This window comes from Stenotrophomonas sp. YJH_SMC_43, from assembly GCF_059372535.1.
In genome coordinates, this window is record NZ_JCAFVQ010000003.1 from 283,040 (window position 1) to 512,536 (window position 229,497).

The window sequence follows — 229,497 nt, forward strand, 5'->3', positions numbered from 1 at the left end:
CGAAGCAACCCACGGCCAGGATCAGGAAGATGGTGGTCGGCATCACCGGCAGCAACGCGCCGATTACCCCGAGGCCGACCATCAACCAGCCCAGCGCGAACCAGAGCCAGCGCATCAGCGTTGCGCCTGCGGGCGCGCGCCGTGCATCAGGCGAATTCCACTTCGACGTGGCCGTGCACGCTGCGGAACGCGGCATCGGCTGCGTCGATCACCTGCTGCTCCTGCTCGGCACTCAGCGGCACCGCGTCCAGCGCGGCGGTGAACTCACGCCAGTGGCGTGCCGCACCATCCGGGTGCGCGGCCAGGTGGCGGGCGCCGAAGTCACGGTCCAGCCCGAGCTTGGCGGCCATCTTGTAGAGAATGGTGCCGCCGAGGTTGGAGCCTTCGGCTACGTACAGCCAGCCAAGGGCGGCCGGCAGCGCCAGGTCCGAGGGCAGCGCGTCGATGTCCGCGCCTGGCAGGGTCTGCTCCAGGTCCTGCAGGTCGCGCGCGACCTGGGTCAGGCGGCGGCGCTCACCGAGATCGGGCAGCAGTGCGTCCAGCGCAGGGTTGGCATACAGCGCATCGATGCTGCGGTGGAACCGATACTGCACGCGCAGGAAACGGGCGAAATTACTGCGGTCGGCGAAGATGTCGCCGGCCATGATGCGCTTGTCCAGGGCACCGTGGCTGTCGCGGGTGGCGGCCTTGAGCCGCAGGCTGCGGCTGTCTTCGGGAGCGATGTGTGCGTTCATGGGGGATGCCAAGGGGGTCGTCGTGCTGTAGACGTTCGCCGCGGGGCTTTCCCCAAGGCCGTGTGCGCCGATAATGGACCATCCCTTCTTCCAGCAGGAACCGATGATGATCACCACCGAACCGCGCATGACCAACCTGTTCCTGCAGCTGGGCCTGGACGCCAGCGCCGAGGCCATCGCCCGTTTCATCCGCGAGCACCAGCTGGCCACCGACGTTGAAGTGGTCGAGGCCCCCTACTGGAACGATGCCCAGCGCCAGTTCCTGTCCGAATCGCTGCAGGCCGATGCGGCATGGAGCACGGTGGTGGATGAGCTGAACGAGTCGCTGCACGAAGATGCGGTGAAGGCTTCGACCGGGCTGTAAACAGACGCCGGGCATGGCCCGGCGCTGGCGATCACACGGCGGAAGCGGTGCGAACCAAGGTCCGCACCCACCGAGGGCGGTCGGAGCCCGATGGGGTCAGAGCCCTTTCCTCAGGAAAGGGATCCAACCCCACCGCCCATCCACGATCGGTCAGTACTTCCAGGTCAACGCCAGCCGCGCGGTGCGGCCCGGTGCCGGCATCACGCCCAGCGCCAGCGGGTCCAGGTAATAGCGGTCGGTCAGGTTGTCCACGCCTGCTTCCACCGACAGCTGGTCGTTGAAGCTCCAGCTGGCAAACAGGTCCACCAGCGTGGTTGGCCGGTACAGCTGCTGGATCGCCGACAGGCCCACGTTCCAGTCCTTGTCCAGCTTGCTGATCGGGCCGGCGTTGTGGACCACGCGGGTGCCGAAGGTCAGGCGCTCGTCGAACAGGCGCGAGCCCAGGGTCAGGTTGACCATGTAGCGCGGCGGATTCTGTGTATTGGTGTACGAACCCTCGAAGCCGCCGTCCACGCAGTTGGGCGTGTTGGCCAGTTCATCGTTCTTGCGCTGTGCACCATAGGCGCGGCGCTCTGCGGCGATGTCCGGCGCGCAGGTCTTGGCGTTGAAGTAGTAGTGCGCGGAAAGATCGGCAAACACCTTGCCGCTGTCATAGCTGGACTGGAACTCCATGCCCGAGACCTTGAACTGGTCGACGTTGCGGATCAGGCCCGCCGACAGCGTGCGGTAGTCACGGGTGATCAGGTCGTCGATGCGGGTATCGAAGTACGCCAGCTTCAGCGCCAGGCGGTCGCCGGCGGTGAACAGGTCGTAGCGGAGGGTGCTGGCACCGATTTCCCAGCTGCGCGCACGCTCCGGCTTCAGCTCGCCCACCGGCTTGGCGGCGGTGAACAGGCCCAGCGTGGTCTCGAACAGGCTCGGCAGCTTGGTGCCTTCGGCGTACTTCACGTAGACCATGGTGTCTTCGCTGAAGCGATAGGCCACGCTGGCCGTCGGCGAGAACGCGGTGTCACGACGGCGGATCGGCTGCGACCACGTCCAGCTGACCGGCACTTCCAGGTCCTGCGGCTTGCCGGCGTCGTAGAAGTTCCAGCCACCGATGTCGCCCACCGTGCCCTTCTTGTACGGTGAGGCCAGCAGTGATTCCTGGGTGAAGTTGCCGTTGGCGTCCGGGTACCAGTTCAGCAGCGCGATGCGCTTGGCCCGCCACGACGGCAGCGCCGGGTTGCCATTGAGCAGTTCGGTGTAACGGTACTGGCCCTGTACCTCATAGGCGTCGGGCGTGGCCAGGCGGTTGCGGTCATGCACATCCACGCGGTTCCAGCGTCCGCCGGCCAGCAGTTCCCAATGCTCATCGGGCTGCCACTTCAGCGAGGCCACGGCACTGTATTCCTTGCGCTCGGCGTTGCGCAGGAAGCGGTTGTTGACCAGATCGTCGTGCATGACCGGCCCCGAACTGCCCGGCGCGATGTCTTCATCGCTGTAGGACAGGCCGTAGTCCAGTGTGAACGCGCCGGCACGTGTGTCGAACTTCGAGGTGTTGCTGGCATCCAGGCCGAAGCGCTTCTGTCGCAGCGGATTGCGGTAGGCATCCTTGTAGCCGGGGTCGCCGCTGAAGCTGGGCGCGTCATACCACTCGGTGCGGCGGTCGAAGTACCACGGGGTGATGCCGGTCAGGCTGTTGTACATCACGCTGTCGGTATCGGTGTATGTGGCGTTGACACGCAGGTCGACCAGATCGCTGTCCGGATTGAAGCGGTAGCGCAGGGTGTAGCTGTCCATGTCGACATGGCCCGGGTCCCACTGCGGAATGCGATCGCGGTCGATGCGGATGATCTGCGAGGCCATGATCTCGCCGGCGGTGCCTTCGTAGCGGCGGTAGCCCGCTTCCAGCGTCTGCGCATCGTCGATGCGCCAGGTGCCCTTGAGCAGCGCCGACTTCGAACGCGACGAGGTGTTGAACACTTCGGTACGCGGCGGATTCAGCGGTGCCAGCGTGCGACGGGTCTGCGGGAAGTCGTCGTAACCGTGCTTGCCGGAGAAATAGTTGCCGTTGTCGCGGTAAGCATAGGCGGCGACCAGATCGAAGCGGTCCCAGTGACCGGCTGCGGCCACGTTGAAGAACTGGCTGCCGGTGGCGCTGCGATCGGAACGCGGCGCGGCGCTGTAGGACGGCAGGTTGTTGGCACTGGCGTTGGCCAGGCCGCCACGCACGCGCACGCCGAAGTCGCGGCCTTCGCGCAGCACGTCACCGATCTTCAGCGTCTCCATCTCGACCACGCCACCGATGCCACCGGAGGCGTTGGCCTGCAGGCTCGGGCCCTTGGTGATGGTCAGGCTGGAGATCAGGTCCGGGTCGAGGTAGGTGCGCTGTGACTGGCCGGCATAGCCGCGGTAGGTATCCATGCTGGACTGGCCGCCATCGATGATCACCGGCACGCGGCCCTGGCCCTGGATGCCGCGGATGTTGACGTCGAAGCCGTTGCCCACGCGCGGATCGCCGGCGGTGACGCCGGCCACGCCCTTGACGATGTCGCCATTGGAGGTGCCGCGGAAGCGTTCCAGGTGCGTGCGGTTGAGCGTGGTGGTGGAACCGACGCTGCGATAGCTGTCGAGCAGGCGCGCCTCATCGCTGGTCGCGCCACTGTCGACGCGGTCGCCGGCCACGCTGAGCGTGTCGGTGACGATCACACCGCTGTCGGCCTGCACCGGCGTCGCCGCTTCCAGAGTGACTGCATCTGCGCTGACCCGGCGCACCGCCAGGCCACTGCCCTGCAACAGCTGCTGCAGCGCCTCGTTGGCCGGCAGGCTGCCCTTGACCGCACGCGAGGTTACGCCCTGGGCCAGGGTGGCCGGATACACGACCTGCACGCCGGACTGGCGCATATAGCTGCGCAGCGCTTCATCCAGCGGCTGCGCTGGAATGTCGAAGCGCTGCACGGCAGCGTGGTTGCCGGTGGCGCTCTGTGCCAGCACGGACGGTGCGGCGCTGGCCAGGCCGGCGGCCAGCAGGGCGATGCACAGGCGGGACGGGCGCAGCGCGCGGCCCGGGCGGTGGGAGTCGAACATGGGGAACCTGTCAGGTAATCGGTGCCGCAGGCGCGGCGTCATCCGCAACACGGGCGGACACGGCGACGTACGTGGCGGCGGCGGGTACGTTCGCGGGGTAAGACGGTTGGGCGCCCTGCAACCCCAAGAGCGATTTGCGGTCGCGGCAGGTGCCGACCGACCGGTGGTCGTGGCGGGTGCCGACCGTTGGTCGGCACCCTGGGACCTTCATCCACGCAGGGCGTGGATCTACTGGTGAATGATGGCGACGCCAAGCGGCAGGCGGGTGACCTGCAGACCTGCTGTTGCCGCCAGTGCATCCAGCGCCTGCTCCGGGCGATCGATGCGCAATGCGGCACTCACCGCGGGTAGTCGCGACAGATCGCCGCGCACGAAGGTCGGGCCGGCGCGGTAACGCCCCACCCATTGCACGGCGTCGGCGACGCTGGCCTGCTCAAGCAGCAGCTCGCCCTGTCGCCACGCGCCGACGCTGTCGGCAGCCACATCCCGCAGACGCGTCACGCCGCTGTGCTCGCCATAGACCGCACGCTGGCCCACCTGCAGATAGGTCCAGCCACCGTCGGCCGGGCGGGCCACGCGCACCCTGCCCTGCCCGACCTGGGTTTCAACCTGGTCATCGCCGCGCGCGACGGTGAACGCGGTCGAGATGTCCTCGATCACGCCGTTGCCCGCACGCACGCTGAAACGTCGCTGCGCATCCGGGCTGACCTCGAACCAGGCACGCCCGCGCAGCAGCTCGATCTCGCGTGCATGTGCATTGAAGCGCACGGCAATCGCACTGTCCGCATCCAGCACTGCGCGGCTGCCATCGGGCAATTGCACGTTCTGCACGACGTGCGTGCTGCGATGGTCGGCCTGCAGCCGCAACCAGGCCTCCGGCCATGCCACCAGCATCGCCAGCGCGGCTGCACCGGCCATTGCCCAGCGCATTCGATGCGGCCGCGGGCGTTCGGCGGGCCGGACCTGCGGGCGTGGCCCGACACTGCGCCACAGCGCGCGCTCGTGTTCGAAGGCGCGTCGGTGCCCCGGTTGTGCCAGCCAGCGCTCGAACTCGTGCATGCGCCCTTCGCCGATGTCACCCGAGGCCAGCCACGCGATCCAGCCCCGGGCCTGTTCGGCCAGGGCATCGTCATTGGCGGCGGGCAGCGTGTTCGGCGGGCTCATCGGCTGGCGGACAGGCGCATTCAAGCGCGGGCGGAGGAACTAGACCGCATCCACGGTCCAGTGATCAAGACGTTTCAGCGAGGGCCAGCCCCAAGCCGGGGCCATCATCGGCCGCTGCGTGCCCAGGCCAGGCGCTGCAGGGCGGTGCGCACATGGTTCTCGACGGTCGTCACCGACACCACGAGGCGGCGGGCGATCTCGGCCTGGGTCAGGCCCTGCAGGCGGTTGAGCCGGAAGATGGTGCGGGTCGGCTCCGGCAGGTGCCCCGCTGCATCGAGCACCCGCTGCAGTTCGTCCTGTGCCATGGCCTGTTCCTCGGTCGAGATGACCTCGTCCGGCCCCCACAGGTAGTGGTCGGCCAGCAGGCGGTTGCGCCGGGTCGATTCGCGGCCGTGGTCGGTGGCCAGGTTGGCGGCCAGCCGGTACAGATAGGCCCGCGGGTTGTCGATGGCCTGGCTGTCGTCGACCCCTCGGGCCTTGAACCACACCGCCTGGATCACATCCTCGGCACCATTGTCTCCGCCGAGGATGCGCTGCACCCGGCGCAGCAGTGCCGGCCGCTCACGGATCAGCAGTTCGGTAAGGGAGGCGGCATTGGAGGACATGCGCGGAACCGGGACGACAGACGGAAGGCGCCGCGCATGCTACTCCGTTAATGAGAATCAGTCACGTTCGCATCAGTGGATGCAGCCGGTCAGCCCGTCATAGACGCTCTCCGACGTGCCGGGCAACGGATCATGCAGCGGATTACGGGCCGCCAGCGCCGCATGGAAGTCCTCAACCGGGGTGCCAGGCACCAGCGGCAGCCGGCATAGCCAGGTCGGTTGCCGGGCCACGATCGCACCGTCGTTCCGCGACACGGCCAGGTCACTGGCGGCAAATGCCCAGAGGCACTCACGCACCGTGCCGTGCACCGCATCCACTGAACACCGCAGGCGCAGCGCCTGGATGTCGCTGTACTCGCCCTCGCAGAAGGTGTCGCCGCAGATCCTGTCGAAGCCATGCTGCAACCGGCCTTCCAGGGCAAAGAAGCGGTCCCAGTTGGCTTCCTGGTGCGGGTAGTCGATCAGGTCCACGTAGGGAAAGGCCTGGGCGGCGGGCGCGATCAGCAGCGCGCAGAACAGGCCGAGTGACAGGGCGGATGGTTTCATGCGGGAACTCCTCGGGTAGGTGCATCCAGCCTGCACGCCCACGCCGCCCGGCCCCATCGGTCAACCCCGGCCCGCCGGGTCGGCGCCTTCCACGCCCTGCCGTCGGCCCCCTCCCCTGCACAGCGCCCGGCAAAGGCATAAAATGGGGGGCTATCCGTCTATATCCCCCACCTGGAGCACACCATGGGTCTGGAACTCGTCTCGCCCGGCAAGAACCCGCCGGAAGAAATCAACGTCATCATCGAGATCCCGAAGGACTCGGAGCCGGTGAAGTACGAAGTGGACAAGGAAACCGGCGCGATCTTCGTCGACCGCATCCTGTCCACCCCGATGCGCTACCCCTGCAACTACGGCTACGTGCCGAGCACCCTGTGCGGCGACGGCGATCCGGCCGACGTGCTGGTGGTGCTGCCGCTGCCGCTGGTGCCGGGCTCGGTCGTGCGCTGCCGTCCGGTCGGCGTGCTGAAGATGAGCGATGAGGCGGGCAGCGACGAGAAGATCCTGGCCGTGCCGGTGTCGAAGATCTTCAGTGGCTACGCCCACGTCGAAGACATCGCCCAGGTGTCCAGCCACTGGCTGGAGCGCATCGGCCACTTCTTCGAGCACTACAAGGACCTGGAGAAGGGCAAGTGGGTCAAGCTCGACGGTTGGGGCGGCGCCGCTGAGGCCAAGCAGATCCTGATCGAGGCGCACCAGCGCCATCTCGACAGCAAGGCCTGAGCCTGAACCGGATCGCTCCGGCGGCACCCCGCCGGAGCGATGCGGGTCACGTTTCATGACGACGGCACATCACTCTTGCCGCCGTATTAGGTAAATTGCGTCACTTCACACGTCGTCGACATCCATCGTCGAGACAGCCAGGGGAATGTGTCGTGCGTATTCTGCTTGTTGGGGATGCAGCCAGCCTGCCGGCTGAGCTGACCGAATTCATTGCCGATCTTGGGGAAGACTGGCAGCCGCTGACCGCCACCGATGGCCAGACCGCGATGACCGCGGTGGCCACGCAGGGCGTGGATGCGGTGATCGTCTGCCCGCAACTGCCGGATCTCAATGCCACCACGCTGCTTGGCCAGATCCGGACCTTGCGCCCGGAAACCATCCGCATTGCGCTGGTGGACGCCCAGCACGGCAACCGGCCGCCGCCGGCACGCCTGATCGGCGTGGCCCACCGCTTCCTGCCGTTGCCGCTGGCACCGGAAGTGTTGCTGGAAGCGCTGACCAGCCTGGAAGAGCTGCGTGAAGTGCTGGACAGCCCACGCCTGCGCGACGCCATCGGCCGTATCGAGAAGCTGCCCTCGCCGCCGCACCTGTACCTGAGCCTGACCCAGGCACTGGAACATGACGACGACGCCGACAGCGCCGACGTCGCCAAGCTGGTGGCGGCCGATCCGGCCATCGCCGCCAAGGTGCTGCAACTGTCGAATTCGGCGTTCTTCAGCCAGGGTCGCACCATTGCCGACCTGCGCACCGCCGTGACCCGCCTCGGCCTGTCGACGCTGCGCGATCTGGTACTGGCCAGCGAGGTGTTCTCGGCACCGACACTGTCCACGGCCGAGCGCAATTCACTGCAGCAGCGCGCCCTGCTCGCCTCGCGGCTGGCGGCACGCCTGCTGCCCGAATCCAGCGCCGAACTGGGCGCGACCGCCGCGCTGCTGGCCGACATCGGCCTGCTGCTGCCCGGCGTGCGCAACGAGCGCAGCGAACCGTCGCTGGCCGGTGACACCCGCCCGGGCCACGCCGAAGCCGGTGCCTATCTGCTCGGCCTGTGGGGCCTGCCGATGCCGATCATCGAAGCGGTCGCGTTCCATCTGCAGCCGCAGCGTGCCAATACGCGCAGCTTCTGGGTGACCGGCGCGGTGCACGTGGCACTGGCACTGGTCAATGGTGATCCGGTGGACGAGGACTACCTGCAGCGCGCAGGTGTTCTCAACAGGCTGCCGCAGTGGCGGGAGCATGCCAACAGCCTGATGGGACTGGTACCCAGCGAGACCTGAGCTGTCAACGCAGGAAGAACCTCGAAGGCGCGCCCAAAGGCGCGCCTTTTTTGCATCAGCGCGCGCCGCAGGCATCCTGCACGCAGTGGCGATACTGCAGATCGCACAGGACCTTCGACTTGCCTGCAGCCAGGCATTCCTGACGCAGCTCCTCGCAGTACAGCCCGCCCCCACAGACGCCACCGGTCTGGGCAAACACCGCACCCACCAATGTTGCATAGATCAGTGCAGCAGCAGACAGTTTGTGCAACAGCGTGCTCTTCATCGCTCTCTCCATGTGCAAGGGTCCGCAAGTGGACCCAGCAACTGTGTTGATTGCGACACGACAGGAACGTGACCTCCCTCACCTTCCAAGATATTTCGGAATTCCCCTACAAAGAAAGAGGGCGGACCTTGCGGTCCGCCCTCCTGGTACTGCTGTCGCACTTCGAACTATCAGAAGCGCTGGGTGTACTTCATGTACAGGAAGCGACCGACGTCGAAGCCACCGTAGTAGGCGAAGCTCGAGTTCGGCGCCGAGTACTGCAGCGCACCGCGGTGATCGAACACGTTGTTCGCACCCAGGGCGATGGTGGCATCCCACGGAGCCTTCCAGCTGACCTGCACATCGTGGAAGGTGTTGGAGCCGGTGTGGCGCAGCGGATCCGGCTCACCATTGGCGTAGTGGTTCGGAGCGTCGCACCATGCGTCGTCGATGCAGCTTTCCTTCATGCCCGAGTAGTAGCGGGCAGTCCAGTTGACGCCGAAGTCACCCAGCTCCCAGTTGACACCCAGGTTCGAACGGACGCGGAACAGGCCCGGCTCACCAACGCGACCGATGGTGATGTTCTCACCCTTCTTGTTCTGGCCGGCTTCGTCGTACTTGGCCAGGTAGCTGGTCTGCCAGTCGATGCTGAACTTGCCGATCGACAGTTCCGGCAGGCGGTACTTGACACCCAGATCGTAGCCTTCGGTCTCCATCGAGCCGAGGTTGGCCAGGCCGTAGGTCAGTGCCTCGATATGGCCATCAGCGGCACGGGTGACGCCTTCGCAGCGAGCTGCGTTGCCCAGCACGTAGCAGTCACGCAGGATGCGATCAACGCTGTCAGCGATGATCATGTTCTTCAGCTCGTAGCGGTACCAGTCGAGCGAGATGTCCAGGCCCTGCACCCAACGCGGGCTCCAGACCAGGCCAACCGTCTTGCTCTTGGAGGTTTCCGGCTTCAGAGCCGAATTCGAACCGCTGACGAACTGGTCCGGGGTCGCGCACGGGAAGGTGCTGCAAGGCGCGAAGCCCTGGCCGACCTGCACGTAGTTGGCCGGCACGCCAGCCGCGGCGCAGGCAGCATTGCCAGCGACGTTGCCCGGCGAGGTCGAACCGCACGGATCGGTATAACGCTCGAAGCTCGAGTTGGTGCCGCCGTACAGATCGTCAACGGTCGGTGCGCGGAAGCCTTCTGCGTAGGTACCGCGGACCAGCAGTTCGTCGATCGGGCGCCACACCAGGCCGAACTTCGAGTTGATCGTGTCACCGAAGTTGCTGTAGTCAGAGTAGCGGCTTGCGACGTTGAAGGTCAGTTCCTTGGCAAACGGCAGGTCCGACAGGATCGGCACGTTCAGTTCCAGGTAGAACTCATCCAGCGAGTAGTTGCCCGAGGTGGTGGTCGACGCCAGGCCGGTCGACTGGCCCGACTGACGGAAGGCGTCCGGCACGAAGCGGCCTTCTTCCTTGCGGTGCTCGTAGCCCATGGCCACACCCAGGTCACCGGCCGGCAGCTCGAACAGCGAACCGGACAGGTTGGCGGTGTAGCTGGTGGTCTTGGTCACACCAGTGTCGGTGTAGGTCGGGAACAGGAAGTTCTGCAGATCACGGTCGGCAAGCGAGCCCTGGCCGTTGACGCCGTAAGGCAGCAGCGGGTTCCACGGGCGACACTGGCTCAGCGGGATCGGATTGGCGGCGGTCCCGCACTGAGCAACGCCCTGGCCGTTGATGAACGACTTGCCAAGTGCCTGCTCGGAAGCGATCAGGCTCATGTCGCCGTAGCCGGTCTTGGTCAGCTCGTTGCGGTTCCACAGCGCGCCAACGTCCCAGTCCCAGGTCTTGCCGGCAAACTCGAAGAAGCCACTCAGGCTCGGCGCGAAGCGCAGGGTCTTGAGGTCGCTCTTGGTGGTACGCGGCACTTCCCACAGGCGGCGACGGAACTCAACGTCCTGGCCGATCGGGTTGAACGCGCTGTCCTTCGACAGCGGGGTACCGAACGACAGCGACTGGTACGGGTAACCCGCGATCTGCTGGTCGGTGGTGCGCTGGTTGTACAGCACGTCAGCATTGAAGGTGATCGAATCAGCCAGATCGTAGCTGCCGTTGACATACACGGACTTACGCTCGATGCCGGTCTGCACCATCATCTGCTGGTTGGCGTTGGAGTACTCGGCCGGAGTCAGCAGGTGGTAGTCGGCCGCATTCTTCGGGTCACCGCCCGGATTCAGGGTCTTCCACTCCGGCTGCGGCTGGCCTGCAGCGCGCGGCTTGCAGTCGCCCCACACGCGCGGGTCGCACCAGGTGCTGTTCTGGCTCAGCGGGCTCCAGTCGGCAGAGGTCGAATTCGGGCCCAGGCCGCCGTCGCGGCTGAACCAACGATCCTTCGCCCACACCGGATCCTGCTTGGAGTACTCGGCCGACAGGGTCACGCCGCCACGCTCGCCTTCAGAGCCGAGGGTGAACGAGTAGGTGTTGGTGTCGCCGTCGCCGCGGCCGTACTGGCCAACGTAGACGCTGGCTTCAGCACCATCGAAGCGCTTGCGGGTGATCACATTGACCACGCCAGCAATGGCGTCCGAACCGTAGATGGCGGAGGCGCCATCCTTCAGCACTTCGATGCGCTCGACGGCGGCCATCGGAATCTGGCTCAGATCCTGGTAGCCGGCAGTGGTCGCGCCCAGGCGCTTGCCGTTCATCAGCACCAGGGTGCGCTGCGCGCCAAGGTTGCGCAGGTCGACGTAGTAGCCGCCAACGTTTTCGCCGGAGGACAGCGAGTCCGCGCGGGAAATGGCCGGCGAACCTGCCGAGGTCAGGTTCTGCAGGACATCGGCGACGGTGGTGTAGCCCTGCTTTTCCAGGTTCTCACGGCTCAGCGTGAGGACCGGCTGCTGGGTCTCCATCGAGGCGCCGCGGATGCGCGAGCCCGTGATTTCGATGCGATCCAGGGTGGTCGCATCCTTTGCTTCCTGCGCAGAAGCAAAGGCGGGCGTCAGCGCCAACGCAATGCCAGCCGGCAGAAGGCCCAGCCGCACTGCGGGATTACGAACGTTCATCTATCTCTCCAAGGTACGTGTTAGCAGCGTGTTAAAACACCCCAGCACGTTACGATTGCGTTGCAGCGCTGTATTTGCGCGAGCCAACCGGAGACTTTGCAGATTGTGGCGGCAGCAAGCCGCCGTTTTCCCTGAAGCGCGATGCGGACTGGCCGTAGCGGGCGCGGAACGCACGCGCGAAGCTGCAGCAGTTGTCGAAGCCACTGGCCGCAGCGACCTCGCCAACCATCATGTCGGTGTCCCGCAGCAGGTCGGCCGCCCTTTCCAGGCGCAAACGTGCTGAAAGCGACTGCGGACTTTCCTCGTACAGGCTCTGGAAGGTCTTGGAGAGATACCAGCTGGAGAAGTTGGTCAGCTCGGCCAGTTCACCGATGCGCACCACGCGGTGGCTGTTGCCTTCCAGGTACAGGCGGGCGCGCTGCATGCGGCCGAATACCTGGCGCTTGCGGCTGCGCGAGCGACCCGGGCAACGCTGCACGTTGTCGGCCAGCCCACGCTGCAGGCCCGCCAGATGCAGCAGCAGCGGGCGCAGTGCCTGTGCCGGCTGGCCACTGGCCAACGCATCGCGCCACAGGCGCAGCGCAACGCGGGCATCGCCACGGCTCATGCGGCCACGCCCGGCGTACAGGCCGCAGTCGGCCATCTCGGCCAGCACGCGCAGTGCTTCGACAGTCAGGTTCAGGCCAACGCACAAGCCGTTGCGGCCTGCCTGCACCAGCGGCCGCGACTCTTTCTCGAAGGCGATCCACTCGCCCTGGCGCAAGCGGAAGCGTCCTTCCTTGGCTTCCACCCAGGAGCTGCCGCGCACCTGCATCCACACAGTGAAGCTGCTGCCTGCGGTCTGCAGGCTGCCGAGCCGGGCCACGCCCAGGCAGGTCGGCGCAGCATCGTCGAGCGACCGGTCCAGAGAGACGGTTTGGCCGCGATCGGCCAGCGAGAGTTGACGCATGGGGGCACCACGGTTTGCCTAGTACAGGCCTCCGTTTTGCCAAATCAGGCGGCACCACGTCAGGAAAGTCAGACGAGATCGCCACGAATTCGCGGCGAGGTCGCCACGAAGAAATTACGAAGGCCCATTTCCGTTGAACAACAACAACTTGGAGAACGCCGGAAGCAGCGTCGGCGAGCGCTCGGGCAAGCGCATCACGCCGATGTCGGCACCGTCGCTGACCGCCATTGCCACGAACAGCGTGTGCCCATCGGCGCCGGCACTCAGCCCGTTGCCGGCACTGAGGCGTTCCGCATCCAGGCAGCGTTCCGGCTCCTCGCGCCCGGCCTGGATCAGCACCAGTGTCGTGCCACAACGGGTGGACGTACCGAGGTAGCCGATCGCGTTGCTGCCGGCCACGGTCCAGGCACGGTACCGCCACCGGCTGGGCCGGTCATCGCTGATCTGCTGCACGCTTGCCGGTGCCAACGCCGCATCCACCGACCACAGGCCTCCTGCGGCCAGGCGGGTGAACAGCACACGCCCGCTGCTGCGATCGAACCGCGCCTGCGAAACACCGTCGATGCTGGCCAGGCGGCGCCAGGGCTGCACGCTTCGATCAAACAGGCTCAGCCGGGTCTGTTGCTGGTCATCGCGCTCGACCACCAGCAGCTGGTCCGGGCGTGCCCCGTACAGTGCCTGCAGCGGCTGCTCCGACGGGACAGGCAACGGCTGGACGCGTTCGTCACGTGGGGCGATCTCATAGACCACTGTGCGTCCGTGCTCGTCGCGCCCCACCACCAGCAACCGGCGGCTGTCGGCCGACCAGTCCGGTGCCTGACGTGCCTCGGGCCGCAAGCCTTCGATCGGCCGCAGCGAATCGGGGCGCTCCATGTCCGCCCACCACAGCGCGAAGCTGCCTGAACGATCGGACGTGAACACCAGTTGGCGTCCATCCGGCGCCGCCATCGGCTGCCCATCCCGGCCACTGGACGCAAACAAGCGCTGCGGCGGCGAGCCGCCCTCCATCGGCACCTTGAAGATGCCGAACTGCGCGCGCCGATGGACGAAGGCCAGCATGCCCGCGCGGCGCGCAGTGGCCGGCCACTGTGCGTCGTCGAGCCCGGCATCGCGCAGCGTGCGGCTCTCGACGTCCAGGTAGTACAGGCGCACTTCACTGTCGACACGGCGTCCAAACACGATCGTCCGGCCATCACGCAACCAGGCCCAGCCACGCAGTTCAGCGGCCTCGCTGGTCAGCTGCTCGGGCGTGCCCCCCGCTGCCGGCATGCGCCACAGGTCGCCCAGCTGCGGATTGCGCACGAACACCAGCCACTTGCCATCAGGCGAGTAGCGCGGCGCATAGTCGAAGTCATCCTCGGCAACACCGTAGTCCAGCGCCTCCCATTGGCCACTGGCCAGATCGAGCTTGCGGATGCCCCGATGGGCATAGCGCCCCACCATGCTGCCGAACACCAGGCCACGGCCGTCCGGCGTCCAGTCGAAACTGAGCAGCTCGGTGCCATCGCACCGCGTGGCCTGGCGCAGGGCACCACCGGTCGCGCTGGCGATCAGCACCTGGCAGCCGCCGTTGTTGCTGAACCGCGCGAAGGCGATCTCGCGTCCATCCGGCGACCAGCTTGGGAAGCGGTCAACCGAGCCGGCCGGCGGAGCCAGCAGCTGCCGCGCTGGCGCGTTGCCGGAGGTCTGTACCTTGATCGCCCCACCCCCTTGCCCGTCTTCGTTGGCGCCTTCATAGGCCACCAACGAACCATCGGGTGAAAGCGTGGGATAGGTTTCAAAACCGCTGGTTGCGGTGATCAACCGATAGGGACGCTGCGGGCTGCCGATCACGCGCGTGCCGTTCTCCACGGCCGCATCCACCGCTGAACTGCTGGCCGGTGCCCGCCGCAGCAGCAGCGCGGCCAGCACCACCACCGTGGCCAGCATCAGCACGCCCAGCACCAGCAGCACGCGCCGGCGGACATGGCGCCAGCGGCGGCGCGATGCCTGCACGTGTGCCGGCATCTCCTCGGCGATGCCCATCACCGGTTGCACGTCCGCGATTCCGTCATCGGCTTCTGAGGACGGTGCCGCCTCGACATCGTCCAGTACCTGCACCGGCACCAGCAGGCGATAGCCGGTCTTGGCGATGGTCTCGATATAGGCCTGGCCGTTGTCGTCGTCGTTGCTGAACGCCTTGCGCAGCTGGGTGACGGCCTGGGTAAGCACATCATTGGTCGGCAGCGTGTCCGGCCAGACTTCCGCGAACAGTTCATCGCGGGTGACAACACGCCCGGGCTGGCGCAGCAGTACACGCAGCACGCCCAGCGCCTTCGGCGTCAGCCGACGCGGGCGACGCGCACCGACGACCTCGACTTCTCGCGAGGACAGAGTGACAGTGCACTCTCCGATCCGGATCCGATCGAATCCGGGGGGCTGGTTTTCACTGCTGTTCATTTTCCGCTACACAGTAGAGACAGGTCCGGGGCAGCGTTTGCCTTCGATACCCTCCCGTCCTGGGAACAGCAAAAAGCCAGACTCCGCACAAAGCATCGGCGCATACCGCAAAAACAATGAAGCGGGCGAATACTAGCCTATGCGGGTTACCTCGCCTATCGCGTGGTCGACATCCAGGCTCTCTCTCGCCGACGCATTCACATAATTTGCTGCACCATTCGCGCCCTGCGGGGCGCGAAATTTTTATCTGGCGTTCATTTTCACATGCGCCGCAGCATGGTCAATCCGACCAGTCGTGAAACCACCAAAGCCACGTACATCACGCCTGAAAACTGCTCCAGCATGACCAATGCACGCGCCTGCGGATGCAGTGGCACGACGTCGCTCAAGCCGACACCCGAGAGCAAACTGAAGCTCAGATAAAGCAGTTCCATCCAGGTGCGCTGCGCACCACCACCGGTGCCCTGGAAACTGCCCGGATACCACTGCTGGCACACGGCGAAAGCAAACGCGAAGGCCCAGGCCAGCAACGTGAATGTCGCGCCTGCCGCGAACAGTTCATCGCGGGTGACTCTATGGTCCTGGAGCATGTAGGCGATGAGTGCACCGGCCGTATAGAAGTACAGCAGGCTTTCCAGCAGCTGCGCGGTGGTCAGCAGCGCACTGCGATCCAGCAATGCACCGGCCAGCGAGAACACCACCGAAGGAACGGCCAGCAGCAGCGCCAGCCAGGTGCCCAGCGGGCTGCGCTGGACCACCCACAGCGCCAGGCCCAGTACCGCCATGCCGAACATGCCCAGCGCCGCGCGGCCCGCAGCGGTGTCATCCAGCGCGGGGTACAGCAGCACGGCGATCAACTGGGCTCCCAGCAGCCAGGCCGAAGGATGACGGCGGGCAATGGCCAGCCAGCGGGTGGTGATGGCAACGGGCATGGCGTCCTTTCCCCAGGGTGGTGGGCCGAGGATAGCCGGGAGCGGTGTGATGAGCGGTAGCGCCGGCCGCTGGCCGGCACCCCCGCTTCCGCATCACCCCTGGCGGTAGACCTCGGCACCGGCCGCGCGGAACTCCGCCGACTTCTCCTTCATGCCGGCCTCGGCGTAGTCGCGCACGTCCTGGGTGATCTTCATCGAACAGAAGTGCGGACCGCACATCGAGCAGAAGTGCGCCAGCTTGTGCGCATCCTTCGGCAGCGTCTCGTCATGGAATTCCCTGGCCTTCTCCGGATCCAGGCCAAGATGGAACTGGTCTTCCCAGCGGAACTCGAAGCGCGCCTTGCTCAGCGCGTTGTCGCGCACCTGCGCGCCCGGATGGCCCTTGGCCAGGTCGGCCGCATGCGCGGCGATGCGATAGGCCATGATGCCGTCACGCACGTCCTGGCGATTGGGCAGGCCGAGGTGTTCCTTCGGCGTCACGTAGCAGAGCATGGCGGTACCAAACCAGCCGATCATCGCCGCACCGATCGCGCTGGTGATGTGGTCGTAGCCCGGCGCGATGTCGGTGGTCAGCGGGCCCAGCGTATAGAACGGTGCCTCGCCGCACTCGCGCAGCTGCTTGTCCATGTTCTCCTTGATCAGCTGCATCGGCACATGGCCGGGGCCCTCGATCATGGTCTGCACATCGTGCTTCCAGGCAATCTTCGTCAGCTCGCCCAGCGTTTCCAGCTCGCCGAACTGCGCGGCGTCGTTGGCATCGGCGATGCAGCCCGGGCGCAGGCCGTCACCCAGCGAGAAGGTCACGTCATAGGCCTTCATGATCTCGCAGATGTCTTCGAAATGCGTGTAGAGGAAATTCTCCTTGTGGTGCGCCAGGCACCACTTGGCCATGATCGAGCCACCACGGCTGACGATGCCGGTCACGCGCTTGGCGGTGAGTGGCACGTAGCGCAGCAGCACGCCGGCGTGGATGGTGAAGTAGTCCACACCCTGCTCGGCCTGCTCGATCAGCGTGTCGCGGAAGATTTCCCAGGTAAGTGCTTCGGCGCGGCCGTCGACCTTCTCCAGCGCCTGGTAGATCGGCACGGTACCGATCGCCACCGGCGAGTTGCGGATGATCCACTCACGGGTTTCGTGGATGTGCTTGCCGGTGGACAGGTCCATCACCGTGTCGCCGCCCCAGCGGATCGCCCACACCAGCTTCTCCACTTCCTCGGCAATGCCCGAGGACACCGCGCTGTTGCCGATGTTGGCGTTGATCTTGGTCAGGAAGTTGCGGCCGATGATCATCGGCTCGCTTTCCGGGTGGTTGATGTTGTTGGGTAGCACCGCGCGGCCGCGTGCGATCTCATCGCGCACGAACTCCGGTGTGATGATCTTCTGGATCGAGGCACCAAATGCCTCGCCCGGGTGCTGCTGCAGCAGGCCGGCATCGCGGATCGCGTCCAGGCGCTGGTTTTCGCGGATGGCGACGAACTCCATCTCCGGCGTGATGATGCCACGGCGCGCGTAGTGCATCTGGGTGACGTTGGCACCTGCACGCGCACGGCGTGGCAGGCTGCGCGCGGGAAAGCGCACCGCATCGAGCTTCGGGTCCTGCTCGCGATCGCGGCCGAACGAAGAACTCAGTCCTTCGAGCTGCTCGGTATCACCGCGCTCTTCCACCCAGCCGCGGCGCAGTTCCGGCAAACCGGCCGACAGATCGATGCGCACCTCCGGATCGGTGTACGGGCCCGATGTGTCGTAGACCGTGACCGGTGCGTTCTCTTCGCCGCCGAACAGCGTCGGCGTGCGGGTCAACGCGATCTCGCGCATCGGTACCTGCAGATCCGGACGTGAGCCGGGCACGTGGATCTTGCGCGAGCCGGGGATGGGCCGGGTCACGGATTCGGAGAGTTGCTTGGCCTGTTGCTGCAGGGCAGAGAGCTGTGCGTTCATCGGGCATCGTCCAGGAAGGTCAGGGACGAAGCGGCGGCGCACTGCTGCCGCTCCCGGACGGTCCTTGGGCGGAGTCCGGGCATGGCTGCACTGCAAAGCTTCCCTACGCCGGTATGAGCCGGATCAGGTTCCAAGGGACTGTCTCAACCGTGGCCACATGGCCGCGGTACCCCCGCTTCTTGGTGCGCATTAGACCATAGAACGCACCGCAGCTCCTGGCTGTTCCATCCACGCACGGCGTGGATCCGCTGTTTCTGTATTAACAGAACCGTGACATCGCATTCAGTAACGTGCACGCGCATCGTGCCGCTGCGGCCGGTGTTTCCTCGTCGCCTTCGCGGCCCCTGCCCGGTCTGTGCTGCATGTCGCCGGCCCCTCGCAGCAAGCTCTGCTCGCTCCCCTCAATCCCTTGATCGGAGAAGCCCCTTCATGGTGTTTCGCGTTTCCATTGCACTGGTTCTGCTGCTGGTGCTGCTCGCCGGTGTTGCACCCGGCCCCTTCAATACCGTGGTGCAGAGCATCCTCGGCGAACTCATCCGCGGCATCGGCTGGCTCTACCTGCTGGTCGTGTTCCTCGCCCTGGTATTCCTGATGTACCTGGCCTTCGGCCGCTTCGGCAACCTGCGCATCGGTGGCGAAGACGCCGAACCGGAATTTTCGCGGGCCAGCTGGATGTCGATGCTGTTCGCCGCCGGCATGGGCATCGGCCTGGTGTTCTGGGGCGCCGCCGAGCCCATTTCGCATTTCAGCAAACCACCGGAAGGGCTGGCACCTGAAAGCATGGACGCTGCGCGTGCTGCCATGCGCTACGTATTCTTCCATTGGGGCCTGCACCCGTGGGCCATCTATGCGCTGATCGGCCTGGCAATGGCCTGGTTCCAGTTCAACCGCAACGGCCGTGGCCAGGTCAGTGACATGCTGCAACCGATCATCGGCCGTCACCATCGTGGCTGGATCGGGCGTGTGGTCAACATCTCCGCGGTCGTTGCCACTGCGATTGGCGTGGCTACAGCACTGGGCTTCGGCACGGTGCAGATCGCAGCCGGCGTGGAACGCGTATTCGGCGTGCAGGCGGGCGTTCCGCTGCAGTTGACGATCATTGCGATGGCCTTCGTTCTGTACATGGCGTCCACGCTCAGTGGCGTCGGCCGCGGCATGAAATGGCTGTCCAACTTCAACCTTGCACTGGCGGCGCTGCTGTTGGCACTGGTGCTGGTGCTCGGCCCGACTGGCGCGATCTTCAATACCTTCACCACCACGCTGGGCTCCTATCTCAATCAGCTGGTGACGATGAGCCTGCGCATGTCGCCATTCTCGTCCAGCACCTGGGTGGCCGACTGGACGATCTTCTACTGGGCCTGGTGGATTTCCTGGGCACCGTTCGTGGGCTCGTTCATCGCGCGCATCTCGCGAGGCCGCAGTGTTCGGGAGTTCGTGATCGGCGTGGTGTTGGCGCCGACGCTGCTGGGTTTCTTCTGGTTCTCGGTGTTCGGCGGCACCGCCATCTGGATGCAGATCTTCGGCCAGGCCGACCTGCTGCAGGCGCTGGGCAACGGCTACGAGACAGTGCTGTTCACCATGTTCGACAGCCTTCCGTTGCCTCTTCTTCTGTCGAGCATCGCGTTGGTGCTGCTGATGATCTTCTTCGTGACCTCGGCTGATTCTGCGGTACTGGTACTGGCCAGCATGTCCACGGACGACGCTGGCGAGCCATTGCGCAAGCACAAAGTGGCGTGGGGTGTCGGCATTGCGCTCGTGGCGGGTTCCTTGCTGTTGGCAGGCGGACTGGAGGCGCTGCAGGGCATGATCACCATCGCAGCGCTGCCGTTCGCGCTGCTGATGCTTCTTGTGATGGTGTCGCTGTACCGGGTGCTGGACCAGGAGTACACGCGGGAGCGGCGGCAGGCGCAGCGCCAGCGGCACATGATCGATGCGTGGATCGCACGCGAGATGGCGGCGCAGGAGGAGACCCAGGCGGAGGCAGCGCGCGCGCACGATCAGGATTGAGGGGGTTTTGCAGCCTGCGGCTGCACCGCTTTTCTCAAGCAACGGCAACAGCAACTTCAAAAGCGGCTCTGGATTTCTGCTGGTTTGGCGGGGAGGGGGCCGATGGCGGGACACGCCGCAAGTACGTCCTTGTAGGCTCGGCCACGGCATCCATGCCGTGGACGGTCCCGCCATCGGCCCCCTCCCCGCCTCCGACAATTTCCCGGTGACGGCAGTAGATCCACGCCACGCGTGGATCAGGTGTATCGGAAAACAAGAAGGGGTCGGATCCGTTTTCCTTCGGAAAACGGATCCGACCCCAACCCACAGCGCGCGGCTGTTGCTGTTGTCTTTGCTTTTGATCTTCTTCTTTCTCTTCCTGCGGTGGCGGCCGCAGGAAACTGTCCGTGGCCGGGCGGGTGGGTTGGCTGGGGGCGTGAGCCGCATGGGCCCGAGGCATGCCTCGGGCGGGTTGGGCAGGACGCCCAACCCCGGGCTTGCCGTGTGCGCAGGACAGCGCACACGAGCAAGCGGCTGCCAAGCCTCCAGGGACGGATTCACGGCGTCCCCCGAACAGCCCACCCGCCCGGCCCAATCACATGATCCCGCTTCCACGAACCACCACCGCAGAGGGGGCTCAGCCCGGTGGCCGGGAAACCTCAATACCCCGCCGCCTGCCCATCCTTGCGGCTCTCCGACGCGCCGTAATACACCCCGGTCTCGGGATCACGCATGATCGCCTGGTAACCGCCATACGGGCCGTCGGCGAACACGATGCGATGTCCCTTGCGCATCAGCGCGCGCACCGTTTCATACGGGAAGCCGGTTTCCAGATTCACTTCACCGCCGTCGGTCATCGCCGTCGCCTGACCGGTCGGCTCAGTGGAACCGTCGTGCTGGATGCGCGGTGCGTCACCGGCTTCCTGCAGGTTCATCCCGAAGTCCACCAGGTTCATCACGATCTGCGCGTGGCCCTGCGGCTGCATCGCGCCGCCCATCACGCCGAAGCTGGCGTACGGCTTGCCACCCTTGGTGATGAAGGCCGGGATGATGGTCTGGAACGGACGCTTGCCCGGCGCATAACCATTTGGATGGTTCTTCTGCAGCACGAACATCTCGCCACGGTCCTGCAGGATGAAGCCCAGCCCCGGCGGCGCCATGCCACTGCCCATGCCGCGGTAGTTGGACTGGATCAGCGACACCATCATGCCGTCGGCGTCGGCCACGGTCATGTAGATCGTGTCGCCCTCTTCCAGCTGCTTCGGTGTACCCGGCTGCACTTCCTTCAGCGCCTTGTCCATCGAGATCAGCGCGCGACGCTGCGCCGCGTATTCCTTGGAAATCAGCTTCTGCACCGGTGCCGGCTGGAAGGCCATGTCGGCGTAGAAGCGTGCACGGTCGGCGAACGCGAGCTTCTTTGCTTCCACGAACAGGTGCACGTGCTCGGGTGAGCCGAACGGAATCTTCGAGAAATCGTAGCCTTCCAGCACGTTGAGGATCTGCAGCGCGGCGATGCCCTGGCTGTTCGGCGGCAGCTCCCACACGTCGTAGCCACGGTAGTTGCTGCTGACCGGTTCAACCCACTCGCCGTGATGGTCGGCCAGGTCCTGGTAGCTCAGGTAACCGCCATTGGCCTTGAAGTAATCACCGATCGTGCGGGCGATGTCACCTTTGTAGAAGGCGTCGCGGCCGCCGTCCGCGATCTTCTGCAGCGTGCTGGCCAGATTCGGGTTCTTCCACATTTCCCCCTTGCGCGGTGCGTGCCCGTTGATCGTGAACTGCTCCTTGAAGCCCGGGTACTGCGACAGCTTGGGCACAGAGCGGTCCCAGTAGTAGGCGATCACTTCAGCCACCGGGTGACCCTCGCGCGCGTAGCGGATGGCCGGCGCCAGGTTGTCGGCCATCGGTTTGCGGCCGAAACGGCCATGCAGGGCGAACCAGCCATCGACCGCGCCAGGTACCGACACCGGTAGCGGGCCGGTAGCCGGGATGTCCTTCAGGCCACGGCGCTGGAACTCGGCCAGGGTGAGCGATTTCGGCGAGCGGCCCGAGCCGTTGTAGCCATAGAGCTTCTGCGTCTTCGGGTCCCAGACGATGGCGAACAGGTCGCCGCCGATGCCGTTGCCGGTGGGCTCCATCAGGCCGAGCGCGGCGTTGGCGGCAATCGCAGCGTCCACTGCCGAACCGCCGCCCTTCATCACGTCCAGCGCGATCTGGGTGGCCAGCGGCTGCGACGTGGCGGCCATCGCGTGCGGGGCGATCACCTCCGAACGGGTGGCGAAGGTCTGGCCGGTAATGCGGTCGGCGGCGAAGGACAGTGCAGGCATGGCGGCGAGCACGGCGGTGGCGAACAGGGAACGGGCAAGGCGTCGGGACACGGTCGGGTTCCGATGGAAGGGTGGTGCTCCGATCTTCGCCGCTGCGGCCTTCACGCGGTATCGGGCAGAGGTCATGGGCGATGGTCTTTCGGTGGGTGCGGACCCAGGTCCGCACCCACCAAGGCGAAAACAGCCCGGATTCCGCGCAGAAACCGCTCTGAAAGGAGTGAATTCGGGTTCATCGAAACACTTTCAGCGGCAACCATCCTTGTGCCGCAAGTGATTGCGCTGGATGCGCCAGAAACCGATAGAAAATCCGTCGCGAGGGTTGACAGCGCCGAAATGGCTGTGTTTCTCTCGATCACATGTTGCATCACAACACGCCACCGCGACCCCACATCGAAGCCGCCGACACCGGCGCCGCCTCGCTGCGTTCGATTCTTGTGCTCGTACTTATTACCCAACCAACAGGTGCGGGACGAGCCAGCGTGTAAGCAACAAACACACCGGAACTCATCAAAACCCGCACCCGCCCCGGTGCGGGTTTTTTCATTTCAGGACCTGGTTTCAGACGCAACCACCATGAACAACGCCACCGTCAAAACCTGGACCAGCACCACCACGACGCCTCGTGGTGGCTGTGCCTGTGCGACGCATGGCGCCTCCCCCACCGCTTTCCCCTGACCGGCCGGCACGTCACCTCGACGACCGGCCGTTCTTTTTTCTTCCCACTGCAAGGAACCTCCCCCATGAGCACCAACGACCTGCCCCAGACCAAGATCGCCGTCATCGGCTACGGCAGCCAGGGCCGCGCCCACGCACTGAACCTGCGCGAATCCGGCTTCGACGTGGTGGTAGGCCTGCGCCCGGGCGGCCCGACCGAGGTCAAGGCACAGGCCGATGGCTTCACCGTCAAGGCCCCGGCCGATGCAGTGAAGGATGCCGACCTGGTTGCCGTGCTGACCCCGGACATGGTGCAGAAGAAGCTGTACGACGACGTGCTGGCGCCGAACATGAAGCAGGGTGCGGTGCTGTTGTTCGCGCACGGCCTGAACGTTCATTTCGACATGATCAAGCCGCGTGACGATCTCGACGTGGTACTGGTCGCACCGAAGGGCCCGGGCGCGCTGGTCCGCCGCGAGTATGAAATCGGCCGCGGCGTGCCGTGCATCTGGGCGGTCTACCAGGACAAGAGCGGCAAGGCGGCTGAGTACGCCCTGGCCTATGCAGCCGGCCTCGGCGGCGCCCGCGCCAACCTGATCCAGACCACCTTCAAGGAAGAAACCGAGACCGATCTGTTCGGTGAGCAGGCCGTGCTGTGCGGCGGTGCCTCGGCGCTGGTGCAGGCCGGTTTCGAGACCTTGGTGGAAGCCGGCTACCAGCCGGAGATCGCCTATTACGAAGTACTGCACGAACTGAAGCTGATCGTGGACCTGTTCTACGAAGGTGGCATCTCGCGCATGTTGGAATTCATCTCCGAGACCGCGCAGTACGGCGACTACGTCAGCGGCCCGCGCGTGATCGATGCCGGCACCAAGGCACGCATGAAGGAAGTGCTGAAGGACATCCAGGACGGCACCTTCACCAAGAACTGGGTGGCCGAGTACGAAGCGGGCCTGCCGAACTACAACAAGTTCAAGCAGGCCGACCTGGAGCATCCGATCGAGAAGGTAGGCAAGGAACTGCGCGCCAAGATGGTCTGGTTGCAAGGTCAAGCCGCGTAACAACGCGGCACCCCCACCCGCTCTGCAAGGTCCCCCATGAACTCTCACACACACCGCAGCGCGCCGCCCAACGGCGCGCGCTGGCTGACCCAGGCGCTGGAGGCCGAGGGTGTCCGTACGCTGTTCGGCTATCCCGGCGGCACCATCATGCCGTTCTACGACGCGCTGGTGGATTCGTCGCTGAAGCACATCCTGGTACGCCATGAGCAGGGCGCGGCGCTGGCCGCCAACGGTTTCGCCCGCGCCAGCAACCAGGTGGGCGTCTGCGTGGCCACCTCCGGCCCCGGCGCCTCGAACCTGGTCACCGGCATTGCCGACGCGATGCTGGATTCGGTGCCGATGGTCTGCATCACCGGTCAGGTCGGCACCCCGCTGCTGGGCACCGATGCCTTCCAGGAACTGGATGTGTTCGGGCTGACGATGCCGATCGTCAAGCACAGCTGGCTGGTGCGCAGCGTCGATGACCTGCCGCGCGTGGTGGCCGATGCGTTCCGGATCGCCCGCGAGGGCCGTCCCGGTCCGGTGTTGATCGACCTGCCCAAGGATGTGCAGCTGGCCGATGCCAGCCATCTGCCGGCCCATGTGCCCAGCAGCGTCGAACCGCCGCCGCCGCCAGCCGAGGCCGCCATCGCCGAGGCGATCGCCGCACTGGCGGCGGCCGAGAAGCCGGTGGTCTACGCCGGTGGTGGCATCGCCCTGGGTGATGCGGTGCAGGACCTGCGTGACTTCGTCGAGGCCAGCGCCATCCCCACGGTGATGACCCTGCGTGGCCTGGGTGCGCTGCCGGCCAGCCATCCGCAGTCGCTGGGCATGCTGGGCATGCATGGCACCCGCGCGGCCAACATGGCCGTGCAGGAAAGCGACCTGCTGCTGGTGCTGGGTGCGCGCTTCGATGACCGCGCCACCGGCAAGCTGGCCGAGTTCGCACCGTTCGCCCGTGTCGTCCACATCGATGCAGACGCCTACGAGATCTCCAAGCTGCGCAGTGCCGACGTGGCCGTGCCTGGCAATGTCGGTCACGCCATCCGCGCCCTGCGTGCGGCCTTCCCCTCCCCCAGGGCCCACCAGGACGCATGGCGCAAGCGTTGCGCGCAGCACCGCGATCGCTTCGCCGCCCGCTACGATGCACCGGGCCAGCACATCTACGCACCGGCGTTGCTGAAGCGCCTGAGCGAGCTGGCCCCGGCCGATGCGGTGATCGCCTGCGATGTCGGCCAGCACCAGATGTGGGTGGCCCAGCACTGCCGCTTCAACCACCCGCGCAACCACCTGACCAGTGGCGCGCTGGGCACCATGGGCTTCGGCCTGCCGGCGGCGATGGGCGCGCAGTTCGCCTGCCCCGACCGCACCGTGGTGCTGGTGTCCGGCGATGGCAGCTTCATGATGAACGTGCAGGAGCTGGCGACCATCGCCCGCTGCCGCCTGCCGGTGAAGATCGTGCTGCTGGACAACAGTTCGCTGGGCATGGTGCGGCAGTGGCAGGAGCTGTTCTTCGCCGAGCGTTACAGCGAGATCGACCTGTCCGACAACCCGGACTTCGTGGCATTGGCGCAGGTGTTCGGCATCGCCGCCACCCGCATCGACAACCGCGACGACGTGGAAGGCGGCCTGGCCGCGCTGCTGGCCGAACCGGGCCCGGCACTGCTGCACGTGGCCATTGATGCACGCGCCAACGTGTGGCCGCTGGTGCCGCCGAACACCGCCAACAGCACGATGCTGGAAAGCAACCCCGCCCATGCCCGCCAGGAGACCCCCAATGCAATACCGGCTTGACCTGGTGCTGCACCCGGCCGAAGGCGCGCTGCTGCGCGTGATCGGCATGGCCGAGCGTCGCGGCTTCGCGCCGCGCGCGATCAGCGGCGCGCCGGTGGCCGCCGACGATGGCCGCTGGCACCTGCAGATGGTGGTGGATGGCCAGCGCCCGGCCGAAACGCTGTGCCGGCAGATCGAGAAGATCTACGACTGCGTGTCCGTGCAGGTCACGGCCGTGGAAGGAGTAGCACCATGAACACCCGTACCGTAGCGACCACGGTGCCGGTACGGAGGCGTCTTCTTCGTCGCCCGTGCCCGCATGCGGCGGTCGACCGCACCGCGCTGGTGGCCCATGCCGGCCGCTGATGCCAGCCAGGAAAGCGATGTCGGCGACGTAAGCGTCGCCGACGTCCTGGCCGCGCAGGCCCGCCTGCGCCGCTTCCTGCCACCCACCCCGCTGCACCATGCCGAGCGCTTCGGCACTTGGCTGAAGCTGGAGAACCTGCAGCGCACCGGTTCCTACAAGGTACGCGGCGCATTGAATGCGCTGCTGGCCGGTCGCGAGCGCGGTGACACCCGGCCAGTGATCTGCGCCTCGGCCGGCAACCATGCCCAGGGCGTGGCGTGGGCGGCCTATCGCCTGGATGTGCCGGCCATCACCGTGATGCCGCACGGCGCACCGGCCACCAAGATCGCCGGTGTTGCCCACTGGGGCGCCACCGTGCGTCAGCATGGCAACAGTTACGACGAGGCCTACGCCTTCGCGGTCGAACTGGCACAGCGCCATGGCTACCGCTTCCTGTCCGCGTTCGACGATGCCGATGTGATTGCCGGCCAGGGTACGGTCGGCATCGAGCTGGCCGCGCACGCGCCGGACGTGGTGATCGTGCCGATCGGCGGCGGTGGCCTGGCCTCCGGCGTTGCACTGGCACTGAAATCACAGGGCGTGCGCGTGGTTGGTGCACAGGTGGAAGGCGTTGACTCGATGGCGCGCGCGATCCGTGGCGATGTCCGTGAGATCGCCCCCGTCGCCTCGCTGGCCGATGGCGTGCGGGTGAAGATCCCCGGCTTCCTGACCCGCCGCCTGTGCACCTCGCTGCTGGACGACGTGGTGATCGTGCGCGAGGCCGAGCTGCGCGAGACCCTGGTGCGGCTGGCGCTGGAAGAACACATCATCGCTGAGGGCGCCGGTGCGCTGGCGCTGGCCGCCGGCCGCCGCGTTGCCGGCCGCCGCAAGTGCGCGGTGGTGTCCGGCGGGAACATCGATGCCGGTGTCCTGGCCGGCCTGCTCACCGACATCCGTCCGCGCCCGCCACGCAAACCGCGGCGACGGCGCAGCGAAACACCGCGCTCGCCCGGCAAGGCCAGCGCCACCGCTTCCCCCACCTCTTCCCCTTCCCCCCTGCAAGCCGTCGCACCCGCTGTCGAGGAGATTTCCCTGTGACCACCATCGAACGAATTACCACCCCGCGCATCCGCATCTTCGACACCACCCTGCGTGACGGCGAGCAGTCCCCCGGCTGCAGCATGAGCCCGCCGCAGAAGCTGGTGATGGCGCGTGCGCTGGACGAACTGGGTGTGGACATCATCGAAACCGGCTTCCCGGCCAGCTCGCAGTCCGACCGCGAGGCGATGGCACTGATCGGCCGCGAACTGCGCCGACCGAGCCTGAGCCTGGCGGTGCTGTCGCGCTGCCTGCAGGCCGATATCGAGACCTCGGCACGTGCACTGGAAGCCGCGGCCAACCCGCGCCTGCACGTGTTCCTGTCGACCAGCCCGCTGCACCGCGAACACAAGCTGCGCATGACCCGCGAGCAGGTACTGGAGTCGGTACGCAAGCACGTTGCGCTGGCGCGTTCCTACATCGACGATGTCGAATTCTCGGCCGAGGATGCCACCCGCACCGAGCTGGATTACCTGATCGACGTCTCGCGCGTGGCCATTGCCGCCGGCGCCACCACCATCAACCTGCCGGACACCGTCGGCTTCACCACGCCGGAAGAAATCCGCGCGATGTTCCAGCAGGTCATCGCCGGCGTCGCCGATGTACCGAACGCGGCCAACGTGATCTTCAGCGCGCACTGCCACAACGATCTGGGCCTGGCCGTGGCCAACTCGCTGGCCGCCATCGAAGGCGGCGCGCGCCAGGTCGAGTGCACCGTCAACGGCATCGGCGAGCGCGCCGGCAACTGTTCGCTGGAAGAGATCGCGATGGTGCTGAAGGTACGCCAGGCCTTCTACGAGCAGGACAGTGCGATCAACACCCCCCGCATCGTCGGCACCTCGCAGCTGCTGCAGCGCCTGGTCGGCATGCCGGTACAGCGCAACAAGGCCATCGTCGGCGCCAACGCGTTCGCCCACGAATCGGGCATCCACCAGCACGGCATGCTGCGCCATCGCGGCACCTACGAAATCATGCGCCCGGAAGACGTGGGCTGGGAAGACTCGCAGATGGTGCTGGGCCGCCACAGTGGCCGCGCCGCTGTTGAAGCACGCCTGCGTGCGCTGGGCTTCTGGCTGGACGAAGATGAACTGAAGCTGGTGTTTGAGCAGTTCAAGGGCCTGTGCGAACAGCAGCGCGTGGTCACCGATGCCGACCTGCAGACGCTGATGCAGGGCGGTTCCAACGCACAGGGCTACCGCCTGGCCTCGATGACCATCAGCGATGTCGGCAGCCGTGCCAACGCGCTGGTTGAACTGTCCGACCCGGATGGCAACCGTGTCGCCGAAACCGCACAGGGCGACGGCCCGGTCGATGCGCTGTTCGGCGCACTGTCGGCCGCCACCGGCGTGCAGCTGATGCTGGACAGCTACCACGTACACAGCGTCGGCATCGGCGCCGATGCGCGCGGCGAAGCCAACCTGAGCGTGCGCCACGAAGGCGTGGAGTACGACGGCACCGGCACCAGCAAGGACATCATCGAAGCCTCCGCGCTGGCCTGGCTGGATGTTGCCAACCGTTTGCTGCGCCAGCGCCAGGCCGCCGCCCACAGCAGCACCGACGTTCCCACCCCCGCCACCGCCTGAGGAACCCGCCATGAGCGCCTTCGACACCCCCACCCCGGCCAGCGCCGCTGGCCAGCAGTGGAACGCCCAGGACTATGCGATCGATGCCGGCTTCGTGCCGCTGCTCGGCGGCGCGGTCTCGCGCCTGCTCGATCCGCGCGCCGGTGAGCGCATCCTCGACCTGGGCTGTGGCGATGGCGTGCTCAGCACCGAACTGGCCCTGAGCGGCGCACGCATCCACGGCGTGGATGCCTCGCCGGAACTGGTGATCGCCGCCCGCGCGCGCGGTGTCGATGCCCAGGTGATGGACGGCCACGCACTGTCGTTCGACAGCGAGTTCGATGCAGTGTTCAGCAACGCGGCACTGCATTGGATGGGCACCCCGGACCGCGTGCTGGAAGGCGTACGCCGCGCGCTGCGCCCCGGTGGCCGCTTCGTCGCCGAGTTCGGCGGCCATGGCAACGTGGCCACGATCATCGCGGCCGTGCAGGCCGCACGCGTGGCGCACGGCCATGGCGCCAGCGCCTTCCAGTGGTACTTCCCGACGGCCGATGCCTACGCCGACCGCCTGCGCCAGCATGGCTTCCAGGTGCAACTGATCGAGTGCACGCCGCGCCCAACGGCATTGCCGACCGGCGTGGCCGGCTGGCTGCGCGTCTTCGCCGCGCCGCTGCTGGACGACCTGCCAGCCGAGGCACGCGCTACGGTGCGCGAGGCCGCCACCGCGCTGCTGGCCGAGCTGCCGCGCAATGCCGCCGGCCAGCCGCTGGCGGACTACGTGCGGCTGCGCGTGCTCGCCCGCCGTCGCTGACTTGACCGTTCCGCTTTCTTTACTGATGTTCGCTATTTCGTACTTCTGCCAGGCATACGCATGACTTCCGCACCCCGCACCCTGTACGACAAACTGTGGGACGCCCACGTGGTGGTTCCCGAATCCGACAGCGCGCCCGCCGTGCTGTACATCGACCTGCACCTGATCCACGAGGTGACCTCGCCGCAGGCGTTCACCGAGCTGCGCGAGCGCGGCTTGTCGCCGCGCCGCCCGGACCGCACCAAGGCGACGATGGATCACTCCACACCGACGCTGCCGGCCGCCGCTGACGGCACGCTGCCCTATGCCAGCGCCGCCTCCGAGGCACAGGTCGCCACGCTGGCGCGCAACTGCGCCGAGCATGGCATCGAGCTGTTCGACATGGCCTCGGACAACCGCGGCATCGTCCACGTGATCGCGCCGGAACAGGGCTTCACGCAGCCGGGCATGACCATCGTCTGCGGCGATAGCCACACCTCCACCCATGGTGCCTTCGGTTCGCTGGCCTTCGGCATCGGCACCAGCGAAGTCGGCCACGTGCTGGCCACGCAGTGCCTGCTGCAGCGCAAGGCGAAGACCTTTGCCATCACCGTTGATGGCCCATTGGCGCCAGGCGTCGGCGCCAAGGACGTGGTGCTGCACATCATCGGCGTGATCGGCGTCAACGGTGGCACCGGCCACGTCATCGAGTTCCGTGGCAGCACCATCGAAGCGATGGACATGGAACAGCGCATGACCCTGTGCAACATGTCGATCGAAGCCGGCGCGCGTGCCGGCATGGTGGCGCCGGACCAGGTCACCTTCGACTTCGTCGCCCGCACGCCGCGTGGTCCCAAGGGTCCCGAGTTCGACGCCGCCGTCGCACGCTGGAAGCAGCTGCGCAGCGATGACGGCGCACGCTTCGACAGCGAAGTACGCATCGACGCCGCCGACATCCGCCCGACCCTGACCTGGGGCACCCATCCGGGCACGGCCATCGCAGTGGACGCGCCGATTCCGGCGGCCAACGACGCCGCCGCACAGAAGGGCCTGGACTACATGCACTTCCAGGCGGGCAAGGCGCTGGCCGGTACGCCGGTGGACGTGGTGTTCGTCGGTTCGTGCACCAATGGCCGCCTGAGCGACATGCGCGAAGTCGCGCAGGTCCTGCGCGGCCGCCGCGTCGCTGACCGCGTGCGCATGCTGGTGGTGCCGGGCTCGGAGATCGTCAAGCGCGAGGCCGAGGCCGAAGGCATCCACGAAATCGTGCGCGCGGCCGGTGCCGAGTGGCGCGAGCCGGGCTGCTCGATGTGCATCGCCATGAACGGCGATCTGGTCGCACCCGGCCAGCTGGCCGTGAGCACCAGCAACCGCAATTTCGAAGGCCGCCAGGGCCCCGGTTCGCGCACGCTGCTGGCGTCGCCGATGAGCGCGGCGTGGGCCGCTGTGAACGGGCACGTTGCCGATACCCGCGAACTGTTCGCACAGGAGGTGGCGTGATGGCCGGTTTCCGTACCCTGACCTCGGCCAGTGTGGTGCTGCGCCAGACCAACATCGACACCGACCAGATCATCCCGGCGCGGTTCCTGTCCACCACCGAACGTGCCGGCCTGGGCCGCAACGCCTTCAACGACTGGCGCTGGCAGGCCGACGGTTCGCCGGTGGCTGACTTCGCCTTCAACCAGCCGCACAACGCCGGCCGCAGCATCCTGCTGGCGGGCCGCAACTTCGGCTGCGGTTCCTCGCGCGAGCATGCGCCGTGGGCACTGACCGACCTGGGCCTGCGTGCCATCGTCAGCAGCGAGATCGCAGATATTTTCCGCGGCAACTCGCTGAAGAACGGCCTGCTGCCGATCGTGCTGGACGAGGCCGACGTGCAGGCGCTGATGCAGCGCCCGGACGATGAGCTGACCATCGACGTGGCTGCGCGCGAACTGCACACGCCCGATGGCCGCGTCTATTCCTTCCCGCTGGATGGCTTCTCGCAGACCTGCCTGCTGGAAGGCGTCGACCAGTTGGGGTATCTGTTGGGCCGTGTCCCTGAAATCGAACGTTACGAGAGTGAGCATGCACGCTGAGATTGTTGTCCTGCCCGGTGATGGCATCGGCCCGGAAGTGGCCGCCGCGGCAGTGGCCGTCCTGAAGGCCGTCGCCGAACGCTTCAACCACACCTTCACCTTCAGCGAGCACGACATCGGTGGCATCGCCATCGACCGTCATGGCGAACCGCTGCCCGCCTCCACGTTGACTGCCTGCCAGGCCGCCAACGCCGTGCTGCTGGGCGCGGTTGGCGGCCCGAAGTGGTCCGACCCGAACGCCAAGGTGCGCCCCGAACAGGGCCTGCTGGCGATCCGCAAGGCGCTGGGCCTGTACGCCAACCTGCGCCCGGTGCGCACCCACGAAGCCGCGCTGCATGCCTCGCCGATCAAGGCCGAGCTGCTGCAGGGCGTGGACTTCGTGGTGGTGCGCGAGCTGACCGGTGGCATCTACTTCGGCGACAAGACCCGCGACGCCGACAGCGCCAGCGACCTGTGCCGCTACACCGTGGCCGAGATCGAACGCGTGCTGCGCAGTGCCTTCCGCCTGGCGCAGCAGCGTCGCGGCAAGGTCACCTCGGTGGACAAGGCCAACGTGCTGGAAACCTCGCGCCTGTGGCGTGACGTGGCCGCGCGCATCGGCCGCGAGGAGTTCCCGGACGTTGCCCTGGAGCACCAGCTGGTCGATTCGATGGCCATGCACCTGCTGGCCAAGCCGCGCGAGTACGACGTGATCGTGACCGAGAACATGTTCGGCGACATCCTCACCGATGAAGCCTCGATGCTGGCCGGCTCGCTGGGCCTGCTGCCGTCGGCCTCGCTGGGTGAGCCGGGCGCGGTGGGCATCTACGAGCCCATCCACGGTTCGGCCCCGGACATCGCCGGCAAGGGCATCGCCAATCCGTACGCAACGATCTTCAGCGCGGCGATGCTGCTGCGCCATTCGCTGGGCCTGGAAGCCGAAGCCGCCGCGGTGGAAGCCGCCGTGCATGCGGTGCTGGATGATGGGGTGTTCACTGCCGACCTGGCCGCCAAGGGCCAGGCCGTGAGTACCGCTGCAGCCACCGACGCGGTGCTGGCCAAGCTGCGCTGACCCATCGGGCAACGCCTGTAGAGCCGAGCCATGCCCGGCTCGTTCAACAGCCGTCGAGCATGGCTCGACGCTACAGGTAGCGGGCAGCCACGCCATGCGTGGCTGCCTTACTTGGTGGTGTACCCACCATTGACCAGAATCGTCTGCCCGGTCATCCACCAGCCATCGGTCACCAGGAAGCGGATCCACGGCACGATATCGGCGATATCGGTCAGGCCGGTGCGGGTGAATGCGGACAGCGCCGCCGCGGTCTTGTGGTACGCCTGCGCGTCGGCACTCTCTGCCGGGTAGAAGAACGGCGTGTCCATCGGACCGGGGCCGATCGCGGTCACCGAAATGCCGCGCTCACCGAACTCCTTCGACGCCGCGCGGGTGAAGTGCTCGACTGGCGCCTTGGTACCGGCGTAGCTGGAATAGAACGGCGTGTAGGCACCCAGCAATGAGGTGACCAGGGTGCAGATGCGCCCACCGTCATTGACGTGGCGGCCGGCTTCCTTGAGGAAGAAGAACGCCGCCTTGGCGTTGACCGCGCTCATCTCGTCGTACTCCGCTTCGCTGATGTCCAGCAGCGGTTTCTTCAATACCTTGCCGACCGTATTGATGGCGATGTCGGGACGGCCGACTGCGGCCACGGCATCGGCGAACAAGCGCTCCATCGCTGCCGCCGAGGTCAGGTCCCCCTGCAGGGCCACCGCCTTGCTGCCGGCGGCCTGCACGGCGGCGACGGTCGCCTCTGCATCGGCCTGGGTGGCGGCGCTGTTGTAGTGGATGACGATGGCTTTGGCGCCCTGTGCAGCGAAGTCGCGGGCGATCAGGCCGCCCAGGTTCTTGGCGCCACCAGCGATCAGCACGGTCTTGCCCTTGAGGGAATGGTCGGTCATGGCTTCGGTCTCGGGGAGGAGGCTGCCCGGGGTGGCAACCCTGCCCTGACGACGATATCGTGCAGAAAATGCGGATAAAGCCCGCCACATTGACTTAACTTTCCAGAGCCAGCGAACAATGGACCGGATCGATCGCTTCCGCATCTTCACCCGGGTGGTGGAGTGCGCCAGCTTCACCCGCGCCGCCGACCAGCTCGGCCTACCCCGCTCCACCGTCTCGGCAGCCATTGCGGAGTTGGAGCAGCGGCTCGGCACCCGCCTGCTTCAGCGCTCCACCCGTCGCGTCTCCACCACCCACGATGGCGACGTGTTCCATGCGCGCTGCCTGCGCCTGATCGCCGAGGTTGAAGACGCCGAATCGCTGTTCCGCCAGGACGACGCGCAACCGGTCGGTTTGCTGAAGATCGACGTGCCCAGTCGCATCGGCCGTCGCATCATCGCTCCGGCGCTGCCAGGGTTCTTCGCGCAGTATCCGCAGGTGGAAGTCGACCTGGGCATGACCGACCGCGCGGTGAACCTGATCGAAGACGGCTGCGATGCGGTGCTGCGGGTCGGCCAGCTGGGTGACTCCAGCCTGGTGGCGCGCACGCTGGGGCAGCTGGATTTCGTCAACGTTGCGGCGCCGGCCTACCTGCGCGAACACGGTGTACCGCAGCATCCTGCCGACCTGCAGCAGCACCGCGCAGTGAACTATGCGTCGCCGACCACGGCACGGGTGGAACCGTGGGAGTGGCAGGACGGCGGCCAGCTGCGCACGCTGCCGATGCCCGGCTGGGTGCGGGTGAACAGCGCCGAGGCGTCGATCGCGTGCTGCGTAGCCGGACTGGGCTTGCTGCAGATTCCGCGCTACGACGTGCAGGCGGAACTGCAATCCGGCGAACTGGTGGAAGTGATGCCGCAGTATGTGGCGCAGCCGTTGCCGGTGACTCTGTTGCAACCGCATCGGCACCACCGTGCGCTGCGCGTGCAGGTGTTCATCGAATGGCTGCTGCCGGTGCTGCGGAGCGGCCTGCAGCTGCAGTAGCTCCACGCCATGCGTGGATGCATGCATCCGTGCCAACCAAGGTTGGCACCTACCAGAGGCGGTGGCCGTAGAACCCGGGGCGTTATGCCCCGGATTCGTCCGGCTTCACCCGGAACCACGCCGCGTACAGCGCCGGCAGGAATACCAGGGTCAGCACCGTGCCCACGATCAGGCCACCCATGATCGAAATCGCCATCGAGCCATAGAACGCACTGCGCGACAGCGGAATCATCGCCAGCACCGCCGCCAGCGCGGTCAGCACGATCGGGCGGAAACGGCGCACCGTGGCATCGATGATCGAATGCCAGCGATCATGCCCGGCATCGATATCCTGCTGGATCTGGTCGATCAGGATCACCGAGTTGCGCATGATCATCCCCGCCAGTGCAATCGTGCCCAGCAGCGCCACGAAGCCGAACGGCGCGCGGAACAGCAGCAGGAACAACGTCGCACCGATGATGCCCAGCGGCGCGGTTACCAGCACCATCGCCGCACGCGAGAAGCTGCGCAGCTGCAGCATCAGCAGCGTGGCCACCACCACCAGGAACAGCGGCATGCCGGCCTTGATCGAGTTCTGGCCACGGGCCGAATCCTCCACCGTACCGCCGGTCTCCAGCAGGTAGCCACTGGGCAGTTCAGCGCGGATCCCGTCCAGCGTCGGCAGGATCTGGTGCACTACGTCCAGCGGCTGCATGCCGTCGCTGATGTCGGCACGCACGGTCACCGTCGGCAACCGGTTGCGGTGCCAGATGATGCCGTCCTCAAAGCCATACTCCATCGTCGCCACCTGCGACAGCGTGATGCTGCCGCCGTTGGCGGTCGGCATCGACAGGCTGGACAGCAGCTCCAGCTGGTTGCGCTCATCGGCCGGGCCACGCAGCAGCATCTCGATCTGGCGGTTGCCTTCGCGGTACACGCTCACCGACTGCCCAGCCAGCGAACTGGACAGGAACTGGCTGACCTGGGCACTGCTCACGCCCAGCGCGCGGGCGCGCTCCTGGTCGATCACCAGCCGCACGACCTTGCTCGGCTCGCTCCAGTCCAGGTTCACGTTCATCACGTGTGGGTTCTCACGCACCTTGGCTTCGACCTGGCGCGCGATCGCCTGCACCTTCTCGATGTGCTCGCCGGAAATACGCATCTGCACCGGATAGCCGACCGGCGGGCCGTTCTCCAGGCGGGTCACGCGCATCTGCACGTCCGGGAACTTCGGAATCACTTCGTGCAGCAGCCAGTCACGGGTGCTTTCGCGCGATTTGATGTCCTTGGCCAGCACCACGAACTGGGCGAAGTTGGTGGCCGGCAGCTGCTGGTCCAGCGGCAGGTAGAAGCGCGGCGAACCGGTGCCCACGTAGGAGACGTAGTTGGCAATGCCCTCGCGGCTGGACAGCAGCTTCTCCAGCTTCTCGGCCTGGGCCTGGGTCGAGCGCAGCGACGCGCCCTCGGCCAGCTCGATGTCCACCATCAATTCCGGCCGGGTCGAATCCGGGAAGAACTGCTGCGGCACGAAGCGGAACAGCATCAGCGAGAACACGAACAGCGCGATGGTCGCGGCGATCACCCACCAGCGGTGACGCAGGCAGCCATCGAGGAAGCGACGGAAACTGCGGTAGAACGGGCGCTGGTACGGATCATGGTCATGCCCGTGCTGCGGCGGCGCGATCAGGTTGGCCAGCGCCGGGTAGCGGTCGGCCCACTGCTGGCGCCTGGCATGCCAGCGCGCGGACAGGCTGCCCGGCTTCGGCGGCTGCGGATTGAACAGGTCCGGCAGCATCTTGTCGCCCAGGTACGGGATGAACAGCACCGCCGCGATCCACGACACCACCAGCGCGATGGTCACCACCTGGAACAGAGAACGGGTGTACTCACCGGTGCTCGATGCCGCGGTAGCGATCGGCAGGAAGCCAGCCGCAGTGATCAGCGTACCGGTCAGCATCGGGAACGCAGTTGATTCCCAGGCAAAACTGGCCGCGCGCAGGCGGTCGTAACCCTGTTCCATCTTGGTGGCCATCATCTCCACCGCGATGATCGCATCGTCCACCAGCAGGCCCAGCGCCAGCACCAGTGCGCCCAGCGAGATCTTGTGCAGGCCGATGTCGAAGTAGTGCATGACGAAGAACGTCATCGCCAGCACCAGCGGGATGGTCACGCCCACCACCAGACCGGTGCGCAGGCCCAGCGAGAAGAAGCTGACCAGCAGCACGATCACCACCGCCTCGGTCAGTACCTGCACGAACTCGCCGACCGACTCTTCCACCGACTGCGGCTGGTCGGACACCTTGCGCAGCTGCATACCGGCCGGCAGGGTCTTCTGCAGGCGTTCGAACTCGGCATCGAGGTTGGCGCCGAGCTTGAGGATGTCACCGCCATCCTTCATCGCCACCGCCAGCCCAATCGCCTCTTCACCCATGAAGCGCATCTTCGGCGACGCGGGATCGGCGAAGCCACGCTTGACCTCGGCGATGTCGCCCAGGTGCACGGTGCGGTCACCGGCGCGGATCGGGAACTGGCGGATCGCTTCGATGTCGTTGAACTGGCCGGTCACGCGCAGCTGCACGCGATCGGTGGCGGTCTCGAAGAAGCTGGTGCCGGTCACCGCATTCTGGTCGGCCAGTGCCTGCTGCACCTGCTGCATCGACACGCCCAGCGTGGCCAGCCGGGTGTTGGACAGCTCGATCCACACCTTCTCGTCCTGCAGGCCGACCAGGTCGATCTTGCCGACGTCGGGCACGCGCTGCAGTTCCAGCTGGATGCGGTCGGCGTAGTCACGCATCACCGCGTAGTCGAAGCCCTTGCCGGTCAACGCATAGATGTTGCCGTAGGTATCGCCGAACTCATCGTTGAAGAACGGGCCGACGATCTCGCGCGGCAGCGTCGGGCGGATGTCACCCACGCGCTTGCGCACCTGGTACCAGAGGTCCGGAATCTGCCTGGAACGCAGGCTGTCGCGGGCCATGAAGATGACCTGCGATTCGCCCGGGCGCGAGTACGAGCGGATGAACTCGTACTCGCCGGTGTTCATCAACGCCTTCTCGATCGGCTCGGTCACCTGCCGCGAGACCTGCTCGGCGGTGGCGCCCGGCCATAGCGTGCGCACCACCATCGCCTTGAAGGTGAACGGCGGGTCTTCGGACTGGCCCAGATGCTTGTACGACCATGCGCCGATGAGGGCGAAGGCGAGCATCGCGAACAGCACCAGCGGGCGGTTGGACAGCGCCCACTCGGAAAGATTGAAGCGGCGCACCGGCTTACTCCTTGGCCTTGGCGGCAGCCGCCGGCGTAGCCGGCTTCAGCACCGGGCGGTTCTGACGATCCACCGCGATCACCGGCTGGCCCGCCCGCAACAGGTGGCCGCCGGCAGCAACCACCCAGTCACCCGCGTTCACGCCGGACAGTACCGGCACCGTCTCGCTGCCAAACGCCCCAGTGGTGACCGCTGCGGCCTTCAGCGTACTGTTGGCCGGATCGACCACCCACACGCTGGCGGCACCGTTGGCACCGCGCTGCAGTGCGCCCAGCGGCAGCTGCAGGGTGCCGTGGCGGCCGGCGCTGCTGTAGACGCGCGCGCTCTGGCCCAGCTCGACATCGGCCAGCGCATCGGCGGCCAGGCTGACCCGCGTCGCGTAGGTGCGTGCCTGCGGATCGGCGGCGGCGGCAATCTCGCGGATCGTGCCTGGCAGGCGCTGCCCCGGGCGGTTCCACAACTCCACCTCGACCGGCTGGCCGACCGCGTAGTCGCGGATGGTGGCTTCGGGCAGGTCGATCAGCACTTCGCGGCCACCGTCGGCGGCCAGGTTGAAGATGGTCTGTCCGGCGGACACCACCTGCCCGGCCTCGGCCTCGCGGCTGGCGATCACGCCGTCAGCCGGTGCGCGCAGCTGCGCGTAGTCGGCCTGGTTGCGCAGCACATCGAGGTTGGCGCGGGCGGCGTTGGCCTGGCCCTGCGCCGCTTTGAAGGCGGCGGACTGCTGGTCCAGCTGCGAACGGCTGACCAGTTGCTGGTCGGCCAGTACCTGGTAGCGCTTGAGATCATCGCGGGCACGCACCAGGTCGGCTTCAGCTGCGGCCAGCTGCGCCTGCGAAGCGCGGGCCTGCAATGCGAAGTCGGCTGCATCCAGCTCGGCCAGCACGTCGCCCTTCTTCACCCGTTGCCCGGCATCGACGTGGCGCTTGACCAGGTTGCCACCGACGCGGAACGACAGCGGGCTTTCCTGCCGGGCACGCACCGTGCCCGGGAACGCCGCCGGCGCCTGCCCGGCCTGTTCGCCGGGGTGAACCACCAGTACCGGCACGGCCGCCTGCGGCGCCTGTTCCTGTCCCGAACAGGCTGCCAGCGCAGCCACCCACACCATACCGCCCATCCAGCGCACGATCTTCATCGGTCAACGTCCTGAAAACGCAGGGTTGCAACAAGGGGGAGCCGCGACTGCCGGCCCAATTTAATAAACCGGCCGGTATAGTATAAATATCGAACCGCTTGGTCTAGTATTGTTGCGATGAGTTCTTCCACTTCCCGCAAGCCGTCGGCCAAGCCTGCTGCCAAGGCCGCCGGACCCGGGCGCCCCAAGGATCTGGGCAAGCGCGCGGCGATCCTTGAAGCAGCCAAGGTACTGTTCATCGAACAGGGCTATACCGGCGTGAGCATGGACGCCATTGCCGCCCAGGCCGGCGTCTCGAAGCTGACCGTGTACAGCCACTTCGGCGACAAGGAAACCCTGTTTTCCGAGGCCGTGCAGTCCAAGTGCATTGAAATGCTGCCCGATGCCCTGTTCGTGGCCGACGCGGACGGCCCGCTGCGCGACCAGTTGATCGGCATCGGCCTGGCCTTCTTCGAGCTGATCACCTCCGATGCGGCGATCTCGATCCAGCGCATGATGATGGCGCCGGAGACCGACGAACGCCTGCGCGAGCTGTTCTGGAAGGCAGGCCCGGAGCGCACCTGCGAGGCCCTGGCTGACTTCCTGCGGGCACGCGCCGAGCGCGGCGAACTGGACATCACCGACTATTCGCTGGCTGGCGAGCAGTTCCTGACCCTGGTCAAGGGCGAAGTGCACATGCATATGATGTGCGGCATGCCACTGTCACCGGTGGAGTGCGACCCTCTTGCCCATGTGACCGCCAGCATCGACTTCTTCCTGCGCGCTTATGCGCCGCGAGGGGCCGGGACGGCTGAATAACCAAAACTGAACGAACCGGAGGTCGCGATGACTTCCGGCACTGCGACCCCGGCCGCCCGAAAGCTGATGCTCTGGGCGCGCCGCCGGCCTCCGGCACCGGTAAAATGGCCGGCCCACTGCGCTGGATTTGAACCTCATGACGATTGATTACGCCCACGCCCGCGAACTGATGGTGGAACAGCAGATCCGTCCCTGGGACGTGCTGGACATCAAGGTGCTCGACGTCCTGGCCCGCCTGCCGCGCGAGGCCTTTGTCGCCGATGCACACCGGGCGCTGGCCTACGCCGATGTCGAACTGCCGATCGGCCATGGCCAGAAGATGATGAAGCCGGTCATCGAGGGCCGTACCCTGCAGGCACTGGATCTGCAGCCGGGTGACGAAGTGCTGGAAATCGGCACCGGCAGCGGCTTCCTGGCAGCCTGCATCGGCGCGCTGGCGCGCGACGTGCTGAGCCTGGAGATCGACCCGGAACTGGCCGCCGCCGCGCGTGCCCGCCTGGATGCTTCCGGCCTGGGCACCAACGTCCGCGTGGACGTGGCTGACGCCCTGTCCTGGCAGACCGAACGCCGCTTTGACGTGATCTGTGTCACTGGTGCGGTCGACGTGGTGCCGTCACAGTTCGCCTCGTGGCTGCGTCCGGGTGGTCGCCTGTTCGTGATCCACGGCCGCTCGCCGGCGATGGAGGCCCTGCTGGTCAAGGCCGACGGCAGCACCGAGTCCCTGTTCGAGACCGATATCGATTACCTGCGCGGTGCCGCCCCGGCACCCCAGTTCCACCTCTGAGTCCAAGGAAGCCGCAATGATCCGCCGATCCCTCGCTGTTGCGCTGGCCACTGCCCTGCTGCCGTTGTCCGCCCATGCCGCCGACCTGCTGCAGGTCTACGAAATGGCGCGCAACGGCGATCCGCAGCTGTCCGCCGCCGAATCGACCCGGCTGGTCGACAAGGAAGGCGCCGTGCAGGCGCGCGCCGCCCTGCTGCCGCAGATCAACGGCCAGGCCACGCTGAACCGCACGCGCAGCGAGCCGAACGCCGACATCAACTCCGGCTCGTTCACCAACAAGCGCCGCAATTACACGATCGATGGCAGCCAGACGCTGTTCAACTGGACCCAGATCAACAACCTGCGTTCGCAGCGTGAGCTGAGCAAGGCGGCGGACTTCACCCTCGATTCGGCCAACGACAGCCTGATCGTGCGCACCTCGGCGGCCTACTTCAACGTGCTGGTGGCGATCGAATCGCTGAACGCCGCACAGACCAACGAAGCGGCCGCGAAGAAGCAGTTCGACTTCGCCGACAAGCGCCTGGAAGTGGGCCTGGCGCCGATCACCGACGTGCACGAAGCCCGCGCCCAGTACGACCAGGCGCGCGCCAACACCATCGTTGCGCAGAACACCCTGGCCGATAACTACCAGGCCCTGACCGAACTGACCGGCCAGCCGGTGGTCAACCTGCGTGGCCTGCCGGCGGACTTCCGCCCGGAAGTGCCGGCCAACCGCGGCAACATCGACGAGCTGGTGCACCAGGCCACCACCCAGAATCCGGCGCTGAAGGCGCAGGAACTGAAGGTCAGCGCCGCCGAAGCCGGCGTGCAGGCCGCCCGTGGTGGCCACTACCCGACCCTGTCGCTGGGCGGCAGCTGGGGCAAGACCGCGACCTGGGGTGACAGCACCGGCGCCGGCTCGCTGTCGCCGGACGCGCGCACCAACAGCATCGGCCTGACCCTGAGCGTGCCGATCTTCGCTGGCGGAGCCACCCAGTCCAACGTGCGCCAGGCGCTGGCCCAGCGTGACATCGCCCAGGACGGCTACGAGCAGCAGAAGCGTGCCCTGGACCGCAACACCCGCAATGCCTACCAGACCCTGGTGCAGGGCATCAGCGAAGTGGAGGCCCGCCGCCTTGCGGTAGTCTCGGCGCAGAGTGCATACGACGCGTCGCAGGTTGGCCTGGAAGTCGGTACCCGTACCGTGCTGGACGTGATCCAGAACCAGCGCATCCTTTTCTCGGCGCAGCTGGACTACGCCCAGGCCCGCTACACCTTCCTGCAGAACCGTCTGCTGCTGAGCCAGTCGCTGGGTGCGCTGGACGTGGCCGAGCTGCAGGACGTGAACCGCCTGCTGACCCAGGACGCCGGCAACCCGGCAACGACCACGCACTGAGTCGTCGCCCTGCCGGCAGCGAAGAAGCCACCCGCGAGGGTGGCTTTTTTGTGGGCGGCGCGTACGGCCCGACCCACGCATGGCGCAGATCTGCCGGCCGTCAGCCCGGCCACGCGCCTGCCCGTTCCACTGCGGCCAGCACGCACAGCGCCGTGGCCAGGGGCGCAAGCACCATTGCAGCACCCGGCATCGGCGCACGGACACGCAGTGCCGCCGGGCACAAGGCTGCCATCACCAGCAGGGTTGCTGGACCCGGCAGCACCGGCAATGCGCCGGCCGGCGCTCCCAAGGCCAGCAGCGCCGCCGTCAGCACCACGGTGATCGGTATCAGCCGCGTCCGCAACCCGGGCGCTTCATCACCGGCCACAGGCCGGAGCTGCGCTGCCAGGTGTGCGGCCAGCGACAACAGCACCAGCAGCAGTGCTGCCAGCCCGGCCATGCCCGCCAGCGGCAGCAACGGCAGCAGCCACTGCAACTGCGGATGGCCCTGCAATGCCACCGACAACGGCCGCGTACTGTCCAATACCGGGAACTCGACCAGGCCGGCCTGCAACGCGGCCAGCATGATCAGCAGCAGCATCGCCAGCAGCAGCGCGGCCGCCAGCAGCCAGGGTGATCGCGTGCGCGCCTGCCGGCCACGTCCGGGAAATCCCAGTGCCAGCCCCACACTGGCAAACACCCCCAGCAAGGGCACGCTTGCCGCCAGCACCCCGCCGGGGCCGAATCGATAGGGCGCGGTGGCGTCCGGCAGCCACGGAATCCAGTTGGCGTAGTGCACGTGGCGAACCGCCAGCGCCAACAGCAACAGCCCGACACCGATCTTCACCGTCAACAACACGCAGACCGTCAGCGCGATGCGACGCGGGGGCAGCAGCACGAACGCACCCAGCACCAGCAGACTGGTGACGGCCATCACCGGATCCGGCAGCGCGCTGCCGGTTTCAATACCGCGACTGGCAAACACGGCACGCGCGTGGCTGGCCGTGGACTGCGCCACGCCGGCGCTGGTCATCACCAGTTCCAGCAGCAGTGCAGTACCCAGCAGGCGCGCGGCTGCCGTGCCCCAAGCGGCCCGCAGCAGGCCGTGCAGGCCATCGGCTGCGGGCTGCTGCTGGTTCAGCACGTGCAGGCAATACAGCATCGGCGCCGTGCCCAGTACGGCCAGCAGCAGACTCAGTACGATGGCCGGACCCGCTTGGGCGGCGGTGTACTGGCCAACCAGGGCGATCACGCTGCCACCCAGCAGCAGGGTCAACGCCACCATCGCGAAGTGATCCATTCCCAGCAGCGCGTGCCGGCCACGGCGGTTATCGCTGTCCATCGCAAGCCCTCTTGAATCCGCACAAGCGCGGTCGACAGGAGGCTGGCAGCGTGCGCCAAGTGGCGGTATCAGAATCCGTACTGTGCGCACCGCGATGTGACCACAAACACGTTCGCAGCCACGCATCCGGTCCTGCTGCGACAGGAATCCGGCTGCTAAGCAGAATTGATGCAGTCGATCACGTCAGTCGGTCCGCGTAGCATCCGCCCTGGCGGTGTTGCTGCCCGGCTCAGCTGCGCGGGGGCGGCAGGTGTGGCGCGACCAGCGCCAGCGTGCGCTGCAGGGCACCGCGGCCGTTGCTGACCAGCGTGCAACCGGCACGGGCCATGTCCTCGCGCGCCTGGGCGTCGCCCAGCAGGTGCTGCAGCAGGTCACCTACCGCCTGCACGTCCTCGCCGATCAGCAAGGCACCGGCCTCACGCATGCGCCGTGAGATCTCGGCGAAGTTGTGCAGGTGCGGACCGGTCACAGCGGCAGTGCCCATCGCCGCCGGTTCCAGCAGATTGTGGCCACCGATCGGCTGCAGGCTGCCGCCGACGAAGGCGACCTGTGCACAGGCATAGAACGGCATCAGCTCACCCAGGGTGTCGATGACGAAAACATCCGTGCCGGCCTCCGGCCATTGCTTCGCGCGACGGGTCGCCACGTTCCAGCCCTGCTCGCGCGCCAGCGCCTCCACCTTCGGGAAGCGCTCGGGGTGCCGCGGTGCCCACAGCAACAACAGGTCGGGGTGCTGCTGGCGCAGGCGCCGATGCAGGTCGATCACCGCCTGCTCCTCACCATCGTGGGTACTGGCCGCGATCCACACCGGGCGCCCGGCGGGCACGCAGGCATGGAACTGCTCGACGAAGCCCTGCACATCCGGCGTGGCGATATCGAACTTGAGGTTGCCCAGCGCCTGCACCTGTTCCCGCGCAGCCCCCAGCTGCACGAAGCGCTCGGCGTCGTCCTGCGACTGCGCGGCCACGCAGGTAACCGTACGCAGCGCACGGCGGATCAGCGCCGCCAGCACCCGGTAACCGCGCAGCGAACGCGCTGACAGGCGGGCGTTGAGGATGTAGACCGGAATGCGGCGGTCGCGGCAGCCGAACAGCATGTTCGGCCACAGCTCGGTTTCCAGGATCAGCGCCAGGCTGGGCTGGAAGTGGCCGAGGAAGCGGTTGACGCTGCCCGGTACGTCGTACGGCAGGTAGACGTGGTCCAGCGCATCGCCCCACAGCGCGCGCACGCGCTCCGAACCGGTCGGGGTGATGGTGGTGATGACCCAGCGGATGTCCGGACGCTGCTGGCGCAGGGCATTGACCAGCGGCGCGGCGGCATTGACCTCGCCCACCGAGACCGCGTGCAGCCAGACCCGCGGCTGGCCTGTCGGCTGCGGATACGAGGCATAGCGCTCATCCCAGCGCCGGAAGTATTCACGGACCCGGAAACCGCGCCAGACCAGGTGGTACACGGTGATCGGCAGCAGGATGTAGAGCACGGCCGAATACAGGCCGCGCAGGATCCATTCGACAGGGTCTTTACGCATGCGGCAAGGATACGGGAGCCCCCCGGGAAAGACACGCAGCCGGGTTGGTAGAATGGCGCCATGTCCGATGCCACCACCGCCATCCGCCCGTCGCTGCGCGATCCCCGCAACTGGCCGATGTTCACCGCCATGCTCGGCGCCTTCGCCATCGCCCGCCTGCCGTGGATGCTGCAGCGTGCGCTCGGCCGTGGCGTCGGCTGGATCAGCTGGCGCCTGCTCGGCAGCCGCCGTCGCGCCGCCGAGGTCAACCTGAAGTTGTGCTTCCCGGAGAAGGACGAAGCCTGGCGCCAGCGCCTGGTGCGCGACAGCTTCGACGCGCTGGGCGTGGGCGTGCTCGAGTGCATCCGCGCCTGGTGGGGCAGCATCGACCGCATCCGCCCACAGGTGAAGATCGAAGGCCTCGAGCATCTGCGGCAGATGCAGGCCGAAGGCCGCGGCGTGCTGCTGGTGTCCGGCCACTTCATGACCCTGGAGATGTGCGGCCGCCTGCTGTGCGACTACGTCGATCTTTCAGGCATGTACCGCAAGCACAAGAACCCGGTGTACGAGTGGGCGGTGAAGTTCGGCCGCCTGCGCTATGCCAAGGCGATGTTCGCCAATGAAGACATCCGCGCGACCGTGCGCCACCTGAAGAAGGGCGGCTTCCTCTGGTACGCGCCGGACCAGGACATGCGCGGCAAGGACACCGTGTTCGTGCCCTTCTTCGGCCATACCGCATCCACCATTACCGCCACCCACCAGCTGGCGCGGATGACCGGTTGTGCGGTGATTCCTTACTTCCACCGCCGCGAGGGCGGGAAGTACTTCCTGAAGATCGGCGCGCCGCTGGAGAACTTTCCCAGCGAGGATGTGGAAGCCGATACCACGCGGGTCAACCAGGCCATCGAGGAGATGGTGCGCGAGGCCCCCGACCAGTACCTGTGGATCCACCGCCGTTTCAAGCGCCAGCCGGGCGGGCGGAGCGATTTCTACAAATAACGGGATGCGGTGGAAGGGCCGGCGTGCTCATGGTAGTCGCCAACCTTGGCTGGCGCCGATGAACCGAGGCCGGTCCCGAGGCGCCAACCAAGGTTGGCAACTACTGCATCGGCGGAGATTCATCCGATTCGTGGGCCAACAGGCTGCCGGCGAACAACGCCGCCAGCAGCACGGTCAGGCCACCCCAGAACGCGGAATAGAACGCCAGATGCGTGTTGAGCGGGAACACGGTGACCGCCAGCGCCAGCATCGCCGGGCGGGCCCGCTCACGCGCGGCCATCGGTGCATAGCGCCAGGCCCGCCAGGCCTGGGCCACGGCTGCCAACCACAGCAGCAGGCCGAGCACGCCGGTTTCCGCCAGGATTTCCAGCACGATCTGATGGGCATGCAACGCCGGGGCATCGCCCCACACCGCCGGTTCGTCGCCAGACACGCAGGCTGGATAGGCATCGCGGAAGCCGCGTGCACCGACGCCATTGAGCGGATGTTGCTCGATCATGCAGGCCGCGGCGTCCCAGATCCGCGCACGCCCTGACAGTGCCTCGTCGACAGCGCGCTCGCTTCCATCCCAGGCCAACGCCGTTCGCGCGAAGCGTTCGCGCAGCTGCGGCACGCTGGCGGTCAGCGCGCCCGCACCGAGGACAGCGACCAGCGCCAGCAGCACCAACCGTTTCCAGCCGAACTGGCGCACGCCGCTGTAGGCAAGCACCAGCGCGAAGGTGATCCACGATGCGCGCGAGCCGGCCAGCAGCAGCACGCAGCCCAGCGCCGCTGCGGCCAGTACCCAACCCGGATTGCCAAAGCGACGCGCCAGCGGCAACAACAGGAACGGTGAGAGACTGGCCAGGACCTGGCCGAACTTCAGGTTGCACGGCCCGAGTGCCCCACTGAGGCGATCGACCACGGCCGCCTCAGTGGCCGGGCACAACGGGTGACCACTCACCGCAAGCTTCAGCTGCTCAAGCGACCAGAACCACGGGCTGGTTCCGGCCAGCGCCTGCACCAGCGCATCCAGGGTCCATGCGCCGGTGATCAGCGCCAGGCCACCGAAGGTCAGCCGCCGCCGTTCGGGCGTGGCCACCGCGATCGCCACCAGCCACATGAAGGGCAGGTATCGCAGGCCGGCGGCCGCCTTCGTCCACGACGCTGCTGGATCGATCGCATCAAACGCCGAGAACGCCTGCGGCAGCCAATAGCCGAGGAACAGGATCGAGGTCAGCGCCCACGCTGCCGTGCTCAACAGGTGCGGACGACGCTGCAGGCGGCGCATGACCATGCGCGCGGCGGCGTAGACCGCGCCAAGACCGAGAATGGTTTCGGCGATGCCCGGCAACGGCCACATCGCCACGTACGCCAGCACCCACCAGGGCGCCCAGCGCCCGGCGCGGTCGTCGCGCACGGTGACGGCGGGGTCAGCCGGCGAGGTCGGCATAGAGGCGGAGGGTATCGCGCTGCATGGCCTGCAGGGTAAACGGGATGCGGGTCGGCAAGGACGGCGGCTGCGCCAGCAGGGCCAGCGCACGTTCACCCAGCGCGCGTGCATCGCCCAGCGGCACCGCGCCAGCGGGCTGCAGCTGCCGCAGCAGTTCGCCGACGCCACCATGATCCCAGCCCAGCACCGGGCGGCCCACCGACAGCGCCTCGACCACAGTACGGCCGAATGCTTCGGGCTTGTCCGACAGCTGCAGCACCAGATCGCTGGCCGCATAGGCCTGGGCGATGCGCGCGGTCGGTGTGCTGATCTGCACGGCGTCGGTCACGCCCAAAGCAGCGGCCTGCCGGCGCAGGTCGGCCACGTAGGCTTCACGGCCCGGTTCATCGGTGCCCAGCATCCACAGCTGTGCCGGCACACCGGCGGCGCGTACATCCGCCAGCAACTGCAGCGCATGAGCATGTCCCTTCAGCCGGGTGCCCCGCCCCGGCAGCAGCAGCAGCGGGCCCTCAACCTGTGCCAGCCACGGGTAGTCGGCTGCCAGCGCCAGTCGTGGCCGGCGGTCGGCGCGGGCCACGCGCGGAAACTGTGCGACATCGACGCCGCGCGGAATCACCTGCAGCCGCGCTTCGGGAACTGTCGGATAGTGCCGCTGCACGTAGTCGCGCACGCTGTTGGACACGCAGATCACGCGTTCACCGCTGGTCATCACCGCGCTGTAGCGACTGGGCGAATTCAATCCATGCACGGTGGTCACCCAGTGCGGGCGCTGCGTGGCGGGCATGGCGCGGATCGCGTACAACCCCAGCCAGGCCGGCAGCCGCGAGCGGGCATGCACGACGTCCGCGCCAACCTCGGCGAACAGTCGGCGCAGGGTCGGCAGATGGCGCAGGGTCAGCAGCGACTTGCGGCCGATGTCCAGAGTGAGGTGCTCGGCACCGCTATCGAGCAGCGGCTGCACCAGGCGGCCGCCAGCCGACACTACCAACGCGCGATGGCCGGCGGCGACCAGGGCCGCAGCGATTTCCAGGGTCGAGCGCTCGACGCCGCCGGAGTGCAGCGCCGGCAGCAACTGCACCACGGTCAATCGGCGCATCGAAGGGGCGGCCGCTTAGTCGGCCAGCACGAACACGGAACCGCAGTACGGGCACTGCGCTTCGCCGTTGGGCTCGTCTTCGATCGGCAGGTACACGCGCGGATGCGAGTTCCACAGCGCCATTTCCGGGGTCGGGCAGCTCAGCGGCAGATCGCTGCGGTGCACGGTGTAGCGCTTCTCGGCGTTGGCGGGCGCAGTGGCGGTATGGCTCATGGCGGATGTCGATGAACGGGTTGCGAGGCCTGTGATTCTAGCATCCGGGCCGCCCCGACATTGCGCCGCAACGGGTCTTTGCGCGTACCGGGCCGATTCCCTGCGACCTTGCATGCCACCTCGGGATGGGGTGCCGGTGGAAATTCCCGACCAATCCTGCAGGTTCACGCCGGGAAACCACCGACAACGATATTTCCCGCATTTGGATCGAACTAAATGGCACTTGTCAGGTTGCCACGGCTGTTGCAGGATCGGGCCAGGTCGTGAACCGGCCTGCCCCAATCCGACCCGATCGCATGGCCCGCCCCCACCGGACCGGCATCGCTTCTTCCACTGCCATCCCGGCGGGCGGAGCGATGCTGTCCGTGGTGTCCGCCGATGCGGGTTCTGCCCGCCGCCTGCCCTTCCGGGAGACCCTTGCATGACCCTGTCCGATCCACGCCGCGCCCTGCTTCCGCTCGCCCTGGCCCTGGCCTGTGCGACTACCGCGATGCCGGTGCTGGCACAGGGACTGCAGACCTCGTTCGAGCCCGGCGAACCTGCCCCGTCGCAGGCCGCGGGTGCACTGCAGGTCACGATCGGCAACGGCCCTGCGGCGCCTTACGCCGCCAAGCGCAATGTGGGCTACAGCGGCCTGCATGCACTGCGCTACAGCAGCGAAGGCGGCAGCGCGCGGCGCGAGCTGTTCAAGACTGATCTGCCGATCGAGGCCGATACCACCCTGTCGTGGCTGGTGCTGCCGGAGATCGTCGGCAAGGACACCGTGGCCTCGACCTATGTGTCACTGGACCTGCTGCTGGACGATGGCAGCCGCGTTTCGGCCGGCGCGGCACGCGACCAGCACGGTATAGCCCTTGGCGCACACGCGCAGGGCGTGTCGAAGACGCTGTATCCGCAGCAATGGGCACGCAAGGCGGTGCGACTGGGCGACGTGCCCGCGCTGAACGGTCGCCGCGTGGTGGCGATCGAACTGGAGGTGGCGAGTGCCGACGGTGCACCGGTCGCCGGCTGGATCGACGACGTGCGCCTGGATGCTCAGCCGCGACAACAGCCGCAACGCGTCTCCGACTGGGTGCTGACTACCCGTGGCACCCAGGCCAACGGCACCTTCTCGCGCGGCAACAATTTCCCGGCCACGGCGGTACCCCACGGCTTCAACTTCTGGACTCCGGTGACCGATGCCGGCGCACTGAACTGGCTGTACCGCTGGAACGAACAGAACGACGCACAAAACCGCCCGCAACTGCAGGCGCTTGCGCTGAGCCATCAGCCCAGCCCGTGGATGGGCGACCGCCAGACCTTCCAGGTGATGCCCTCGGCCAGCCGTGGCGTGCCGGAGGCCGACCGCCGCAAGCGCGCGCTGTCGTTCGATCGCAGCCACGAGAGCGCCCGCCCTTACCGCTACGACGTGCGCTTCGACAACGGCATCGCCGCCGCCATCGCGCCGACCGATCATGCGGCGCTGTTCCGCTTCGATTTCCCCGAGGGCGGCGACGCCAACCTGCTGTTCGACAATGTCGATGCACGCGGTGGCCTGACTCTGGACGCCGCCACGCAGACGCTGTCCGGCTATACCGACACGCGCAGTGGCCTGTCCAACGGCGCCAGCCGCATGTACGTGGTGGCCCGCTTCGACAAGCCCTGGCGCAGCAGTGGGCGCCTCGACACCGGTCGCCCGACCGGTTACATCAAGTTCGATGCGGGCAGCGACCGGCGGGTGACCATGCGCATCGCCACCTCGTTGATCTCGGTGGAGCAGGCGCGGCACAACCTGGCACTGGAAATCGCCGCGGCCGACACGCTGGAAAGCGTGTCCGGCCGTGCGCAGGATGCATGGGACGCACGCCTGGCCCGCTTCGACATCGGCGATGCCAGCGACGACCAGAAGACCACGCTGTATTCCAGCCTGTACCGGCTGTTCCTGTACCCGAATTCCGGCCATGAGAACGTGGGCAGCGCCGCCGCACCGGAGTGGCGCTACGCCAACCAGGCCAGCGCCAGCGATGACAACACCGAGGGCAGCGCGACCCGCAGCTACGCCGCCGTGCGCGACGGCAAGGTATTCGTCAACAACGGCTTCTGGGACACCTTCCGCACCACCTGGCCGGCCTATGCGCTGTTCACGCCCGACGATGCCGGCCAGCTGGTGCAGGGCTTCATCGAGCAGTACCGCGCCGGCGGCTGGATCGCGCGCTGGTCGTCGCCGGGTTACGCCGACCTGATGGTCGGTACCAGCTCGGACGTGGCCTTTGCAGATGCGTGGCTGAAAGGCGTCGGCGGCTTCGATCCGGCAGAGGCCTACGCGGCCGCGCTGAAGAACGCGACCGTGGTCCCGCCTGACCGCCACGTCGGCCGCAAGGGCATGGACCGCTCGACCTTCCGTGGCTATGCCAGCGCCAACGTGCACGAAGGCATGTCGTGGACGATGGAAGGTGCACTCAATGACTTCGGCATCGCCAACATGGCCGACGCCCTGGCCAAGCGCGCGGCCACGCCGGCGGCACGCGAGCGCTACAGCACCGAAGCCGACTACTTCCGCCACCGCGCCGCCAGCTACGCGACGATGTTCGACCCGGACGCAGGCTTCTTCCAGGGCCGCAAGGCCGATGGGCGCTGGCGCGTGGACGCCAAGGCCTACGACCCGCGCGTGTGGGGTCACGACTACACCGAATCCAATGGCTGGACGTTCGCGTTCACCGCCGCGCACGACGGCGAGGGCCTGGCGGCGCTGTACGGAGGCCGCGAAAAGCTGGCGGCGAAGCTGGATACCTTCTTCGCCACACCGGAAACCGCGGACCCGGCACTGGCCGGTTCCTACGGCGGCACCATCCACGAGATGACCGAAGCGCGCGACGTGCGCATGGGCATGTATGCGCACAGCAACCAGCCGGCACACCACATCCCGTGGATGTACCTGTACGCCGGGCAGCCGTGGAAGACCCAGCAGCATGTGCGCGAGATCCTGTCGCGGCTGTACGTCGGCAGCGAGATCGGCCAGGGCTACCCGGGCGATGAGGACAATGGCGAGACCTCGGCGTGGTACGTGCTGGCCTCGCTGGGCCTGTACCCGCTGCGCATGGGCGCCCCGGAGTACGTGATCGGTTCGCCGGCATTCCGTCACGCGCGGGTGGAACTGCAGGGTGGCGCGGTGCTGACCGTGAACGCGGCCAACAACTCGCGTGAGAACGTCTACGTGCAGTCGCTGAAGATCAACGGTACGCCGTGGACGAAGACCTGGGTGCCGCACGACCTGATCGCCAAGGGCGCGACCCTCGACTTCGTGATGGGCCCCCGTCCCTCGCGCTGGGGCAGTGGCGTGGACGATGTGCCGCGCTCGTTGACCCCGCGCGGCCAGCGCCCCCAGCTGCTGCACGACCTGCTCGGCAGCGGCACCAAGGCGACGCTGGCCGATGGCCGTGCCCTGCCCGCGCTGCTCGATGACGATGCCGGCACGACGGTGGGCCTGGGTAGCGGCGCAACCATCGCGCTGACCGGCCTGGCCGAGGGCACCCCGACGATGTACACGCTGACCAGCGGCGACGGCCGCATCCAGGGCGGTGAGTGGACGCTGGAAGCGCGCAACGGCAGCGGCAGCTGGGCCGTGCTCGACCAGCGCAGCGGCGAAGACTTCGAATCCGCCCGCCAGACCCGTCCATTCCGGATCGCCAAACCCGGTCGTTACAGCGAGTACCGCCTGCGCCTGGCGGCACCGGCACGGCTGCCGCTGGCGGAGATCGAACTGCTGGCGGCCGGCACCGTACAATGAGCGGCATGCGCTTCCGTCTTCTGCCCTTGGCCCTTGTTGCCCTGTCCTTCTCCAGTTTCGGCCAGACCCAGGCGTTCGATACGCAGCTGACCCGCGACGGCGTGACGCTGAACTACCAGGACGCCCGTGGCGCGCTGGCCGCGCCGCAGCGCAAGCGGGTGATCGATACGTTCTTCTTCGCCTATCTGCGCGAACGTGCGGACTTCCATCCGGCGGCGCCGTCGATGGTGCGCATCGTGATCGATCCGGCCTACACCGGCATCGCCTTCGTCGGCGACAAGGACCACGCAGCGACGATCACCATCAACCCGGGGTGGCTGGCGCAACACCCGAACGACATCGACCTGGTCACCCATGAGGCCATGCACATCGTGCAGGGCTATCCGGGCTACGGCGACGCGCGGGTGCCGGGCTGGCTGGTGGAAGGCATCGCCGACTACGCACGCGACCGCTACGGCATGGACAATGCCGCCGCGGGCTGGGCACTGCCGAGCAAGGTCGAGAAGGGACAGAACTTCGACAGTGGCTACCGGGTGACCGGTGCGTTCCTGAAGTGGGCCGACGCCGAACACCCGGGACTGGTGCTCGCACTGGACAAGGCCCTGCGCGACGGCCGCTATGCACCGACGCTGTGGCAGAAGCACACCGGCAAGGCCCTGCCAGCGCTGTGGGCGCAGTACGCCAAGCCGCGTTCGGATGCACCGCCGCCGGCCCCCGCACGCCGCGGCAAGCGGCACTGAGCCCCCACGCACTTTGCGTTCGCCGGGCATTGCCCGGCGCTACCGCATCGCGGCCTCAGCGCGACTGCACGAAGCCGGCGTACAGCGCGAACAACTGCTGGAAGTACCGCCGCGTCACTCGATTGCGCATGACACCCTCGCCCATGGAAAGTTGGTCGGGCCCAGGGTGGGAAGGCCGGTCCGGTCCCTTCCCACGGCCAGGCCGCGTGGGCGTATTGGGCCGCAGCGGCGTTGCAGGGAAATGACCGCCGGACTGCAATTCATCGGGTAGCGCCGGGCCATGCCCGGCGGAATGCGAGAAGCGCCGCGCTGCGCGCTCGCCGGGCATGGCCCGGCGCTACCCGATCCGGTTTCCGCTGGGCGGAAACGAAACGCGCCCCGAAGGGCGCGTTTCTGCAGATCGCAGCGGAACGAAGGCTTACGCCTTCTTTTCCGCTTCGATCTGCTTGCGGATCTGCGCATCGACCGCCGCAATGGCGGTCATGTTCAGGATCCGGCGCGAGGTCGCGCTGGTGGTCAGGATGTGCACCGGCTTGTTCACGCCCATCAGGATCGGACCGATCGCCACGCCGTCGGTGAACACGCGTACCAGGTTGTAGGCGATGTTGGCCGCTTCCAGGTTCGGCAGCACGAACAGGTTGGCGCGGCCCTGCAGGGTCGAGCCCGGCAGCAGCTTCTGCCGCAGCGCTTCATCCCATGCGGTGTCGCCCTGCATTTCGCCGTCCACGTTCAGACGCGGGTTGCGCTTGAGCAGCAGCTCGCGCACCTGGCGCATCTTCAGCGCATCCTTCGAATCATGGCTGCCGAAGTTGGAGTGCGACAGCAGCGCCACCTTCGGCTCGATGCCGAACAGCTTCATGCGGTAGGCCGCCTGCAGGGTCGCTTCGCACAGCTGCTCGGCGGTCGGGTCTTCCTGCACGTGGGTGTCCACGAAGAAGAACACGCCCTGCTGGTTGATCACGCCGGTCATCGCCGAGGTCGAGGTGACCTTCGGCTCCAGCGGCAGCACGCTGCGCACGTAGCCCAGCTTCTTGTGGAAGCGGCCGACGATGCCGGTCAGCATCGCATCGGCTTCGCCACGGGCCACCATCACCGCCGCGATCAGGGTCGGGCGCGAACGCATCAGGTTCTTCGCCGCGGCCACGGTCACGCCACGGCGGCCGGTCAGGCCGTGGTAGTACTGCCAGTATTCGTTGAAGCGCGGGTCGTCGTTGATGTTGGTGACTTCAACGTTCTCGCCGATCTTCAGGCGCAGGCCGAGGCGCTCGATGCGCGATTCGATCACCTCCGGGCGGCCGATCAGGATCGGGTGCGCCAGGCCGTCATCGACCACGTTCTGCACCGCCTGCAGCACCACTTCCTCTTCGCCTTCGGCGTACACCACGCGCTGCTTGTCGCTGCGCGCGCGGTCGTAGACCGGCTTCATCATCAGGCTGGTGCGGTAGACGAACTGGGCAAGCTTGTCGCGGTAGGCCCCCATGTCGGCGATCGGGCGCGAGGCCACGCCCGAATCCATCGCGGCCTGGGCCACAGCGGCCGACAGCTCCACCAGCAGGCGGCGGTCGAACGGGCGCGGGATCAGGTATTCACGGCCGAAGCTCGGCGTCTCGCCACCATAGGCCGAACCCATGTCGGTGGCCGCACGGCGCGCCAGCGCGGCGATGGCGCGCACGCAGGCGATCTTCATTTCCTCGTTGATCGCGGTCGCGCCCACGTCCAGCGCACCACGGAACAGGTACGGGAAGCACAGCACGTTGTTGACCTGGTTCGGGTAGTCCGAACGGCCGGTGCCGATGATCGCGTCCGGACGCGCGGCGCGCGCCAGTTCCGGCATGATTTCCGGAGTCGGGTTGGCCAGCGCGAAGATCACCGGATCCGGCGCCATGGTCTTGACCATGTCGGCGGTCAGGATGCCCGGTGCCGACAGGCCCAGGAAGATGTCCGCGCCGTCGACGATCTCTGCCAGGGTGCGCTTGTCGGTGTCGCGCGCATAGCGCTGCTTTTCCGGGTCCAGGTCGGTACGGCCGGTATGGATCACGCCCTCGCGGTCGAAGGCCAGGATGTTCTCCGGCTTCAGGCCCAGCTGCACCAGCATGTTCACGCAGGAAATGCCGGCTGCGCCCATGCCCGTGGTCGCCAGCTTCACTTCCTCGATCTTCTTGCCGGTGATCGCCATGGCGTTGAGCACGGCCGCGCCGACGATGATCGCCGTGCCGTGCTGGTCGTCATGGAACACCGGAATCTTCATGCGCTCGCGGAGCTTGCGCTCGACCACGAAGCATTCCGGCGCCTTGATGTCTTCCAGGTTGATGCCACCGAAGGTCGGCTCCAGCGAGGCGATGATGTCGACCAGCTTGTCCGGGTCGGTTTCATCCACTTCGATGTCGAACACATCGATGCCGGCGAACTTCTGGAACAGCACGCCCTTGCCTTCCATCACCGGCTTGCCGGCCAGCGCGCCGATGTTGCCCAGGCCCAGCACCGCGGTACCGTTGGAGATCACCGCCACCAGGTTGCCGCGGGCGGTCAGCTCGCTGGCCTGCTGCGGGTCGGCCTTGATCGCTTCACAGGCGTACGCCACGCCCGGCGAATACGCCAGCGACAGGTCGCGCTGGGTCAGCATGGGCTTGGTAGCGGAAACCTTGATCTTTCCCGGCGGGGACATCCGGTGGTAATCGAGGGCGGCCTGTTTGAAATCTTCGTTGGACATCGATGTGGGTTACATGAATGGGCAGAAGGGACAGGGGATGATACCCCCGTTGGAGCGTCTGGACCTGTCGCTATCCTGTCGCAGGCATGCTGCGACCGCACAATTCCGTGCCGTATGCGACGGTACCGGGATACCAGCTTCGGCGTCTGCCATGACAGCCATGGGACGCCCTGAAACGCCGCGGGGCCGTACCACTGTCGTGATCGGCCCCGCGGTACCACACACCTGGATCAGCCCCTGGCCGGCAGCGCCTCGGGCACGGCATCGATCAGCGGCGGCAGTTCGCTTTCGCGGCCATCCAGCGCCAGCTGCAGGCGGTTGCGGTCCAGCGCACCCTCCCAGCGCGAGACCACTACCGTGGCCACGGCATTGCCGATGAAGTTGGTCAGCGAGCGGCATTCGCTCATGAAGCGGTCCACGCCCAGGATCAGCGCCATGCCGGCCACCGGCACTTCCGGCACCACCGCCAAGGTCGCGGCCAGGGTGATGAAGCCGGCGCCGGTAACGCCAGCGGCACCCTTGGAGCTGAGCATGGCGACCAGCAGCAGGGCGATCTGGTGGCCCAGGGTCAGTTCGGTGTTGGTGGCCTGGGCGATGAACAGCGCCGCCAGGGTCATGTAGATGTTGGTGCCGTCCAGGTTGAACGAGTAGCCGGTCGGGACCACCAGGCCCACCACCGACTTGCTGCACCCGGCGCGTTCCATCTTCTCCATCAGCGACGGCAGCGCCGACTCCGACGAGGAGGTACCCAGCACCAGCAGCAGTTCGGCCTTCAGGTAACGCGCAAGCTTGAACACCGAGAAGCCACACAGGCGGCAGACCAAGCCCAGGATCACCGCCACGAACAGGAACGCGGTGAGGTAGAACGAGCCCACCAGCCAGGCCAGGTTGATCAGCGAGCCGACGCCGTACTTGCCGATGGTGAAGGCGATTGCGCCGAAGGCACCGATCGGGGCGGCCTTCATCAGGATGTGCACCAGCTTGAACACCGGGGCGACCAGCGCCTCCAGGAAGTTCACGATCGGCTTGCCCTTCTCGCCCACCGATGCCAGCGCGATGCCGAACAGCACGGCCACGAACAGCACCTGCAGGATGTTGCCATCGACGAACGCGCTGAGCAGCGTCTTCGGGATGATGTCCATCAGGAAGCCGACCAGGGTCAGGTCATGCGACTTCTCGACGTAGCTGTGCACCGCGGTCTGATCCAACTCGGCCGGGTTGATGTTCATGCCGGCGCCGGGCTGCACCACGTGCGCCACGATCATGCCGACGATCAGTGCCAGCGTGGAGAAGAACAGGAAGTACGCCATCGCCTTGGCGAACACGCGGCCCACCGTGCGCAGGTGGGTCATGCCGGCGATGCCGGTGACGATGGTCAGGAAGATCACCGGCGCGATGATCATCTTCACCAGGTTGATGAAGGCATCGCCGAGCGGTTTCATCTTCTCGCCGATCAACGGCTCGTAGTGGCCGAGGATGGCGCCCAGGACGATCGCCACGATCACCTGGAAGTACAGCTGGCGATAGATCGGCAACGGCTTTGCAGGCACCGGTGCTGCGGTCGGGATGTGCATGGCGGACTCCGGAAGGGGCGTTTTCAGGCACGTACGGCCCCGGGACTGCACGGGAACCGTAACCGTGGAAACTGACCGCAGGCCCTGTGCTGCACGCGCAGGGGGTGCGACCAATGGACGCCTTTGTACGCGCCGGGCACGCTGGCGCAGATAACCTATTGGTACTAGCCCCCCGGTTCAGGTGGTCGCGATGCCTACACTGGCGCCGCACCGCCCGATCACGGGGAGGCCGGTGGCCCGGGCTGAACGGCCGGGCGCGTCATTGCGAAAGTTCCGGCCCTTGCGGCCGTTGTTGTCCTGTCCACACGCAATCTGAGAGAGCCGCACCTAATGCGCCCGATTCCCACCTTGCTGGCCCTGTCGCTGGCCGCGCTTCCCGCCTTCGCTTCGGCTGCCGATTTCGACAACTGGCCGACCAGGTACACCTTCGGCGACGGCACCGAGCTGGCCGCCACCGCCAACATCGCCTACGACTACAACGATTTTTCCTCGGGCAGCGGTCTTGAGGACGACGACGCCGTGCGCCGCAAGGAATTCGGTGCGACGCTGAAGAAGAAAGGCGTCTATGACGCGATGGTCTACTACGACTTCCAGTCCGACACCTGGCTGGACGTGTTCGTGCGCTTCGAAAGCAAGGCCTTCTTCGGCCGCGACATCGGCCGCTTCCGCTTCGGCTACATGAAGACCCCGGTTGGCCTGGACGCGAACACGTCTTCGCGCGCCGGCAGCTTCCTGGAAACCGCACTGCCCGTGCAGGCCTTCTACGCCGGCCGCCGCACGGGTGTGGAATGGGTGCTGGAGCGCCCGCAGTACCTGCTGCAGGCTGGCGCCTATGGCGGCAAGGACCTGCAGGGTGACAACCCCGGCACCACCCAGGCCCTGCGTGCGGTGTGGACCCCGGTGAAGGCGCCCGGTGACGTAATCCACCTGGGTCTGGCCTACTCGCAGGAAAATCCGCGTGGCTACAGCGATGGCCGCGACGTGCACCACGAGGCCAGCGCGCGCCTGCGCGCACGCCCGGAGGCCGGCCTGACCGACATCCGCTATGTCGATTCCGGCGCGCTGGTCACCGCCGACCAGATCCGCCGCACCGGCCTGGAAGGCATCTGGATCCGCGGCCCGTTCTCGCTGCAGGCCGAAGCCCTGCGCGCCACGGTCACCCGTCATGACGGCAAGCCCGACTACACCGGCAGCGGCCAGTACGCGATGGCCAGCTGGGTGTTGACCGGCGAATCGCGCCCGTACAACGCAGGTGCCGTGGCCAACATCAAGCCGGCGCACGACTACGGCGCGGTGGAACTGGTGGCCCGCTACAGCCGCCTGGACCTCGACGATGGCAGCATCCTCGGTGGCCGCCAGCACGACCTGACCCTGGGCGCGAACTGGTACCTGACCAGCCACTTCAAGTTCCAGGCCAATTACGTGAAGGTCGACGCCAGCCGTCGTGGTGTGCACAGCACGCCGGAGATCTTCGAACTGCGCGCGCAGATGCACTTCTGACCCCTTCCACGTCAGATCCCGGCGGGCGTGCACGCCACGCCCGCCGGCCCTGCGTAGACTGCCGCCATGTACTGGCTCAGCCGCCACCGGATGCTGTTGCTGACCATCCTGGTGATGGTCGGTGGCACCGTGCTGTGTGCGGTCGCCGCCGGCCACTACGCCTGGCGGCGTGCTCTGGGCGAGGAAAGCAGCCAGGTACAACGCCAGCTGCAGTTGTATGGACAGGGCCTGCAGCAGCGCATCGACCGCTTCGGCACGTTGCCGCAGGTGCTGGCGCTGGATCCGGATCTTCTGCACGCCCTGCGCGTACCGCCCTCGCCTGCCGAACGGCAGCGGCTGAACCTCAAGCTGCAACGCGCCAATGAGGTCACCCGCGCCTCGACCCTGACCCTGGTGGGCCACGACGGCGTGGCAGTGGCAGCCAGCAACTGGGACCAGCCGACCACCAATGTCGGCGAGAACTACAGCTACCGCCCTTACTACCGCCAGGCACTGGCGCAGGGCCGCGGCCGCTTCTACGGCATCGGCATGACCACCGGCGTGCCCGGTTACTACCTGTCGCAGGCCATCGAGGAAGACGGCCAGCGGCTGGGCGTGGTGGTGATCAAGGTCGAGCTGTCGGCCCTGGAACAGGAATGGTTGAGCAGCCCCGACGTGGTGCTGGCCAGTGACGACCACGACGTGGTGTTCCTGGCCAACCGTGACAGCTGGCGCTACCGCCTGCTGCGCCCATTGGGCGCCGACGAACGCCGCGAGATGCTCGATGCCCGCCAGTACGCCGACCGCGCATTGCAACCACTGCGTGCGCGTACCGAAGACGTGCTGGCCGATGGCGGCCGCATGGTGCGCCTGCTGGACCCGACGTTGCCGCAGCCGATGCTGTGGCAGAGCCTGCCGCTGCCCGCCGAAGGCTGGAACCTGCACCTGCTGCACGATGCCAGTGCAGCCACATCTGCCGGACGCGCGGCCGCACTCACCGGCGGTGCCGCATGGCTGGCGCTGGGCTTCCTGGTGCTGTTCGTGCAGCAGCGCCGGCGCCTGGCCAAACACCGCCTGCGCAGCCGCCGCGAACTCGAAACCCTGCTCAAGCAGCATGCACAGGAACTGCGCACCGCACAGGATGGCCTGCTGCAGGCCGCAACCGACGCTGACAGCGGCCTCAGCCGCAGCCTGGCGCACCTGCCGCAGGGCGTGGTGGTGATCGACCGCGAGCTGCGGCTGGTGGCATGGAATGCGCGCTATCTGGAACTGTTCCGGTTCCCGGCAGACCTGGTTCGCGTCGGCCGGCCGATCGAGGAACTGTTCCGTTTCAATGCACGCCGTGGCCTGCTCGGTCCCGGCCCGGTGGACGAGGCCATCGAGCGTCGCCTGAACCACCTGCGCAGCGGTCGCCCGCACATGCGCGAAAGCGAGAAGGACGACGGCACGGTGCTGGAGATCCGTGGCAATCCGCTGCCCGACGGCGGTTTCGTCACCAGCTATGCCGACATCACCAGCTACAAGAACGCCGCGCGCGAACTGCGTTCGCTGGCCGATGCGCTGGAGCACCGCATCGCCGAGCGCACCCGTGACCTGGACGAAGCACGCCGCGAAGCCGAACAGGCCAACCGCTACAAGACCCGCTTCGTCGCCTCGGCCGTGCACGACCTGCTGCAGCCACTCAACGCTGCACGCATGTTCGTCTCGGTGCTGCGCGGCAAACTGAGTGATCCGGCGCAGCAGCAGACCAGCGACCACATCGACGCTGCGCTGGCCGCGCAGGACGCGATTCTCAACAGCCTGCTGGATATCGCGCGGCTGGAATCGGGCAGCCTGCCCACGCGCGTGCAGGCGTTCCGGCTCGGGCCGCTGCTGCAGACGCTGGCGCGCGAGTTCGGCATCGCCGCACAGTCACGCGGGCTGGTGGTCGACTGGGTCGATACCGATGCGGTGGTGGTCAGCGATGAAGCCCTGCTGCGCCGCATCCTGCAGAACTTCCTGTCCAACGCGCTGCGCTACAGCGAACGCGGCCGCGTGCTGCTGGGTTGCCGCCGCCGCGAAGGCCTGCTGTGGATCGAAGTGCACGACCAGGGCCCGGGTATTCCGGATGCGCTGCAGGGCGAGATCTTCGAGGAGTTCCGCCGCCTTCACGACGGCCAGCAGCGCGGCGCTGGCCTTGGCCTGGCGATCGTCGATCGCATCGGTCGTCTGCTCGGCCATCCGATCCGCCTGCGCTCGCAGCTGGGCCAGGGCAGCGTGTTCGCGGTGGGCGTACCGTTCGGCGACGCCAGTGCGATTCCTGCTACGGCACCTGCGCCGGTGCTGGTGCAGGAACCGGCCGCGGACAATCCGCTGCGCGGGCGCCGGGTGTGGGTGATCGATGATGATCCGCACGTCTGCGCCGCCAGCCGCGCGCTGCTGGAACGCTGGGGCTGCGAGGTGATGCTGGCCGATGGCCCGCAGGCCGCGTTGCAGCTGGCAGCGACAGGCGCGGTACCGGAGCTGGTGCTGCTGGATGTGCGCATGGGCGATCACCACGGACCGGTGCTGTACGAGACGCTGGCGGAACTGTGGCAGGCTCGCCCTCCGGTGGTGCTGGTCACTGCCGAGCGCGATGCGGGATTGCGTGAGATGGCCGCCGAGCGAGGCTGGGGGATGATGGCCAAGCCGGTGAAGCCGCCGGCGCTGCGGGCGCTGATGAGTCAGTTGCTGATCCGGCATCGCGGGTAGTTTCCAGCAAACGGCGCAGCCCCTCGTGGGTGGTGTCTGGTTGGTCGTGGAAAGCAAAAGCCGTGGGTGGGCCGGTCGGGCTGGGTGCGCGGGGGACGCCGTGAATCCGTCCCTGGAGGCTTGGCAGCCGCATCCATGCGGCTGACACCCCCGCGCACCCAACCCGACCGGCCTCCGACAGATTTCGGTGGCCTGCACCCACGAAGAAGAAAATAAGATCAAAAGCGGGTCGCGCGCTGCGCTTGCTCGTGTAGAGCCGAGCCCATGCTCGGCTTCACGGACCGTCCAGAAAGCAGCCGAGCGTGGGCTCGGCTCTACAAAAAGCAGCCTGTCAGGCTGCCTTTGCTTTTGATCTTCTTTTCTCTTCCGCGGGTGGACGCGCACGGAACCTGTCCGTGGCCGGGCAGGTGGGCTGCGCAGGGGCGTGAGCCGCATGGATGCGGCGACCGAGCTTACATGGACGTACTTGCAGCGGCCCCTGCGCAGTCCACCTGCCCGGCCTCAACCATGAACTGCTCTACGTGTCCACCCACGAGGGGCTGCGCCGTTGGCCGGAAACTACAACCCGATGCCGGCGTCGCCCTCGGGCTCCAGTGCCTTCACCAGCACCGCTGCCTGCGTTCGGCTATGGCACTCGAGTTTCTTCAGGATCGCGGTGACATGCACCTTCACCGTGTTCTCGGCCAGGCCCAACGTATAGGCGATCTGCTTGTTCAGCAGGCCATCGGCCAGGCACAGCAGCACGCGGAACTGCTGCGGGGTCAGCTGCGCCAGGCGGCTGGCCAGCAGTGCATCGGCCTCCGAACGCTCGGCGGCCATCGCCGGGAACCACAGGCCACCATCGAGCACCGCCTGCACGGCCTCGCCGATGGTCTCGGCCGGGGCCGACTTCGGGATGAACCCGGCCGCGCCGAACTGCTGGGCACGGCGGATCACCCGCGGATGGTCGTTGGACGAGAGGATCACCACCGGGATGTCCGGATGCGAGCCACGCACGTGCAGCAGCGCGGAAAAACCGTGCGCGCCTGGCATGGTCAGGTCGAGCAGCACCAGGTCCACATCCGGATGTGCGTCGAGTGCTTCGGCCAAGGCCTCGGCGCTGGCGACCTCGCGCACCTGCGCCAGCGGCAGGCTCTGCCGCAATGACTGCACCACCGCCGAACGCAGCAGCGGGTGGTCATCGGCGATCAGGATGGTGTATTCGCTCATGCGGCCATTGTACGGGCAGGCCGGAGCCTCAGCGCCCTGCCGGCTCCACGCTGCTGCGCCAGGCATCGAGGAACTGGCGGCGCTTGAGCGCGTCCAGATACACCAGCAGGCCCGGACCCAGCTGGATCGGGCGGCGGCTGCGGCCCGGCGCATCATCGCCGCGCGCGTTGCCGGTCACGATCGGCATCAGCCGTGCCTCGCGCGACAGCACCTGCTGGCCGCGTGGCGACAGCAGGTAGTCGAGGAAGCGCCGGGCTTCTTCCGGGTGCGGGCCGGTGCGCGGAATCACTGCGGTGCGCAGCACCACCAGCGTGTAGTCCTCGGGCTCCACAATGCCCAGCGGCGCGCCGGCATCAACGCGCGCCTGCGCGTAGGAGCCGAGCACGTTGTAGACCAGCGACAGCTGTCCGCTGGCCACCTTGTCCAGCAGCACGCCGGTGCGCTCCTCGCGCACCACGTCGTTGTCGCCCAGCGCGCCCAGCAATGCACCGGCGATGCTGCCACGCTGCGCATCCTGGGTAGACAGCAGGTAGCCGACGCTGCTGCGCTCGATGTCATAGGTGCCGACCCTGCCGCGCAGCGGTGCTCCCTCGGCGCGCAGCCGGTCCAGCAGCTGCCGACGCGTGTGCGGCACCTTCGCGGCCGGCAGCATGCGGGTGTTGTAGACCATCACCACCGGCTCGTAGCTGATGCCGAAGGCCTCGTTGCGCCACTGTGCCCAGGCCGGCAGTGCAGCGGTCTGCGCCGAACGGTGTGGCAGCGCGTGGCCATCGTTGACCAGCTTGGTCTGCAGATCCATGCCGCTGGAGATCAGCAGGTCCGGCGATGCCGGCCCGCCGCGGTCGTGCAGGTAACGCGCGTACAGGTCCTGGGTGATGATGTCCTCGTACACCACCTCGGTGCCGGGATGCAGGCGCTGGTAATCGGCGATCACCACCGCGAACACTTCGATGTCGGTGGTGCCGTGAATGCGCAGCTGCGCAGTGGCCTTTGCCTGGGCCGGGAAACGGCGTACGTCGCCGGGCGCGGCCAGTACCGGCAGGGCCAGCAGCAAGGCAACGGCAGCAGCGAACAGGCGGATCATGGGCTGCTCCGTGGCAGGCGGATGGTGGCGATCAGCCCGCCCTGCGGGCGGTTGCTGAGGTCGATGCGGCCGCCATGGCTGTCGACCACGCGCTTGACGATGGCCAGGCCCAGCCCGGCGCCGCCGGACGGCGCGCCTTCGCCACGGGCGAAGCGCTCGAACACGCGTTCGGCATCAGCGGGTGCGATGCCTGCGCCATGGTCGGCAATGGTCAGCACCGCCTGACCGCCTTCCACGGTCAGCGCGATCTGCAACGGGCCCTCGCCGCCGTACTTCAGTGCGTTGTCGACCAGGTTCTTGATCGCCTCGCGCAGCAGCAGCGCGTCGCCGTGCACCTGCACCGGCTCGGCGGTCATCGCAAGTTGCACGCGCGGTGCCGGGCCGGCCTGCGGCAGGGCTTCATGCAGGGCCTGGTGCACGGTCTCGGCCAGGTCCACCGCCGCAAAGCGCTGCAGGTGCGAGCGATGGATCACGCTGGCATCGCTGAGCAGCTGGTTCAGCAACCGGCTCATGTGGGTGGCATTGCGCTCGATCGCCTGCAGGCTGCGCCGCATGTCTTCGGGGTCGTCGTCGTCCAGCGCAAGCTGTGCCTGCGCGCGCAGGGCAGCCAACGGCGTGCGCATCTGGTGCGCGGCCTCGGCCATGAATGCGCGCAGTGTCTCGTTGCTGCTGGACAGGCGCTCCATGAAGCGGTTCAACGCCGCCACCATCTGGTCCATCTCGCGCGGCACGCGCGCGTCGAGGGGCTTCAGGTCGGACGGTTCGCGGCGCGACAGCTCGCGTTCCACCCGCACCAGTGGGCGGAACGCGCGGTGCACGCCAAACGCCACCAGCGCCAGCAGCAGGCCGGACAGCACGCCGATCGCCAGCAGTGCGCGATTGACCATGTCCTGCGCGACGGCTTCGCGCGCACGCCGGGTCTGGCCCACCTGCACCTGCACCTCGCCCTGCGCCGAGGCCGCAGCGAAACTGCGGCCGACCACTACGAAGCGTACGGTCTCGCCGCTGTACGCCGCATCAAACAGTTGCGGCTGCGTGCCCGGACGGCGCGGCGGCGACGGCAGATCGCCATAACCTGTGATCAGGTTGCCGCGGCTGTCGGCCACCCGATAGAACACGCGGTCTTCCGGGGCCATCGCCAGCAGGTCCAGCGCCGCATAGGGAAGATCGACCTGCCACTGGCCGTCGACCAGCGCCACCGAATCGGCGATGGACAGCGCCGAAGACACCAGCAGGTGATCGTAGGAACGGTTTGCCGCACGCTGGCCATAGTCGCGCGCGGCGAACAGCAGCGCCACCGCGAACACCGCCAGCAGCGCGCCGAGGTAGAGCAGCAGCGTTCGCCGCAGCGAACCTGGCGCCGCGTTCGCAGCGCGTGCGTCAGCCATCGGCGTCGGCGCTGCCATCGCTGGCTTCCAGCAGGTAGCCGACACCGCGCACCGTGGTGATGCGCAGCGGTGCGCCGGCCAGCTTTCTCCGCAGGCGACCGACGTACAGCTCGATCGCATTCGGGCCGGCTTCGTCGTCGAAGCCGAACAGGCCGTTGCCGATCTCGTCCTTGCCGACCACCTGACCGAGGCGGCCGACCAGAATCTCCAGCAGCCGGTACTCGCGGTTGGGTAGCTCGATAGGCTCGCCGTCGAGACTGACCCGATGCGCGGCATTATCGAACTGGAAGCCGCCGATCTGCACCACTTCGCTGGCCTGGCCTCGTGCACGACGCAGCAGCACGCGGCAGCGCGCTTCGAATTCGCGGAAATCGAACGGCTTGCCCAGGTAGTCGTCGGCGCCGACATCCAGCGCCTGCACGCGGTCTTCGATGCCATCGCGTGCGGTCAGCATCAGCACCGGCGTGCTGTCGCCACGCTCGCGCATGCCGGCCAGCACGCGCAGGCCATCGAGCTTGGGCAGGCCGATGTCCAGCACCACCAGGTCGAAGCTCTGGTAGCGCAGCACGCTGGCGGCGGCCAGGCCATCGGCCTGCCAGTCCACGGCGTGCCCACTGCGGCGCATGCGGCGGATGATCGCATCGGCCAGATCCGGGTTGTCTTCGACCAGCAGCAGGCGCATGGGCACGAGGGTGGGAGGGGAAACGAATGCTACCGCATGCCGCTGCCGCGCTCGCCGGGCCCTGCCAGGAAGCAGCAGCGAGCCGCCTTACGCTGCACCGCACAATCCGTTGACAGGACGATGACAGCTTGCCCGACCCAGACTGCGGCCGCGCACCGTCCGGTGCCCACGATTGCCGCGCGCCTGGCGCGCACCTGGGAGGGTTTGTGGAATTCACGTTTGCCTGGCGGCGTCCTGCCGCCATGATGGCGCTGGCTGTCCTGTCGGCGCCGGCCTTCGCTGCCGAAGACGACCGTCCGGTCACCGCCACCCTGGGTGGCCGCCTGCATCTGGACTTCGCTACCTTCGACAACGACAACCGCGGCACCCCGAACAAGGACGACACCGAAATCCGCCGCGCGTGGGTTGACGTATCCGGCAAGTTCTTCGTGGTCGACTACAAGCTGGAGGCCGATTTCTCCGGCGACCGCGTCGAGGCCAAGGACGTGTACCTGGCGCGCAGCTTCGGCAAGGCCGGCAAGCTCACCGTCGGCCAGTTCAAGCAGTACTTCTCGCTGGATGACCGCACCAGTTCCAACTACGGCAGCTTCCTGGAGCGCGGCAACGCCGGGACCACGCTGGCGCCGCTGTACCGCCTGGGCGCGTCGTGGCAGGCCAACCCGGGTGACTTCACCTGGGCCGCCAGCATCTACAGCCTGGAAAGCATCGACGCCTGGCAGGTGAAGGGGCGTGCTGCCGGTGGCCGTGTCACCTGGGCGCCCTCGCCCGCCGATGGCGACGTGCTGCACCTGGGCCTGTCGCTGGCCCGCGAGGCCTATGACAACCCCGGCGCGAACGGCGTTCCGGGCCTGAAGATCCGACCACGCCCGGCCGGCCACCTGTCCGATGAGAGCCGCCTGACCCTTGTCGACTTCTCCGCCGGCCGCGATACCGACGTCAACAAGTGGTCGCTGGAATACGCGCAGGTGCGCGGCCCGCTGTCGTGGCAGGGCGAGTTCAGTGGCGCCACCTTCGATGACGGTGCGCAGCGTGGCGACGTGATGGCCGCCTACGGCATGGTCAGCTGGTTCGTCACTGGCGAAAGCCGTGCCTACGACCGCAAGACCGGCCGCTTTGCGCGGGTGAAGGACATCCGCCACAAGGCCGGTGCCTTCGAAGTAGCGCTGCGCTACGACCAGATGTGGGGTGCGCAGCATCTCGATGGTGCGCCGGACCTGCGCCGTGGCAGCACCGAAGCCTGGACGCTGGGTGGCAACTGGTACCTGCGCGACAACCTGCGCTTCATGCTCAACGTGATCGAAAGCCGCAACCGCGACCGCTTGGCCGGGGTGACGGTGGACCGCACGCGCGCGGTCACCGGACGCCTGCAGTACGACTTCTAAGCCCGGATTCCCGGGCATGCCGCCCGGGCCCCTTCCACTCCCCCACGTCCTGTATTCGCAAGGAGTCCGCAGATGATGCTGAGCATCCTCGGCTTTGGCATGGTCATTACGTTCATGTACTTGATCATGAGCAAACGCCTGTCGCCGCTCGTCGCCCTGATCACCATCCCCATCCTGTTCGCGCTGATCGGCGGCTTCGGCGCCGGCATCGACGAGATGATGCTGGAGGGCATCAAGAAGATCGCGCCGACCGGCGTGATGCTGATGTTCGCCATCCTCTACTTCGGGGTGATGATCGATGCCGGCCTGTTCGATCCGCTGGTGCGGGTGATCCTGCGCTTCGTCAAGGGCGATCCGATGAAGATCGTGCTGGGCACCGCAGTGCTGGCGATGCTGATCTCGCTCGATGGTGACGGCTCGACCACCTACATGATCACCGTCTCGGCGATGCTGCCGCTGTACCAGCGCCTCGGCATGAACGCACTGAACATGACCTGCGTGACCATCCTCGCCGGCGGCGTGATGAACCTGACCCCGTGGGGCGGCCCGACTGCACGTGCGGCCACCGCGCTGCACGTGGATCCGGCCGATGTGTTCGTGCCGCTGATTCCGTCGATGGTGATCGCCTGTGCCGGCGTGCTGCTGCTGGCCTGGTACCTGGGCCTGAAGGAACGCCGCCGCCTTGGCGTGGTGACCCTGCCCAAGGGTGGCAGCTGGATGGACAACAGCGTGTCCGATGACAGCAACCCGCTGCCGACCGTGGAAGACGCCGAAGACATCAAGCGCCCGAAGCTGCTGTGGGTGAACCTGGCGCTGACCGTGGCGCTGATGACCGCGCTGATCATCGGCGTGCTGCCGATGCCGGTGCTGTTCATGGTCGGCTTCGCCATCGCCCTGGTGATCAACTACCCGAACCTGGCCGAGCAGCGCCGCCGCGTGGTCAACCATGCCGGCAACGTGCTGTCGGTGGTGTCGCTGATCTTCGCCGCCGGCATCTTCACCGGCATCCTCAACAACACCGGCATGGTCGAAGCGATGTCGCACAGCTTCCTGGCGGTGATTCCGGAATCGTGGGGCCCGTACCTGGCGGTGATCACCGCCGTGGCATCGATGCCGTTCACCTTCTTCATGTCCAACGACGCCTTCTACTTCGGCGTGCTGCCGATCCTGTCCGAGGCCGCCGGCAACTACGGCATCACCCCGGTGGAAATGGCGCGCGCCTCGCTGGCCGGCCAGCCGGTGCATCTGCTCAGCCCGCTGGTGCCGTCCACCTATCTGCTGGTGGGCCTGGCCAAGGTCGAATTCGCCGACCACCAGAAGTTCACCCTGAAGTGGGCCATCGCCATCTCCATGCTGCTGATGGTCGGCAGCCTGCTGTTCGGCCTGTACCCGCTCGCTGCCTGACCCTCTACCAAGGAGCCTTCTGCAATGACGCTTCGAATCGCTTACGTCACCAGTGGAATGGGCAGTGTCGGTACTGCCATCTGCCAGAGCCTGGCCCGCAGTGGCCACACCGTGGTCGCCGGTTGCGCGCCGAACTCGCCGCGCAAGGCCAACTGGCTGCGCGAGCAGCGCGAACAGGGCTTTGATTTCATCGCCTCCGAAGGCAACGCCACCGACTGGGCCTCGACCAGCGCTGCGTTCGCCAAGGTGCGTGCGGAAGTGGGCGAGGTCGATGTGCTGGTCAACAACTCCGGTGGCAGCCGTGATCTGCTGTTCCGGCAGATGACGGTGGAAGACTGGAACGCGGTGATCGCCTCCAACCTCAATGCGCTGTTCAACCTGACCAAGCAGGTGGTTGACGGCATGGCCACGCGTGGCTGGGGCCGCATCATCAACATCGGTTCGGTCAGCGCCCACAAGGGCCAGATCGGGCAGGTGAACTACGCCACCGCCAAGGCCGCGATGCACGGTTTCAGCCGTGCACTGGCTGCCGAAGTGGCCTCGCGCGGCGTCACCGTCAACACGCTGTCGCCGGGCTACATCGCCAGCCAGGCGATCAGCAGCTTCCCGCCGGATGTGCTGGACCGGCTGGCGGCCTCGGTACCGGTGCGTCGCCTGGGCCGCCCCGAGGAAGTGGCCGGCCTGTGCGCCTGGCTGGCGTCGGATGAAGCCTCGTATGTGACCGGTGCCGACTATCCGGTCAACGGCGGTCTGTACATGGGTTGAGCCCGTCTCCACGCAAGGCGTGGACCGCCTCCCCCACGGAGTGCGCGGGGCCGGTGAACCTTCGCTTGCGAGGGGGATCCGGCCCCTTTTTGTTTCTGCATTTTCGGGACGTATTGCCCGATACATCGGCAGAACCGGTGCTATACCTGCCAACGCTCGCCGAGCCCGATGGATGAACGGCCGGAATCGCGGATCAAGGAGGTTGGCATGCGTGCATTGCTGATTGCGCTTCTCGTGGTCGCCACCCCGCCACTGGCGGCCACCCCACCTGCTGCCACTGCGGATGAGGCGGATGCAACCTGGCGGCTCGTGGAGCGCTGGTCCTTGCAGCTGTCACGCTCTGACCTTGTTGCGCAGCTATCGCCGCTGGCTCCGGCCGGCTCGCGTTCGGAAGCAAGAATGGGCCGAGGCGACAGCGCGACCATCGATCTGGCGCCATTCGTGGTCGCTGGGAGGATCAAGGGGCCCTCTGGCCAGATCTACACCGACGCGTCGGGGCGAATCATCAAAGGCATTACGCTGCGGCTGAGCGGCGCCTGCATCTCGCGAAAGCAGATGGGTCGTCGCTACCCCGACTTCAATGTCCTTTCCGTGCCGTCAGGGCATAGCCTGGACGAGTCGACGGTGTTCGGCACAGTAGTGAACGGCATCCAGATCGGGTTCTCATTCTCCGAACATGACCGCGACTGCATGGACCAGCTCAAATTGAGCTGGCCTGGGGAGCGCTTCTGATTCCCACCGGCCTACCACCATGACGAACATGTTGCAGGACACGCACCACTGCCCTGCATCGTTCGTTGGTTTTTCGTAAAGAAGGTTTCATGTTCCGTTCGCATAGTGGCCATGCACCGCGCACGCGTGCCGGTGACCACCCCCAATGCAACGGACCACCATGCAGACCCGACACCTGACGATCGCCGTGGCGATCGCGCTCTCCGCCGCCGCCAGCGCCCATGCCGCCACCGCCGCCGATACCGGCGCCAGCACCGATGCCGCGCTGAGCGCGCAGACGCTGGATACCGTCTCCGTGATCGGCCAGGGCGAGACCCGCCAAGTGCAGCGCATCACCACCGTCGACAAGCAGGTGCTGCCGCCGGGCACCAGCGGCCAGAAGATCCTCGACCGCCTGCCGGGCGTGTCGGTGCAGTCCAACGACGCCTTCGGTGCCAACGAAGAATCGCAGACCATCAGCCTGCGCGGCTTCGACAAGAGCCGCCTCGGCTATACGCTGGACGGCATTCCGCTGGGTGACAACAGCTACGGCAACTACAACGGCCTGAGCATTGCCCGCGCGATCATCGCCGAGAACCTGGCCGGCGCAGAGTTGTCGCAGGGCATCGGCTCGCTGGGCGTAGCGTCGACGAGCAACCTGGGCGGCACCATCCAGTACTTCTCGATGGACCCGTCCACCGAATTCGGTGGACGCGCCAGCGTCACCGTGGGTGACAACAACCAGCGTCGCGGCTACCTGCGCGTGGATACAGGCGACATCAATGGTTTCTCGGCCTACGTGTCCGGCGTGCACCAGGACCAGGACATGTGGGCCGCGCCGTACCAGAACCAGACCACCCGCCAGTTCAACGCCAAGGCCGTGTGGAATGTCGGCGACCACCGCTTCGGTGCGTTCGTGGCGACCTCGCGCGCCAGCCAGGCCAACTACGCCTACCTGTCCAAGGACATGCTGGCACGTGGCCTGGGCTACGACTGGAACATCTATGCACCGGACTGGGATCGCGCTGTCGCTGCCGCGTACTGCGCACCGGGCACCTACAACAAGGCACGCTGCAAGTTCAGCGGCGGCGTCAACAGCATCGACGATGCCTACTACCAGAGCCGCGCGCTGCGCGACGACAACCTCTATTCGGTCGATGCCGACCTGCGCCTGGGCGAGCAGGGCCGCCTGAAGCTGCTGGCCTACCACCACGACAACCGTGGCCAGGGCCACTGGTGGGCACCGGGCCAGCCGTCCTACCCGGGTACCGACAAGATGCTGCCGATCTCGATCCGCAGCACCAACTACACGATCAACCGCGATGGCCTGACCGCCGCGCTGTCGTGGACGGTGGGCATCCACGAACTGGAAGCCGGCCTGTGGTACGAGCAGAACGACCATAACGTGTCGCGCAACTTCTACTACATCAGCGGCCCGTTCCTGGACGACCTGTACCTGAAGAACCCGGACCGCCTGCTGTTCAACCAGGACTTCGACATCCGCACGCGCCAGTTCTACGTGCAGGACCGCATGCGCTTCCTGGACCAGCGCCTGACCGTGGATGTCGGTATCAAGAGCCCGAACACCCGCATGCGCGCCATCGCCCAGCCGGGCGTGGAAACCCGCATCGCCTCGGGCACGCTGACCGCCAAGAAGTCGGTGCTGCCGCAGGTGGGCCTGGGCTTCAAGCTCAACGCCAACAACGAGCTGTTCGCTTCGTACGCAGAGAACATCGCCGCCTTCGTCGGTGGCGGCAGCGGTGGCCCGTTGCAGGTGTCGCCGGAATCGTTCGCGGCCAGCGCCGGCCTGGAGCCGGAGAAGTCCAAGAGCCTTGAAGCCGGCTTCCGTACCTTCGGCGAGAAGTACCAGGCCTCGATCGCCGCCTACAACGTGAAGTTCGACAACCGCCTGCTGTCGCTGAACCCGTGCTCGAGCATCGAAGTCGGCACGCGTCCGGAGTGCGTGACGCGCTTCATCAACGTCGGTTCGGTGAAGAGCCACGGTGCGGAGCTGACCTTCATCCTCAAGCCGATCGACGGCCTGCAGTGGTACAACGCGCTGTCCTGGAACAAGACCACCTACGAGGATGACTACACCTCGGGCGGCGCGATCGTGCCGGTGGCCGGCAAGATCACGGTGGATACGCCGCAGCGCATGGCCTCCAGTGAGATCAGCTGGAACCGCGATGGTTTCTTCGCCAGCCTGCGTGCCAAGTACACCGGCAAGCGCTACTACACCTACACCAACGACCAGTCGGTGCCGGGCGTGACCACCTTCGACGCCGGTGCGGGCTACGACTTCGGCCCGGGCCTTGGCCTGCGCAACGTGCGGGTGTCGTTGAACGCGACCAACCTGACCAACAAGCGCTATGCCGGCCAGCTGAGTTCGTTCGCGCCGACCGATCCGAAGGGCACGCGGTATGCGATCCATGCGAGCGCGCCGCGGCAGTTGTTCATGACGGTGGCGGCGGAGTTCTAAGTCAAAAGCGGGCGCTGCGGCGCATCAGTACCGCAGCTGGGCGAGGTGGGACGAGCCGAGGCAGGACACGCCGCAAGTACGTCCCTGTAGGCTCGATCGGCGCATCCATGCGCCTCACGGTCCTGCCTCGGCCCGTCCCACCTCGCTCGACAATTTCCTGCGCCGGCGCGGAGGCAATGGAAAGCAAGAGCAAAAAGCAAAGAGCCGGGCATTGCCCGGCTCTTTGCTATTCAAGCTTTTCAAGCGCAATCCCTTCGGCGCGGTGATGTGCTGCCGCCCGCGCGGGAAACTGTCTGGCGGCGGTGGCGCACCCTGGCCAGGACCGTGAGGCGCATGGATGCGCCGATCGAGCCCCCATGGATGGGTTCACGGCGTGTCCTGGCCAGGGTGCGCCACCGCCGCCCAGCGATATCAATCGAGGCGCCAGCGCATCATCCCGCCAACGCCTTTCATTCCGGCGCCAGCTGGTCCATCCGTATCCGGTTGGCGAACAGCGAAAACGCCAGCATGCCGGCCAGGCCGTTCGCCCGGCTCACCCAGTGCGGCAGCCAGCGCGGCGGCTTCAGCACACCCGCTTCGAACAGCGGCGCGAACGCGATCGCATCGGCCAGGCTCATCTTGCCGGCGAACAACCAGCGGCAGACCTGCAGGCGGTCCTCGGCCAGCATGTGGCGGAAGAAGGTATGCACCGACACCAGGCCGCGCAGGTACACCGTGTCCTTGGTGAAGGCCAGGCCGCCACTCGGCGGCACCCCACGGAACACGCGCTGTGCCGACGCAAAGCTTTCTTCGGCGTTCTGCCCGGCATCGCAGAAGTAGCGGAACACTTCGATGAAGTCGGCGCCTTCGCGTGCCATCGCGATCGCTTCGGTGCGCAGGCTGATCCGCTTCAGGCGCTCGATGTCGATGCTGCCGGTGATCTGTTCGGCAAACGTCGCCAGCCCTTCCTGGGTGGCCGTCACCCGCGGCGAGGACAACGCCAGGCTGGGCAGCACCGGTTGTTCGCGGCCATTCAAGGCCGTCAGCGAATGCACCAGCGCTTCGTGGTGGAACAGCTGCGCGCGGTCGTAGGCACTGAAGCGCGCACTGGTGCGCAGGCGGATGCGGGTCGGTCCGGCAGCGGCCTTGGACACCAGCTCTGGATCGAGCTGCACCTGGATGATGCGCGATTCGAAGAACGCATCCAGGTCATTCTGCAGCTGCAGCTGCAGGGCAATGGCCGAGACCGGCACCTGCTCTTCCGGCGCCAGCAGTTCGTGATCGAGTTCGGCAGCAATCTGGATGAAGTGACGCGCCGCCTCGCGCGTGCTTGGGCCATTGCCCGGCAGTGGCTGCTCGGGGGCGCCGAACAGCTGCACCGAACAGGTATCGACCGCCGCCGTGCCCAACCCTTCCAGCAGCTGCGCGGCCAGGTCCCAGCTCTGCGCCGACTGGCGCACGTAGTGGCCCAGCGGGTGAGTATCATCGCAGTCGGCGGCGATCGCAGCCAATGCGTGGCGCTCCTCGCTGAAATCCAGCCTCGGGTAATCCACCTTCGGCAGCACCGGCTGTCCACGTGCCACGCTGTCCAGGAACGGTGCCTGCAGCGTGGCCGGCCAGCTGGTCAGGCCCAGCAGGCGGATGCCCCCCACGGCCTCGACCAGGCGCGCATCGAGCGCTGCATGGTGGGCCACGTCACGGTCCAGCGTCGCGGTCGGTTCCATGGGCGGACTATAGCGCCCTGCTGTGTCCGACGCTGCGCGCCGCCGCCCGAGCATCGGCTCGGGCGCTACAGGAAATGACTCCGCCGCGGACCCACTGTAGAGCCGAGCCCACGCTCGGCTGCTGTGCTACCGCCGGCGGTTCTTGCTCGCCGGGCGGAACTGCTGGCCCTTGCCCTTCCTGCCGCCACGCTCCTGCGCGGTCTCGGCCTGGCGAACAGCCAGCTTGGCGGCGGCGGCGGCCACTTCTTCCTTCAGCTTGAAGTAGTTCAGCAGTCGGCTCTCTTCGATCTCGCCGGCCTCGATCGCGGCACGTACCGCACAGCCCGGTTCCTGCTGGTGCTTGCAGTCGTTGAAACGGCACTGTGCGGCCAACGCTTCGATATCGGCGAAGCCACCTTCCGACAGCGTCTCTTCACCGGTCGGCTTCAGCTCGCGCATGCCGGGGGTGTCGATCAGGCAGGCGCCCGACGGCAGCGGCATCAGCGCGCGATGGGTGGTGGTGTGGCGTCCGCGCGAATCGTTGGCACGCACCGCGTTGGTCTTCATCCGCTGCTCGCCGAGCAGCGTGTTGGTCAACGTGGACTTGCCGGCACCGGACGAGCCCACCAGCACCACGGTGCGGCCCGGGACCAGCCACGGTTGCAGCACGGCAACGCTGTCGGCATCCAGGCCATTGATCGCATGCAGCGCGATGCCCTGCATCTCCAGCTCTTCCAGCACCGCCAGCGCATCCTCGCTGTACTCGGTCTGGTCGGCCTTGGTCAGCACCACCACCGGTTCGGCACCGCCACCGCCGACCAGCAGCAGGTAGCGCTCGATGCGGCGCGGATTGAAGTCAGCGTCCAGGCCACAGACGATGAACACCGTATCGATGTTGGCCGCGATCACCTGCTGGTGGTAGTGCTCACCCGCGGCACCACGCTTGATCGCGGTGCGCCGTGGCAGCAGGGCGACGATACGGATGCCATCGAGCAGCACCCAGTCGCCCACCGCCGGCCGTTCATGGCTGGGGAAGCGCGGGCGCTGCCATTCGGGCAGCGACTCGGCCTTGATCGATGCATCCGGGCCATCGGCCACCACGTAGTGGGTGCGGTGCTGTTCGATCACCCGTGCCGGGCGGGCCTGCGGGTGCGCGGCCATCGCGGCCTGCCAGTCAGCCTGCTGTGGCGGGCCCGGCCAGGGCCAGCCGATGGTCTGCAGGGCGATGAAATCGGGGGTCTGGGTCATCGCCGCCATTCTACCTGTGCCAGCGCCCTGCCAGCCCAGCAGTGACGGGCCCGGAGCCCTTGCCATGCAGTGCAGCAATTCCGGTAGGATGGAAGCCCCATGCCTTTTGACGGCCCAGCTCCCATGTCCACCACCTCGCCCAAGCCCCTGGCCATCCGCGAGCGCCTTTCCGAAGTGCGCTACGAAATCCGCGGAGAACTGGCGCGGCGAGCCCGGGAGCTGGAGGCGCAGGGCCGCAAGCTGATCAAGCTCAACATCGGAAACCCGGGCGCTTTCGGCTTCCGCGCGCCGGAGCACCTGCAACGCGCGATCGCCGACGACATGGGCCGCACCGACCCATACACCCACCAGCAGGGCCTGCCGGTGGCGCGCGAAGCCATCGCCAGCTACTACGCCCGCCGTGGCGCGCCCGATGCGCACCCGGACCGCGTCTTCCTCGGCAACGGCGTCAGCGAGCTGATCGACCTGTCGCTGCGTGCGCTGCTCAACCCGGGCGACGAAGTGCTGGTGCCCTCGCCCGACTACCCGCTGTGGTCGGCTTCGACCATCCTCAACGATGGCCGGCCGGTGTACTACCGCTGCGCGCCGGAGAACGGATTCCAGCCGGACCCGAGCGAGATCGAGACGCTGGTCTCTGCACGCACCCGCGCCATCGTGCTGATCAATCCGAACAATCCCAGCGGCGCCAGCTACCCGCGCGAACTGCTGGAGCGCGTGGTGGAAATCGCGCGCCGCCACAACCTGCTGCTGCTGGTCGATGAGATCTACGACCAGATCCTGTACGACGACGCGGTGTTCCAGCCGGTCGCGCCGCTGGCCGGTGATCATCCGTGCCTGACCTTCAGTGGCCTGAGCAAGGTGCACCGCGCCTGCGGCTGGCGTGTGGGCTGGGCCCACCTCAGCGGTGACGATGCCCGCCTGGGCGACTTCCGCGCCGCGCTGGACCTGTTGGGCGCACTGCGCCTGTGCGCCAACGTGCCGGGCCAGTACGCCATCGAGGCGGCGGTGAACGGTCCGGACACCATCTCCGAGCTGTGCACGCCGGGCGGCCGCCTGTATGAAACCCGCCGCGCGGTGATCGAGGCCTGCGAAGCCAGCGAGCACCTGTCACTGGTCGCGCCGGCCGGCGCGCTGTATGCGTTCCCGGCCGTGGTCGGTGCCGCTGCGAAGGGCTTCGACGACCACGATTTCGCGCTGGACCTGATGAACAACGAAGGCGTGCTGGTGGTGCCGGGCTCAAGCTTCAACGTGCCCTACCGCCATCATTTCCGCGTGACCCTGATGCCGGAAGCTTCGGTGATGCGCGATGTGTTCGCCCGCATCGACCGCGTGCTGGCGCGCCGCGCCGAGGATGCGACCAAGGTCGTGCCGCTGAAGCCTCGCCGCTCGGTGGCCTGAGCCGTGGCGCTGTCCTACCTGGCGCTGGGCGATTCGTACACCATCGGTGAAGCGGTTGCAGTCGAAGGCCGTTGGCCACACCAGCTGGCCGCCGCGCTGCGCGCGCAGGACGTGGCGCTGGCCGACCCGCAGACCATTGCGACCACCGGCTGGACGATCGACGAGCTCGATGCGGGTATCGACGCGGCTGCACCGCAGGGCCCGTTCGATTTCGTCAGCCTGCTGATCGGCGTCAACAACCAGTACCGCGGGCGTCCGCTGGACGAGTACCGCAGCCAGTTCCAGGCCCTGCTGCAGCGGGCGATCGGCTTCGCCGGCGGTGATGCCGGCCGCGTGCTGGTGCTGTCCTTCCCCGATTGGGGCGCCACCCCGTTCGGTGTCGGCAGTGGCCGCGACCTGGCCGCGATCGAGATCGAGACCGACGAATTCAATGCCGCCGCCGAGGTGATCAGTACCCGGCACGGCGTAGCCTTCGTCGACATCACCGACATCAGCCGCGCGCAGGGCGAAGACCCGACGATGATCGCCGAGGACGGCCTGCATCCTTCAGCGCGGATGTACGCGCTGTGGAGCGCGCGCGCGCTGCCGGTTGCCGCGCATCTGCTTGGCGGCACGGACTGAGGCGATGGACGGCACGCCACGGAACGGCCCGCCCCTGCCCTGTGCTCCCCTGACGGCCCCGCAGGCCCGCTTGATCGCCGAAGCGTTCCGCCCGGCGCAGGCCTGGGGCAGCCGCCGCGACTACTACTACACCCGCGGCAAGCTCGGCAGCGATCCGCTGTATGACGGCGTGCTGCAGCATCTGCCTGACGACGGACAGCCGGTGCTGGACCTCGGCTGCGGGCTGGGCCTGTTCGCCCATGTACTGCGCCAGCGCGGCGGCACCCAGCGCTACCTGGGCGTGGACGTGGATGCGGGCAAGATCGCCCGCGCGCAACGTGCCGCCGTCGAGCTGCATGACGTGCGCTTCGACTGCGTGGACGTGCAGGCGCCACTGCCGGCGCAGGCCGGGCACGTCCTGCTGCTGGACGTGCTGCAGTACCTGGACGCGGACCCACAGCAGGCACTGCTGCGCGCGGCCAGTGCACGGGTGGCCCCCGGCGGCTGCCTGCTGCTGCGCACGCCGCTGGCCACCGGCGATGGCCGCGACCGCACCACGCGGGTGGCGGACCGGCTGGCCTGGCTGGTCGGCTGGATGGGCACGCGGCCGCGCCACTACCCCGATCCAGAGGTGCTGCAGACGACGCTTGCCGAAGCGGGATTGCAGGTGACCGCCCCCCGGCCGCTGCATGGGCGTACGCCGTTCAACAGCTGGCTGCTGGTAGCGCGGCGGAACCTGTAGCGCCGGGCCATGCCCGGCGAGCTCAGCGGCACCTGTGGCATCCGCCGGGCATGGCCCGGCGCTACCGCATACGTATCAGCCGGTAGGCAGCTGCGCCTTCAAGCCGCGCTCTTCCAACGCCTGCAGCACGCGCTCGATGATCACCAGATTGTGGCCGTGGGCGGCGCCTTCGTGCAGCAGCACGATGGCTCCTGGCCGCAGGTCGGGCAGCAAACGCGCCAGCACGCCCTCCGGCGTGCAGCCGACGCCGTCGTAACCGCGTGCACTCCAGCCCACGCGCACCAGGCCGAGCGCCTTCAACACCGGCGCCACGAACGGGTTGGTCATGCCCACCACCGAGCGATACCAGCGCACCGGATGCCCGCTCAGGGCCTGCAATGCATGCTGGCAGCCTTCGATCTCGGCGCGCATCGCAGCCGGTCCCAGCCGCCAGAAGCGGGCCTGCGGGTGGCTGTGGCTGTGATTGCCGAGGTCGTGGCCACGGCGCAGGATCTCGGCCACCAGTTCCGGCTGCGCCAGCGCACGTTCCCCCACCAGGAAGAAGGTCGCACGTGCCTGGTGGCGGTCCAGCAGGTCGAGCACGGCACGGGTTTCCGGGCCGGGGCCGTCATCGATCGTCAGCCAGACACTGTTGCCGGCGTCCGGCACCCGGCTCAGTACCGGTGCGTAGAAACGGCTGTTGGGCAGGAACACCGGCACCATGAACAGCGCATGGCTGGCAACCATCAGCGGCAGCCCCCAGTGCCACCCAGCCTGTACCCAGACCAGGATCACGGCCAGCTGCGACGCCACCAGCCAGGGCAGCCAGCGCCAGGGGCGGGCCGGGATGCGATGCAATGTTCCTGCGTTGCTCATCCCCCATGATGCCATGGGGGTTAGAATTGATGATTCGAATTCCCGGAACCCCGACGTCCATGTCCCTCGATCCCGCCCTGCGTTCGCGCATCGAATCCATCCTCAACGCCAACCGCGTCGTGCTGTTCATGAAGGGCCAGCCGTCGATGCCGCAGTGTGGTTTCTCGGCCAAGGCCGTGGGCGCCCTGCAGGACCTCGGTGTCGAGTTCGCCCACGTCAACGTGCTGGCCGACCAGGAAATCCGTGAAGGCATCAAGGCCTACGGCGACTGGCCGACCATCCCGCAGCTGTACATCGACGGCGAACTGGTCGGCGGCAGCGACATCGTGCTGCAGATGGCTGCCAGCGGTGAGCTGAGCAGCGTGCTGGGCCTGGCCGCACCGGACCGCACCCCGCCGAGCATCACCGTCACCCCGGCCGCCGTGGAAATGCTCAAGGGCGCGCTGGCCGACGCTCCGGGCGCTGCCCTGCAGCTGACCATCGACGCCGGCTTCCAGCCGAACTTCCAGCTGGCCCCGCATGACGAAGGCGCGATCGCTGCCGAATCCAACGGCCTGCGCGTGCAGTTCGACCTGTCCAGCGCCCGTCGCGCCAACGGCATCACCATCGACTGGGTGGACGACATCCGCGGCAAGGGCCTGGCCATCGACAACCCGAACGCGCCGAAGCCGGTACAGGAAATCAGCGTGCGTGATGCCGATGACATGGTGCGTGCCGGCAACATCACCCTGGTGGACGTGCGCCCGGCCGACGAGCGTGAGATCGCCGCCGTGGGCGTTCCGTTCAAGACCTTCGACGGCAACGGCCGTGCCGAGCTGGAAGCCCTGCCCAAGGACACCGCACTGGCCTTCATGTGCCACCACGGTGGCCGCAGCGCGCAGGCCGCCGAGCAGTTCCGCGCCCTCGGCTTCACCAAGGTGTTCAACGTCACCGGCGGCATCAACGCCTGGTCCGAAGACGTCGACAACGGCGTGCCGAAGTACTGATCGGCACTGAAAAAGGGGACGGAGGGGATTAAGTCGTTTGTGCCATAAACGTCTTAATCCCCTCCGTCCCCTTTTTCTTAGCCGGCAAACCCGCCTTCGGCCAGGTAATCCAGTTCTTCCGGCGTGGGGATGCGGCCCAGCACGGCATTGCGATGCGGGAAGCGCCCGAAGCGGCGGATGATGTCGCGGTGCAGTTCGGCGTACTGCAGGTATTCCTTGTCACCCAGCACGTCGAACATCGCCACCGAGCGGTCCTGGTCCAGCGGATCCTCGGAGTGCTCGAACGGCAGGTAGATGAAGGCGCGCAGCTTCGGCACCAGCTGCAGGTCCAGGCCTTCCTCGATGGCGCGCATGGCGTAATGCCGGGCCAGGCCATCGGTGGCGTAGGAGTGGGCGGTACCGCGGAAGCAGTTGCGCGGGAACTGGTCCAGCAGCAGCATCAGGGCCAGCGCCCCTTCGGCACTGCCCAGCCAATGCTCACGCCCGCGCGAAGCGGCGGCGAAATGCTCATCCAGAAACAACTGGCGGAACTGCGCGTCGAACGCATCATCGCGGGCGAACCACTTTGCAGGGCCCGCCTCGTTCCAGAATTCCACCACTTGCGCGGCAACGTCCATTACCTACTCCCAGGCCCGGACGCCCCGCGCCCGGCCTTCATCATCATTCGTCGAAGCGCAGGTGGCGGACCGACTTGCCGTTGCGCCGGATAAGCTTAAGCGCCTCGATACCGATCTGGATATGGTTTTCCACGAACTGGGAGCTGACCTTGGCATCGGAGGCTTCGGTCTTGACCCCATCGGGGATCATCGGCTGGTCCGAGACCAGCAGCAGCGCGCCACTGGGGATGTGGTTGGCGAAGCCGGCGGCGAACACCGTGGCCGTTTCCATGTCGATGGCCATGCAGCGCATCGCCCGCAGCCGCTCCTTGAAGCCCTCGTCGTGTTCCCAGACCCGGCGGTTGGTGGTGTAGACCGTGCCGGTCCAGTAGTCGTGGCCGAGGTCGCGGATCATGGTCGAAACCGCACGCTGCAGGGCAAAGGCCGGCAGGGCCGGGACTTCCGGCGGCAGGTAATCGCCCGAGGTACCCTCGCCACGGATCGCAGCGATCGGCAGCACCAGGTCACCCAGCTGGTTCTTGCGCTTGAGGCCACCGCACTTACCGAGGAACAGCACCGCCTTGGGCATCACCGCCGACAGCAGGTCCATGATGATCGCGGCATTGGGGCTGCCCATGCCGAAGTTGATCATGGTGATGCCATCAATGGTGGCACTGGCCATCGGCCGGTCCAGGCCGATGACCGGCGCGCCCGTCAGCTCGGAGAACGTATGCAGGTAGCCCCCGAAGTTGGTCAGCAGGATGTGCTGGCCGAACTGGTCCAAGGGCACGCCGGTATACCGGGGAAGCCAGTTGTCGACGATTTCCTGCTTGCTCTTCATGGGCGGTCCGGTACGGCGGGGGACCGGGTATTTTCAGCCACCCGGCCGGTGCCGTCGAGCTACCGTCGGCAGGCCTGTGAAGAAGGTCACTTGGCAAGCCCGCCGCCTCCGGGCTAGCGTCGGCGGTTGGACCAGGCTGCAAGGGGAACTGCATGGCATCGACGTTGTTGCGCGCTGGGGTAGCCCTGGCACTGCTTTCATTGAGCACGGCTCCGGCGGTGGGCGCCTCGCGCTTCGTCGCCGATCCCTACCCCAGCACCTACCAGGCCCATCCTGATGCGCCGGTACTGATCCAGAACGCCACGGTGCTGACCGGTACCGGCCAGCGCCTGGACAACGCCGACGTGCTGCTGCGCGACGGCCGCATCGTCGCCGTCGGTCGCCAGCTGCAGGCCGATGCCGGTGTCACCCGCATCGATGCGCAGGGCAAGTGGGTCACCCCCGGTCTGATCGACGTGCATTCGCATCTGGGTGTATACCCCAGCCCCGGCGTCGGCGCGCACAGCGACGGCAACGAGATGACCGCACCGGTCACCGCCAACGTCTGGGCCGAACACTCGGTGTGGCCTCAGGACCCAGGCTTCGCCACGGCACTGGCCGGCGGCGTGACCAGCATGCAGGTGCTGCCCGGCTCGGCCAACCTGGTCGGCGGCCGCGGCGTGACCCTGAAGAACGTTCCGGCCGTCACCTACCAGGCGATGAAGTTCCCCGGCGCACCGTGGGGCCTGAAGATGGCCTGCGGCGAGAACCCCAAGCGGGTCTATGGCGAAGGCAAGGGCGTGACCCCGGCCACGCGCATGGGCAACGTGGCCGGCTACCGTGCCGCCTTCATCGACGCCGCCGACTACATCGCCAAGAACAAACCCAAGCCGGCCAAGCGCAAGGGATGGTTCGGCAGCGACAAGGGCGACAGCGCCGGGGATGCAGGCGGCAAGCGCGATCTCAAGCTGGACACGCTGGCCGGCGCCATCGAAGGCGACATCCGCGTGCACATCCACTGCTACCGCGCCGACGAGATGGCCACCATGCTCGACCTGGCCAAGGAATTCGGCTTCAAGGTGGCCGCTTTCCACCACGGTGTGGAGGCCTACAAGCTGGCCGACCGGCTGGCCGCCGACAGCGTCTGCGGCGCACTCTGGGCCGACTGGTGGGGCTTCAAGATGGAAGCCTTCGACGGCATTCCCGAGAACATCGCGCTGGTCGACCGGCCGAAGAACAGCTGTGCCATCGTCCATTCCGATTCACCCGAAGGCATCCAGCGCCTGAACCAGGAAGCGGCCAAGGTGATGGCGTCCGCGCGTCGCGCGCGCATGCCGGAGATCACGCCCGAGCACGCCATCACCTGGATGACCGCCAACGCCGCCAAGGCGCTGGGCATCGAGGGCCAGACCGGCACCCTGGAAGCCGGCAAGATGGCCGATGTGGTGGTGTGGAACGGCAACCCCTTCAGTTCGTACGCACTGGCTGAGCAGGTCTTCATCGACGGCCGGCGGCTGTATGACCGCGGCGCGCCGGCGAGCACGCCGCGTTCTGATTTCCAGCTCGGCCAGGAGGTGCGCTGATGGTGGTGCTCAAGCAGTTGGCGCAGTCTGCCGCGAAGGGCAGCCGGGCATGGCTCGGTTCTACTGTCATGGTGCTGGCCTGCATTTCCGCATCCGCATCGGCACAGGACCTGCTGGTGCGCAACGCGACGGTGCATACCGCCAGCGCGCGCGGCAGCCTGCAGAACGCGGACGTGCTGGTGCAGGGCGGCATCATCCGCGCGGTGGGCAACGGCCTGTCAGCGCCTGCCGGCGCCACCGTGATCGAGGCCAATGGCCGCCCCCTGACGCCGGCGCTGTTCGGCGGTATCACCGAAACCGGCATCGAAGAGGTCTCGGGTGAATCGAGCACGGTGGACAGTTCGTTGAAGCTCGGTGAGCAGCCGCTGCGCCCGGAATTCGACGTCACCCTCGCCTACAACCCGGCCTCGGTGCTGATTCCGGTCACGCGCCTGGAAGGCATCGGCTTCACTGCGTTGGGCGCTGCCACCGGCGGTGGTTTCGTGGCTGGCCAGGGCGGCGTGATGCGGCTGGACGGCAGCGCCGACCCGATCGGCCCGCGCGCCCTGTTCCTGCGCATCGGCGCGGCGGCCTCCGAGCTGACCGGGCATTCGCGCGCCGCGCAATGGATGCTGCTGCAGCAGATGATCGACGAAGCACGCGGCCAGGTGGCCGCGGACTCGCCGCACGCGCTGCTGACGCCGGCCGGGCGCCGCACGCTCAGCCGTTACCTGGCAGGCCAGGGCCGCATCGTGGTGGAGGTCGATCGTGCCTCGGACATCCGCCAGCTGCTGCGCTGGGCCGCGCGCGAGAAAGGGAAGATCGCCATCGCCGGTGCCAGCGAAGCATGGCAGGTCGCGCCGGAGCTGGCCGCCGCACAGGTGCCGGTGTTCGTCGACGTGCTGGCCAACCTGCCGGCCAGCTTCGACCAGATCGGCGCCACCCTGGAAAATGCCGCACGCCTGCAACGCGCCGGCGTGCCGGTGTCGTTCGTGCAGCGCGGCGACGCCACCCACAACGCGCGCAAGATGCGCCAGCTGGCCGGCAACGCGGTGGCCAACGGTTTGCCGTGGGCCGATGGCCTGGCCGGGCTGACCCGGGTGCCGGCGCAGGCGTTCGGGGTGGCCGACCAGATCGGCAGCATCGAGCCGGGCAAGCGTGCCGACCTGGTGCTGTGGGAGGGCGACCCGCTGGATGTGGCGCACTACGCCGAACAGGTCTGGCTGGGCGGCCGTGCGATGCCGATGCGCTCGCGCCAGACCGACCTGCGCGACCGCTACCTGCAGCGCAACGCGCAGCCCTGACCGCACACGAGGACACACCGATGGCGACATTGCGCTGGTACTTCGACTTCGTCTCGCCCTATTCCTACCTGCACTGGCAGAAGCTGAAGCAGTTGCCACAGTTCGGGCAGATCCAGACCGTGCCGATCGCCTTCGGTGCGGTACTGCATCACCTGGGCAACCTGGGCCCGGCCGAGATTCCGGCCAAGCGTCGTTTCATCTACCGCCAGCTGCTATGGAACGCACAGGCCGAGGGCACGCCCCTGCACTTCCCGCCGGGCCACCCATTCAACCCGCTGTCCGCCCTGCGCCTGTGCCTGGCCGCTGGCGCCAGCACGCAAGCGGTGGACGTGCTGTTCGACTGGATCTGGCGCGAAGGCCACGCGGGCGACAGCCCTGAGGCCCTGCGCGAACCGGCCGCGCGGCTGGGTATCGAGGATGTCGCCAGTGCCACCGCCGACCCGGCGGTGAAGGAGCAGCTGCGGCGCAACACCGAGGCCGCAATTGGCGCCGGGGTGTTCGGTGTGCCGACCCTGGCGATCGATGGGGAACTGTTCTGGGGCAACGATGCGCATCCGCTGATGGCCGCAGTACTGGCCGATCCGGGCCTGCTGCAGCAACCCGAATGGCAGCGTCTGGCCAGCCTGCCGGTGGCAGTCCAGCGCAGCCGCTGAACAGGGCGTGGCGCGTTTCCCTCGCGCGCTGCGCTGGGATTTGAGATAGATTTCACGTTTCCGAACCTACACCGCCCTGGAGGGGGAGCCGCGGATGCGCATCGGAATCGTCGTCGACTCGGCCTGCGACCTGCCGCCGGACTTCATCGCCACACACAACATCGTGCTGCTGCCGATCACCGTACGGATCGGCGAAGCCGTGCTGGCCGATCACCGCGATGAGCAGGCCACCCTGAGCTTCCTGCACGCGCACGTGGCCGAGCACGGCGCTGAAGCGGAGACCATCCCCTTCAGCGTCAACCAGATCCGCGACCTGTTCCTGCAGCAGCTGGTGATCGATTACGACCACGTGTTCTGCATGACCATCACCAAGACCCGCAGCCCGATCCACGACAACGCGCTGCAGGCCAGCTTCGCCATCCTCAACGACTACAAACCGGTGCGTCAGGCAGCGGGCTACAACTCGCCGTTCGCGCTGCGCGTGCTCGATACCCAGAACCTGTTCGCCGCCCAGGCAGTGACCGCGGTGGAAGCCGTGCGCCTGCGCGACAGCAATGCCAGCGTGCAGCAGATCCGTGAGCGGCTGGAGGAACTGGCCAGCAACGTGCACGGCTACATGGTCACCCGTGACCTGTACTACATGCGCGCGCGTGCGCGGCACAAAGGTGACCGCAGCGTTGGCCTGCTCAGCGCGGCACTGGGCAGCGCACTGGACATCAAGCCGGTGCTGCATGGCTACCGCGGCGAGACCGGGCCGGTCGCCAAGATCAAAGGCTTCGACAACGCCGTGCAGAAGCTGTTCGCGGTGGTCGGTCAGCGCGTGCGTGCCGGGCTGATGACACCGACGGTGTGCGTCAGCTACGGCGGTGAGCTGGACGAGCTGCGCACCCTGCCCGGCTACGCCCAGTTGAAGGAGGTCTGCGCCACCCATGGCGTGGCCGTGTACGAATCGGTGATGAGCCTGACCGGCATGGTCAATGTCGGCAAGGGCGCGGTCACCGTGGGCTTCGCCGATGGGCCACATCGGTTTGAATGAAGGCCAACCGTGGCGGGAATCTGCACATCGATTCCACCACGACTGTGCCAGCCTTGCCGCACTTCAAGGAGAACTCCATGCCTGCGCAGTACCACATCAGCCTGCCCGACCCGTCCAAGGCCCGCGGCAACGATCCTGACCTGTCCTTCCATTCGCAGGGCGCCGCCGGCTTCGCCGAGGAACTGCAGGACGCGCTGCGCAGCGGCGCGCTGTTCGAGCGCTGGAAGGCCAAGCAACCCGACCCGGATGCGGTGGAACCGCAGTGGGGCGTGACCGATCCGGAGGCCACCGTGACCGGCGAGCAGAAGGACCTGCGCATCAACCTCGTCGCCACCACCCGCATCGACAGTGACGTGTTCAAGCAGCGCCTGCGCCTGCTGGCCGGCCACCATTGGGAACTGCGCGACGTGCGTTGAGGCACCCGCCCGCCGGGCATGGCCCGGCGCTACCTGCCCCGCCCTGGTAGATGCCAACCTTGGTTGGCGCTTCTGCAAAAACTGCCAACCAAGGTTGGCAACTACCGACGAACCGCCGGGCATGGCCCGGCGTTTCCATTTCCCTACCAGCCACCGCCCAGCGCGCGGTACAGCTCCACCCGCGCGATTGCCGCCGTAGCCTGGCTGTTGGCCAGTGCGGCCTGGTTGTCCAGTGCGATGCGCTGGGTGGTCAGCACGTCCAGCATGTCGACCACGCCGGCCTGGTACTGCCGGCGCGCCGCACCGAGCGCGGTCTCGCTTTCGTCCACCGCCACGTGCAGCTGCACGGTGCGCTGCTGTTCGGCGGCGTAGCCATCGATGGCGTCGTCCACTTCATGCCAGGCCTGCAGCACCGTGCGCTGGAACTGCAGCGACGACTGTTGCTGCTGCAGCTTGCTCAACGCGAGGTTGGCCTTGAGCCTGCCGCCCTGGAAGATCGGCAGGCTGAGCGACGGCCCGATGCTGAAACGGTGTGCGTTCCAGCCATCCAGATCATCCAGCTGCTTGGCCTGGAAGCCAGCGTCGCCATTCAAGGTGATACGCGGCAGGAAACTGGCCTTGGCCACGCCGATGCCGGCCGTTGCGGCATGCAACGCCGCTTCGGCGCGACGGATGTCAGGGCGACGCTCGGCCAGTTCGCTGGGCAGCCCCACCGCCACGGCCGGCAGTGCGGGCCAGTCACGGCATGCATTCTGCAGCTGCGCATCCAGTGCCTGCGGAGGCTGCGCCAGCAGGAACGCCAGTGCATTGCGCAGCTGCGATTCACGATGCCGCAGCGGCGCGATGCGTGCCTGCAGCGATGCCACCTGCGCGGACGCGCTGGACACCTGCAGCGTGCTGGCCACGCCCTGGCGTTGGCGTGCTTCGGTCAGGCGCTTGATGTCGTGGGCGATGCCGAGGTTGTCCTCGGTGATCGCCAGCAGCTGCCGCGTCGCGCGCAGCTGCAGATAATCACGCGCGGTTTCCGCCAGCAGCGCGATGCGCACTGCGTGTGCATCCTCCTCGGCCATCTGCACGCGTGCATCGGCGGCTTCCACCTGGCGGCGCACCCGTCCCCACAGATCCAGTTCCCAGCTCAGGCCGATGCCGGCCTGGAACAGCCCATAGTCATCACGACCGCCGTTGCCGGACGGATCGTTCAAGCCCACCTCGCTGTTGCGTGCGCGTGCGCCGCTGGCGGTTGCGCTGACGCTGGGCAGACGGTCGGCGGCGCTGATGCCACGCGCGGCGCGGCTCTGCTGCACGCGGTTGGCCGCCAGCTGCAGGTCCAGGTTGGCCTCCAGCACCTGGCTGGCCAGCTGTCCCAGCAGCGGGTCGTCGAAGCCGGCCCACCAGGCGGCGTCCTGATCGATCGCGTTGCCCGCGACGGCCTCGCCCTGCCAGTGACTGGGCAGTTCCGCCTGAGGACGTACGAAGTCCGGACCCATCGTGCAGGCAGCCAGGGCCGTGCACAGGCTGGCCGCAACGAAGGTGCTGCGGAACAAGGCAACTGCGCTCATGCGCCCTCCCCGGCCGCATGGCCCGGACTGTGCTTCACGCTCTGCGCGCGCGCGCGGCTGCCCAGGTCGACACTGGCTTCCACCGACATGCCGGCACGCAGCTGGTCCAGCAGCGGCTGGCCCGGCTCCAGCACGATCTTCACCGGAATACGCTGCACCACCTTGGTGAAGTTGCCGGTGGCATTCTCCGGTGCGACAGCGGCGAAGGTGACGCCGGTGGCCGGCGCGATGCTGTCGATGTGCCCGCGCAGCGGCTTGCCCGGGAACACGTCCACCTTCAGTTCGACCTGCTGGCCGGCCTGCATGCGGGTCATCTGTGTTTCCTGGAAGTTGGCGACCACGAAGGCACGCTTCAGCGGCACCACCGCGGCCACCGGTGTACCCGGGGTCAGGTAGGCACCTACGCGCACTGCACGACGACCGACCATGCCGTCGATCGGTGCACGCAGCACGGTGTGCGACAGATCCAGTTCTGCGCGGGCCTGCGCCGCTTCCGCGCGTTGCACCGCGGCCTGCGCAGCCTGCACACCGGCGGTCAGGATGTCGGTGCGCTGGCGCGCGGTCGACAGCGCCGCCTGGCCCTGCTGCAGGTGGGCACTGGCCACGGCCTGCTTCGACTGCGCCTGCTGCGCGTTCTGCACGGTTCCGGCGCCGTCACGGGCCAGTTCGCGGTAGCGCTGCTGGTCGGCACTGGCCAGGGTCAGTTCGGAACGGCTGACATCCACACTGGCCCTGGCCTGCGCGATCAGCGAATCCTGCTGGGCCAGTGCGGCCTGTGCGTTGGCGAGCTGTGCGCGGGCATTGGCAAGGTCGGCACGGGCCGCCTGCAGGGCGACCTGGTAGTCACGGTCGTCGATGCGGGCAAGCACGTCGCCGGCCTTCACCGACTGGTTGTCCTCCACCTCCACGGCACTGACGAAGCCGGGAATTTTCGGAGCCACCAGGGTGTAGTCGGCCACCACGTACGCATTGTTGGTGCTCTGGTGGCAAGAGTCGCGCAGCAGCAGCCAGGCGCCGATGGCCAGGGCCAGTACGCCCAGGCCCAGGCCGGTGTTGAGAGTGGTTCGATTGATCGTCATGAGGGGTTCCTGCGAAAGGTTCAGGCCACGGCACGTGGCGGGTGGATGCGGGTGGGCATCCAGGCAATGAGGGGAATGAAGGCCAGCGCCACCAGCGCGACCACCCAGTACAGGTCGGCCGAGGTCAGCGCCTGCACCTGTGCATGCAGGCGCGCGCCGAGCTGCGGGCCATCGGCCAGCCACGGTTGCTCGCCCAGGCGGTCGACCAGCACGGTGGAATGGAAATGACGGCGGCCCTGTGCGACGGCATCCAGTACGCCGCTGGCAAGCACTGCGGCGAAACCCTTGACCGTGTTGAACCACGCCGAGGCGAACGGGCCGTCCTGCGGCGCCAGGCCGCCGGTGGCCAGCATCAGCAGCGGCAGCACCGCCATCGGTTGTGCGAACACCTGCAGCAGCTGCACCCACAGGAAGTTGTCACGGATCCAGGCCACGTCCAGGTGCGAGCCCAGCCAGCAGGCCAGGGCCAGCATCGCCAGGCCGGTGGCCTGCACCCAGCGGCAATCCACCGCGCGGATGTTCAGCAGCGCCGCCACCAGCGGCAGCGCGATCACCTGCGGCAACGCCACCCACAGCAGCATCGGTGCGGTCTGCAACGGCCGGTAGCCCTGCACGCTGGCCAGGAAACCGGACGGGATGGAGATCACCGCCAGCAGCACGAACAGCACGCCGCCCAGCGTCACCAGCGAGTAGCTGAGATTGCGGTTGGCCAGCAGTTGCAGCTTGAAGAACGGCAAGGGGTGGAACCATTCATTGATCATGAACAGCACCATCAGGCCGGCGCCCCCCCCGATCATCAGCGTGATCATCGGCGAGTCGAACCAGTTCAGGCGCGGGCCCTGCACCAGGCCCAGTACCAGCAGCACCAGCGCTGGCAGGCCGAGCAGCAGGCCGACCGTATCGAACTGGGCGAAGCGTTCCAGCCTCAGCGGGTCCTGTGGCAGACCCCAGCTGACCATCGCCATGGCGGCCAGGCAGTACGGCACGATCTGCCAGAACGCCCAGTGCCAGCCCACCTGCTCGACCCAGAACGCGGCCAGCGGCGTGCCCATGCTCGGGCCGAACGTCGCCGTCAGCGCGTAGCCGGCCAGGCCGTACAGCTTGATGCCCGGCGGCAGGAAGCGCAGCGCCACGCTCATCAGCAACGGCGGCAGTGCACCACCGCACAGGCCCTGCAATGCACGCAGCAGCAGGAACACCTGCAGGTTCGGGGCGAGCGGGCACAGCACGCCCAGCACCATGAAGCCACCGATCATCGCCAGCGCGAAACGACGCAGCGAGAAGGTGGCGGCACACCACGGCGCAAAGGCCATCGCGCTGACCGACATCGCGCTGTAGAGGGCGACGATCCAGCTGCCGTCATCGACGCTGAAACCCATCGCGCCACGGATGTCGGCCAATGCGACCTTGGTGATGTTCTCGTTGAAGCCCGACACCAGCACCGCCAGCAGCACGCCACACAGGCCGACCAGAATGCGGCGATCGAGCCCGGGGGCGGCGGCAGGACGGGGCGCTGCGGCGGCCGGGACAGCGGCGGCCGGCGTACTCATCGCCGGGCACCGATCCGTGCAGTGCACGGCATGTTGGGGGTCATTGGAATGCGCTCAGTGAAACTCCGGGGAGCGCAGTCTAGGGAGCCGGTACCCTGTAAAAAATGGCGTCGCCGGCATCCCAGGCGTGCGCCGGGCGCACGCATGCAGATGTCAGCGCGAGGCCTCCCCTGCGCTTTCGCACATGGTCTTGATCGAGCGCCGCAGCCACTGGTGCGCGGCGTCGTTGTCCAGGCGCGGATGCCAGGCCTGCACGATGGCCGCGGTCCGCACCGGAATCGGCAGCGGGAACAGGCGCAACGGCAGGCGCATGTTGACGATCCGCTCCAGCATCACGCTTGGCATCTGCGGCAGGATCAGGTCCGATTCGGCCGCCGCGAAGATCGCACCGTGGAAGGTCGGGCTGATCAGCGCCACGCGACGCTGCAGGCCGAGCGTGGCCAGGTCATCATCGATCGGCCCACGTGGCAGGCCACGGCGCGACACCGCGATGTGGTCGCACGCGGCAAAGCGCTCGGCACTGATCTCCTCGTCGAACAGTGGATGGTCTTCGCGCGCTGCGCCCATGAACGAGGTACTGAACAGGTTCTGCACCTTGGTATCGGGCGCATGCTTGCCGGCCGTGCTGATGTACAGGTCGATCCGGCCCTGTGCCATCGCATCGTCGTCGGTATCGCCCTCGGGCACGAAGCGCAGCACTGCGCGCGGCGCCTGCTGGCGGAACAGCTCGCGCAGGCGTCCGCCGAAACCACCGACGAACACATCATTGGCACGCACGCTGAAGGTCCGCTCGAGCACGCGCATGTCTACTTCGCGACCGGCGTTGAAGACGCGGTGGGCCTGCTCGATCACATCGCGGACCTGCTCGCGCAGCTGCAGCGCGCGGGGTGTGGGCGCCAGACCGCGGCCTGCACGCACCAGCACCGGGTCGCCCAGCGCAGTGCGGATCCGGCCCAGGGTGCGGCTCATTGCCGGCGCGCTCAGGTTCATCCGGCGCGCGGCGGCGGCCACGCTGCATTCGTCAATCAGCACGTCCAGTGCCAGCAACAGGTTCAGGTCCGGCAGGGGCATGACAGTCTCCGGTAAATCAGATGACTCTACGGCACTTGCAACCACCATGGATTGCGTTCTACGCATTCATTGACTGCCGCGCACGGCATGGGTGCGCGCGATGACATCGGCGACCATCCCCGGCCTGCCAAGGAGACATCCATGTTCAATACCCTGCTGGTCGCCCTGGACGGTGGCCCCCAGCACGCGCGCGTGCTGGACCTGGCCGCGGCCATTGCCGGCCCCCGCAGCCGCCTGCACCTGCTGTGCGTGCTCGACCCCGAATTCGCGCTGGCGGCCGATGCCAGCGAAGCCGACCGTATCGAGTACCCGGAAGCCGCCCGCCAGCGCTCCCGCGCCGAGGCGGTGCTGGCCGAAGCCCTGGCCGAGCTGCGCGAGCGCGGCGTCGATGCCATCGCGCAGATCCCCTCCGGCGACCCCGGCGAAGTCATCAGCGACCAGGCCAGGCGCCTGAAGTGCGATCTGATCGTGATCGGCCACCGCCACCTGTCCCGGCTGGAGCGCCTGTTCGAACCCTCGATCGGGCAATGGACCATCGATCACGCCCCCTGCCCCGTGCTGGTGGAAACCCGCGACCCACAACCCTAGCTGCCATGGCCTCCCGTTCCCCCTTGTTTCCCACCCGGGTCAGCTACCGTGCCTTCGGCCGCCAGTTCGGCCGTGGCGAGCAGGCGCTGCTGGCGGCGATACGCCAGCTGCGTGACCCCGATCTCGTAGCCGATGGACTCGCACAGCTGAGCGGCCTCGGCCTTGATCCTGAAGGCTGCGACGCGTTCATCAACCTGCTGCCGCTGCTGGCCGCGCCGACGGCACCGATCGACCTGTTGCCCGCCGGCTCTCCGTTCATTGCCGCCAGCGAACTGGACCTGCTGGTCTGCCTGCTGCGCATCGCACAATGGCGGCATGCGCGCCCACGCGAAGACGACACGCTGGCACCGTTGCGCCAGCAGCTGGCGCGCTGTGCGATCGCCGTGCAGGCGGCAAAACTGCCGTTGCGACAGCGCTCGTTGTCACCGGTCGGGCTGAGGCTGCTCGATCCCACCGGCTGGCTGCGGCAGCGATGACCCGGCCGCGCCGACCGTGCGCAATCGCGCACAGGGAGCGGCTACCTGGCGCGCTCAGCAATCCATCCTGCCGTGCGCACTGCCTTCGTCGTCGAGCACGTGCGCATGCAGGATCACCTGGTTGCGACCGGCGCGCTTGGCGGCATACAGGCCGGCATCGGCGTCCGCCAGCAACTGATCGGCACTGGCCAGGGCCGGCGGATGCAGGTAGCCCACTCCGATGCTGATACTGACCGACCCTTCCGGCAGCGGCAGCGCTGCCACCGCCTCGCGCAGGCGCTCGGCCAGCGCCAGCACGCCCGAGAGCGGGCTTCCCGGCACGATCACGGCGAATTCCTCGCCGCCATAGCGAGCAACGCTGTCACCACCGCGACCGGCTATGGCCTTCAGCACCCCGGCCACCGCCTGCAGGCAACGATCACCAGCCGGATGGCCGTGCTGGTCGTTGAAGGCCTTGAAGTGGTCGATATCCACCAGCAGCAGGCCCAGCTCGGTGCCGCTGCGCCGTGCGCGATTCCACTCGGACATCAGCCGTGCGTCGAATTCGCGACGGTTGGCCACGCCGGTCAGGCCATCCTGCCGCGCAAGTTGATCCAGTGCTGCCTGGCGTTCCAGAAGATCCGCCTGGAGCAACACGCTGCGCAGGCCGAAACCAAGGGTAGCTACGACGAAGCCCGCGACCGCCAACGGCCGCGCATGATCGACCACCAACGTGCCGACCACCAGCAGCAGCAATGGCAGGATGATCGGGCCGGCGGCCTGCACCGTCCGCGCCAGCCTCGGGTGTGCCGTGGTGCCTGTGTCCGGCGCCGTGTCCAGCGCCAGGCAGGCAATCAGCAGAAAAGGTACGTCGATCAGCAGATCGTTGAACGCACCGAATGCATCATCGGATGTGTAATGGTTGATGTAGTAGGCCACCAGCAGATAGGCCAGAGCGTACAGCGCCAGTGCGCGGAAGAATCTACGCCGTTCGGGCACGTCGCCGGCCAGCCATCGCACCACGGCGAACCCGGCGATACACAGATTCTGGATGTCGAACATGCGCTGCATGTTGGACATCGCCTGGGCGTCGACCTCGACACGGGCGGCAAACGATGCGGTGTGCACGAAGAACAGCACCCCCAGCAACGCCGCCATCGCCGCGTCGATCAGGCTGATGCTCAAGCGCTCGCGGCGTGCCCGGGCCAGGATGAACACCAGCGGCACGCCATACAGCACGTACAACAACAGGCTGACGCGCGGGGTGAAGTCAGCCCGGCCGGCGCCCAGCGCATCCACCATGTTGAACGTCATGCCGCCGGCCCACAGCAGCAGTGCCATCGCGGTAGCACGCCAGCCCAGAGCGGCGCGGTCACGTTGCGCCCGCACCAGGCACGCGGCAGCGGCCAGCAGCGGCGCACCGGTCAGGAATACGAAAGAGCCTACGCCCGCCGGGCTCGGCCAGAACGCCACGACCAGCCCATGGCAAAGCACGTACAGCATCGCCAGCACTACCGGCATGCATCCCCCCCGATCCGCAAGGCCGTATGGCCGCACCATAGCGCGCCTGCACGCCACAGCGGCGTGATCCACTGCGGCAAAACGACACTCCGCGTGCACCACCAGGGTAGTGCCGGCTGCTGGCCGGCAATCCCAAGGAATCACAGGGCGGCAGGTAGCCGGCCAGCAGCCGGCACCACCGGAACGCCCTCAGCCGTGCAGGGCGCGGGCGTGGTGGGCGATGTGCTCCCCGATGAAACTGGCGATGAAGTAGTAGCTGTGGTCGTAGCCCGGCTGCAGGCGCAGGGTCAGCGGATGGCCGGCGGCATCGCAGGCCTGCTGCAGGCGCTGCGGCTGCAGCTGGGTCTGCAGGAATTCGTCCGCCTCGCCCTGGTCGACCAGCAACGGCAGGCGCTCACGGGCCACGGCGACCAGCTCGCTGGCGTCCCATTGCGCCCAGTCCGCCGGGTTGTCGCCCAGGTAGGCGTGGAAGGCCTTCTGCCCCCACGGCACGTGGCTGGGTGCAACGATCGGCGAGAACGCCGACACGCTGCGGTAGCGCCCCGGGTTGCGCAGCGCGATCACCAGCGCACCGTGACCGCCCATCGAGTGGCCGCTGATGCCACGCGCATCGGTGACCGGGAAATTCGCCTCGATCAGTGCCGGCAGTTCCTGTGTCACGTAGTCGTGCATGCGGTAGTGCTTCGCCCACGGCGCACGGGTGGCATTGAGGTAGAACCCCGCCCCCTTGCCCAGGTCATAGCCTTCGGCATCGGCCACGTCATCGCCGCGCGGGCTGGTATCAGGCGCAACGATGATCACACCGTGCTCGGCCGCATAGCGCTGCGCGCCGGCCTTGGTGATGACGTTCTGCTCGGTGCAGGTCAGGCCGCTCAACCAGTACAGCACCGGCAGCGCCTGCGTTTCCGCCTGCGGCGGCAGGTACACGGCGAACTGCATGTCGCAGCCCAGCGTGGTGGAATGATGGCGGTAGACGTCCTGCCAGCCGCCGAAACAGGCGCGGTGTTCAATGCGTTCCATGGTGCTCTCCTGCGCGGCGCGCCAGCGCACGCGTACTTCTGGTAGATGCCGACCTTGGTCGGCTTATCCACGCGCGGCGTGGATGCCTTTGTTGATCCGTTCATCCAGCTGCGCCAGCAGACGCAGCAATGGTTCGACGCCAGGCTGGCCATCAAGATTGCGAGAGGCCGCCACCGCCACATCGCTGCGCGGCGGCCACTGCCCGGCCGCGCGCGCCTCGTAGAGGCGCGGCAGGAATACCTGCGCAAGCCATTGCTCGAATGGCATGCCATCGTCGCTGCCGAAGGCCGAGGTCACCGTACGCGCTGGCCGCACCTCGCCCACTACCCAGCCCAGCGCACGCAACGCCTGCTCGATCGGGGCCACCAGCGCCGCGCGCGGGTCTTCCGCACGCGGCCGGCGCAGGGCATCCAGCCAGCCCATGACGCGGCTCAGTAGTGCACCACCGAACGGATCGACTTGCCTTCATGCATCAGGTCGAAGGCGTCGTTGATCCTGTCCAGGTCCATGGTGTGGGTGACGAACGGGGCCAGTTCGATATCGCCCTTCATCGCGTCTTCCACCATGCCCGGCAGCTGGCTGCGGCCCTTCACGCCACCAAACGCGGTGCCCATCCACTTGCGGCCGGTCACCAGCTGGAACGGACGGGTGGAGATCTCCTGGCCCGAACCGGCCACGCCGATCACCACGCTCTGGCCCCAGCCACGGTGCGCGCATTCCAGCGCCGCGCGCATCACGTTGACGTTGCCGATGCACTCGAAACTGTGGTCCACACCCCAGGTGGTCATCTCGACGATGACCTGCTGGATCGGCTTGTCGTAGTCCTTCGGATTGATGCAGTCGGTGGCGCCGAATTCGCGCGCCAGCTCGAACTTGGACGGGTTGGTGTCCACCGCGATGATGCGGCCGGCCTTGGCCTGGCGCGCGCCCTGGATCACCGCCAGGCCGATGCCGCCGAGGCCGAACACCGCCACGCTGTCGCCTTCCTGCACCTTGGCGGTGTTGTGCACCGCGCCGATGCCGGTGGTGACGCCGCAGCCGAGCAGGCAGACGTGTTCCGGGTTGGCGTCCGGGTTGATCTTCGCCAGCGAGACTTCGGCAACGACGGTGTACTCGCTGAAGGTCGAGCAGCCCATGTAGTGGTACAGCGGCTCGCCGTTGTAGCTGAAGCGGCTGGTGCCGTCGGGCATCACGCCCTTGCCCTGGGTGGCGCGCACCGACACGCACAGGTTGGTCTTGCCGCTCTTGCAGAACAGGCATTCGCCGCACTCGGCGGTGTACAGCGGAATCACGTGGTCGCCAGGCTTGACGCTGGTCACGCCCTCGCCCACGTCCACCACGATGCCGGCGCCTTCATGGCCCAGCACCACCGGGAACAGGCCTTCCGGGTCATCGCCGGACAGGGTGAACGCATCGGTGTGGCAGACACCGGTGTGGGTGATCTTGACCAGCACTTCGCCCTTCTTCGGCGGGGCGACGTCGATCTCGACGATCTGCAGCGGCTGGCCGGGACCAAAGGCGACGGCGGCACGGGACTTCATGGTGGCTTCTCCAGGATCAGGCGGGAATGGGATGGCAGGACGATCGACGCGATGTGGCGCCGATGCTTATTTCAGGTACGAGCGGATCAACGCGCTCATGTCGCGCACGCGTTCGGCGCGTTGTTCGTCGGAGGCTGCGGGTTGCCCGAACTCCTCGCGCAGATGGGCCTCCATCACTTCGGACATCAGGCCGTTGACCGCGCCACGGATGGCCGCGATCTGCTGCAGCACCGGCCCGCAGTCGGCACCGGCTTCCAGCGCGCGGTCCAGCGCATCGCACTGGCCGCGGATGCGGCGCACGCGGGCCAGGACCTTCTTCTTCTCCTCGGGGGAGTGCGGCATGACGGGGCCACCTCGGAACTATACTGGGGGATAGTATACATGCGCGGACGGATGAAGCCACATCATGCATGCCGGGGCATGCGCTACGGACAGATCAGCCCGCAAATATGAATGAATAGTAAATAGATTCAATTGTTACTTTTTCATGACCTAGGGTGTCGCATTCGCCCTTGCGTTTATCCCTGAGTCACATTGGCGTGACCAGGGAGAGATCATGTACCGACCGTTGTTCGCCCGCAGTCGCTTGTCTGTCGCGTTGGGTTCGGCATTGGTGCTGGTGGCCGCCGCACCGGCCATGGCGCAGCAGGCCGCCACGCAGGAACAGGAGGCCGAGCCCGCCAGCAGCAAGACCCCCGTGCAGCTGGACCGGATGACCGTCACCGGCTCACGCATCTACCGCGCCGGCTTCGACACGCTGGAACCCGCTGCGGTGGTCAGCCGTGAATCGATCGAGAACTATGGCGACACCAACCTCATCGACGCGGTGACCCGGATTCCCGGGGTCAGTGCCGGCGTCAGTTCGCGCGGCGACCAGGCCGGTTTCGGTGCGGGCGTCAACTTCGCCAGCAAGTTCGGCCTGGGCAGCAATCGCCTGCTGACCCTGGTCAATGGACGCCGCTTCGTGACCTCTACCCCGCCCACCATCTTCGGTGCCGGCGGCGGCTCGGGTATCCAGGTGGACATGAACGCCATTCCCAGCGTCATGGTGCAACGCATTGAAAGTCTGAGCGTTGGCGGTGCCCCCACCTATGGCTCGGATGCGATCTCCGGCGTCAACAACATCATCCTGCGCGACAAGTTCGATGGCGCCGAAGTCGAACTGGGCTATGGCAGAACCAGCAAGAACGACAACGAGCGCTACTCCTGGTCGGCCATCTTCGGTACCGGATTCGCCGATGGGCGGGGCCACATCGTGGTGGCGGCGGAACTGGACAATGCCGACGGCGTGAACGCGCTGCAACGTGATTTCTACCGCCAGGGCTACAGCCTGCAGGCCAACCCCACTGCAGCCAACGCTGGCAACTTCCAGCCCCTGCGCCGGCCAACCAATGATGGCCGCATCGACGGCAGCATTCCCTTCAATACCGGACCGGCCGACGGCATCCCCGACCAGGTCTGGATCCGCAACCGGCGCATCGCCAGCATGACCTTCGGTGGCCTGGTGATGCCGGCGACCGGCAGCTACACGCGCAACGGCCTGGGCGACATCCTTGGCTTCGGTCCGAACAAAGACAAACTGTGGCAGTTCAACAACGAGGGCAAGCTGGTCGAGTTCAATCCCGGTACCAGCTATGCGGGCGGCAACGCCTCCGGCGGTGACGGCCTGAACCTGTTCGACACGGTGCCGCTGATCGCCGACCTTGAACGACGCTCGGTGTTCTCCACCGGCAGCTTCGACTTCACCGACAACGTGCGCGGCTTCTTCGAGCTGTCGCGATACGAAGCGACCGCCCGCGAAACCCTGGACCAGAACGTCTACAACGCCGTGTCCTTCGGCAATGCACGCCTGGATGGCGGCGGTACCGCCAGCGGTGCGCTGACCTTCAGCGCCAGCAATCCGTTCCTGAGTGCGGAAACCCGCAGGATCCTCGCCGACAACGGCATCACCTCGTTCCGCCTGTCGCGCTCTTCGCGCGACCTGTCGATGAACAACGCCAGCACCGAGACCCGCCTGACGCGCGCGGTGCTTGGGCTGAACGGCTTCTTCGAGGTTGGAGAGCGCAGCTTCAACTGGGAAGCCAGCGTCACCCATGGCCGCGGTGACTTCGACTACCTCGGCACCGGCCTGATCCAGCAGAACTTCATCAATGCGATCAACGTCACCACCGACGCCAGCGGGCGCATCATCTGTGATGCCACCCGCCCGGGCACCACGGCCGATGCGAACTGCCGCCCGCTGAATCTGTTCGGCGAGAACCAGGCGTCGCGCGAAGCCCTGGACTACGTCTCCACCCGGACCGTGGCCAAGGCGCAGACCCGCCAGACCGTCATCAACGCGTCGGTATCCGGCGGCCTGTTCGATCTTCCCGGCGGCGAGCTGTCCGCCGCGGTCGGCTTCGAACACCGCCGCGAAGAAGGCTCCTTCACCCCCAGCGAGTACCAGCGCCTGGGCCAGGGTCGTTCGGTGCCGACCCAGGCGGCGGAAGGCAAATACCACACCAATGAAGTGTTCGCCGAAGTGCTGGCACCGCTGTTCAATCCCGACTGGGACATCCCGGGCCTGCATCGCCTGGACCTGACCGCCAAGTTCCGCCGCGTCGACAATTCCGTCGCCGGCGCGTTCAATGCGTTCACCTACGGCATCCAGTACGAACCGATCGCCGGCCTGCAGCTGCGCGGCAACAAGACCCAGTCACTGCGTGCGCCCTCAATCGCCGAGCTCTACACCACCCAGCAGCCGGCCTACTACAACATCCCGGAAGTGTGCTCGCTGGACAACATCAGCGGCGGCTCCAATCCGGCGGTGCGTCGCCGCAACTGCCAGGCGTTCTTCGCCGCCTACCCGGGCGCCGATCCGAACACCTTCCGCCAGCAGCCGACCAATACGCTGGGCTCGACCAACGGCAGCACCCGCCTGCAGAACGAAACGGCGAAGTCGTGGACGGCCGGCATCGTGTTCGCGCCGGAGTGGATCCCGGGCCTGCGCGTCGCCGCCGACTGGTATGACATCAAGATCAACAACGTGATCACGTCGCTGAGCGCCAACGACATCATCACCGGTTGCTTCGACACTGCCGACTTCAACGCCGCCAATGTGCCCAACGCCAACCGCTTCTGTGGCCTGGTGACGCGTGATCCGAACACCGGCGTGGCTACCAGCATCAAAACCGAGTATGGCAACGGCCCGGTGCTGATGTTCCGCGGCTGGACCGCCGAAGTCGGCTACCGTTGGGACCTGTCGCGCTTGGGCGTGCTGGACCTCGACTTCTACGGCTACATGCCGAAGAACCGTGGCCAGGCCGCGAACCGGGACGTGCCGTTCGTCGAACAGGCGGGCAGCTTCAACGAGCCCAAGCGCCAGTTCCGCTGGACCGCCCAGCATCGCATCGGCAACTGGAACTACGGCGTGGCCTCCAACTACACCAGCCGCGCCCAGTACACGATGACCGATACCCCGGAAAGCCGTCAGTACTTCTACCGCGACAGCTGGACCACCTGGGACGCCAACGTCACCTACCGCATCACCGATGCCGCACGCGTGACGCTGTCGGTGATCAACGTGGGCGACGACATCGGTCCGTTCCCCTATGTATTGGATGCACTGGGCCGTCGCTATATGGCCAGCCTGCGCTACAACTTCAAGTAGGCCAGCCACAGCGGTTTCACAGGCGGGGCCCGCTGTACGGGCCCCGCCTTTTTTTCAGTTGGCCCTTGGATTCTGCAATGTTTCGTATGGACGTCCCCCTCTAGCGGGGCCGACCATCAAGGGAACATCACGCGGAATGAAAATCGATGAAGCACCACCAGAAGATCGCCTACATTCTGTCTGCAGCTCCGGCGAGCCATTGGGGTTTACGCGCATGACAATCGGCATCCGGCTTGGACAGATCACCGATGAGATAGGAAGTTCCAGCTTCCTGTACGCGTTCTTCTCAACCATCTCCGGGAATCTCGAACCGGATGGATGGGGAAGCCGATTCCCTGTCCTCATGAGGCAGCTATACGCCGGCAGACTGCAGCAATCAGATGCTGCTGACGCACTGGTCGAACTGCGTAGGGTCCGCAGCGAGCTGGCCGAGTTGCCCCCAGCCCATGTCATCTGGTCGTTCGAGGATCGAACCCAGCATCCACCGTGGGGAGACCATATCGCTCCCGACATCGACAGCCTGGCGACCTACTTCGTGACCGCGCATGGACGCGATCTGATCGCGCTTCTGGCTGAGGTGTTTGAAGCACTTAAGGAAGGCGAAGACAGGTCCGCCCGGATCGTCGACTATTGATACCCTCGGCTCAATCAAACAGACCTTGTTCCGCCAACCGGGTCAGCTCGTCCACCACATAGCGCACCTTGGGCCGCAGGTGGCGCGTCGGTGGCCACAGCGCATGGATGTCGATGTGCCGCTGCATGTGCGCGTCAAGCACCAGTTGCAACGCGCCGGAATCCAGATGGCGGCGCACCAGTGAAATGGGCATCTGGCAGATGCCGAGGCCAGCGATGGCCGCTTCGATCACCGCATCGCCATCATTGAGTTGATAGGGCGCGCCGGGAATGAATGTTCCCTCGTCCTGCTCGCTGCCGATCCGCCACCAGACCGGCTGGCCATGACGGAAGCCGACGATGCTGCGGTGCTGCGCCAGTTCCTCCACCGTGCGCGGCACGCCGTATGCCTGCAGGTACTCCGGCGATGCGCAGGTGACCAGCCGCTGGCGCCCCAGCCGCCGCGCCACCAGATGCTCTGCCTGGTGCAGCCCACCAAAACGGATCAGCAGGTCGATGCCTTCCTCGACCGGATCGACGAAGTGATCGGTGAAGGTCATCGTCAACTGCAGGTCCGGGTACTGCCGGCACAGTCGCAACAGCACCGGCAGCACCACCAGCCGCCCGAACGAGGACGGCATGTCGATGCGCAGCCGCCCGCTGGGCAGGCCGGCCGACCCCAGGCAGGCCTCGGCCGCGGAGATCTCTTCCAGCGCCGCCGCACAGGAGGCGTAGTACGCCTCGCCATCGGTGGTCAGCGCGATGCGCCGCGTGGTGCGGTGGAACAGGCGCACCCCCAGCCGTGTTTCCAGCCGGGCGATGGCCTTGCCCACCGCCGAACGCGAGATGCCCAGCGCATCGGCGGCTTCGGTGAAGCTGCCCGAGCGGGCCGTGGTGACGAAGGTCACCAGGCCATTCAACGATTCCAGCGGCAGCATCCTCTACTCCACATTGGGGACAAATAGTCCCGCACACAGGGAGATCGAAGCGCTTTATGTGCCCGCATGTCAACTCCATCCTGTGTGCATCGCGCCGCTGGCGCCCCTCCCCCGCACTGAGATGACCGACATGACCGCCGCCCTGTTCCACCCCTTCGACCTGGCAGGCACCGCCCTGCGCAACCGCATCGCGATGGCCCCGATGACCCGCGCCCGCAACCCCGGCGTCGTGGCCAACGAACTGACCGCCCAGTATTACCGGCAGCGGGCCAGCGCCGGCCTGATCATCAGCGAAGGCACGCCGGTCTCGCCGCAGGGCCAGGGCTACATCGACGTGCCGGGCATCTGGTCGGCCGAACAGGTGGCCGGCTGGAAGCTCGTCACCGAGGCGGTGCACGCCGCGCAGGGCACGATCTTCGCCCAGCTCTGGCACGTCGGCCGCATGTCGCATTCCTCGCTGCAGCCCGATGGTGGCCAACCGGTCAGCGCCGGCACGCGCCCGGTGGCCAGCGCACCGAAGAACACCTCGTTCGTGTATCTGGACGATGGCAGCCGCGGCCACGCCGATCCCACCCCGGCACGTGCACTGGAGACCGCCGAGATCCCCGGCATCGTCGACGACTTCGTGCGCGGCGCGGACAACGCCATTGCGGCCGGCTTCGACGGCATCGAGCTGCATGCCGCCAACGGCTACCTGTTCGAACAGTTCCTCAACCCGCTCATCAACCAGCGCGAAGACCGCTACGGCGGCTCGCTGCCCAATCGTGCGCGGTTGATCCTGGACACCGTCGATGCAATGGCGCAGCGCATCGGTGCGCATCGCATCGGCGTGCGCCTGGCACCGAACAATCTCACCTTCGACATGCCGTTCTACCCTGACAACGAAGCCACCTATCTGTACCTGGCCGAGGAACTGGGCACGCGCGGCCTGGCCTATGTGCATCTCAACGACAACCAGCAGGCGGGCCAGTCGGTGCTGGGCGAGGCGTTCCTGCAGCAGTTCAAGCAGGCCTACGGTGGCACCGTGATCCTGGCCGGCGGCATGACCCGCGAACGCGCCCTGCAGTTGGTCGAGGCCGGCACCATCGACCTGGCCGCGTTCGGCCAGCCGTTCATCGCCAACCCGGATCTGGTCGAGCGCCTGCAGCACAACGTCGCGCTGGCCACGCCGGACCGCAACACCTATTACGGTGGCGGCGAGGCAGGCTACCTCGATTACCCGCGCGCACAATAGAGCCACGCCATACGTGGATGCGGGCGTACACTGCCCGCCCGCATCCACCGGATCTGCCCATGGATACGCCCACCGCGTCGTTCATCGTCAACCTCGATGTCCCCGATCTCGCCGCTGCCGAAGACTTCTACATCCGAGCCTTCGGCCTGCGCATCAGCCGCCGTCTCGGCCCGGGTGCCGTGGAGCTGCTCGGTGGGCCAGCGCCGCTGTACCTGCTGCAGAACGAGGCCGGCAGCGCCGCCACCGAAGACGGCGACGTGCGCGACTACGAGCGCCATTGGACGCCGCTGCACCTGGATTGGGTAGTGGATGACATCGACGCCGCGCTGGCGCGTGCGGTTGCAGCCGGGGCGACACTCGAGCAGTCCGTGCGCGAGCGTCGCTGGGGTCGCATCGCCGTGCTGGCCGATCCGTTCGGCCACGGCTTCTGCCTGATCCAGTTCAGTGCTGAAGGCTACGACGCGCTGGTCGAATGACCGTTGCACCGCTCACCACGGCAAAGGCACTGCCTCGCCATTGGCACGCTCGCCGTAGTACAGCGACGGCAGCAAGCGCGAGAGGAAACTGAACTCGGTGTAGCAGTGCTTGAGCAGGCCCAGGCCGACCGCATCGCCGGCATCGCGGTGCGGATCAGCGCTGTCCAGGCCCAGCACGAAACGGCTGCGCAGCACACAGCCGAACGGCGTATCGCGTGCCACGTGCAGCATCTGCCCGTCGCAGGGATCACCGTTTGCATCCAGGCGCACGTGGTCGCCGAAGCCGATGCGCGCGGCAATCACCGCCGATACATCGCCGGCATCCTGTGCCGCCTGCAGGCGCTCTGGCACCAACAACGTGCGCGGATCATGGAACTTCAGGCGCGCCGCCACCGGCGGAATGTCGGCCAGCGATTCCACCGCATGGATGCTGGCACCGTGGTAGCTGCGCCCGCGCTGCCACGCCGCGTCCCAGCCGCGATGCTCGACATGATCAACCGGATGCCACCAGCGGATGTGCTGGGTGGTCTCGAAGAAGGTGAACCACCAGTCCAGCATGCGGCCCTTGCAGCCGTGCAGATCGGTACGCACCGCCACCAGCAGGGTGCCGTCTTCGCGGCGCTGGATGCCGGTCTCCAGGTGCATCGGCGCCGGGTCGAGCAGATCGTGGTGGTCCAGCCAGGCGCGTGCGTTCACAGCGGTATCCATCGGGGTCTCCTGCGGTGTTGGGAGACCCGACAATACGGAAACGTTATTCGTTTCGCAATTAGCCGGATGCGGTAAGATGGGGGCAATGAACAGCACGACCCTGTCCGAGTCCACAACGCCGACCCGCCGCCGCGGCCGCCCTGCGCGCCCGGAGGCGGAAGTCCGCCACGCGGTACTGCAGGCCACCCTGGAGCTGCTGCTGGCACAGGGTTACGAGGCCACCACCATCGAAGCGGTGGCGACCCATGCCGGGGTGGCGAAGAAGACCGTGTACCGCCACGCCAGCAACCGCGAGGAACTGGTCGGGTTGGCGGTGCGCGAATGGACCGACGGCTTCGCGCCGCAGCTGCAGCGCGATGCGCACGGTGCCGACGAGGTGCTGCCGTTGCTGCAGGACATCCTGCAGGCGGTGTGCACGCAGGCACTGTCGGCGCAGGCGGTGCAGGTGTTCCGGCTGCTGGCTACCGATTTCCCCGGCAAGGATGCGCTGCTGCAGGCCTATCTGGACAATGGCATCGAACGCGGCCGAGCGCTGCTGGCTGACTGGCTGGAACGGCAGCAGCAGCGCGGGCTGCTGCGTGAGGGGGATTCCGCGCGCATGGCGCGACTGATTCTGGCAATGGCCGTGGCCGAGCCGCTGCGCGAACGCGTGATCGGCGTGGTGGCCGAGGATGCGCCGGTGGAGGTGCACCTGCGTGAGTGCCTGGCGTTGTTGGCGCCGGTGTTTCAGGCGCCGTAGTCAACCAGTAAGCCGCAGCTGTGTGCCACGCATTCAGGTGGAGCGGCCTCGCAGGGCTCTTTGCAATTTCTTGTATGGCCTGCTGGAAAGACTGCAGGGACTATCCGTGGTCGATCTCTTTGGGGCGGTCACATGCGATTTCTTTTTTCCGAACTCTGCAATCTCCTGGGACAACGAATCGATAGCGATCCGGTCCTTTCCATTGCCGAACGCATCGGAGCGAAGGCACCAAAACCAACCTCCTTCGCGTACTCCAACTCTATTGGCGAGATGTCTCACCGCCCCACGGGTCTGGAAATCAGCTGGAGTCACGAGGTTCTCGCACCCGAGTATTACCCGCCCCGGAAATCGGGCCGCCACTTCGTCTGCTGGGTAGACTCGATCTGGTTTGATCCGGCAACAGTAGACAACCTGCCTTTGCAGTTGTCTCCGACCTCCCTCGCTGAGGATTTGGTTGGGACGGCTCCTCAGCTCATTGTCGAGGATATGCCCAAGAGAACAGCCGCGATGCTCACAAATCGTCCAGACTGCGTGCTTGCCCTCCCCAGCACGCCTAGGCGCTGGCAGATCAAGCTAGCACAGATGCACCGCTACTCCTTGCCAAGTTACGCTGCGGCTGGAAATGATCTTCCAGAGCAGAATGTCAATTCAGACAGGTGGGATTATTGGGATCAGGCTACCGCCTTCTTTCTCTACTGGTGCATTCTCAGAGGCTTCGCAAGCGAACGACATACTTCTGATCACGGCGCAGAAATCCAGAACCTACATCAGCAGCGCATGCCCGTGATGGACTACATCCGTGCGAACTGTTTTGAAGGCGAGCTGTGGAGCTGGGATATCCGCGAGCCCGTGCGCCATTTTACCTACATCTACTTTCATGCTCTCTGCAATCGCAACTCAGCACATCCTAGAATTGGAAGACCGGACAGGTGCCATCCCAACGACGATCTGAGCGCGGTGGTGAACCACCTGTCGAAGTGCGGGGTACCAACCGTAGATGACGAATGGCGGCTGTTCCGCCATTTCTCAACGATGCTGGACGCACGCTGGAAGGACTATCTTCTGACAGGACTTCAGACAGAAGTAAGCCGCCGCCAGACCGTCCAGCTCACGGCAATGTATCGGAAGATGGTGGACAACCTCTCCGCAGCCTCTGAACTGCCATAGAAGTCCGAGTATTTATAGGTCTCCACGTATTGCGCGGAGATTCCTGGAGAGGCATCCACGCATGGCGTGGATCTACTGGTCTGGTCCTGGTGGACGCCATCCCGGTGGGTGCCGACCGTTGGTCGGCACCACATCATCCATCGCAGCTCATTCGCGCAGCATATCCACGAACGCGCGCAGCGCACCGGGCATCTGCCGCTGCTTCGGGTAGTACAGCGCGAAGCCGGCGAACGGTTCGCTCCAGTCTTCCAGCACTGCCACCATCTGGCCGGATTCGATATACGGCCGCGCCGTGTCTTCCAGCACGTAGGCCAGGCCGATGCCATCAAGCACTGCACCCACGACGGTGCCCTGCTCACTCAACGTGAGCCGGCCCGGCACATCGATCTCCAGCGCTTGCCCGCTACGCTCGAACTGCCACTTGTAGAGATGCCCGCTGGCGAAGCGGAAGCGGATGCATTCGTGTGCCGCCAGGTCCCGCGGATGCTGTGGTGCCGGGTGTCGCCGCAGGTAGTCCGGCGAGCCGACAATCAGCCCGCGCAGCGGTGGCCCCATCGGCACCGCCACCATGTCCTCGGGCACGAACTCGTGCAGGCGCACGCCGGCGTCGTAGCCCTCGGCGACGATGTCGACCAGGCCATCGTTCTCGGTCAGCTCCACCCGCACGTCGGGGTGAGCGTGCAGGAAGCGCGCCAGTCGCGGCCCCAACTGGGTCGGTACCGCCGCGCGGGTGGCGTTGATGCGCAGCAGGCCGGCCGGGGCGGCACGGAACTGGTTCATCTCTTCCAGCGCGTCATGCACCTGGCCCAGCGCCGGCTGCAGGCGCTCCAGCAGGCGCTGCCCGGCCTCAGTCAGGGCCACGCTGCGGGTGGTGCGATGGAACAGGCCCACCCCCAACCGTTCTTCCAGCGCGCGGATCGCATAGCTCACCGCCGAGGTCGACAGCGCCAGCTCGGCACCGGCGCGGCGGAAGCTGCGGTGGCGGGCGACCGCGGCAAACGCGGCCAGGTGCGTGAGGTTGTCAGTGGCCATGATTGTGCAGTTCCACTTGATGAATCATGCCGATATCCGCGATTCCTGCCGCTGGGAACGGGGCGTATTGTAAAACGCCTTTCGATAAACCCTGCCAAGGATTCCCCATGTCCCTCGCCCGTGGTTACGCCACCCATTCACATACCGACCCGCTGATTCCGTACGAGTTCGAACGCCGCGCGGTCGGCCCGGACGATGTGCGCATCGAGATCCTCTACAGCGGCATCTGCCACTCCGACCTGCACCAGGCCCGCGACGACTGGGGTGGCTCGATCTACCCGATGGTGCCGGGCCACGAGATCATCGGCCGCGTGACCGAGGTCGGCAGCAACGTCACCCGCTTCAAGGTCGGCGACCACGCCGGCGTGGGCTGCATGGTCGACTCGTGCCGCCACTGCGACGCCTGCGAGCACGACCTGGAGCAATACTGCGCCGAAGGCGCGACCTGGACCTACAACGGCCGTGAACGCGAAAGCGGCGCACCGACCTACGGCGGCTATTCCGACCACGTGGTGGTCGAGCAGCGCTTCGTGGTGAAGGTATCCGACACCCTCGACCTGAAGGCGGCCGCCCCGCTGCTGTGCGCCGGCATCACCACCTGGTCGCCGCTGCGCCACTGGAAGGTCGGCCCGGGCCAGAAGGTTGGCGTGATCGGTCTGGGTGGCCTCGGCCACATGGGCGTGAAGTTCGCCAAGGCACTCGGCGCGCACGTGGTGATGATCACCACCACCCCGGAAAAGGGGGCCGATGCCAAGCGCCTGGGCGCCGACGAAGTGCTGGTCTCGCGCGATGCCGCACAGATGAAGGCACATGCCGGCAGCTTCGACTTCCTGCTCAACACCATTCCGGTCGGCCATGACACCAACCCGTACATGGGCCTGCTCAAGCGCGAGGCGACCATGTGCCTGGTCGGCGTACTGACCGAACTGGACCCGCCGCTGACCGGTGGCAGCGTGATCTTCGGCCGCAAGCACCTGACCGGCTCGGCGATCGGCGGCATGGCCGAGACCCAGGAAATGATGGACTTCTGTGCCGAGCACGGCATCGTCAGCGATGTGGAGATGATCGACATCAAGAACGTCAACGAAGCCTGGGAACGCATGGCGAAGAACGATGTGCGCTACCGCTTCGTGATCGACATGGCGACGATGAAGAACGCGGCCTGATCCAAGGCAGGTGTGAAAAAGAAAAACCCCGGCAGTGCCGGGGTTTTTTCATCGCGTGCCGACCAAGGCCGGCACCCACCCAACATCATCAATACGCGAACTCGCGGAACACCGGATCGACGTCGTCGTGCCAGCGGCCATGGAACAGCGCCAGCTTGCGCTCGGCCGGGGTCAGGCCGGATTCGACGATCTCCTGCAGCACGTCCAGGAACTTGCTCTCATCCTGGCCGTCTGCATTGCGCGCCGCGCGGCGCTTGAGGCCTTCAACGGAAATCTTCACCGCTTCGCGGGCCAGGTCGCGCACGCTGCCATTACGGAACGGCAGGTTCATTGCATGCTTCGGCACGCCGTCGCGCAGTGCATGGCGCTCGGCCAGGGTGAAGTCACGCACCAGGTCCCAGGCGGCATCCAGTGCGGTGTCGTCGTACAGCAGGCCGACCCAGAACGCCGGCAGCGCGCACAGGCGGCTCCACGGGCCACCGTCGGCGCCGCGCATTTCCAGGTACTTCTTCAGGCGCACTTCCGGGAACGCGGTGGTCATGTGATCCGACCAGTCGCGCAGGGTCGGCAGCGCACCCGGCAGCACCGGCAGCCTACCCTGCATGAAATCGCGGAAGCTCTGCCCGCTGGCGTCGTGGTAGATGCCATCGCGGTAGGAGAAATACATCGGCACGTCGAGCAGGTAATCGACATAGCGCTCGTAACCGAAGCCATCCTCGAACACGAAGTCGAGCATGCCGGTGCGGTCGGCGTCGGTGTCGGTCCAGATGTGCGAGCGGTAGCTCAGGTAGCCGTTGGGCTTGCCTTCGGTGAACGGCGAATCGGCGAACAGCGCGGTGGCGATCGGCTGCAGCGCCAGCGACACGCGGAACTTCTTCACCATGTCCGCTTCGGTCGCGTAGTCCAGGTTCACCTGCACCGTGCAGGTGCGGGTCATCATGTCCAGGCCCAGCGAACCGACCTTGGGCATGTACGAACGCATGATCTTGTAGCGGCCCTTGGGCATCCACGGCATCTCGTCGCGCTTCCACTTGGGCTGGAAGCCCATGCCGAGGAAGCCCAGCTGAAGTTCGCCAGCCACCTGCGCCACTTCGTTGAGGTGGGTGCCGGTCTCCACGCAAGTCTGGTGGATGGTCTCCAGCGCCGCGCCGGACAGTTCCAGCTGACCGGCCGGCTCCAGCGTCACCGAGGCCCCATCGCGCAGCAGGGCGATGGTGTTGCCGTTCTCCTGCACCGGCTCCCAGCCGAAGCGGACCAGGCCGTTGAGCAGCGCTTCGATGCCACGCTCGCCCTCGAAGGTCGGCGGCCGCAGGTCATCCAGGCGGAATCCGAACTTCTCGTGCTCGGTACCAATGCGCCACTGCGCACGGGGTTTCTCGCCGGAGGCGATCACCTCCACCAGCTGCGAGCGGTCGGTAATGGGGGTATCGGCGACGTGGCTGGGGCTCGACAAGGGGGTGGCTCGCTGGACAGTGGCAGGGGATGTGGGGCCCGGGGCCTTCCATCGCAAGGGCGCACTATAGCGTGGCACCCCGTTGCGTCATGCGACGGTGACGGGTTTCAGCATCCTACCGACGCCCTCTTGACCCTCGTACACTCAAGGTCATGAGCCGCCATTCACGACACCCCGAACTGCACCGCTCCGAGCGCGTCGGCTGGCTGCGTGCCGCCGTGCTGGGGGCCAACGATGGCATTGTCTCGGTGGCTGGCCTGGTGGTTGGCGTGGCCGCCAGCGGCGCTTCGGCCAGCACGATCCTGGCCACCGGTGTGGCCGGCACCGTGGCCGGCGCGATGTCGATGGCCGCCGGCGAGTATGTCTCGGTGCAGACCCAGGCCGACACCGAAGACGCCGACCTGGCGATGGAAAAGCGCGAGCTGCGCGAAGACCCGCACAGCGAGCTGGAAGAGCTGGCCGCGATCTACCGCCACCGCGGCCTGGACCCGGCGCTGGCACGGCAGGTGGCTGAGCAGCTCACCGCACACGATGCACTGGGGGCCCACGCCCGCGACGAACTAGGCATCACCGATACCCTGCGCGCGCGCCCGTTGCAGGCGGCGTTGGCTTCGGCTGGAGCCTTCACCTGCGGCGCCGCACTGCCGGTGCTGACATCCCTGCTCGCCCCGGTGGACAAGGTTGCGATGATCACCACCGGCAGCACCTTGCTGGGCCTGTGCCTGACCGGTGCGATGGCGGCCCGCGCCGGCGGCGCACCACCTGTCCGCGGGGCGATCCGGGTGATGTTCTGGGGTGCACTGGCAATGGCCGCCGCTGCAGGCGTCGGACGCCTGTTCGGCGCCCACGTGGCATGACCGGCATGCTGCCGCCAGTTACCGCGCTGCTGGCCGAGATGGCCAGCCTGGCCGGCTGCGAACGCGCCGAAGGCTATGCCTGCATCACCGCACGTCGCGAGCACGGCGCCAGTTCGGTGGAGATTCCGCAACCCCAGTTCGCGATCCTCCTGGAAGGCCGCAAGCAGGTACGCACCGCGCACCAGTCGCTGGAGTTCGTGCCCGGCGACATCCTGCTGCTGAGCCAGCGTTGCCGCATCGATGTGGTCAACACCCCCGATCCCCGCAGCGGCCGCTACCTCAGTGCCATCGTGCCGCTGTGCGCCGAAGTACTCGCGGCAGCGCGCACGCTGTGGAGCGAAGCACTGCCCAGCGCCGGCCCGGCGATGGCACGGCTGCCCCTGATCGAACATGGCGCGGTACTGCGGCAGTGGCGGCAATCGCTGCAGGACGGGCGTTACAGCGATGCACGGCTGGCGCTGGCGTCCTTGGTACTGACGCTGTGCCGGCAGGGGCATGGCAACCTGCTGCTGCCACAGGCCCCGAGCCTGGGCGAACAGATCCGCGATCGCATTGCTGCCGAACCCGCACGCGACTGGCAATCGCGCGATGTCGAGGAACAGTTCGCGCTGAGCGGTGCAACCCTGCGCCGCCGTCTTGCCGCCGAGGACACCAGCCTGCGCCAGCTGCTCACCGAGGCGCGGCTGGCGCATGGCATGCAGCTGCTCTACACCACCGACCTGCCGCTGAAGACCGTGGCAGCGCGCGCGGGCTACCGGTCTACGGCGAGTTTCAGCAAGCGCTTCGCCGAGCAGTACGGACTGGCTCCCACCGACATTTGAGGGGGTTCGGCAGGGCGGCGCCCTGCACCCGCAGAGGCAACGGCAACGGCCGAAGCAAGAGCCGAAGCAACAGCATGCATTCCGTGGGATGGCGGGGCGGTGTCGGAGTGCGGGGACGCCGTGAACCCATCCCTGGGGGCTTGGCAGCCGCATCCATGCGGCTGACACCCCGCACTCCGACACCGCCCCACCTCTGACAGATCTTCGCGGCTGTTGGTAGGTGTCGACCTTGGTCGACACATCTGTCAGATATCGAATGAGTCATCCACGCATGGCGTGGATCTACTGTGTCGACCAAGGTCGACACCCACCAAGGCAATACGTCGTTCCGACAGATCGCGGAAAACTGTCGAAGGCGGGGTGGGTCCGGTTGCGGGGGCGTGAGCCGCATGGATGCGGCGACCGAGCTTACATGGACGTACTTGCAGCGTCCCCCGCAACCGGACCCACCCCGCCATCCCACAGATAGCCCGCTGTTGCTGTTGCTTCGGCTGCTGCTATTGCTTCGGCTGTTGCCGTTGCCTCTGCGGGTGCAGGGCGCAGCCCTGCAGCCCCCCCTTCCCTGAGCATTCCACGTAGTGGTTTGAGCGCCGCGCACACGCCAGCCACGGCACGCTAGGCCAACGGAACCACCCGTCATCCACCGAGAACCACCATGACCCTGCGCCACCTGCCCCTGCGCTCCGCCCTGCTGCTGGTCCTGTCGTCCCCGCCGCTGGCCGCGCTGGCCGAGGCTACTTCACCCGCCCCCACCCAGCAGGTGCCTGGCGTCTATCACCAGCGCGTCGGCGCACTGCAGGTCACCGCCCTGTTCGACGGCGTGGTCGCGCTGGGCCGGCAGGAAGTGGTGGACGTGCCGCCGACGCTCGTCAGCCGCCTGCTGGAAGGCCGCTACGTACCTGAGGACAAGAAAGGCCTGCAGACAGCGATCAACGCGTTCCTGATCCGCCAAGGCAACCACCTGACCCTGGTCGATACCGGCACCGCGCAGTGCTTTGGCCCCGGCCTGGGCCAGGTGCTGGGCAATCTGCGCGCCTCCGGCGTGGACCCGGCCGAGGTGGACGAGGTGCTGCTGACCCACGCCCATCCGGACCATCTGTGCGGGGTGCTCGACGCGCAGGGCAAGCCGGCCTATCCCAATGCCACGGTGTGGCTGTCCAAGGCCGATGCCGATTACTGGCTCAACCCGGCCAGCGAGGCCACCGCACCGAAGGGCGTGCGCTTCGCCTTCCCGTTGGCGCGCAACGCGGTGGCGCCGTACCAGGCCAGCGGCCACCTGCGCACCTTCAGCCCCGGCGATGCCCTGCCCGGTGGCGCGGTGGCGATGGACACCCATGGCCATACGCCCGGCCATGTCTCCTACCGGTTCGACAGCCAGGGCGAGTCACTGCTGGTATGGGGCGATGTGCTGCACTTCCATGCGGTGCAGTTCGCGCACCCGGAGGCGGCATTCGAGGCCGATTCGGACCGCAAGGCGGCCATCGCCAGCCGTCGCGGGCTGCTGCAGCAGGCCACCGCCAACGGTTGGTGGGTGGCCGGTGCGCACCTGCCGTTCCCCGGCCTGGGCCACGTGCGTGGCGAGGGCAAGGCCTATGCGTGGGTGCCGGCGGAGTACTCGCCGTTGAAATGAGCCGATGAGCCCTTGTAGAGCCGAGCCCATGCTCGGCTACCGGGGCCTGGCCGCGCTGCGCGCGGCAGCCGAGCGTTGGCTCGGCTCTACAAGAAAACCGGAAGCCTTATTCCAGCCCCAGCCAGCCGCCGATCACGCCGCGGGCTTCGTCCACACCGGTACGGTCTTCGCCTGAGAACACCTGCACGCTCACGCTGTCGCCATAGGCCGATTGCAGCTCCTTGCGCACCTTCTGCAGGGACTGCATCTGCTGGCTGCGGCTGAGCTTGTCGGCCTTGGTCAGCAGCGCGTGCGCCGGCAGGCCACGCTGCACGGCATAGGACAGCATCTGCCGGTCGTAGTCCTTCAGCGGATGGCGGATATCCATCACCACCACCAGGCCCTTCAGGGCTTCGCGGGTACGGAAATACCTGTCGATGAAGGCCTGCCAGTGCGCCTGCAGGTCCAGCGGCACCTTGGCGTAGCCGTAACCGGGCAGGTCGACCAGGTGCGCTTCAGGCGTGACCTGGAAGAACACCAGCTGCTGGGTGCGGCCGGGGGTCTTGGAGACACGGGCCAGGGCGTTCTGGCGGGTCAGCGCGTTGAGCGCACTGGACTTGCCGGCGTTGGAGCGGCCGGCGAAGGCCACTTCGGCCCCTTCGTCGGGGGGCAGCTGCCGCACGTTGTGGGCCGAAAGGTGGTAACGGGCGCGTTCGATGAGCAATGACATGTGCCTAGGATCGCATGTTGCGGCGCCGCGCGCCCGTGCCGGCGGCCGTTGCGGGCATTTTGCTGCACTGCTGCGTTGACCGTGCGCGGAAACGGCGTTGATAATCCGGGCGATGCCGGCGGCCGCCGCCCGGCCCGGTCCATACGGAGCTTCAGCATGCGCCACGCTCGCGTTCTTGCCGTATCCGCCCTTGCCACTGCTGTAGTCGTTGCCGCTGCTGCGTTCGCGCAGACCACGTTGACCCCGCTGCCCGACAACGGGCCGATCAATACCGCCTCGCTGGAGGTGGATTTCAGCAAGACCCACTGGGGCGATGCCAAGGCCGGCCAGGCCAAGGCCTCGGCCTGCGCGGCCTGTCATGGCGTCGACGGCAATTCCACGGTGGAGATGTATCCGTCCATTGCCGGCCAGAGCGAACGCTACGTGGCCCAGCAGATGGCCCTGATCGCCAATGGCCAGCGCAGTTCCGGCGCCGCGGTAGCGATGGTGCCGTTCGTGCAGAACCTCACCCCGCAGGACATGCGTGATATCGGCGCCTACTTCGCCACGCAGAAAGCCAACGCCGGCATCGCCGATGACACGGCGGTCACCGAGGGCCCCTACAAGGGCATGAAGTTCTACGAGATCGGCCAGCAGCTGTACCGCGGCGGCGATGCCAAGCGTGGCCTGCCGGCCTGCATGGCCTGCCATGGCCCCAGCGGTGCCGGCAATCCCGGCCCGGCCTATCCGCATCTCGGTGGCCAGCACGCCAGCTATGTCGCGCGCCGCCTGCAGGAGTACCAGGCCGGCCAGACCAACGAGACCGACAAGGCCCACTTCCAGATCATGGCGACAGTCGCGCAGAAGCTGAGCGAGCAGGAGGTGCAGGCGCTGTCGAGCTACCTGCAGGGCCTGCACAACAAGGCCGACGACGTGGCCGCTGCAGCCACGCCGACGCAACCGGCTGCCGCCCCCTGACCACCACTGGTCGGCCTGGGCCGCCACGTCGGCCCACGGCTGCGGTATGTTCCTTCACGCCGGCGGCTGCGCCGGCGTTGCTTTTTTCAACGGAGATGCGTGTCGATGAGGTTGATTTCCCGCCTGCTGTTGTCCGTGCTGGTACTGCTGCCGCTGGCAGCCTGCGCCGCCACCCCCGCCAATGCCCCGCTGGTCGAGGGCAAAGACTACGAGCGCATCGCGCAGCCGGGCCCGTTCCAGCCGTTGGCCGGCAAGATCGAGGTGGTCGAGGTCTTCGGCTACACCTGCCCGCATTGCGCCCACTTTGAACCGCAACTGGAAGCCTGGGCGGCCAAGCTGCCGGCCGACGTGCGCTTCACCCCGGTCCCGGCCGCCTTCGGTGGCGCCTGGGATGCATGGGCCCTGGCCTACTACGCCGCCGACGAAGTCGGCGTGGCCAAGCGCAGCCACGCGGCGGTCTTCAAGGCCCTGCACCAGGATGGCTCGCTGCCGATGCAGAACGTTTCGGCCGATGAGCTCGCCACCTTCTACAAGGCCTACGGCGTGACCCCGGACCGTTACCTGCAGGCCCTGCGCGGCGATGCCGTACAGAAGAAGGTCGATGCCGCCCGCGCGTTCGCCCAGCGCACCAGGATCCCGGGGACCCCGGCGCTGATCATCAACGGCCAGTACCTGGTGCGTGGCGACAGCTTCGACGACCAGCTGCGCATCGCCTCGGCGCTGATCGCTCAGGCCCGCGCCGCCCGCGGCCGCTGAACCAACACCCACCACCGACACGGCGCTGTCGCCGCCGCGTGTCATCATTTCCCCCTGGCCGGCGCATGACGCCGGCCCCACCTTTCCAGATGCTGGAGACGTTTCCATGAAGATCCGTTACGCCCTCGCCCTCGCAGCGCTGCTGCCAATCCTGGCTGCCTGCAAGGCCGACGACGGCAGCACCAACACCACCGCGGCCCCGGCCGAACCGGCTGCAGCTCCGGCGACCACCGAACCGGCTGCGCCGGCCGCGGGTACCGAAGGCGCCGCACCGGCCGCTGCCGAAGGCGAGAAGGCCGCGGCTGAAGCCGCCCCGGCCGCTGCACCAGCCCCGACCACCGCCGCGCTGACCGGCCCGGCCCCGGTGGAAGGCGCCGACTACCAGGTGATCCCGAACGGCCAGCCGTTCCAGCCGGCCGCCGGCAAGATCGAAGTGACCGAGATCTTCGGCTACGTCTGCCCGGCCTGCGCCGCGTTCCAGCCGCTGGTCGGCCCGTGGAAGGCCGGCCTGCCGAGCGATGTGAACTTCGTCTACGTGCCGGCCATGTTCGGCGGCACCTGGGACAACTACGCCCGTGCCTTCTACGCCGCGCAGACCCTGGGTGTGCAGGAGAAGACCCACGAAGCCCTGTACGCTGCCATCCATTCGCAGAAGACCCTGAAGGGTGAGCGCGGCACCGATTCGGTTGACGACATCGCCAAGTTCTACGGTGCCTACGGCGTGGATCCGAAGCAGTTCGCCGCCACCATGGGCAGCTTCGCAGTGAATGCCAAGACCAACTCGGCCAAGCAGTTCGCCCAGCGCAGCCAGATCAGCGGCACCCCGTCGATCATCGTCAACGGCAAGTACCTGGTGAAGGGCAAGAGCTTCCCGGACATGCTGCGCATTGCCGACCACCTGATCGCCCGCGAACGCGGTGCGGCCCAGGCTCACTGATCCAAGAGAAGCGTTTCCCGGCCGTGAATTCCCCCCGTACACGGACCCTGCGCTTGCTGACGGCCAACATCCAGGCCGGCTCAAGTACCCGCCGCTACAGCGACTATGTGACCCGCAGCTGGTCACATGCGCTGCCGGCGGGTCGCAAGCGCAGCAGCCTGGACGCGATCGCCACCCTGGCGCGCGAACATGACATCGTCGGCCTGCAGGAGGCCGACCCGGGCAGCCTGCGCTCGGGCTTCACCAACCAGACCCACTACCTGGCCCAGCGTGCCGGCTTCAACTACTGGAGCCACCAGCCGAACCGGCGCATGGGTGGGGTCGCCTCCAGCGCAAACGGCCTGCTGAGCAAGCTGGAACCGGTGGAAGTGCAGGACCACGCCCTGCCCGGCCGTATCGGCGGGCGCGGCGTGCTGCTGGCCAAGTTCGGCGATGGCGCCGACGGCCTGGCGGTGGCGGTGGCCCATCTGTCGCTGGGTGCAGGCTCGCGGATGTCACAGCTGGGCTTCATCGCCGAGCTGTTGTCCGACCACCCGAACGCCGTGTTGATGGGTGACTTCAACTGCCTGGCCGAGCGCCCGGAAATGCAGGTGCTGTACCAGAAGACCCGGCTGCAGCCCCCGGGCTGCATCGTGCCGACCTTCCCCAGCTGGCGCCCCGACCGCGCCATCGACCACATCCTGGTCAGCAGTGGCCTGCAGACCCGCACCGTGGAAGCCGTACCGGCCGCGTTCTCCGATCACCTCGCCCTGGCGATGCAGATCGACGTCCCGGCCGACGCCCTGCGCTGACTCGCCGTTACGGTAGGTGCGGACCGTTGGTCCGCACGCTCTGCGCCGGGCGCCGCCCGGCGCCCCTAAATCGGGGCATAAACGACTTAATCCCCTCCGTCCCCTTTTTTCAGGCGGTGACGGGTGCCTTCAACCGCCGCGCGGTCATCGTGCTGCCCACCGAGGCCAGCACCGTGCAACCGATCGCCAGCCACTGCAATCCATGCAGGTGCTCGTGCAGCAGCAGCATCGCCCACAGCGCGGCCACCGCCGGCTCCATGCTGATCAGGATGCCAAAGGTCTCCTTCCGCAGGCGCTTGAGCGCCATCATTTCCAGCGACATCGGGATCGCGCTGGACACCAGTGCCACCAGCAGGCCCGCCGCCAGGATCTTCGGGTCGAGCAGCGCGGCACCGGCATGCACCACGCCCACCGGTACCACCACCAGAGACGCCGCCAGCAGCCCCAACGAGACCGAGTGTCCGGCATGCAGATGACCGGCACGCTTGCCGAACACGATGTACAGGCCCCAGCAGGCCGCAGCGCCCGTCGCGTACAGCACACCGGCCGGGTCCAGCGCGGGGCCACCGCCGATCGGCAGGAGCAACAGCAGCCCCACCGCCGCGCAGCCCACCCAGACGAAGTCGATGGGGCGTCGTGACGACAGCATCGCCACCGTCAGCGGCCCGGTGAACTCGATGGCCACCGCGATGCCGAAGGGAATCGTGCGCAGGGCCATGTAGAACAGCAGGTTCATCAGGCCCAGGGTGAGCCCGTAGCGCAGGATGGTGATCGCATCCACGCGGCTGGTCTTCCAGCGCCATGGCCGCCAGAACATCAGCAGCAACAGTGCCGAGAAGCCCACACGCAGCGCGCTGGTGCCCTGGGCGCCGATCAGCGGGAACAGGTGTTTTGCGTAGGAGGTGCCGATGGCCAGCGAGGTGACCGAGCCGAGCACCGCCAGCGCCGGCAACATCGGCGCGAGTCGTGAGGTCTGCATGCGCAAAGTCTATTGCGCCGGCGCCGAGCACTTGGCTCAATTGACAGCCTGTTCGTGCAACTTCTGCTCGCCATGGCCATCGCTCCCGTGCTCGACAGCTTCGATCGCGCCATCCTCGACCTGCTGCAGCGGGACAACACCCTGCCGCAGCGCGAAATCGCCGAGGCCGTGCACCTGTCCACCCCGGCCGTGCAGCGCCGCATCAAGCGCCTGCAGGACAGCGGCGTGATCGAGGCCAATGTGGCGGTGGTCGCCGCAGCCAAGGTCGGGCGACCGCTGACCATCATCGTCGAGGTGCGCGTGGTCAGCGAACAGCGCGAACGCGTGGCGCCGTTCAAGCGCCGCGTGCAGGAGGACCCCGCCGTGCAGCAGTGCTACTCGATCACCGGCGATGGCGATTTCCTGCTGCTGCTTTCGGCGGCGTCGATGGAGGAGTACGAAGCGATCACCGAGCGCCTGTTCGGTGGCGATGACAACATCGAGCGCTTCCGCACCTCGGTAGCACTGGGCACGCTGAAGCGGAGTTTCGAGGTTCCGCTGCTGCCGGTCCTGTAGCGTCGAGCCATGCTCGACTGCCTTTTGACCGCAAAACTGAAGCAGTCGAGCATGGCTCGACTCTACACTCCGAAACCATGAGCACATCGCCCTCCCCCGCCCACCGCCTGCGCCGCTGGTTGCTGCGCGGCCTGTGGCTGGCCATTGCCGTCGTTGCGATGATGGCGTTGTGGAACAGTCCCTGGGCCGCCGCACCGAAGATGCTGTGGGCAATCTCACGGATGCCGCCAGCCGCCGAACTGCCGGTGCCAGTGGACGGCGTGCGGCCACGCCAGATTGCCGATACCTTCGGTGCGCCGCGAGGCCGTGACCGCTCGCACGCCGGCATCGACATCTTCGCCAGCCGTGGTACGCCAGTGCGCAGCGCCACGGTCGGTGTCATCGCGGATGTCAGCGAACGTGGGCTCGGCGGGCGCCAGGTGTGGGTGATCGGGCCCGGACGCGAGCGCTACTACTACGCGCACCTGGAAAGCTGGGCCGATGGCCTGGCGCGTGGCCAGGTGGTCCAGCCCGGCGACCTGCTCGGCCATGTGGGCGACAGCGGCAACGCCAAGGGCACGCCCCCGCACCTGCACTGGGGCATCTACGGCGCAGACGGCGCCCGCGACCCGCTGCCACTGCTGCGCTGACCGCCATTGCGCACCCGCGCATCGATCTGTTCATGGTTTGTAAATAGGAATAGTTCGTATTACCATTTCTTTCGTTTCCGGTGGTGCCAGGACGGCCTGCCCGTCCTCTCCCTACCCGTAGCGCCTCGCCTCCTGGATGCCGGCCGATCGCGCGTGCTCGCCCAGGACCCCCATGAACCGTTCCGCCTTCCGTACCCCGCCGCCGCAGCGGCTGTCCGTTGCCGTGTTTGCCGTTCTTTGCGCCGTGGCCCCGGCCGCCTTCGCCGACACCGCCGCAGACCCGACCACGCTGGACAAGGTCGTCGTCAAGGGCGAACGCGCCGAAGGCTACTCGGTGCGCCGCACCTCGGCCGGTACCCGCTTCGATCTGGCGCCGCGCGAGATCCCGCAGTCGGTCAGCATCATCAGCCACCAGCGCATCGAAGATCAGAAGCTGGACGACATCATCGACGTGCTGGCCAACACCACCGGCGTCACCAGCACCCAGTCCGACAGCGAGCGCACCGAGTTCTACGCGCGCGGCTTCTACATCGATGCCTACCAGTTCGATGGCCTGCCGACGCAGATGGTGCAGAACTGGAGCTACGGCGATTCCGGCCTGGACCTGGCGCTGTATGACCGTGTGGAAGTGGTGCGCGGTGCCACCGGCCTGCTCAGCGGCGCCGGCAATCCGTCGGCGTCGGTGAACCTGATCCGCAAGCATGCCGACAGCGCCGAACTGACCGGCAGCGTCTCAGTGAACGTCGGCAGCTGGGGCCGCACCCGCACCACCGTGGACGTGGGCAGCGCGCTCAACGCCAGTGGCACGGTGCGCGGCCGGGTGATCGGCAGCTACCTGGACACCGATGGCCAGATGGACCGCTACAACCAGCGCAAGACGCTGGGCTACGCCGTCATCGACGCCGACCTGACCCCGGACACGCAGCTGAGCGTGGGCTACGACTACCAGCAGAAGCGCGCCAATGGCGCGACCTGGGGCGGCTTCCCGATGTGGTACGCCGATGGCAGCCCGACGAACTATCCGACCTCGTTCAATCCGTCGCCGGACTGGACCTACTGGGACACCACCAGCAAGCGTGCGTTCGCCACCCTGCAGCACGCCTTCAGCAACGGCTGGAAGTTCAAGATCGGCGCCACCCACGACCGCACCAAGGCCGACGACAAGCTGTTCTATCCGGCCTATACCGCATTCAACAAGACCACGGGCGCCGGCATCACGCCGATGGCCGGCTTCTACAACACCGAGCGCAAGGTCGACGGCATTGATGGCTACATCGACGGTCCGTTCCAGCTGTTGGGCCGCGAACACCAGTTCATGGCCGGCCTGAGCTACAACAAGCGCGAATTCGCCAACTACGGTGACTTCCAGATGGGCGGTCCCGGCACCGGCTGGAATCCCTTCAGCTCCTATCTCGACTGGACCGGCAACATCGCCCAGCCGAACTGGAACCCGCTGGCGCTGGCCAGCCAGGGCACCATCACCCAGAAGGCCGGCTATGCCGCCGCGCGCCTGTCGGTGGCTGATCCGCTGAAGCTGATCCTCGGTGCGCGCTACACCCACTGGAAGAGCGAAGGCGAGAACGACGACCGCGAGCACAAGGTGACCACCCCGTACGCCGGCCTGGTGTATGACATCAACGACACCTACTCCGCGTACGCCAGCTACACCGAGATCTTCCAGCCGCAGACCGCGCGCGACCGCAACGACCGTTATCTCGATCCGGTAGACGGCAAGAGCTACGAGGTGGGCGTCAAGGGCGCCTGGTTCGACAACCGTCTGAACGCCTCGTTGGCGGTGTTCCGCATCGAGCAGGACAATGTCGCCCAGGTCACCAGCGAGCCGATCATCGGCCGCCCGGGCGAGTTCGCCTCGATCGCTGCGCGCGGCACCGTGAGCCGTGGCTTCGAGTTCGAAGTGAACGGCGAACTGGCCCCGGGCTGGAATGCGACCTTCGGTGCTTCGCGCTATGTGGCCAAGGACATCAACGGTGCCGACATCAACACCAACCTGCCGCAGACCGCGCTGAAGCTGTTCACCAGCTACACCCCGCAATCGCTGCAGGAATTGACCGTCGGCGGCGGTGCCAACTGGCAGAACCGCATCTACTACGCCGCACCGGTGGTGGGCCGCTTCGAACAGGAAGGGTATGCGCTGGTCAGTGCCTTCGTGCGCTACCGCATCTCGCCGGAGTTCAGCGTGCAGGCCAACCTCAACAACCTGCTGGACAAGAAGTACTACTCGCAGATCACCGGCTACGGTGCGTACGGCGATGGCCGGAATGGCTCGCTGACGTTCACCTGGGCGTTCTGATCAGGCGCGGGGCACGATCGCCCCGCACCTGTAGAGCCGAGCCCACGCTCGGCTGATTCTCTGAGCCGAGCGTGGGCTCGGCTCTACACCAGCAAGGCAGCGCCGGAACTGACCGGCACTGCCACCGTTACATCAGAAGCGCAGGTCCGCGCGCAGGTACCAGTAGCGGCCACGCGGGATGTCATAGGTCGAAGCGTCGTAACCGTTCAACGAGCACGACAGGCAGATCGGCGGATCCTTGTCGAACACGTTGTTCAGGCCGGCCGTCAGCTGCAGCCCCTTCATCCAGTCGATCTTGTAGCCCACCTGCATGTCATGGAAGGTGGTGGCCGACAGCGTATTGGTGCCCGCAGCCTGGTTGCTGCAGACCGGGAACACGGAAGCGTCACCGCAGTTCTCGGTCAGTTCGGAGATATGCCGCACGGTCCAGTTGGCGCTCCAGCGATCCAGCGTCCAGCCGATGCTGGCATTGCTGGTCCATTCCGGAATCGAGCTGTCGGCCACTTCCACGCCCGGCTTCTGCGGCTGCTTCTGGCCCGCCGCACCGGTGGCTTCGTAGCGACCCACGAAGGTGTTCTTCCAGCCCAGCTTGAACTGACCGATCGAGCTCTGCGGCAACGTCCAGAACAGATCCACATCCCAGCCATCGGTCTTGATCGAACCCAGATTGGTCAGCCGGTTGTTGAAGCTGCTGACCGCGCCGGTGCTGGCACGGGTGATGCCGTTGCAGTAGATCGGGTCCAGCGTGTCCACGCACAGGTCCAGCTGGGTCTGCGCGTTGATTGCCTGGATCGCGCCGTCGATGGCATGGCGGTAGAAGGTCACTTCCACATCGAAGCGTTCCGACCACGAACTGTTGCTGCCAAACCATGGGCTCCACACGAAGCCTGCGCTGAAGCTGCGCGAGCGTTCCGGATCCAGCTCGCGGTTGCCGCCAGTGGTCACCGAGATCTGCGAGTTGGCCTGCTGGAACCCGGCCGGTACGCCCAGCGCAGCACAGTTGGCCGCGCTGCCACGCGGCGGCGTACCGCCCAGGCCCACCGAGCACGGATCGAACAGCTGCAGGTCGGCACGCGCGGCCGAGCCGTACAGCTCACCGATCGATGGTGCACGGAAGCCTTCGGCATAGGTCGTGCGCAGCACGAAGTCATCGGTCACCTGCCAGCGCAGGCCGTACTTGGGCGTGAATTCACCACCGAAGGTGGAGTAGTCCGAGTAGCGCCCGGCCAGGCTCAGGTCCAGCTTCTTGCCGAAGGTCGAATCGGCGAAGATCGGCACGCTCAACTCCAGATACGCCTCGTTGACGTCATAGGAGCCCGAGGTCGGCTGCGACGGCACGCCGTTGTAGTGGCCGGCCACCGTCAGCGGATCGGGCTGGTACGAACCCTCGTACTTGCGATACTCGAAGCCGGTAGCGAACGACACCGGGCCGGCCGGCAGCGTGAACAGGTCGCTGGACAGGTTGGCGGTGAACAGGCTCAGTTCGTTCTGGCTGCGGTCACGCACCACCGGCTGGATCCACTTCAGCATGTCCGGGGTGATCGAACCGACACCGCCGAAGATGTTCAGCGGCACGCAGCCCGGCGTCGCCGCACAGACCGACGGATCGCCCAACGCCATGTTGACGTTGTAGATGTTGTAGCTGCCGTAGTTGGTCTGTTCGGCCTTGTTCTTGCTGTACATGCCGTTGACGTCCCAGTACCAGCTGCGGTCAGCCGCCTGGAAGTTGCCGACGAAGCCGGTGGCGAAATAGGTGGTGTCCACTTCCTGCTTGAACACGCGCGCGCCGCCTTCCACCGGGCGGCGGCCGATCAGGCTCAGGTTGTCACCCGAGACCAGGTCGAAGCCGAACGGGTTGTACGGATTGAGCGCGGACACGGTGATGTTGTCGGCCAGCGGATTGCCGGTGGCGCCATCGGGGCCGAAGAACAGCGGCTCCGGGCCGGCCTGGTTGGTCGACTCACGACGGTTGCCCAGTGCCTTGACGTACCACTGCACGTTGTCGGTGATGTCGAAGCGGAACTGACCGAACAGGCCCTTACGCTCCGAGGGCGTCAGCACCATGTTGTACTCGGCGAAATTGAACCGGTCGGCGCTGGTGAAGCAGTGATAGTCATCGGTGCGCGCGCAGCCGGCGCTGCCGTCGTAGCGCGGGTTGCTCACGCCGGTATTGGGCACGATGTTCTGCACCGCGCCGGTGTTCGGGTCGGTGAACATGAAACGACCCTGCGGAATGCCACCGCTGCCGAACGCCAGCCCGGTGCCGGGAATCGGGAAGCGCGACTGCTCGCGGTCCTTGGCAAACACCGGATCCTGCTTGGTCCAGCTGGCGCCCAGGAACAGGCTGAAGCGGTCGCCGCTCTTGCCCCAGGCCAGGTCCACGCCCTTCTGCGTGCCATCGCCCTTGCTGTACTCGCCATAATTCAGGGTCACCTGGCCGCCATCGAAGTCACGGCGGGTGATGATGTTGACCACGCCGGCAATGGCGTCGGAACCGTACAGCGACGACGCGCCATCTTCCAGCACTTCGATGCGCTCGACGATGGCCAGCGGAATGGTATTGAGATCGGTGGCCGAGCCGACGCCGGATGCGGATGACTCATTGACCCAGCGGATGCCGTCGACCAGCACCAGCACGCGCTTGGCGCCCAGGTGGCGCAGGTCCACCTGCGCCGAACCGGCACCTACACCACTGCCATCGGGCGGGAAGCCGAAGTTGCCGGACGAGTTGAACTTGGCGTTGAGCGCCGAACCGGAACCGGTGAGCTGCTGCAGCACTTCGCCGATCGAGGTCAGGCCGGTGCGTTCGATATCGCCGCGCGTCAGCGTCTGGATCGGCACCTGGCCTTCCACCTCAGCGCGCTTGATGCGGGTACCGGTGACTTCCACCGCATCCAGGTTGGTGGTGGATTGTGCAGCGGCACCCAACGGTGCCAGGGTCATCACGCACAGCGCGACGGCAACCGCCAAAGGGCGGTGGTGCAGGTGATTCATTCGCTCTCTCTCCAAAGGAATGTCGGGACATAGGCTGCCGCACTCCCTCCCTGCATGGCGGCGCCGTCTCCTTTGTAAACAAGTGGTAAAAATCGCGGCGTGACCGGCGACACCTTTTCACGCAATCCTGACGAATGAACCGTCGGCATCCGCAATTAGTTCAGTATCTAGGAATTATTTTAAATTCCAGAATTTTGCCAGCTTGAACCACGAATCCGGCAGAGACTCAGACCTCCGACGCTCAAAGCGAGGTTCAATCGTGAAAGCAACTACTGCCAGACTGCAAGCAGCGATCATCGCACTTGTCTTCTTTTCATTTGCAGGTGAATCCGAAGCAGGCGGCCTCATCGAGTGCAACAATTGCGTATCGCCCAAATCCGTCGCTCTACAGTCTGGATCTGGCCTCACAGTGATAATTGACTTCGAAAAAGCACAACTGACCGCATTCGATGTTGAATATGACCGGGAAATGAGAAAATGGAGAGCCCTTCCGACCCCTGTACCCAGCCAGATCCAAATGGCATTTCTCCGGATTGTGGAAAGTGTATCTGGCGTTAGTGATCAGCCGAGCCGCGCTTTTCCAAATGCGGGGGGAGGCGCAATGGTTCCCCTCCACCCCGACAATCCGGGGAATTCCAATGGGATGCGATTTCCAGAGTCGTACAAATCGTCCGACGCGTTCGAGATCGTCAGCTCTGCGACCATGAGGACGCGACTAGGCCAGTATTTGGCCCTAGAAATCGCAGGAGCCAATACAAGCAACCCAGCGTGGAACAGCTTCGCGCTTTCCATACAGCAATTTTCGCTCAACTGGGCAAGCATAAAAGGGGGCGGATCAGTCAATATAGTAATTACTTGGAGAGACGGATCAAAAACTCTCTATCGAATCACCCCTGATAACGTAGCAGAGGCCAAATACCAGAAAGGTGAGAGCCGGGACGGCACTGGAAACAAAGTCCCAGATGAGACCATTGCAGATCCTGTCACGGCTCCTTCTTACGCTGGACAGTATTACTTCCGCCACGACGGCGATGTCGATAAATGGGCCCGCTCTGCTCAGATGTATGGTGTGCCGGTCCAACGCGGGTCCAGCAGTCGAATTTCCTGCAGCTGGGACGGCCGCACAGTCTATTGCCAGCAATACTGACTAAAGGTGGACGCTGTTGAGGCACACCGCCCCCCAACAGCGCCCCACCCATCTCACCGCACGAAAGCAATCCGCTCCATGCCGGTCGCCTCGGCCGCCGCCAATATCCGCGCCATGCCTTCGTACTCGGCGGCCGGATCGGTGGCGATGCGCAGCTCCGGCAGGTTGCCGGCATGTTCGCCCGCCTGTGCCTGCAGGCGCGCCTGCAGTTCGCCCATCGCCATCGGCTGGCCATTCCAGCTGAGCTGGTTGGCAGCGTCCAGGCGCAGCTCGATCGGCGGTGGCGGTTCGGGACGGTCGACCACCCGATCGGTGGCCTGCGGCAATTGCACTGCAATCGGCCGGGCCACGATCGGCGCGGTCACGATGAAGATGATCAACAGCACCAGCATCACATCCACCAGTGGCGTGACATTGATGTCCGCCAGCGGGCCGCTTCTTCCTGCGCTACTGAACGCCATGTGCCGCTCCCTGCAGCCGGGCCGTTCGCCCAAGGCCGACGTTACGACGCCTCCCATCCGCTGCGGCAGTGGCCTGCGCGGGGTCATTCAGCTGTCGTTGCCGACGCTCGGCGTGCACGCAATGCGAAACTGAATTCAGCCATCGCCCGCTATGCTGGTCGCCATGACCCGACGCACTTCAACTGCCCTGTCCCTGCTGCCCTTGGCCACCACGCTGCTGATCGGCTGCGCCAACGCCCAGTCCCTCGACGCCCAGAACGCGCAGCTGAAGGCTGCGATCGCTGCCGCCGAACGCGGCCAGTTCGATCCCGGCCAGGCCGCTGCACTCAGCCGCCATCCGGCTTACGGATGGCTGGAGTACGCCAACCTGCGCCGCAACATCGACACCGTCGATACCGCGCAGGCACAGGCCTTCCTCAAGCGCTATGACGGCCAGGCCGTGGCCAGCACGTTCCGCAGCGTGTGGCTGCCCTCGGTCGCACGCCGCCAGGACTGGCCCACCCTGCTCGCCAACTGGGTACCCACCGACAACGCCGGCCTGCGCTGTGCGCAGCTGACCGCGCGCCAGGTGACGGGCAAGGTCGATCCGCAGTGGATCAGCGAGGCGCAGGATCTGTGGCGCAAGAACGGCAAGTCGCTGCCGGACAGCTGTGATGCCGTTTTCGCCGTGCTGCAGGCGCAGGGTGGCCTGAGCGACGCCCTGCGCTGGGAACGCATCGATGCCGCCGCCGACGCCCAGCAGCCGGCCGTGATGCGCAGCGCCGCACGTGGCCTGCCTGCCACCGACCTGGCGCTGGCGAACACCTACGCCGCGTTTGTCGACAAGCCCAATGCCAGCGCACTGAACTGGCCACGCAACGAACGCAGCCGGCGCATCGCCACCGATGGCCTGGCCAAGCTGGCCAAGGCCGACCCGGCCGCCACCGAACAGCAGCTGCCGCAGTATGCCCAGGCGCTGGGCCTGAGTGCCGAGCAGCAGGGCCAGGTGCTGTACCAGATCGCACTGTGGACGGTGGCTTCCTACCTGCCCGATTCGGCGCGCCGCCTCAACGCGGTGCCGGAATCGGCGTATGACGAACGCCTGCACGAATGGCGCGTGCGCGAAGCGATGTCGCGCGGTGACTGGCCGGCGGCGCTGACCGCGATCCGCAAGATGGCCAGCAAGCAGCGCAGTGACCCGCGCTGGCGCTACTTCGAAGGCCGCATGCTGGAGAAGACCGGGCAGGCCCAGCAGGCGCAACCGTTGTTCCGCGATGCGGCGCGTGCCCCCACCTTCCACGGTTTCCTGGCCGCCGACAAGCTGCAGCAGGGCTACACGCTGTGCCCGTGGAAGCCGAATGACAGCGCGCAGGCACAGGCAGTGGTCGCGCGCGATCCGGCCATCCAGCGCGCGATGGCGCTGTACCAGATCGACCGCGCCGGCTGGGCCGTGGCCGAATGGAACAGCGCGCTGTCGCGCTTCGATGACACCCAGCGCCGCCTGGCGGTACGCGTGGCGCAGGACAACGGCTGGTTCGATCGTGCGGTGTTCGCGCTCGGCAAGCAGCCGCAGGAGCAGCGCCTGTACGACCTGCGCTTCCCGCTGCACCACGACGCCACCATCCGCCGCGAGTCGGCACGCAATGCCATCGACCCGGCCTGGGTGGCTGCGGAAATCCGCGCCGAGAGCACCTTCACCCCGCGTGCGCGCTCGCCTGCCAACGCCATGGGCCTGATGCAGGTGCTGCCGGCCACCGGTGCCGGCGTGGCCAAGTCGATCGGCCTGACCGGCTACGGCGGCGCCGACAGCCTGTACGACCCGGACACCAACATTGCCATCGGCACCGCCTACCTGCGCCAGCTGATGAACAAGTACGACGGCCTGCCGTACGTGACCATCGCCGCGTACAACGCCGGCCCGACCCCGACCGCACGTTGGCAGGGCCAGCGCCCGGGCTTTGATCCGGACCTGTGGATCGAGACCATCAGCTACAAGGAAACCCGCGAGTACGTCGCCCGCGTGCTGGCCTTCAGCGTGATCTACGACTGGCGCCTCAATGGCGATGCGCTACCGCTGAGTGACCGCCTGATGGGCCGTCTGGTGGACAAGCGCAAGAGCTTCAGCTGCGCGGCCAACGCCGACCAGGGCGGCGATTGATCGCACTGCATCTGTAGAGCCGAGCCCATGCTCGGCTGCGGTTCGTTCCGGTCGCGTTGCCACACGATGAGCCGAGCATGGGCTCGGCTCTACACGATCGCCCCGGGGAGGGGAACGCAATGAGCCTGTTGGCCTGGATCGGGATATTCGCCGCCTGGAGCCTGTTCGCCACCTGGGTACTGCGCTGGGGTGGCGCGGCCTGGATGGAAGGCTGGAAGTCGCTGGCCTTCGTCGACAGCTGGGGCAGCCTGTGGGACGAAGACCAGATCAAGCTGTACGTCCTCTGCCTGTGGATCGTCTACGGCCTATGGTTCCTGGCCGGCCTGTTCGTGCCGGAGTGGCGCGGCCTGCCGTGAGGCCTCAGCATCGGTCGTGCCGGAACATCTGCGCCGGCCATGCGATCATCCCCCCATGAAGATCTATCTTGTCGGCGGCGCCGTGCGCGACCGCCTGCTGCAGCGCTCTGCCGGCGACCGCGACTGGGTGGTGGTCGGCGCCACGCCTGCGCAGATGGAAGCGCAGGGCTACACCGCAGTCGGCCGCGATTTCCCGGTGTTCCTGCATCCGAAGACCGGTGAGGAATACGCGCTGGCGCGCACCGAGCGCAAATCCGGCCGCGGCTATCGCGGCTTCGTGGTCGATGCCGATCCGGCGGTGACGCTGGAAGAAGACCTGCAGCGCCGCGACTTCACCATCAATGCGATTGCCTGCGACGAAGACACCGGCACTCTGGTCGATCCCTATGGCGGTGTCCGTGACCTGGAACAGCGCGTGCTGCGCCATGTCGGGCCGGCCTTCGTCGAGGATCCGCTGCGCGTGCTGCGCGCGGCGCGCTTCATGGCCCGTTTTGCACCACTGGGCTTCAGCGTCGCCGAAGAGACCATGGCACTGATGCGCGAGGTCGCCGCCAGCGGTGAACTGGACGCGCTGGTGCCGGAACGCGTCTGGCAGGAACTGCGCAAGGCGCTGGTCAGTGAACGGCCCTCCGCCTTCCTGCGCACGCTGCACGATGCGCAGGCACTGGGCCCGATCCTGCCCGAACTGGAAGCACTGTACGGCGTACCGCAGCGTGCTGAATTCCACCCGGAAGTCGACAGCGGCATCCACCAGGAAATGGTCAGCGACATGGCCGCGAAGCTCGCCCCCGGCGATGACCTGGTCGGCTTCGCTGCCCTCACCCACGATCTCGGCAAGGGCCTGACCCCGCCGGAGGAATGGCCGCGCCACATCATGCACGAGCAGCGCGGCATCAAACCGTTGAAGGCACTGTGTGCGCGGTTGAAGATTCCCACCGAATACCAGCAGCTGGCCGAAGCGGTGTGCCGCGAGCACTTGAACGTGCACCGCATCGACGAACTGCGCGATGCCACCGTGCTGGAACTACTGGGCCGCTGTGATGCGTTGCGTCGGCCGGAGCGCGTGGCCCGCATCGCACTGTGCTGCGAGGCCGACAAGCGCGGCCGGCTCGGCTTCGAGGACGCCGACTACCCGCAGGGCGAAACGCTCAAGCGCCTGCACCAGGCGGCGCTGTCAGTGCAGGCGCGGGATCTGGACCTGACCCACCTGAAGGGCCCCACCGTTGGCAAGGCGCTGGCGAGGGCGCGGGTGAAGGCGATTGCGGCCGCGCGCTGATCCATCTGACTAATCCCGATTAGAACACAATTCCCTTCCGTCATCATAGAATGCAGCGATACATGAGGCATTGCCATGCTCAACCAGTTTGAATTCAAAAACCTTGGACCCATCGATGCAATCCAAGGAAAAAACCTTCAGAAAATCAACCTGATCATTGGCGCAAATAGCTCGGGGAAAACATTCCTCCTCAAAGCACTTTACGCTGCAATTCGTGCACACGAGGAAGCAGGCCGAGGAGATGAGCCTAGAGAATTCTCAGATGTGCTCGGACAGAAGCTCTACTGGACCTACCAAACCGAGAAACTCGGAGATCTCGTTACGAGAGGAGCACAAAGACGTTTTAGCGGCTCACTCGCCCTGAACGACAACAGTGCCCTTGCCTTCGGCTTTGGCCAAGATACAACGCTCAAGGTCGCTGTCCATCACAACAACCTTCAAAAGCGCGAGGCCAATTCAATCTTCCTCCCCCCAAAGGAAGTTCTGGGCCTCAACAAGGTTATCGTAAAGTCGACAATCCAAGATAAGACCTTTGGCTTTGACGCAACCTACTCAGACCTCGTAATTGCACTACAGGGCGCAATCCCACGTGGACGCCCGATGGAATCATTCACAAAGTCCACAAGCATGCTAGAAAAGATGTTTCAAGGGACGGTTGAACCTACCCAGGATGGCGAAGGGTGGATTTACAGAAAAGGAAACAGTCGATTCTCGATAAACATAACCGCGGAAGGGGTCAAGAAGATATCAATATTGACCACATTACTGAGAAACAAATACCTATCTCCATCATCAATAATTTTTATTGATGAGCCTGAATCCGCACTTCATCCAACAGCCATCACTCAACTGATGGATATCATCCTTATTCTCGCCAAGCAGGGAATCCAATTCTTCATCGCAACACACTCATATTTCGTAATCAAAAAGCTGCACCTAATCGCGCGCCAAGAGGGCATGCAGATCCCACTTCTCAGCCCAAATGAAAGCAACGAATGGACACAGCAATCCCTCGAAGACGGCATGCCAGCAACGCCGATTGTCGAAGAATCCGTGCGACTTTTCCAGGAAGAGCTGGAGTTACTTAGAAAATGAGCATTACAATAATCGAATCCGGCATGACATTTGGCCCGTTTCCTGACGAGGATATTTATCCGATAGAAACCTGCCCAAGCGCCACGACATTGGGAGCCAACATCAAGCGCGTCGAATTCATTGTTCAGCTCGATCTAGGTAAGAAAAAGAAATTTTCACTAGTGGAGGCAAAGAGCTCCATTCCGCGCGAAACAGATATCTTCTGGTCGGAAGTTCTTGAGAAGTTCCAGCACTCACTCTTGATCTGGACCTTGGGTGCCACTGGCAGGCATGCTAGCGTTCAGGCAGCTCTTCCAACCAGTTTCAAGGAGCATGGTTGGTCTAACAAGGAAATTGAGCTCATCCTTGTCATACCGGATGTTCCAGACCACATGCTCCCCACGTTCAGCGACCAGTTTCGGCGCGTCGCGCCCGGGTTTTACAGGTCTTCAGGCATCGATTTCTCAAGGATCGTGGTACTGAATCACAAGCAAGCACACCAACATGGCTTGTGCACTGCCCCTGTCAAAGCGGGTCCATAGACTCCTCAGTGCGCCATGCCGCGGGTGATCGCCGCCGCACGCTGCTTCAGCTGGGCCACGGCATCGGGAATCATCTCCATGCCCACGTCCAGGCCCGGGTTCAGCACCAGGCCGACGCCGTCGCCGATACCGGCCAGCAGCGCGTGCACCGCGATCGGCATGGCATGCGCAAACTGCGGCAGCTGCTCGTGCCACAGGCCCGCGCGCTCGGGGGCGGTGAACACCGCGAACATCGGTTCGCCGCTTTCGCTGGTCAGCACCAGCGGCGAGATGCTCTCGTCCCAGGCGCCATCTTCGCCAATGGCCTTGTCCAGCAGCACGAACGCCGTCGAGGTCAGCAGGCCGTCGAGGAACTGCGACGCGGTCAGCGTGCCGTCCTGTGCCTGCAGCAGGCGCTCCTCGAGGTCGTTGAGGGGTTCGAACGCGGTGTCGTGGTCCATGGTCGGTTCCGGTACGTGATTGCAGGGCAGACTTTAACAGGCCCGCTCCTCAACCGAGGAATCCATGCCGGCACAGCCAGCCCAACGCCGCCAGACCGGCCACCTCCACCAGCATTAGCGGCAGGCCGAAGCGGTGCCGCCACGGGATCGGCACCCCACCCAGCTGCTGGTCCATGGTGTCGGTGTCCAGCACCCAGCCGTGCCCGCACCAGCTGCAGGCCAGCTCGTAGCGGCGATGGTAGGTGAGGCCAAACAGCAGGTCGATGCGCGCCATCTTGTAGCGCAGCTGCGGCGCGAACTCACTTTCCGTCTGGCAGCGCAGGCAGTGGTGGGTTTCGGTTGGGCCGACGATCAGCACCCGTTCCTGCTGGCCGATCAGGATCATGGGTCAGCGCGCCTGGCAGGCGGGCTGGGCCAGCAGCCAGCGTTGGGCGGCGGCCAAAGTGGCGGCATCACCCTCGATGCGCTGGTCGGGCTCGATCTTCAACCCATCACCACGATCATTGCGGTCGCGCATCACGGTGGTGGTCAACAACAGGCGGCTGCCATCGGCCAGTGTGCGCACGTTGTTGCCAGTCGAGACCCCTGCCGTCGGCTGGCCGAAGCTGCGCGTCTGCGCGCGGCCACGCCACGCCAGTGCCGAGGCCTCGCCCGAACTGCCGGTACGCGGTCCGAACAGCACCGCCACCGGCGCGCCAGGCTGCCGCAGCACATAGCCGGTCTGGCCGAAGTCCAGCACCGGCTTGCCTGCACGCTGCACGGCGGTCGCGGTCAACGTCCAGCGCTCCGGCCCCTGTGCGGTTTCGAACGACCCCACATCTTCGTTGTTCACCACCGAGGTGCGCAGCAGCGGTGCCATGCCCAGCAGCATCGGCCACATGTTGCCACCGCTGTTGTCACGCAGGTCGACGATCCAGCCACAGCGCATGCCGTCGTCCTTGCTGCGGATGACCTGCTGCCACCGCGCGGCGCGCTGGATGTTCTGGCGGAACGCTTCCTGTGGCGTCGCGCCGGGCGTGGAGGCATATCCCTCGATGACTAACCAGCCGATGCGCGCATCCACCGCATCGGCGGCCTTGGCCCTTTCCACGGCGGCGGCGCCGACCTGCTGCGCGCGCGCAAGGGATTCGCTCTGGCGCTGGGTCGTCGTCCATACGCCATGATTGCCCGTGCTGACCGCAATGGCTTCGCGCAGCAACGCCAGCCGCTTCACGGGCTCGCCCTGCACCGATTGCAGTCGTGTGCGGGTGGCAGGCCAGTCCACCCGGTCGCGATACAGCGCCTGCCGTTCAAGCAGGTTGAGGATCTCGGCCTCCGCCTCCGGCGAGGGCACTTCGATTGCCTTGGGCGTATCGGCCATGGCGTTGGCAGCCACCAGCGCGATCACCAGCGCAGCAGTACGACGCACTCCCTTGCGAACCTGCATGTGACGTTTCCTTGTCGTTGAGTCAGGCGCGCAGCATAGCCCGCAGGTGATGGCTTCCGCCATGCGCGGACTGTCGCATCTGGCTCCGCCGCGGATTGCAGCAAGACAGCTTGCACGCGATCAGCAAATTGCAACTTTGCCCATGTCATCGCCACGTAGAACGCGAGAAGGTTGCCTCCGTCGGCGCCTCCTGCGCTGGCCGGGATTGGCGTCCTGAATGAAGCTACCTGAAGTCGGGCTTGCGACCATGTCGCGGGCTCGAATAATGCACCGTCCGTCGTTCTACGGCGGGCGGTGTGTGGGGATCCTTCGGATCCGCCGGCTTCGTTTCCTTTGGGTAGCTTCACCGGCACGCCAACCCGCACCGCCCGCCACCTTGCATCCCTGCAGGTGGCCCAGCCTTGTGAGGTTGCTGCCATGACCACGCTCTATCCCACCTATCCACGTCTGCATGTACTGCTCGGTGCCGCAATGCCCGGCCTGCAGCTCTCCAATGCCGCAGCCGAAGCGTTGGAAGATGCGCTCACAGAAGCCCATGAACACGCTCCGCCGCCGGCCTTCTTCGCCCGGTTGCACGGCATCGCGCAAAGCCACGCCGCCGATGGTCAGGTCTGGCGCGAACGGCAGCTCAGCGATGTGCGTGGCCGGGAACTGGCGGAGGCGACGCGCTGCTTGGCAGCATTGTCTGCGTGCGGTGGGGTACTGCTGGCTGCACAGTCGGCGCGCGAGACGGACGACGCGCAGGCGCAGTGTCCGCCGCAGGTGGAGGAAGGCCTGCTGCACGCGGTGGTGGTGTTGGCCGATCATGCCAGCGCGCTGGTGGCGCCGGGTGCATGCGCGGGGTAATGGCACCGATGGATTCGTGTCGACCAAGGTCGACACCTACCAGAGCCGAGCATGGCTCGGCTCTACAGAGTCATGACGGCGGCAGGGTTCGTGTCGACCAAGGTCGACACCCACCAGAGCGGGTCATGCCGCCGGGCATGGCCCGGCGCTACCAGTCCGCGCGCAGGCCGATGTTGCCTTCGATGATGCGGCGCTTCTCGTTGCGGTCACCGCCCAGCTCGCGCGTGTAGTCGGCCACCGCGTACGCACTGATGGTGCGGTTGAAGCGCCCGACCACGCCCACACCGGCTTCGAGCGCGCGTGAGCGCTGCGAATTGATGATCGTGTCGTCGTCGAAGCGGATGCGGTCCTCGCCGGAGCGGCCATGCCAGTAATTGAGCTTGAAATACGGCTGCCAGCCGTTGTCGGCCAGCTGGTAGTCGCCGGCCAGACGCAGGCCGATGCGGCCGGTCCAGGCGTTGTCGTTGTCGAAGCGCACGCTCGATACCTCATCGCGGCGGTCGTCCAGCGAGGTGCGCTGCCAGATCACCTGTACCTGTGGCTCCAACCACCACGCCGACTGCCCAAACCGCAGCAGCGGCTTGCCGGCCTCCACAGACACGCTGGTGCCATCACCGCTCAAGCCGAAGCCAAGCCCGCGCGAGGAACGCACGCGGCCGTCGTAGCGGCTCTGCATCGCTACGGCGTCGATATAGCTACCACTGCTGTCGGTGAACGTCCAGTACAGGCCCACGTGCTTGTCGTCCAGGCGGTTCTGGCCCACCTGTACGTTCTCCCAGCCCAGTGCCAGGCCGGTGGTCTTGCCCTGCGCGCGGGTGCGGCCGACGAACACACCGATCTGGTTGCGATGGTTGTCGGAGGCAGCGGCCCATACGTCGAGACCGGCCTGCAGGCCCATCACATCGCCATCGAAGCCCGGCTGCGCATCACCCTTCCAATGGATCTCGCTGCTCTGACCTACCAAGCGGCCCCAGGCGGTGCGGAATGCGCCCTGGTTGTACAGCAGGCGCTGCTCGCCCTGCCGCTCGTGGAAGGTGCCGAGGCTGGCCAGCGAGGTCTCGCGTAGGAGCGGCGGCACCACGGCATAGGTGGCAGCCTCCACGCGGTACAGCGGCACCACTGCGCCCTCGGCGGGGCGTGCACCCGGCGTCGGCGGCGCACCGGTTCCGGGCAGCGCACCGCCGGCCACTGGCACGTCCGGCACGGCCGGATCGCTGGGTGGCGCCACCGGCGCGGGTTCCGGTGGCGGTGGTGGCGGCGCGGTCTCGCCCGCGGTCAGATCCGGATCGCTGGCGCCTTCGGGCGGCGGCGGCGGTGCCGGGGTGATCGGCGGCGGTGGGGCCACTGGAGGCGTCAGCGGTGGCGGTGTCACGCTGCCGCCACCGTTGGGTGCTGGCGTCGGCCCGGTCACCAGCGTCGAACGCAGGTACCAGTTCTCGCCGGTACCGGCACTGACACCGCCCTTGAACAGGAAATACTCGTAGGCACCGGCCGCGACCGGTGCGAACAGCGAGAACGCGCCCGGCGCGGTGCGGCCACCATTCAAGGCCTGCACCACCAGGATGCCGTCGGCCAGCGTGGCAGCGCCGCTGCCGCCGGCATTGAGCACGCCGATGCCGGTGGTCCCGGTGGCAGTACCGCCGTCGATCACCAGACGGTCGCTGGTGGAGTTGTCCGCGCCCAGCACGGTACGCAGGTACAGGCCACCACCGTCTCCGCGGTAGTTGCCACGCACGGTGAACACGTCGCCAGCGCCGGTACCGGTCAGGTCGATGCGCCCGGCATTGACCATCTCCACCAGTGCACCACTGTTGAATGGGCGGATGGCATGCCCCCCACTGCCCGCGTAGACGGTACTGGTGTCATCCACCGTGAGCGTGCCGGTGCCGCTACCGTTGTCGCCCAGCACCAGATCACCATCGAAGCTCAGCTCGGTGCTGTTGGCCAGGCTGACCGCCTCCCAGTTCTGGAAGCGGCCCACGCCCGTGGTCTTGACGTTGCTCAGGTTGAGCTGGTCGATGCCACCGCCACCGTCGAACAGCGGCACCGCACCGAGGTTGCCCTGGTTGAGGTTGCTGAGGTTGGCCACGTCGTTGTCCGGGCCCATGTCGATCGCGCCGTAGACGATGCCACTACCCTTCCAGTTGAAGGTGTCATTGCCGGTACTGAGCAGTACCTGCCCACGCACGGTGCCGTCGGTGATGGTCACGCTGTCGTTGCCACCGCTGACGCTGATGTTGCCGCCGATGTAGGCCGTACCCGAGATGATGATCGTGTCGGTGTCGAAGCCGGTCACCACGTTGCCATCCACGGTGCCGCCGGACTGGTCCCACAGGTTCTTGTCCAGCTTCATGTTGACGCGGCCGATGCGGCCACCGGTCATCCAGGCCTGGTCGCCATCCTCGAACGCGCCGATGATGCGGCCACCGCTCATGCGGAAGCTATCGATGTTGTCGCCCTGCTGCAGCGCGCCGATCGTGCCGCCACTCATGACGAAATCATCGCGGCCACTGCCCTGCGCTACCAGGCCGGTAACGGTGCCGCCGGTGACGGTCATCTGGTCATCGCCACTGCCCTGGTCGACGCTGTCGATCGTGCCATCGCCCAGCAGCAGCACATCATTGCCATCGCCCTGCTGGACGCCACCGGAGATGCTGCCTGCCTGCATCTCCAGACGGTCGTTGCCCGCACCGAACTGCACACCCGTGCGGCCACTGATCGTTCCGCGGTTGACCAGAGCGCTGTCGCCCGCACCGACGAACTGCAGGGCGGTGTTGTTGCCGGTGCTGATGCTGCCCGCATTTTCGACACGGCTGCCGCCACCGAGCTGGACCGCCACTCCGCCCACCGCACTGATCGCGCCCAGGTTGGACAACAGGTGCCCACCGGCACCAACAAGCGAAATCGCGCTGCTGCCACCGCTCTGCTGCAGTTGTGCCGTGTTGGCGATATTGATGGTGATGCCGGCCGCGCCATTGGCCGTGATGGGAACAGTCTGCGGGTTCGGCGCATTGGCATCGCAGGTGACCGTCTGGCTGGCGACGGGGGCGGCGCTGTCACAGCCGGCCCAGGCGACGCTGGCACTCAGCAGCATGACGGACGGGACAGCCAGGGCCTGCAGCACGGAAACGGTGAGGCGGCGCGGACGGAAAGCGCGCGGAACGGCACGGGACATACAGCACTCCTGGACAAGGGATCAGGAACTGCGGATATGCGGTACTGCGCAGGCAGTCTGCCGTGTGGTGAACGGTTTCGATAGGTGAAATTGCGTGGCGGCCATCACAGTTCAGTTGCGAACTTGATCGGCCATCACCCCACCTCCACGTGGCTGAAATTATTCATCTTTGCAGCGGTCACAGGCCGCGCGGAGAGCATCCACGCATGGCGTGGATGAGGTGCCATCAGATCTTCAGATAGATCTTCCGCCGGTCCAGCCACCAGGCCACGCCCCACCACAGCGCGACAAACACCAGCGCCTGCAGCATGGACGCCAGCTCCAGCGCCTGCGGCATTGCGGTGGCCAGCTGCTGCCAGACCCACCCCCAAACCCCGGTAGCCATCAGCACCACCGACATCACCGATGCGCCCAGATACGCCGTGATCGCATTGACGCCGAAGCGCCGGCCCACCGCCGGCCAGCCCTTCTGGTCGATCAACAGGTGGCCCAGCCACAGCGCCAGCGCCGCCAGGCCACCGGTCCACAGCACGTAGCTGGGCGTCCACAGCTGTTTGTTCAACGGCAGCACCACCGCCAGCAGCAGGCCCAATACCGCAGTCGCCACACCCAGCCCGGCCAGCGCCGCGGCACGTCCGCTGCGCAGCAGGCCTCCGGCCAACAGCCCGAGCACGGTACTGGCCAGCGCGCCCAGCGTGCTCAGCAATCCTTCCGGGTCATGGCCCAGCCCGGCATCGGCGTGCCATTGATAGATCCACGGCGCGAACAACGCGGTATCCAGGCGGCTGGCCGGGTTGGTCCATGGCGCCAGGTCACCGATGCCCAGCAGCAACACGGTGTACCCCACCAGCAGCGCGATCAGAGCGCCCACCTGCACGCGCGGCCGCGCGTAGACCGCCAGCACGCCCACCAACGCCGCACACACCGCGATGCGTTGCAGCACGCCCCAGATGCGGAAGTGATGGGTATCCAACGCCCACCAGATCAGCAGGTGCAGCAGCGCACCTGCCAGCAGGATGCGCAGCGCGCGATCCAGCACGCCGCGCGCGAGTGCAGGTCGCGCTGACGCGTCCAGCGCGCGCGGCGCTACGCTGAACGCCATCGACACGCCCACCAGGAACAGGAAGAACGGGAACACCAGATCGGTGGGCGTGCAGCCATGCCATTCCGAATGGCGCAGCGGTGCGAACACCGCACTCCAGTCGCCCGGGTTGTTGACCAGCAGCATCGCCGCCACGGTGATGCCACGCAGGGCGTCGATCGAGCCCAGCCGGCGTGGCGGCGTCGCGTTCATCAGGCGGCCTCGTACTGTCCGGCAATCCAGGTGCCACGCACCTGCAGGGCATCATCCAGCAGCACCAGGTCGGCCTGGTAGCCCTCGGCGATGTGCCCCAGGCGGTCGTCGACGTTGAGGAACTGCGCCGGGTAAGTCGAGGCCATGCGTGCGGCTTCGGCCAGCGGCTGGCCGAGCAGCTGCACGGTGTTGCGCACGGCGGTGGCCATGTCCAGCGCCGAGCCGGCCAGCGAACCGGCGGCATTGCGCACCACGCCGTCGATGGCGGTGATGGTTTCGCCGTAGAGCACGTAGCTGGGATCATCGGCACCGACCGGCGGCATCGCATCGGTCACCAGCAGCAGGCGGCCGCGCGGCTTGGCCGCCAGCGCCACGCGCAGGCTGGCCGGATGCACATGCACGCCATCGACAATGATGCCGATCCAGCTGTCGCGGTCTTCCAGCGCAGCGCCCACCGCACCGGGCTCACGGCCCTGCAGCGGCGACATCGCGTTGTACAGATGGGTGAAGCCACGCACCCCAGCATCCAGTCCGGCACGAATCTCTTCGTACGTGCCAGCAGTGTGGCCAGCAGCAACGATCACGCCACGTTCGACCAGCGCACGGATGGTCTCCAGCGGCACGCGTTCCGGTGCCAGTGTCAGCAGGGTCACGCCGTTGTCCAGCGAGGCGGCCAGCGCGATTTCTTCTTCGTCCGGCACGCGGAACTTGCTGGCATCGTGGGTGCCCTTGCGCGCCGGCGCGATGTACGGGCCTTCCAGGTGGATGCCGATCACGCCGGGCACGCCCTGAGCGATTGCTTCGCGCATCGCAGCGATTGCTTCGCGCATCACGTCCACATCGTCGCTGATCAGCGTCGGCAGCATCGCGGTGGTGCCGAAGCGCCGGTGCGCCCGCGCGATGGTGCGCAGCGAGGCGACATCGGGCGTGTTGTTGAACAGCGCGCCGCCGCCGCCATTGACCTGCACATCGATGAAGCCGGGCAGCAGCCAGCCGCCGTCCAGATCGATCTGCTCGGCCGCCTGGCCCAGCTGCGGTGCAGCGTCGGGCAGCAGCGCGCTGATGCGACCGTTTTCGATCACCACGGCCAGATCGTCGCGGAACTCCTCGCCTGCCAGGATGCGGGCGTTGCGCAGGACCGTGGCCATCACACCGTCTCCGTAACCTTGTTCAGATGCGGCGGCAGATCCGGGTTGAAACCACGGCGCAGCGCCAGCGCGTTGATCGCGCGATAGAAGCTCTGCACGGTCAGCAGCGGGGCACACAGCGGATGCGGTGCGGCCGCCACCGGCAGGTTGCCACCGGCACCGGCCATCCACACCTGTGCACCGCGCGCGGTGAATTCTTCGACGACAGCACGGGTACCGGCGCCGGTCTCGTCGGGTTGGGCAAAGGCCAGCACCGGGAAACCACGGTCAACCAGCGCCATCGGGCCATGCTTCACTTCAGCCGAGCTGTAGGCTTCGGCATGCAGGCTGCAGGTTTCCTTGAACTTCAGTGCAGCCTCCTGGGCCGCGCCCAGGCCCAGGCCACGGCCGAGCACGAACAGGTTGGTCGCCTCGACCAGGCCTTCGGTCACCGCACTCCAGTCGCACTGCCAGGCCTCGCGCATCGCGTCCGGCAGCAGGTCCAGTGCGGCGCGAAGGCTGCTGTCCTGCTTCCAGTACGCAGCCAGCTGCAGCAGTGCGGCCAGCGACGCCAGGTAGCTCTTGGTCGCCGCCACGCTCTTTTCGGCACCGGCATGCAGCGGAATGACCGTATCGGCCAGCAGCGCCAGCGGCGAATCCTCGACGTTGACCAGCGCGATCACGCGCGCACCGGCGGCCTTGGCGGCCTCGGCGTTGCGCAGCAGGTCCGGGCTCTTGCCCGACTGCGAGATGACGATGAACAGCGCACCGCGCAGCTGCAGGGGTGCGGCATAGACCGACCCCACCGACGGCGAGGCCGATGCGACCACCAGGCCCAGCTGGGTTTCCAGCAGGTACTTGCCATAGGTGGCAGCGTGGTCGGAGCTGCCGCGTGCGCAGGTGACCACGAACGGGGGCGGCGCGGCACGCAGGCTGGCGGCCAGGGATTCCAAGGTGGCGTGGTTGCGCGAGAACTGGCGGGCAACCACGTCAGCCGCTTCAGCGGCCTCGGCGAACATCAGGGTGGACGTGGGGTCTGACAGCGACATGGCAGGCTCAGGCAGGATCGGAAGGAAGGGGGCGTGCGCCGGCCGGGCGCATCGGCGCGGTCGAACCGCGCACCACCAGCTGCGGCACGAAGCCCTGGTTGTGCAGTGGTGCCGGCGCATCGTCGTAGGCGTCGCTGCGCAGCTGCGCGATCAGCAGGCGCGCGGCATGGCGGGCGATGTCCTCGGTGGCCTGCTTGGCGGTGGTCAGCGGCGGCCACGACTGGCGCGAGAACGGGCTGTCCTCGAAGCCGGCAATGGACAGGTCGTAGGGCACGTTCATGCCGGCCGACTTGGCGGCGGCCAGCACGCCGGCAGCGATTTCGTCGTTGGAACCGAAGATGGCGGTGGGCGGCTCGCGCAGCGCCAGCAGGCGGCGCGCGCCGCGGAAACCGTCATCGAAGGTGTAGTCGCCCTGCACCACCAGGTGCTTGTCCACGGTCATGCCGTAGTCCTTCAGCGCGGCTTCGTAACCGGCGTAGCGCTCGCCCGAAGACCGGTGCGAGCTGCCGCCCCAGAGGAAGCCGATGCGCTGGTGGCCCAGCTGGATCAGGTGCTCGGTGATCTCGTAGGCGGCCTCGCGGTCGTCCACGAACACACAGGCGCCATCGGCCGGGTCTTCGGTGGCGGCGATGATGCGCACCAGCTTGATGCCGCGCGCGGTCAGCGCCTGGATCAGGTCGCGGCGCTCGGACATCGGTGCGGTCAGCACCAGCCCGGCCAGGCGCGAACGCTGCACCCAGTCGGCCAGTTCATCGGCGAGCAGCGGCGAGCTGGAATCGCAGGGATGGATCTGCAGCCCGAACCCGGTCTCGCGGCAGGCGGCGAGCACGCCATTCTGCACGCCGATGATGTGGTACGGGTTCGGGTTGTCGTAGACCAGCCCGATTACGAAGGTAGTGCCGCTGCGCAGGTTGCGCGCGGACGGATCGGGTTCATAGTCGAGCTCGGCAATGGCACGCAGCACCCGCGCGCGGGTGGCCTGCATCACCGAGGGCTCGTTGTTGATCACCCGCGAGACCGTCTTCAGCGAGACCTTGGCCTTCTCCGCAACGTCCTTGATGGTCGCTCTGCGCATGGGTTTTCCCTGGGGTTGGCTGCCGTCCATCATCGCCGATCAGGCCTTGTCCTGCGGCAGGCCGGCACGATGGCCGATCACCGAGTAGAACAGGATGTACAGGTAGCACGGCACCATCAGCAGCACGAACACCAGCTGGAAGTCGATGTGCTGCTTGAGCACGGCGAACAGCTGCGGAATGATCGCGCCGCCGGCGATGCCCATCACCAGCAGGGCCGAGCCGGTCTCGGTGAAGCGGCCCAGGCCGCGGATCGCCAGCGGGAAGATCGCCGGCCACATCATGGCGTTGGCGAAGCCCAGCAGCGCCACGAAGGCCACCGATACGTAGCCATGGGTGGCCCAGGCGCCGAGGCAGAACACCACGCCCAGTACCGCCGAAACGGTCAGGTAGCGCGACTGCGAAACCACCCGGGGAATCAGCAGCAGGCCCACCACGTAACCGGCCAGCATCGCCGCCAGGGTCAACGAGGTGAACATCTTGGTCTGGTCCAGCGGCAGGTCGAAACCATGACCGTAGGTACCGATCGCATCACCGGCCATCACTTCCACGCCGACGTAGACGAACAGGCAGAGCACGCCCAGCCACAGGTGCGGGAACTGGAAGATGCTGCGCCGTTCGGCAGCACCGGCCGCAACCGGCGTGGCATTGGCTTCGGACGACTTGATTTCCGGCAGCGGCGAGAACAGCACGGCCACCGCCAGCAGCACCAGCAGGCCCGCCATGGCCAGGTAGGGCGCATGGATCTTGGCGGCGAATTCGTTGAGCAGCTGCGCCTTGGTCGCTTCATCGGCAGCGGCCACCGTGGCCGACAGATCACCGATGCCATGCAGCACCACGGTACCGATCAGCACCGGGGCGAGCATGCCGGCGATCTTGTTGCAGATGCCCATCAGCGCGATGCGGCGTGCCGCCGTCTCGATCGGGCCGAGGATGGAGATATAGGGGTTGATCGCGGTCTGCAGCAGGGCCAGGCCGCTGCCGATCACGAACAGGCCGCCGAGCGCGCCCGGGTACCAGCGTTGGGTGGCGAATTCGCCGAACAACGCGGCACCACCGGCCATCACCAGCAGGCTCAGGCTCAGGCCCTTCTTCATGCCGGTGCGGCGCAGGATCCATGACGCCGGCAGGGCCAGGAAGAAGTAGGACAGGTAGAACACCATCAGCACCAGGAAGGCGCCGACCTCGCTGAGTTCGAAGGCCAACTTGACGAAGGTGATCAGCGGGCCATTGAGCCAGGTGAAGAAGCCGATCAGGAAGAACAGCACGCCAACGATGGCGATGGAGGTGGCCACGTTCGGGCGCGCGCTTGCAGCGGGGACGGCGGACATCAGGAGGGCTCCTGCGGCGACGGCCGCAGAACGCGGCGTCGGAGAGTGGCTGGGAACAACGTTGTCACATTCTTTCGATGGACAGCCGCGGTTTGTCAACTTCCACGCGCAGCCCCGTGAACCTCGTGCTGCACTGCGCAACCCGATCGCAACGCATCGTGCTGAATGCACCGGAGGCCTTGGCCCATGTGCGGCAATGGTTCCAACGTGAAACCCGCACTCACGCCATGTAAACGTTTACTGCATGTCGCATTCGTTGCGATGCAGCAACGAAAGTGTCACGAACTCGTTGACATCGTTGTCAGCGGGGTTACAGACTCCGCCCCAATCGCCGCCCCCGATCCCAGGGCCGGCCCCACTTGCAGCAGGAGCCCGCGTGACCGCCAGCCACCCCGCCCCGGCCCATGTCCTGTCCCGAGTCGCGCCCTCGTTCCTGGCCGCCGACGTCGGTGGCACCCATGTGCGCGTGGCCCGGGTCCAGGCCAGCGGTGATGCCGCCCACCCGGTGCAGGTGCTGGAGTACCGCAAGTACCGCAATGCCGACCATGCCGGCCTCAGCGCGATCCTGTCCGATTTCCTGGGCGAAGGCCCGCGGCCCACGCACTGCGTGGTCGCCAGCGCCGGCTACGCCCGCGAGGACGGCACGGTGATCACCGCCAACCTGCCGTGGCCGCTGTCGGCGCGCCAGGTGGAGGCCGACGTCGGCCTGCAGCGGGTCTACATCGTCAACGACTTCGAAGCGGTGGCCTATGCCGCCGCGCAGGTGGACGCCAGCGGCGTGCTGCACCTGTGCGGGCCGGACACCGCCATGCGCGGCCCGACCCTGGTGGTCGGCCCCGGTACCGGCCTCGGTGCGGCACTGTGGATTCCCACCGCGCATGGCCCGGTGGTGCTTCCCACGGAAGCCGGCCAGCCGACCCTGGCAGCGAGCACCGAACTTGAAATGGCCATCGTCCGCCACATGCAGCGCGACCGCGCCCACGTGTCGATCGAACATGCGATCTCCGGCCCGGGCCTGATGAACCTGTACCGTGCGGTGTGCGCACTGCAGGGACAGGCACCGACGCTGGCCAGCCCCGATGCGGTCACCGCCGCCGCCATGGCCGATACCGATGCGCACGCGCGCCAGGCGCTGGATGTGTTCTGCGGCCTGCTCGGCAGCACCATCGGCGACATGGCCCTGTTCTACGGCGCCCACGGTGGCGTCTACCTGGCCGGCGGCATCCTGCCGCAGATCCGCGAATACCTGCACGCCAGCACCTTCGTCGAACGGTACCTGCAGAAGGGACCGATGGGCGAAGCACTGGCACGCATCCCGGTGAAGGTCGTCGAACACGGCCAGCTGGGCGTGGTCGGCGCTGCAAGTTGGTACCTGCAGCAGCAGTCGGCCGCCTGACACCGCAACAGGCTTCAACGCAATCGCAGCACGCAGTACGTGGCACGCCAACGCACGGGACTTCGCCGCCGCCCCGCGCATGTCATCGCAACCGTAACCGAACACCGCCGCCGGCATCCAATCGAGTGATGAGGAGAGACATCATGAACACCCGCAAGACCCTGCTTTCGGCCGCCATCGTCAGCTGCATCGCCTTCAGTGCGCACGCGCAGCAGGCCGCCCAGACCGCCACCGACCTGGATACCGTGCAGGTCACCGGCATCCGTGGTTCGATGGAAAAGTCGCTGGATACCAAGCGCGAAGCCAATGCGCGCGTGGAAGTGGTCACCGCCGAAGACGTGGGCAAGCTGCCCGCGCACAACGTCGCCGATACCCTGCAGCGCCTGCCGGGCGTGAACATCAGCTCGTCCAGCGCTGACGAAGGCGGCTTCGACGAAGCCGACCGTGTCAGCCTGCGCGGCACCAGCCCAAGCCTGACCCAGACCTTGATCAACGGCCACACCGTCGGCTCGGCCGACTGGTTCGTGCTCAGCCAGGGCAACAACGTCGGCCGCAGCGTCAGCTACTCGTTGCTGCCGTCGGAACTGGTGCGCTCGGTGGAAGTGAACAAGTCCTCGCAGGCCAAGCTGCAGGACGGCGGCACCACCGGTACCGTCAACATCCTCACCCGCAAGCCGCTGGAATTCTCCAAGCAGCTCACTGCGGAAGGCTCCATCGGCATGGTGCGTTCGGACCAGGCCAAGTCCAACGACCCGCAGCTGTCGGCACTGTTCAACTACAAGAACGACGAAGGCAACTTCGGCGTGATGGTGCAGGCCTTCAGCCAGAAGCGCGAGCTGCGCCGCGAAGCGCAGGAAATCCCGGGCGGCTTCTTCCAGATCGATCCGAATGGCACCGTGGCCAAGTCCAACCCGGACCTGGCCGGCGTGTACGCGCCGGGCCTGCTCGGCTCGACCCTGTTTGAACAGACCCGCGAGCGCAAGGGCGGCCTGGTGTCGCTGCAGTTCAAGCCGATGGACAACCTGACCCTGGGCCTGGAAGGCTTCAGCTCGGAACTGAAGGCGAACAACTACAACCGCAACTTCATGCTGTGGGGCGGCCGCATCCTCAACGACCGTACCGTTGAAGATGCCAATGGCAACAAGATCCTGATTCCGGGCCAGGCCCCGAATCCGGGTTACGTCGTCAAGGATGGCGTGCTGTCCAACGCCACCTTCGCCGGCCAGGCCGACCGCGACTACGCGGTGTACGACATGATCTACCGCGAGTCGAAGGCCAAGACCAACTACATCACCTTCGATGCCGACTGGCAGATCAGCGACAACCTGGGCATGAAGTTCCAGGCTGGCAGCACCAAGGGCACCGGCGAAACGCCGCGCCAGTACATCGCCGAAGTCAACCTGGCCCGTGGTGGCGGCGCCACCTGGGCAACCCACGGCAACGGCTCGCCGATCGACTGGAACGTCGGTGGCAACATCGGCCCGAGCGGCGTGACCGACTTCGGCACCTGGGGCAACCAGCAGGTCACCGCGATCGACAAGGAAAAGTGGGCCACGCTCGATTTCAACCAGTACTTCGCCGACGCTGGCGTACTGAACTCGATCGATTTCGGCGCCCGCTTCGGCGACCACAAGCGCGAGGCCAAGTCGCCGGAAGGCGCAACCCCGGGCGCGATCTGGAATGCGCTGAAGAACGGCGCTACCGCCAACTTCCCCGGCGGCTTTGCCAACGGCATCGGTGGCAGCTTCCCGCGTGACCTGTGGTACTTCACCCCGGGTGCGCTGAAGGAAGCGGTGACCAACAACTCCACCTGGCTGTCCGGCAATGACGGCCCGACCGGCCGCCACAACTACGGCGCCGAGTGGAAGGTGTCCGAGAAGAACTTCGCCGCGTACGTACAGGGCAACTTCAGCGGCGACCGCTGGAGCGGCAACGTCGGCCTGCGCTACGTCAACATCAAGCAGGATATCGATACCTACGCCGCCGCCACCGGCTCGACCGTGCCGGACGTGAGCAGCCTGTTCGGCGCGTGGACCCGCGAAGCTTTCGAGAACAAGCACAACCGCGTGCTGCCGAGCGCCAACTTCAAGTACGACCTGCGCGACGACCTGGTGCTGCGCGTGGCCGCCTCGCAGACCCAGACCCTGCCGGACTTCTCGGCACTGGGTGCCTCGTCCTACGGTTCGGACCTGAACCGGACTGGCGGTGGCGGCAATCCGAAGCTGAAGCCGGTGGTGTCGACCAACTTCGATGCCAACCTGGAGTGGTACTTCATGCCGCGCGGCATGTTGTCGATCGGTGCCTACTCGATGCGCCTGAAGGACTACGTGGCCTTCAGCACCGAAAAGGAGATGCTGTTCAGCGAGCTGACCAACCGTCTCGAGGAATACAACATCTCCCGCCCGCGCAATGCCGACGGCAAGGTCCGCGGTATCGAAGTGGCCTATGAGCAGCCGATCGGCGAGTACTTCGGTGTCAATGCCAACTACACCTACGCCGATGGCAGCACCGACCACACCTGGGCCGACGGCAGCGACAACCTGCTGGGCACTTCGAAGAACACCTACAACGTCGGTGCCTACTTCGAGAACGATACCTTCGGTGCACGCGTCAGCTACACCCGCCGTTCGTCGTTCCTGATCGGCCTGTCCGGCGCCAACCCGTACTACCAGGATGACTTCGGCACCCTGTCGGCGTCGCTGAGCTACAAGGCCACCGACTGGCTGAGCATCAGCTTCGATGCGCTCAACCTCAACAACCCGACCTACAAGTACTACCAGACCGCGGCGATCCCGACCTCGTTCTACAGCAACGGTCGCCAGTACTACCTCAACTTCCGCTTCAAGTACTGATCCAGCGGCAGCAACATCGCCGAGTCGTGCACGCACGCCGGGCCTGGGTCATTCCGGGCCCGGCGTTTTTCATGTATAGCGTTCATCGCACCGTTCCAAGGAGTCGTACCGATGGTCAAGCCTTCCCGCGCCCGGATGCGCAGCGCAGTGCTGCTGGGCAGCCTGCTCGCCCTGTTGCCGGCGCTGCCGGCACTTGCCGCCGACCCCACGCCTGCCGCTGAAGCACCCGGCCCGCAGCTGCGCGCCGGCAGCCTGATGCTGATTCCCGCCCCGGCCACCGTGCAGCGCGGCCAGGGCAGCGGCATCACCGTGCGCGCCGATACCGTGCTGCAGGCCGAAGGCGAAGCCGCGCAGCGCGTCGCCAACCAGTTCGCCGACCTGCTGGCCCGCAGCGGTGGCCCGCGCCTGGCACTGGCCAAGGGCAAAGCCAGCGCCAAGGCCGGCAGCATCCGCTTCCAGATCGTGCCCACCTTCCGCGACAGCGGTGAGGGCTACACGCTGGAAAGCACCGCACAGGGCGTGCTGGTGCAGGCTGGCAACGAAACCGGCCTGTTCTACGGCGCGACCACCCTCGCCCAGCTCGCCACCGGCGGCAGCAACGGCGTGCTGCCCGCAGTGCAGATCCAGGACGCGCCGCGCTTCAGCTGGCGCGGCTTCATGCTCGACTCCGCCCGTCACTTCCAGAGCCTGGACGAGATCAAGCACGTGCTCGACGCGATGGCCGCGCACAAGCTCAACACCTTCCACTGGCACCTGACCGACGACCAGGGCTGGCGCATGGAGATCAAGCGCTACCCGAAGCTGACCGAAGTGGGCAGCTGCCGCCTGCCGGCCGGTGACGGCGGCATCGATCCGGTCAGCGGCCAGGAGCATCCGTACTGCGGCTTCTACACCCAGGAGCAGATCCGCGAAGTGATCGCCTATGCCGCGAAGCTGCATATCCAGGTGATTCCGGAAATCGATGTACCGGGCCACGCGACTGCTGCGATTGCCGCGTATCCGGAGCTGGGCACCATCGATACGCCGCTGAAGCCGATCAGCGAATGGGGCGTGTTCCCGAACCTGTTCAACGTGGAAGACAGCACCGTCACCTTCCTCGAGAACGTGCTGGAAGAAGTGATCGCGCTGTTCCCGGCCAGGTACGTGCACGTCGGTGGCGACGAGGCGGTGAAGGACCAGTGGGAAGCATCCAAGCGGGTGCAGCAGCGCATGCGTGCGCTGGGCATCAAGAATGAAATGGCCATGCAGAGCCACATCATCAAGCGCCTGGAAACCTTCCTGGAGGAACACGACCGGCGCCTGATCGGCTGGGACGAAATCCTCGAAGGCGGATTGCCGCCGCAGGCCACAGTGATGTCGTGGCAGGGCACCGAAGGCGGCCTGGCTGCGGCCAGCGCCGGCCATGACGTGATCATGTCGCCGGTCGGCTACCTGTACCTGGATTACCTGCAGACGGCCTCGCCAAATGAACCGCCGGGCCGTCCGACCCAGGTCAACCTCGGCAAGCTCTACAACTTCGAGCCGGTGCCGGCCGAGCTGGCCGCCGACAAGCGTGGGCACATCCTGGGCCTGCAGGCCAACATGTTCACCGAGCACACGCGCAGCTATGCACGCCTGCAGCACAACCTGTTCCCGCGCCTGGCCGCGGTGGCCGAGACCGGCTGGAGCACGTCGGAGCATCGCGACTTCCGCGATTTCCTCGCGCGCCTGCCCTCCCAACTGCAGCGCTACCGTGCCTGGGGCCTGGCCTATGCGCAGACCCCGTTCGAAGTGGGCGTGGACTACACCGACAACCGCGCGGCCGGCACAGTGACCGTGTCGCTGGCCAATCCGCTGGGTTATGAAGTGCGCTACAGCACCGATGGCCAACCGGTGACCGCGCAGTCGCCGCTGTACCAGCAGCCGCTGACCGGGAAACTGCCGACCACCGTGCAGGCGGCGGCGTTCTACCAGGGGCAGATGCTGGCCGCGAAGCCGACCATCGCCGCATTCACCGTGCAGTCGCTGCTCAGCCGCCGCAGCGATGAGCTGCTCAGCTGCGTGGGCACGAAGGGCCTGGTATTGCGCCTGGAAGACGATGGCCCGCGTGAGGGAACGCGTGCGGTGTTCAACGTGGACATCTTCCAGCCGTGCTGGCGCTGGCCGCAGGCGCAGCTGGACGGCATCGGCAACGTGGAAGTGCGTGCGGGGCGTATTCCGTACTACTTCCAGCTGGCCCACGACGAGCCGAAGCGCCGCTTCGAAAAGGCCCGGAGCGCACACGGTGAAATGCTGATCCGCCGCGGTGATTGCACGGGCAAGGTGCTGGCTCAGGTGCCGCTGCCGGCGCAGACCGATGCCGACGGCTTCGTGACCCTGCGCGCGGCGCTGCCGAAGGGCACCGCTGGCAACGGCGATCTGTGCATCAACTTCACCGGCGACACGCGCCCGGCGATGTGGGTGCTGGATGAGGTCACGCTCAGGTAGGTGCCAACCTTGGTTGCGCTTTGCGGCCGGATCCACGCATCGCGTGGATCTACTGTAGAGCCGGGCCCATGCTCGGCTGCTTTTCAACCGGAAAGCCGAGCATGGGCTCGGCTCTACAGGAACCTCACCCGCGCCAGCGCAGCAGCAGGTCGCGCAGCGGGGTCAGTGCGGTGGCCATGCCGGCGAGCACACCGATCGTGTTGGCGATGGCATCCATCGGGTCGGCCATGCGGTTGCTGGTCAGCGCGCCCTGCGCGAACTCGATGCCGATGCCCATCAGCACCAGGCCCACGCCCACCCACAGCAGCGGGCGGCCCCGACGGAACAGCTGCACCGCGCTGCCTGCCAGGATGAAATAGGCGAGGAAGTGTTCGCCCTTGTCGCTGTTTTCCGGCAACGGAATCGGCGGTGGCGGGATCAGGCAGACCACAATCACCAGCAGCACGGCCAAACCCCACAGCACGGCCCACAACCGCGGCCGCCGCAACGGCTTGATCACCGGCAACACCTCGCTCACAGGCGCCAGCTCAGGTCACCCAGTTCGAAGGCCGGTTCGAAATCGACGCCACGCTGCAGGCCGATGGCCTGGAAGCGCTCGCCCATCTCGGTCGGCAGGGTCAGCTTCTTCACCTGGTCGCGCAACTGGATGCGGCCGACCTCGTCGGTGCGTTCCTCGGCCAGCAGCAGCACCTGGTCCAGGCCATTACCGAGCAGGAAGCTGGCCTGGCTGCAGTAGCCGGCCAGCTCGAAACCGCCGTGCATGCCGGCCTCGGCCATCGCGGTGAAATCCACCGACGCCGTAATGTCCTGCAGGCCCGGCCAGCGGTGCACGTCGTTGTGCACGTGGTGGCGGTAGAACGCGCGCACGGTGCCATCGTCGCGGTCGTGCTGGTAGAACTCGCCGCGGTTGTAACCGTAGTCGACGAACAGCATCGCGCCACGCTGCAGGCCGCCGGCCACCGCCTGCAGCCAGTACGGCAGCTGCGGCAGCACCTCGGAGCGGTAGCCTTCGGCGAAGGGCTTTTCCAGGTAGCGCTCGATGTGGCGCACCGCACCGTTGAGCAGGATATCGGCCGGCTGCGCACCACGGATGAAGTTGCCTTCGGCATCCAGCTCGACGGTTTCCTCATAGACCTCGCCATCGCGGATCAGGAAGCGCGGCGTCGGCAGCGCGTCGATCACCTCGTTGGCGAACACCACGCCTTCCCAGTCCTCTTCGAACGGGCGGTCGACCCAGTCCACGCGCGCGGCCAGCTCGGCCGGCAGGTTCTGCTGCAGGCGCTGCTGCTGTCGCTCGCGCAGGTCCGCGCTGGGTTCGAGGATGGCATAGCGCGACGGCAGCGCGTCCAGTTCGGCCAGGCGCAGCAGCACGGCCTCGGCAAAGGCGCCGGTACCGCCGCCCAGTTCCAGCATCCGCGCCTGTGCACCCAGCTGCGCGAACACCGGCGCCAGCGCATTGGCCACGCTGCCGGCGAACAGGCTGCCAAGCTCGGGCGCGGTGGTGAAGTCACCACTGCCACCGAACTTGCTGGCGCCGGCACTGTAGTAACCCCAGCCAGGGGTATACAGGCACAGTTCCATGAAGCGCGAGAAGGGCATCGCCCCGCCCTGGGCAAGGATCTCGGCGCGCAGGGCGGCGGCCAGCTGGTCGCTGTGGGCCAGGGCATCGGCTTCGGGCAGGGGGAAGGTGGGCTGCATGGCGTCTTCGAATGCGGTGACAATGGTGCACAGGATAGCCGAGCCTTGGAGGACCCTCGATGAGCGATACCCACCCCGTGGTCCTGATCACCGGCAGCGCGCGCCGGATCGGTGCGGCCATCGCCCGCCAGTTCCACGCCTGTGGCTGGTCGGTGGTGCTACATGCCAACACCTCCAGCGCCGAGCTGCAGCAGGCCGCGTTCGATTTCGACAACGTGCGCCCCGGCAGCGTGCTGGCCCTGCAGGCCGACCTGCGTGACGCCGACGCCCTGCCCGACCTGGTGGAACAGGCCGTCACCCACTTCGGCCGCCTGGACGCGCTGGTCAACAATGCCTCCAACTTCTTCCCCACCCCGCTCGGTCAGGTCACCGCCGAGGCAATGGACGAGCTGTATGCGGTCAACGCGCGCGCGCCGCTGCTGCTGTCACAGGCGGCGGCGCCCTACCTGCGCCGCCAGCAGGGCTGCATCGTCAACCTGACCGACCTGCACGGCACCGACCCGATGCGGGACCACATCGCCTACACGATGGCCAAGGCCGCGCTGGAGATGGCCACCCGCTCGCTGGCGCTGGAGCTGGCGCCGAAGGTGCGGGTCAATGCGGTGGCGCCCGGCGCGATCCTGTGGCCGGAACAGGGCAAGGACGATTTCGCCCGCGAGGCGCTGCTGGCGCGCACGCCGCTGGCGCGGATCGGCACGGTCGAGGAGATTGCCGAAGCGGTGTACTGGCTGGTGGCCGAAGCCAGCTTCGTCACCGGCCACACCCTGCGCGTAGATGGCGGGCGCACGGTCAGTTGAAGCATTGCCGGCCAGCGACCGGCACTACCGGTAGTGCTGGCCGCTGGCCGGCGACCTCCCTCATTCCAGGTCGACCACCTCGAACGCTTCGCCAAACTGCGTGTGCGCACGCCACAGCGTGGCCAGGTCCAATCCGCTGACCGGGTCGATGAAGTCCGGGGCGATGTCGGCCAGCGGCTTCAGCACGAAGGCATGCTTCAGCTCCGGGCGCGGGATGCGCAGGTGGCCGGGGCCTTCCACCACCAGGTCACCGTAGAACACCACGTCGATGTCCAGGGTCCGGTCGGAGAAGCGCGGCCCGCTGCGGTCGCGGCCGTGCGCGTCTTCCAGCGCGTGCAGCCAGTCGTCCAGTTCCTGGAGCGGCAGGTCGGTGTCGATCGCCACGGCGTTGTTGAGGAAGGCCGGGCCGTCGAAGCCGACCGCGGCAGTACGGTAGGCCGGCGACACCCGCAGCGCGCCGAAGCGCTCGCGCAGGGCCGTCACCGCGGCGTGGAGGTAGCGGCGGGGCTGGACGTTGCTGCCCAGGCTCAGGAGCACGGTGGTCATGCGGTTCAGGTGACGGCACTTGGGGGGGCGTGGACATGCCGTCGTCACGGCGGCCTGCCTACAATCCGGGACGCACATGATAGGGCACCGACATGACCTATTGCGTTGGAATCGAGGTGGACGAGGGCCTGGTCTTCGCTGCCGACACCCGGACCAATGCCTCGCTGGACGATGTGCGCGTGCACCGCAAGCTGCACGTGTTCGAGTACCCCGGCCAGGCAGCCTACGTGCTGATGGCGGCTGGCAACCTGGCCACCACCCAGCTGCTGGTGTCGCGCCTGGGGCGCGACGCCAGTGAACGACGCACGCCCAACCTGCACGACATGACCCACCTGTTCGAGGCTGCCGAGTACGTCGGCCAGCTGCTGGTGGACAGCCAGGTGCACAGCAGCCACAGCGAACATGGCCACGATGGAGTCAACACCCAGGCCACGCTGATCTTCGGCGGCCAGATCGCCGGCGAGCGGCCCGGGCTGTACATGATCTACCCGCTTGGCAACGCCATCGCCGCCTCGCCGGAGACGCCCTACCTGCAGATCGGTGAGTCCAAGTACGGCAAGCCGATCCTCGACCGCATCCTCAGCCCGGCCACGCGCCTGGAGGATGCAGCGCGCACGGCGATCGTCTCGCTGGACTCCACCATCCGTTCCAACCTGTCGGTGGGCCTGCCGATCGATCTTGCGCTGCTGCGCGACGGCGAGCTGCGCATCGGCCAGCAGCTGCGGCTGGGCGCGGATTCGGCGTTGTATGCCGACATCCATCAGAACTGGTCGCGGCGGCTGGAACAGGCGGTGGACGCCCTCCCGCGGTTCCCCTGGGAAACCGTCCGGTAAAGCCGGGCCCATGCTCGGCTGTCGAGGTCAATACGAACAGCAGCCGAGCATAGGCTCGGCTCTACAGAACTCCAGCGGCATCAACCCAGCGCTTCGGCCACCGCGCGGAAGACCTGCTGCATCTGCAGCGGCTTGCGCAGCACATGCACCTCCACACCGGCCGGGAATGCATCGGCCGAGACCGGCACCGCAGGGTCCTCCAGCACCAGCGCCGGGCCGCGATAGCCCAGTGCCGCCATCTCGCCCAACAGCTGGCTGGCCGGCAGCAGCTTGGAGCCGGCGTCGGCGATCACCAGTGCCGGCAACGCCTCCTGCTGCATCCAGCGCAGCGCAGCCGGGCCGTCGGACGCCAGCTGCAGCTGGTAGCCCTGGCTGGACAGCGCATTGCCCAGCAGCGACAGGCGCGTGGCTTCGCCATCGACCACCAGGATCGACTGGCCACTGCCCAGTGCCACCAGCTGTTCGATCGGCTCACTGCCATCAATGGCGTCGTGCATCGGCAGGCGCAGCTCGAAGCAGGTGCCCTGCCCCGGCTGGCTGCTGACGTGGATGCTGCCGCCGGCGCCTTCAACAATGCGTTTGCAGGAGATCAGGCCCAGGCCGGTGCCATCGGCCTTGGTGGTGAAGAATGGATTGAACAGATGCGACAGTGTGTCCGCATCCATGCCGATCCCTTCGTCAGCCACCCGGATGTGCATCCAGTCCACGCCATCGCGCTGGCCGGCATGGCTGGCGGTCAGGCTCAGGCGACCGCCGTTGGGCATCGCCTGGATCGCGTTGAGCGCCAGGTTCAGCATCACCTGCTGCAGTTCGGTGTAGTTGGCGTCGACCACCAGGCCTTCGTCCTGCACCTGCAGTTCCAGGCGCACCGCATCGGGCACGTTGCTGCGCAACAGCAGCGCCACCGCATCGAACAGGCCATCGATCTCGATGCGTTCGCTCGGCTTGCGCGAACCGCGCACGAACGACAGCATCGATTCGGCCATCTCATGGCCACGGCGGCCGCACTCGGCGATGACATCGGCCAGATGGTGCAGCTGCGGATCGTCGGTTCGCGCCTTCAGCAGGTCCGGCATGATCAGCAGCGGCTGCAGGATGTTGCGCAGGTCGTGGCTGAGGCCGGCGGCGAGCAGCGACAGGCTTTCCAGGCGCTGTGCGCGCATCAGTTCGGTTTCCACCCGAGCACGCTCGATCGCGCTGCGTGCATCGCGGATCGCACGCGCCACTGCCGACGGCAGGCGCGCCGGCAGGTGCTTGATGATGTAGTCATTGGCGCCCTTCTGCAGCGCCGCCACCGCGTTCTCCTCACCCATGGTGCCGGAGACGAAGATGAAGGGCACTTCCGGTGAGGTTTCGCGCACGATGCGCAGCGCGTCGTCACCGGAGAATCCCGGCATGCTCAGGTCGGACAGCACGATGTCCGGCTGGAACGCGACCAGTGCCTGGCGCAGTTCAGCCTCGCTCTCGACACGCTCGAAACGGGCCTCCAGGCCCGCATCAAGCATCTGTTCGGACATCAGCTCGGCATCTTCCGGTGAGTCCTCCACCAGCAGGATGCGCAGCGCCCCGAGGGCGGGACCGGTCAGGGGCATGGGCTCACTCGAGTTCCGGTGCCTGGTTGATCAACGCCCAGAACTTGCCCAGGGTCTGCACCGCGCCGAAGAACTGGTCCACGTCCACCGGCTTGACCACGTAGGCGTTCACGCCCATGTCCCAGCTGCGGGCCAGGTCGCTTTCCTCGCGCGAGGACGACAGGATCACCACCGGCAGGCGCTTGAGCTCTTCGTGCTCGCGGATCTGCCGCAGCACTTCCAGGCCATCCATGCGCGGCATCTTGATGTCCAGCAGCAGCACCGCCGGCAGGCCTTCCTCACGGTTGGCGAAAGCACCACGGCGCAACAGGTAGTCCATCACTTCCACGCCATCCTCGACGTGCACGATGGGGTTGGCCAGACGCGCCTCTTCCAGGGCGTCGATCGCCATTTCAGCATCAGCCGGGCTGTCTTCGGCGAGAAGAATGGTGCGCAGAGTGGTCATGCAGAAGGCCCTTGTTTGTCCGCATCGGTCGCGGGAGGCAGGTAGAAGTGGAAAGTGGCGCCGACGTCCGGTTCAGCCTCAGCCCAGATACGGCCACCATGACGGGTGAGCACGCGGCGCACGCTGGCCAGGCCGATGCCGGTACCCGGGTAGTCGCTGGCCTTGTGCAGGCGCTGGAAGACACCAAACAGCTTGCCGGCGTAGGCCATGTCAAAGCCTGCACCATTGTCGCTGACCGTGAACTGATGACCGCCGTCAGGCTGCGGCTGGTAGTCCACGCGGATCTTCGCCGGTTCGCGGTTGCCCGAGTACTTCACCGCGTTGCCGAGCAGGTTCAGCCAGACCTGGCGGATCATGTTCTCATCGCCCACCACGATCGGCAGCGGTGCGATGCTCCACTCCACATGGTGCGCATGGCCGCTGTTCTCGGCCTCGGCCTGCAGATTGGAATCGAGCATGGCACGGGTATCGGCCACCAGCGACTGCATGTCCACCGCCTGCTGGCGCATTGCCGCGCGGCCCAGCCGCGAATAGACCAGCAGGTCGTCGATCAGTGCCGCCATGCGCCGCGCCGAACTGGAGATCACCTCCAGGTAATGGCGGCTCTTGTCATCGGCGGCGTCGCCCAGATGGCGCGACAGCTTGTCGGAGAATCCGGCCACGTGGCGCAGCGGCGCGCGCAGATCGTGCGAGACCGAATAGCTGAAGGCTTCCAGTTCCCTGTTGACCTCGGACACCTGCGCAACCTTGCCTTCCAGCTGGCGGTTCAGTTCCTCCACCCGCAACTGCACGGCACGCTGCACGGTGACGTCGCTGACCGTGAGCAACACCACTTCGTCGTCGGTGTCCGGCAGCGGCATGCGCCGTGCATTGAGCAGCATGTAGCGCACCATGCCATCGGCAGCGCGCTGTTCATGCTCGAAGTCCCACAGTTCGCGGCCGCGCAACAGCACATCGGACAGTCGCTGGCGCATAACGGGATCTTTCCACGCGCCGTCGCCGACAGTATCCAGCAACAGGCCATCGGCGCGTTCATCCTGCAGCCCGTACAATTCGGCGAAGGCAGGGTTGTGCAGCTGCACGCGCAGGTCGCGGTCGAGCAGCACGATCGGTTCACGCACGGTCTGCAGCACCGAGGCTGCACGTGCGGCCGAGCGCAGCGACTGCCGTTCGGCATGCAGGCGTCGACCAATCTGCCGCTGCAGCAGCCACAGCACCAGGCCGAGCAGCGACAGCTGGATCACCAGCGAACTCCACGATACCAGCTCGGTCTGCTTGCGCTGGCGGGCAGCCTGCTCGGCACGCTGTGTCAGCAGTTTCTGCTCGCTGGCCTGCAGTTCCTCCACCAGGCCACGGATCGGATAACGCGTGCTCAGATCCTGCACCAGCTCGCGCTGATCACTGTTGGGCTCGGACTTTGCCAGTTCGCGGGCAAGCGCCATGCGCCCTTCCAGCATCGACTCGATGCGGCCGATGCGGATCAGCTGATCAGGATTGTCGCGGGTCATCCGCCCCAGTTCAGCCAGGCGCCCGGGAAGGTCATTGGCTTTGGCCATGCGCTCGCGCAGGCCAGGTGCGTCCACGCCCTTGGACAGGGTCAGCGCAGCCGATTCGACATCGCGTACATCGGCCTGCAGCTGTTGCAGCGCCACACCGACGGCCTGGGTATGGTTGACCCAGGCCATCGCCTCTTCGCTGTCCTGCTGCAGTTTGCGCAGGGTCAACCACGGCACCACGATGATCGCGGCAGCGGCCAGCGCCAGGGCCGGCAACCGCCAGCGGTCCCAGATGTCATCACTGAAAACCAGCGCCATAGTTCCTCGTCAGCACAGCCGCAAAGCGTCTGCCGTTACCGGCCCCACTGCGGCGGAACCGGCAATATAGCGCAGGCGGTCACGACTCTGGAATTTCCAGCGCGGTTGGCTGAACGGGTTCGGAATTCGATGCTGTAGAGCCGAGCCCACGCTCGGCTGCCTTGGAATTCCAGCCGAGCATGGCTCGGCTCTACAGGTCAGTGGGCGCCCCGCATGGGGCGCCCACCGGGGTCAGCGCTTGGCAGCAGCACTGACCTTCAATGCAGCGGCATCGACGCGGGTCACGCCCTTGATGCCCTTGGCGGTGGTGACCGCCTTGTCCTTCTCGGCCTGGGTCGCCACGGCGCCACTGAGGCTGACCACGCCGTTCACCGTTTCCACCTTGATCTCCGTGCCCGGAACGTTGCTGCTGGCCAGCAGATCAGCCTTCACCTTGGTGGTGATCCAGCTGTCGGTCACCGGCTCGTTGGAATCATGGCGGTCGGCGTGGGTCATTGCCGAATGATCGGTCTTGGGGGGACTCTTCGCGGCCGGATCCTTGGCGAATGCGGCCGAGGAGGACAGCGCCAGGGCCAGCGTAAGGGCCGAGGCAATCAGCGTGCGGGTCGTATTGCTCATCGTGTCGTACTCCTGCGGAATGTGCTGCCAGTCTGGACAAGTAGGCGTAGAGCACGCGTGGCGCTGCGGTCACGCTGCCGTGAATCGACCCGCATTCAACGGCAACGGTTCAGTTTGGGGTTGCCGTCGCGGGTCGTTTACCCTGCCCTTCCCACTGCCGGAGCTCTGCCATGCGCCCCGACCTGCATCTGGCCCTGATCGGCTACGGCCTTGCCGGCCGCGTCTTCCATGCGCCCCTGATCCAGCACACGCCGGGCCTGGTGCTGCACAGCATCGTGAGCTCGCAGCGCGACACGCTGCTGCGCGCGTTCAGCGACGTGCACGTGCGTTCCACGCCGCAGGAGGTGTTCGACGATCCAGGCGTGGATGCCGTAGTGATCGCCACGCCGAATGAACAGCATGCGCCGCTGGCAATCGCGGCACTGGCTGCGGGCAAGCATGTGCTGGTCGACAAGCCGTTCGCGCTGGACGTGGCCCAAGCGGAAACGGTATTGGCTGCGGCACGCGATGCCGGACGCATCGCCACCGTGTTCCAGAACCGGCGCTTCGATGCCGACTTCCTCACGCTGCAGGCGCTGCTTGCGGACGGGACGCTCGGCAACATTGCCGAGTGCCATGCGCACTTCGATCGCTACCGTCCACAGGTACGCGACCGCTGGCGCGAACAGGATGGCCCCGGCAGTGGCCTGTGGTACGACCTGGGCCCGCACCTGCTGGACCAGATGCTGGTGCTGTTCGGCTGGCCCGAGGCGGTCGATGCCGATCTGGCCGTGCAGCGCGAAGGTGGCAGCGGCATCGATTACTTCCACGCGGTGCTGCACTACCCGCGGCATCGCGCGATCATCCATTCCGGTTCGCTGGTGGCGGCGCAGACGCCGCACTTCAGCGTGCATGGCAGCAAGGCAAGCTGGATCAAGCACGGCCTGGACGTGCAGGAGGCGCAGCTGCGCCGCGGTGTGGCACCCGGTGCGCCAGGCTGGGGTATCGATCCGCGGCATGGTGAGCTGGTGCGCTGCGATGCCGAAGACAACGTGCAGCGCACGACGGTCGACAACCTGCCCGGTGACTACCGGCGGCTGTATGCACAGTTCGCGGCGGCGATGCATGGCGACGGAGAAGCCACGGTCAGCCCGGTGCAGGCATTGCAGTTGATGCGGCTGCTGCAGGCCGGCATGGACAGTGCGCGCGAAGGACGGCGAATCGCGTTGGGGTGATCGGCAGGGCTGCGCCCTGCACCTGCCGAAGCGGTAGTGCCGGCCGCTGGCCGGCAACCTCAACAGCAACAGCAAAAGCCGGCTATCCGTGGGATGGCGGGGTGGGTCCGGTTGCGGGGGACGCCGTAAACCCTTCCCTGGGGGCTTGGCCGCGGCATCCATGCCGCGGACACCCCCGCAACCGGACCCACCCCGCCTTCGACAGTTTCCCGCGGCTGTTGGTGGGTGCCGACCGTTGGTCGGCACAGTAGATCCACGCCATGCGTGGATGGCGTGGAAATGATCGGAATGCGCTCGTGTGGCCTCATGGGGTCGGAGCCCTTTCCTGCGGAAAGGGCTCCGACCCCGGCTTCGTGCTTACGACTTCTTGATCGCGTGGCCGCCGAATTCATTGCGCATCGCCGACAGCAGGCGGTCGGTGAACGAATTGGATTCACGCGAGCGCAGGCGTTCCAGCAGCGACAAGGTGATCACCGGTGCCGGCACATCCAGTGCGATCGCTTCGGCCACGGTCCAGCGGCCTTCACCAGAATCCTCCACGTACGGCGCGATGCCATCCAGCGACGGATTGCGCTTGAGGGCTTCGGTGCTCAGGTCCAGCAGCCACGAGCGCACCACGCTGCCGTGGCGCCACACCTCGGCCACCTGGGCCAGGTCCAGCTCCATCTCCTGCTTGCGCTCCATCAACGCGAAGCCTTCGGCGTAGGCCTGCATCATTCCGTATTCGATGCCGTTGTGGACCATCTTGGTGAAGTGGCCGGCGCCAGACGGACCGACACGTGCCCAGCCGCGATCTTCAGCCGGTGCCAACGTGCGCAGCAGCGGTGCGATCTGCTCCACCACCGGCGCTTCGCCACCGACCATCAGGCTGTAGCCCTCCTGCAGGCCCCAGACGCCACCGCTGGTGCCGCAGTCGACGTAGCCCAGATCGTCCTCGGCCAGCGCCTTGGCGCGGCGGATCGAGTCCTGGTAGTTGGAGTTGCCGCCGTCGATGACGATGTCACCCTCGGCCAGGTGCGGGGTCAGCTGGCCCAGGGTCTGGTCGACGGTTTCGCCAGCCGGCACCATCAGCCACACCACGCGCGGCACCGGCAGTGCGGCTACGGCCGCGGCCAGAGAATCAACCACCTCCAGGCCGGCCTCGGCGGCGCGCTGGCGGGCGCCTTCGCCCGGGTCGTAGCCGACCACGCGGTGGCCGCCGCGATGCAGGCGCTGGGCCATGTTGGCGCCCATGCGGCCGAGACCGATCATTGCAATATCCATTGTTTCACCTTCAGTTGGGGTCTAGGGTCAGGCTGCCTAGCCTGCCGGTAGCCGCGCAGTGGCGCAGCTGCGCCTCGCGCCAACGCCGGTAGAGCGTGGTATGCAGATTGTGCACCGCCAGGTCGATCGAAAACGGCGTTCGTGGGTTGCGATCAAGCAGGCGGGCGATGTGGTAGCCGATGGGACGTATACCGCGTGGATGCACATAGATCACGAACTGCTGGTAGAACGGATCGTCCAGCAGTTGGTCCATGCGTGCCAGCGTGGCGTGGTAGCGCGGTTCCAGCCGTGCACGAAGGTCCGGGTCGCGCTCGAACAGCAGGCGCTCGAAGTAGCGCTGGCCGATCCGCGGGATGTCCTGCGCGAGTTTCCATAGTTCGACATTGCGCTGGTCGTACCAGGCCAGGCCGCCGTGGGTGGCCAGGGCCTGCGCAGCGTCCGCGCCCACGTCAACCACCACGAAGTTCTCGGCCTGGTTGCTCAGGTCGTCCAGCGTGCCCTTGTCGTACACATGTTCGATGAAACCGGGCACGCCCACGAACGCCTGTTGCCCCATCGCCGAGGTGCGCACCGCCTTGCCATCGGCGAAGAAATCGCCGGAATGAGCGCCGAGCAGAATGCTGTCGGTACCGTGCAGGGCGAGGAACGTGCCGATCGACAACTCCTCTGCGGCAAATTCGGCGTCGAATGCAGCATCGCCATACAGCTCGCGCTGGGCGGACAGCTGCGCGACCTGGCGGCCGACTCCGCATTCGGCGCGCACATTGCCGCTGTAGAACGCCTGCAGCGCCTGGCTGTTGCTCGCAGTGGGCACGAAACCACGGCCGAAACTTCGCGTGCGCTGCCAGCCTTGCGCCTGTGCGCCGTGCAGGCCGAAGCCAATCCAACCGAGCTGCAGGCCAGAGAAGCGGAATCCTGGATTGCCCTGCAATGCAGTAGCGGCACGTTGCGTGGCTGCACCCAGCTGGAACGCATAGGCGCAGACCGTGGCCGGATCGTCCAGCAGCTGCTGCAGCAACGCCTGGCGCGCTGTAGCAGACATGTCTGCCGGCCAGCGCACGTGCAGGTCGCCGGCAGCCTGCGACTCGGCCAGCGACGCGCGCGTACACACTGCGCCGCCGTGGACCTGCGGCGTACTGAGCGCGGCTTCATCGAAACGCCAGCCCAGCCGCTGCAGCAGCCCCTGCGTACAGTCGGCGGCTGTGGCCGCCATGCCCAGCACGGGCGCCAGCAGCAGGGCCGCGCCCATCAACCCGCCGTGCACGTTCAGCCCTGGTCCGTGCGGGCGGGTGCGGGCTCAGGAACTGCAGAGGGCGGCGGCGGCAACGGTGATGGCATGCCCGCAGCCGGCGGCAGGTACTGCTGCAGGCGCTGGAAGAAGCGGCGATAGAAATCGGCGTCGGTGACCGTGCTGCTCGCCACTTTCACCAACGAATCGTCGTTGCTGCCGAACGGCAGCGATACCGAGCCCAGCGCACCGACACCGACACTGGCTGAGGTCGGGCTCTTCTTCAGCGCATAGCGGTCCTGCACCGCACTGACGAACACCAGCGTCTGGTTGCCACGCGGCGCGCAGGAGATGCGCAGCACCAGCTGCTCATGGTCGTCTTCGCGCGGCTGGAAGTTCTTGTTGCCTTCCACCTGTGCGTCATCGGCACGGGCGATGGCATAGCCCTGGCTGAGCAGGGTGCGTCGCGCGGCTTCACAGGCTTCGCCCGGGCGGCCATCGACGGTACGCGAGAACGTGTCGCCGGAGTCGAAGGATTCGCGCAGCAGGGTACTGTCGGCGGTGCGGCCACCACAGGCCGACAGGATCAGGGCACTGCCAAGCGCCACAACAGCACTGGAAAGACGGGAGGCCCGCATGGGTACTCCTGCGAGGACGGTACCGCCAAGGGTAGTCCTGCGGCCGTGTGCGGCGGGTCGAAACCGGCATGACCGCGCCACCCCGTTGCTGCCTGTTCATGCACAAAAAAGGGACGGAGGGGATTAAGTCGTTTGTGGCATGTGGCTCGCCGGGCATGGCCCGGCGCTACCGGGACGGAGGCACCCAAACGAAAAGGGGCCGGCAATGCCGGCCCCCCTGCGGTATCGCATGCCGTCGCCGGCTCAGTCCGCCCAGCGACCGGCGCCGGTGGACTGCGGCAGCACCTGCGCCGACAGCGGGCGGTCGCTGGCCAGCAGGTTCACCGCATCGGCCAGGATCGAGGCCGACTCGCGCAGCAGCGGGTCAGGACGCTTCTCAGCAGCCTTCTCGCGTGCGGCATCCTTGACGATGTCGCGCTCGTTGCCCGTCAGGCCGTCGTCGTTGCTGTCATCGGCCAGCGGGTCCAGGGCCAGGCCCAGTTCCTTGCGCATTGCCTGGCGCTCCTTGCGCTGGGTGTCCTGGCGCTCACGCTCGGCGCGGCGGGTGGCCTCGTTGAGCGAGATGTACTTCTTCGCGGCCTCGGTGCGGAACTGCTGCACGTCCTCGTTCCACCACTGGAATTCCTTGTCGGCGGCAATGCGCGCGTCATGGCGGGTTTCCAGCTTCGGCAGCAGCGGCGCGAAGTTGCCGTACTGGGTGTGCGGCACGGCAGCGATGCGGGTCCACGGCAGCGCGTTGTCGTAGGTGCTCTCGCCGAACTCGGTGGCATCGACGCTGGCCGGGAAGGCCAGGTCCGGCACCACACCCTTGTGCTGGGTGCTGCTGCCGCTGATGCGGAAGAACTGGGCGATGGTCAGCTTGACCTGACCGAAACGCTGGGTCTCACCGCTCGGCCAACGGTCGAGGTCGACGATGTTCTGCACCGTGCCCTTGCCGAAGCTGGTCTCACCGATCACAAGGCCACGGCCGTAATCCTGGATGGCACCGGCGAAGATCTCCGAGGCCGAGGCCGAGCCGCGGTTGATCAGCACCGCCAGCGGGCCATCCCATGCCACGCCCTGGTTGCGGTCGCTGTTGACGGTGACGCGGCCACCGGACTCGCGCACCTGCACCACCGGGCCCTGCTCGATGAACAGGCCGGTCAGTTCAATGGCTTCGTCCAGCGAACCACCGCCGTTGTTGCGCAGATCCAGCACCACGCCATCCAGCTTGTCGTTCTTGAAGCCGGCCAGCAGCTTGGCCACGTCGCGGGTGGCCGAAGCGTAATCGGCCGCATTGCGGCGACGGCCTTCGAAGTCCTGGTAGAAGGTCGGCAGCTTGATCACGCCGACCTTGCGTGCTGGCTCGCCGTTGGCGGCCGGAATGGTCATGGTCTCGCCCTTGGCAGCCTGTTCGGCCAGGCGCACCTTCTGGCGGGTCAGCACCAGGGTGTGGTGCTTGCCGTCGGCACCTTCAGCGGCCGGAATGAATTCCAGCTTGACCTGGGTGTCCTTGGCGCCACGGATCTTGGCCACGACATCGTCGATGCGCCAGCCGATCACGTCCTCGACCAGGCCGGACTTGCCCTGGCCGACGCCGACGATACGGTCACCCGGCTTCAGCGTGCCGTCCACCGCAGCCGGACCACCGGCGATGATCTCGCGGATCACCACCACGTCGTCCTGGCGCTGCAGCTGCGCACCGATGCCTTCCAGCGACAGCGACATCGCCTGGTTGAAGTTCTCGGCGGTGCGCGGGGTGAAGTAATCGGTGTGCGGATCGACCGCGCTGGTGTACGAATTCATGAAGAACTGGAAGACGTCTTCGCCCTTCAGTTCATTGACCGACTTCTCCAGCGTCGCGTAGCGCTTGTCCAGCGTCTTGCGGATGTCGTCCGGCTTCTTGCCGGCCAGCTTCAGGCGCAGCCAGTCGTTCTTCACCGACTTGCGCCACAGCTCATCCAGTTCGGCGCTGCTGGCCGCCCACGGCACCTTCTTGCGGTCGTATTCGAAGCGCTCGTCGGTGGTGAAGTCCGGCTCCTGCTTGAGCAGCTTGCGCGCATAGGCCACACGTTCGCCGACGCGCTGCTTGTAGACCGCGAACACCTGGAACGCCGGCTCCAGCTCGCCGCCACGGATGGCCGAGGAGATGTTGGCTTCGAACGGCGCGAAGCGCGCCACGTCGGCCTGGGTGAAGTACTGCTTGCCGCCGTCCAGCGTCTCCAGGTAGCGCTTGAACACGTCCTTGGAGGTGGCCTCGTCCAGCGCGCGCGGGCGGTAGGCGTAACGGCTGTCGGACAACAGGCCGTACACCAGCTTGGAGGTGGTCACCTGATCGGCGGTTGCCGCGGCGGGCAATGCCGGCGAGTCGGCCTTGGCCGCCAGCGCCAGCGGCGCAACCAGCGCCAGGGCCATCAGGAATGCGGGGGCTTTGAATTTCATTGACGTGCTCGAAGGCGCCTTGCCAAGGGGGAGACTGCGTGGTGTTCAGACACCACGACAGTGCCGAAAGTTGCCGGGTTTGTCACCCGGCCGCGCTCGGTGGAAAACCAGCCTAGCGGGGCCGGTGTAGCAAATTGTGAATGCATGTAGAGCCGAGCCCATGCTCGGCTGGCCGGCAGCAAGCAGCCGAGCATGGGCTCGGCTCTACGGCAGGCAGAGGTGTGCGGACCAACGGTCCGCACCCACAGGAGAAGCAGCTCCCACCCACCGGCAGGATGTCAGGAAACGCCGGCGCCCTTGGCCTGGACGTCGGCGTGGTACGACGAGCGCACCATCGGGCCGGAGGCCACGTGGCTGAAGCCCAGTTCGTAGCCGTAGACTTCCAGCGCCTTGTAGTCCTCGGGCGTCCAGTACTTCAGCACCGGGTGGTGGTGCGCGGTCGGCTGCAGGTACTGGCCGATGGTGATCATGTCCACGTCGTGCGCGCGCAGGTCACGCATGGTGGCCTTGATCTGTTCGAAGTCTTCGCCCAGGCCCAGCATGATGCCGCTCTTGGTCGGCACGTCCGGGTGCTGCGCCTTGAAGTTCTTCAGCAGGTTCAGCGACCACTGGTAGTCCGCACCCGGGCGCACGTTGCGGTACAGATCCGGCACGGTCTCGATGTTGTGGTTGAACACATCCGGCGGGTTCTGCGCCAGGATCTCCAGCGCACGTTCCATGCGGCCCTTGCCGCGGAAGTCCGGGGTCAGTACTTCGATGCGGGTACCCGGCGACTTTTCGCGGATGGCGGTGATGCAGTCGACGAAGTGCTGGGCACCGCCGTCACGCAGGTCATCACGGTCGACGCTGGTCACCACCACGTACTTCAGGCCCATGTCGGCCACGGTCTGGCCGAGGCTGGCCGGCTCGTTGGCATCCGGCGGCTTCGGGCGGCCGTGGGCCACGTCGCAGAACGAGCAGCGGCGCGTGCAGACTTCACCAAGGATCATGAAGGTGGCGGTGCCGTGGCCGAAGCACTCGTGGATGTTCGGGCAGCTGGCTTCCTCGCACACCGTCACCAGGCGGTTCTCGCGCAGCTTGGCCTTCAGGTTCTGCACGGCATTGCCCGAAGGAATGCGCACGCGGATCCAGGACGGCTTGCGCAGCACCGGCGCGTCGGCGAACTGCACCGGCGAGCGGTTGATCTTGTCACCGCCCAGCTGCTTGACCCCGGCCTGCAACGGCGCGGCGGTCGGAGAGTCGCCCTGCACGATCTGCAGGGGAATGGAACGGGCGGTGGTTTCAGTCATGGCAGTTCCGGGGGGCGGTCAGGCGGCCGCAGAAAGATCAGGCAGTTCGGGCGTGGGCTGCAGCAGCAGGCCGAACTGGCGGGCCAGGTGGTCCAGCAGCACCGGCTTGACGGCCTCCATCCCGGAGGGCCCGCCCAAGTCTACTACCGAGGTCACCTGCAACCCCTGATAGCCACAGGGGTTGATGCGGTGGAAAGGTTCCAGGTCCATCGACACATTGAAGGCCAGGCCATGGAAGGTGCAGCCGCGGCGCACGCGGATGCCGAGCGCGGCGATCTTGGCGCCACCGACGTAGACGCCCGGGGCGCCCTCGCGGCGTTCGGCACCGATGTTCCACTCGGCCAGGGTATCGATGATGGCCTGCTCGATGCGGCATACGTAGTCGCGCACACCGATGCCCAGCCGTGGCAGGCGCAGCAGCGGATAGACCACCAGCTGGCCGGGGCCGTGATAGGTCACCTGGCCACCGCGGTCCACGTGCAGCACCGGGATCTCGCCCGGCGCCAGCACGTGCTCGTCCTTGCCGGCCTGGCCCAGGGTGAATACCGGGTCATGCTCGACCACCCACAGCTCATCGGCGTCGGCCTCGCTGCGCTGGTCGGTGAAGCGCTGCATGGCGCGCCACACCGGCTCGTACGCCTGGCGGCCGAGGTCGCGGACCAGCGCCGGACGCGGCGCGCGGTCTTCCGGGGCGGCTTCGGCCGGGCAGCTGTCGGCTACAGCGTCCACTTCACTTCCGGGTGGTCGCGCAGCGCCTGGTGCGCCAGGTCGTACTGTTCGCGGCTCTCGGCCTTGAACACGATGCGGACGGACACGTACTTGCCGTTGGAGGAATGCTTCCAGCTGATGCGTTCATTGACGACATCGATGCCGGCAGCCAGCAGCAGGCGGGGGAGCTCATGTTCCAGGCCGCGGTTGGCCGGGCCCATGGCACTGAGCTCGAACTGGCCGGGGAACTGGAAGCCGTGGTCGGGGTTGTCGGACTTGATTTCCATGCCCCCCATTATCGGGCCGCAGGGCAACAAACCCAAGAGTATTCATCAACGTCAAACAGTGCACCGGTGAGTCGCTGCGTTGCAGCTGAACGGCCGTTCAGCATTGGCCCCGGCCCCGTGGCGCACCGCAGGACAGGGCAGGATTGTCTTCACGAGACAATGTCGTTTTCGGAACAGACAAGTGATCCGAACGCGCTCGTTCCATCACGTTCGCGCGAGTACCGTGTCGCAGCATATAACGACAGACAGAAACAACTTCTCACATGAGCCCCCCTTCCCAACGCCGCCTTGCAGCCCTCGGGCTGTCAGGCCTGCTGGCTGCTGCCCTCCCCCTTGCCGCCCAGGCGGCCGAACAATGTGGTCCGGACGCAATGCGCGACCACCCGCCGCAGGTCAATTTCCGCGTCGACAATGACCTGTTCGGCGGCCGCCACCAGGACCAGGGCTACACCAACGGTGCACTGTTGACCCTGGTCTCGCCCAATCTGGTCGATTACACCGACGACCCCTGCCTGCCGCGCATGGCGCGCTGGGTGAACCAGTACCTGGAAGGGCTGCACCCGGGCAAGTTCGAACAGCAGAACATGATCTTCAGCATCGGCCAGGGCATCTTCACCCCGACCGATTTCAGCCGCAGGGACCTGATCGAGGACGACCGCCCTTACGCCGGCGTACTGATCGCAAACTTCGGTTTCAATGCGCGCAGCGGCGACCGCCTGCAGACCACCCAGCTGACGCTGGGCGTGGTTGGCCCGTGGGCACAGGGCAAGCAGGTGCAGAACGCCGTGCACGACGTGCTGGGCGACGAGAAATTCAAGGGCTGGGACAACCAGCTGCACAACGAGCCGCTGTTCATGCTGACCCACGAGCGCATGCGCCGCTGGCCGGGCGATGCCAGCGTCAATGCCGACGGCTGGGGTTGGGACGCCATCAGCCACTACGGTGGATCGATCGGCAACCTGGAAACCAAGGCCAACCTCGGCGGTGAAGTGCGCTTCGGCTGGAAGCTGCCGGACGACTTCGGCAGCACGCCGTTGCGCCCGGCCGGCGAGAACACGGCGCCGACCCGCGGTGGCCGTCCCAATGGCTGGTCCTGGCACCTGTTCGCGACCTCGGACGCTGCCTGGGTGATCCGCGACATCACGCTGGACGGCAACACGTTCCGCAACAGTCACAGCGTGGACAAGCGCCATGTGGTGGCTTACGGCGGCTACGGCGTGGCCGTGATGTACGGACGCTGGAAGTTCGCTGCGGCGCGTTACCACAGCACGCGCGAGTTCAACGGCCAGCGCGAAGCACCGGTGTTCGGCAGCTTCACCATCAGCCGGTCGCTGTAGGTAGGTGCCGACCGTTGGTCGGCACGCCGGTTGATGGCAACGACAGTCGAGCACGGCCCGACTCTACAGAACGAAAAGGCCGGCATTCGCCGGCCTTTTCCTTCACCACGCCGGGGCGCGGATCATTCCGATTCCCACCACATCCAGAAGCTGTCCCACAGGCGCTTGAAGAAGCCGGCCTGTTCAACGGCAGCCACCGCCACCAGCGGCGCTTCAGCCACCAGCTTGCCATCCAGCATCACCTTCACGGTGCCGATCTGCTGGCCGGCGGTGAACGGTGCTTCCAGGGTCTTGGGCACATCGATGCTCGGCTTCAGGTCGTTGTAGCGGCCGCGCGGCACGCTCACCAGCATCGGTTGCGCCACGCCCAGCTGCACCTTGTCGGTAGTGCCCTTCCAGACCTTGTGCTCGGCTACGGCCTTGCCCGGTTCGTACAGGCGGTGGGTCTCGAAGAAGCGGAAGCCCCAGTTCAACAGCGCCAGGCTGTCATCGGCACGCTGCTTTTCCGACTGGCCGCCCAGCACCACGGCCACCAGACGCTGGTCACCACGCTGGGCCGAGCTCATCAGGCAGTAACCGGCTTCCGAGGTGTGACCGGTCTTGATGCCGTCCACGCTGCCATCGCGCCACAGCAGCAGGTTGCGGTTCGGCTGCTTGATGTTGCCGACCTGGAATTCCTTGATCTTGTTGTACGCGTAGGTTTCCGGGTAATCGCGCACCATCGCGCGGCCCAGCAGTGCCAGATCGTAGGCGCTGCTATGGTGGCCCGGAGCGGTCAGGCCATGGGCGTTCACGAAGTGCGAATTCTTCATGCCGATCTTGGCGGCATAGCTGTTCATCAGCGAAGCAAAGGCTTCCTCGCTGCCAGCCACGTGTTCGGCCAGGGCGATCGCGGCGTCGTTGCCGGACTGGATCGCCATGCCTTTTTCCATGTCTTCCAGGCGCGCGGTCTGGTTGACCGGGAAGCCGCTGTAGCTGCCATCGGTACCGGCGCCACCTTCGCGCCAGGCGCGCTCGCTCATCATCACCTGGTCATCCGCACGGACCTTGCCGTTCTTCACCTCGGCGGCGATCACGTAGGACGTCATCACCTTGGTGATGCTGGCCGGAGCCAGCTGTTCGTGGATGTTTTCACCGGCCAGCACCTGGCCGGTGGCGTAATCCATCAGCACCCAGGCCTTGGACACGCTGGGCGCGGGCGCCGGCGGAGTGGCAACAGTGGCCGGGGCGGCAGCGGCGGCAGGCGTCGGCGTTGCCGGGGTCGGCAGCGGCGTCTGGGCGGAAGCCAGGCCCACCACCAGGGTGGCGGCCAGGGCGGTGGCGGCGGAACGGAAATTCATTGGACAGCAGGCTCCAGGGGACGGCCGGGAATGGAGGGTGGAACGTAACGGCCATTGTAAGGCCGGGGGAGCATGGGCCGGCAGCACCGGCCCGGGCGGATCAATCCTTGACGATCTGCGGCGAACCCAGGCCCAGACCGGCGATGCGGCCGGCAAGTTCCGCAGCACTGGCATGGTCGCTGGCGGGAACGCGCAGGCGGAACAGGGTGCGGCCACCGGCAGCGATGTCACTGATGGTCGCGCCGACGATGCCGGCGGCGTTGAGCTGGCCCATCGCGCGGTTGGCATTGTCGCGGCTGGAGAAGCTGGCGACCTGCACCATCACCGCGCCCACCACCTGCTGCGACAGGCTGGGTGCGGCCGGCGTGGTCGATGCACTGCGCACCGGTGCCGGTGCCACCGCGCGCGGAGTGGTGCTGGCCACGACAGCCGGAGCGGGCACCGTGCTGCGCACCGGCGGCGCGCTCGGCGGCAGGCTGCTGACCGCCACATCCGGCACGGTGCTGGCCACGCCCTGGGTGGTGGCCGGCTGGCCACGCGCAGGCATGCTGTCGCCCGGCAGGCGCTTGACCAGGCGATCGATGTCGCTGTCGGCTGTGGCGCGTGCAGCCGGCGTCGGGCGCGCGCTGGCCACGGCGGTGGTTGCGGCCGTTTCGGCGGCACGGCGCTCGCGGCGCGACGGCTTTTGGGCCAGCAGGTTGCTCTCGCCCGGTTGCAGCGCATGCACTTCCACGTTGCCGGTACCGCGCTGGGTGATGCCCAGCCGCACCGCGGCGGCATAACTGAGGTCGACCACGCGGCCATCATGGAACGGGCCGCGATCGTTGACGCGCACGATCACCGACTCGCCGTTGTCCAGGTTGGTGACGCGGGCGAAGCTGGGCAGCGGCAGCGTCTTGTGCGCGGCGGTGAACTGGTACATGTCGTAGACCTCGCGGTTGGAGGTCAGGCGGCCGTGGAACTTGGCGCCGTAGTACGAGGCCGTACCGCGCTCGACATAGTTGCGGGTGTCGTCGAGCACCTTGTACGACTTGCCCAGCACCACGTACGGCGACTTGTTGCCGATGGCCGAACGCTCTTCGGCGGTCACTTCCGGCTCGGGAATGCAGGCGACGTTGGGAATGTAGTCCGGGGTGCTGTCACGCACGCCTGGCTTGTACAGCCCGCCGGCGGTGTAGTTGCCGCGCGTGTTCGGGTCTTCCTTGGCCGCAGCATAGGGCGAGCCTTCCGGGCAGTGTGCCGGGCGCGAGCCGCGCCCCTGCACCAGGGTGCCGCCCGACTTGCCACCATGGCCGGCCGTGGCCGGCTTCTTCGGCGCGCTGCTGCAGGCAGCCAGCGCGAGAACGATCAAGCCTGGGACCAGCCATCTGATGTTCATGCCGGGGGCAGCTCCTGTCCGGCGATGGCCTGGGACAACTGGAACACGGCCATCGCGTACATCTTCGAGAGGTTGTAGCGGGTGATCGCGTAGTAGTTCTGGAAGCCCAGCCAGTACTGCTTGCCGGTGCTGCCTTCAAGCGTGATCGGCGTGGCCGTGGCACCCGGCTGCACTGCAGCGCTGGGCTGGTAGCCGCGCTGTGCCAGGTCGGCCAGCGACCAGGTCGGCATCCATTCGGTCGGATTGAACTCCTCGCGGCCCGGTGCCAGCGTGGCCGGCACGGCCACCTGGCCACCCCGCACCCAGCCGCCCTTCTTCACGAAGTAGTTGGCGATGGACGAGAACACGTCGTCGTAGCTGGTGAACAGGTCGCGACGGCCGTCGCCGTTGCCGTCCACTGCGTAATCCAGATAGCTGGACGGCATGAACTGGCCCATGCCCATCGCACCGGCATAACTGCCCTTGAGCGTGGTGATGTCCAGGTTTTCTTCGCGGCCCAGCTCGAACAGCTTGGCCAGCTCATCGCGGAAGAACAGCTCGCGGCGTACTTCGCGTTCCAGCTTGGCCGGGTCGCCGCTGCGCGGGTAATAGAAGGCCAGCGTGTACAGCGCATCGAGCACGCGATGGCTGCCGGCATTCTTGCCGTAGCTGGTTTCCACGCCGATGATCGCCACGATCACTTCGGCCGGCACACCGGTGCGCTGCTGCACGCGATCCAGTTCGGCGCGATGCTGGGCCAGGAACGCGCGGCCACCATCGATGCGGGCCTTGCTGATGAACATCGGCCGGTATTCGTTCCACGGCTTGACCCGTTCGGCCGGGCGCGACATCGCGGCGATGATCGGCTGGCGCACCTGCGCCTGGTCGAGCACGCTGCTGATCTGCTCCGGCTTCAGGCCATAGCGCTTGGCGGTATCGGCAATGAAGCGGGCCCGTGCGACCTCGAACGGCACCGGGGTGAGATCGACCGGCGGCGCGGTGGCCGCAGTGGCTTCGGGCGCGGCCTCGGCCGGGCCACGGGCCTTGGCGGCGGGTTGGCGCGGCGTGCTGCTGGCCTGGGGCGAAGACGGTGGGGACTTCGGCTGGGTCGCGCAGGCGACCAGGCCGAGGGTGAGCATGCAGGCCAGAGTGCGTCGAATCATCGTCGCAGGTTAGCAGGTCATGGATGAATTAAAACCCCTAACACCATGAATCACAACGATTTGCCCGCGTTCAGCGGGAAATGTGAAGGCGTCGTGATCGCGCTTCCCCATTCAGATAGAGGTGGCCGGTTGCGTCCCCATCCCCGCAGACGCAACCGGCAACCGGATCCGGTCGATACCCGCGCGGCTGCCGCTCCCCAGTGGCAGTACCCCGCGCTCCCTGTATCCGTTGGATCAGTACTGCTCCCGCCCGACGCCCCCTCGCGCTGCAACGATTGACGGCGCGCCGTGCCGAACGGGCCGCCATTGTGCAGGCCGATTACGACAAGTCCATTGATCAGGATCAACGCGCTGTAAAAGTGTGAACCAGATAACGTTTTTTCCGGACTTTGGTCAGCGGGTGTGCTGCCGTGCATCGTTGTGAGAACGCTTCCACAACGGGCGTTGCGCAGAGTCAGGAAGTTTCCAGCCAACGGCGCAGCCCCTCGTGGGTGGTGCCTGGGTGGTCGCGGAAAGGAGAAGCCGCGGGTGGGCCGGTCGGGTTGGGTACGCGGGGGACGCCGTGAATCCGTCCCTGGAGGCTTGGCAGCCGCATCCATGCGGCTGACACCCCCGCGTACCCAACCCGACCGGCCTCTGACAGATTTCGGAGGTCTGCCACCCACGGAGAAGAAAAAGAAGATCAAAAGCGGATCGCGACGCTGCGCTTGCTCGTGAGCCGAGCATGGATCGGCTCTACACAAGGCAATGAAGCGACCCCCAGGCCGCCTTTGCTTTTGATCTTCTTTTTCTTCTCCGTGGGAGACGCGCACGGAACCTGTCCGTGGCCGGGTAGATGGGCTGCGCAGGGGCGTGAGCCGCATGGATGCGGCGACCGAGCTTACAGGGATGTACTTGCAGCGTCCCCTGCGCGGCCCATCTACCCGGCCCCACCCATGAACTGCTTTGCGCGGTCATCCACGAGGGGCTGCGCCGTTGGCTGGAAACCCTATCCCCCGTGCACGGGCCGGTGCCCACGCACCGCCATCACCAGTCCGATGCCGGCCAGCAACGAGACCGCCGATGTCCCGCCATAGCTGATCAACGGCATCGGGATGCCCACCACCGGCAGCAGGCCGGAAATCATTCCACCATTGACCAGTACATAGACGAAGAACGCCAACCCCAGGCTGCCGGCCAGCAACCGTGCATGCGTGTCGCGTGCGTGCACTGCGATCCACAGGCAGCGTCCGACCACGAACAGGTACAGCGCGAACAGCGTCGCCACACCGATCCAGCCGAATTCCTCGGCCAGCACCGAGAACGCGAAGTCGGTGGTGTACTCGGGCAGGAAATCCAGCGTGGCCTGCGTGCCCTGCCCCCAGCCACGCCCCTGCCAGCCACCGGAACCGATCGCGATGCGTGACTGCAGGATGTTCCAGCCGGTGCCGAGCGGATCTGCCGCCGGGTCGAGGAAGGTCAGTACGCGATCCTTCTGGTACTGCCGCAACAGCCCGAACCACGCCAGCGGTGCGGCCACCGCCAGCCCCGCCGCGCCCGTTGCCACCCAGCCCCAGTGCAGGCCGGCCAGCAACAACGCGAACACCCCGCTGGCAGTGACCAAGGTGGCGGTGCCGAGGTTCGGCTGCATCAGGATCAGCACGGCAGGAACGCCGATCAACACTGCGGCCGTCAGCACCGTGCGTGGCGAGGGCGGCAACGGCTGCCGGTGCAGGTACCAGGCCATCATCAACGGCAGGCTGATCTTGAGCAGCTCCGACGGCTGCAGGTAGAAGACGCCAAGGTTGAGCCAGCGCTGCCCGTACTTGCCGGTGCCGATCACATACACCGCCATCAGCGGCAGCATCGACAGCGCATACAACGCCGGTGTCCACGCGCGCAGGTGCAGCAGCGAAACACGCGACAGCAGCCACATCGCCACCAGGCCACCGGCAAAGCGCGCCGCCTGCCCGGTCACTGGCCCGGACACGCTGTGCAGCACCGCCAGGCCCGCGCCCATCAGGATCAACAACGCGACCAGCAACGGCAGGTCGATCGTGCGCACCGCCTCACGGCAGCCGCCAAGCAGTCGTTTCCATTCCACGCGCGCCACGGTAGCAACGGGCGCTTGCGTGAAGCTGTCATAGTGGTCCTGCGCAGCCGGTGTTACCCGTAGCCGCCGTGCACCGGGTTGTGACTGCGCACGGCCATCACCAACCCGAAGCCGGCCAGCAGTGACACCGCCGAGGTACCGCCGTAGCTGATCAGCGGCATCGGCACGCCCACCACCGGCAGCAGGCCGGAAATCATCCCGCCGTTCACCAGTACATAGACGAAGAACGCCAGGCCGGTAGCGCCGGCCAGCAGGCGCGAGTACGAATCGCGCGACTGGCTGGCAATCCACAGGCAACGCCCGATCACCACAAGGTACAGCGCCAGCACGGTGGCCACGCCGATCCAGCCGAATTCCTCACTCAGCACCGAGAACGCGAAGTCGGTGGTCTGCTCGGGAATGAAGTTCAAGTGCGACTGCGAGCCTTCGCCCCAGCCCTTGCCATCGAAGCCGCCGGAACCGATCGCGATCTTCGACTGGATGATGTTCCAGCCGGCCCCCAGCGCATCCATCTCCGGGTCCAGGAACATCATGATGCGGTCCTTCTGGTACGGCCGCAGCAGCCAGAACCAGGCCACCGGCGCAACCGCGGCCACGCCGCCCACGCCCAGGCCGACCCACCACCACGGCAGGCCTGCCAGCAGCAGCACGAACACGCCGCTGGCGGCGATCAGCACACCGGTGCCGAAGTCCGGCTGCAGCATCACCAGGCCGGTTGGTACGCCGATGATGACCAGGGCCACGAGCACGGTGTTGAAGCGCGGTGGCAACGGCATCTTGTGCAGGTACCAGGCCACCATCATCGGCAGGCTGACCTTCAGCAGCTCGGCCGGCTGCAGGTAGAAGAATTTCAGGTCCAGCCACTGCCGGCCGTATTTGCCGGTACCCAGCACAAACACCGCCAGCAGCGGGATCATCGAGATTGCGTAGATCATCGGCGTGGCCGAGCGGATCCGCAGGATCGGTACCCGCGAGATGCCCCACAACGCGGCCATGCCCACTGCGAAGCGCGCGCCCTGTGCCATCACCAGGCCATCGCCACCGGCACTCTTCAGCGTGGCCAGACCGATCACCATCAGCGCGCCCAGGGCCAGGCACAACACCCAGTCCAGCGTGCTGAAGAAGCGACGCAGCATGTCGCCGGCCCAACGCAGAAACACTCTCATCGTGCGGGCTCCACGGTGGTCGGGCGTGGCGTGGCCGGCAGCGCGGCCGCAGCCGGCGCCCCCGGCTGCGGCGGTGCGGGTGCCGGTTCCGGCGCGGGCACGCCGACCAGCACCGGGTGCTCGCCCAGCTGTGCCGCAGCAAGGTCACCGGCCTGGCGCGCGCCCACATCTTCGTTGTCGAACGCGGTGGCACCGATGGCGGTGGTGCCGCGCTCGCTGTCCAGCGGCTGCATGCCTTCAGGCATCTTGCCCAGCAGATAGGCGTCGAACACCTTGCGTGCGATCGGCGCAGCCGCCGCACCGCCGTAGCCGCCGCCCTCCACCGCGATCGCCAGCGCGATCACCGGCTGGTCGACCGGCGCGAAACCGACGAACAGCGCGCGGTGGCGCAGGTGCATCGGCAGGCTCTTCGGATTCACCGCGGCCGTGCCCTTGCGGCTGACGACCTGCGCGGTACCGGTCTTGCCGGCCATCGTATACGGCGCGCCGGCGGCCATGCGGGCCGCGCTGCCGCCAGGCAGCATGGTGGCCATCATGCCTTCGCGCACCGCCTGCAGATTGTTCGGGTTCGGGCTGACCGGTTTGCTTTCGCCCGGGTCGGTCGCCATCCAGTCATGGTCGAACCCCGCACGCTGCTGGATCACCAGATGGGGCGTGCGCAGCTGCCCGTTGGCCAGCCCACTGACACCCCGCGCCAGCTGCAGCGGGGTGACCTTCCAGTCACCCTGGCCGATGCTGATGTTGACTGTATCGCCCGGATACCAGGCCTCCTTGCGGCTCTTCCGCTTGTAGGCCGGCGACGGCAGGATGCCGCCGATCTCGCCGGTCAGGTCGATACCGGTCGGCTGGCCGAAGCCGTAGTACTCCATGTAATGGTCGAAGCGCTCGATGCCCAGGTCCAGCGCCAGCTTGTAGTAGTAGGTGTTGACCGACTGCGCGATGGATTTGCGCAGGTCGGTCCAGCCGTGGCCACCGCGGTGCGAGTCACCCCAGCCACGCGAGGTGCCGGGCAGATAGAACATGCCGGTGGACAACACCTTGTCTTCCGGGCGGCGTACACCCGAATCCAGGCCGGCCAGGCCGATCAGCGGCTTGAGCGTGGAACCGGGCGCGACGCCACCGAGCACCAGGCGGTTGAACTGCGGCCGCGACGGGTTGTCGTTCAGCGCCTTGAAATCGGCATGCGAGATACCGTTGACGAACAGGTTGGGGTCGTACGACGGCAGGCTGACCATCGCCAGCACTTCGCCGGTACGCGGGTCCATCGCCACGGCCGAGCCTTCCTGGTCGCCGAACGCGGCCACCATGGCGCGCTGCAGGTCGGCGTCGATCGACAGCCGCAGGTCGGCGCCGGACTGCGCGGCAACGCGGCCGATGGTGCGGATGGCACGGCCCTGCACGTTGGTCTCGACCTGCTCGTAGCCGACCTTGCCGCGCAGCTGCTGCTCGTAATAGCGCTCCAGGCCGGACTTGCCGATGTGGGTCAGCGCGGCGTTGCCTTCGCCGAGGATCTCCAGATCCTTGTCGTCGACACGGCCGACGTAGCCGATGATGTGCGCGAACAGGTCGCCATACGGGTAGCGCCGGGTCAGGTAGGGCTCCAGCTCGACGCCGGGGAAGCGCCAGCGGTCGACGGCGAAGCGCGCCATCTCCTCGTCGCTCATGCGCAGCTTCAGCGTGACCGGCAGGAACTTGCGGCGCGCCTTGCGCGACTTGTTGAACGCTTCCAGCTCTTCCGGGCTGATGCTGATGATCTTCGCCAGCCCTTCCAGGGTGGCGTCCATGTCCTTGACCTTGTCCGGGGTCACGTCCAGGCGGAACGCCGGCACGTTCTCGGCCAGCAGGCGACCGTTGCGGTCGTAGATCATGCCGCGCCCGGGCACTACCGGCCGCGGCTTGATGCGGTTGGCTTCCGAGCGCGTGGCGTAGACGTCGTGGTCCAGCACCTGCAGCTTGAAGTACCAGCCGCCCAGTCCCAGCAGGCAGACCAGCACGCCCAGGAAACCCAGCGCCGCGCGGCGGCGGAACTGTTCGGCTTCGGCGTGCGGATTCTTGACCTGGCGGCGCGGGATCATGGCTCAGCGCCCGCGCTTGCCGAAGCGCACCGCATCCAGCAGCACGAACACCAGCGGCCACAGGCCCATGCCCAGCAGCGGCGCCCACCAGTACGACCACGGCAGGGTGGGTTCACCCACCAGGATGTGCACCAGGGCGCTGACGATGCGATCGTTGAACAGCAGGCCGCCGATGGCCAGCATCTGCTGCGACATCGGGAAGAAGCGGATGCGGGCGCGGAAACGCTGCAGGATGAAGGCCAGCATCACCAGCCGCAGCGCCTGTTCGCCGAGCACGCCGCCGTACAGCAGGTCGGCGATGACGCCGCTGGCGAAAGCGATGCCCAGGCCGACCCGCTCGGGTGTCTCGATCACCCAATACGCCAGCACCAGCGCCAGCCAGTACGGGCGCAGTGGCTGCAGCAGCGCCGGCAACGGCAGCAGGCCCAGCAGCAGCGCCACCACCAGGCTGGCCGGCAGCACCCACGGGTTGTCGCGCAGGCGGCTCATCGCTGGGCCTCCGGCGTGGTCGGTTGCCGGCCAGCGGCCGGCACTCCCGTGGATCCAGCTGGGGGAGAGCCCCCCTCTTGTTGAGGGGGGCGCGCCGAAGGCGCGGGGGTAAGGGAGGATGCGGGGGCAACAGTCCTCGTTTGCGACGAGGGCTGTTGCCGGCCAGCGGCCGGCACTACCGGGCTGGGCTGCGTCGCTGCAGGCGCGGTGCCGGTCGGCAGCGCTGTGGCATCGGCCGGACCACCGGGAGCGCTCTGCTCCATCTGCAGGCGCAGGTTCGGCGGAATACGGATCGCCGCGCCGGGGCGCAGCAGAAGCACGTCGCGGCCGCGGTCCAGCTGCGCGGCCGGCTTCAGTTCGCCCACCAGGAAGGCATGGGTGTCGTCCGGGCGCAGGCCGGTGATGGTGCCGACCGGGAAGCCGGCCGGGAAACGACCGCCGAGGCCGGAGGTAACGATCTCATCGCCCACTTCCACGCCGGCGCTGAGCGGGATGTCGCGCAGTTCCAGCTTGTCGCCGCGGCCGTAGACGATCAGGCGCACGCCGTTGCGGGCCACGGTCACCGGCACGGCATGGTCGGGGTCGGTCAGCAGCAGCACGGTGGAGGTACCGCCGGTGACGCTGATCACCTGGCCCATCAGGCCGCCGGCATCGATCACCGCCTGGCCGACATGCACGCCCTCGCGGCTGCCGGCATCGAGTACCAGGCGCTGTTTGACCGGGTCAAGGTCGATGTCCAGGATCGGCGCCAGCTGCACGTCCAGGCCACTGCGCTCGGCCACGTTCAGCAGTTCGCGCAGCTGGGCATTGTCCAGTGCGGCGGTCTGCAGGCGGGTCAGGCGCGCGTTGGCCAGCAGCAGCTGGTTGCGCAGTTCGCGGTTCTCGGCGACCAGCTGGCTGTGGCTGGCGGCAGAATCCTTGACCTGGTTGCCGAGCTTGCCGGGCAGGCCGGCCAGTGCCCAGACCGGCTGCACCAGGCTGTTGGCCTGCTCGCGCAGGCGCGCCAGCCAGCCGGCCTGGTCATCGAGCACGATCAGCGTGATGGCCAACGCGAGATAGGCCAGCAACCGCAGGGGGCTGGCGGCATCACCGGATCGGGAGGCGACGGGAGGACCGGCGTAGGGCGGCACGGCAACGATTCAACTGGCAGAAGGCGGAAGGGAAACACGCGGGCGCCCCGCCGGTGCCGGCCCGCCATCACGGCGGGCCGCACCCCGGAGGGGCGCTGCGGGCGCAGGCAGCCGGGACGGCTTATTCCGGCGCAAAGAACTCGTTGCCGTGCATGTCGACCAGCTCCAGCGCACGGCCACCGCCGCGGGCCACGCAGGTCAGCGGATCGTCCGCCACCTGCACGTGCAGGCCGGTTTCCTCGGAAATCAGGCGGTCCAGGTCACGCAGCAGGGCGCCGCCACCGGTCAGCACGATGCCGCGCTCGGCAACGTCGGCACACAGTTCCGGCGGGGTCTGTTCCAGCGCCAGCTTGACCGCGCTGACGATGCCCGACAGCGGCTCGTGCAGGGCTTCAAGCACCTCGTTGGAGCTGATCTTGATCATCTTCGGCACGCCCTCGGCGAGGTTGCGGCCGGAGATTTCCATCTCGATCACTTCCGCCTGCGGGTAGGCACAGCCCAGCTCGACCTTGATGCGCTCAGCGGTGGCTTCACCGATCAGCATGCCGTGGTTGCGGCGCACGTAGTTGGTGATCGACTCGTCGAAGCGGTCGCCACCGATGCGGACCGACGCCGAGTAGACGATGCCGTTGAGCGAGATCACCGCCACTTCGGTGGTGCCGCCGCCGATGTCGATGACCATCGAGCCACGCGCTTCAGTGACCGGCATGCCGGCGCCGATCGCGGCCGCCATCGGTTCTTCGATCAGGAACACGTCACGGGCACCGGCTTCCTCGGCCGATTCCTTGATCGCGCGGCGCTCGACCTGGGTCGAGCCGGCCGGCACGCAGACCAGCACGCGCGGGCTCGGGCGCAGCACGCGCGATTTGTGCACCTTCTTGATGAAGTGCTTGAGCATCGCCTCGGTATAGGTGAAGTCGGCGATGACGCCGTCCTTCATCGGGCGGATGGTGGTGATGTGGCCCGGGGTACGGCCCAGCATCTGCTTGGCTTCGGCGCCTACGGCTGCCACCGAGCGGGTGCCACCGATGGCACGGTCCTGACGCACGGCCACGACCGATGGCTCGTTCAGCACGATCCCCTGCCCGCGCACGTAGATGAGGGTGTTGGCCGTGCCCAGGTCGATGGACAGGTCGTTGGAGAACATGCCACGGAGTTTCTTGAACATCTGAGGAAGGAGTCCTGAGGGGTGTCGTGCCCGCCGCGGGATGGCGAAAAAATGGGCAGAAATCGAGGCCGACAAGCCTAGCAACCCGCCTGCCGCCGAGCAAGGAAAAAACTAGCTGAACCCGCGTCTTCACAGGCTTTCGGCCTGATCGGGTCTCACCCGGTTCTGGCCCTGAGCGGCACCAGCGGGTAACCTTTGCGCCGTCGGGCGCCCAAGGGCGCCGTTTGCTTGCCCGCCGAACCGGGCCGGCCCACCCCAAAATTCACCGCATAGGCTTACATCGATGTCCGCTCTGATCTGTGGTTCTCTTGCCTTCGACACCATCATGGTGTTCCCGGACCAGTTCAAGAATCACATCCTGCCGGACAAGGTGCACATCCTGAACGTGTCCTTCCTGGTCCCGCGCATGCGCCGCGAGTTCGGCGGCTGCGCCGGCAACATCGCCTACAACCTGCACCTGCTGGGCGGCCAGCCGATCCCGATGGGCACCGTGGGTTCGGACTTTGGCCCGTACCGTGAGTACTTCGAAGGCCTGGGCATCGACCTGTCGCGCGTGCGCGTGATCGATGAGCTGTTCACCCCGCAGGCGTTCATCACCACCGATCACGACAACAACCAGATCACCGCCTTCCACCCGGGCGCGATGATGCGTTCCTACGAAAACCACGTGCGTGGCGTACCGGGCGTGACCCTGGGCCTGGTCGGCCCGGACGGCCGCGAAGGCATGATCCAGAACGCGCAGGAATTCCACGAAGACGGCATCCCGTTCATCTTCGACCCGGGCCAGGCCATGCCGCTGTTCAACGGCCCGGAACTGCGCGAGTTCATCGAGCAGGCCGACTACGTGGTGGTCAACGACTACGAGTCGAACCTGCTGCAGGAACGCACTGGCTGGGACGAGAAAGAGATCGTCAGCCGGGTCAAGGCCTACATCACCACCCGCGGCCCGAAGGGCGCGGTCATCCACACCCCGGAAAAGAGCTACGACATTCCGCCGGCGCATGAGCGCCGCGTGGTCGACCCGACCGGCTGTGGCGACGCCTTCCGCGCCGGCCTGATCTACGGCATCCAGAAGGGCTACGACTGGCTGACCATCGGCCGCATGGGCAACCTGATGGGCGCGCTGAAGGTCGAGCACCCGGGCACGCAGAACCAGCGCTTCACCTTCGATGAGTTCAACGAGCAGTTCAAGCAGCAGTTCGGTTACGCGCTGAGCGCGTAACCGAACTGCCCGCACATCTGATCGGTAGGTGTCGACCTTGGTCGACACTGCCGGCCAGCGGCCGGCACTACCGGAACCTCCGACCGACACGTGGCCTGCTCTCTGTAGAGCCGAGCCATGCTCGGCTTGCGCGCGCCAGCGCGATCTGACCGGAGGAGAGCAGCCGAGCGTGGGCTCGGCTCTACATCAGCAAGCGCCCTGCCAGGCAGCCAGCAAGGCGCGGCAATCAGCGAAATGCCAGTCGGCACGGCCCGGCCATGGGTTTTCCGGCAGGTTGACCAGCACGGTATGGGCGCCGGCCGCACGGCCGCACTCCAGGTCGTAGGCGTGGTCACCGACCATCACCGCCTCCGCAGCCCCGATCCCCCAACGCCGCAGATGCTGCTGCAGGCCATCCGGTGAGGGTTTGGGCACCGCTTCATCGCGGCCGATGATGTCGGCATCGTCGAACAACGCCCCGACCCCGATCGCGTCCAACGTCAGCTTCGCCAGCGCATGATCATTGCGGGTCAGGATGCCGAGCCGGCAGCCTGCCGCCGACAACGCGCGCAGCAGCTTCAGCGCACCCGGTGCCGGCAGTGCGTCCTCGGCCAGCGCGCGCTCATGATCCAGCAGCCACTCGCGCTTGGCCTGCGCCGGTGCGTCCGGCAACGCCGCAATATGGTCAAGGATGTCTTCCTCGGCCGCGATCTCCAGCGCGCGGCGGATCGCGGCGAAATCATGCACGGCGACGGTCAGCGTGCCATCCATGTCGAACACCCAGTGCCGGATCGCGGACAACGCGTGCACTGCGCTGCCCGCCGCAACCATCACTGCCACCACTGCGGCATGCGGCTGGCGTCGACGCCACCGGTTTCGAACACAGCGGTGCGGGTGCCACCGGCCTTGACCGGGAACTCGATGCTGATCGACTTGCCCTTGCGCGCCAGCTTCCACAGCGCCTTCTGGTCGGTGATGAACAGGGCAATGGCTTCATCGGTCTTCGGACGCCACGCCGCCATGGAAATCGGCTTGCCGTCGTCCACGGTTACTTTCACCGTGCACTGCGGGCAACGGAAATCGCCGGCCTGCAGCACCAGATACGCATGCCGCTTCCACTCCGGATGATCGCGGAACACCAGCTGCACCGGCTTGGCGCCGCTGCCATCCACGTCCACCCGTTCCTTGCTGTAGATCTGCGCCGAAACCTGGTTGCCCTTGTTGCCCACCGGGATCTGGTTGTACTGCCACAGCGCCTGCATGCGGCGCAGGTCGCGCGCGGCATCGCCCTTGGCCTTGACCTCGTCGAAGCCTGCGGCGATGCGCTCGGCGGCCGCGGTGTCCTTGTACTGGTCCAGCAGCGAGGCACCATGCAGGCGCGCGCGCTCCCAGTCCTGCGCGGCCACGGCCATGTCGTACTGCTTGGCCACGTCTTCGGCCTTGGCCTCCTTCTGCGCCTGCACGGCGGCTGCGGCGGCTTCCTGCGCCTTGCGTTCTTCCTCGGGGTTGCTGCAGGCGGCCAGCGCCAGGGTGCAGGCGGTGAGCAGGATCAGTCGTTTCATGGCGGAGGTCCTTTGCGGGTGCATCCCGATTCTATCGGCAGCGAAAAACGGATACACCAACGGCGGGTTTCCCCGCCGTTGGTGGTGAAGCAGTGACCGGTTGCCGGCCAGCGGCCAGCACTACCGCTTACTTGGCTTCAGCCTTGGCCAGCATGTCCTGGACCGAGGCGGTGGTGATCGGGTGGTAGCCCGGCTTGGCCTTTTCGAAGGCCTGCTTGGCCAGCTCCAGCCCCTTCGGGGTCTTCACCAGTTCGGCGTAGATCGGCAGGATCAGCTTGCGACGGCCGACGCGCTCGATGAATGCCGCCGCGCCTTCATTGGCCTGCTCGTAGCCGCTGCGGATCGCCAGCGGGTACCAGCGCATGGCGATCTCGCCATTCGGGGTGCCAGTGAAGTGGAAGGCCTTGTCCAGCGTGGCCAGCTTGTCCAGCGGCTGGGTCGCACCCAGGCCGTCGATGAAGCGCACCCATTCCTGCGTGCTCCAGTCGGCGATGACCTGGCTGCTCGGCACGGTGCCGGCGCTGGCGAAGGCGATGCGCGCGGTATCGACGCTGCTGAAGTTGCGCGACTGCGCCTTGGCAGCGAACGCCGGAATGCCCGGCTCGTCCAGCCACGCCTTCAGTTCGGCCTCGGTCACGGCCGAGGGATTCTTCGGCAGCAGGTTCTTCTTCATGTACGCGACGAACTGGTCGGTGTTCGCGCTCTGGAAGGCGTGGTCATCGAACCAGCCGCGCAGGAACGGATCGAAGGTCTCGCGGCCGAAGCGCTGCTCCAGGAATTCCAGGAACCACGCACCCTTGACGTAGGCGACCTGGCTGAGCGCTTCGTCGGGATCACGCTCGTTCAGCGGCGGCAGCGCCAGTGCCTGGTCAGCCGGGCTCATGTCCTTCACTTCGGCCAGCAGGTCGGTCTGGTCGATCTGCTTCTCCATCTCGGCCATTTCCTTGCCGTACAGGGCTTCGGTGATGCGGCCCTGGACGTAGGTGGTGAAGCCTTCATTGAGCCAGATGTCCTTCCAGCTGGCGTTGGTCACCAGGTTGCCCGACCAGCTGTGCGCCAGTTCGTGGGCGACCAGCGAGACCAACGACTTGTCGCCGACGATCACGGTCGGGGTGGCGAAGGTCAGGCGCGGGTTTTCCATGCCGCCGAACGGGAACGACGGCGGCAGCACCAGCATGTCGTAGCGGCCCCAGCGGTATTCGCCGTACAGCTTCTCGGCGGCACCGATCATCTTTTCGGTGTCTTCGAATTCCTTGGCGGCCTTGTTGACCATGGTCGGCTCGGCCCAGACGCCGGAGCGGCCGGAGATCGGCTCGAACACCAGGTCGCCGGCGGCGATGGCCAGCAGGTAGGACGGAATCGGCTGCGGCATCTTGAAGGTGTAGTCACCGTCACGCGCGGCCTTCGGATCGTTGTCGGCGCTCATCAGCACCATCACGTCCGGGCGCGAGACCACGTGCGCGCTGTAGGTGAAGCGAACGCTCGGGGTGTCCTGCAGCGGCACCCAGGAACGGGCGTGGATCGCCTGCGACTGGCTGAACATGAAGGGCAGCTTCTTGCCCTCGGTCATCGACGGTGCCAGCCACTGCAGGCCCGAGGCGGTCGGCGCGGTGTGATAGGTCACTTCCACCTTGGCCGGCTGTTCCGGAGCCTCGATGGTCAGCTTGCTGCCGAACACCTTGTCAGCGGCGGCCAGCTCGAACTTCAGCGGGCTGCGCGCGCCATCGGCGGCAACGGCCTCAACCTTGGACACGGTCAGCTCGCGGGTGTCGAGCACCAGCTGCTTGGCGTCCTTCTGCTTCCATTCCAGGGTGTAGGTGGCGGTGCCGCCGATCTGCTTCTGGTCGAAGTCCAGCTTCAGATCCAGCGCGATGTCCTTGATGACGACCTTGTCCGGCTCGGCGTACGAGCTTTCGTCGTGGCTGCGGTTCTCGGCGTTCACGGGGGCGGCGGGGGCCTTTGCGGCAGTCGGGGCGGCGGCGGGCGCGGCCGCCTCCTGGGAGCAGCCGGCGGCCAGGGCCACGGCCAGCGGAAGGAGCATCAGCGGATTACGCATGAATCGGGACCGTTACGGGGATCAAACCCCAATGGTACCTCCCTCCGGCCCGGCAGGCGTTGCGCGGTGCGGGGTAATGCGGCCAAGGCCGATCCTGCGGCGGCGCCCCGGGTAGGTGCCAACTTTGGTTGGCACGGATCTTTCATCGCATGTGGCAGGCCCGTGCCGACCAAGGTCGGCACCTACCAGAGCGGATGACCGCAGCGGCCGAGTGCCAACCAGGGTTGGCACCCACCAGGGCAAGGCCTACAGCTTGTAGCCGGAGTGGATCGAAACGATGCCGCCGGTCAGGTTCTTGTAGTGGCAGCGCTCGAAACCGGCCTGCCCCATCATCGCCTTCAGTTCATCCTGCGGCGGGTGCTTGCGGATGCTCTCAGCCAGGTACTGGTAGCTGTCCGAATCATTGGCGAACAACTTGCCCAGCTTGGGCAGGATCTTGAACGAGTGGAAGTCGTAGATCGGCTTGAACCAGTCCGCGGTGACTTCGGAGAACTCCAGCACGCGGGCCTGGCCGCCCACCTTCAGCACGCGGTACATCTCGCGCAGGCCGGCGTCCTTGTCGGTGACGTTGCGCAGGCCGAAGGCGATGGTGACCAGGTCGAAGCTGTTGTCCGGGAACGGCAGGGCTTCGGCGTTGCACTGCACGTAGTCCAGGCCGAGCACCAGGCCGCGGTTGGTCAGGCGGTCGCGGCCGACCGACAGCATGCCGGCGTTGATGTCGCCCAGCACCACCGAGCCCTCGGCGCCGACGCGCTCCTTCAGCAGGGCGGCGATGTCGCCGGTGCCGCCCGCCAGGTCGAGCACGCGGTCGCCCGGCTTCACCTGCGCGGTCGCCACGTAGTAGCGCTTCCACGCCCGGTGCACGCCCAGGCTCATCAGGTCGTTCATCAGGTCGTAGTTGCGCGCGACCGAGGTGAACACCTGGCCGACCAGCTTCTGCTTGTCCTTGGCGGCGACGTCGCGGAACCCGAAATGGGTGGTACCGGCTTTGTAGGGGGATTCGCTCATGGCCCCGATTATCGCACCGCCGGGGGCCAGCGGCACCCCCTGCCCGTATCATGGCGGGCCACGACTTACCGGAGCCCCGCATGATCACCACGCCCGACTACCAGGCCCTGCTGCAGACCGCCATCGCCGAAGCCCGCCAGGGCCTGGCCGAAGGCGGCGTGCCGATCGGCGCGGCGCTGTACCACAACGACGGCCGCCTGCTCGGCTGCGGCCATAACCGCCGCGTGCAGGAGGGCGACCCGTCCGTGCACGGCGAAACCGATGCGTTCCGCAAGGCCGGCCGCCAGCGCCGTTACCAGGACACGATCATGGTCACCACCCTGGCACCGTGCTGGTACTGCTCGGGCCTGGTGCGCCAGTTCAACATCGGCACCGTGGTGGTGGGCGAATCGCGCACCTTCCAGGGCGGCATCGACTGGTTGCGGGAAAACGGCGTCAACGTGATCGACCTGGACAGCCAGGAATGCGTGGACCTGCTGGGCGGCTTCATTGCGCAGCACCCGGAGATCTGGAACGAAGACATCGGTGAATGATTACCACGCAGTGTCCTGTTGATCCCATTTAATGAACGCTTCAGCGCCGGCACGCCCTAGTGCCGGCAGCGTTTGCGGCCATTGCCGTGAACCCGTGCACAGTCAGCTGCGCAACGTGCACACGCTGCGATAACACCCCGCCCGGCTGCCGCGCCTAGGGTGGGGTTACCGGGACTTCTTTCCCCGGCGGAGCCAGCCATGTGCGCGCACGCCGTACGACCTACGCCTGACCCGATCCTCGACGCCATCCGCAAGCGCCTGCAGCAGCAGTACGCACTGCACCAGCGTGGCGCACTGTTCTGGACTGCCTACCAGGGCCTGCAGCTGGAGCTGGTGCGCGGCCACCCGCTCGACCATGAGCGCCTGTGCAATGCGATGGCCGACATCGCCGAAGATCTCGGTGCCGTCGAGCGTGCGCAGTTGATCGGACATGCCAACGCCAGCTCCACATCGCGCTGACGCGGCATGCACCGCCACATACGCCACACTCCGATGAACCCCCACTCCCTTTCCACTCAACCGAACTGGATTGTCATGCACGCTGAAGTCCCCACCATTCCTCCGGTCATCAACGTTGACGCCGAGCTGGATCACTGGCGCCGCCAACATGCCGAAGGCGCACTGCCGCACAACTCGTTCGGCTCGTACGTGCCGTGGATCAAGTTTGCCTGCGATTCGCTGATCACCCAGCCGCGCGCCAGCGAGGCCGAACGTGACGAGATGTTCCAGACCCAGTACGCCCTGCAGATCATGCCGCGACTGAGCGAAGCACAGGCCCGCGAGTTCGTCGACCGTTGCTGGCAGCACGTCTACCAGAGCAGTCCGGTGCGCAGCCTACAGGCACCGCGCCTGCAGCGCATGCGCGCCTGACTGCCGCTGCACGGCGCCTGCACGGGCCACTGCCGATCATCCTCGTCACCTGAGTGGGACGACGACGATGAAAGCACGCAACCTGTTCAATACGATCGCCAAGAAGGCCGCGGCCGCCACCGGCTCGCCGTGGACCTTCCTGGCCGCAGTAGCGATCGTGGTGATCTGGGGCATCAGTGGCCCGGTGTTCGGTTTCAACGACACCTGGCAGCTGGTGATCAACACCGGCACCACCATCATCACCTTCCTGATGGTGTTCCTGATCCAGCACACGCAGAACGCGGATACCGCCGCGATGCAGATCAAGCTGGACGAGCTGATCCGGGCGACAGCCGAAGCCAACAACGAACTGTTGGATCTGGAAGAACTGGACGAAGCGCGGCTGGAAGAGATCCGCGCCGAATACGAGCGCATGGCCCGCGAGGCCGGTGACGCGCTGCTGCGCGTGCGCGCCTGCCGCGCGGCCCCGCGCGATGATGAAGCGATCTGACGGTAGCGCCGGGCCATGCCCGGCGAGCGCGATACCCGGAAGAATCCCACACGGGCCATCGCCCTCGGCTGATAACGGCGGACATCCCATCAGTGCAGACTGGCGCCATGTCCAGCCGTCATCTGGAACGTGGCCGCCACTCCCATATCGGGGGCTACTACGTCCTCACCACGGTCGTACGCCACCGGCGCCCGGTCTTTGAAGATCCACGTTGTGCAACGTGTCTTGTGGATGCATTGAGGTATGTTGAACGCATGGGCCTCAGTCGGTCCTTTGCTTGGGTCGTCATGCCTGACCATCTGCATTGGCTGATGCAGCTGCGCGACGGATCACTGGCGCGCATGATGGGAACGGTGAAATCCCGCAGCAGCCGGTTGCTGGGGCAGCAGTTCGGCATACAGACGCCTTTGTGGCAGCCGAGCTATTTCGATCACGCGGTACGCAGCGAGGAAGCCTTGAGGCGCCATGCGTTGTACATCCTGGGCAACCCCATCCGAGCAGGATTGACCCTGCATCTCGATGAATATCCGTTTGCATGGTGCCGTTGGCCCATGCGGTAGCGCCTGGCCATGCCCGGCGAGCACGAAGTGCGGTCCGCCCAGCCGTCAGGCATGCAGGAACGAAAGGCCGCCGGGCGTGGCCCGGCGCTACCGGTATCGAATTGCTGCTCAGCTGCGCTCGTGCCAGCCGCCACCCAGCACCTTGTACAGGGTGATGCGGTTGGCCTGTTGCGCCAGCTGGGCCTGCAGCTGGGTCTGCTGCGCGTTGTAGGCGGTACGCCGCGCATCAAGCAGGGTGACGAAGCTATCCAGCCCCGCGTCGTAGCGGGCCTGCGACAGGCGGTTGGCCTGTTCGGCCGCGTCCACCAGGCGCTGCTGTGAACTCACCTGCTCGTCCAGGCTGACATTCAATGCCAGCGCATCGGCGGTTTCGCGGAAGCCCACCTGGATCGACTTCTCGTACTGCGCCAGAGCGATATCACGATCTGCGTTGGCGATGGCCAGATTGGCGCGCAGCTTGCCGCCCTGGAAGATCGGCAGGGTGATCTTCGGCAGGAAACTCCATACACGGGTGCCACTGTCGAACAGGTTGGACAGTTCGTTCGAACCACTGCCGATGCTGCCGGTCAGCGAGATGCTCGGGAAGAACGCCGCGCGTGCCGCACCGATGTTGGCGTTTGCGGCCAGCAGCTGGTGTTCGGCGGCCATGATGTCCGGGCGCTGCAGCAGCACGTCGCTGGGCAGGCCGGCCGGCGGCGGGGCCAGTGCCAGCAGCTGTGGCTCCATGCTGTCCGGCAGCAGTGCCGGATCCAGCTGGCCACCGGCCAGCAGCGCCAGCGCATTGCGGTCCTGGGCCAGCTGGCCACGCAGGCGTGCAGCATCCGTACGTGCGGTCTCGACCAGGGTACGGGTCTGGGTCAGCTCCAGCGCCGAACTGCCACCACGTTCGTGGCGGGCCTCGGCCAGGCGCAGCGAATCCTCGTAGGTCTTCAGCGTGGCCTCGGCGATCTTCAGCTGCTGCGCATCGGCACCATAGGTCAGCCACGCAGTCGCGGTCTCGGCCACCAGACTCAGCTGCGCGTTGCGGCGGTTGGCGGCCACGGCGAAGTACTGCTGCAACGCCGCTTCACTGAGATTGCGCACGCGGCCGAACAGATCCAGCTCGAACTCGGCCACGCCGACACCGGCGGTGAACTGCTCGGTGACGCCGGCGTCGGTGCCTCGGCGCTCCATCTGGCCGGTGACAGCCACGCCGGGCACGCGGTCGGCACGTTGTACGCGGTACTGGCCGCGCGCGCGCTCTACATTGAGCACGGCCACGCGCAGGTCGCGGTTGTTCTGCAGAGACTGGTCGATCACCTGCTGCAGGCGTGGATCGGTGAAGAAGTCGCGCCAGCCGACGGCGGCGACATCGGTCACCTGGCCCTGCGCGGCTTCGGCCGGCCACTGCGCTGGAATCGCCGGAGCGACAGCGGTGTTCTTCGGCACCAGAGTGGAGCAGCCGGCCAGCGCGAGCACGCCGGCCAGGGATACAGCAAGAGAAGAGAATTTCATGGCGACACCTTGGGGGTCACGGTGGTAGCGCCGGGCCATGCCCGGCGGCTACGCGGTGAGGCATCCGCCGGGCATGGCCCGGCGCTACCGGATTTCATCACTCGGCGGTCTTGCGCTTGAACACGCGCTGCACCACCACGAAGAACAGCGGCACGAAGAACACACCGAGCACGGTGCCGACGATCATGCCGCCGAGCACGCCGGTACCGATCGCCTGCTTGGCGCCGGAACCGGCACCGGTGGAGACCGCCAGCGGTACCACGCCCATGCCGAAGGCCAGCGAGGTCATCACGATCGGACGCAAGCGGTCGCGCACGGCATGCATGATCGACTCGATCAGGCTGGCGCCCTTCTCCAGGTTCTCCTTGGCGAACTCGACGATCAGGATCGCGTTCTTGCTGGTCAGGCCCACCGTGGTCAGCATCGCCACCTGGAAGTAGATGTCGCGCTCCAGGCCCTTGAAGGTGTTGGCCAGCACGGCGCCGAGGATACCCAGCGGGGCCGCCAGCAGCACCGCGGTCGGCACGCTCCAGCTTTCGTACATCGCGGCCAGGCACAGGAACACGATCATCAGCGACAGCGTGTACAGCAGCGGCGTCTGCGAGCCGGCCTGGCGTTCCTGGTAGGACATCGCCGTCCACTCGATGCCGAAGCCCGCCGGCAGCTGCTTGGCCAACTGTTCGATCTCGGCCATGGCGTCACCGGAGGCCACACCCGGGGCCGGTTCGCCCTGGATTTCCATTGCCGACACGCCGTTGTAGCGCTCCAGGCGCGGCGAGCCGTAGTCCCAGTGCTTGGTGGCGAACGCGCTGAACGGCACCATCTCGCCCTTGTCGTTCTTCACGGACCAGAGGTCGAAGTCTTCCGGGACCATGCGGAACGGCTGGTCAGCCTGCACGAACACGCGCTTGACGCGGCCGCGATCGACGAAGTCATCGATGTACGAGCTGCCCCACGCGGCGGCCAGGGTGCCGTTGATCTGGTCGATCGACAGCCCCAGCGAGGTCGCCTTGGCCGCATCGATGTCGATGCGGAACTGCGGCGTGTCTTCCTGGCCGTTCGGGCGCACGTTGGCCAGTTTCTTGCTGCCGGCGGCGAGGCCGAGCAGCTGGTTGCGCGCGGCCACCAGTGCCTCGTGGCCCTGGCCACTGTTGTCCTTCAGGAAGAAGGTGTAGCCCGAAGCGGTACCCAGCTCCGGGATGGCCGGCGGCGGGAAGGCGAAGATGAAGGCATCCTTGATCTGGCCCAGGGCCGCCATCGCGCGACCGGTGATCGGCATCACGCCATTGTTGGCGTCACGCTCGCTCCAGTCCTTCAGCTTGACGAATGCCATGCCCGCGTTCTGGCCCATGCCGGCGAAGCTGAAGCCCTGCACCGAGAACACCGAGTCCACCGCATCCTTCTCGTTCTGCAGGAAGTGGTTTTCCAGTGCCGCGATCGATTCCAGCGTACGTTCCTGGGTGGCACCCACCGGCGCCTGCACCAGCGCCATCAGCACGCCCTGGTCTTCGTTGGGCAGGAACGAACTGGGCAGGCGCACGAACAGCACGCCCATCAGCACGAACAGCGCCGCAACGATGCCCATGAAGCGCCACGGACGATGGATGATGCCGCGCACGCCACGCTGGTAGCTTTCGCTGGTGCGGTCGAAACCGCGGTTGAAGCCGTTGAAGAAACGACCGGCCAGGCCGCGATGGGCAACATGGTGCTCGCCCTTCTTCAGCGGCTTGAGCATGGTCGCGCACAACGCCGGGGTCAGCACGATCGCGACCAGCACCGACAATGCCATCGCCGAGACGATCGTGGCCGAGAACTGGCGGTAGATCACGCCGGTGGAACCGCTCATGAAGGCCATCGGCACGAACACTGCCGACAGCACCAGGCCGATGCCGACCAGCGCGCCGGTGATCTGGCCCATCGACTTGCGGGTGGCCTCGAGCGGCGACAGTCCCTCTTCGGACATGATGCGCTCGACGTTTTCCACCACCACGATGGCATCGTCCACCAGCAGGCCGATCGCCAGCACCATCGCGAACATGGTCAGCATGTTCACCGAGAAGCCCAGCATCGCCAGCACGCCGAAGGTACCCAGCAGCACCACCGGCACGGCGATGGTCGGGATCAGGGTGGCGCGGAAGTTCTGCAGGAACAGGTACATCACCACGAACACCAGCACGATCGCTTCGATCAGGGTCTGCACGACGCCCTTGATCGACACACGCACGAACGGCGTGGTGTCGTACGGGATCTCGGCTTTCAGCCCGGCCGGGAAGAAGCTCTTCATGTCCTCCAGCGCGGCATCCACGCCGGCGGCGGTATCCAGCGCGTTGGCGCCGGTGGCCAGGGTGACCGCCAGGCCGCTGGCCGGCTGGCCGTTGTAGCGGGTGACGAAGTCGTACGATTCCGCACCCAGCTCGACGCGGGCGACATCACCCAAGCGCAGCTCGGCACCGTCCTGCGCACCGCGCACGATGATGTTGCGGAACTGTTCCGGGGTCTGCAGGCGCGACTGCGCGTTGATGGTGGCGTTGAGCTGCTGGCCCTTGATCGACGGCGCACCGCCGAGCTGGCCGATGGCGACCTGGGCGTTCTGTGCCTTGATCGCTGCGGTCACTTCGGCGACCGACAGGCCATAGGTATGCAGCTTGTTCGGGTCCAGCCAGATGCGCATGGCGTACTTGCCACCGAACACCTGGATGTTGCCCACGCCCGGCACGCGGCTCAGGCGGTCGACGACATTGGAACCGACGTAGTCGGCGATGTCGTTGGCGTCCATGCTGCCGTCCTCGGACACGAACGCGATGACGTTCAGGAAGCCCGAGCTGGACTTGGCCACGTTGATGCCCTGCCGCTGCACTTCCTGCGGCAGCAGCGGCATGGCCAGCTGCAGCTTGTTCTGCACCTGCACCTGGGCGATGTCCGGGTTGGTGCCGCTCTCGAAGGTCAGGGTGATGGTGGCCTGGCCGTTGGACGAGCTGTTGGAGGAAAAGTAGATCAGGCCATCAAGGCCCTTCATGTTCTGCTCGATGATCTGCGTCACCGAGTCCTCGACCACCTTGGCCGATGCACCCGGGTAGGTGGCGCTGATTTCCACCGCCGGCGGTGCGACGTTGGGGTACATCGAGACCGGCAGCTTGAACAGGGCCAGGCCTCCGGCGAGCATGATGATGATGGCGATCACCCATGCAAAGATGGGTCGATCAATGAAAAAGCGTGCCATGGGGTTCTCCGCTTACTTCGCGTCGCCGGCCGGAGCGGCAGGCTGGGCGGCCGCTGCCGGCTTGGCCGGAGCAGCGCCCTTCTCGGTGGCCTTGACCGGCATGCCGGGGCCGATCTTCTGCAGGCCTTCGACGATGACCTTGTCGCCGGCCTTCAGACCGTCCTCGACCAGCCACTTGTCGCCAACCGTGCGGCTGACCTTGACCGGGCGCACTTCGACCTTGTTGTCCTTGTCGACCACCATCGCGGAGGTGTCACCCTTCGGATCGCGGGCGATGCCGGCCATCGGTACCAGCACCGCATCGCTGCGCACGCCGCCGCCGATCACTGCGCGCACGTACATGCCCGGCATCAGCAGGCCGTCCGGGTTGTCCACCTTCACGCGCAGGCCGAAGCTGCCGGTGGCCGGATCGACGCTGACTTCGGAGAACTCCAGCGTGCCCTTGTGCTCGAAGGTGCTGCCGTCTTCCATCAGGATGCTGACCGGCAGCGTCTGGTTGTCCTGCAGGCGGCCGGCGGCCAGTTCGCGGCGCAGCTGCAGCAGCTCGGCCGAGGACTGGGTCAGGTCGACATAGATCGGATCCAGCTGCTGCACGGTGGCCAGCGCATTGGCCTGGCCGGCGTTGACCAGCGCACCCTGGGTGACGCTGGACTTGCCGATGCGGCCGCTGATCGGCGCGGTGATACGGGCATAGCCGAGGGTGACGTTGGCCGCATCCAGCGATGCCTTGGCGGCGCCGACGTCGGCCTCGGCCTGCTTCTGCGCGGCCACGGCGTTTTCCAGATCCTGCTGGCTGACCGCGTCGACCTTGGCCAGCTCGGTGATGCGCTTGGCGCTCAGGCGGGCGGCATTGGCGGTGGCTTCTGCGCGGGCCAGCTGGGCACGGGCATTGTTGGCCTGGGCGCGGTAGCTGGCGTCGTCGAGCTGGTACAGCGGCTCGCCGGCCTTGACCATGCCACCTTCCGTGAACAGGCGCTTGGCGACGATGCCATTGACCTGCGGGCGCACTTCGGCGACCAGGAAGGCAGTGGTACGGCCCGGCAGTTCGCGGGTCAGGCCCACGGTCTCGGACTTCAGCGTGACCACGGTGACGTCACCGGGGCCCTGTTCGGGGGCCTGGGGTTGGCCGCCGCAGGCAGCCACGGTCGCGGCGATGGCCAGCGACAGCGCGATGGGTCGGATTCGGCTCAGCAACATGACGGAAAGGCTCTCAGGGGAAGGAATCTCAAAACGCGCTGATACAGGCCGAAAGCGCCAGCAGGCAACGCTCACCGGCGGGGAGAAGCAGCCGGCAACGGCCTGCCACGCACACGGCGGGAATGATGGGACGGAAATATACATACATGCGTGTTTGTTTGTAAACAGGTACAATTCAGCCACGTTTCACCCGCACTCGTACCCATCCATGGCCCGCAAGACCAAAGAGGACACCCAGGCAACCCGGGAAGGCATCCTTGACGCCGCCGAAGCCTGTTTCCATGAACACGGCGTGGCCCGTACCACGCTGGAGATGATCGGCGCCCGCGCCGGCTATACCCGTGGCGCGGTGTACTGGCACTTCAAGAACAAGAGTGAGGTGCTGGCCGCGATCGTTGAACGGGTGCACCTGCCCTTCATGCAGGAACTGGAACGCACCTCCACCGAGCAGCGCGACACGCCGGTACACGACCTGCGCGCGGTGATGATCCACTCGTTCATCGAGCTGTCCGAGGATGAGCGCCTGCGCAAGACCATGGAGATCATGCTGCGCAGCGATGCCTCCGCCGACACCAAGGTGCTGACCGAAATGCAGCAGGCCGGATTCCGCGATGCGCTGGACCGGATGGAGCGTGCGCTTCGCCGGGCCCGGGACCTGGGCCAGCTGCGCGAAGGAGCGGACCCGAAGATCGCCGCGCGCATGCTGCACGCCACCGTACTGGGCGTGCTGCACGGCGCGATGGTCGAACCGGAACTGATGGACCTCAAGCGCGACGGCATGCTCGCGCTGGACATGACCCTGGCCGCCTACGTGAAGGATGGCGTGTTCGTGCCCGGAACGGTGCCCGAGCCGTTGCCGGACGCGTGAGCGGCGCTGCTGCCACCACCGCCGTACCCATCTGAGGACAGACCCATGATCCTGGACAATGTGGTGTGGGGCTTCATCGGCTGCGGCAGTGTCACCGAGAAGAAGAGCGGCCCGGCCCTGGCCAGCACACCCGGATCACGGGTTGCAGCGGTCATGCGCCGCAATGCGGCGTTGGCCGAGGATTACGCGAGGCGCCATGCCATTCCCCGTTGGTACGCGGACGCTGATGCGCTCATCGCCGATCCGGAAGTGAACGCGGTGTACGTCGCAACGCCCCCCTCGACGCACATGCAGTACGCGCTGCAGGCGATCGCCGCGGGCAAGCCGGTCTACATCGAAAAGCCGATGGCCATGGATCACGCCGAATGCGAACGCGTACTGGAGGCCAGCGCACGCCGCGGCGTGCCGGTGTTCGTGGCCTATTACCGCCGCGCCCTGCCCCGCTTCGCACAGGTGAAACAGCTGCTGGACAGCGGCGCGATAGGTACGCCGCGCAGCGTGCGCGCCACCCTGCACCGGCCGCATTCGGCGAATGCCGCCTCGCCGGACTTCTGGCGGACCCATCCGGCGATCGCCGGCGGCGGGCTGTTCGTCGATCTGGGCTCGCATACCCTGGACCTGCTCGACCATCTCCTGGGGCCGCTGAGCGATGTGCGTGGCCTGGCCAGTTCGTTGACCGGCGCCTACGCCGCCGAGGACAGCGTCTCGATGTGCTTCCGCACCGGAATGGGCGCGCATGGCATCGCGCAGTGGAGCTTCTGCGCCTTCCGCCGCCAGGATGAGATCGAGATCACCGGCGACCGCGGGCAGCTGCGCTTTGCCACCTTCGAGGACGTTCCGGTGGTTCTGGAGACCGAAGCGGGCGTGCAGGCGTTCGATATCCCGAACCCGCCAGCGGTCCAGCAGCCGTTGATCGCCTCCCTCGTGGACGAACTGCGTGGCAACGGCTGTTCACCGTCGACCGGCATCAGCGCTGCGCGCACCAGTGCGGTGATCGACCAGGTACTGCAGGCCTACCGCGCCCGGCACCCGCACTGACCGCCAACAAAAAGGCCGCCTTTCGGCGGCCCCATAGCTTTGCAGAGCCGGGCATTACAGGATGTAGCGGCTCAGGTCCGGATCCTGCACCAGCTCACCCAGGTGCGCATCGACGTAGGCGCTGTCGATGGCCAGGGTCTCGCCGTCGCGGTCCGGTGCCTCGTAGCTGAGCGAATCCAACAGGCGCTCCAGCACGGTATGCAGGCGGCGGGCACCGATGTTCTCCTGGCGCTCGTTCACCTGGAAGGCGATCTCGGCCAGACGATCAATGGCGTCGGCAGTGAAGCTGACCTTGACGCCCTCGGTGGCCAGCAGCGCTTCGTACTGCTTGGTCAGCGCGGCCTTCGGCTCGGTCAGGATGCGCACGAAATCGTTCTTGCTCAGCGCCCCCAGTTCAACGCGGATCGGGAAGCGACCCTGCAGCTCCGGAATCAGATCGCTGGGCTTGGCCAGGTGGAACGCACCGGAGGCGATGAACAGGATGTGGTCGGTTTTGATGGTGCCGTACTTGGTGGACACGTTGGAGCCTTCCACCAGCGGCAGCAGGTCGCGCTGCACGCCTTCGCGGGACACGTCGCCACCGCCCACGTTGTCACCACGCTTGGCGACCTTGTCGATCTCGTCGATGAAGACGATGCCGTGCTGCTCACAGGCCTCGATCGCCGCGGTGCGGATATCGTCTTCGTTGACCAGCTTGCCGGCCTCTTCTTCCACCAGCAGCGGACGCGCGGCCTTGATGGTCAGCGTGCGCTTATGCGCCTTGGCGCCGCCGCCGAGGTTGGCGAACATCGACTTCAGCTGCTGGCCCATTTCCTCCATGCCCGGTGGGGTCATGATGTCCATGCTGACATTGGCGGCCAGGTCGAGCTCGATCTCGCGCTCGTCCAGCTCACCGTTGCGAAGCATCTTGCGGAACTTGATGCGGGTCTCGTTGTCCTGCGCCGACGGTTCGTTGCGGGCGACTTCCGGATCGAAGCCGATGCCACCGCTGCGGCGCGGCAGCAGCGCATCGAGGATGCGGTCCTCTGCGCGTTCTTCGGCCTGGGTACGCACGCGCACCTTGGCCTGTTCGCGGTACAGCTTCACTGCGGTATCGGCCAGGTCACGGATGATCTGCTCGACATCCTTGCCGACGTAGCCGACTTCGGTGAAGCGGGTCGCTTCGACCTTCACGAACGGCGCGTTGGCCAGCGTGGCCAGGCGGCGCGCGATTTCGGTCTTGCCGACGCCGGTCGGGCCGATCATCAGGATGTTCTTCGGCATCACTTCATTGCGCAGCTCCGGCACCAGCTGCATGCGGCGCCAGCGGTTGCGCAGGGCGATGGCCACGGCGCGCTTGGCGTCGTGCTGGCCCACGATATGCCGGTCCAGTTCCTGCACGATCTCGCGCGGGGTCATGGTGGCGGAGGAAACTTCGATCTTCGACATGGATGTGCTCACGGATTCGTTGTCGGTAGCGCCGGGCCATGCCCGGCGGATCGGGAGGCGTTACAGCTCCTCGACCACCACGTTGCGGTTGGTGTAGATGCAGATGTCGCCGGCAATGCCAATGGCTTCGCTGGCGATGGTGCGCGCATCCAGTTCGGTGTGCGCCATCAGCGCGCGCGCGGCCGACAGCGCATAGGAACCGCCGGAACCGATGGCGATGATGCCGTCCTCCGGTTCGATCACATCGCCGGTGCCGCTGATGATCAGCGAGGTTTCCTTGTCGGCCACTGCCAGCAGGGCCTCGAGCTTGCCCAGGCGGCGCTCGGTGCGCCAATCCTTGGCCAGTTCGACCGCAGCGCGCTGCAGCTGGCCGTGCTTTTCCAGCTTGGCCTCGAACAGCTCGAACAGGGTGAAGGCATCGGCGGCGGCACCGGCGAAGCCGGCCAGCACCTGGCCGTCACGACCGAGGCGGCGCACCTTGCGCGCATTGCCCTTCATCACGGTGTGGCCCAGCGTGACCTGGCCGTCGCCGGCAATGGCCACGTGCTCGCCGCGACGGACGCAGACGATGGTGGTGGCGTGGAAAACGTTGGGATTCTGACTGGGGTCCATGCGGCCTCCGATAGCTGTTCCCGGGACATGGGGACAGCGCCGGGTGCGATCAAGCCTGTGCGGATGGCTGCCGTTCAGCGCTTGGCTTGCGAAGGCCGATCCGGATTGGGCTCGATGCCCCAGGCGATATACCAGTCTTCGCCCTGCGTCTCGATGGGATGCTGGGTGCGGCCGGAACCATTGCCGCAGGCCAGTGCGTCAGCTGCGCAGTAGCGGTCGCAGCCCCAGCAGATGCGCTCGGGATGCCTGGGATGCAGCGGAATGGGCTTCGCCATGGTGGCGGGTTCTTCGTGGCCTGCGGCCACGATGCGCCGGTAGCGCCCGCCCTGCCCTGATCCAGATCAAGGGCGGGCTATTCAGCCGTGTCACCCTTGTTGCGGCGCTTGGCGCGCGGATGCGCGGCGTCGTAGACCTTGGCCAGGTGCTGGAAATCGAGGTGGGTGTAGATCTGGGTGGTGGCGATGTCGGCATGGCCGAGCAGTTCCTGCACGCCACGCAGGTCACCGGATGATTCCAGGATATGGCTGGCGAAGCTGTGCCGCAGCATGTGCGGGTGCACGTGCTTGAACAGGCCCTGGCGCTGCGCCAGCTGGCGGATGCGGATCTGCACCGCGCGTTGGCTGATCGGCCCGTTGCGGCCGGGGAACACTGGCGAGGCCGGGCCACCGCCACTTTCCGCGCGCCACGCCTGCAGCGCTTCGCGCGCCGGCCGGCCGAACGGCACCCGCCGCTGGCGATTGCCCTTGCCCAGTACGTTGACCAGACCACTGTCGAAATCCAGATCGCGCCAGGTCAGCGCGCAGACTTCGCTCAGGCGCAGGCCGGAGGAATAGAACAGTTCCAGCAGCGCGCGATCACGGCGGCCGAGCTCGCCTTCCGGTTCCAGCTCGACCAGCTGCACGGCTTCGTCGGCGTCAAGCACCTGCGGCAACCGGCGCGGCGCACGCGGCGCCTTCAGCGTCGCCGCCGGACTGACCTCGATGCGCCCGTGCTTGAGCAGCCAGGCATAGAAGCTGCGGCAGGCCGACAAGCGGCGCTGCAGGCTCTTGGCCGACAGGCCGCGGCGATGCTCGTCGGCGACGAACTGGCGCACCGCGTCAGCATCAAGCGCCTCCACCGCTACACCACGTGGCTCGGCCCAGACCGACAGCGCATCCAGGTCGCGGCGGTAGGCATCAAGCGTATGCGCCGACATCCGCCGTTCCACCTGCAGGTGCTGCAGGAAGGCCTGTACCGCGCTCATCGTCGTGTCCTGCTCAGCCCGGGAAGCGCTTCAGGCCGGTGACCAGCGCATCGCCCATCATGCGCAGGAACAGCGTGCCCATGCCCGGATAGAAGCGGTTCGGGTCGTGGCTTCCGACCGCAATCAGGCCCACGCCCGGTAGCGGCAGCAGTGCGGTGGTCTGCACTTCCTCGCTGCGCACGCCATAAAGCACGGCATTCTTTTCCGGCTGCAGGCGGCCGCAGATCGGCTCGCCATCCTTCAGGCAGTCGCGGAACGGGCCCAGCTGCGGATCATCGGCGGCGATCACCTGCAGCCAGTCGGCCTGCTCCAGCCCGGCCACCGGCCTGTGCACCACCAGCCGTACCAGGTCGCCGGCGAAATCTTCCTGCAGCGAGGCAGCCATAGCACGCAGGGTATCGGCGGCGTTGTCCTGCTTCATCAGCGCCAGGGTCAGCTGATGCGTGCGCACTGCCAGGCGTTCATTGATCTGGGCGGTTGCGCCCAGATCGGCCAACCGTCGTGCCAGCTCGCGGTTCTTCTCGCGCAGCACTTCCAGCTGGTAGCTGGCCAGCGACGCGGTCGGACCGTCATCACGCGGCACCACCAGGGTCAGGGCCAGGTCCGGGAACTGCTTGAGGAAGCCCGGATGACGCCGCAACCAGGCAGCGACTTCATGGGCCCCGAGCTTGTCGACGGTTTCGGTCATGCGATCCACTCCCCTTCGAAGACGAATGCGGTCGGGCCGGCCATCACCACCGGCTGGCCATCGCCTGGCCACTGGATGCGAAGGTCACCACCGGGCAGGCTGATGCGCGCGTCACGCTGCAGGCGGCCACGCTGCATCAGGGTCACCGCAGCGGCACAGGCACCGCTGCCACAGGCCAGGGTTTCACCGACGCCGCGCTCATTCACACGCAGACGCGCATGCGCCGGGCCCATCACCTGTACGAAGCCCACGTTCACCGAGCGCGGGAAAGACGCATGCTGCTGCAGCAGCGAACCGACGCGCTCGACCGGTGCGGCATCGATCAGGCCCACTTCAATCACCGCATGCGGATTGCCCATCGATACCGCAGCAAAGCGGACGCTCTCGCCCTGCAGCGGCAGCAGGTATTCCTCGCGCGCGTGGGCGAAGCCCATCAGCGGCACGTTGGCCGGCTCGAACGCAGGCACCCCCATGGTCACCGCGAACTGGCCCTCGCCCAGCATCTTCACTTCGTGGCTGGCCAACGGGCTGTCGATGACGAATGCACCGCCCTGCGCACTGCCCTCGCGCACCAGCCAGGCCGCGATGCAGCGAGCGCCGTTGCCGCACTGCTCGGAGTTGGAACCGTCGGCATTCCAGATGCGGTAGGACGCCACCGAGCCTTCCGCGCGCGGTGCTTCGATGGTCAGGATCTGATCGCAGCCGACGCCGGTGTGGCGGTCGGCCAGGCGCGCGGCCAGTTCAGGCGTGGGCGGCGCAGTGCCGTCACGCAGGTCGATCACTACGAAATCATTGCCCGCGCCATGCATCTTGCTGAAGCGCAGCGCCTTGGAACCGGCCTTACTCATTCCCGCCGCCCACCTTCTTCGCAGGCGCAGGCGCCGGTTGGGTGGTCGGTGCAGCCGGGTCCACGGTCGTGGCCGGCGTGCCGCTGCCCTGGGTCTCGGTCGGGGTCGCTTCGGTCGCGGGCTCGGCAACCGGTTCGACGGTTTCTTCCACCGGCACCGGCTTCTGCGGCAGTACCAGCGGGCCCTTGTTGCCGCAGGCGGCGAGGAACAGCAGCGAAGCCGCTGCCAGCGGAATCAGGATGGCGTTTCGATGGGGGGTCTTCATGCCCCGAGTATAGCCACTGGCGGCTGAGCGGTTGGTGCAGGGGATCGGGTTGCCGGCCAGCGGCCGGCACCACCGCAGGGGTTCAATCCGCGGGCGGCGGCAGCGGCCGGGTCCACAGCCAGATCGCCACCACGGTCATGCTGCCGATCGAGAACCACTTCACCCAGGCGATCGGCACGCACCACAACATGATGCCGGCGCATACCGCCATGGTGATCGTGGCCATCCACTTGCCGTAGCGGCTGACTGCACCATGCGCCTGCCAGTTGGCGATGGCCGGGCCAAAGCGTGGATGCTGCAGCAGCCAGCTGTGCAGGCGCTCGGAGCCGCGCGAGGCGGCCCACGCCGAGATCAGGATGAATACGGTGGTCGGCAGGCCCGGCACGAAGATCCCGACGATGCCAGTACCGAGGCTGACGTACGCCAGCAGCCACCACGCCCAGCGGAAACGCACCACGCGCGGTGGCGCGGTGGCGTCGCGAGGGGCGGAAGGATCTGGCGCGCTCATGGCCGCAAGGATACCGGTTCAGGGTGCCAGGCAGTGCCCGGCACCCTGTCGCCATCACGGCTGGGCGATGCCCAGCTGCTGCAGCACGAACGCATACGACTCGGACAGCTCGCGGTAACGCTGGAAGCGCCCCGACTTGCCGCCGTGGCCGGCTTCCATGTTGGTGCGGAACAGGATCGGGTAGGGGCCAGTGTTGTCGTCACGCAGCTTGGCTACCCACTTGGCCGGTTCCCAGTACTGCACCTGCGAATCCCACAGGCCGGTGCCCACGAACAGCGCCGGATAGGCCTGCTGCTTCACGTTGTCATAGGGCGAGTAGGACAGCATGTAGTCGTAGTACGGCTTCTGTTCCGGGTTGCCCCACTCGTCGTACTCGTTGGTGGTCAGCGGAATGGTCGGGTCGAGCATGGTGGTGACCACATCGACGAACGGCACCTGCGCCACCATCACCCGGTAATCCTGCGGGGCCTGGTTGGCCACCGCGCCCATCAGCAGGCCACCGGCACTGCCGCCGGATGCGGCGACGCGATCCTTCGCCGCCCAGCCCTGTGCCACCAGCCCTCGGGTGACGTCGATGAAGTCGTTGAAGGTGTTCTGCTTGTGCAGCAGCTTGCCGTTCTCGTACCAGTCGCGGCCCATTTCCTGGCCACCGCGGATGTGGGCGATGGCATACACCACGCCGCGGTCGAGCAGGCTCACCGCGGTCTGGTTGAAGTACGGGTCCATCGACATGCCGTAGCTGCCATAGGCGTACTGGAACAGCGCGCCCTTGCCATCCTTCTGGTAGCCCTTGCGGTAGACCAGCGACACCGGCACCTTCACGCCATCGCGCGCGGTGATCCAGACGCGATCGGTTTCGTACTTCGAGGCGTCATAGCCGATCACCGGCTGCACCTTCAGCTGGCGGCGCTCGCCGGTGGCGGTGTTCAGTTCGAACACCGTGGTCGGGGTGGTCATCGAGGTGTAGATGTAACGCAGCCACGGCGTATCGGCCTCGGTGTTGTCGCCCAGGCCCATCGAGTACGCCGGCTCGTCGGCCTTCACGTAGTCGCTGCGACCGTCCTCGAACAGCAGGCGGATGCGTTCCAGGCCCTGCGAACGTTCGGCGATGGCGGTGTAGCCATCGAACAGTTCGAAGCCTTCGATGAACACCGCATCGTCATGCGTGATCCAGTCCTTCCACTGCGCGCGCGAGGTCGCATCGGTCGGTGCGGTGACCAGCTTGAAGTTCTTCGCACCATCGTTGGTACGGATCACCCAGCGGCCGTCGTAGTGATCGGCGTCGTACTCGACATCGCGCTGGCGCGGGGCCAGTACGGTGAAGGTGGTCGGGTCGCTGGCGGGTGCATAGCGCTCTTCCGAGGACACGGTGCTGTGCACGCCGATGGTGATGAAGCGATCGTCGCGGGTGCGGCCGATGCCCATGTAGAAGCTGTCGTCCTTCTCTTCGTAGACGACGGTGTCGGCGCTGGCCGGGGTACCCAGCACGTGCTTCTTCACGCGCACGGTCAGCAGTGTTTCCGGATCGTTCTCGACATACAGCACGGTGCGGTTGTCGTCGGCCCAGACCAGGTCGCCGGAGCTGCCGGTGATCACATCGGGCAACACCTTGCCGGTGGCCAGGTCCTTGAAGCGGATCGTGTACTGGCGGCGGCCCACATCATCATCGGCCCAGGCCAGCAGCTGGTTGTCCTGGCTGACCTCCATCGAGCCGACGCTGAAGTAGCCCTTGCCAGCGGCCATCGTGTTGACGTCCAGCAGGATCTCTTCGGCCGCGTCCATGCTGCCCTTGCGGCGCGCGTGGATGGGGTAGTCCTGGCCGGTCTCGAAACGGCTGTAGTACCAGTAGCCGCGCTCGCGCGCCGGCACGCTGGAATCGTCCTGCTTGATGCGGCCGACGATCTCCTTGTACAGGGTGTCTTCCAGCGGCTTCAGCGGTGCCAGCAGCTGGTCAGCGTAGGCATTCTCGGCCTGCAGGTAGGCCAGCATGTCCTTGTTCTCGCGCTTGTCGTCGCGCAGCCAGTAATAGTCATCGTTGCGGGTCGCGCCGAACGGCGCCTTGACCACATGCGGGTGCTTGGCGGCATCCGGCGGAACGGGCGGCGTGGCGGCGGTAGCGGTCGTGGTCATCAGGCTCGCAAGCAACAGGCAGAGAGTGGATTTCATGAGATAAGGCTCCAGGCGCATCAATGCAATGGTCTTCGGCGGGGTCAGATCCCTTTTCCCGAAAACGGATCTGACCCCAATCCCTGCAATGCGGCAACCCTGCGGATCGTCATGGGTCATGCCGACCGGCGTACCATGGGCAGATGAGTACCCTGCCCCACACGCCGGGCTACAGCCGGCGCAGCCATGAAATCGCTCCGTTCCACGTGATGTCGCTGCTGGCCCGCGCACAGGCGCTGGAACAGGCCGGCCACGATGTGATCCACCTGGAAATCGGCGAACCGGACTTCACCACGGCCGAACCGGTCGTGCGTGCCGGCCAGGCCGCATTGGCCGCCGGCCATACCCGCTACACCGCCGCACGTGGCCTGCCGGCCCTGCGCCAGGCCATCAGTGGTTTCTATCGCAGCCACTACGGGCTGGACATCGATCCCGAACGCATCCTGGTCACCCCCGGCGGCTCCGGTGCGCTGCTGCTGGCCAGCAGCCTGCTGGTCGATCCTGGTCGCCACTGGCTGCTGGCCGACCCAGGTTATCCGTGCAACCGCCACTTCCTGCGCCTGGTGGAAGGCGGTGCGCAGCTGGTGCCGGTCGGGCCGGACACCGCCTACCAGCTGACCCCGTCGCTGGTGGAACAGCACTGGAATACCGACAGCGTCGGCGCGCTGGTCGCCTCGCCGGCCAACCCGACCGGCACCGTGCTTTCCGCCGACGAACTGTCAGCCCTGTCGCAGACCCTGCACGCGCGGGGCGGCCACCTGGTGGTGGACGAGATCTATCACGGCCTGACCTACGGCCTGGATGCGCCCAGCGTGCTGCAGGTGGATGACAGCGCGTTCGTGCTGAACAGTTTTTCCAAGTACTTCGGCATGACCGGCTGGCGGCTGGGCTGGCTGGTGGCACCGCCGGCGGCCGTGCCCGATCTGGAAAAGCTGGCACAGAACCTGTACATCAGCGCGTCGAGCATCGCCCAGCACGCCGCACTCGCCTGCTTCAGCGAAGAATCGATGGCGATCTTCGAACAGCGCCGTGAAGCGTTCCGCCGACGCCGTGATTTCCTGCTGCCTGCACTGCGCGAACTGGGCTTCCGCATCGAAGTCGAGCCGCAGGGTGCGTTCTACCTGTACGCCGATGTGAGCGCATTCACCGACGACGCGCAGGCGTTCTGCGCGCACTTCCTGGAAACCGAGCACGTGGCATTCACCCCCGGGCTGGATTTCGGCTTCCATCGCGCCAACCAGCATGTGCGCCTGGCCTATACCCAGGAAGTGCCGCGGTTGCAGGAAGCGGTGGACCGTATCGCGCGTGGATTGAAACATTTCCGGTAGCGCCGGGCCATGCCCGGCGAGCGCGCAGCGCGGCAAAGGAGCCGCCGGGCATGGCCCGGCGCTACCGTTCAACGAATGCCCAACGAAAAACGCCGCCCGAAGGCGGCGTTTTTCATTCCGTCACTTACCGCCGAGGCGTTCCCACAGGAAGCTGTAGGCCAGCGCCGACATGTGTGCGGCCTGCGCGTTGTTGGCTGCACCGCCGTGGCCACCTTCGATGTTCTCGTAGTAGGTCACGTCCTTGCCGGCGTCGATCATCTTCGCCGCCATCTTGCGGGCGTGGCCCGGATGCACGCGATCATCGCGGGTGGAGGTGGTGAACAGCACCGGCGGGTAGTTCTTCTTCGCGTTGAACAGGTGATACGGCGAGAAGGTCTTGATGAACTCCCAGTCGCTTGTATCCGGGTTGCCGTACTCGGCCATCCACGATGCACCGGCCAGCAGATGGCTGTAGCGCTTCATGTCCAGCAGCGGCACCTGCACCACCACTGCACCGAACAGTTCCGGGTACTGGGTCAGCATGTTGCCGGTCAGCAGGCCACCGTTGCTGCCGCCCTGCACGCCCAGGTGCTTGGCACTGGTGATCTTGCGCTTGACCAGATCGCGCGCCACCGCGGCCATGTCTTCATAGGCCTTGTGACGGTTCTGCTTCAGCGCTGCCTGGTGCCAGCGCGGGCCGTACTCGCCGCCACCGCGGATGTTGGCGACCACGTACACACCGCCCTTCTCCAGCCAGGCGCGGCCCATGCCACCGGAGTAGTTCGGAGTCAGCGAGATCTCGAAACCACCGTAGCCGTACAGCAGGGTCGGGTTGGAGCCATCCAGCTTCATCGCCTTGTCGTGCACCACGAAGTACGGCACGCGGGTGCCGTCCTTGCTGGTGGCGAAGTGCTGCTCGATCACCTTGCCCTTGGCATCAAAGAAGGCCGGCATGGTCTTCAGCGTTTCCGGCGCCTGGCCGATCTCGGCCAGTGCCAGCGTGGTCGGGGTCAGGTAGTCGGTAGCGGTCAGCCACACCGCGTCGCTGTCGTTGCTGTCCACCGCGGCCACGCCCAGCGTGCCGAAGGCCGGCGCGCCGACGAAACGGCTGGTCTGCCAACCATCGGCGCCCGGGGTCAGCACCGACAGGCGGTTCTTGACGTCATCCAGCACGTTCAGCACCAGATGGCTCTTGGTCCAGGTGGCGCTGGCCAGCGAGGTGGTCGCGGTCGGGGTGAACAGCACCTCGAAGTCGCGCTTGCCCGCCAGGAAGTCATCCAGCTTGGTGGCCAGCAGCGAACCGGAGGCATAGGTCTTGCCGCCCACGGTCCACGGGTCGCGCAGCTCCAGGGTCAGCCACTGCTTGTGCAGGCCCTTCTCGGCCGAGTTCGGCGCATCAATCTTGGTCAGCGTGCCGTCGTCGCCGCGCAGGTAGATCTCGTTGTTGTAGAAGGCCAGGGTGCGGCTGACCAGGTTGCGCTCGAAGCCCGGGGTGTCATCGTGCATCGCCGCGATGTACATGTCTTCCGGCTTGCCTTCGTACACGGCCGTGGCCGAGGCCATCGGCGTGCCGCGCTTCCACAGCTTGGCCACGCGCGGGTAGCCGGAGGTGGTCATCGAACCGGCACCGAAGTCGGTGTAGACGAACACCGTATCGCGATCGATCCAGCTGAGGCCGCCCTTCGACTCCGGACGGAAGAAGCCGTCCTTGATCCAGCTCTTGTTGGACAGGTCGAATTCGCGGGTGACATCGGCGTCGGCGCCACCGCGCGACAGCGCGATCAGGCAGCGGCTGTAGTCCGGACGCAGGCAGTCAGCACCGTGCCAGACCCAGTTCTCGCCTTCGGCCTTGTTCAACGCATCCAGGTCAAGCACGGTTTCCCAGTGCGGCGAGGCCTTGCGGTACTCGGCCAGGGTGGTGCGGCGCCACAGGCCACGCTCGTGCTGCTGGTCCTTCCAGAAGTTGTAGTAGTAGTCGCCGATCTTCTGCACGCCGGGAATCTTGGCATCGGAGTCGAGCACCTCGCGGATGCTGGTCTCCATCTGCTTGAAGGCCGGGGTCTGCGCCAGGCGCGCCTCGGACTTGGCGTTCTGTTCCTTGACCCAGGTCAGCGGCTTGTCGCCGGTGACGTCTTCGAGCCAGGCGTAACGGTCGGTGTCTTCAGCGGCCACGGCGGTCCCCACCGAGGCAGCGGTCATCATGCCGGCCAGCAGGCAGGCGGAAGCGAGTCGTGACATTGCAGCTCCAGGCAGTCATAAGCCTTGGAACGCTAGCACGGAATGTCGCGGTCTCCCCCGTGTCGAAGGTCAGGCCGTGGCCGCGGGGCTGCGCCGGCCACGGGTCGTGCCGCCGGTCCGGCGACGGGCCTGTCCACCGGTACGCCGGGCCAGCCGCTGCCACGACAGTCCAGGCAGCGGGAAGCGCAGCAACGCCCACCAGGCCACCAGCGGCATGCCCACCAGCCACATCGGCAGCCAGCCCAGCCAGGCGTTGCTGCCGCGCGCGGCTGGCCAGACCAGCACCAGTGCCAGGCCGGCCAGCGCCACCTGCTGCACGCTGCGCAGCAGGCGTGGATCGGCGCGTTCAATGATGACGCGTTCAGTTGCAGGGCGGCGAACGGAACGTGCGTTCATGGGGCTTCTCCGGTGGACAATGCAACACAGTTTGGGCAAGGCCCTTCTCACAGGTTGCGACACCATTGACGGATCGCGTGCACACAGTCGACCATGCGCGTGCAAGCCCACTGGAGCCCGCTCCCGCATGACTTCGATCCGCCCGCTCTGCGCCGCGCTGCTGGCCCTTTCCCTGGCCGGCCCCGCCGTGGCCGCCAGTGAGCCGCCGTCGCCCCGTACCAGTGCCTCTGGTGCAGCTGCCCTGGACGCACCGATCGACCTGAAGCGCTTCATGGGCACCTGGTATGTGATCGGCCGCGTGCCGAACTTCATCGAACGTGGCCATGTCGCCAGCGTCAACGAGTACGAGCTGCGCGACGCGCACAAGGTCGGCATCACCTACCGCTACCGTGATGGCTTCGGCGAACCGCTGCAGGAAGTGCGTGCCCGCGCCAGCGTCGACCCGGACAGCGGCAACCACGGCTGGCGCACCTGGTTCTACCGCGTCGTGCCGACCCATTCGCGGGTGCTGGAAGTGGCGCCGGATTACTCGTGGGCGCTGATCGGCTACCCCGGCCGTGAGATGGCCTGGATCTTCTCGCGCACGCCGGACATGGACAAGGCGCTGTACAAGGAGCTGGCCGAACGCCTGCGCGACGAGTACGGCGTGAACACCGACAAGCTCAAGCGCGTACCGCAGCACCCGGAACAGGTCGGGAAGCTGGGCTACGAAGTGCCGAACGTGCGTTGAGAGAGCGCTCGCCGGGCATGGCCCGGCGCTACCGTAGCCGCGCGGCCATTCTGGTAGCGCCGGGCCATGCCCGGCGGACGCACCGATTACTTGCGGCTGTAATGCGCGACCAGGCGGTCGCCGAGCATCTGCAGCAGCTGCACCAGGATCAGCAGCAGGACCACGGTGACCAGGGCCACATCGGTGTGCGAGCGCTGGTAGCCGTCGCGGAAGGCCAGGTCGCCAAGGCCACCGGAGCCGATCGCACCGCCCATCGCGGTGAAACCAATCAGCGCTACCGTGGTGACCGTCGCACCGGCAATCAGGCCGGGGCGCGCTTCGGGCAGCAGCACGCGGGTGACCAGCTGCCAGGTGGTGGCACCCATCGCCTGGGTCGCCTCGATCACGCCCCGGTCGACTTCACGCAGCGCGGTCTCGACCAGGCGCGCATAGAACGGTGCAGCACCGATCACCAGCGGCACGATCGCACCGCGTACACCCAGCGACGTCCCCATCAGGAACAGCGTGACCGGAATCAGCACGATCATCAGGATGATGAAAGGCACCGAGCGCAGCAGGTTCACCACCAGCGCCAGCACGCCATAGGCGAACGGCCGGCGCTTCATCTGCGGCGCGCCGAACAGATACAGCAGCACGCCCAGGGGCAGGCCGATGGCCAGGGTCAGCGGCAGCGAACCGAGCAGCATCAGCAGGGTGTCGATGGTGGCCTGGCCGATGTCGGCCCACTTGCCCGCATCCAGGTGACGGAAGAAGCCGCCGGCAGTAGCGATGATCATCGACGCAGCTCCTCAACATGCACGCCGGCGGCCACGAACGCGGCCTGGGCGGCGGACTGGTCGCCGCCCACCAGGGCGACCACCAGCTGGCCATACGGGGTGTCCTTGATCCGGTCGATACGGCCGGACAGGATGTTGTAGTCGACCCCGGTCTGGCGCGCGACGCTGCCAAGCAGGGGTTCGTAGGTGTCGCCGCCGAGGAAGGTCAGGCGCACGATGCGGCCGCCGACCACGTCGAAATCGCGGTGCAGCGCGCCCTCGTCCACATGCTCCGATTCACTGACGAAACGGCGCGTGGTCGGGTGCTGCGGGTGCAGGAACACGCGGGTGACCGGCCCGGTCTCGACCATCTGGCCGGCGTCGAGCACGGCCACGCGGTCGCACACACGGCGGATCACATCCATCTCGTGGGTGATCAGCACGATGGTCAGGCCCAGCTCGCGATTGATCTTCGACAGCAGCGACAGCACCGAGGCCGTGGTCTGCGGGTCGAGCGCACTGGTCGCCTCATCGCACAGCAGGATCTGCGGGCGGGTCGCCAGCGCGCGGGCGATGCCGACGCGCTGCTTCTGACCACCGGACAGCTGCGCCGGGTACTTCTGCGCGTGCGCCTCCAGGCCCACGGTCTGCAGCAACTCGGCCACGCGCGCGTCGATCTCCGCCTTCGGCGTGCCGGCCAGCTCCAGCGGGAAGGCGACATTGCCGGCCACCGTGCGCGAGGACAGCAGGTTGAAGTGCTGGAAGATCATGCCGATGCGCCGGCGCAGTGCGCGCAGGCCGTCCGCATCCAGTGCGGTGACATCCTCGCCACCGATCAGCAGGCGACCACCGCTGGGCTCTTCCAGGCGGTTGATCATGCGGATCAGAGTCGACTTGCCGGCGCCGGAATGGCCGATGATGCCGAAGACCTCACCGGCCTCGATGGTCAGGTCCAGCGGCTGCAGCGCGCTGACTTCGCGGCCGGCAACGGCATAGGATTTGTGCAGGCGCTGGAACTCGATCACGGGCGTGGCTCACCGGCTGGGTGACGGAAGGGGGCGTGCAGCCTACCAGCGCAGGCGGTCGCGCGCCCGCGCCATGGGCCAGAATGTTATTCCTTTTGGTTCTAAGTCGCCCGCGCCGACGCATTGGCTGGGGTTAGGGCCCCTGTGGGGACCCGACCCTGGGGTCGGATCCTGGCCCAACCGGCTCAGGGGTGATCCAGCGGCTTCGGCGGCTCCTGCCGGTTCACCCGCTCGCGGTGCAGCAGGTACAGCCCCGAAGCCACGATGATCGCCGCGCCCACCCAGGTATAGCCATCAGGCAGCTGGCCCCAGAAGGCCAGGTCCCAGCCAATCACCCAGACCAGCCCGCTGTACTCCAGCGGTGCGATCATCGAGGCCTCGCCCAGCTGGAAGGCCTTGGTCAGGGCGATCTGGCCCAGTGCCCCGGCCAGTCCCATGCCGGCGATCAGCGGGGCATGTGCCAGCTGCAGCGGCACCCAACCGGGAATGGACAGCAGCCCGGCACCGATGGCCATGATCACCAGGAACCAGACCACCATCGACTGCGAGGTATCGGTGCGGGTCAGCAGGCTGACCGTGATCGCTGCCACGGCATAGGCGGTGGCCGCAGCAAGCACCATCAGCCCCGGTACCGAGATGAAGCCATCCACGCCCGGCCGCAGCACCACCAGCACGCCCACCAGGCCGATGCCGATGGCAACCCAGCGCCGCGGCCCGACCCGTTCACCGAGCAGTGGCACCGAGAGTGCAGCGATCAACAACGGGGCGACGAAATAGATGGTGTAGGCGGTGGACAGCGGCAGGTCGCGCAGGGCGAACACGAAGCAGCCGATCATCGCCATGCCCAGCCCGCCACGCAGCAGGTGCAGGCCCCAGCGGCGCGGCACCAGCGAACGCGGGCCGGCGCTGACCAGCACCCAGACCAGCACGAACGGCAACGAGGCCGCACCACGCAGGAAGGTCACTTCCAGCGTGGGATAGCTGGCCGACAGCTGCTTCATGCCAGCGTCCATCAGCGAGAAACAGGCGACCGCCGCGACCATCCAGGCCACCGCGCGCGAAGGGGAGCGTTGCACGTTCATGGCCCATTATCGCCGACCGCGCGCCCCGCCGGGCGCCGGGCATGGGCGCCGCGATAGAATGGCGGCCACTGAATTCCGCGGAGCCACGCCCATGCCTTCCTTCGACGTCGTGTCCGAAGTCGACACCCACGAGCTGACCAACGCCATCGACCAGGCCAACCGCGAACTGGCCACCCGCTTCGACTTCAAGGGCGTGGACGCCAAGTTCGAGCGCGATGGCGATGTCATCAACCAGACTGCGCCGACTGAGTTCCAGCTCAAGCAGATGAACGACATCCTGCGTGCACGCCTGGCCGCGCGCGGCATCGATGTGCTCAGCCTGGAGTTCGGTGACATCGAGACCAACCTGGCCCAGGCCCGGCAGAAGATCACCGTCAAGCAGGGCATCGAGCAGAAGATCGCCAAGAAGATCGCGGCGGCACTGAAGGACGCCAAGCTGAAGGTGGAAAGCCAGATCAACGGCGACAAGCTGCGCGTGCAGGGCAAGAAGCGCGACGACCTGCAGGACGCCATTGCCGTACTCAAGGCCGGCAAGTTCGAGCTGCCGCTGCAGTTCAACAACTTCCGCGACTGATGCCCCCGCCGGGTCATGCCCGGCGGACTACGCGGTCAATCGCGCAGCAGCTTGTACAGCGTGGTGCGCGAGATCCCCAGCTGGCGTGCAGCCAGGCTGAGGTTGCCGTCAGCGGCCTGCGCCGCACGGCGCGCCGCTTCACGCTGCTGATCACGCAGCAGCGGTGCATTCATCGTCGCCGCTGGAGGGCTTTGCGCGCTGCGGCCAGCGACCTTGCGCGGCGCCTGCAGGTGCTGCAGGTAAACCGCACTGCCCTCGCCTACCCGCACCCGATGCGGCGCCCCGGGTTGCAGCAGGCGCCGCCGCTGCGCGGCACTGGCGCCGGCAAACACGCTTTCCAGGTTCAACAACGGCAATGGCCCCCGACGCGGCAGGCCCAGCAGGCGCCGCGCAACACGGTTGGCCGCGCGCAGCTGGCCATCCTCCTGCACCGCCAGCAGCCCCTGCAATGGCGACGCCAGCCAGCGCGGATCATGCTGCAGCGCCAGCAGGTGCACGTCGGCAAGCGCGTGGAACAACCGGTTCTCGCTGGCCAGCGCGGCCTGCCGGAAGTAGCCCTGCAGCAACGAGGGATCGCGCTCACCCAGGCCGGTGATATCGATCACCCCGCATACCTGCCCATCGAGATCGTGCAGTGGCTCGCTGAGGCAGAACACCGGGGCGAACCGCTGCAGGTAGTGTTCATTGCCCCGTACCAGCGCAGGCAGGTCGTCGGCCAGGCTGACTGCCGGTGCCGTGGTGCCGATCTCGCCCTCGCCCAGCCTCCGCCCGACCTGGATCGGGCGCAGCAGCGGTGCATCTTCCAGGCCATGGGCCTGCTGCGCGATCACCATGCCCTCACGGTTGGCACAGAACATCGTCCAGCCACGCCCGCCAAAGGCGGCCCACAGCTGTTCCAGCTCCGGCCGCACGCAGCGCGCGAGCCGACGGTCGCCGGGATCGGAAAGATGCCGGCCATCACCCAGCAGCGGACGGTAGTCCGGCTCCTGCCCGGGCAGCAGGCCCGCCGCGCGCGAACGCAGCCATGACTGCTGCAGCGGCAGCGGCAACACGCCCAATGAGCGCGCATCGCCCTCGGCGAAAGCGGCACGTGCCGCCACCAGTTGTTGCTGCCCGACTGTCGTGGCAATCATGGACGCAGCGTACACCCGCCAGCGGCAACGCCACGTTACGTTCCGACAACGGAATGTTTCCGCCAGCGGTTCAAACACGGGGTCAGAGGCGTTTTCCTTTGGAAAACGGATCCGACCCCGTGCCGACCAACAGCGGCGGGAACCTGTCGAAGGCGGGCTGGGTCCGGTTGCGGGGGTGTCAGCCGCATGGATGCGGCTGTCAAGCCCCCAGGGAAGGGTTTACGGCGTCCCCCGCAACCGGGCCCACCCCGCCATCCCACGGAATGCCCGCTTTTGCCGTTGCCGTGGACGTTGCTTCGGCGGGTGCAGGGCGCAGCCCTGCAAACCCTCCCCACCCTTACGCTGCGATGCGCAGGATCGGCTTGAGCGTGATTCCCTTCGTACTGTCCTCCGCCGCCTGGTTGATCTGTTCCAGCGGGTAGAACTTCACCAGCTTGTCGAACGGGAAGCGGCCCTGCAGGAACAGCGTGACCAGCTGCGGAATGAACACCTGCGGCACGCTGTCGCCTTCCACGATGCCGCGGATGCTGCGACCACCGAGCAGCAGGTTGTTCACATCGAAACTGGCGGTGGTGCCCAGCTTCGGTGCGCCGACCACGCCCATCATGCCCAAGCCGCCCAGCGCCTCGATACCCGCCGACAGCACCTCGGGGCGACCGGTCGATTCCAGCGCGAAGTCCGCACCACCGCCGGTGATCGCGCGTACGGCCTCGATCACGTCGGTCTCGCGGCTGTTCACCACGTGGGTGGCGCCCAGTTCCAGCGCGAGCTCCAGCCGCGAGGGCACTACGTCGATGGCGATGATGGTGGTGGCACCGGCCACCTTCGCCGCCATCACCGCACTCAGGCCCACCGCGCCGGCACCGTAGCTGGCGAAACTGCTGCCCGAGCGCACCTGCAGCGAATTGAGCACCGCACCGGCACCGGTCTGGATGCCGCAGCCCAGCGGGCCCAGCAGCTCCAGCGGCGCATCGTCGGGTACCTTGATCGCGTTGATCTCGCGCGCGATGGCGAAGGTGGCAAACGAAGACTGCGCGAAGAAATGGTCGTGCAGCGGCTGACCCTGCGCATCGGTGATCGCGGTATGGCCGTGGCCATCGTCGCCACCAAAGTTCAGCGCAAAGAAGTCCTTGCAGTAGGCACCGTGGCCGCCCCGGCAGGGATTGCAGTGACCGCAGGCGCCATAGGTCAGCACCACATGGTCGCCCACCTTGAGGTCGCGCACGTTCGGGCCCACCGCCTCAACGATGCCAGCCCCCTCATGGCCGAGCACTGCCGGCAGCGGCACCGGGTAGTACTGGTCGCGCACGATCAGGTCGGTGTGGCACAGGCCCGTCGCCACCACCTTCACCAATACCTCGTCGTCCTGTGGGCCACGCAGCCGGGCCTGCTCGATGACGAAGGGCTGTTCTTTGCCGCGGACCACGGCGGCGGTGATCTCGTGGGTTGTGGTCTTGTCGTTCATCGTGATGGCTCCTTCAATCAGATCGGGTAAGCGGGCGCTTCGCCCTTGACGGTCAACCACTGCCACTGGGTGAACTCTTCCCCGTTGGCGGGGCCACCGATGCTGGTGCCGTTGCCGGACGCACCGACGCCGCCGAAGGGATTGATCACCTCGTCATTCACGGTCTGGTCGTTGATGTGCAGCAGGCCGGTACGCAGGCGCTCGCCGATCTTCAGCGCGCGGCCGACGTTGCTGGACACGATCGCCATCGACAGCCCGTACTCGCTGTCGTTGGCCAGGCGCACGGCATCGTCGTCATCGTCGAACGGCACGACCACCGCCACTGGCGCGAAGATCTCTTCGTTGAAGGCTGGATTGTCGGCAGAGACGTTGCCAAGCACGGTCGGCGCGAAGAACAGATCGCGGTGCGTACCGCCTGCCTCCAGCGAAGCACCGGCCTGCAGCGCCTGCTCGACCACGCGCGCGGCGTGGTCACGCTGGCCGGCATTGATCAGCGGGCCGATCGCCACGTCTTCGCGCGCCGGGTCGCCCACCTTCAGCGAATTGGCCTTGGCCACCAGCTTCTGCAGGAACGCGGCATGGATCTTCCGATGCACCAGCACGCGGCCAGTCGCCATGCAGATCTGGCCCTGGTGCAGGTAGACACCCCACGCGGTGTTGGCCACCGCCAGGTCGAGGTCGGCATCGTCGAGAATGATCAGCGAGTTCTTGCCGCCCAGCTCCAGCGAGACCTTCTTCAGGTGCCTGCCCGCCGCTTCGCCGACCTTGCGTCCAGCGGCGGTGGAACCGGTGAACTGGATCATCGCCACGTGCGGGTCACTGGTCAGTGCGGCCCCGGCCGCGCCATCGCCGGGCAGCATGTGCAGCACGCCGGCCGGCAGACCGGCCTGTTCGAACAGGCGTGCGATGACCGCGCCGCCGCACACCGCCGTGCGCGGGTCCGGCTTGAGCACCACGGCATTGCCCAGCGCGATGGCCGGCGCCACCGCGCGCATGGCCAGGTACAGCGGGAAGTTGAAGGGCGAGATGACGCCGACCACGCCCAGCGGCCGGCGTCGCGCCAGGTTCAGCCGACCCGGCTCGGAGGGCAGGATCTCGCCGGTGCTGCGCGACGGTAGCGCCGCAGCTTCGTGCAGCGCCTTGATCGTCACCTTCGCTTCGAAGCCGGCCTTGAGCCGTGTCGAGCCGCTTTCGCGCACCAGCCACTCCACCAGGGTGTCGATGTGTTCCTCGGCCAGGCGTGCCGCGTTGCGCAGCACCTCCGCGCGCTGCTCGTAAGGCGCTGACGCCCACGCCTGTTGCGCCTGTGCAGCGGCCGCCGCCGAACGCGCTACCTGCGCCGGGTCGGCCAGGCCGATTTCGCCGAGGGTGTTGCCGGTGGCCGGCTCGATCACCGGCTGCCGTTGCTCGGCCGCCTGCCAATGACCATCGAAGAAGGCGCCGGCCCAAAGGGCATCCGGCAGCCACGGGGAAGATGCAGTCATGGGTGTCCTCCTGTGTCGTGCGTCCATTCCACGCCCGCCGTCCGCGACAGGCAATCGGCCATCCAGCGGTCGCCCGCAAGGGCTTGAATCGGCGGGAATTTCCAGCATGGCGACTGTCCAGTTCCTGCACAGTGAACAGCGCGGCAGCGGCACACTGCCTACAATGTCCGCCCCGCCAGCCGACGTGCCCGCCATGACCGACACCCACCTGCCCACCGATGACCCGATCGCCGCCACCCGCCTGTGGCTGGAGCGCATCGTCATCGGCCTGAACCTGTGCCCGTTCGCCAAGGCGGTGTACGTGAAGGACCAGGTCCGTTTCGTGCTCAGTGATGCGACCACGCCCGAAGCGCTGGTCGAACAGCTGGCCGAGGAGCTGGTGCTGCTGCGCGATACGCCGGCCGAGCAGATCGACACGACGCTGATCGTGCATCCGCAGGTGCTGACCGACTTCCTCGACTACAACGATTTCCTCGACAACGCCGACGCGGCAATCGAAGCGCTGGACCTGCAGGGCATCCTGCAGGTGGCGAGCTTCCATCCGGACTACCAGTTCGAAGGCGTGGCCGCCAACGACGCCAGCAACTACACCAACCGTGCGCCCTTCCCCACCCTGCACCTGCTGCGCGAGGACAGCGTGGCACGCGCGGTGGACGTCTATCCGGACCCGGACGTGATCGTCGAGCGCAACATCCAGACCCTGGACCGCATCGGCGTGGACGGCTGGCATCGCCGCCTGCGTGGCGAAGACCTGACGTGAGCACGGTGCCGCCGATTGCCGCATGGCCGGCCGCGCCGCTGTCGGGCAAGGTGGCGCTGATCACCGGGGGCGCCAACGGTATCGGTCGCGGTATTGCCCAGGCCGTGCTCGGTGCCGGGGGCCGCGTGCTGATCGGCGACCTGGACGTGGAGGCCGGCGAGGCGTGCCTGGCGGAATGGCAGCGCGGTGATGACGCCGCGTTCCAGCGCCTGGACATCACCGACGAAGCCAGCGTGCGCGACTTCATCGCCGTGGCGCTGCAGCGTTTCGGCCGCATCGACGGATTGGTCAACAACGCGGGCATCGCCGGCCCGCACGGCACGCGGCTGCAGGACATGGCGTGGGATGAGTGGCAGCGCCGGCTGTCCTCGCTGCACGGCGCGTTCCTGTGCAGCAAGCATGCATTGCCCGCGCTGACCGCCAGCGCTGCCGGTGCGATCATCAACATCGCCTCCACCCGCGCCTGGCAATCCGAAGCACATAGCGAAGCCTATGCCGCGGCCAAGGGCGGACTGGTGGCCTTTACCCATGCGCTGGCGATCAGCAGCGGCCCGGCGGTGCGGGTGAACAGCATCAGCCCTGGCTGGATCGGCACCACTGCGTGGCAGGCACCCTCACGGCGCCATGAGCCTGAGTACTCGGCCATCGACCATGCGCAGCACCCGGTCGGCCGGGTCGGCCAGCCCGAGGACATCGGCGCGTTGGCGGTGTACCTGCTGTCGTCACTGTCCGGCTTCACCACCGGCCAGGACTTCGTCGTCGACGGCGGCATGACCCGGAAGATGATCTACGCCGAATAAGCACCGCTTTCCGGTGGGTGCGGACCTTGGTCCGCACCATTGCCAGGAAGTGCCAACCAAGGTTGGCACCTACCAGAGCGGTTTACGCCATGCCCGAATGGCGCAGCAGCGCGTCGATCTGCGGTGCGCGGCCGCGGAAGGCCTTGAAGTTCTCCGCCGCCGGGCGGCTGCCACCCCGCGACAGGATCTCATCGCGGAAGCGTGCACCGGTTTCCGCGAGCGCCTGCGGCGCTTCCTCGAACGCGGCGTAGGCATCGGCGCTCAGCACCTCGGCCCACTTGTAGCTGTAGTAGCCGGCCGCATAGCCCCCCGCGAAGATGTGGCTGAACTGGTGCGGGAAGCGGTTCCAGGCCGGCGGATGATTCACCGCCACCTCCGCGCGCACCCGATCAAGCAGCGCCAGCACGCTGTCCTGCGCCGGTTCGAACTGGCTGTGCAGCAGCATGTCGAACAGGCCGAACTCCAGCTGGCGCACGGTCGCCATGCCGCTATGGAAGTTGCGTGCAGCCAGCATGCGTCCGTACAGCGCGCGTGGCAGCGGCTCGCCACTGTCCACATGCGCGGTCATCGCCTGCAGGTGCTCCCATTCCCAGCAGAAGTTCTCCATGAACTGGCTCGGCAGCTCGACCGCGTCCCACTCCACGCCGTTGATGCCGGCCACGCCCAGCTCGCCGATGCGGGTCAGCAGCTGGTGCAGGCCATGGCCCATCTCATGGAACAGCGTGGTCACTTCGTTGTGGCTGAAGGTAGCCGGCTTGCCATTGGCACCGCGACCGAAGTTGCACACCAGGTAGACCAGCGGCGTCTGCACACTGCCGTCCGCGCGCACGCGGCGGTTGCGGCAATCATCCATCCACGCGCCACCGCGCTTGCCTTCGCGCGCGTACAGGTCCAGGTAGAACTGGCCAACCAGTGCGCCCTGCGCATCGACCAGACGGAAGAAGCGCACATCCTCGTGCCACACTGGCGCGCTGTCCTCCTGCACACGCAGGCCGTACAGCTGCTCGATCACCGAGAACAGGCCGCCCAGCACCTTCGGTTCGGTGAAATACTGCTTCACTTCCTGCTCGGAATAGCTGTAACGCGCCTGCTTCAGGCGATCGGCGGCGAACGCCAGGTCCCAGGCCTGCAGCTGCTCGATACCCAGTTGCTCGCGCGCGAACTGCTCCAGTTCGGCACGGTCCTTGGCCGCGAACGGTTTGGCGCGCGCGGCGAGGTCACGCAGGAAACCGAGCACTTCGGCCGGGTCCTGCGCCATCTTGGTCGCCACCGAATAATCACCATACGAACCGAAGCCGAGCAGCGCGGCCAGTTCCGCGCGCAGGGCCAGGATGCGGTCGATGTTGCCGCTGTTGTCCAGCGCGTCGTCGCCGAATTCGGACGCACGCTGCGCACTGGCGCGGTACAGGATCTCGCGCAGGTCGCGGTCCTCGCCCCAGGTCTGCACCGGCAGGTAGCACGGCATCTGCAGGGTCAGTTTCCAGCCGGCCTTGCCATCCTTCTGTGCTGCGGCATGCGCGGCCGCCTTCACATCTTCCGGCAGGCCCTTGAGTCGCGCTTCGTCCTCGATGATCAGCGACCACGCATCGGTAGCGTCCAGCACGTTCTGCGAGAACTTCGCCGACAGTGCCGACAGCTCCTCCTTGATCGCCGCGAAGCGCTGCTGCGCCTCCGGCGCCAGCTCGGCACCACCGAGGCGGAAATCACGCAGGGTGTTGTCCAGCACCTTGCGCTGGGATTCGTCAAAGCCTGCGGCTTCCGGGCTGTCGGCCAGCGTCTGGTACTGCCGGTACAACGCCAGGTTCTGGCCCAGCGCGCTGGCAAAGCGGGTCACCCGTGGCAGGTTGCTGTTGTAGGCCTCACGCAGTTCCGGGGTGTTGACCACGCCCTGCAGGTGGCCGACCAGGCCCCAGGCACGCCACAGCCGCTCGGTGGCATCGTCCAGCGGGGCAACGAAGGTCTGCCAGGTGACCGGCTGCACCTGCTCGGCCGCGCTGACGGCGGCTTCGGCCGCGGCCAGCAGCACGTCCAGCGCCGGCGCCACGTGCTCGGGGCGGATGGCCTCGAAGCGCGGCAGGCCGGAAAAATCGAGCAGGGGGTTGGCAACGGTCACGGCAGATCTCCAGGGTACGGGCCCGGCAGGCGGGCAGCCCAGTAGATATGGCGCTAGCAGGCGGGGCTGACAAGGGGGCGCGGCCCGGTATTCACGTCGGCCTTACGGTCGCGGTTCGAAGCTCTGGCTGCGGGGGAGTCCGCAGCGGTACGCACCGAACGAGGCCCTACATGGAAGGTCTGGCTGCAGTTGCATCCGCCTCACCGGCCCGGTCACTGGCATTGTCCGCCAGCCCGGCCGAACTGACCTGGATCGCCGCATTGTGCGATGCCGACGACGACGCCCCGCGTCACCTGCAGCAATTGCAGGCTGTGCTGCAGCAGGGCGGCACGTTCAGCGATGCCCAGGAGTGGTACCCGTTCGAAGTGATCGAACGCGGCGCCAGCCAGCTGCGGCTGGGCCATGAGCGCGAGTTCGTGATCTGCGTGCTGCTGTGGCTGCAGGCGCTGGCCCAAGGCCGCGCCAGCATGCTGGACCCGAGCCTGCACCTGGATGATCGCGCGATGGACATCGAGGCCTTGCCCGATGCGCTGCGTGATGCGGTGCTGGATGCGTTCACCGCAGCGGGATATTGAGACGCCCTCGTGATCGCCGGGCGTGGCCCGGCGACAACGTCGACCGACCTACAGCGCCTCCAGGCTGCACCACGGCAGTTCCGGCAACCCCTGCCCGGCCACCGCTGCGGCCAGCTGCGCATCGGCACCGTCGACATCGATGCCCTGCCGCGCGTACCATGCCGGGTCGTAGTAACTCTGCGCGTAACGCTCGCCGCTGTCGCACAGAATGCTGACGATGCTGCCCTGATGGCCCGCCTCGCGCATCCACTGCGCGGCCTGCAGCACACCAATGAAGTTGGTGCCGGTGGAGCCACCGACGCGGCGGCCAAGCTGGCGGCTGACATGGCGCATCGCGGCCAGGCTCAGCGCATCGGGCACCTTCACCATCGCATCCACACTGGTCGGGATGAAGCTCGGCTCCACCCGCGGCCGGCCGATGCCTTCCACGCGCGAGCCGCCGCTGCAGGTCAGGCCACGCCAGTCGGGCTCACCGGCCACGGCGGACTGGTATCCGTCGAAGAACACCGATACTTCCGGGTCTGCACAGAGGATGCGGGTGTCATGCCGGCGGTAGCTGACATAGCGGCCCAGCGTCGCTGCGGTACCGCCGGTGCCGGGGCTGCACACGATCCATTCCGGAACCGGGCTCGGCTCTTCCGCCATCTGCTTGAAGATGGACTCGGCAATGTTGTTGTTGGCCCGCCAGTCGGTCGCGCGTTCGGCGTAGGTGAACTGGTCCATGAAGTGGCCGCCGGTTTCGCGGGCCAGTTTTTCCGATTCACCGTTGAGGTCGCAGGCACGCTCGACCAGATGGCAGCGACCGCCATGGAATTCGATCGCCGCGATCTTCTCCGGCGAGGTCGTGGCCGGGATCACCGCAATGAACGGCAAACCGAGCAGTCGCGCGAAATAGGCTTCGGAGACAGCGGTCGAGCCGCTGGACGCCTCGATCACCGGCCGCCCTTCGCGCAACCAGCCATTGGCCAGCGCATACAGGAACAGCGAGCGCGCCAGCCGGTGCTTGAGGCTGCCGGTGGGATGGCTCGATTCATCCTTCAGGTACAGGTCGATGCCCTCGAACCCGGGCAGCGCCAACGGGATCAGGTGGGTATCGGCGGAACGGTTGAAATCGGCTTCGATCTTGCGGATGGCAGCAGCCACCCATTCACGCTGCGACATGGCGGGCAATGCTCAGAACGGAACGGTGCGATCCGCCCATTGTACGTCGCGGTGCCGTCAGGTGACGGCCGGTAGAATGACCCCATCCGGCCTGCAACGGCCCTGTCTGAAGGACCTCCCCCATGACCATTCCCGCCCTGCGCGATGTCCCCGGCGTCGCCGCCCAGGCCCCGGCCGAAACCACCGGCTTCGTGTTCAACCACACCATGCTGCGGGTCAAGGACATCACCGCCTCGCTGGACTTCTACACCCGCGTGCTCGGCTACCAGCTGATCGACAAGCGCGACTTCCCGGACGCCCAGTTCAGCCTGTACTTCCTGGCCTACGTACCGGCCGGTACGGTGGTGCCGGAAGACGATGCCCAGCGCCGCCTGTGGATGGCCGGCCTGCCGGGCGTGCTGGAACTGACCCACAACCACGGCACCGAGACCCAGGACGGCGCGGTCTACCACGACGGCAACAGCGACCCGCGCGGCTTCGGCCACATCTGCGTGTCGGTGCCGGACATCGAGGCCGCCTGCCAGCGCTTCGAGGCCCTGGGCGTGACCTTCCAGAAGCGCCTGACCGACGGCCGCATGAAGAACCTGGCCTTCATCAAGGACCCGGACGGCTACTGGGTCGAGATCATCGCCAACGTCTGACCCGGAAAGGGGCACAATTCCGGTAGCGCCGGGCCATGCCCGGCGGCCTTGAGCAGGCCGCGCTGCGCGCTCGCCGGGCACGGCCCGGCGCTACCGACTCCGTCCCCTTTTTTACGAGGTTCGTATGGAAACGATGGAACTGCACCGTGGGCGATTGATCGACCACATCCAGCTGGTGGTGCGTGACCTGGCCGCCAGCCGCCGCTTCTATCAGGCGGTGTTCGATACGATCGGCATTCCAATCGCCGGCGAAGGCGATGATTACTTCTGGGCCGATGAGCTGTTCATTTCCAGCGCCAGCAGCGAGGCTGCCGCCGGCCAGCTGACCGGCCGCCACCACCTGGCGTTCCAAGCGCGCGACAGCGCCACCGTTGATGCCTTCCACACTGCAGCCATCGCCGCCGGCGGCACCGACAACGGTGCACCGGGCGAACGCCCCTACCATCCGGGCTACTACGGCGCGTTCGTGCTCGATCCCGATGGCAACAACATTGAAGTGGTCTACCACGGCCCAGCCAACTACAGCGCCGACTCGGTGAAGGTCACTTTCTGATTTCACCGATGCCGTGAACGAAGAAGCCGGGCAATGCCCGGCTTCTCTGCGTCCAAGGATCCAGTCCTCAGTGCGCCGCCATGTAGATGTCCTGCAGCACGGCCTTTTCCAGTTCCAGCTCGCCCAACAGGTTCTTCACGATGTCGCCCAGGCTGAGGATGCCGACCAGTCGGGTGCCTTCAGTGACCATCAGATGACGGCGCCGCGAGTACGTCATCAACGACATGGCCTGCTTCAGGGTGGCCTCCGGCGCAATGCCTTCCAGACCGGTGGACGGCAGGCTGGAGATCACCCGGCGGCCGGCCTGCGGGCCGTCGTCGGCCAGGGTACGCACGATGTCCTTTTCGGAAATGATGCCGACCGGGGCATCGTCCTTCATCACCACCAGCGCAGCGATCCTGTTCGCGCTCATCTTGTGGGCGGCGGCACCGATGGTGTCTTCGGCGTCGATGGTGATGACAGCTTCTTTCTTGGATTGCAGGAGTTCGCGGACGTTCATTCTTGTTTCCTGGTGCAGGTCACTAAGTCAAAAAGTGTGCTCTTCCGATACGCCCCCTCCCCGGGAACAGACCTTTCAGCGCACGTCTGGCGCACCCGGCTGCCACTTGGAATGGATCGGCAGACGACGTGCTGCAACGCGAACGAGGTGGGCTCAACGGCGCAACCCGGCCCTCGGTCAAAGTGATTCTACGACTGCGACCATCGGTCACTACCGGCATCGATGGGACAGTTCGTCGTGGGAACCAACTGACGATCCAGAGAATGGCACCGCGGCTGAAACCGCCGCTGAATACTGGCGGTGCCACGCGTTAAAGATTGAGTGCGCCCTGCCGAAGGCGGACAAAGCGCGCGGCGGCTGTCCCACTTTCCACGGCTACCGACGCAAACGAAAGGGGCCACGCAGGCCCCTTTCGCATACAGCATCCAACAGCGCCGGGAGTGCTTTACTCCACCGTCACGCTCTTGGCCAGGTTGCGCGGCTTGTCCACGTCGGTGCCACGTGCCAGCGCGGTGTGGTACGCCAGCAGCTGCACCGGAATGGAGTGCACGATCGGGCTGAGCACGCCGGCATGACGCGGCGTACGGATCACGTGCACGCCTTCGGACGCGTTGAAGTTGCTGTCCTGGTCGGCGAACACGAACAGCTCGCCGCCACGCGCACGCACTTCCTGCATGTTCGATTTCACCTTCTCCAGCAGGCTGTCGTTGGGCGCGATCACCACCACCGGCATGTCCTCGTCCACCAGCGCCAGCGGGCCATGCTTCAGTTCACCGGCCGGGTAGGCCTCGGCGTGGATGTAGGAGATTTCCTTGAGCTTGAGCGCGCCTTCCAGCGCGATCGGGTAATGCAGGCCGCGGCCCAGGAACAATGCGCTGCTCTTGCGCGCGAAACGCTCGGCCCAGGCAGCGATCTGCGGCTCCATGTTCAGCGCGTGCTGCACGCTGCCCGGCAGGAAGCGCAGCTGCTCCAGGTAGTCCGCTTCCTGCGCGGCGTCGATGCGGCCATGCAGCTTGCCCAGCACCACGGTCAGCTGGAACAGCGCGGCCAGCTGGGTGGTGAAGGCCTTGGTCGAGGCCACGCCGATCTCGGCGCCGGCGCGGGTGTAGCAGACCAGTTCGCTGGCGCGCGGAATCGCACTTTCCGGCACGTTGCAGATCGACAGCGTGTGCTTATGGCCCAGCGACTTGGCATACTTCAGCGCTTCCATCGTATCCAGCGTTTCGCCGGACTGCGAGATGGTCACGATCAGATGCTTGGGGTTCGCATAGGCCGCGCGATAGCGGTACTCGCTGGCGATTTCCACGCTGCACGGCAGGCCGGCGATGGCCTCGATCCAGTAGCGCGCGGTCAGGCCGGAGTAATAGCTGGTACCGCAAGCGATGATCTGCACGCCTTCAATGCCCGACAGCACGGCTTCGGCGTTCTTGCCGAACAGCTCGGCCGGGAAACCACCGGCGTCGATCGCCGCTTCGATGGTGTCGCCCAGCGCGCGCGGCTGCTCGTGGATTTCCTTCTGCATGAAGTGGCGGTACGGGCCCAGCTCCAGCGAAGCCAGCGACACATCGGACAGATGCACGTCGCGCTCGATGGGCTGGTCATGCTCATCGAAGATGCGCACGCCGTCACGGCGGATTTCGGCGGTGTCGCCTTCCTCCAGGAAGATCACCTTGCGCGTGGCCGAGATCACCGCCGAGACGTCGGAGGCGACGAAGTTCTCACCCTCGCCCAGGCCGACCAGCAGCGGGCAGCCCATGCGCGCACAGACGAAGCGCTCCGGCTCGGCACGGCTGACCACGGCCAGCGCGTAGGCGCCGGTCAGTTCCTTCACCGTGTGCTGCAGCGCCACCAGCAGGTCGTCGCCGTCCTTCAGGTGATGGTGGATCAGGTGCGCGATGACTTCGGTGTCGGTCTGCGACTCGAAGGTGTAACCCAGCGCGCGCAGTTTCTCGCGCTGCTCTTCGTGGTTCTCGATGATGCCGTTGTGCACCAGCGCCACGCCGTGGCTGATGTGCGGATGCGCGTTGGCCTCGGTGACACCGCCATGGGTGGCCCAGCGGGTGTGGCCGATGCCCAGCACCGCGTTGAAGCCCTCGGCCTCGGCCGCAGTGGCCATTTCCGACACACGACCGGTACGACGCACACGACGCACATCGCGGCGCTCACCCTGGTCGATCACCGCGATACCCGAGGAATCGTAACCACGGTACTCAAGGCGCTTCAGACCCTCGATCAGCACCGGCACTACGTCGCGATCAGCGATCGCACCCACGATTCCACACATGTCACGCGTTTCCTTGAAGACGATCGGCGCATTCTAGCCTGCGGGCCCGCGCTCCCCCTCCTGTCCGCTTAATGAAAGTGTCCGGAAAGGTGTCCGCGGACACCCGGACACTTCAGCACGCCGCCCAACTCATTGACCTGAAAGGAAATAAACTTGGCACGCTACGTGCTTGGTACTGGCTACCACCGTCAGGCACGCACCCGATGATCCGCGACACTTCCGCACAGGACCAGATCGTTTCCTCCGCCCCGGCCGGCACCACCCGCGCCAACTGGCAGCGCTACCGCTGGCCGGCACTGGGCGCCATCGTGCTGCTCGCCGGCATCGGCTGGGCCGTGCACGCCTGGTCCAACGCCAGCCGCTCCTTCGACAGCAGCCGCGTGCGCATCGCCGAAGTGAAGCGCGGCGACCTGGTCCGCGACATCGCCGCCGACGGCCGCGTGATCGCCGCCAACAGCCCGATCCTGTACGCCATCTCGGCCGGTACCGTGGACCTGAAGGTGGTCGCCGGCGATGTGGTGAAGAAGGGCCAGGAGCTGGCCATCATCGACAGCCCGGAACTGCGCAGCAAGCTGGCCCAGGAACAGGCCACCCTGGCCGGCCTGGAAGCCGAGGCCAGCCGCGCCGCGCTGGACGCCACCCTGGCCCGCGCCAAGTCGCGCAAGGAAACCGACCAGGCCACCATCGAGCGGCAGGCCGCCGACCGCGACCTGCAGCGCTACCAGCGCGGTTACGACGGCGGTGCAGTACCGCAGATCGATCTGGCCAAAGCCAAGGACTCGCTGAAGAAGGCCGACATCACCCTGGCCAACGCCACCACCGACGCACGCCTGCAGAGCCAGGGCGCCGACCTGGATGCCCGCAACAAGCGCCTGCTGGCCGACCGCCAGAAGGCCGTGGTGGCCGAGGTGCAGCGCCAGGTCGATGCACTGACCCTGCGCGCCCCGTTCGATGGCCAGGTCGGCCAGGTGCAGGCCGTCCAGTCCACCAACCTGGCCGCCAATGCGCCGGTGCTGGGCGTGGTCGATCTGTCCAAGTTCGAGGTCGAGATCAAGGTGCCGGAAAGCTTCGCCCGCGACCTGGCGATCGGCATGCCGGCACAGCTGACCGGCGGCAATGGCCAGCCGTTCCCGGGTGAGATCAGCGCGGTGTCGCCGGAAGTGGTCAATGGCGAGGTCAATGCCCGCGTGCGCTTCGCCAGCGCGCAGCCGGAAGGCCTGCGCCAGAGCCAGCGGATGTCGGTGCGCGTGCTGCTCGATACCCGCAAGAACGTGCTGAAGGTCGAGCGCGGTCCGTTCGTCGAACAGGGCAACGGCGTGGCCTACGTGATGGATGGCCGCACCGCCGTGCGCCGTCCGGTCGAACTGGGCGTCAGCAGCCTGGGCGAAGTGGAAATCAAGTCGGGTGTGCAGCCGGGCGACCGCATCGTGGTCTCCGGCAGCGACCTGTTCAAGGACGCCGAACGCGTCTCCGTCAACTGATACCTGAACCCTGAATCCTGGAGAGAGGACACCCCATGTACATGCTCGAAATGCGTTCGGTCGCCAAGGTCTTCCGCACCGAACAGGTGGAAACCCACGCACTGCGCTCACTGGAACTGCAGGTCAAGGAAGGTGAGTTCGTCGCGGTCACCGGCCCGTCAGGCTCCGGCAAGACCACCTTCCTCAACATCGCCGGCCTGCTGGAAACCTTCACCAGTGGCACCTACATGCTGGACGGCCAGGACGTGAGCACGCTGGGCGACGACGCCCGCAGCCGCCTACGCAACCAGAAGATCGGCTTCATCTTCCAGGGCTTCAACCTGATCCCCGACCTGAACCTGTTCGACAACGTCGACGTGCCGCTGCGCTATCGCAAGATGAGCGCCAACGAGCGCCGCGAACGCATCGAGAAGGCGCTGACCCAGGTCGGCCTCGGCTCGCGCATGAAGCACTACCCGAACGAGCTGTCCGGCGGCCAGCAGCAGCGCGCGGCGATCGCACGTGCCCTGGCAGGCAGCCCGCGCCTGCTGCTGGCCGACGAACCGACCGGCAACCTGGACACGCAGATGGCCCGCGGCGTGATGGAGCTGCTGGAGGAGATCAACGCTGCCGGCACCACCATCGTGATGGTCACCCACGATCCGGAACTGGCCGCGCGCGCGCAGCGCAACGTGCACATCGTTGATGGCCAGGTGACCGACCTGGTGCGCGAGCCGGTGCTGGTCACGCCGCCGCGCCACATCGTCGCCGTCAACGAGTGAGGGCCCCACCATGTTCGCCTACTACGCCCGACTGGCGGTGCGCAGCTTCCGCCGCAACAAGGTCCTGACCGCGCTGATGGTGGTTGCCATCGCGCTCGGCATCGGCGCCTCGATGACCACCCTGACCGTGTTCCACGTGCTGTCCGGTGACCCGATTCCCGGCAAGAGCGACCGCCTGTTCTACGTCCAGCTCGACGCCGCGACCGGCGCCTACGTCGCCGGCGAGGAACCGGAAACCCAGCTGACCCGCTTCGACGGTGAAGCCCTGCTGCGCGAAGCCAAGGGCGAGCGCCAGGCGCTGATGAGCGGCGGCGGCGGCACCATCGAACCGGACAACAGCACCCTCAAGCCCTTCAGCATCGACACCCGCTGGACCTCGGCCGACTTCTTCCCGATGTTCGAGGTGCCCATGCAGTACGGCCGCCCCTGGACGCGCGAGGACGATGAAGGCCGTGCGCGCGTGGTGGTCATCTCCAAGGCGCTCAATGACAAGCTGTACCAGGGCGCCAACAGCGTGGGCCGCGACCTGCGCATGGAAGGCCAGAGTTACCGCATCGTCGGCGTGATGAAGGAATGGAGCCCGGAACCGCACTTCTACGACCTGACCACCGGCAGCTACGGC

At 66.7% G+C, this 229,497-nt stretch carries 197 protein-coding genes and 1 riboswitch (2 of these 198 only partly in view); of the genes, 88 read left to right on the forward strand and 109 right to left on the reverse strand.

From position 1 onward, the window contains the following. Positions 1-115, reverse strand: partial view of a YbaN family protein gene (locus AC5QAH_RS13510; RefSeq protein ID WP_043400233.1) — the 5' end (the start) only. Its footprint begins 353 nt before the window's first position; only the first 115 of its 468 coding nucleotides appear in the window; it begins with the start codon at positions 113-115; the stop codon falls past the left edge of the window. Positions 116-146: 31 nt separating this feature from the next. Continuing rightward, positions 147-734: a biliverdin-producing heme oxygenase gene (locus AC5QAH_RS13515; protein WP_053443478.1), complete on the reverse strand. Its 588-nt coding sequence runs from the start codon at positions 732-734 to the stop codon at positions 147-149. A gap of 106 nt (positions 735-840) precedes the next feature. On the opposite strand from AC5QAH_RS13515, the gene AC5QAH_RS13520 reads away from it, so the two are divergent. Continuing rightward, positions 841-1,098: a DUF2789 domain-containing protein gene (locus AC5QAH_RS13520; RefSeq protein WP_029550886.1), complete on the forward strand. Its 258-nt coding sequence runs from the start codon at positions 841-843 to the stop codon at positions 1,096-1,098. A 150-nt stretch (positions 1,099-1,248) separates the two neighbouring features. On the opposite strand, the gene AC5QAH_RS13525 is transcribed toward AC5QAH_RS13520, so the two are convergent. The 4 genes from AC5QAH_RS13525 to AC5QAH_RS13540 form a co-directional block, all read right to left on the reverse strand. Continuing rightward, positions 1,249-4,167, reverse strand: coding sequence for a TonB-dependent receptor (locus AC5QAH_RS13525; RefSeq protein WP_495232397.1), 2,919 nt, complete (start codon positions 4,165-4,167; stop codon positions 1,249-1,251). A 228-nt stretch (positions 4,168-4,395) separates the two neighbouring features. Continuing rightward, positions 4,396-5,331, reverse strand: coding sequence for a FecR domain-containing protein (locus tag AC5QAH_RS13530; protein WP_049453638.1), 936 nt, complete (start codon positions 5,329-5,331; stop codon positions 4,396-4,398). 104 nt (positions 5,332-5,435) lie between these two features. Further along, positions 5,436-5,936, reverse strand: a complete 501-nt coding sequence (locus tag AC5QAH_RS13535; protein ID WP_495232398.1) for an RNA polymerase sigma factor — start codon at positions 5,934-5,936, stop codon at positions 5,436-5,438. Positions 5,937-6,008: 72 nt separating this feature from the next. Beyond that, positions 6,009-6,482: a hypothetical protein gene (locus tag AC5QAH_RS13540; RefSeq protein ID WP_019338799.1), complete on the reverse strand. Its 474-nt coding sequence runs from the start codon at positions 6,480-6,482 to the stop codon at positions 6,009-6,011. 183 nt (positions 6,483-6,665) lie between these two features. Between AC5QAH_RS13540 and ppa the strand changes: the two genes are divergently transcribed. Then, a complete protein-coding gene (gene ppa / locus AC5QAH_RS13545) occupies positions 6,666-7,202 on the forward strand; it encodes an inorganic diphosphatase (protein WP_005410935.1) in 537 nt (178 codons plus the stop codon). Positions 7,203-7,354: 152 nt separating this feature from the next. Beyond that, entirely contained in the window at positions 7,355-8,476 is a 1,122-nt protein-coding gene (locus tag AC5QAH_RS13550) for an HDOD domain-containing protein (protein ID WP_049437215.1), read from the forward strand. Positions 8,477-8,531: 55 nt separating this feature from the next. Here the strand turns inward: AC5QAH_RS13550 and AC5QAH_RS13555 are convergent, their stop codons facing one another. The 6 genes from AC5QAH_RS13555 to thiC form a co-directional block, all read right to left on the reverse strand. Then, positions 8,532-8,741 (reverse strand): hypothetical protein, encoded by a 210-nt coding sequence (locus AC5QAH_RS13555; protein WP_010483987.1) that lies wholly within the window; start codon positions 8,739-8,741, stop codon positions 8,532-8,534. A gap of 170 nt (positions 8,742-8,911) precedes the next feature. Next, a complete protein-coding gene (locus tag AC5QAH_RS13560) occupies positions 8,912-11,770 on the reverse strand; it encodes a TonB-dependent receptor (RefSeq protein WP_010483986.1) in 2,859 nt (952 codons plus the stop codon). A 49-nt stretch (positions 11,771-11,819) separates the two neighbouring features. Further along, positions 11,820-12,719: a helix-turn-helix transcriptional regulator gene (locus AC5QAH_RS13565; protein WP_010483985.1), complete on the reverse strand. Its 900-nt coding sequence runs from the start codon at positions 12,717-12,719 to the stop codon at positions 11,820-11,822. Between the two features lie 114 nt (positions 12,720-12,833). Next, a complete protein-coding gene (locus AC5QAH_RS13570; protein WP_029379901.1) occupies positions 12,834-15,158 on the reverse strand; it encodes a winged helix-turn-helix domain-containing protein in 2,325 nt (774 codons plus the stop codon). 260 nt (positions 15,159-15,418) lie between these two features. Beyond that, positions 15,419-16,090 (reverse strand): ion channel, encoded by a 672-nt coding sequence (locus AC5QAH_RS13575; RefSeq protein ID WP_349744270.1) that lies wholly within the window; start codon positions 16,088-16,090, stop codon positions 15,419-15,421. Between the two features lie 93 nt (positions 16,091-16,183). Continuing rightward, a complete protein-coding gene (thiC, locus tag AC5QAH_RS13580) occupies positions 16,184-18,028 on the reverse strand; it encodes a phosphomethylpyrimidine synthase ThiC (RefSeq protein ID WP_478414646.1) in 1,845 nt (614 codons plus the stop codon). A gap of 82 nt (positions 18,029-18,110) precedes the next feature. Next, positions 18,111-18,212, reverse strand: a riboswitch (TPP riboswitch). A 245-nt stretch (positions 18,213-18,457) separates the two neighbouring features. On the opposite strand from thiC, the gene AC5QAH_RS13585 reads away from it, so the two are divergent. Next, a complete protein-coding gene (locus tag AC5QAH_RS13585) occupies positions 18,458-20,035 on the forward strand; it encodes a BCCT family transporter (RefSeq protein ID WP_049412107.1) in 1,578 nt (525 codons plus the stop codon). A 638-nt stretch (positions 20,036-20,673) separates the two neighbouring features. Here the strand turns inward: AC5QAH_RS13585 and ggt are convergent. Then, positions 20,674-22,467 (reverse strand): gamma-glutamyltransferase, encoded by a 1,794-nt coding sequence (ggt, locus tag AC5QAH_RS13590; protein ID WP_495232399.1) that lies wholly within the window; start codon positions 22,465-22,467, stop codon positions 20,674-20,676. A 614-nt stretch (positions 22,468-23,081) separates the two neighbouring features. On the opposite strand from ggt, the gene ilvC reads away from it, so the two are divergent. From ilvC to leuB, 9 genes are all read left to right on the forward strand, one after another. Further along, positions 23,082-24,056 carry a ketol-acid reductoisomerase gene (gene ilvC / locus AC5QAH_RS13595; RefSeq protein WP_010480761.1) on the forward strand — a complete coding sequence of 325 codons (975 nt, stop codon included), beginning with the start codon at positions 23,082-23,084 and terminating at the stop codon, positions 24,054-24,056. 36 nt (positions 24,057-24,092) lie between these two features. After that, positions 24,093-25,829: an acetolactate synthase 2 catalytic subunit gene (gene ilvG / locus AC5QAH_RS13600; protein ID WP_495232400.1), complete on the forward strand. Its 1,737-nt coding sequence runs from the start codon at positions 24,093-24,095 to the stop codon at positions 25,827-25,829. Further along, entirely contained in the window at positions 25,813-26,064 is a 252-nt protein-coding gene (locus AC5QAH_RS13605) for an ACT domain-containing protein (RefSeq protein ID WP_495232401.1), read from the forward strand. The genes ilvG and AC5QAH_RS13605 overlap by 17 nt, the downstream gene beginning before the upstream one ends. Before the next feature lie 96 nt (positions 26,065-26,160). Then, entirely contained in the window at positions 26,161-27,252 is a 1,092-nt protein-coding gene (locus AC5QAH_RS13610; protein ID WP_049435307.1) for a threonine dehydratase, read from the forward strand. Beyond that, complete coding sequence (locus tag AC5QAH_RS13615) at positions 27,249-28,835, forward strand: 2-isopropylmalate synthase (protein ID WP_478415272.1); 1,587 nt, start codon at positions 27,249-27,251, stop codon at positions 28,833-28,835. Before AC5QAH_RS13610 ends, AC5QAH_RS13615 begins: the two co-directional genes overlap by 4 nt. A gap of 10 nt (positions 28,836-28,845) precedes the next feature. Continuing rightward, positions 28,846-29,625: a class I SAM-dependent methyltransferase gene (locus AC5QAH_RS13620; protein ID WP_495232402.1), complete on the forward strand. Its 780-nt coding sequence runs from the start codon at positions 28,846-28,848 to the stop codon at positions 29,623-29,625. A gap of 60 nt (positions 29,626-29,685) precedes the next feature. Then, entirely contained in the window at positions 29,686-31,104 is a 1,419-nt protein-coding gene (gene leuC / locus AC5QAH_RS13625) for a 3-isopropylmalate dehydratase large subunit (RefSeq protein ID WP_126560993.1), read from the forward strand. Further along, positions 31,104-31,682 carry a 3-isopropylmalate dehydratase small subunit gene (gene leuD / locus AC5QAH_RS13630; RefSeq protein WP_049413324.1) on the forward strand — a complete coding sequence of 193 codons (579 nt, stop codon included), beginning with the start codon at positions 31,104-31,106 and terminating at the stop codon, positions 31,680-31,682. Before leuC ends, leuD begins: the two co-directional genes overlap by 1 nt. After that, on the forward strand, positions 31,672-32,733 hold the full coding sequence (gene leuB, locus AC5QAH_RS13635; protein ID WP_159360555.1) for a 3-isopropylmalate dehydrogenase: 1,062 nt from the start codon (positions 31,672-31,674) through the stop codon (positions 32,731-32,733). The genes leuD and leuB overlap by 11 nt, the downstream gene beginning before the upstream one ends. Positions 32,734-32,840: 107 nt before the next feature. Here the strand turns inward: leuB and AC5QAH_RS13640 are convergent, their stop codons facing one another. Continuing rightward, positions 32,841-33,614, reverse strand: a complete 774-nt coding sequence (locus tag AC5QAH_RS13640; RefSeq protein ID WP_191863795.1) for an SDR family oxidoreductase — start codon at positions 33,612-33,614, stop codon at positions 32,841-32,843. A gap of 118 nt (positions 33,615-33,732) precedes the next feature. Between AC5QAH_RS13640 and AC5QAH_RS13645 the strand changes: the two genes are divergently transcribed. Further along, entirely contained in the window at positions 33,733-34,638 is a 906-nt protein-coding gene (locus AC5QAH_RS13645; protein WP_043400179.1) for a LysR family transcriptional regulator, read from the forward strand. Positions 34,639-34,720: 82 nt separating this feature from the next. Here the strand turns inward: AC5QAH_RS13645 and AC5QAH_RS13650 are convergent, their stop codons facing one another. Continuing rightward, entirely contained in the window at positions 34,721-37,882 is a 3,162-nt protein-coding gene (locus AC5QAH_RS13650; protein WP_495232403.1) for an efflux RND transporter permease subunit, read from the reverse strand. Between the two features lie 4 nt (positions 37,883-37,886). Next, positions 37,887-39,017: an efflux RND transporter periplasmic adaptor subunit gene (locus AC5QAH_RS13655; RefSeq protein ID WP_010480785.1), complete on the reverse strand. Its 1,131-nt coding sequence runs from the start codon at positions 39,015-39,017 to the stop codon at positions 37,887-37,889. A 117-nt stretch (positions 39,018-39,134) separates the two neighbouring features. On the opposite strand from AC5QAH_RS13655, the gene AC5QAH_RS13660 reads away from it, so the two are divergent. From AC5QAH_RS13660 to AC5QAH_RS13670, 3 genes are all read left to right on the forward strand, one after another. Continuing rightward, a complete protein-coding gene (locus tag AC5QAH_RS13660) occupies positions 39,135-39,815 on the forward strand; it encodes a TetR/AcrR family transcriptional regulator (protein WP_019338820.1) in 681 nt (226 codons plus the stop codon). Between the two features lie 136 nt (positions 39,816-39,951). Then, positions 39,952-40,599 (forward strand): protein-L-isoaspartate O-methyltransferase family protein, encoded by a 648-nt coding sequence (locus AC5QAH_RS13665; RefSeq protein ID WP_019338821.1) that lies wholly within the window; start codon positions 39,952-39,954, stop codon positions 40,597-40,599. 16 nt (positions 40,600-40,615) lie between these two features. Continuing rightward, entirely contained in the window at positions 40,616-41,974 is a 1,359-nt protein-coding gene (locus AC5QAH_RS13670; protein ID WP_010480790.1) for a TolC family outer membrane protein, read from the forward strand. Between the two features lie 100 nt (positions 41,975-42,074). Here AC5QAH_RS13670 and AC5QAH_RS13675 read toward each other — a convergent pair whose 3' ends face one another. Together AC5QAH_RS13675 and waaA are read right to left on the reverse strand one after the other, a co-directional pair. Further along, entirely contained in the window at positions 42,075-43,295 is a 1,221-nt protein-coding gene (locus AC5QAH_RS13675; RefSeq protein ID WP_495232404.1) for an APC family permease, read from the reverse strand. Positions 43,296-43,524: 229 nt separating this feature from the next. Continuing rightward, positions 43,525-44,823, reverse strand: a complete 1,299-nt coding sequence (gene waaA / locus AC5QAH_RS13680; protein ID WP_010480795.1) for a lipid IV(A) 3-deoxy-D-manno-octulosonic acid transferase — start codon at positions 44,821-44,823, stop codon at positions 43,525-43,527. A 60-nt stretch (positions 44,824-44,883) separates the two neighbouring features. Between waaA and AC5QAH_RS13685 the strand changes: the two genes are divergently transcribed. After that, positions 44,884-45,801 (forward strand): LpxL/LpxP family Kdo(2)-lipid IV(A) lauroyl/palmitoleoyl acyltransferase, encoded by a 918-nt coding sequence (locus tag AC5QAH_RS13685; RefSeq protein ID WP_010480797.1) that lies wholly within the window; start codon positions 44,884-44,886, stop codon positions 45,799-45,801. 100 nt (positions 45,802-45,901) lie between these two features. On the opposite strand, the gene AC5QAH_RS13690 is transcribed toward AC5QAH_RS13685, so the two are convergent. The 3 genes from AC5QAH_RS13690 to AC5QAH_RS13700 are packed head-to-tail and all read right to left on the reverse strand — an operon-like array spanning position 45,902 to position 48,542. Further along, positions 45,902-47,233, reverse strand: coding sequence for an O-antigen ligase family protein (locus tag AC5QAH_RS13690; RefSeq protein WP_495232405.1), 1,332 nt, complete (start codon positions 47,231-47,233; stop codon positions 45,902-45,904). Further along, positions 47,214-48,329, reverse strand: a complete 1,116-nt coding sequence (locus tag AC5QAH_RS13695; RefSeq protein WP_241884968.1) for a glycosyltransferase — start codon at positions 48,327-48,329, stop codon at positions 47,214-47,216. Before AC5QAH_RS13695 ends, AC5QAH_RS13690 begins: the two co-directional genes overlap by 20 nt. A 15-nt stretch (positions 48,330-48,344) precedes the next feature. Beyond that, entirely contained in the window at positions 48,345-48,542 is a 198-nt protein-coding gene (locus AC5QAH_RS13700; RefSeq protein ID WP_005410967.1) for a zinc-finger domain-containing protein, read from the reverse strand. 421 nt (positions 48,543-48,963) lie between these two features. Here AC5QAH_RS13700 and AC5QAH_RS13705 point away from each other — a divergent pair, with 421 nt between their 5' ends. Together AC5QAH_RS13705 and AC5QAH_RS13710 are read left to right on the forward strand one after the other, a co-directional pair. Continuing rightward, positions 48,964-52,308: a GH92 family glycosyl hydrolase gene (locus AC5QAH_RS13705; RefSeq protein ID WP_329764978.1), complete on the forward strand. Its 3,345-nt coding sequence runs from the start codon at positions 48,964-48,966 to the stop codon at positions 52,306-52,308. Then, positions 52,305-53,048, forward strand: coding sequence for a basic secretory protein-like protein (locus AC5QAH_RS13710; RefSeq protein WP_495232406.1), 744 nt, complete (start codon positions 52,305-52,307; stop codon positions 53,046-53,048). Before AC5QAH_RS13705 ends, AC5QAH_RS13710 begins: the two co-directional genes overlap by 4 nt. Positions 53,049-53,466: 418 nt before the next feature. On the opposite strand, the gene AC5QAH_RS13715 is transcribed toward AC5QAH_RS13710, so the two are convergent. Both AC5QAH_RS13715 and AC5QAH_RS13720 read right to left on the reverse strand, forming a co-directional pair. Further along, positions 53,467-55,758, reverse strand: coding sequence for an NADP-dependent malic enzyme (locus tag AC5QAH_RS13715; protein WP_043400158.1), 2,292 nt, complete (start codon positions 55,756-55,758; stop codon positions 53,467-53,469). Positions 55,759-55,988: 230 nt separating this feature from the next. Beyond that, entirely contained in the window at positions 55,989-57,332 is a 1,344-nt protein-coding gene (locus AC5QAH_RS13720) for a dicarboxylate/amino acid:cation symporter (protein WP_010480813.1), read from the reverse strand. A 330-nt stretch (positions 57,333-57,662) separates the two neighbouring features. Here AC5QAH_RS13720 and AC5QAH_RS13725 point away from each other — a divergent pair, with 330 nt between their 5' ends. Together AC5QAH_RS13725 and AC5QAH_RS13730 are read left to right on the forward strand one after the other, a co-directional pair. Then, entirely contained in the window at positions 57,663-58,832 is a 1,170-nt protein-coding gene (locus AC5QAH_RS13725) for an OprO/OprP family phosphate-selective porin (protein WP_049411668.1), read from the forward strand. 66 nt (positions 58,833-58,898) lie between these two features. Further along, positions 58,899-61,541 carry a hybrid sensor histidine kinase/response regulator gene (locus tag AC5QAH_RS13730; RefSeq protein WP_053443492.1) on the forward strand — a complete coding sequence of 881 codons (2,643 nt, stop codon included), beginning with the start codon at positions 58,899-58,901 and terminating at the stop codon, positions 61,539-61,541. A gap of 558 nt (positions 61,542-62,099) precedes the next feature. Here AC5QAH_RS13730 and AC5QAH_RS13735 read toward each other — a convergent pair. The 4 genes from AC5QAH_RS13735 to AC5QAH_RS13750 are packed head-to-tail and all read right to left on the reverse strand — an operon-like array spanning position 62,100 to position 65,904. Then, entirely contained in the window at positions 62,100-62,750 is a 651-nt protein-coding gene (locus tag AC5QAH_RS13735) for a response regulator (protein ID WP_005414428.1), read from the reverse strand. A gap of 28 nt (positions 62,751-62,778) precedes the next feature. Further along, positions 62,779-63,834 carry an ABC transporter substrate-binding protein gene (locus AC5QAH_RS13740; protein WP_010480822.1) on the reverse strand — a complete coding sequence of 352 codons (1,056 nt, stop codon included), beginning with the start codon at positions 63,832-63,834 and terminating at the stop codon, positions 62,779-62,781. Continuing rightward, complete coding sequence (locus tag AC5QAH_RS13745) at positions 63,831-65,222, reverse strand: sensor histidine kinase (protein WP_029379709.1); 1,392 nt, start codon at positions 65,220-65,222, stop codon at positions 63,831-63,833. Before AC5QAH_RS13745 ends, AC5QAH_RS13740 begins: the two co-directional genes overlap by 4 nt. Beyond that, positions 65,215-65,904 carry a response regulator transcription factor gene (locus AC5QAH_RS13750; protein ID WP_019337115.1) on the reverse strand — a complete coding sequence of 230 codons (690 nt, stop codon included), beginning with the start codon at positions 65,902-65,904 and terminating at the stop codon, positions 65,215-65,217. The genes AC5QAH_RS13745 and AC5QAH_RS13750 overlap by 8 nt, the downstream gene beginning before the upstream one ends. Positions 65,905-66,146: 242 nt before the next feature. Between AC5QAH_RS13750 and AC5QAH_RS13755 the strand changes: the two genes are divergently transcribed. The 5 genes from AC5QAH_RS13755 (at position 66,147) to AC5QAH_RS13775 (ending at position 72,645) form a co-directional block, all read left to right on the forward strand. Then, positions 66,147-67,286 carry an OprO/OprP family phosphate-selective porin gene (locus AC5QAH_RS13755; protein WP_329766314.1) on the forward strand — a complete coding sequence of 380 codons (1,140 nt, stop codon included), beginning with the start codon at positions 66,147-66,149 and terminating at the stop codon, positions 67,284-67,286. Positions 67,287-67,361: 75 nt separating this feature from the next. Then, positions 67,362-68,690, forward strand: a complete 1,329-nt coding sequence (locus tag AC5QAH_RS13760) for a CitMHS family transporter (RefSeq protein WP_012481220.1) — start codon at positions 67,362-67,364, stop codon at positions 68,688-68,690. A 24-nt stretch (positions 68,691-68,714) separates the two neighbouring features. After that, positions 68,715-69,455, forward strand: coding sequence for an acetoacetyl-CoA reductase (gene phbB, locus AC5QAH_RS13765; RefSeq protein ID WP_005419193.1), 741 nt, complete (start codon positions 68,715-68,717; stop codon positions 69,453-69,455). A 207-nt stretch (positions 69,456-69,662) separates the two neighbouring features. Further along, a complete protein-coding gene (locus AC5QAH_RS13770; RefSeq protein ID WP_010480836.1) occupies positions 69,663-70,187 on the forward strand; it encodes a hypothetical protein in 525 nt (174 codons plus the stop codon). Positions 70,188-70,347: 160 nt separating this feature from the next. After that, positions 70,348-72,645 (forward strand): TonB-dependent receptor, encoded by a 2,298-nt coding sequence (locus AC5QAH_RS13775; RefSeq protein WP_053443495.1) that lies wholly within the window; start codon positions 70,348-70,350, stop codon positions 72,643-72,645. 449 nt (positions 72,646-73,094) lie between these two features. Here the strand turns inward: AC5QAH_RS13775 and AC5QAH_RS13780 are convergent, their stop codons facing one another. Further along, positions 73,095-74,348, reverse strand: a complete 1,254-nt coding sequence (locus AC5QAH_RS13780) for a flavohemoglobin expression-modulating QEGLA motif protein (protein ID WP_065178327.1) — start codon at positions 74,346-74,348, stop codon at positions 73,095-73,097. A 126-nt stretch (positions 74,349-74,474) separates the two neighbouring features. Beyond that, positions 74,475-75,584, reverse strand: a complete 1,110-nt coding sequence (rsgA, locus tag AC5QAH_RS13785) for a ribosome small subunit-dependent GTPase A (protein ID WP_099560029.1) — start codon at positions 75,582-75,584, stop codon at positions 74,475-74,477. A gap of 114 nt (positions 75,585-75,698) precedes the next feature. Here rsgA and AC5QAH_RS13790 point away from each other — a divergent pair, with 114 nt between their 5' ends. Genes AC5QAH_RS13790 through AC5QAH_RS13800 form a run of 3 tightly spaced genes read left to right on the forward strand, consistent with a single transcriptional unit; the run spans position 75,699 to position 78,315 of the window. Beyond that, positions 75,699-76,973 (forward strand): pyridoxal phosphate-dependent aminotransferase, encoded by a 1,275-nt coding sequence (locus AC5QAH_RS13790; RefSeq protein ID WP_495232407.1) that lies wholly within the window; start codon positions 75,699-75,701, stop codon positions 76,971-76,973. Between the two features lie 3 nt (positions 76,974-76,976). After that, a complete protein-coding gene (locus tag AC5QAH_RS13795) occupies positions 76,977-77,594 on the forward strand; it encodes an SGNH/GDSL hydrolase family protein (RefSeq protein WP_495232408.1) in 618 nt (205 codons plus the stop codon). A 4-nt stretch (positions 77,595-77,598) separates the two neighbouring features. Beyond that, positions 77,599-78,315, forward strand: coding sequence for a class I SAM-dependent methyltransferase (locus AC5QAH_RS13800; protein ID WP_260363608.1), 717 nt, complete (start codon positions 77,599-77,601; stop codon positions 78,313-78,315). Positions 78,316-78,390: 75 nt separating this feature from the next. On the opposite strand, the gene AC5QAH_RS13805 is transcribed toward AC5QAH_RS13800, so the two are convergent. Then, positions 78,391-79,170: a polysaccharide deacetylase family protein gene (locus AC5QAH_RS13805; protein ID WP_495232409.1), complete on the reverse strand. Its 780-nt coding sequence runs from the start codon at positions 79,168-79,170 to the stop codon at positions 78,391-78,393. A 59-nt stretch (positions 79,171-79,229) separates the two neighbouring features. On the opposite strand from AC5QAH_RS13805, the gene grxD reads away from it, so the two are divergent. Then, positions 79,230-80,156, forward strand: coding sequence for a Grx4 family monothiol glutaredoxin (gene grxD, locus AC5QAH_RS13810; protein WP_010480849.1), 927 nt, complete (start codon positions 79,230-79,232; stop codon positions 80,154-80,156). 77 nt (positions 80,157-80,233) lie between these two features. On the opposite strand, the gene AC5QAH_RS13815 is transcribed toward grxD, so the two are convergent. Both AC5QAH_RS13815 and AC5QAH_RS13820 read right to left on the reverse strand, forming a co-directional pair. Further along, positions 80,234-80,773 carry a DUF924 family protein gene (locus tag AC5QAH_RS13815; protein ID WP_043400116.1) on the reverse strand — a complete coding sequence of 180 codons (540 nt, stop codon included), beginning with the start codon at positions 80,771-80,773 and terminating at the stop codon, positions 80,234-80,236. A 43-nt stretch (positions 80,774-80,816) separates the two neighbouring features. Continuing rightward, complete coding sequence (locus tag AC5QAH_RS13820; RefSeq protein WP_010480853.1) at positions 80,817-81,593, reverse strand: AMP nucleosidase; 777 nt, start codon at positions 81,591-81,593, stop codon at positions 80,817-80,819. 152 nt (positions 81,594-81,745) lie between these two features. On the opposite strand from AC5QAH_RS13820, the gene AC5QAH_RS13825 reads away from it, so the two are divergent. The 5 genes from AC5QAH_RS13825 (at position 81,746) to AC5QAH_RS13845 (ending at position 86,543) form a co-directional block, all read left to right on the forward strand. Then, on the forward strand, positions 81,746-83,155 hold the full coding sequence (locus tag AC5QAH_RS13825; protein ID WP_495232410.1) for an amidohydrolase: 1,410 nt from the start codon (positions 81,746-81,748) through the stop codon (positions 83,153-83,155). Further along, the gene (locus AC5QAH_RS13830; protein ID WP_049452766.1) at positions 83,155-84,438 is read left to right on the forward strand and encodes an amidohydrolase family protein; all 1,284 of its coding nucleotides are present in this window, start codon (positions 83,155-83,157) and stop codon (positions 84,436-84,438) included. Before AC5QAH_RS13825 ends, AC5QAH_RS13830 begins: the two co-directional genes overlap by 1 nt. A gap of 20 nt (positions 84,439-84,458) precedes the next feature. Next, positions 84,459-85,091: a 2-hydroxychromene-2-carboxylate isomerase gene (locus AC5QAH_RS13835; RefSeq protein ID WP_010480859.1), complete on the forward strand. Its 633-nt coding sequence runs from the start codon at positions 84,459-84,461 to the stop codon at positions 85,089-85,091. A gap of 94 nt (positions 85,092-85,185) precedes the next feature. Next, positions 85,186-86,127, forward strand: coding sequence for a DegV family protein (locus AC5QAH_RS13840; RefSeq protein WP_010480860.1), 942 nt, complete (start codon positions 85,186-85,188; stop codon positions 86,125-86,127). A gap of 77 nt (positions 86,128-86,204) precedes the next feature. Further along, positions 86,205-86,543 carry a hypothetical protein gene (locus tag AC5QAH_RS13845; RefSeq protein WP_010480863.1) on the forward strand — a complete coding sequence of 113 codons (339 nt, stop codon included), beginning with the start codon at positions 86,205-86,207 and terminating at the stop codon, positions 86,541-86,543. Between the two features lie 143 nt (positions 86,544-86,686). Here the strand turns inward: AC5QAH_RS13845 and AC5QAH_RS13850 are convergent, their stop codons facing one another. The 4 genes from AC5QAH_RS13850 to AC5QAH_RS13865 form a co-directional block, all read right to left on the reverse strand. Then, complete coding sequence (locus tag AC5QAH_RS13850) at positions 86,687-88,102, reverse strand: efflux transporter outer membrane subunit (protein ID WP_262102262.1); 1,416 nt, start codon at positions 88,100-88,102, stop codon at positions 86,687-86,689. Next, positions 88,099-89,181, reverse strand: coding sequence for an HlyD family secretion protein (locus tag AC5QAH_RS13855; protein WP_313311506.1), 1,083 nt, complete (start codon positions 89,179-89,181; stop codon positions 88,099-88,101). The genes AC5QAH_RS13850 and AC5QAH_RS13855 overlap by 4 nt, the downstream gene beginning before the upstream one ends. Positions 89,182-89,201: 20 nt before the next feature. Continuing rightward, positions 89,202-90,731 carry an MFS transporter gene (locus AC5QAH_RS13860; protein WP_043400107.1) on the reverse strand — a complete coding sequence of 510 codons (1,530 nt, stop codon included), beginning with the start codon at positions 90,729-90,731 and terminating at the stop codon, positions 89,202-89,204. Between the two features lie 153 nt (positions 90,732-90,884). Further along, entirely contained in the window at positions 90,885-91,802 is a 918-nt protein-coding gene (locus AC5QAH_RS13865; protein ID WP_010480868.1) for a LysR family transcriptional regulator, read from the reverse strand. Between the two features lie 141 nt (positions 91,803-91,943). On the opposite strand from AC5QAH_RS13865, the gene AC5QAH_RS13870 reads away from it, so the two are divergent. Together AC5QAH_RS13870 and AC5QAH_RS13875 are read left to right on the forward strand one after the other, a co-directional pair. Continuing rightward, positions 91,944-92,390 carry a universal stress protein gene (locus AC5QAH_RS13870; protein ID WP_043400104.1) on the forward strand — a complete coding sequence of 149 codons (447 nt, stop codon included), beginning with the start codon at positions 91,944-91,946 and terminating at the stop codon, positions 92,388-92,390. Positions 92,391-92,395: 5 nt separating this feature from the next. Then, positions 92,396-92,866, forward strand: coding sequence for a hypothetical protein (locus AC5QAH_RS13875; RefSeq protein ID WP_019336474.1), 471 nt, complete (start codon positions 92,396-92,398; stop codon positions 92,864-92,866). A 54-nt stretch (positions 92,867-92,920) separates the two neighbouring features. Here the strand turns inward: AC5QAH_RS13875 and AC5QAH_RS13880 are convergent, their stop codons facing one another. The 5 genes from AC5QAH_RS13880 to frmR all read right to left on the reverse strand — a co-directional run bounded on the left by AC5QAH_RS13880 (position 92,921) and on the right by frmR (position 97,269). Then, positions 92,921-94,366 (reverse strand): GGDEF domain-containing protein, encoded by a 1,446-nt coding sequence (locus AC5QAH_RS13880; RefSeq protein ID WP_019336473.1) that lies wholly within the window; start codon positions 94,364-94,366, stop codon positions 92,921-92,923. A gap of 189 nt (positions 94,367-94,555) precedes the next feature. Beyond that, positions 94,556-95,386 carry an S-formylglutathione hydrolase gene (fghA, locus tag AC5QAH_RS13885; protein WP_019336472.1) on the reverse strand — a complete coding sequence of 277 codons (831 nt, stop codon included), beginning with the start codon at positions 95,384-95,386 and terminating at the stop codon, positions 94,556-94,558. 63 nt (positions 95,387-95,449) lie between these two features. Further along, on the reverse strand, positions 95,450-95,809 hold the full coding sequence (locus tag AC5QAH_RS13890) for a YqcC family protein (protein WP_010480873.1): 360 nt from the start codon (positions 95,807-95,809) through the stop codon (positions 95,450-95,452). An 8-nt stretch (positions 95,810-95,817) separates the two neighbouring features. Beyond that, complete coding sequence (locus AC5QAH_RS13895) at positions 95,818-96,927, reverse strand: S-(hydroxymethyl)glutathione dehydrogenase/class III alcohol dehydrogenase (RefSeq protein WP_010480874.1); 1,110 nt, start codon at positions 96,925-96,927, stop codon at positions 95,818-95,820. A 66-nt stretch (positions 96,928-96,993) separates the two neighbouring features. Continuing rightward, a complete protein-coding gene (gene frmR, locus AC5QAH_RS13900; RefSeq protein WP_005411009.1) occupies positions 96,994-97,269 on the reverse strand; it encodes a formaldehyde-responsive transcriptional repressor FrmR in 276 nt (91 codons plus the stop codon). 214 nt (positions 97,270-97,483) lie between these two features. Here frmR and AC5QAH_RS13905 point away from each other — a divergent pair, with 214 nt between their 5' ends. Both AC5QAH_RS13905 and AC5QAH_RS13910 read left to right on the forward strand, forming a co-directional pair. After that, positions 97,484-100,576, forward strand: coding sequence for a TonB-dependent receptor domain-containing protein (locus AC5QAH_RS13905; protein ID WP_495232411.1), 3,093 nt, complete (start codon positions 97,484-97,486; stop codon positions 100,574-100,576). A 136-nt stretch (positions 100,577-100,712) separates the two neighbouring features. Then, positions 100,713-101,210, forward strand: a complete 498-nt coding sequence (locus AC5QAH_RS13910; protein WP_239682748.1) for an Imm70 family immunity protein — start codon at positions 100,713-100,715, stop codon at positions 101,208-101,210. A 10-nt stretch (positions 101,211-101,220) separates the two neighbouring features. Here AC5QAH_RS13910 and AC5QAH_RS13915 read toward each other — a convergent pair whose 3' ends face one another. Then, positions 101,221-102,126, reverse strand: a complete 906-nt coding sequence (locus AC5QAH_RS13915; RefSeq protein WP_049411716.1) for a LysR family transcriptional regulator — start codon at positions 102,124-102,126, stop codon at positions 101,221-101,223. Positions 102,127-102,256: 130 nt separating this feature from the next. Here AC5QAH_RS13915 and AC5QAH_RS13920 point away from each other — a divergent pair, with 130 nt between their 5' ends. Beyond that, complete coding sequence (locus tag AC5QAH_RS13920) at positions 102,257-103,360, forward strand: oxidoreductase (RefSeq protein ID WP_049453015.1); 1,104 nt, start codon at positions 102,257-102,259, stop codon at positions 103,358-103,360. A 59-nt stretch (positions 103,361-103,419) separates the two neighbouring features. After that, entirely contained in the window at positions 103,420-103,836 is a 417-nt protein-coding gene (locus AC5QAH_RS13925) for a VOC family protein (RefSeq protein ID WP_049452773.1), read from the forward strand. A gap of 12 nt (positions 103,837-103,848) precedes the next feature. Here AC5QAH_RS13925 and AC5QAH_RS13930 read toward each other — a convergent pair whose 3' ends face one another. After that, a complete protein-coding gene (locus AC5QAH_RS13930) occupies positions 103,849-104,544 on the reverse strand; it encodes a DAPG hydrolase family protein (protein WP_049411723.1) in 696 nt (231 codons plus the stop codon). Positions 104,545-104,620: 76 nt separating this feature from the next. Between AC5QAH_RS13930 and AC5QAH_RS13935 the strand changes: the two genes are divergently transcribed. Together AC5QAH_RS13935 and AC5QAH_RS13940 are read left to right on the forward strand one after the other, a co-directional pair. Further along, the gene (locus AC5QAH_RS13935) at positions 104,621-105,283 is read left to right on the forward strand and encodes a TetR/AcrR family transcriptional regulator (RefSeq protein ID WP_049452775.1); all 663 of its coding nucleotides are present in this window, start codon (positions 104,621-104,623) and stop codon (positions 105,281-105,283) included. A gap of 132 nt (positions 105,284-105,415) precedes the next feature. Next, entirely contained in the window at positions 105,416-106,450 is a 1,035-nt protein-coding gene (locus AC5QAH_RS13940; protein ID WP_313311508.1) for a DUF7832 domain-containing protein, read from the forward strand. Between the two features lie 147 nt (positions 106,451-106,597). Here AC5QAH_RS13940 and AC5QAH_RS13945 read toward each other — a convergent pair whose 3' ends face one another. Further along, a complete protein-coding gene (locus AC5QAH_RS13945; protein WP_019336462.1) occupies positions 106,598-107,482 on the reverse strand; it encodes a LysR family transcriptional regulator in 885 nt (294 codons plus the stop codon). Between the two features lie 107 nt (positions 107,483-107,589). Between AC5QAH_RS13945 and AC5QAH_RS13950 the strand changes: the two genes are divergently transcribed. Next, positions 107,590-108,648, forward strand: a complete 1,059-nt coding sequence (locus AC5QAH_RS13950) for an NAD(P)-dependent alcohol dehydrogenase (RefSeq protein ID WP_495232412.1) — start codon at positions 107,590-107,592, stop codon at positions 108,646-108,648. A gap of 88 nt (positions 108,649-108,736) precedes the next feature. Here the strand turns inward: AC5QAH_RS13950 and AC5QAH_RS13955 are convergent, their stop codons facing one another. Further along, entirely contained in the window at positions 108,737-110,101 is a 1,365-nt protein-coding gene (locus AC5QAH_RS13955; RefSeq protein WP_049452780.1) for a glutamate--cysteine ligase, read from the reverse strand. Between the two features lie 152 nt (positions 110,102-110,253). Between AC5QAH_RS13955 and AC5QAH_RS13960 the strand changes: the two genes are divergently transcribed. From AC5QAH_RS13960 to AC5QAH_RS13970, 3 genes are all read left to right on the forward strand, one after another. Beyond that, positions 110,254-110,958: a VIT1/CCC1 transporter family protein gene (locus AC5QAH_RS13960; protein ID WP_049452781.1), complete on the forward strand. Its 705-nt coding sequence runs from the start codon at positions 110,254-110,256 to the stop codon at positions 110,956-110,958. Then, on the forward strand, positions 110,955-111,779 hold the full coding sequence (locus AC5QAH_RS13965) for a helix-turn-helix transcriptional regulator (protein WP_049452783.1): 825 nt from the start codon (positions 110,955-110,957) through the stop codon (positions 111,777-111,779). Before AC5QAH_RS13960 ends, AC5QAH_RS13965 begins: the two co-directional genes overlap by 4 nt. Before the next feature lie 655 nt (positions 111,780-112,434). After that, positions 112,435-113,409, forward strand: a complete 975-nt coding sequence (locus AC5QAH_RS13970; RefSeq protein WP_049452786.1) for an MBL fold metallo-hydrolase — start codon at positions 112,435-112,437, stop codon at positions 113,407-113,409. A gap of 106 nt (positions 113,410-113,515) precedes the next feature. On the opposite strand, the gene yihA is transcribed toward AC5QAH_RS13970, so the two are convergent. Next, positions 113,516-114,118 (reverse strand): ribosome biogenesis GTP-binding protein YihA/YsxC, encoded by a 603-nt coding sequence (yihA, locus tag AC5QAH_RS13975; RefSeq protein ID WP_014038472.1) that lies wholly within the window; start codon positions 114,116-114,118, stop codon positions 113,516-113,518. A gap of 156 nt (positions 114,119-114,274) precedes the next feature. Between yihA and AC5QAH_RS13980 the strand changes: the two genes are divergently transcribed. The 4 genes from AC5QAH_RS13980 (at position 114,275) to AC5QAH_RS13995 (ending at position 117,559) form a co-directional block, all read left to right on the forward strand. Continuing rightward, on the forward strand, positions 114,275-115,075 hold the full coding sequence (locus AC5QAH_RS13980) for a c-type cytochrome (RefSeq protein ID WP_019660638.1): 801 nt from the start codon (positions 114,275-114,277) through the stop codon (positions 115,073-115,075). A gap of 105 nt (positions 115,076-115,180) precedes the next feature. Further along, entirely contained in the window at positions 115,181-115,831 is a 651-nt protein-coding gene (locus tag AC5QAH_RS13985) for a thiol:disulfide interchange protein DsbA/DsbL (RefSeq protein WP_495232413.1), read from the forward strand. A 106-nt stretch (positions 115,832-115,937) separates the two neighbouring features. Then, complete coding sequence (locus AC5QAH_RS13990) at positions 115,938-116,768, forward strand: thiol:disulfide interchange protein DsbA/DsbL (RefSeq protein WP_010480908.1); 831 nt, start codon at positions 115,938-115,940, stop codon at positions 116,766-116,768. Positions 116,769-116,821: 53 nt separating this feature from the next. Continuing rightward, positions 116,822-117,559: an endonuclease/exonuclease/phosphatase family protein gene (locus AC5QAH_RS13995; RefSeq protein WP_005419292.1), complete on the forward strand. Its 738-nt coding sequence runs from the start codon at positions 116,822-116,824 to the stop codon at positions 117,557-117,559. A 109-nt stretch (positions 117,560-117,668) separates the two neighbouring features. Here the strand turns inward: AC5QAH_RS13995 and AC5QAH_RS14000 are convergent, their stop codons facing one another. Then, entirely contained in the window at positions 117,669-118,538 is an 870-nt protein-coding gene (locus AC5QAH_RS14000; protein ID WP_495232414.1) for an EamA family transporter, read from the reverse strand. Between the two features lie 72 nt (positions 118,539-118,610). Here AC5QAH_RS14000 and AC5QAH_RS14005 point away from each other — a divergent pair, with 72 nt between their 5' ends. From AC5QAH_RS14005 to fhuE, 3 genes are all read left to right on the forward strand, one after another. Beyond that, positions 118,611-119,093: an Lrp/AsnC family transcriptional regulator gene (locus tag AC5QAH_RS14005; protein WP_043401707.1), complete on the forward strand. Its 483-nt coding sequence runs from the start codon at positions 118,611-118,613 to the stop codon at positions 119,091-119,093. Positions 119,094-119,170: 77 nt separating this feature from the next. Then, positions 119,171-119,722, forward strand: coding sequence for a M23 family metallopeptidase (locus tag AC5QAH_RS14010; protein ID WP_049481542.1), 552 nt, complete (start codon positions 119,171-119,173; stop codon positions 119,720-119,722). Between the two features lie 172 nt (positions 119,723-119,894). Beyond that, positions 119,895-122,033 carry a ferric-rhodotorulic acid/ferric-coprogen receptor FhuE gene (gene fhuE, locus AC5QAH_RS14015; RefSeq protein ID WP_227200453.1) on the forward strand — a complete coding sequence of 713 codons (2,139 nt, stop codon included), beginning with the start codon at positions 119,895-119,897 and terminating at the stop codon, positions 122,031-122,033. A 132-nt stretch (positions 122,034-122,165) separates the two neighbouring features. On the opposite strand, the gene AC5QAH_RS14020 is transcribed toward fhuE, so the two are convergent. Further along, positions 122,166-125,027, reverse strand: a complete 2,862-nt coding sequence (locus tag AC5QAH_RS14020; RefSeq protein ID WP_010480916.1) for a TonB-dependent receptor — start codon at positions 125,025-125,027, stop codon at positions 122,166-122,168. A 259-nt stretch (positions 125,028-125,286) separates the two neighbouring features. Between AC5QAH_RS14020 and AC5QAH_RS14025 the strand changes: the two genes are divergently transcribed. Further along, positions 125,287-126,174 carry a hypothetical protein gene (locus AC5QAH_RS14025; protein WP_152906406.1) on the forward strand — a complete coding sequence of 296 codons (888 nt, stop codon included), beginning with the start codon at positions 125,287-125,289 and terminating at the stop codon, positions 126,172-126,174. Positions 126,175-126,227: 53 nt separating this feature from the next. On the opposite strand, the gene AC5QAH_RS14030 is transcribed toward AC5QAH_RS14025, so the two are convergent. After that, positions 126,228-126,635: an ExbD/TolR family protein gene (locus AC5QAH_RS14030; protein WP_414610374.1), complete on the reverse strand. Its 408-nt coding sequence runs from the start codon at positions 126,633-126,635 to the stop codon at positions 126,228-126,230. A gap of 151 nt (positions 126,636-126,786) precedes the next feature. Here AC5QAH_RS14030 and AC5QAH_RS14035 point away from each other — a divergent pair, with 151 nt between their 5' ends. The 5 genes from AC5QAH_RS14035 to AC5QAH_RS14055 all read left to right on the forward strand — a co-directional run bounded on the left by AC5QAH_RS14035 (position 126,787) and on the right by AC5QAH_RS14055 (position 132,020). Next, a complete protein-coding gene (locus tag AC5QAH_RS14035; RefSeq protein ID WP_197646546.1) occupies positions 126,787-128,772 on the forward strand; it encodes a transglycosylase SLT domain-containing protein in 1,986 nt (661 codons plus the stop codon). A 119-nt stretch (positions 128,773-128,891) separates the two neighbouring features. Continuing rightward, positions 128,892-129,128 (forward strand): hypothetical protein, encoded by a 237-nt coding sequence (locus AC5QAH_RS14040; RefSeq protein WP_329766302.1) that lies wholly within the window; start codon positions 128,892-128,894, stop codon positions 129,126-129,128. 55 nt (positions 129,129-129,183) lie between these two features. Further along, positions 129,184-130,404 (forward strand): multifunctional CCA addition/repair protein, encoded by a 1,221-nt coding sequence (locus tag AC5QAH_RS14045; protein WP_329766303.1) that lies wholly within the window; start codon positions 129,184-129,186, stop codon positions 130,402-130,404. A 75-nt stretch (positions 130,405-130,479) separates the two neighbouring features. Continuing rightward, a complete protein-coding gene (locus tag AC5QAH_RS14050; protein ID WP_329766304.1) occupies positions 130,480-131,499 on the forward strand; it encodes an ATP-binding protein in 1,020 nt (339 codons plus the stop codon). Next, positions 131,496-132,020: a hypothetical protein gene (locus tag AC5QAH_RS14055; protein WP_329766305.1), complete on the forward strand. Its 525-nt coding sequence runs from the start codon at positions 131,496-131,498 to the stop codon at positions 132,018-132,020. The genes AC5QAH_RS14050 and AC5QAH_RS14055 overlap by 4 nt, the downstream gene beginning before the upstream one ends. A gap of 5 nt (positions 132,021-132,025) precedes the next feature. Here AC5QAH_RS14055 and AC5QAH_RS14060 read toward each other — a convergent pair whose 3' ends face one another. The 3 genes from AC5QAH_RS14060 to AC5QAH_RS14070 are packed head-to-tail and all read right to left on the reverse strand — an operon-like array spanning position 132,026 to position 133,886. Then, on the reverse strand, positions 132,026-132,460 hold the full coding sequence (locus AC5QAH_RS14060; protein WP_329766306.1) for an SseB family protein: 435 nt from the start codon (positions 132,458-132,460) through the stop codon (positions 132,026-132,028). A gap of 49 nt (positions 132,461-132,509) precedes the next feature. Then, positions 132,510-132,845 carry a hypothetical protein gene (locus tag AC5QAH_RS14065; protein WP_414610375.1) on the reverse strand — a complete coding sequence of 112 codons (336 nt, stop codon included), beginning with the start codon at positions 132,843-132,845 and terminating at the stop codon, positions 132,510-132,512. 3 nt (positions 132,846-132,848) lie between these two features. Next, entirely contained in the window at positions 132,849-133,886 is a 1,038-nt protein-coding gene (locus AC5QAH_RS14070; RefSeq protein ID WP_329766308.1) for a S41 family peptidase, read from the reverse strand. A 417-nt stretch (positions 133,887-134,303) separates the two neighbouring features. Here AC5QAH_RS14070 and AC5QAH_RS14075 point away from each other — a divergent pair, with 417 nt between their 5' ends. Next, positions 134,304-134,732 (forward strand): hypothetical protein, encoded by a 429-nt coding sequence (locus AC5QAH_RS14075; RefSeq protein ID WP_019338418.1) that lies wholly within the window; start codon positions 134,304-134,306, stop codon positions 134,730-134,732. Between the two features lie 148 nt (positions 134,733-134,880). On the opposite strand, the gene AC5QAH_RS14080 is transcribed toward AC5QAH_RS14075, so the two are convergent. The 6 genes from AC5QAH_RS14080 to AC5QAH_RS14105 form a co-directional block, all read right to left on the reverse strand. Continuing rightward, positions 134,881-137,907: an autotransporter family protein gene (locus AC5QAH_RS14080; protein WP_478414650.1), complete on the reverse strand. Its 3,027-nt coding sequence runs from the start codon at positions 137,905-137,907 to the stop codon at positions 134,881-134,883. Positions 137,908-138,133: 226 nt separating this feature from the next. Continuing rightward, a complete protein-coding gene (locus tag AC5QAH_RS14085) occupies positions 138,134-139,201 on the reverse strand; it encodes an acyltransferase family protein (protein WP_049481522.1) in 1,068 nt (355 codons plus the stop codon). Beyond that, positions 139,201-140,349 (reverse strand): N-acetylglucosamine-6-phosphate deacetylase, encoded by a 1,149-nt coding sequence (nagA, locus tag AC5QAH_RS14090; protein WP_197654951.1) that lies wholly within the window; start codon positions 140,347-140,349, stop codon positions 139,201-139,203. Before nagA ends, AC5QAH_RS14085 begins: the two co-directional genes overlap by 1 nt. Next, entirely contained in the window at positions 140,349-141,377 is a 1,029-nt protein-coding gene (locus AC5QAH_RS14095; RefSeq protein ID WP_019338836.1) for an SIS domain-containing protein, read from the reverse strand. Before AC5QAH_RS14095 ends, nagA begins: the two co-directional genes overlap by 1 nt. Before the next feature lie 7 nt (positions 141,378-141,384). Beyond that, positions 141,385-142,452: a LacI family DNA-binding transcriptional regulator gene (locus tag AC5QAH_RS14100; RefSeq protein WP_005411045.1), complete on the reverse strand. Its 1,068-nt coding sequence runs from the start codon at positions 142,450-142,452 to the stop codon at positions 141,385-141,387. Positions 142,453-142,491: 39 nt separating this feature from the next. Then, complete coding sequence (locus AC5QAH_RS14105; RefSeq protein WP_495232415.1) at positions 142,492-143,781, reverse strand: sugar MFS transporter; 1,290 nt, start codon at positions 143,779-143,781, stop codon at positions 142,492-142,494. Positions 143,782-144,157: 376 nt separating this feature from the next. On the opposite strand from AC5QAH_RS14105, the gene AC5QAH_RS14110 reads away from it, so the two are divergent. From AC5QAH_RS14110 to AC5QAH_RS14120, 3 genes are all read left to right on the forward strand, one after another. Further along, entirely contained in the window at positions 144,158-145,177 is a 1,020-nt protein-coding gene (locus tag AC5QAH_RS14110) for a glucokinase family protein (protein WP_197646462.1), read from the forward strand. Positions 145,178-145,320: 143 nt separating this feature from the next. Next, positions 145,321-148,029, forward strand: coding sequence for a TonB-dependent receptor (locus tag AC5QAH_RS14115; RefSeq protein WP_495232416.1), 2,709 nt, complete (start codon positions 145,321-145,323; stop codon positions 148,027-148,029). A 111-nt stretch (positions 148,030-148,140) separates the two neighbouring features. After that, the gene (locus AC5QAH_RS14120) at positions 148,141-150,495 is read left to right on the forward strand and encodes a beta-N-acetylhexosaminidase (protein ID WP_010480948.1); all 2,355 of its coding nucleotides are present in this window, start codon (positions 148,141-148,143) and stop codon (positions 150,493-150,495) included. Between the two features lie 124 nt (positions 150,496-150,619). Here the strand turns inward: AC5QAH_RS14120 and AC5QAH_RS14125 are convergent, their stop codons facing one another. Together AC5QAH_RS14125 and AC5QAH_RS14130 are read right to left on the reverse strand one after the other, a co-directional pair. Then, positions 150,620-151,012, reverse strand: a complete 393-nt coding sequence (locus tag AC5QAH_RS14125; RefSeq protein WP_010480949.1) for a VanZ family protein — start codon at positions 151,010-151,012, stop codon at positions 150,620-150,622. Beyond that, the gene (locus tag AC5QAH_RS14130; protein WP_010480950.1) at positions 151,009-152,193 is read right to left on the reverse strand and encodes a class I SAM-dependent methyltransferase; all 1,185 of its coding nucleotides are present in this window, start codon (positions 152,191-152,193) and stop codon (positions 151,009-151,011) included. The genes AC5QAH_RS14125 and AC5QAH_RS14130 overlap by 4 nt, the downstream gene beginning before the upstream one ends. A 59-nt stretch (positions 152,194-152,252) precedes the next feature. Between AC5QAH_RS14130 and AC5QAH_RS14135 the strand changes: the two genes are divergently transcribed. After that, positions 152,253-152,990 carry a pteridine reductase gene (locus AC5QAH_RS14135; RefSeq protein WP_008265570.1) on the forward strand — a complete coding sequence of 246 codons (738 nt, stop codon included), beginning with the start codon at positions 152,253-152,255 and terminating at the stop codon, positions 152,988-152,990. A 60-nt stretch (positions 152,991-153,050) separates the two neighbouring features. Here the strand turns inward: AC5QAH_RS14135 and folK are convergent, their stop codons facing one another. After that, positions 153,051-153,536 carry a 2-amino-4-hydroxy-6-hydroxymethyldihydropteridine diphosphokinase gene (folK, locus tag AC5QAH_RS14140; RefSeq protein WP_010480956.1) on the reverse strand — a complete coding sequence of 162 codons (486 nt, stop codon included), beginning with the start codon at positions 153,534-153,536 and terminating at the stop codon, positions 153,051-153,053. A gap of 92 nt (positions 153,537-153,628) precedes the next feature. Here folK and AC5QAH_RS14145 point away from each other — a divergent pair, with 92 nt between their 5' ends. After that, on the forward strand, positions 153,629-154,369 hold the full coding sequence (locus AC5QAH_RS14145; protein WP_049409117.1) for a proteasome-type protease: 741 nt from the start codon (positions 153,629-153,631) through the stop codon (positions 154,367-154,369). Between the two features lie 80 nt (positions 154,370-154,449). Here AC5QAH_RS14145 and AC5QAH_RS14150 read toward each other — a convergent pair whose 3' ends face one another. From AC5QAH_RS14150 to AC5QAH_RS14165, 4 genes are all read right to left on the reverse strand, one after another. Next, positions 154,450-155,961: a hybrid sensor histidine kinase/response regulator gene (locus AC5QAH_RS14150; RefSeq protein ID WP_010480961.1), complete on the reverse strand. Its 1,512-nt coding sequence runs from the start codon at positions 155,959-155,961 to the stop codon at positions 154,450-154,452. A 4-nt stretch (positions 155,962-155,965) separates the two neighbouring features. Next, positions 155,966-156,406, reverse strand: a complete 441-nt coding sequence (locus AC5QAH_RS14155) for a response regulator (protein ID WP_005411057.1) — start codon at positions 156,404-156,406, stop codon at positions 155,966-155,968. Beyond that, complete coding sequence (locus AC5QAH_RS14160) at positions 156,403-158,220, reverse strand: sensor histidine kinase (RefSeq protein ID WP_109814550.1); 1,818 nt, start codon at positions 158,218-158,220, stop codon at positions 156,403-156,405. The genes AC5QAH_RS14155 and AC5QAH_RS14160 overlap by 4 nt, the downstream gene beginning before the upstream one ends. 231 nt (positions 158,221-158,451) lie before the next feature. Beyond that, positions 158,452-158,838, reverse strand: coding sequence for a BON domain-containing protein (locus AC5QAH_RS14165; RefSeq protein ID WP_010480966.1), 387 nt, complete (start codon positions 158,836-158,838; stop codon positions 158,452-158,454). A gap of 170 nt (positions 158,839-159,008) precedes the next feature. Here AC5QAH_RS14165 and AC5QAH_RS14170 point away from each other — a divergent pair, with 170 nt between their 5' ends. Continuing rightward, complete coding sequence (locus AC5QAH_RS14170) at positions 159,009-160,052, forward strand: oxidoreductase (protein WP_125437741.1); 1,044 nt, start codon at positions 159,009-159,011, stop codon at positions 160,050-160,052. Between the two features lie 357 nt (positions 160,053-160,409). Here the strand turns inward: AC5QAH_RS14170 and gnd are convergent, their stop codons facing one another. The 7 genes from gnd to AC5QAH_RS14205 all read right to left on the reverse strand — a co-directional run bounded on the left by gnd (position 160,410) and on the right by AC5QAH_RS14205 (position 167,886). After that, on the reverse strand, positions 160,410-161,315 hold the full coding sequence (gnd, locus tag AC5QAH_RS14175) for a phosphogluconate dehydrogenase (NAD(+)-dependent, decarboxylating) (RefSeq protein WP_043401640.1): 906 nt from the start codon (positions 161,313-161,315) through the stop codon (positions 160,410-160,412). Between the two features lie 10 nt (positions 161,316-161,325). Beyond that, on the reverse strand, positions 161,326-162,564 hold the full coding sequence (locus AC5QAH_RS14180; RefSeq protein ID WP_049452825.1) for a hypothetical protein: 1,239 nt from the start codon (positions 162,562-162,564) through the stop codon (positions 161,326-161,328). A gap of 17 nt (positions 162,565-162,581) precedes the next feature. After that, a complete protein-coding gene (locus tag AC5QAH_RS14185; protein ID WP_049452827.1) occupies positions 162,582-163,181 on the reverse strand; it encodes a DUF2242 domain-containing protein in 600 nt (199 codons plus the stop codon). Between the two features lie 243 nt (positions 163,182-163,424). Then, positions 163,425-165,602 (reverse strand): carboxy terminal-processing peptidase, encoded by a 2,178-nt coding sequence (locus tag AC5QAH_RS14190; RefSeq protein ID WP_010480977.1) that lies wholly within the window; start codon positions 165,600-165,602, stop codon positions 163,425-163,427. 278 nt (positions 165,603-165,880) lie between these two features. Continuing rightward, positions 165,881-166,891 carry a lipoyl synthase gene (gene lipA / locus AC5QAH_RS14195; RefSeq protein WP_010480979.1) on the reverse strand — a complete coding sequence of 337 codons (1,011 nt, stop codon included), beginning with the start codon at positions 166,889-166,891 and terminating at the stop codon, positions 165,881-165,883. 18 nt (positions 166,892-166,909) lie between these two features. Further along, positions 166,910-167,620 (reverse strand): lipoyl(octanoyl) transferase LipB, encoded by a 711-nt coding sequence (lipB, locus tag AC5QAH_RS14200; protein ID WP_010480980.1) that lies wholly within the window; start codon positions 167,618-167,620, stop codon positions 166,910-166,912. After that, a complete protein-coding gene (locus AC5QAH_RS14205) occupies positions 167,608-167,886 on the reverse strand; it encodes a YbeD family protein (RefSeq protein ID WP_005411067.1) in 279 nt (92 codons plus the stop codon). Before AC5QAH_RS14205 ends, lipB begins: the two co-directional genes overlap by 13 nt. Positions 167,887-168,149: 263 nt before the next feature. Between AC5QAH_RS14205 and AC5QAH_RS14210 the strand changes: the two genes are divergently transcribed. Further along, positions 168,150-169,223: a lipid A deacylase LpxR family protein gene (locus AC5QAH_RS14210; RefSeq protein WP_029379720.1), complete on the forward strand. Its 1,074-nt coding sequence runs from the start codon at positions 168,150-168,152 to the stop codon at positions 169,221-169,223. Positions 169,224-169,345: 122 nt separating this feature from the next. Here the strand turns inward: AC5QAH_RS14210 and AC5QAH_RS14215 are convergent, their stop codons facing one another. The 9 genes from AC5QAH_RS14215 to AC5QAH_RS14255 form a co-directional block, all read right to left on the reverse strand. Next, a complete protein-coding gene (locus AC5QAH_RS14215; protein WP_010480982.1) occupies positions 169,346-170,563 on the reverse strand; it encodes a D-alanyl-D-alanine carboxypeptidase family protein in 1,218 nt (405 codons plus the stop codon). 100 nt (positions 170,564-170,663) lie between these two features. After that, positions 170,664-171,941, reverse strand: coding sequence for a septal ring lytic transglycosylase RlpA family protein (locus AC5QAH_RS14220; RefSeq protein WP_495232417.1), 1,278 nt, complete (start codon positions 171,939-171,941; stop codon positions 170,664-170,666). Then, the gene (gene mltB / locus AC5QAH_RS14225; protein WP_049452831.1) at positions 171,938-173,083 is read right to left on the reverse strand and encodes a lytic murein transglycosylase B; all 1,146 of its coding nucleotides are present in this window, start codon (positions 173,081-173,083) and stop codon (positions 171,938-171,940) included. Before mltB ends, AC5QAH_RS14220 begins: the two co-directional genes overlap by 4 nt. A gap of 988 nt (positions 173,084-174,071) precedes the next feature. After that, positions 174,072-175,166, reverse strand: a complete 1,095-nt coding sequence (rodA, locus tag AC5QAH_RS14230) for a rod shape-determining protein RodA (RefSeq protein ID WP_193390867.1) — start codon at positions 175,164-175,166, stop codon at positions 174,072-174,074. 62 nt (positions 175,167-175,228) lie between these two features. Next, complete coding sequence (rodA, locus tag AC5QAH_RS14235) at positions 175,229-176,341, reverse strand: rod shape-determining protein RodA (RefSeq protein WP_010481418.1); 1,113 nt, start codon at positions 176,339-176,341, stop codon at positions 175,229-175,231. Next, positions 176,338-178,416, reverse strand: coding sequence for a penicillin-binding protein 2 (mrdA, locus tag AC5QAH_RS14240; protein WP_010481416.1), 2,079 nt, complete (start codon positions 178,414-178,416; stop codon positions 176,338-176,340). The genes rodA (AC5QAH_RS14235) and mrdA overlap by 4 nt, the downstream gene beginning before the upstream one ends. A gap of 3 nt (positions 178,417-178,419) precedes the next feature. Continuing rightward, positions 178,420-178,905, reverse strand: coding sequence for a rod shape-determining protein MreD (mreD, locus tag AC5QAH_RS14245; protein WP_010481414.1), 486 nt, complete (start codon positions 178,903-178,905; stop codon positions 178,420-178,422). Further along, on the reverse strand, positions 178,902-180,035 hold the full coding sequence (gene mreC / locus AC5QAH_RS14250) for a rod shape-determining protein MreC (RefSeq protein WP_049452835.1): 1,134 nt from the start codon (positions 180,033-180,035) through the stop codon (positions 178,902-178,904). The genes mreD and mreC overlap by 4 nt, the downstream gene beginning before the upstream one ends. Before the next feature lie 121 nt (positions 180,036-180,156). Continuing rightward, on the reverse strand, positions 180,157-181,203 hold the full coding sequence (locus AC5QAH_RS14255; RefSeq protein WP_005419402.1) for a rod shape-determining protein: 1,047 nt from the start codon (positions 181,201-181,203) through the stop codon (positions 180,157-180,159). Positions 181,204-181,486: 283 nt separating this feature from the next. Between AC5QAH_RS14255 and AC5QAH_RS14260 the strand changes: the two genes are divergently transcribed. Beyond that, a complete protein-coding gene (locus AC5QAH_RS14260; RefSeq protein ID WP_010481412.1) occupies positions 181,487-182,425 on the forward strand; it encodes a carbohydrate kinase family protein in 939 nt (312 codons plus the stop codon). A 186-nt stretch (positions 182,426-182,611) separates the two neighbouring features. Here AC5QAH_RS14260 and AC5QAH_RS14265 read toward each other — a convergent pair whose 3' ends face one another. The 4 genes from AC5QAH_RS14265 to ubiE all read right to left on the reverse strand — a co-directional run bounded on the left by AC5QAH_RS14265 (position 182,612) and on the right by ubiE (position 187,030). Then, entirely contained in the window at positions 182,612-183,235 is a 624-nt protein-coding gene (locus AC5QAH_RS14265) for an HAD family hydrolase (RefSeq protein WP_010481411.1), read from the reverse strand. Beyond that, positions 183,235-183,966 (reverse strand): hypothetical protein, encoded by a 732-nt coding sequence (locus AC5QAH_RS14270; protein ID WP_019337678.1) that lies wholly within the window; start codon positions 183,964-183,966, stop codon positions 183,235-183,237. The genes AC5QAH_RS14265 and AC5QAH_RS14270 overlap by 1 nt, the downstream gene beginning before the upstream one ends. Positions 183,967-184,093: 127 nt before the next feature. Next, the gene (locus tag AC5QAH_RS14275) at positions 184,094-186,022 is read right to left on the reverse strand and encodes a M1 family metallopeptidase (RefSeq protein ID WP_019337677.1); all 1,929 of its coding nucleotides are present in this window, start codon (positions 186,020-186,022) and stop codon (positions 184,094-184,096) included. A gap of 246 nt (positions 186,023-186,268) precedes the next feature. Then, entirely contained in the window at positions 186,269-187,030 is a 762-nt protein-coding gene (gene ubiE / locus AC5QAH_RS14280) for a bifunctional demethylmenaquinone methyltransferase/2-methoxy-6-polyprenyl-1,4-benzoquinol methylase UbiE (protein ID WP_005411082.1), read from the reverse strand. A gap of 80 nt (positions 187,031-187,110) precedes the next feature. On the opposite strand from ubiE, the gene AC5QAH_RS14285 reads away from it, so the two are divergent. The 5 genes from AC5QAH_RS14285 (at position 187,111) to AC5QAH_RS14305 (ending at position 189,483) form a co-directional block, all read left to right on the forward strand. Then, positions 187,111-187,563, forward strand: coding sequence for a nucleoside deaminase (locus tag AC5QAH_RS14285; RefSeq protein ID WP_005411083.1), 453 nt, complete (start codon positions 187,111-187,113; stop codon positions 187,561-187,563). 198 nt (positions 187,564-187,761) lie between these two features. Continuing rightward, a complete protein-coding gene (locus AC5QAH_RS14290; RefSeq protein ID WP_010481405.1) occupies positions 187,762-188,022 on the forward strand; it encodes a hypothetical protein in 261 nt (86 codons plus the stop codon). Positions 188,023-188,097: 75 nt separating this feature from the next. Next, on the forward strand, positions 188,098-188,433 hold the full coding sequence (locus tag AC5QAH_RS14295) for a hypothetical protein (protein ID WP_005411085.1): 336 nt from the start codon (positions 188,098-188,100) through the stop codon (positions 188,431-188,433). A 67-nt stretch (positions 188,434-188,500) separates the two neighbouring features. Beyond that, positions 188,501-188,923, forward strand: a complete 423-nt coding sequence (locus AC5QAH_RS14300) for a low affinity iron permease family protein (RefSeq protein ID WP_010481401.1) — start codon at positions 188,501-188,503, stop codon at positions 188,921-188,923. A 107-nt stretch (positions 188,924-189,030) separates the two neighbouring features. Then, complete coding sequence (locus AC5QAH_RS14305; RefSeq protein WP_029379752.1) at positions 189,031-189,483, forward strand: REP-associated tyrosine transposase; 453 nt, start codon at positions 189,031-189,033, stop codon at positions 189,481-189,483. A 108-nt stretch (positions 189,484-189,591) separates the two neighbouring features. On the opposite strand, the gene smeF is transcribed toward AC5QAH_RS14305, so the two are convergent. From smeF to smeD, 3 genes are all read right to left on the reverse strand, one after another. Continuing rightward, entirely contained in the window at positions 189,592-190,977 is a 1,386-nt protein-coding gene (gene smeF / locus AC5QAH_RS14310; RefSeq protein ID WP_197597758.1) for a multidrug efflux RND transporter outer membrane subunit SmeF, read from the reverse strand. Between the two features lie 97 nt (positions 190,978-191,074). After that, positions 191,075-194,197 carry a multidrug efflux RND transporter permease subunit SmeE gene (gene smeE / locus AC5QAH_RS14315; protein ID WP_010481397.1) on the reverse strand — a complete coding sequence of 1,041 codons (3,123 nt, stop codon included), beginning with the start codon at positions 194,195-194,197 and terminating at the stop codon, positions 191,075-191,077. A 12-nt stretch (positions 194,198-194,209) separates the two neighbouring features. After that, complete coding sequence (smeD, locus tag AC5QAH_RS14320; RefSeq protein ID WP_010481396.1) at positions 194,210-195,394, reverse strand: multidrug efflux RND transporter periplasmic adaptor subunit SmeD; 1,185 nt, start codon at positions 195,392-195,394, stop codon at positions 194,210-194,212. A 208-nt stretch (positions 195,395-195,602) separates the two neighbouring features. Here smeD and smeT point away from each other — a divergent pair, with 208 nt between their 5' ends. Both smeT and AC5QAH_RS14330 read left to right on the forward strand, forming a co-directional pair. After that, positions 195,603-196,262, forward strand: coding sequence for an efflux transporter SmeDEF transcriptional repressor SmeT (gene smeT, locus AC5QAH_RS14325; RefSeq protein ID WP_019337673.1), 660 nt, complete (start codon positions 195,603-195,605; stop codon positions 196,260-196,262). Positions 196,263-196,307: 45 nt separating this feature from the next. Further along, entirely contained in the window at positions 196,308-197,300 is a 993-nt protein-coding gene (locus AC5QAH_RS14330; protein WP_043401018.1) for a Gfo/Idh/MocA family protein, read from the forward strand. A 54-nt stretch (positions 197,301-197,354) separates the two neighbouring features. Here the strand turns inward: AC5QAH_RS14330 and hslU are convergent, their stop codons facing one another. From hslU to AC5QAH_RS14375, 9 genes are all read right to left on the reverse strand, one after another. Next, positions 197,355-198,728, reverse strand: a complete 1,374-nt coding sequence (gene hslU / locus AC5QAH_RS14335; RefSeq protein ID WP_019337671.1) for an ATP-dependent protease ATPase subunit HslU — start codon at positions 198,726-198,728, stop codon at positions 197,355-197,357. Between the two features lie 60 nt (positions 198,729-198,788). Continuing rightward, a complete protein-coding gene (hslV, locus tag AC5QAH_RS14340) occupies positions 198,789-199,340 on the reverse strand; it encodes an ATP-dependent protease subunit HslV (RefSeq protein WP_005411093.1) in 552 nt (183 codons plus the stop codon). Between the two features lie 74 nt (positions 199,341-199,414). Next, complete coding sequence (locus tag AC5QAH_RS14345) at positions 199,415-199,615, reverse strand: DUF3079 domain-containing protein (protein WP_010481389.1); 201 nt, start codon at positions 199,613-199,615, stop codon at positions 199,415-199,417. A 77-nt stretch (positions 199,616-199,692) separates the two neighbouring features. After that, entirely contained in the window at positions 199,693-200,583 is an 891-nt protein-coding gene (gene xerC, locus AC5QAH_RS14350) for a tyrosine recombinase XerC (RefSeq protein WP_126560762.1), read from the reverse strand. Between the two features lie 13 nt (positions 200,584-200,596). After that, a complete protein-coding gene (locus AC5QAH_RS14355; protein ID WP_010481384.1) occupies positions 200,597-201,271 on the reverse strand; it encodes a DUF484 family protein in 675 nt (224 codons plus the stop codon). Then, a complete protein-coding gene (gene dapF / locus AC5QAH_RS14360; protein ID WP_043401027.1) occupies positions 201,268-202,119 on the reverse strand; it encodes a diaminopimelate epimerase in 852 nt (283 codons plus the stop codon). The genes AC5QAH_RS14355 and dapF overlap by 4 nt, the downstream gene beginning before the upstream one ends. Beyond that, entirely contained in the window at positions 202,112-202,384 is a 273-nt protein-coding gene (gene lptM, locus AC5QAH_RS14365) for an LPS translocon maturation chaperone LptM (RefSeq protein WP_019337667.1), read from the reverse strand. The genes dapF and lptM overlap by 8 nt, the downstream gene beginning before the upstream one ends. Before the next feature lie 82 nt (positions 202,385-202,466). After that, on the reverse strand, positions 202,467-202,892 hold the full coding sequence (locus AC5QAH_RS14370; RefSeq protein ID WP_125437725.1) for a YbaN family protein: 426 nt from the start codon (positions 202,890-202,892) through the stop codon (positions 202,467-202,469). A 54-nt stretch (positions 202,893-202,946) separates the two neighbouring features. Further along, positions 202,947-205,058, reverse strand: coding sequence for a S9 family peptidase (locus tag AC5QAH_RS14375; protein WP_241874490.1), 2,112 nt, complete (start codon positions 205,056-205,058; stop codon positions 202,947-202,949). 143 nt (positions 205,059-205,201) lie between these two features. Between AC5QAH_RS14375 and AC5QAH_RS14380 the strand changes: the two genes are divergently transcribed. Then, positions 205,202-206,386, forward strand: a complete 1,185-nt coding sequence (locus AC5QAH_RS14380; RefSeq protein WP_071305876.1) for a pyridoxal phosphate-dependent aminotransferase — start codon at positions 205,202-205,204, stop codon at positions 206,384-206,386. 120 nt (positions 206,387-206,506) lie between these two features. On the opposite strand, the gene AC5QAH_RS14385 is transcribed toward AC5QAH_RS14380, so the two are convergent. Next, positions 206,507-208,603, reverse strand: coding sequence for a prolyl oligopeptidase family serine peptidase (locus AC5QAH_RS14385; RefSeq protein WP_099560207.1), 2,097 nt, complete (start codon positions 208,601-208,603; stop codon positions 206,507-206,509). A 69-nt stretch (positions 208,604-208,672) separates the two neighbouring features. Next, positions 208,673-208,999 carry a hypothetical protein gene (locus AC5QAH_RS14390; RefSeq protein WP_495232418.1) on the reverse strand — a complete coding sequence of 109 codons (327 nt, stop codon included), beginning with the start codon at positions 208,997-208,999 and terminating at the stop codon, positions 208,673-208,675. A gap of 127 nt (positions 209,000-209,126) precedes the next feature. Here AC5QAH_RS14390 and AC5QAH_RS14395 point away from each other — a divergent pair, with 127 nt between their 5' ends. Further along, on the forward strand, positions 209,127-209,729 hold the full coding sequence (locus tag AC5QAH_RS14395) for a lipocalin family protein (protein ID WP_010481371.1): 603 nt from the start codon (positions 209,127-209,129) through the stop codon (positions 209,727-209,729). A gap of 86 nt (positions 209,730-209,815) precedes the next feature. Here AC5QAH_RS14395 and AC5QAH_RS14400 read toward each other — a convergent pair whose 3' ends face one another. The 3 genes from AC5QAH_RS14400 to AC5QAH_RS14410 all read right to left on the reverse strand — a co-directional run bounded on the left by AC5QAH_RS14400 (position 209,816) and on the right by AC5QAH_RS14410 (position 212,591). Further along, complete coding sequence (locus AC5QAH_RS14400) at positions 209,816-210,505, reverse strand: methionine ABC transporter permease (RefSeq protein ID WP_010481370.1); 690 nt, start codon at positions 210,503-210,505, stop codon at positions 209,816-209,818. Continuing rightward, the gene (locus tag AC5QAH_RS14405) at positions 210,502-211,509 is read right to left on the reverse strand and encodes a methionine ABC transporter ATP-binding protein (RefSeq protein WP_010481369.1); all 1,008 of its coding nucleotides are present in this window, start codon (positions 211,507-211,509) and stop codon (positions 210,502-210,504) included. Before AC5QAH_RS14405 ends, AC5QAH_RS14400 begins: the two co-directional genes overlap by 4 nt. A 185-nt stretch (positions 211,510-211,694) precedes the next feature. After that, positions 211,695-212,591, reverse strand: a complete 897-nt coding sequence (locus tag AC5QAH_RS14410; protein WP_109815195.1) for a DMT family transporter — start codon at positions 212,589-212,591, stop codon at positions 211,695-211,697. 91 nt (positions 212,592-212,682) lie between these two features. Here AC5QAH_RS14410 and AC5QAH_RS14415 point away from each other — a divergent pair, with 91 nt between their 5' ends. Further along, positions 212,683-213,165 carry a YajQ family cyclic di-GMP-binding protein gene (locus tag AC5QAH_RS14415; RefSeq protein ID WP_006471121.1) on the forward strand — a complete coding sequence of 161 codons (483 nt, stop codon included), beginning with the start codon at positions 212,683-212,685 and terminating at the stop codon, positions 213,163-213,165. Between the two features lie 35 nt (positions 213,166-213,200). On the opposite strand, the gene AC5QAH_RS14420 is transcribed toward AC5QAH_RS14415, so the two are convergent. The 3 genes from AC5QAH_RS14420 to AC5QAH_RS14430 all read right to left on the reverse strand — a co-directional run bounded on the left by AC5QAH_RS14420 (position 213,201) and on the right by AC5QAH_RS14430 (position 217,247). Then, the gene (locus AC5QAH_RS14420) at positions 213,201-214,298 is read right to left on the reverse strand and encodes a helix-turn-helix domain-containing protein (protein WP_495232419.1); all 1,098 of its coding nucleotides are present in this window, start codon (positions 214,296-214,298) and stop codon (positions 213,201-213,203) included. A gap of 337 nt (positions 214,299-214,635) precedes the next feature. Next, positions 214,636-215,763 carry an NAD(P)-dependent alcohol dehydrogenase gene (locus tag AC5QAH_RS14425; RefSeq protein ID WP_043401040.1) on the reverse strand — a complete coding sequence of 376 codons (1,128 nt, stop codon included), beginning with the start codon at positions 215,761-215,763 and terminating at the stop codon, positions 214,636-214,638. 17 nt (positions 215,764-215,780) lie between these two features. Next, complete coding sequence (locus AC5QAH_RS14430; protein ID WP_171954631.1) at positions 215,781-217,247, reverse strand: benzaldehyde dehydrogenase; 1,467 nt, start codon at positions 217,245-217,247, stop codon at positions 215,781-215,783. A 193-nt stretch (positions 217,248-217,440) separates the two neighbouring features. Here AC5QAH_RS14430 and AC5QAH_RS14435 point away from each other — a divergent pair, with 193 nt between their 5' ends. Then, the gene (locus AC5QAH_RS14435) at positions 217,441-218,007 is read left to right on the forward strand and encodes a DUF1415 domain-containing protein (protein ID WP_029550892.1); all 567 of its coding nucleotides are present in this window, start codon (positions 217,441-217,443) and stop codon (positions 218,005-218,007) included. Continuing rightward, entirely contained in the window at positions 218,004-218,807 is an 804-nt protein-coding gene (locus AC5QAH_RS14440) for an SDR family oxidoreductase (RefSeq protein WP_019338850.1), read from the forward strand. The genes AC5QAH_RS14435 and AC5QAH_RS14440 overlap by 4 nt, the downstream gene beginning before the upstream one ends. Before the next feature lie 82 nt (positions 218,808-218,889). Here AC5QAH_RS14440 and AC5QAH_RS14445 read toward each other — a convergent pair whose 3' ends face one another. Next, a complete protein-coding gene (locus tag AC5QAH_RS14445) occupies positions 218,890-220,920 on the reverse strand; it encodes a M3 family metallopeptidase (RefSeq protein ID WP_235650886.1) in 2,031 nt (676 codons plus the stop codon). A gap of 170 nt (positions 220,921-221,090) precedes the next feature. Between AC5QAH_RS14445 and AC5QAH_RS14450 the strand changes: the two genes are divergently transcribed. After that, positions 221,091-221,495 (forward strand): hypothetical protein, encoded by a 405-nt coding sequence (locus AC5QAH_RS14450; RefSeq protein WP_010481352.1) that lies wholly within the window; start codon positions 221,091-221,093, stop codon positions 221,493-221,495. Positions 221,496-221,543: 48 nt separating this feature from the next. Here the strand turns inward: AC5QAH_RS14450 and AC5QAH_RS14455 are convergent, their stop codons facing one another. After that, positions 221,544-222,656, reverse strand: a complete 1,113-nt coding sequence (locus AC5QAH_RS14455) for a PLP-dependent cysteine synthase family protein (protein WP_126560083.1) — start codon at positions 222,654-222,656, stop codon at positions 221,544-221,546. Positions 222,657-222,778: 122 nt separating this feature from the next. On the opposite strand from AC5QAH_RS14455, the gene gloA reads away from it, so the two are divergent. Together gloA and AC5QAH_RS14465 are read left to right on the forward strand one after the other, a co-directional pair. Then, the gene (gene gloA / locus AC5QAH_RS14460) at positions 222,779-223,297 is read left to right on the forward strand and encodes a lactoylglutathione lyase (protein ID WP_043401053.1); all 519 of its coding nucleotides are present in this window, start codon (positions 222,779-222,781) and stop codon (positions 223,295-223,297) included. A 124-nt stretch (positions 223,298-223,421) separates the two neighbouring features. Then, the gene (locus AC5QAH_RS14465) at positions 223,422-223,850 is read left to right on the forward strand and encodes a VOC family protein (RefSeq protein ID WP_049404183.1); all 429 of its coding nucleotides are present in this window, start codon (positions 223,422-223,424) and stop codon (positions 223,848-223,850) included. A gap of 67 nt (positions 223,851-223,917) precedes the next feature. Here the strand turns inward: AC5QAH_RS14465 and AC5QAH_RS14470 are convergent, their stop codons facing one another. After that, positions 223,918-224,349: a CBS domain-containing protein gene (locus AC5QAH_RS14470; RefSeq protein WP_005411115.1), complete on the reverse strand. Its 432-nt coding sequence runs from the start codon at positions 224,347-224,349 to the stop codon at positions 223,918-223,920. Between the two features lie 445 nt (positions 224,350-224,794). Continuing rightward, the gene (gene glmS / locus AC5QAH_RS14475; RefSeq protein ID WP_053443548.1) at positions 224,795-226,633 is read right to left on the reverse strand and encodes a glutamine--fructose-6-phosphate transaminase (isomerizing); all 1,839 of its coding nucleotides are present in this window, start codon (positions 226,631-226,633) and stop codon (positions 224,795-224,797) included. A 203-nt stretch (positions 226,634-226,836) separates the two neighbouring features. Here glmS and AC5QAH_RS14480 point away from each other — a divergent pair, with 203 nt between their 5' ends. The 3 genes in view from AC5QAH_RS14480 to AC5QAH_RS14490 are tightly spaced (at most 35 nt apart) and all read left to right on the forward strand, a layout consistent with a single transcriptional unit that may run on beyond the window. Further along, positions 226,837-228,114, forward strand: coding sequence for an efflux RND transporter periplasmic adaptor subunit (locus AC5QAH_RS14480; protein WP_019338855.1), 1,278 nt, complete (start codon positions 226,837-226,839; stop codon positions 228,112-228,114). Positions 228,115-228,149: 35 nt separating this feature from the next. Continuing rightward, positions 228,150-228,875, forward strand: coding sequence for an ABC transporter ATP-binding protein (locus AC5QAH_RS14485; RefSeq protein ID WP_010481339.1), 726 nt, complete (start codon positions 228,150-228,152; stop codon positions 228,873-228,875). Between the two features lie 10 nt (positions 228,876-228,885). After that, on the forward strand, positions 228,886-229,497 hold the 5' portion of the coding sequence (locus tag AC5QAH_RS14490) for an ABC transporter permease (RefSeq protein WP_049411040.1). Its footprint extends 687 nt past the window's final position; the window shows 612 of its 1,299 coding nt (coding positions 1-612); the start codon lies at positions 228,886-228,888; its stop codon lies off the right edge, out of view.

Coding starts and splice junctions, on each gene's coding strand:
- AC5QAH_RS14485 (WP_010481339.1), top strand. CDS start 228,150: ATGTACATGCTCGAAATGCGTTCGGTCGCCAAGGTCTTCCGCACCGAA.
- frmR (WP_005411009.1), bottom strand. CDS start 97,269: ATGCCGCACTCCCCCGAGGAGAAGAAGAAGGTCCTGGCCCGCGTGCGC.
- AC5QAH_RS14035 (WP_197646546.1), top strand. CDS start 126,787: ATGCTGGTCGCCATGACCCGACGCACTTCAACTGCCCTGTCCCTGCTG.
- AC5QAH_RS13585 (WP_049412107.1), top strand. CDS start 18,458: ATGGTGTTTCGCGTTTCCATTGCACTGGTTCTGCTGCTGGTGCTGCTC.
- AC5QAH_RS13850 (WP_262102262.1), bottom strand. CDS start 88,102: ATGAGCGCAGTTGCCTTGTTCCGCAGCACCTTCGTTGCGGCCAGCCTG.
- AC5QAH_RS14210 (WP_029379720.1), top strand. CDS start 168,150: ATGAGCCCCCCTTCCCAACGCCGCCTTGCAGCCCTCGGGCTGTCAGGC.
- AC5QAH_RS13790 (WP_495232407.1), top strand. CDS start 75,699: ATGTCCACCACCTCGCCCAAGCCCCTGGCCATCCGCGAGCGCCTTTCC.
- smeT (WP_019337673.1), top strand. CDS start 195,603: ATGGCCCGCAAGACCAAAGAGGACACCCAGGCAACCCGGGAAGGCATC.
- AC5QAH_RS14190 (WP_010480977.1), bottom strand. CDS start 165,602: ATGAAATTCAAAGCCCCCGCATTCCTGATGGCCCTGGCGCTGGTTGCG.
- AC5QAH_RS13570 (WP_029379901.1), bottom strand. CDS start 15,158: ATGAACAGCAGTGAAAACCAGCCCCCCGGATTCGATCGGATCCGGATC.
- AC5QAH_RS13695 (WP_241884968.1), bottom strand. CDS start 48,329: ATGCGCCGATTGACCGTGGTGCAGTTGCTGCCGGCGCTGCACTCCGGC.
- AC5QAH_RS13660 (WP_019338820.1), top strand. CDS start 39,135: ATGAGTTCTTCCACTTCCCGCAAGCCGTCGGCCAAGCCTGCTGCCAAG.
- fhuE (WP_227200453.1), top strand. CDS start 119,895: ATGAACCGTTCCGCCTTCCGTACCCCGCCGCCGCAGCGGCTGTCCGTT.
- AC5QAH_RS14085 (WP_049481522.1), bottom strand. CDS start 139,201: ATGAACGCGACGCCGCCACGCCGGCTGGGCTCGATCGACGCCCTGCGT.
- leuD (WP_049413324.1), top strand. CDS start 31,104: ATGGCCGGTTTCCGTACCCTGACCTCGGCCAGTGTGGTGCTGCGCCAG.
- AC5QAH_RS13965 (WP_049452783.1), top strand. CDS start 110,955: ATGACCGGCATGCTGCCGCCAGTTACCGCGCTGCTGGCCGAGATGGCC.
- ilvG (WP_495232400.1), top strand. CDS start 24,093: ATGAACTCTCACACACACCGCAGCGCGCCGCCCAACGGCGCGCGCTGG.
- AC5QAH_RS14100 (WP_005411045.1), bottom strand. CDS start 142,452: ATGCGCAGAGCGACCATCAAGGACGTTGCGGAGAAGGCCAAGGTCTCG.
- AC5QAH_RS14180 (WP_049452825.1), bottom strand. CDS start 162,564: ATGGGCGCGGCCCTGCTGCTGGCGCCCGTGCTGGGCATGGCGGCCACA.
- AC5QAH_RS13605 (WP_495232401.1), top strand. CDS start 25,813: ATGCAATACCGGCTTGACCTGGTGCTGCACCCGGCCGAAGGCGCGCTG.
- AC5QAH_RS13540 (WP_019338799.1), bottom strand. CDS start 6,482: ATGAAACCATCCGCCCTGTCACTCGGCCTGTTCTGCGCGCTGCTGATC.
- AC5QAH_RS14375 (WP_241874490.1), bottom strand. CDS start 205,058: ATGAAATCCACTCTCTGCCTGTTGCTTGCGAGCCTGATGACCACGACC.
- AC5QAH_RS14135 (WP_008265570.1), top strand. CDS start 152,253: ATGAGCGATACCCACCCCGTGGTCCTGATCACCGGCAGCGCGCGCCGG.
- mreD (WP_010481414.1), bottom strand. CDS start 178,905: ATGAGCCGCCTGCGCGACAACCCGTGGGTGCTGCCGGCCAGCCTGGTG.
- AC5QAH_RS14465 (WP_049404183.1), top strand. CDS start 223,422: ATGGAAACGATGGAACTGCACCGTGGGCGATTGATCGACCACATCCAG.
- phbB (WP_005419193.1), top strand. CDS start 68,715: ATGACGCTTCGAATCGCTTACGTCACCAGTGGAATGGGCAGTGTCGGT.
- AC5QAH_RS13665 (WP_019338821.1), top strand. CDS start 39,952: ATGACGATTGATTACGCCCACGCCCGCGAACTGATGGTGGAACAGCAG.
- AC5QAH_RS13840 (WP_010480860.1), top strand. CDS start 85,186: ATGCGCATCGGAATCGTCGTCGACTCGGCCTGCGACCTGCCGCCGGAC.
- AC5QAH_RS14300 (WP_010481401.1), top strand. CDS start 188,501: ATGAAAGCACGCAACCTGTTCAATACGATCGCCAAGAAGGCCGCGGCC.
- AC5QAH_RS13515 (WP_053443478.1), bottom strand. CDS start 734: ATGAACGCACACATCGCTCCCGAAGACAGCCGCAGCCTGCGGCTCAAG.
- AC5QAH_RS14155 (WP_005411057.1), bottom strand. CDS start 156,406: ATGACCACTCTGCGCACCATTCTTCTCGCCGAAGACAGCCCGGCTGAT.
- AC5QAH_RS13945 (WP_019336462.1), bottom strand. CDS start 107,482: ATGGCCACTGACAACCTCACGCACCTGGCCGCGTTTGCCGCGGTCGCC.
- AC5QAH_RS13520 (WP_029550886.1), top strand. CDS start 841: ATGATCACCACCGAACCGCGCATGACCAACCTGTTCCTGCAGCTGGGC.
- AC5QAH_RS14385 (WP_099560207.1), bottom strand. CDS start 208,603: ATGTCACGACTCGCTTCCGCCTGCCTGCTGGCCGGCATGATGACCGCT.
- AC5QAH_RS14080 (WP_478414650.1), bottom strand. CDS start 137,907: ATGTCCCGTGCCGTTCCGCGCGCTTTCCGTCCGCGCCGCCTCACCGTT.
- AC5QAH_RS14295 (WP_005411085.1), top strand. CDS start 188,098: ATGCACGCTGAAGTCCCCACCATTCCTCCGGTCATCAACGTTGACGCC.
- AC5QAH_RS14275 (WP_019337677.1), bottom strand. CDS start 186,022: ATGCGTAATCCGCTGATGCTCCTTCCGCTGGCCGTGGCCCTGGCCGCC.
- AC5QAH_RS13715 (WP_043400158.1), bottom strand. CDS start 55,758: ATGTCCAACGAAGATTTCAAACAGGCCGCCCTCGATTACCACCGGATG.
- grxD (WP_010480849.1), top strand. CDS start 79,230: ATGTCCCTCGATCCCGCCCTGCGTTCGCGCATCGAATCCATCCTCAAC.
- AC5QAH_RS13895 (WP_010480874.1), bottom strand. CDS start 96,927: ATGAAGTCCCGTGCCGCCGTCGCCTTTGGTCCCGGCCAGCCGCTGCAG.
- AC5QAH_RS14050 (WP_329766304.1), top strand. CDS start 130,480: ATGCTCAACCAGTTTGAATTCAAAAACCTTGGACCCATCGATGCAATC.
- ubiE (WP_005411082.1), bottom strand. CDS start 187,030: ATGAGCGAATCCCCCTACAAAGCCGGTACCACCCATTTCGGGTTCCGC.
- AC5QAH_RS13740 (WP_010480822.1), bottom strand. CDS start 63,834: ATGATCCGCCTGTTCGCTGCTGCCGTTGCCTTGCTGCTGGCCCTGCCG.
- AC5QAH_RS13575 (WP_349744270.1), bottom strand. CDS start 16,090: ATGCCCGTTGCCATCACCACCCGCTGGCTGGCCATTGCCCGCCGTCAT.
- AC5QAH_RS14380 (WP_071305876.1), top strand. CDS start 205,202: ATGAGTACCCTGCCCCACACGCCGGGCTACAGCCGGCGCAGCCATGAA.
- AC5QAH_RS13930 (WP_049411723.1), bottom strand. CDS start 104,544: ATGGATACCGCTGTGAACGCACGCGCCTGGCTGGACCACCACGATCTG.
- mrdA (WP_010481416.1), bottom strand. CDS start 178,416: ATGATCCCGCGCCGCCAGGTCAAGAATCCGCACGCCGAAGCCGAACAG.
- AC5QAH_RS13655 (WP_010480785.1), bottom strand. CDS start 39,017: ATGAAGATCGTGCGCTGGATGGGCGGTATGGTGTGGGTGGCTGCGCTG.
- AC5QAH_RS14390 (WP_495232418.1), bottom strand. CDS start 208,999: ATGAACGCACGTTCCGTTCGCCGCCCTGCAACTGAACGCGTCATCATT.
- AC5QAH_RS14455 (WP_126560083.1), bottom strand. CDS start 222,656: ATGTCGCAGCGTGAATGGGTGGCTGCTGCCATCCGCAAGATCGAAGCC.
- AC5QAH_RS13530 (WP_049453638.1), bottom strand. CDS start 5,331: ATGAGCCCGCCGAACACGCTGCCCGCCGCCAATGACGATGCCCTGGCC.
- AC5QAH_RS13645 (WP_043400179.1), top strand. CDS start 33,733: ATGGACCGGATCGATCGCTTCCGCATCTTCACCCGGGTGGTGGAGTGC.
- AC5QAH_RS14040 (WP_329766302.1), top strand. CDS start 128,892: ATGAGCCTGTTGGCCTGGATCGGGATATTCGCCGCCTGGAGCCTGTTC.
- AC5QAH_RS13970 (WP_049452786.1), top strand. CDS start 112,435: ATGACCCTGCGCCACCTGCCCCTGCGCTCCGCCCTGCTGCTGGTCCTG.
- leuB (WP_159360555.1), top strand. CDS start 31,672: ATGCACGCTGAGATTGTTGTCCTGCCCGGTGATGGCATCGGCCCGGAA.
- AC5QAH_RS14205 (WP_005411067.1), bottom strand. CDS start 167,886: ATGGAAATCAAGTCCGACAACCCCGACCACGGCTTCCAGTTCCCCGGC.
- AC5QAH_RS13815 (WP_043400116.1), bottom strand. CDS start 80,773: ATGGACGTTGCCGCGCAAGTGGTGGAATTCTGGAACGAGGCGGGCCCT.
- AC5QAH_RS13920 (WP_049453015.1), top strand. CDS start 102,257: ATGACCGCCGCCCTGTTCCACCCCTTCGACCTGGCAGGCACCGCCCTG.
- AC5QAH_RS14290 (WP_010481405.1), top strand. CDS start 187,762: ATGTGCGCGCACGCCGTACGACCTACGCCTGACCCGATCCTCGACGCC.
- AC5QAH_RS13725 (WP_049411668.1), top strand. CDS start 57,663: ATGCGCCCGATTCCCACCTTGCTGGCCCTGTCGCTGGCCGCGCTTCCC.
- AC5QAH_RS14255 (WP_005419402.1), bottom strand. CDS start 181,203: ATGTTCAAGAAACTCCGTGGCATGTTCTCCAACGACCTGTCCATCGAC.
- AC5QAH_RS13735 (WP_005414428.1), bottom strand. CDS start 62,750: ATGAGCGAATACACCATCCTGATCGCCGATGACCACCCGCTGCTGCGT.
- AC5QAH_RS14130 (WP_010480950.1), bottom strand. CDS start 152,193: ATGCAGCCCACCTTCCCCCTGCCCGAAGCCGATGCCCTGGCCCACAGC.
- AC5QAH_RS13960 (WP_049452781.1), top strand. CDS start 110,254: ATGAGCCGCCATTCACGACACCCCGAACTGCACCGCTCCGAGCGCGTC.
- AC5QAH_RS14330 (WP_043401018.1), top strand. CDS start 196,308: ATGATCCTGGACAATGTGGTGTGGGGCTTCATCGGCTGCGGCAGTGTC.
- AC5QAH_RS13560 (WP_010483986.1), bottom strand. CDS start 11,770: ATGAACGTTCGTAATCCCGCAGTGCGGCTGGGCCTTCTGCCGGCTGGC.
- glmS (WP_053443548.1), bottom strand. CDS start 226,633: ATGTGTGGAATCGTGGGTGCGATCGCTGATCGCGACGTAGTGCCGGTG.
- AC5QAH_RS13555 (WP_010483987.1), bottom strand. CDS start 8,741: ATGAAGAGCACGCTGTTGCACAAACTGTCTGCTGCTGCACTGATCTAT.
- dapF (WP_043401027.1), bottom strand. CDS start 202,119: ATGAGTAAGGCCGGTTCCAAGGCGCTGCGCTTCAGCAAGATGCATGGC.
- AC5QAH_RS13685 (WP_010480797.1), top strand. CDS start 44,884: ATGTCCGATGCCACCACCGCCATCCGCCCGTCGCTGCGCGATCCCCGC.
- AC5QAH_RS13985 (WP_495232413.1), top strand. CDS start 115,181: ATGAGGTTGATTTCCCGCCTGCTGTTGTCCGTGCTGGTACTGCTGCCG.
- AC5QAH_RS13950 (WP_495232412.1), top strand. CDS start 107,590: ATGTCCCTCGCCCGTGGTTACGCCACCCATTCACATACCGACCCGCTG.
- AC5QAH_RS13845 (WP_010480863.1), top strand. CDS start 86,205: ATGCCTGCGCAGTACCACATCAGCCTGCCCGACCCGTCCAAGGCCCGC.
- AC5QAH_RS14355 (WP_010481384.1), bottom strand. CDS start 201,271: ATGACCGAAACCGTCGACAAGCTCGGGGCCCATGAAGTCGCTGCCTGG.
- AC5QAH_RS13700 (WP_005410967.1), bottom strand. CDS start 48,542: ATGAGCCATACCGCCACTGCGCCCGCCAACGCCGAGAAGCGCTACACC.
- AC5QAH_RS14065 (WP_414610375.1), bottom strand. CDS start 132,845: ATGATCCTGATCGGCCAGCAGGAACGGGTGCTGATCGTCGGCCCAACC.
- AC5QAH_RS13610 (WP_049435307.1), top strand. CDS start 26,161: ATGCCGGCCGCTGATGCCAGCCAGGAAAGCGATGTCGGCGACGTAAGC.
- AC5QAH_RS14305 (WP_029379752.1), top strand. CDS start 189,031: ATGTCCAGCCGTCATCTGGAACGTGGCCGCCACTCCCATATCGGGGGC.
- AC5QAH_RS13675 (WP_495232404.1), bottom strand. CDS start 43,295: ATGGACAGCGATAACCGCCGTGGCCGGCACGCGCTGCTGGGAATGGAT.
- fghA (WP_019336472.1), bottom strand. CDS start 95,386: ATGGAACGCATTGAACACCGCGCCTGTTTCGGCGGCTGGCAGGACGTC.
- lptM (WP_019337667.1), bottom strand. CDS start 202,384: ATGAAGACCCCCCATCGAAACGCCATCCTGATTCCGCTGGCAGCGGCT.
- AC5QAH_RS14115 (WP_495232416.1), top strand. CDS start 145,321: ATGAACACCCGCAAGACCCTGCTTTCGGCCGCCATCGTCAGCTGCATC.
- lipA (WP_010480979.1), bottom strand. CDS start 166,891: ATGACTGAAACCACCGCCCGTTCCATTCCCCTGCAGATCGTGCAGGGC.
- AC5QAH_RS13905 (WP_495232411.1), top strand. CDS start 97,484: ATGTACCGACCGTTGTTCGCCCGCAGTCGCTTGTCTGTCGCGTTGGGT.
- AC5QAH_RS14075 (WP_019338418.1), top strand. CDS start 134,304: ATGACCACGCTCTATCCCACCTATCCACGTCTGCATGTACTGCTCGGT.
- AC5QAH_RS13835 (WP_010480859.1), top strand. CDS start 84,459: ATGGCGACATTGCGCTGGTACTTCGACTTCGTCTCGCCCTATTCCTAC.
- AC5QAH_RS13775 (WP_053443495.1), top strand. CDS start 70,348: ATGCAGACCCGACACCTGACGATCGCCGTGGCGATCGCGCTCTCCGCC.
- AC5QAH_RS14145 (WP_049409117.1), top strand. CDS start 153,629: ATGACCTATTGCGTTGGAATCGAGGTGGACGAGGGCCTGGTCTTCGCT.
- AC5QAH_RS14170 (WP_125437741.1), top strand. CDS start 159,009: ATGCGCCCCGACCTGCATCTGGCCCTGATCGGCTACGGCCTTGCCGGC.
- AC5QAH_RS14270 (WP_019337678.1), bottom strand. CDS start 183,966: ATGAAACGACTGATCCTGCTCACCGCCTGCACCCTGGCGCTGGCCGCC.
- AC5QAH_RS13800 (WP_260363608.1), top strand. CDS start 77,599: ATGGACGGCACGCCACGGAACGGCCCGCCCCTGCCCTGTGCTCCCCTG.
- AC5QAH_RS14450 (WP_010481352.1), top strand. CDS start 221,091: ATGGAAGGTCTGGCTGCAGTTGCATCCGCCTCACCGGCCCGGTCACTG.
- AC5QAH_RS13705 (WP_329764978.1), top strand. CDS start 48,964: ATGACCCTGTCCGATCCACGCCGCGCCCTGCTTCCGCTCGCCCTGGCC.
- AC5QAH_RS14060 (WP_329766306.1), bottom strand. CDS start 132,460: ATGGACCACGACACCGCGTTCGAACCCCTCAACGACCTCGAGGAGCGC.
- AC5QAH_RS14020 (WP_010480916.1), bottom strand. CDS start 125,027: ATGAATCACCTGCACCACCGCCCTTTGGCGGTTGCCGTCGCGCTGTGC.
- AC5QAH_RS14070 (WP_329766308.1), bottom strand. CDS start 133,886: ATGCAGGTTCGCAAGGGAGTGCGTCGTACTGCTGCGCTGGTGATCGCG.
- AC5QAH_RS13770 (WP_010480836.1), top strand. CDS start 69,663: ATGCGTGCATTGCTGATTGCGCTTCTCGTGGTCGCCACCCCGCCACTG.
- smeE (WP_010481397.1), bottom strand. CDS start 194,197: ATGGCACGCTTTTTCATTGATCGACCCATCTTTGCATGGGTGATCGCC.
- AC5QAH_RS13940 (WP_313311508.1), top strand. CDS start 105,416: ATGCGATTTCTTTTTTCCGAACTCTGCAATCTCCTGGGACAACGAATC.
- yihA (WP_014038472.1), bottom strand. CDS start 114,118: ATGTCATTGCTCATCGAACGCGCCCGTTACCACCTTTCGGCCCACAAC.
- AC5QAH_RS13565 (WP_010483985.1), bottom strand. CDS start 12,719: ATGCGTCAACTCTCGCTGGCCGATCGCGGCCAAACCGTCTCTCTGGAC.
- AC5QAH_RS13855 (WP_313311506.1), bottom strand. CDS start 89,181: ATGACGATCAATCGAACCACTCTCAACACCGGCCTGGGCCTGGGCGTA.
- mltB (WP_049452831.1), bottom strand. CDS start 173,083: ATGATTCGACGCACTCTGGCCTGCATGCTCACCCTCGGCCTGGTCGCC.
- AC5QAH_RS13745 (WP_029379709.1), bottom strand. CDS start 65,222: ATGGCTGACGCACGCGCTGCGAACGCGGCGCCAGGTTCGCTGCGGCGA.
- AC5QAH_RS14430 (WP_171954631.1), bottom strand. CDS start 217,247: ATGACTGCATCTTCCCCGTGGCTGCCGGATGCCCTTTGGGCCGGCGCC.
- AC5QAH_RS13750 (WP_019337115.1), bottom strand. CDS start 65,904: ATGCGCCTGCTGCTGGTCGAAGACAACCCGGATCTGGCCGATGCGATC.
- AC5QAH_RS14165 (WP_010480966.1), bottom strand. CDS start 158,838: ATGAGCAATACGACCCGCACGCTGATTGCCTCGGCCCTTACGCTGGCC.
- AC5QAH_RS14470 (WP_005411115.1), bottom strand. CDS start 224,349: ATGAACGTCCGCGAACTCCTGCAATCCAAGAAAGAAGCTGTCATCACC.
- AC5QAH_RS13820 (WP_010480853.1), bottom strand. CDS start 81,593: ATGAAGAGCAAGCAGGAAATCGTCGACAACTGGCTTCCCCGGTATACC.
- rsgA (WP_099560029.1), bottom strand. CDS start 75,584: ATGGCGGCGATGACCCAGACCCCCGATTTCATCGCCCTGCAGACCATC.
- AC5QAH_RS13925 (WP_049452773.1), top strand. CDS start 103,420: ATGGATACGCCCACCGCGTCGTTCATCGTCAACCTCGATGTCCCCGAT.
- ppa (WP_005410935.1), top strand. CDS start 6,666: ATGGGTCTGGAACTCGTCTCGCCCGGCAAGAACCCGCCGGAAGAAATC.
- AC5QAH_RS13865 (WP_010480868.1), bottom strand. CDS start 91,802: ATGCCCCTGCCGGACCTGAACCTGTTGCTGGCACTGGACGTGCTGATT.
- xerC (WP_126560762.1), bottom strand. CDS start 200,583: ATGAGCGCGGTACAGGCCTTCCTGCAGCACCTGCAGGTGGAACGGCGG.
- waaA (WP_010480795.1), bottom strand. CDS start 44,823: ATGCGTAAAGACCCTGTCGAATGGATCCTGCGCGGCCTGTATTCGGCC.
- AC5QAH_RS13720 (WP_010480813.1), bottom strand. CDS start 57,332: ATGCACATCCCGACCGCAGCACCGGTGCCTGCAAAGCCGTTGCCGATC.
- AC5QAH_RS13915 (WP_049411716.1), bottom strand. CDS start 102,126: ATGCTGCCGCTGGAATCGTTGAATGGCCTGGTGACCTTCGTCACCACG.
- AC5QAH_RS13620 (WP_495232402.1), top strand. CDS start 28,846: ATGAGCGCCTTCGACACCCCCACCCCGGCCAGCGCCGCTGGCCAGCAG.
- AC5QAH_RS13830 (WP_049452766.1), top strand. CDS start 83,155: ATGGTGGTGCTCAAGCAGTTGGCGCAGTCTGCCGCGAAGGGCAGCCGG.
- AC5QAH_RS14150 (WP_010480961.1), bottom strand. CDS start 155,961: ATGCCCCTGACCGGTCCCGCCCTCGGGGCGCTGCGCATCCTGCTGGTG.
- AC5QAH_RS14160 (WP_109814550.1), bottom strand. CDS start 158,220: ATGGCGCTGGTTTTCAGTGATGACATCTGGGACCGCTGGCGGTTGCCG.
- AC5QAH_RS13890 (WP_010480873.1), bottom strand. CDS start 95,809: ATGGGCTGGCTGGATGCCCTGCGCCGGCCGCGTGCGGAAGACCCGCGC.
- AC5QAH_RS13755 (WP_329766314.1), top strand. CDS start 66,147: ATGATGGCGCTGGCTGTCCTGTCGGCGCCGGCCTTCGCTGCCGAAGAC.
- AC5QAH_RS13670 (WP_010480790.1), top strand. CDS start 40,616: ATGATCCGCCGATCCCTCGCTGTTGCGCTGGCCACTGCCCTGCTGCCG.
- AC5QAH_RS13535 (WP_495232398.1), bottom strand. CDS start 5,936: ATGTCCTCCAATGCCGCCTCCCTTACCGAACTGCTGATCCGTGAGCGG.
- AC5QAH_RS13910 (WP_239682748.1), top strand. CDS start 100,713: ATGAAAATCGATGAAGCACCACCAGAAGATCGCCTACATTCTGTCTGC.
- smeD (WP_010481396.1), bottom strand. CDS start 195,394: ATGTTGCTGAGCCGAATCCGACCCATCGCGCTGTCGCTGGCCATCGCC.
- AC5QAH_RS14425 (WP_043401040.1), bottom strand. CDS start 215,763: ATGAACGACAAGACCACAACCCACGAGATCACCGCCGCCGTGGTCCGC.
- leuC (WP_126560993.1), top strand. CDS start 29,686: ATGACTTCCGCACCCCGCACCCTGTACGACAAACTGTGGGACGCCCAC.
- AC5QAH_RS14120 (WP_010480948.1), top strand. CDS start 148,141: ATGGTCAAGCCTTCCCGCGCCCGGATGCGCAGCGCAGTGCTGCTGGGC.
- AC5QAH_RS14000 (WP_495232414.1), bottom strand. CDS start 118,538: ATGCAGACCTCACGACTCGCGCCGATGTTGCCGGCGCTGGCGGTGCTC.
- AC5QAH_RS14415 (WP_006471121.1), top strand. CDS start 212,683: ATGCCTTCCTTCGACGTCGTGTCCGAAGTCGACACCCACGAGCTGACC.
- rodA (WP_010481418.1), bottom strand. CDS start 176,341: ATGAGAGTGTTTCTGCGTTGGGCCGGCGACATGCTGCGTCGCTTCTTC.
- AC5QAH_RS14285 (WP_005411083.1), top strand. CDS start 187,111: ATGATCACCACGCCCGACTACCAGGCCCTGCTGCAGACCGCCATCGCC.
- smeF (WP_197597758.1), bottom strand. CDS start 190,977: ATGAAATTCTCTTCTCTTGCTGTATCCCTGGCCGGCGTGCTCGCGCTG.
- AC5QAH_RS14345 (WP_010481389.1), bottom strand. CDS start 199,615: ATGGCGAAGCCCATTCCGCTGCATCCCAGGCATCCCGAGCGCATCTGC.
- AC5QAH_RS14185 (WP_049452827.1), bottom strand. CDS start 163,181: ATGCGGGCCTCCCGTCTTTCCAGTGCTGTTGTGGCGCTTGGCAGTGCC.
- AC5QAH_RS14005 (WP_043401707.1), top strand. CDS start 118,611: ATGGCCATCGCTCCCGTGCTCGACAGCTTCGATCGCGCCATCCTCGAC.
- hslV (WP_005411093.1), bottom strand. CDS start 199,340: ATGGACCCCAGTCAGAATCCCAACGTTTTCCACGCCACCACCATCGTC.
- thiC (WP_478414646.1), bottom strand. CDS start 18,028: ATGAACGCACAGCTCTCTGCCCTGCAGCAACAGGCCAAGCAACTCTCC.
- AC5QAH_RS14400 (WP_010481370.1), bottom strand. CDS start 210,505: ATGATCATCGCTACTGCCGGCGGCTTCTTCCGTCACCTGGATGCGGGC.
- AC5QAH_RS14030 (WP_414610374.1), bottom strand. CDS start 126,635: ATGGCGTTCAGTAGCGCAGGAAGAAGCGGCCCGCTGGCGGACATCAAT.
- gloA (WP_043401053.1), top strand. CDS start 222,779: ATGACCATTCCCGCCCTGCGCGATGTCCCCGGCGTCGCCGCCCAGGCC.
- AC5QAH_RS13875 (WP_019336474.1), top strand. CDS start 92,396: ATGGCCTCCCGTTCCCCCTTGTTTCCCACCCGGGTCAGCTACCGTGCC.
- ilvC (WP_010480761.1), top strand. CDS start 23,082: ATGAGCACCAACGACCTGCCCCAGACCAAGATCGCCGTCATCGGCTAC.
- AC5QAH_RS14410 (WP_109815195.1), bottom strand. CDS start 212,591: ATGAACGTGCAACGCTCCCCTTCGCGCGCGGTGGCCTGGATGGTCGCG.
- AC5QAH_RS14265 (WP_010481411.1), bottom strand. CDS start 183,235: ATGGTTGCGGCGGGCAGCGCAGTGCACGCGTTGTCCGCGATCCGGCAC.
- AC5QAH_RS14435 (WP_029550892.1), top strand. CDS start 217,441: ATGACCGACACCCACCTGCCCACCGATGACCCGATCGCCGCCACCCGC.
- AC5QAH_RS14010 (WP_049481542.1), top strand. CDS start 119,171: ATGAGCACATCGCCCTCCCCCGCCCACCGCCTGCGCCGCTGGTTGCTG.
- folK (WP_010480956.1), bottom strand. CDS start 153,536: ATGACCACCGTGCTCCTGAGCCTGGGCAGCAACGTCCAGCCCCGCCGC.
- AC5QAH_RS13825 (WP_495232410.1), top strand. CDS start 81,746: ATGGCATCGACGTTGTTGCGCGCTGGGGTAGCCCTGGCACTGCTTTCA.
- gnd (WP_043401640.1), bottom strand. CDS start 161,315: ATGGATATTGCAATGATCGGTCTCGGCCGCATGGGCGCCAACATGGCC.
- AC5QAH_RS14395 (WP_010481371.1), top strand. CDS start 209,127: ATGACTTCGATCCGCCCGCTCTGCGCCGCGCTGCTGGCCCTTTCCCTG.
- AC5QAH_RS13805 (WP_495232409.1), bottom strand. CDS start 79,170: ATGAGCAACGCAGGAACATTGCATCGCATCCCGGCCCGCCCCTGGCGC.
- AC5QAH_RS13860 (WP_043400107.1), bottom strand. CDS start 90,731: ATGAGTACGCCGGCCGCCGCTGTCCCGGCCGCCGCAGCGCCCCGTCCT.
- hslU (WP_019337671.1), bottom strand. CDS start 198,728: ATGTCGAAGATCGAAGTTTCCTCCGCCACCATGACCCCGCGCGAGATC.
- AC5QAH_RS13710 (WP_495232406.1), top strand. CDS start 52,305: ATGAGCGGCATGCGCTTCCGTCTTCTGCCCTTGGCCCTTGTTGCCCTG.
- AC5QAH_RS14095 (WP_019338836.1), bottom strand. CDS start 141,377: ATGTCGCTGTCAGACCCCACGTCCACCCTGATGTTCGCCGAGGCCGCT.
- AC5QAH_RS13640 (WP_191863795.1), bottom strand. CDS start 33,614: ATGACCGACCATTCCCTCAAGGGCAAGACCGTGCTGATCGCTGGTGGC.
- AC5QAH_RS13980 (WP_019660638.1), top strand. CDS start 114,275: ATGCGCCACGCTCGCGTTCTTGCCGTATCCGCCCTTGCCACTGCTGTA.
- AC5QAH_RS14220 (WP_495232417.1), bottom strand. CDS start 171,941: ATGAACATCAGATGGCTGGTCCCAGGCTTGATCGTTCTCGCGCTGGCT.
- AC5QAH_RS14045 (WP_329766303.1), top strand. CDS start 129,184: ATGAAGATCTATCTTGTCGGCGGCGCCGTGCGCGACCGCCTGCTGCAG.
- AC5QAH_RS13880 (WP_019336473.1), bottom strand. CDS start 94,366: ATGCCGGTAGTGCTGGCGATGCTGTACGTGCTTTGCCATGGGCTGGTC.
- AC5QAH_RS14370 (WP_125437725.1), bottom strand. CDS start 202,892: ATGAGCGCGCCAGATCCTTCCGCCCCTCGCGACGCCACCGCGCCACCG.
- AC5QAH_RS14055 (WP_329766305.1), top strand. CDS start 131,496: ATGAGCATTACAATAATCGAATCCGGCATGACATTTGGCCCGTTTCCT.
- ggt (WP_495232399.1), bottom strand. CDS start 22,467: ATGACCTCTGCCCGATACCGCGTGAAGGCCGCAGCGGCGAAGATCGGA.
- AC5QAH_RS13870 (WP_043400104.1), top strand. CDS start 91,944: ATGTTCAATACCCTGCTGGTCGCCCTGGACGGTGGCCCCCAGCACGCG.
- AC5QAH_RS13780 (WP_065178327.1), bottom strand. CDS start 74,348: ATGGAACCGACCGCGACGCTGGACCGTGACGTGGCCCACCATGCAGCG.
- nagA (WP_197654951.1), bottom strand. CDS start 140,349: ATGGCCACGGTCCTGCGCAACGCCCGCATCCTGGCAGGCGAGGAGTTC.
- AC5QAH_RS13990 (WP_010480908.1), top strand. CDS start 115,938: ATGAAGATCCGTTACGCCCTCGCCCTCGCAGCGCTGCTGCCAATCCTG.
- AC5QAH_RS14260 (WP_010481412.1), top strand. CDS start 181,487: ATGTCCGCTCTGATCTGTGGTTCTCTTGCCTTCGACACCATCATGGTG.
- AC5QAH_RS13760 (WP_012481220.1), top strand. CDS start 67,362: ATGCTGAGCATCCTCGGCTTTGGCATGGTCATTACGTTCATGTACTTG.
- AC5QAH_RS14105 (WP_495232415.1), bottom strand. CDS start 143,781: ATGTCCGCCGTCCCCGCTGCAAGCGCGCGCCCGAACGTGGCCACCTCC.
- AC5QAH_RS13935 (WP_049452775.1), top strand. CDS start 104,621: ATGGGGGCAATGAACAGCACGACCCTGTCCGAGTCCACAACGCCGACC.
- AC5QAH_RS13730 (WP_053443492.1), top strand. CDS start 58,899: ATGTACTGGCTCAGCCGCCACCGGATGCTGTTGCTGACCATCCTGGTG.
- AC5QAH_RS13525 (WP_495232397.1), bottom strand. CDS start 4,167: ATGTTCGACTCCCACCGCCCGGGCCGCGCGCTGCGCCCGTCCCGCCTG.
- AC5QAH_RS14480 (WP_019338855.1), top strand. CDS start 226,837: ATGATCCGCGACACTTCCGCACAGGACCAGATCGTTTCCTCCGCCCCG.
- AC5QAH_RS14420 (WP_495232419.1), bottom strand. CDS start 214,298: ATGATTGCCACGACAGTCGGGCAGCAACAACTGGTGGCGGCACGTGCC.
- AC5QAH_RS14215 (WP_010480982.1), bottom strand. CDS start 170,563: ATGAATTTCCGTTCCGCCGCCACCGCCCTGGCCGCCACCCTGGTGGTG.
- AC5QAH_RS13690 (WP_495232405.1), bottom strand. CDS start 47,233: ATGCCGACCTCGCCGGCTGACCCCGCCGTCACCGTGCGCGACGACCGC.